The sequence below is a fragment of the Nocardia sp. FBN12 genome, assembly GCF_054031145.1.
In genome coordinates, this window is record NZ_CM132926.1 from 6,905,570 (window position 1) to 7,136,255 (window position 230,686).

Sequence of the window (230,686 nt, forward strand, 5' to 3'; positions counted from 1 at the left end):
TTCGACGGGGAGAGAACCTCGCCGACCAGGACCGCATCGTCCGCGCGAACGTGGGCGTACGCCTTGTCCAGGCATCGATGGATCATGAAATCTGGAGTCACGAAGTCAGATTTGCCGTGCTGGCCGAAGAAGACGTTCGTCTCGGTGCGAACCTGCCAGCACTTCTCGGGCTCGTTGGTCATCGCGCGCTTGGCGTCTCGGCGGAGAGTGCTCCACAGCAGGTTGCTGGCTTCCTGATGTTCTCCTGGCCCACGCCGCGTCCAGACCACCCGCCCATCCCACAGTTCGATGCATGAGGCGATTTCCTCGGGGAGTTGCTCGAGCTCTTCCCACGTCATGTATTCGGGCAGGTCGGGGCGCTGGGGATGCGCGTTCGTCATGGCTCGATGATAGACGGACGCCACTGCGCCCCAGGGTTTGTGGGATCTCACCGACTTTTGATGAAATGTAGTCATTTCACTCCATTGAGGCGTGGCGGTGTGTTCTTTGGGCGGATGAAGAAGTTCGCCACTGTCGCTGTCTTTTCCGTCGCGCTCCTCGGGGCGCCTGCTGTCGCGTCCGCCGCCCCTATCGCTGATTCCGGGTCGGGAGGGTCGGGTTCGTCGGAGACCGCGCTGATCTGTTCGCCGATCGCGGGAATCCTGTTCGCTACCGGCAGCGTCGAGAAGCCGCCGCTCTACGACTTGCTCTGCATGTTCAGCTGAACGGGGAGCGGTCGATTCCGCAGCTGATGCCTGCCGGTGGGAGTTGGGCGGTGAACAGGTAGTCGCGTTTGAGGTGTTCGGCGCAGGTGCTCTGGACGTACATGGAGCTGTGGCCCGCGCCTTCGATGACGACTACCTGGGCCCGGTTTAGTTGGGCCGCGCCAGCTTTCGCGCCGGCTAGGGGAGTGGCCGGGTCGTAGCGGCTGTTGAGGACGAGGATCGGGGCGGCGGTTTCGCGGTTCCATGGGCCGGTGTAGCGGTCTCGGTCCTCGGCCTGCCAGAAGGCGCAGGGGGTGGCGTTGAAGACGGCGGTTCGGCCGAAGTAGCGGGACTGGAGGTCGGCGGCCGCGGCCGCGCGGCTGTAGACGGCGGGGTCTGTCGGGACGGTGCTGTCGGCGCATTGGATCGTGTAGAAGGCCTCGACGCGATTGGCGGGGTGGTCACTCGCGAAGAGGGCATCGGGGTTCCGGACGGGCAGGACCGTCACCGCATCGAAGAGGCTTTGCAGAAAAATCGCCAGGTCGGGGTAGGTTTCGGGGCGGGACAAGCTGCCCGCGGTGCTCACTATCTGGGAGAACGTCCATGCGGTTCCGTCGACCGTGATCGGGGCGAGGCGGGCGCGTTCGGCCAGTGCGATCCACTTGAGTTTCGGGTCGCCCGCGGCGAACGCGCAGCGTGGACCCGCGGCGGAGCAGTCGCGCAGGAAGGTGTCGAAGGTTTCGGCGATGCCCGCGGCGACGCCTTGCCGGGTGTCGAGCGGCAGATTCACGCCGTCGGCACCGTGGCCGTTCACATTGCCCTCGAAGTCGAGGGAACCGTCGAACGCCATCGCGCGGACCCGGCCGGGGAACATATTGGCGTAGACCGCGCCGACCTGGGTGCCGTAGGAGATGCCGTGGAAGGTCAGCGACTCGTCGCCGACCGCGCGGCGCAGTAGGTCCAGGTCGCGGGCGGTGTTGGCGGTGGAGGCGTGGTGCAGGATCGGGCCCGCGTTGCGGGCGCAGCGGTCGGCGATGTCGGCGGCGGCGGCGAAGAAGGCGGGTTCGTCGCGTGGATCGGTCGGTGTTCCGGGGAACGAGCCGAGGTAGCTCGACTGCTCGGCGGCACCGGCGAAACACTGGGTACCCGCGCTGCGCGAGACCGAGCGCGGGTCCCAGGAGACCAGGTCGAAGCGGGCGCGCAGTTCGTCGGAGAACAGCCACTGCCAGCGGGCCCGTTCGCGGAGTCGATCCACGCCGGAGGGGCCAGGCCCGCCGAAGTTGACGAACAGTGTTCCGATGCGCCGGTCGGGATCGGACGCGGGCAACTTGATCACAGCCAGGTCGATCTGGGCGGCCCCTGGGCGGTTGTAGTCCAGCGGTACCTCGGCCGACGCGCATTCGAACCCGTCCGCGCAACCCTCCCACGCCAGCGTGGGAGTGGCGGCCGCCTCGGCGAGCGGATCGACATAGGGATCGGCCGCAGCATGCGCGGGCGCGACGAGCACGCCGATCCCGAGCAGTGCGGCGAGTAGAGAGGCCGAGCCCCGGCGGCACGCACGGTGGGAAGACAACGGCCGAGCCTCCTGCGCAGATCCGACGAACCTCGCGAAGCTACCACATCGTGAGCAGCGCTCACGAACGCAAAGTGGTTGGTACTTAACACAATTCGATCCCTGGTCGGCCTCCTGCGGCGGCATCGTCGCAGGTCACCCGCAGTCCGCGAAGGGAATATCCGGAATTGATTTCGAATTTTTCGGTTACCGCAGCATTACCGGCATCTCATTTTTCTGTGTCTTTCCCGAGAATGTGATCCCGAGGCTGGTCGGCGATTTCTTTCGTCGCTACTGTCGGGGTGGTTGCGTGAGAATGCAGCGTGTAGATGGGTGTCAGTGTCGATCCCTTGCCGGACGAATGCAGAGGATGTGAGTTCGTGACCCTGACCACAGTAAACAAGCCGCGTGACCTGGCCCACCGGCCGCCGCTACGTGGCATTCCCGCGGGCGCGATGCCGATGGTCGCCTTTCTTTCGATATTGGCGGGATTTATCGGCGCGGCAGCTTATACACATTCCGCCGGATATTTCGTGACATTTATGACCGGCAATACCGAGCGCGCCGTTCTCGGCTGGTTCGACAACGATCAATTGCTGGCCACCGGTGCCATCACCCTGCTCTTTTCCTTCGGGCTCGGTGTGTTCGTCGCCTCGTTGCTCCGCCGACGGCTGTGGCGCAGTGGCCACTACGGAGCGTCGGTGGTCACCACGGTGGCGCTCGCGGTGGCGGCGGTCGTCGATTACGCCCTCGACCGCACCGGCGGATCGGACGTGGGATTCATCCCGATCGCGTTCGTCGCCTTCGCGGTGGGCGCGCTGAACACCGCGTTCGTCAAGAACGGCGAGACGAGCGTTCCGCTCAGCTACGCCACCGGAACGGTCGTCAAACTGAGCCAGGGCATCGAAAGCCATGTCAGCGGGGGTAGCTCGCGCGATTGGCTCGGCTACGGGTTGCAGTACGCGGCCTTCGGCGTCGGCGCCCTGCTCGGTGGCTTGATGAGCACGGTGGTGGGCGGTGAGATGATGTTGATCGTCGCCACCGGCGTCTCGGCCTCGGCGATCCTGATCACCTCGAAGGCGGGCGCCAGGGCGGACCATACGGCCGCGTGACGGAGATCGCCTGACCCCGGGTTTTGTCCTGACCACGGCATTGCCTACACTAGAGCGGTTGCCTGGGCAGATCTGTGTCCGCTCCACGTGAGCGGATCGCCCCAGGCGCCGAGAGCTCGCAAGAGAACTCATCCGGTCGGTAAGTGCCGACCGGACCAGCCGAATTGTTGTAGGCCCACGGTCACCTGCGTGCGAACGCCGGAGATGTTGCATGGGAACCGCAGCGAGAAAGGTGTCGAGGTCTAACCATGACCATGACTGATCCGATCGCAGACTTCTTGACGCGTCTGCGCAACGCCAACTCGGCGTACCACGATCAGGTGAAGGCTCCCCACTCGAAGATCAAGGTGAACATCGCCGAGATCCTCAAGCGTGAGGGCTACATCTCCGATTACCGCACCGAAGACGCGACCGTTGGCAAGGCCATCGTCGTCGATCTGAAGTACGGCCCCAGCCGTGAGCGCAGCCTGCAGGGCCTGCGTCGCGTCTCGAAGCCGGGTCTGCGTGTGTACGCGAAGTCCACCAATCTGCCCAAGGTCCTCGGCGGCCTCGGCGTGGCGATCATTTCCACGTCGACCGGTCTGCTCACCGACCGTCAGGCGGCCAAGCAGGGCGTCGGGGGCGAAGTCCTCGCCTACGTCTGGTAAGGGAGGTCAGGACTAATGTCGCGTATTGGTAAGAAGCCCATCGAGATTCCGGCCGGCGTCGACGTCAACATCGACGGCCAGGTTGTCACGGTCAAGGGGCCCAAGGGCACCCTGTCGCACACCGTGGCCGAGCCCATCACCGTCACCAAGGGTGAAGGTAATGAGCTCGAGGTTGCTCGTCCCAACGACGAGCGCGCGAACCGTTCGCTGCACGGCCTTTCCCGCACCCTGATCGCCAACATGGTCGAGGGTGTCACCAAGGGCTACGAGAAGAAGATGGAAATCTTCGGCGTCGGTTACCGCGTTCAGGCCAAGGGTTCGAACCTCGAGTTCGCCCTCGGTTACAGCCACCCGGTGCCGATCACGGCCCCGGCAGGCATCACCTTCGCGGTGGAATCGCCCACCAAGTTCTCGGTGTCCGGCATCGACAAGCAGGCGGTCGGTCAGATCTCCGCTGTCATCCACGGACTGCGTAAGCCCGACCCGTACAAGGGCAAGGGCATCCGCTACGCCGGCGAGGTCGTTCGCCGCAAGGTCGGAAAGACGGGTAAGTGATCATGGCGCAAACTGCTAACCAGAAGGCGAAGCGGATTCCGCTGGGCAAGGACGCTTCCACGAAGCGTCGCCTGTCGAAGACCCGCCGTCACTTCCGTCTTCGTAAGAAGGTCGAAGGCACCACCGAGCGTCCGCGCCTGGTGGTCAACCGCTCCGCGCGCCACCTGCACGCTCAGCTGATCGACGACTCGGTGGGCAAGACCATTGCCGCCGCTTCCTCGATCGAGGCCGACGTGCGCGCGCTCGAAGGTGACAAGTCCGCCAAGGGCGCGAAGGTCGGTCAGCTGATCGCCGAGCGTGCCAAGGCTGCCGGTATCGAGGCGGTCGTGTTCGACCGTGGTGGTCACGACTACCACGGCCGTATCGCGGCGCTGGCCGATGCCGCTCGTGAAGGCGGGCTGAAGTTCTGATGACCATTATTTCCAACGGAAGGAACGTCTGATGCCGGGACGTCAGCGGCGTGACGGCGGCAGCGGACCCGCCGGACCCAACAGCAACTCCAACAGCAACGCCGGAGGCCCCGAGGGCAACCGTCGTGGCGGTGGCGATCGTCGCGGTGGCGGCGACCGTCGTGACAATGCGGCCGAGAAGAACCAGCTCGAGCGCGTAGTCGCGATCAACCGTGTCTCCAAGGTCGTGAAGGGTGGTCGTCGCTTCAGCTTCACCGCCCTCGTGATCGTCGGTGACGGCAACGGTCTGGTCGGCGTCGGCTACGGCAAGGCCAAGGAAGTTCCCGCGGCCATCCAGAAGGGCGTCGAGGAGGCTCGTAAGAGCTTCTTCCGCGTCCCGATGATCGGCTCGACCATCACCCACCCGGTTCAGGGTGAGGCGGCGGCCGGTGTGGTCATGCTGCGTCCGGCTTCGCCCGGTACCGGTGTGATCGCGGGCGGCGCGGCTCGCGCCGTGCTCGAATGCGCAGGCATTCACGACATTCTGGCCAAGTCGCTCGGTAGCGACAACGCGATCAACGTCGTTCACGCGACGGTCGCCGCGCTCAAGATGCTCCAGCGTCCCGAAGAGGTTGCCGCTCGTCGCGGTCTGCCGATCGAGGACGTCGCTCCGGCGGGCATGCTGCGTGCGCGTGCGGGACAGGGAGCCTGACATGGCTGATCTCAAGGTGACTCAGATCAAGAGCACGATCGGTGCCAAGTCGAACCAGCGCGACAGCCTGCGGACGCTTGGTCTGCGGAAGATCCGCCAGTCGGTGGTTCGTGAGGACAACGCTCAGAACCGCGGTCTGATCAACGTCGTGCGCCACCTCGTAACAGTTGAGGAGGTCTAGACATGACCATCAAATTGCACCACCTGCGTCCCGCCCCTGGCTCCAAGACCGAGAAGACCCGTGTGGGTCGCGGTGAGGGTTCCAAGGGTAAGACCGCCGGTCGCGGTACCAAGGGCACCAAGGCACGCAAGAACGTCCCCGCGGCGTTCGAGGGTGGCCAGATGCCGCTGCACATGCGTCTGCCGAAGCTTCGCGGCTTCACCAACCGCTTCCGGGTCGAGTACCAGGTCGTCAACGTTGGTCGCATCGCCGAGCTGTTCCCGCAGGGCGGCGTCATCGGTAAGGCAGAACTGGTCGAGGCCGGCGCCGTTCGCAAGAACGAGCTCGTCAAGGTTCTCGGCGACGGCGAGATCGGTGTCGCCATCCAGGTGACCGCCGACAAGGTGACCGGCTCCGCCAAGGAGAAGATCACCGCCGCCGGTGGCACTGTCACCGAACTGGCCTGACGGTACTGTAGTCAACAGCTGACACCGGACGAGTCGCGAGCTCGTCCGGTGTCACTGTTAGAGTTCCAAGTGTTGTCTGCCAAGCTCGTCATCGGCTGACGATTCCACATGCTGTCCAGTGGTCCAGTCGCATGGCATGACCATGTCGTTCGCCAGGAGGATTTGTGCTTTCCGCCTTCGTATCGGCCTTCCGGACTCCGGACTTACGGCGGAAGATTCTCTTCACGCTGGGGTTGATCGCGCTGTACCGGTTGGGTGCCGCGCTGCCGTCCCCCGGTGTCGACTACCGCGCGGTCCAGGACTGCGTGAAGCTGGTCTCCGGTGGGGATTCCGCCGGTATCTACCAGCTCATCAACCTTTTCTCCGGTGGTGCGCTACTGCAGCTCTCGGTGTTCGCGATCGGCATCATGCCGTACATCACCGCGAGCATCATCATCCAGCTGCTGACCGTCGTCATCCCGCGGTTCGAGGAACTGCGCAAGGAAGGCCAATCCGGCCAGACCAAGATGACGCAGTACACCAGGTACCTGTCGGTCGCGTTGGCGATCCTGCAGGCCACCGGTCTCGTCGCGCTCGCCGCCCGCGGGCAGCTGCTGCAGGGCTGTAACAAGCCGATTCTGGCCGATACCAGCATCTTCGGCATGATCATCATCGTGCTGGTGATGACCGCCGGTGCCTGCCTGGTCATGTGGTTCGGCGAGCAGATCACCGAGCGCGGTGTCGGTAACGGCATGTCGCTGCTCATCTTCGCCGGTATCTCCGCGCGTATTCCGCTCGACGGCAAGGCCATTCTGGATACCCGCGGTGGTCTGGTCTTCGGCCTGGTGTGCGCTGCCGTGCTGGCGATCATCGTGGCCGTGATCTTCGTCGAGCAGGGTCAGCGCCGGATTCCGGTGCAGTACGCCAAGCGCGTCGTCGGTCGCAAGATGTACGGCGGTTCGTCGACGTACCTGCCGTTGAAGGTCAACCAAGCCGGTGTCATCCCGGTGATCTTCGCGTCCTCGCTGCTCTACCTGCCGAACCTGGTCGCGCAGCTGACCGGATCCAGCACGGCGACGGAGCCGAGCTGGTGGCAGGAGATCATCCAGAAGTACCTGGTCGACCCGAGCAACCCGGTCTATATCGCCATCTACTTCGGCTTGATCGTGTTCTTCACTTACTTCTACGTCGCGATCACCTTCAATCCGGAGGAACGCGCCGACGAGATGAAGAAGTTCGGTGGCTTCATCCCGGGCTACCGGCCCGGTAAGCCGACCGCCGACTACCTGAACTTCGTCCTGAGCCGCATCACCCTGCCTGGCTCGATCTACCTCGGTGTGGTCACCGTGCTCCCGAGCATTTTCCTCGGCGGGGGCAGCACGGGCCAGTCGGCGAACATGGCGTTCGGCGGTGCCGCGGTGCTCATCATGGTCAGCGTGGGTCTCGACACGGTCAAGCAGATCGAGAGCCAGCTGATGAATCGAAATTACGAAGGGTTCCTCAAGTGAGAGTTGTTCTGCTCGGTCCGCCGGGTGCCGGCAAAGGTACTCAGGCCGTCCTGCTGTCAGAGAAGCTGGGCGTTCCGCACATCTCCACCGGAGACCTCTTCCGCGCGAATATCAGTCAGCAGACCGCTCTCGGTCGCGAGGCGCAGAAGTACATGGACGCGGGCGACCTGGTCCCCAGCGACGTCACCAACCGCATGGTCGAGGCCCGCGTGGCCGAGCCGGACGCCTCGAACGGCTTCGTGCTCGACGGCTACCCGCGCACGGTCGACCAAGGCGACGCACTGAAGAAGATCCTCGAGCACCACGGCACCAAGGTCGACGCGGTGCTGTGCTTCGTGGTGCCCGAGTCGCTGCTCAAGGAGCGGATGCTCGCGCGCGGCCGTGCCGACGACACCGAAGAGGTGATCGACAACCGCCTGCGCGTCTACCGCGAGGAGACCGAGCCGTTGCTCGAGTACTACGACGGCCTGGTCGTGACGGTCGAAGGTGTCGGCGAGGTCGACGAAGTCAACGCACGGGCGCTCGCCGCGCTCGGCAAGTAGCTCTCCCTCCCCGCGTGAGCGGGGATGAGCCCCGATCGGAGTACTGAGGCCGGATGGTCTTCAACCGTAAGAAGAAGGTCGTGCCGTTCCGTTCGGCGGGCGAGCTGGATGCCATGCAGGCAGCCGGCGCGATCGTCGGACGGACGCTGGTCGCCGTTCGCGCGGCGGCCAAGCCCGGCGTTTCGACGCTGGAGCTCGACGAGGTCGCCGAGGCGACGATCCGTGACGCGGGCGCTGTCCCGTCGTTCAAGGGTTATCACGGCTTCCCCGGCTCGATCTGCTCTTCGGTCAACGACCGTGTGGTCCACGGGATCCCCTCGGCGAAGGAAATTCTCGCCGAGGGCGATCTCGTCTCCATCGACTGCGGCGCCATCCTCGACGGTTGGCACGGCGACTCCGCGTGGACGTTCGGCATCGGCAATATCATCGAAGCCGATCAGCTCCTGAGCGAGGCCACGCGGCTCTCGATGGAGACCGGTATCGCGGCGATGCAGCCGGGCAACCGGCTGACCGACGTCTCGCACGCCATCGAGCTGGGTACCCGGGCGGCCGAGCAGGCGCACGGTCGGCAGTACGGCATCGTCGACGGTTACGGTGGCCACGCCATCGGCCGCGAGATGCACATGGATCCCTTCCTGCCCAACGAAGGCGCACCCGGCAAGGGCCCGCGCCTGGTGGTCGGGTCGGTGTTGGCGATCGAGCCGATGCTCACGCTCGGCACCACCGACACCAAGACGCTCGACGACGACTGGACGGTGGTCACCACCGACGGGTCGCGCGCCGCGCATTGGGAGCACAGCGTCGCTGTCACCGAGGACGGCCCGCGCATCCTCACCCTGCGCCCGGAGTAGCTCCGCCGGCGACTTCGCCGGTGAATTAATCTTTCTAATCCGTCTGTTCGCCGGTGTGATCCTGTATCTCTGAGTGATGAGATCTCGCATCGCGCTGGTCGCTTGCGCGGCCACGGCACTGCTCGCCGGTTGTGCCGAGCCGCCGCCGAACACGCGCTACACGGGGTCGGGCAACACCTACGGCACGGCGAACGCGGGTTTCGAGACCTGCATGGTGACCGACGCGGGTGGTGTCGACGACAAGTCGTTCAACGAATCGGGCTGGAACGGGGTGAAAGCCGCGATCGACGCCAACCCCGGCGTCTACGGCTCCTACCGTCAGTCCAACAGCTCCGCCGACTACGAACCCAACTTGCGAGCCTCGGCCGACGACGACTGCGATCTGGTGATCGGCGTCGGCGGCCTGATGGCCGAGGCGGTGGCACAGGTGGCCGCGGAGTACCCCGATCAGCGTTTCGCGATCGTCGACGCGCATGTCGAGTTGGACAATGTCTACTCGATGGAATTCAACGCGGCCCAATCCTCCTATCTCGCAGGCTATCTCGCGGCGGGTATGTCCAAGACCGGCCGGGTCGCCACCTGGGGTGGCATGCAGATTCCGGCGGTGACCATCTTCATGGACGGGTTCGCCGCCGGGGTGGCCGGATACAACGCGGCGCACGGCACCGCGATCGCTGTGCTCGGCTGGGACGTCGAGGACCAGAACGGTTCGTTCACCGGCAATTTCGACGATACGAGCGCCGGTCGCTCGCTCACCGAGAACTTCATCGCCCAGGGTGCCGATGTGATCCACCCGGTCGCCGGGCCGGTCGGGATGGGCGGTGCCTCCGCCGCGCAGGATTCGCCGAACGTGTCCATGATCTGGGTGGATTCCGATGGGTACGAGGCGGTTCCGGAGTACAAGGACATCATGCTGTCGTCCTCGATGAAGGACATCTCCGCCGCGGTGCGCGTGGCGATCGACAATGCCTACGGCGAGGGCGTCAAGGATGGTCGATACGTGGGCACCTTGAGTAATGCCGGGGTCGGGCTCGCACCGTTCCACGACTTCGAGGCGAAGGTGCCCGAGCCGCTGAAGCAGGAGCTCATCGCGCTGCGACGCGACATCGTCGACGGCAAGATCGTGATCAATTCCCCGGCCGCCCCGAAGCTCTGAGGACAATCATGCGACTCGAAGTACAGGGCTTGACCAAGGCATTCGGCTCTTTCCTCGCCGACGACAGTGTCGACCTGGTCGTCGAACCGGGCCAGGTGCACGCGATTCTCGGGGAGAACGGCGCGGGCAAGTCGACGCTGATGAACATGCTGTACGGCATCCTCGAACCGACCAGTGGCCAGATCCTGATCGATGGCGAGCCGGTGCGTCTGCGTTCGCCGGGCGATGCCATCGCGGCGGGAATCGGCATGGTGCATCAGCATTTCAAGCTGGTCGGGCCGTTCAGTGTCGCCGACAATGTGCAGCTGGGGCGCGAACACGTCAAGCGGGGGAGTCTGGATCGCGCGACCGCGCGGCGGGCGGTGCTGGAGGTGTCCGAGCAGTACGGGCTGGCGCTCGACCCGGACGCGATCTGCGAGGAGCTGCCCGTCGGCGTGCAGCAACGGGTCGAGATCGTGAAGGCGCTGTCGGGTAAGACGGATTTGCTGATTCTGGACGAACCGACCGCGGTGCTCACACCACCCGAAGTCGCCGAATTGCTCGGGATCATCCGCAATCTCACGGCCTCGGGGATGTCGGTGATCTTCATCAGCCACAAGCTCAAAGAGGTGAAGGCCATCGCGGACACGATCACCGTGCTGCGGCGCGGGAAGGTCGTGGCCGAGGCTTCACCCGATGACAGCGAGGCCGAGCTGGCGGCGGCGATGGTCGGGCGGTCGGTCGTGTTGACCGTGGATCGACCGCCGGCGCAGCCGGGCGAGGTCGCGCTGGATATCAAGAATCTGACGGTGCTCGGCGAGCGCGGCACACCGATGCTCGACGGACTGGATCTGGCTGTGCGGGCCGGTGAGATCGTCGGGTTGGCCGGGGTCGAGGGCAACGGTCAGACCGAGCTGGCCAGGGCGGTGCTGGGGACTGTCACACCCGCGAGTGGCTCGATCGACATGGGCGGTGTCGCGGTCACCGGGCGGGACCCGTATCGGCGTATTGTCGCCGGGCTCGGCTACATCCCGGAGGATCGCGGCCGCGACGGGCTGGCCGCCGATTTCACCGTCGCCGAGAACCTCGTGCTCAATCAGTACCGCGACAAACCGCTGTCGCATCGGGGCGTAGTCGACGCGGCGGCGGTACGAACCCTGGCGGACAAGGCCATCGCCGATTTCGATATCCGCACCAGGGGGCCGGGTGAGCTGGTGTCGGCGCTGTCGGGCGGCAATCAGCAGAAGGTCGTGATCGCGCGCGAATTCTCCAGGCCGCGTTCGGTTCTGGTGGCCGCCCAACCCACCCGCGGCGTGGATGTCGGTGCCATCGAGTTCATCCACCGCCGCCTGGTCGCCGAACGTGATGCGGGGACCGCGGTCCTGCTCATCTCCGCCGAGCTGGACGAGATCCTGGCCCTGTCCGACCGCATCGCGGTGATCCACAACGGGCAGATCGTCGGTGTGCTCGCTCCGGACACGCCGCGCGAGATCATCGGCCAGCTGATGGCAGGCCACCGTCCCGCAGATCCAGCCCCCGCGAGCTGAGGACATTCATGCCGAGTACCACCACCGAGCCAGACATCGACTCACCCGGCGAGCGTAAACCCGAAAAGCGCGACGTCGGCCGCACTTTCATCGGATACCTGACCGAAGCCAACAGCGTGATGGTGACGATCTACTCGTTGCTGCTGGCCTTCGCGATCGGTGCCTTGCTGATCATCGTCTCCGACGCGTCGGTCCGCAGTGCCTGGGGCTACTTCTTCAACCGGCCCGCCGACGCGCTGAGCTTCTCGTGGCAGGCGGTGAGCACCGGATATCGCGACATGTTCGAAGGCGCGATCATCGACTTCGGGCGCCTGCAACAGTATTTCGACGGCGACGCGACCCTGGCCCAGGTGCTGCGGCCGATCTCGGAGACGCTCACCTACGCGACCCCGCTGATCTTCACCGGACTCGCCGTCGGCCTGGCCTTCCGGGCCGGGTTGTTCAATATCGGTGGGCACGGGCAGTTCATCTTCGGGATGCTCGGCGGGGTGATCGTCGGGTTCGCGCTTGACCTGCCGCCGCTGCTGCACGTGCCGCTGGCGTTGCTCGCGGGTGCGCTGGCCGGTGGTCTGCTCGGGGCGATTCCCGGCGTACTCAAGGCGAAAACCGGTGCACACGAGGTTATTTCGTCGATCATGCTGAACAACATCGCCACCTATTTCCTGTTGTGGGCGTTGGGCACCACGTTCATCCATTCGACGACCTCGCAGGAGCTGGTCTCCAAACAGGTGGACTTCTCCGGTCGGCTGCCACGGCTGCTCGGCTGGGCAGGTTCGGGCTTGCGGGTGAGTGCGGGGTTGCTGATCGGGTTGGCGCTGGCCGCCGGAATCTGGTGGCTGCTGCGGAAATCCACCTTCGGGTTTCGGATTCGGGCGGTCGGCGCCAATACGCACGCGGCGGCTACGGCCGGTATCGACATCGGGCGCACCTTCATCACGACGATGGGGGTGTCGGGCGGGCTCGCCGGGTTGGGTGGTGCCGCACTGGTGCTCGGGCTCAATCCGTACACGGTCAATCCGGGGACGGTCGCGGAATTCGGGTTCGACGGGATCACCGTCGCACTGCTCGGGCGGGCGCATCCGGGCGGGATCGTGGCCGCGGCACTGCTGTTCGGTGCGCTGAAATCGGGCACGTTGCACATGCAGCCGGCCATTCCGGTCGAGATGTCGACCTTGCTGCAGGCGGTGATCGTGCTGTTCGTCGCCGCGCCCGCGCTGGTGAAAACCCTGCTGCACCTGCGTACACCGCGTGGTGGGCTCAACACTCTGGAAGCGAGGGGCTGGTGAGTACCACTACCGCGTCACCGGTCGTCACGGCCGAGACCACCCGGCACAGCTTGGCCGGGGCGGTGTTGATCGTGCTGGGTATCGGTCTCGGCGTGCTGGGGCTGCTGTTCATCGATGGCGGGCGGACCACCACCTTCCGGCTGGATCAGACGGTCGAAAGTGGTTGGACTGTCGGCACTCTCGTGATCGTCTTGATTCTCAGCGTGGTGACGGTGGTGCTCGGGGCTGTGCTGCTCGCCCGGCCGTTGTCGCAGCGAGCGCACGGGGTGATCGTCGGCGCGGCGGTGGCGGCGCTGGTGATCGCGGCGCTGTCGTGGGTGGTGACGCCGGGTGTCGGGTTCCCGGTGGAGTTCGTGCTGGCGTCGACGTTGTTCCTGGCGCTGCCGTTCATCTTCGGTGCGCTGTCCGGTGTGGTCTGTGAGCGTTCGGGCGTGATCAACCTCGGGATCGAGGGGCAGTTCCTGGCTGGTGCGTTCACGGCGGTGCTCTTCTCCTCGATCACCGACAATCCCTACATCGGCATTCTGGCCGCGGTGATCAGCGGGATGCTCTCGACGCTGCTGCTGGCCTGGCTGGCGACCCGCTTCGAGGTCAATCAGCTGGTCACCGGTGTCATCCTCAATCTGCTCGCGCTCGGCCTGACCGGCTTCCTGTTCGAACGGCTCATGCGCATGGACCATTCGCTCAACGAGCCGAGCACGGTGCCGCGCATCGGCGAGTTCCTGCACGACATCGGTCTCGGTTTCCTCACCGACATCCCCGTGCTCGGCCCGGTGCTGTTCGACCAGAACCTGTTCGTCTATGTCGCGCTGGCCTGCGTGTTCGGGCTCTCGTACCTGCTGTTTCGCACCCGCTGGGGCCTGCGCACCCGCGCTGTCGGCGAGCACCCCGCCGCGGCCGACGCCGCGGGCATCGACGTCAACCGCCTGCGCTTCTGGAACGTCACCTGCGCCGGCGCCCTCTCTGGTTTCGGCGGCGCCTTCTTCACGATCGCCAACAACGTGGCCTTCAGCAAGAACATGACCGCCGCTCTCGGCTTCGTGGCGCTGGCGGTGATGATCGTCGGCCGCTGGAAGCCGATCGGTGCCCTCCTGGCCGCCCTGCTGTTCGGCTTCTCCAGCGCCCTGGAACGTTTCCTCAACACCATGCCCGGCAACCCCATCCCCACCGAATTCCTCGGCATGCTGCCCTACATCGTCACCCTCGTCGTGGTCGCCGGATTCATCGGGAAAGCTGTGGCGCCCGCGGCCGACGGCATTCCATACCGACCTGGCGACAAGTAGTTGCCCGCCGTGGTACTACCACAGTTGCTACCCTGGTAGCATTATTGGTATGAAGCTTAGCGTGAGCCTTTCAGAGGAAGATCTGCAGGTTCTCGACCAGGAAGTCTGCCGGTCGGGTCTGCCCGGGCGCTCGGCGGCCATCCAGCGGGCGATTGCCTTGTTGCGCGCACGTGCGCTCGAAGATGCCTACGAGTCCGCGTGGGAAGAGTGGGATGCGGCAGGCGAGGAAGCGGCGTGGTCGGAAACGCTCGCTGACGGCCTTTCCTGATGCGCCGCGGCGATATCGTGCTCGTTGATTTCGACCCGGTTCGCGGGAACGAAGTCAACAAGGTTCGTCCCGCGGTGATCGTCAGTAATGACGGCGCGAATCGGCGAGCAGACCAGTTGGGTCGTGGTGTGATCACGGTGGTGCCCGTCACCAGCAACGTCGATCAGGTGTACCCGTTCCAGGTCCTGCTCGACGATGTCGGGTTGCGCGTGGTGTCGAAAGCGCACGCAGAGCAGGTCCGATCGGTGTCGGTCGATCGGGTCGGCCGAGTAGTCGGGCGGTTGACCGCTACGCTCGCCGCGGATCTGGATCGCGCGCTTCGGCTGCATCTGGATCTGTAGGTGTAGTCAGCCTTCGAGGAGGACGGTTACCGGGCCGTCGTTGGTGAGTTCTATCTGCATGTGGGCGCCGAACTTGCCGGTGGCTACGGTGGCGCCCAGTTCGCGGAGGGTTTCGGCGAAGGTGTCGACCAGGGGTTCGGCGAGGGGGCCGGGGGCGGCAGCGTTCCAGGAGGGGCGGCGGCCTTTGGCGGTGTTGGCGTAGAGGGTGAACTGGCTGACGACCAGGATGGGGGCGTCGAGATCGGCGGCGGAGCGTTCGCCGTCGAGGATGCGCAGGCGATAGGTCTTGTCGGCCAGGGCTTTCGCGATGGCTTCGGTGTCGGTGTGGGTGGCACCGACCAGGGCGAGCAGGCCGTGGGGGACACCTTTCGACGCCGGGTCGATGTGTCCGACGACCTGACCGTCGACGCTCACCTGGGCGGTGGTCACACGTTGCAGCAGTACTCGCACAGGCACCGATCATGCCGGGCGGCCGGGCTCCGCGGCATGCCGGGGCGACTCCCGTGCACAAGGCGGCGTCAGATGTCTGGGCGAACGTGTGGTGGTCGACCGGCTTGCGCCGGTACCGGGTCAGTTCTCGCCGAAGAACAGAATATTCGGGCCGTAGTCGGTGAGCGGGGCTTTCTCCGCGGCCTGGCGGATGCCAGCGCCGGGGAGTTCGGTGACCTTGGCGAACATTTCGGCGTTGCCGAAGGCGGCTCTGACCTGGGTTTCGGAGGCGTAGTCGGCGCCGTAGTCGGCCAGTGTCGCGAAATCCAGCGGGGCCAGCGGGGTGTCGAGCGGTGCCTGCCCGGCCGGTCTGCCGAGGGCGGCGTACTGGGTGGCGACGCCGTTGTCGTAGAGGCACAGTTCGTAGGAGATCTTCTCGATCGTGGCGACGGTGAGCACCGGCCACTTCACTGAAAGGGCAACGGCGAGTGGGTGTTTGCCGAGTGCGCCGATCTCCCAGTTGAGACTCTTCACCGAAATCCAGCTGCCGGAAGACTTTTCGACAAGCACGACGTCGGCGCTGAGCTTCGTGTCGAGATTGGTCTTGGGTTCTTTGACGCCCCAATGCTTCTCGTGCACGCCCGCGAACCTGCCCGCGTCGACCGGTTCGGCCCCGTCCTGGGCGAAGGCGGCGACGATCGCGGCCCGCACCTGCTCGAGCCCGTCCGGTGCCGAACAGCGAACGGCGATCGCGCCATAGGTCGCCGAGATCTCCACCGGGCGTGACGGCGGCTCCGGCATCGCCCCTGCCGCGAGGGGTTTGAGACCGACGAGCGCCAATCGCCAATTGATCTCGTCGATTGTGGCCAGGTCGCCACCCGACTGGTACAGGATCTGCTGCTGGGTCAGCCGCCCCGCGCGTTCCAGGGTGTGCGCACCGAGCTTCACCAGCGCCTGCGTGGTCTTGACCGTGAGATCGAGTTCCTCGACCCGGGTTTCGCGCAGTTTCGCGGTGCTCGCGGTCGTGGTCACCTCGGAGTACAACGTGCGATAGCTGGCGATGGCTTGCTTACGCGAGCGCCCCACCATCAGAGTGCGCAACAGGGAACTCAGGCTCGCCAGGTATTTGCCCGGCTGTTCGGAAGTGCGCGCGTACATCCCCGCCCGAATCCGCACCGCCGACTCGCTGGCCGCTACCGCCGCATCGTGATCGAGCCGCATCAACCACACGCCACACTTGGACAGCCCATCGGCGCACATGGCCGAAACATCCGGGTAGTCCTGCGCGACCTGCCGATACGCCGAGCAGGCACTGCGAATGGTGTTGGTCGCGAGCTGTCGATGCCCGACCAGCCGGGTTGCCTGCTCGAACAACCGCAACGCGTCCTGCAACGCACCCGCGTACTCGTAGGAGACGTACCCTCCGACCAGCCAGTGCAGCCGGATCGCCACCGCTTCCTGCGCGGGCTCCAACGCCTCGGCCGTGCGATCCCGCCCCGACGGGTCGTCCCGGGTGGCGAGCAGACCCTGGGCCAGCTCGGTGAGTGAACCGGCCAAGCTCAGGTAATCGTCGGCGTGCTGGCTGCGGGTATTGGCGCGATTGGCTGCGACGCGCCGTTCGAGGTCGCTCAGGTCGGTCATGAGCAGTTCCGTCGCGACGTCAATCGTGGGCCGAGTTGACGTGTCCACGTTGGCCATGAGCAGTTCCGTCGCGACGTCAATCCTGGGCCTCATCCATTGGTCGAGCACGGCCGTAACCGGCCGATGGTGGTTGTTCGAGTTTGTCACAGATCGGCGACGGTTGCCTGATCGTCGGCGGAACCCGGATGTTCATCCTGAAGCAGATCGGTGTTTCCGTGTGGCTGTGCATATTTCGCATCGCTCACTAGACTGCGATGCGATCGAGCCGACTGCGCGAGGGTCGTCGGTGGGGTGCTGCGAGGAGCGGTTGGCGTGGGCGATTCTCCCTTCGAGGGGCTGGCGGGCAAGGCGAAGGTCAAGGTCGAGACGGGAGCCGCGCTCGAGGCCGCCAAGGCGTGCAGCCAGGCGATCGAGGTGTTCAAGGGTTGCCAGAATCTGTTCCGCGACCACGACCTCAACAACTATGACGAGTCCAAGCTGGGTGGCAGCCAGGTCGATGCCGGGCCGCCGCTGCGGACCAAGTTCATCTCCGAGGCCACCCAGGCCAAGGACCTGCTCGGGCGCTATATCGACTCGCTCGAGGACCTTGTCTCGATGTTCAAGGCCGCAGGCGAGTCGTACACCGAGACCGACAAGGGCTCGGGCGACAACATCGCCGCCCTCAAGGGCGATCTGAAGAATGTGAATTCCTCGCCCGGCGCCAAGGATATGAAGGGGGAGGTCTCCCAGGCCGGCGGCTATTACCCGGCGCATTGGGAAGTCGATGTCAAGGTGCGACAGGGCACCGGCATGGATATCAAGATGGAGAAGCACAACTACGACATCGAGACCGCGAACGTGCCGAAGCACGCGGGCACCGCGACGGCGGAATCGGTCGGCGTGCGGATCCCGGTCCGCGCCGCGGACAACATGTCCTGGCGCGATATGTACGACCTCGGTCAGCGGATCTCCTGGCAGGAGGTGGCCAACGACGCACCGATCTGGGAGGCGATGGCCCACGCCGTGCACGGCGCCGCCTACAACCTCGAGCAGAAGCTCGGTGAGATCACCGGCGACCGGTGGGAGAGTCAGGGCGGCGAGGCCGCCTTGGCCGCGATCACGACTTTCGGCAAGTCGGCGATGGTGGCCAGTGATTCCTTCAAGATGATGCAGCAGAATCTCGAGTACACGGCGAACTGGCTGTACGCGACGAAGGTGTCGATGCCGATCGAGACCGAAGACAAGTGCGACGACGATCTGCAGGAGAATCGCGATCGGTACGAGCGCCACTATGTCAACGGTGTGACCAACACCGAGAAGCTGTTCCCGGCGGCGGCGGAGCCTGCCGCGCCGAAGGGGCCGGTGAAGCCGCCCGAGAACAATAACAACAATAACAACAACAACAACAACAATAACGGCAATAACAATAACGCTGGAAATAACAACAACGGTGGCACCGGCAACAACGGTGGCAGCGGAAACTCCGGTGGTAGTGGCAATTCCGGAGGTGGCGGCCAGCAGCAGGCAGTCGCGCCCGACGTGGCCAAGCAGCAGGCCGCCCAGCAAGCCGCTCAGCAGGCGGCGGCGGCGCTCCAGCAGAACGGCACCAACGGTTCGCAGCAGGGTGTGAACGGTCAGACGTCGGGTTCTACCGGATCGTCGGGTTCGACCGGGTCCTCGTCGGGGTCGAGCGGGTCCGGCTCGGGCGACATGTCCAGCATCCTGTCCTCGGTGATGTCGGCGGTCACCTCCGCGGTCTCCTCGCTCACCCAGGCGCTGCCGTCGCTGGCCACCGCGCTGCAGCAGGTATCGGCCGACACCGGCGCGACCGGCGCCACATCGGGCCTGCCCGATTTCACCCAGCTCGGCAACCTGTTCGGGCAATTCCCCGACCTGACCGAACTGCTGTCGCAGTCGCCCGAGATCAACCAGCTGATCGCGGACAACCCCGCCCTCTCGCCGCTGGCGGAGTTGCTCGGCATCGAGACCGCGACGACAGCGGTCGACGGGGCGAGCGTGCCGGGGGAGAGCACCGAAACGGCTGAGGGCGAGGCATTCCCGCGCGCCTCGCTGCCCGATTTCTCCAATCTGTCGGGCTTGGGCGAGGTCGTCACCCCGCTCACCGGTCTGCTCGCCGAATCGTCGGCGACCGAAGCGCCTGCCCAGATCATCGAGGCGCCGGTCGAGTCCGTGGAAGTCGGCAGTACCGACTCGCTCGCGCACGCGCGGCCGGAGGCGCAGGCGTGACGCAGCAGTGGGAACTCACCGATATCGAATTCCGGGTGCTGTGGCAGCGATTCGTCGGCACCGATCTGCCGCGCCCGCTGACCTTCCAGTCCAGGACTCGCCTGCACGAGGACTACGAGCAGGAGAAGTATCAGGTCTGGCAGCGGCTGCAGGACACCGTCGACCCGACGCTTCGTTCGGTCTTCGATGTCCTGGAGCGGCCGGAAGTGTATGTGCGGCTGCGTGGTTGGCACGACCGGGCGCGCGACGACGCCGAGCAGTGGCTCAAGGCCAGGGCGGCGAGGGCCGGTGCCAACGGCTATCTGATCTACCAGCTGCCGGGTGAAACCCCCACCCACAGTGGTGGTTACACGGTGCTCGACATCGGACCGCACGGCCTGGCCGACGCCATCGTGGACCTGATGCCGGATACCGGTGCCGGCGTCGGCGGGGTGATCCCGCTCGCCACCGACGCGGGCACCGGCGACGAGTACGGGCAGCGATCCTCGATGTTCTTCGAGCAAGCCGACACCTCGATCGTCGAGCGCAGCACCGAGTTCTTCAACCGTCCCGCCGATCGCACCGGGACCATCAATATCCTGCAGAACCAGTCCATGTTCGGCTCACGCGGCATGCATCGCGACATCGTGGTGTGGCGTGACCTCCCCGGCGACGGGCGCTACGGCATCGATCTCCCCAGCGAGAACCCCATCGCTACCCCGATGTCACGGTCCGACCTGACCGGGAAGATCAACGCTTCCATCGAGCGCATGATGTCGCGCGTGGAATCGCACTGGGAGGCAAGCGCTTAGGGCACCGGCCGTTCACGGCGGGGTCATCCGCGGTTCGCACCATCGTGCGAGGCTGTTGCGCACGCATCGGAGTTGTGATGTGCTCGACAGGCATCACTTGTGGAGGGATGAGCGCGATGACATTCGAATACGACGCCGACGACTTCCGGACCGCGGCAGGCAAGTCGCGCAGTGTCGGCAATCAGCTCACCGGCATCATCAACACGCTGAACGCCTCGCTCAACGGCCGCGGAAATGTCTGGGGCAACGACAAACTCGGCCAGAGCTTCAACGACGGCCCCGGCGGGAACGACGGCTACGACTCCTCCTGGACCAACACCAGCGACAACGTCAAGACCATGGCCAAGTCCATGGGCGAGTTCGCCGACGGCCAGACCGAAAGCGCCGATTACATCGACAAGATGGAAAACGGCAACCGCAACGGCCTGACGTAGCCGCTCCCAGCTCGGCGCTCTCCTTGGGGGCCTGTGTGCCCGGGATGAATATCTACATCCTTTGCTGCTTCAGTCCCAGCGTGCGCAGATCGATGGTGCGGTTTCCGGCCCGCTCGACCCAGGCGTCGTACACCAGGGCGTCCGGGCCGGTGATGCCGTAACCGTCGCGGAGGCCGGTGACGGCGATGGCGGCGGCTCGTCGGCAGTCGTCCATGGTGACCGGGGCATCGAAGTCGATCCACCACAGGTGGGCGTTGGCCGCGTCGGGCTGGTGCCAACCCGCGCGAGTGATCGCACGCCAGCCCGCCGCGTCGGGCCGGCGCTCGGGTTCGAGTGACTTGTTGCCGACGAGTTGGGCAGACAGCACGTCCTCATCTCTCGCGAATTGCACGAACCTCCGGCTGGGCGCCGGCGCCGGTTCGAAAATGATCACGCGGGAGGTGATGGGGAGTTCGTCGAGCTCCGCGGCCAGGTAGTCGGCGAAGCTAGCCCAGTCGCTCATAGCTGTCCTTGCCGGGAGAGTTGGACTCGGTGGTCGAATCCGGTCAGCCATTCGTTGGTGACCAGGGACAACTTGATCGAACGCGCCAGTTCTTGCAGGAGCAGGGTGGAATCAGGTCGTGCCCAGCGCAGTTCTCGGAGGTCACCGTCAGCTTCGGCGGTTGGTTCGCCCAGTGCCGCGACCAGGGCGTCGGCCATGGCCGTATAGGTGGCGTGCACCTGTGTGCGGGTCTCGATCGTGTCGGGTCCGATTGTGCTGGCGTCGACTTGGAGACGTTCGACCAGTCCGTTGTCGGCGAACGCCTTTCCACTGGCCGGGCCGAGTCCGGTGTCGAGCAGGGCCCACGCGGGTTTGCTGGAGATGACCGTCCAACCGAAGTGTTCAGCGATCCGGGGGATTTCGGTGAGTTGCCAGGTCCAGTCGACGGCGCGCAACCGGATTGCCAGGTCGGCGACTTCTTCGGGGGTTCTCGTGCGCCAAGCAGTCACAGTTGTGTCCTGTCCGGTTGGAGTGCGGAGCCTTCGGCAGGCCGGTCGAGCGCGCCCTCTTCGTCCCAGTCCCTGCGCAGGAGCAGCTGGTGTCGAGGGCTGTAATGGTCTTCGCGGCGGATGCGGCCGGTGGCATCCCAGGTGCACCAGTAACCGACGGGCCCGGTGGGGGTTCGCATCCCGGCGCGGATGAGCCGGCCGTCGTCGTACTCGGTATGGAGCAGTTCGTCGACGCGAACGTCGTCGGCGGCGGTGTGTTCGGTGCGCTGACCGCTCTCGTCCCATTCCTCGAGGAGCACGGTCGTCCCGTCGAGGCCGAAGAGGGTGCGTCGGCGGAGGGTGCCGTCTTCGTGCCAGGCGAGCCAGAGACCGAAGTGCTGTCCGTGGGTCGAGGTGCCCGCGTACTTGCGGCTGCCGAGGGTATGCCAGGCGAGTTGTGGCCCGTCCCAGTGGCCGCGGGTGTACCAGGACAGTTCGACGATATCGCGGGTCACCCAGGTGTATTCGGCAAGTTGCCCGGTGAACAATTCGCTGCGGTCGTAGCGGGTGTCGGTGGCGGAGTCGTAGTGGATGTCGGGATCTTCGCGGTCACGCACGCCGGCGATGGTGGGTGTGGCGATCGCTCGAGCGTCGAAATCCTCGATCAGAACACCGTCGTCGTTCCAGCGTTTGCGGTATCGCAGGCAGCCGCTCGGATCGAATTCGTACTCCTCGACGATGCTTGCGGCCGCGTTCCGGAAGGTCCAACGGCCGCCCGGCAGGCCGCGGTGGTACTCGCCGAAGAACCGCTGACTGCCGTCTGGGAAGCGTCCGTAGCAGTAGCCCTCACGCACGCCGTCGACATACTCGCATCCTTCGACGATCGTGCCGTCCCTGTCGTCGACGATGTCGCCGGTGAACGGCTTGCCTTTGTACAGTGCCCTGTCGCCGTCCATCCGCACATCGGCGTCGTGGAGACTGATCTGGCTGTCCAGAAGTTTCTGGATCTCTTCGTCGTAGATGTCTTCGTCGTCAGCCAATGTGAACCCTCCGCTGTCGGACTGCTCGATCGGACCCGGATGCCGTCAGAAGTACGACAGGAACGCCGCGTCGAAATCAGGGGCGCGGGTGTCGAAGTTCTGGGGAATGTAGTCGAGGGCGCGGACGTGTTCGACGAACTCGGCGGGCAGGGTGAGGGGCTGTTCGGCGAGGTACTTCAGCGAGTCCTCGCGCCAGATCCAGACGCCGTCGGAGTACAGGGAGGGGCCGCCCTCGATATCGGTGTCCTTGGTGAACAGGTCAGGGGATTCGCCCATCACGTCGAAGATGGCGCGGACCTTGCGCATGTAGTTCAGAATCCGGTCGCGATCGCCCTCGACAGTGCCGGTGGGCGCGTCGAATACCGAGGGCAGTTCGTCGTGACCGCGCTCGTACATCTCGCGGTACATGACCACCGGCTTCAATTCCATTGCGTGCGTCCCGTTCTCGATTTCCTGGAGGCTGTGCGCGGCTTCCGTGCTCGTCGGCGCGGGTGCCCACCGCGCGCCTGCACTTCGGCGAGCCGCCGACCCCGATCCTTCGCGCGGACCGGCTGGTCGTCAAGTCGCCCGCGCGGGCAGGTCGATGCGGGCGGTGCGGGGTCCGTTTCAGCCGCCTGGCGTTCATTCTGTCGTCACCGCGACTTCGCCGGTGCCTGACACTGTTGTTGCGGCGGCGAACGAGTTGTGGTGTGCTCGACCGGGCATCACTATTGAGGGATGAGGGGCGATGGCGACGTTCACGGACTCGAGTTGGTGACGTAGCGCTCCATGATCGATCTCCCATCTGGGCTGCATTGGCTCTCGATTCTTGCCGGCATGGAGTGGCCAGAGGGCAATGAAGACGAGATGTGGGCCATGGCCGAGGACTGGCGCACGGCCGCAGACGGTCTTCGTGGTCTGGTCGACGATGTCGACGCCGCCAAAGCTGCTGCGTTCAAGGCGTATCCGCAGGGCGAGGGTGTCGAGGACATGCTCAAAGCCTTCGAGGGGATGGCCCGCGGCGACCAGTCGGTGACCAAGCTGGCCGAACTGTTCGACGTCCTCGGCGATTCGGTCTATCAGACCGGCACCGAGATCGAATACACCAAGATCATGTTCCTTTCCTCGCTGGGCTTGCTGGCGCTGGAAATCGCTGCGGCGTGGGTGTTTCCGCCGACGGCACCCGCTGTGCAGGCGGCCGCGGTCGGCGTGACCCGCGTCATCGCACGGGGAATCTTCGGCCGCGTGCTGGCGGCGATCCTGCGACACGGCGCGAAAGCGACGATCACCAGGGTCCTGAAGTTCATCGGCCAGCACGTGGCGATCGATACGGCGCTCGGCACGCTGCAGGAACTCGGTGTCCAGCAGTGGCAGGTGGATCAGGGCCACCGCAAGGAGGTCGACTGGAACCAGGTCAAGGCGGCCGCGGTCTCGTCCGCCGCCGGTGGTCTCGCGGCCGGCCCGTTCGGCAACTTCCTCGGCAAGAAACTCGGCGACGGGATGGCGCCGTGGCTCAAGGGCGCGATCACCGGCACCGGTGCCGGTCTGGTCGGCGCGGGCGGCGGCATGCTCGGTCAGTTCGGCTACGAGGGGTTCACCCAGGGGTGGGACAAGGCCTGGGACAACCTGCAGACCGCGGCGTCCGACCCGCTCATGTGGAGTGCGGGTGCCAGCAACGGCGGTCTCTCCGGCCTGAACAAGGCCGGGGCGAACTCGGCGTGGTCGGCGATGAAGCCCGGCCTTTTCGACCGGCCAAGCTTCAGCTCGCAGATTCGCGAAGCCATGGGGCCCGGCTACGACCTCGGAACATTCGGGCTCAGCGACACCGCGGGCGGGGACGGGTCGTCCAACCGTCCCGGTGGCGAGGGCGAGAACCGGGCCGGTGCCGACGACGAGGCGACCGGGGCAGGCGGTGACGACGGCGTGCGCGCGGGTGCGGGCGACGACACCATGGGCGACGAGGGGTCGGGTGAGTCGCGGGCCGGTGCCGGGGACGACAGCCAGTCGATGCGCCCCGCGGGCAGCACGCAGTCGCCCGAGGGCGACGCGCAGGGACCGACGAATTCCGAAGAGGGACGGGCGAATCAGCAGTCCGGCGACGACCAGCAGACCGCGGGCGACGGCGGCGCGGGTGCCGGGCGTCAAGAGTCCAAGCCCGAGGTCCATGGCGGCGAATCGCAGGTAGGTGACGGCGGTCGTCAGGACGGCGGCGGCCGCGCCGAAGGGGAAAGCCCTGCGGCGCAATCGGATTCCGGTCAGGACAAGTCGCGGGCGGGTGAGGCCGAGCAAGCCGACGGCGCGAGCGTCGGCGAGGGCACGCGCACTGACGCGCAGTCGAGTGGTCAGCCGGTCACGCAGGTCAACGACACACAGACGACGAACCGGGACACGACAACACATGCCGGGGCGCCGGTCGGTGCGGGCATGGCGGCTGCCGGGCCGGTGGCGACGGCGGGGCCATCGCCTGCCGCCACCGGTCAGGCGCCGGTCACCAATCAAGCCGCGACGCCGGCCACCGGCCAGCCGGCCGCGAGTCCCACTCAATCACCCACTGCGCCAACACAATCGACGTCGACACAGCAGTCGACGCCTGGCCAGCAGTCGACGCCTGCTCAGGGATCGCAGCCCGCGGCCCGCCCCGGCGCGCCGGAAGTCCGCGCCGGGTTGACCGATGGTGCGCAGCCCGGGTCCGACATCCGTTCCGGCGCACCGGAAGTCAGAACCGACAGCCCGACTGTCGATGAGTCGGGGGTGGCCGACTCGCAGGGCACCGCCGAAGATCCCGGTGCGCCGACCAACCGTCCCGATGAAGGCCGCGCCGGTGTGGGCGAACAGCGCGGAGCGGGCCTCGCCGATACCCCTTTGCAGGGATTGCGGGCCGCACCGGGCGAGGCGCCGCCGATGCAATCCGGCGAGTCCGAGGTCACCGCCGAACCGGTGCGCTCGCGGGATTCCGAAGTCAGGTCCGAAGCTGATCCGCTGGCCGATATCGCGCCGGTGGTGCCGATCGTCGGGGCCGATCCGGGCGCGAACCCCGCCCGGTCGGGCCCGGAAACGAGTCGTCCCGGCCGCGCGGGCGCCGACGACACCGCATCGCCGCGGGATCGCACCGACGCCGGGGATGATCGCAGGCAGCCGCAGGCCGACGAGGACAGCGGCCCGGTCTACGACACCCGTCTGCCCAACGGTCAAGGTGTCGTGCACCATCCGACCGGCACGGCCATCGGTGAGGACGCCCGTACCCACCGGGTGAGCGAGAACGTCCGTAACGACGGCTCCCACGACGTGGTCGTGCACGGGCGGCGTGACGGCTCGGTGACCCCGAGCAACGGGGACCCGGTCCACCCGCGCGATATCGTCGACGCGATCCGCAGCAACCCGAATTATGTTCCAGGAACGCCTATCCGGTTGCTCGCCTGCCACGCGGGCAACAGCAATGGCTGGGCGCAGTACGTCGCCGACCAGCTCGGTGTCGATGTCACCGCGCCCACCGACCGGGTCGGTGTGCGGCGCGAGCCTGGTTCGGACCCGGTGATCGATCGTGGCGGCGACTGGCGCACGTTCAGCCCGGAGTCCGCGACAACGCCCAGCGATACACCTTCGCCGAGAACGGATTCCGATCCGTCCGATACTCGTGACCCGCTCGACGGCGACGGTCCACCGCTGGATCGCGACCTCGTCGACTTCATGAGCGACCAGGATCCGCCGCCGACCCGCCCGGCCGCGATGTCGTTCCTCGATCCGGTAGTCGGCACCGACGGCACCCCTTTCAACCGGGCGCCCGAGGTGGACGCGCATCTGCTCGGCGTGCTGGATACGAACGACCCACTGGTGCGGACCGCAGGCGATCCGCCCCGGATCACCCATGTCGACGGTGAACCGATCGACGATTTCTCCCGCCGGCTCAGTGCCGAGCGTGGCGACGCGTTCGTCGTCGCAGCCACACCCGACGCAGCCCTGGTCGCCGAAAACGAGCAGCACAAGGCCAAGCAGACGGCGCTGGAAGTCCAGAAGGCGACGACGGGCCGGGCGGTTCGCGACGCCATCATCGCGCTGAAGGATGCCGAGAACGCACGCAAGCTCGGCGCCGAGGACGGCGAGGAGCAGATCCGCCGCGCGCAGGCCGACGTCGCGACGGCCAAGGCGGAAGCCGCAGCGGCCAAGGCCGCCCTCGACAACTTCATCGCCGCCGACAAAGCCGAAGCCGCGGTGGGCAATTCGCCCGCGAAGCGCCTGGCGAAGGCCGAAGCCGAGCGGTTGCCGGTGGCCCAGCGGGGCCACGTCACCTCCATCACCATCGACCGGCTGACCGGTCGCGTGTACGAGGCCGCGAACGGCCCCTCCGACTACCGCATCCACCCTTCCGAGCTGCACTCGACGTTGCGCGACGGCAACGTCGCTCGCTATCAGGACCCCTTGGACGTCTACCACAACGGTCGCGACCCAGCCCAATTCCCGCACCACGACAACCCGCTCGGCCACGCCGAGGTGCGCGGCACCAACGCCGCCCTGCACGACCGGGAACTGCTCAACCAGAAACGTGGCCCCGAGGACCAGCTGCCGACCGACTTCGACGGTCTGTCCTCCATCCTCAACTCGCCGTATGTACCGGGCCATGGCGAACTGCCCTGCTGCGCCAACTGCACCCGCGTGGTCCAGGGCACCGAGAGCACCGCGGGCCACATCATCGACGAGGGCGCGCCCCGGGTCGATCCGCTGCGCCATGCCGATCTCGAGCAGGCGGCACGCGACGGCAATCCCACCGAACCCCGGTTGGTCTCACCCGAATACCCGGAGACCGACTTCATGGGCGACGACGACGATGTCGCCGGTCCGGATCGTGGATCAGCGGATTCGGTCCCACCGGGGATGATTCGTGGGGACGATGGGTTGTTGCGTCGGCCCGACGATCGGCTGGACAGCTATCGGGATCCGGACGGGACTTGGCACCACGTCGATGATCCCGCGAACTCGGTTCGTGACAAGGGTTTCCGGCTCCAACGGCCCGAAGGTGGGTTTCTGCGCGGCGACCCCCTCGTCGACAGTGCGTACCTCTACGAGGTGCAGAAGGGCGATTCCGACTCGCACACCATGCGGGATTCGGATCGTGCCGACGCATTGAGTGATGCGTCAGAGCGCCGGATGGAACTCCAAACCGAGCGCAATGGGGTACGAGACGACCTCGATCGCCTCATGGGTGAATTCGACGTCAAGAAACGACACGATCTGGCGCCGGAGAAGGTCGCCGCGAAGATCGAGGATCTCACCGCGGACGTCATGGCCGACGAATCGCTGACGCCGGAGGAAATGGTCAGCAAGCTGGAGGCCCTGGCGGATCTGGAGTCCGCCGCCGAGCGGTACTTCACCCTCGGCACGGAGATGGTCGGCGTCTCGAAACTGCTGGGTGAGACAGCGGGACTCGATGTCGCGCTGAGTCGACCCGGTGCGGTGCTGCTCACGCCGTTCGTCGGTGCGTTCGACGGTGCCGGTGTCGTCGATATCGCGTCCTATGTGCCGCCCGCAGGTGCCGGTTCGCCGCCGACCCTGCTCGTGGTCGAGGCCAAGGGTGTCGGCGCGGGACTCGGCGGTTCGAAGATCGCTCGAGCGGAACAGGGGTCGCCCGAGTACCTCCGGCGCACGCTGGACATGGATCGGAATCTGCGCCGCATTCTCAACGAGATGCCCGAACAGATGCGAGCGCGCGGCATCGACCCCGACAGCCCCGAAGGGCGCGCACTGCGGGAAGCCGTGGACGCGCTGCGCGCTGCCCGCGACGACGGCACGCTGCGGGTCGAGTACAAGCTGGTCCACGCGTCCGAAAAGGGCAAGGTGACGGTCACCGAACTGTTGCTCGAGCGGGACGGCACGAATGTTCTCGCGGATGTGCCGCTGCCCTTCGTCGCGGATGCGGCAGCGGCGCTGAACAATTCACCGGCAATCGACGGCGATTCGGATATTCGGAACGGTGACGACCGGATCGACTATATGGATGACGACGATGTCGTGCCGCCGGACGCGTCTGATACCCCGGAATCGCGGACCGACGACACGGCCGACCTCGGGTCGGCGATGGCGAAGATCGCACCGGTGCCCGAGACCGCCGATTCGCCGGGTTCCAGTGATGTGCCCGATGCGAAGGCACACCTGCTGGGCGAATTGGACGGTGACATCGTCAGAGACGCTGACGGTGAAATCGTGTCGATCGACAACGAGTACATCGACGACTACGCGCGCAGGCTCGCCACCGACCGCGCGGCCGACTACGCGGCGGCGGCCGACGCCGCCAAGAGTCAGCGGGCGGCGGATATCGCGGCTGCCGAGGGCAAGCGCAGCGAAGTCGAGGGGCGGCTCGAGACGGCGAAGACAGCGAAAGCGGACGCGATCGCCGCGCTGAAACAAGCGGCGCCGGAGGACAAGCGTGCCGCGGTCCAGGCGCTGAAGCGCACTGAGGCGGCGTTCAACGGCCTGCGCGAAGAACTCGACCGCGCCCAGCGTGCGTGTGTCAGGGCCGCAGGCACCCAGAATCCCATCGGTCCGGTCATGGCTGTGACGATCGATCGCCTCACCGGACGGGTCTACGAAGCGGCCAACGGTCCAAGCGGCAGCCGAATCGAGGTCGGTGAGCTCCATCCGCGCCTTGCCGAAAACGTCAGGGCCACCGGGCAGGATCTCGCGGAGCTCGCGCGCGGCCAGAAGGACGATCAGGCCTTCCCGCACGGTGACGATCCGCTACGCCACGCCGAGGTCCGGACTACCAACGAGGCGCTGCACGATCGCGACCGGCTGGGTGTGCCGGCGGATCGAAATGCTATGCGCTCACTGGTGCACGCTCCGGTGAGTGTCGGTAACCGCGAACACCCCGGAATGCTCTGCTGTGCGAACTGCACCAGAATGATCTCCGGGACCGAGAGTGCTGAGGGGCACTACCGCAATCATGATGGCTTCGAACCGAAGGATCCGGCAGCCCCCGAGCGGCGTGCCGACCTGGCCGGCCAGCTGAATCCCGATGGCACCCAACGCAAACCGGGATTGGTCTCGTGGGACGGTGCGCCGCGTGTCGACGACGATGCCGACTTCATGGGTGACGAGGACGGCGAAAACCATCATCGCAAACCGGACTTCGCCGATCCGGAGCCGGAAACCCCGCAGCGCGAAGTGCGGATCGAGCTCGGGGACAACGGGGATGTGGTCGCGCTGCACATCCAGCTGGCCGACGGGCAATGGGTGGTCGCGCGCAACGACGGCGACGAGGCCACCCAGCCTGTGCCCGCGCGTAACGACGCGGGTATTCGCGAGATCGACAACCGCAACGCCCTGCGCAAGCTGGTCGATGATCTCAACGCCGGCTATCAGGGCCTGAATCTCAAGTACCCGTCCGGTTCCGGCCTCGATCATCTCGGGCAGACCGCGATCCGCGATGGTGTGACCGGTGGCGCTCAGCTGATCTCCGGTCCGGCACCGACACCGGCACAGCCCGCACCGCCGCCGGTGGACGGCCCGGTGATGGGCGAGCCGCCGCCGGGGGCAGGCGATCCCGCGCTGAATGTGGCGCGGATCGGCCGCGAGGGTCTCACCTGGTATCACAACCGTGAGCACATTCCGATCATCGGCGGATTGCTGGGGCGCGAGGCGGATTCGGCGGGCAATTACCACCCGGTGTACTTCCCCGACGGCACCGAATACCGGCCGTGGATCTCTGATGCCGATCCGAACGCGGTGCGCGACACCGTGATCAGCGAGCTACGGGCCAACCGGATGGACGCCGACGAGGTCCGCGACATCCTGAAGGAGCTGTTCGGCAACGCGCGCGATCCGCAGCTGCGCCAGGACCTGATCGACGATCTGGAATACAACGGGCTCATCGATACCGACGAGGCGCGGGCGATGGAGGACGCACCCGTCCCGCCCGTGGATCCGAAGCCGGAGCAGCAGGGGCCGCCGCCCGAGGGCGAGACGCTGACCGAGATGGCGGACCGGCTCGGTATCCACCTGCGTGGTGACGGGGCGGCGGAGATCCGCCGGGCGATCGACCTGCAGAGCCACCGGCTGCTGCGCGAGATCGGCGCGATCGAGGGCCTGGCCGACGCGGCGCGACGAGCCGACGAGGAACAGACCCGCCCGTACCGGCGCGCGGATCATCCCGCCGACCCGGCGCAGGCACCCGACGGGCGCGCGCTGTCGGAACCGGACCAGCGGCGCGCGATCGACTCGGACGAACCGCGCGACGACTACGACGACTTCGACGACGAGCCGGGTGCCTCCGAGCCGCGCCAGAGCCACTGGGGCGACACCAGTGCCCCACGCCCGGTGCCGTTCTCGCGGGAGGTCAGCTTCCTCGACAACGATCCGCTGGGTAGGTTCCTGCGCGACTTGATCGTCGCCTTCGAGGGCGTCACCTCGCTGCGCGACTACGACCGGGTCGGCAACGGCGCGGACCGGTTGCCCGAATGGGCGAGTTTCTCCGACGATCGGGAACCGGGCCGCGACGAGGCGCGGGCGCGGGAGTTCTTCGAACACGCGCTGCGCCGCGACCAGCTGCGTGACGAATTGTCCGGCTGGGCAGCGATGTTCGGCCGCGACCTGAGCGATCTGTCGGGCGACCGGATGGATCCGACGCTGAGCGAACTGCGGGACGCGGCGCGGCAGCGGGCGCAGAACCTGGCCGATTTCATCGCCGCCGCGCAGCCGATCCTGCAGGGCGACGGCGCCGAACCGGTCGGCAAGTCCTACGGCGATCAGGTCGCGCGGGTGCCGGACGCGGACGGTGGGCCGGACCGGCTGCTGGTCGTCGACGGTCCGCTCGACCGCGAGGAGGCGCTGGCCCGCGCGTTGCGGGACAACCCGGAGCTGGCGATCGACATCGACAACGGGGTGCTGCGGCCGGACTTCCGGACCGTGCACGCCGACGGTGCGGGCAGGCAGTTCCTGGACCCGGTGGCGACGCCGGAGGTACAGCACATTCGGCGCACCGTGGACGGCGCCGAACTGCAGGTGACGATGATGCGCGGCGAGGACGGCCAGTGGCGACCGGTCCAGCCGACGCCGGAACCGCCGCCCACCCCGCGCGACCGCGCCGACATGGTGCGCGAAATCGTCGATCTGGCAAGGCAACTGAACCTCGGGCCTGCCGCGCTACACCCGGACAACATCGACGCCACCATCCGCGAGCTGCACCTGGACAACGCGGTGCGCGCCGGGCAGGCCGAGGCACTGTCGGACTACGCCCGCACGATGGCCGACATCGAGACCTTCCACCTGATCGGTGACGCGCGCGATCAACTGGGCACCCGGCTCGGTATCCCGGCGGGCGAGCTCACGCCCCAGCGGATCGCCGAGGCGCTGACCGATCCGAAGCAGCGGCGCGGCAAACGCCAGCAGCAGTTCGAGGACCTGCTCGACGGGCAGCAGCGCGACCCGAGCAATACCGCCGGCTACTCCCAGCAGCTGCGCAATGTCGACGAGGCCGCGGTCAAGGCGGCGCAGGAAGCGCTGATCCAGGCGCTGAGCCCAGGGAATCCGGAGGCGTTGCGGCCGAAGGTGAGCAAGACCGACCCGCTCACCGGCCGGTCGAAGGTCGGGCCCGCCGACACCGGCATCGACCCGGCCAAGCTGCGCAAGCTCGTCACCCGGATGCATCGGCTCGGCGCGGGCGACCACGCCCGGACGGCGCTGGCTACCTACGCCGACGCGCTGCTGCGGATCGACCCGTACACCGACCACCCCGCAGGCACCAGAGCGCCCGATCCGCGCACCACCGGCGACCCCCACATCTATGACCGCGACGCGCTCCACGCCCTGCGCGATGTGGTCGGCGCCGCCGAGCCCGGTGCGAACCCGGTCGATTTCGCCGCGCAGGTCGCCGACAACGTCGCCCGCTCGTATGGCGCGGACGAGCCGGTCGGCCCGAACGATCCACGGCCACAGCCGAATCGGGACTGGGCGCGCTTGGTTGGCGTGGATGTGTCCACCGCCGACGACGCGAAGTTCGTCGAGATCTACGAGGCCTACCGCGACGGCAAGATCGAGAAGCACGAGGGCCTGAGCCCGGAGAAGCTGGCCGCCGAGATCGCGGCCATCCGCGCGGAGATCCGCCTCAGGACCGAGCGGCTCGAGCAGTTGAAGGCGCTCACCGACGAGTTCTACCGGCCGGTGGCGGACCTGCCCGCCGGCGACGGCGCCGCGGCCAGGGAGCATCCCGGCCCGCAGCCCGACGAGCTGCCGGCGGGGCGGCGGGGGCTGCCCGGCGCGCCCGAAGGTGGTGGGCCGAACGGCACTCCGCGCACGCAACCGCCTGGACCACAACCGGATTCGGGTCGACCCGACGCGCAGGTGCCGCCGGAACGTGGCACCGACCTCGACGATCGGGCCGAGGCGAAGCTCGATCAGACCATGCGCAAGCTGGACGAGGTCGCCGACGAACTCGCCGAACCGATTGCCGCGCTGGACGATCTGGTCGGACCGGGCGAGCCGGTCGATCCGCTGGCGATGATCGACAACGCCGTCGAACGCCAGCAGAAGCTGCACGATCAGGCCGACGAGCGCCGCGCCGATCAGGCCGATGCCGCGCTGGACGACACGCTGCGTGAACTCGACGGCCTCGAAGCGGACGTGGCCGCGCTGGAGTCGTACCTGCGCGCCCAGCGGGATTTCGAGGCCGCGCAGGCCGAGATCGCCGCCAGATTCGAGGAGCTGGCGGCTCGAGACGCGGAGGCCGCCGCGCAGCGTGGCAACGACCCCGACGCGGATTTCGCCGTGCGCGCGGCGGACCTGGCCGCGCTCGAGTCGTTCCTCGCCGCGCAGCAGAAGTTCGACGCGCTGCGCGCCGAGGTGGCCGAGGCCGCGCAGGTGCGGGCCGAGGATCTCGACGCCGAAGCACTCGCCGACAACCAGGCACTGGAGTCGTACCTTCGCGCGCAGCAGGAATTCGACGCCGCCCGTGCGGAAATGGCAGCCAGGTTCGCCGCAGCGGTCGAACGGCAGGGCAGCGGCGACGGGTCGACCACCGACGGCGTCGCCGGGGCACGCGAGAAGGATTCCCCCGGCGAGGACGGTTCTCGCGAGCAGGATCCGTCCGGCAACGACGGATCGCGGGACAACGGCGACGACCCGGGCGAACCACCCGCGGCGAGCACTGCTCCCGGCGGCCCGCCGTCCAAGCCACCGTCACGGCCGCCGACGGCGCCGAGCCCGGAACCCGAAGAGCCGTCGCAGAATTCGTCGCCACTGGACTTCGGCATGCCCGCGGCGGCGGCCGAACTGGCCGTACCCGGCGACGCCGCGCAGACTCGACCGGTCGCCGACGGTGTCGATGCCGACGGCGCACCACAACGCGCGTACCAGCGCAGGGACTTCCTCAACGACGTCCACCAGTTCTTGCAGGAACTGAGCGATCTGCCGCCCTCGACAACCGCCGACACGCCACCGCTCACGCCGCAGCAGGCCGAGCAGGTCCGCATGCTCGCCGAAGCTCTCGGTCTCGGCGACGCGCTCACCGGGCAGCGTGATCCGCTCGGGGCGCTCGCCGAGATCGCCGATATGGCGCGGGCGCGCGGATTCCTCGACAGCGCACTGGATCCCGACGCCGAACTCGGCAAACCGATGCGGTATCCGGACGACTACGAACCGCTCGACGTCGACGAGTTGCAGGACAGCCTCGACCACTGGCGGGTCGAGGGCGATCCGCAGGTGCGAGCCGAGATGGCCGAGGGCCTGCGGCTGGCCGGACTCGAGGACGGCGCGCGCCCCTCGCTCGGCACAGAACCGGAGCCGAACCCGCAGGCCACACCGTTGCAGCCGTCATCGATACTGCCGCCGGAAGACGGTGCGCGGCAGCCCGGCAGTCCGCGGATCGAGCCCGCGCAGCAGGCGATGGATCGCCTGGCCGCCAGGTTCGGGGTGGATCTCACCGATTCGGGTTCCCTCGATGCCGCGCGGTACCGGCAGTTGCTGCGGGCGGGTGCGGTCGAGGCGTTCGCCGCCGCGGTCCGGCATGCCGAGGCCGCTACCGATCCGCAGCAGCGCGCGCTGCGCGAGGCCGTCGCTCGGCGCTGGGCCGCCCGGCTCGGACTACCGGCCGACCCCGGTCTCGTGCGCGCCGCCGACGACATCAACCGGTTGCGGGCGGGGGTGACGCGCGACGCCGGTGATATGGCGCATCTGTATCAGATGGTGCGCAACACCCTCGACGACCGCGTGCTGTCGATGGACGTCGAGGGCGAGAAGATGCTGGTGCGGCTGGTTGCCGACGGGCCGGAGGCCTGGCACCTCGAACCCCTCGCGCGAGTCGAACCGAAGCCGTTCGGGCCCACCGTGGACAAGGCGGTCGAGGTGGCGCCGAAGAAGAACTGGCTGCGCAAGCTGTGGGACCGGTTCGTCAATCGTGGCCACTACGGTGAGAACCCGAAGTATCCGTCGGGATCGAGTATCGATGGTGCTGGTCAGTCGATGCTCGGCCACGGTGCCGGGCTGCCGCTGACCGCGGTGAAGGATTCGACGCCCAACGCGCCCGGCGGCGAGTACGACCAGTTGCAGATCAAGTTCAACCCCGCACGCATCCTCAAAGAGGGTGTGCTCATGTGGCAGAACCGCGAACTGGTGCCGATTCTCAAGCACCTGTCCTCGCGCATCGCCGACCAGGCGGGCGAGTTCCTGCCGCTGCGCAATCTCGACGGCACCGAGTACAAGCCATGGATCTCCGACGCCGATCCGGAGCTGCGCCGTCAGATCGAACAGGATCTGCGGGATGCGGGGCTGGAGCATCTGCTCGAACCCGAGAGCTTGACCCCCGCGGAACTGGCCGCGCGGGAGTCGAAGCAGCTGCCGGAATCCGCTGATCCGGTGCAGGTTTCGAGCAAGGGTGCGGAAGTCCCCCCGGTCGCCGAGCCGCTGCCGCCGTGGTTGCGGGAGGTGGTCGACGCGGTCAACGGACGGCTCTCCGACGCCACCGTGCTCGAGGCGCTGGCCCACGAACTCGGGGTGCGGCTCACCGATTACAGCGAGGAAGGATTGCGCAAGGCGATCGCGGAGGCCGAGTACCGGCTGTTGCGTCGCGACGGGGTGATCCAGGCGCTGGAAGCGGCCGCGCGGTTCTTCAACGCCGAACACGCGCAGATCCCGTTCCGGCCGGCCAACTTCCACAGCAACGACCCGCTGGGCGCCTACCTCAAGGAAGTCGTCGCGGCCAAGGGCGACCAGTTCAGCTTCCAGATGCTGAACTGGCGTGGGGTGAACAACGGCGGCGAGCTGCCCAACCTCTGGACCGACCTCGCCGACGACGGCAACGACCCGACCGTTCTCGCCGAGGACGCGCGCAAGATCTTCGACGACGCCCTTCGCCGCGCGGGGCTGCGTGACGAGCGGTCCACGTGGGCGCATCTCGCGGGTGCCGACCTCGAGGCGTTGGTCAACAATCTCGATGCCGAGATCGCGAAGGTCCGGGATCAGCTCGACAGAAACATCGGGGTGCTCGATGAATTCACCCGGCGGATGGCTGATTTCAATAACAGCGATACCGGCGATCGGCTCGTGGTCGACACCGAGAACGGCGAGATCGCGATCGTCGACACGGGCGCCGGGCACGAGGCCGCCCTGGCCCGCGCACTCGCCGAAGCCGACGCGGACTTCATCGACCGCCTCAACCGTGGCGAGGTCGACCTCGAGATCCGGGTGGTCGGAATCGACGAGAACGGCCGCGTGCATCTGCTCGAGGTCGACGCGCCCGAGGTGCGGCACCTGCGCACCGAGGTCGGTGGGCACCCGGTGGACGCGACGATGGTGCGCGACCGTGGCGAGCCTTGGCGAATGGTCGAGCTGCCGCCCAAGCCTGTCGAGCCCGGCGCCGAGGTGGCCGCCGTGCCGGATGACACGAATCAGCCTGTCCCGGAGCCACGTTCGCTGGCCGAAGTGCGTGCCGACATCGCCGAGGTGGCGCGGCGGCTCGGTATCGACGATCCGTCGAACCTGTCCGCGCAGCGGCTCGACTCGCTGCTGGCCGAGCAGGAACGCGCCAATCAGGTGCGGGCCAGGCAGGTCGAGGGCCTGGTCGACTACGCGCGCAGCGCCGACGCGATCGACAACTTCAACGCGCTGCACAATGTGCGCAGTGCGCTGGCGTTGCGGTTCGGCGTCACCCCGGAGGCGCTCACGCCGGAGGTGATCGCCCGCGGGCTCGCCGATCCCGCGACGCGGGTGGAGCTGCATCGTCAGCGGTCGAAGAATCTCACCGAGTACGCGGAGCTGCTGCGCGCGCTCGACCCGACCGCCGTCCATGCCGCGCTCGACGCGCTCGCCCCGCATCTCGGGCTGTCGCGCGGGGAGCTGTCGCTCGACGCGGACGCGCTGGCCGAGGCGGTCTCGAACCGGGCCGCGCGTGTCGAACTGGACGACCTCACCGGGCCGCTCGCCGACTATGCGCGCGCGCTCGCCGAGATCGATCCCTATGCCGAAAATCTGGTCTACAACCCGGAAGCAGATCCGCGCGCCATCGGCGACGACCCGCCGGTGCACGATCGCGACGCCCTCGACTTCCTGCGTGAAGTGGGCGCCGACGATCTCAGCGACCGGTCGCCGCTGCCTGCCGCGCCCGAGGACGCGGTCCCGGGCCCGAGCCGCGATCACGCCCGCCTGCTCGGCGTCGACCTGACCGACGCCGACGACGCGCGGGTCGCCCAGGTCTACCAGTGGTTCCGCGACGGTCGCATCGACAAGCACGAGCGCCTCACCCTCGAACAACTCGCGCAGGTGCACGAGGAGATCCGCAACGAGATCCGGCAGCGGGGCGCCGATATCGCCAGGCTGCGCGAGTTGCTCAACGAGCCGTTCGTCACCGATCCGGAGATCGGTGGTGCGGACACGCCAGCGCTCGATGGGCCGCCCGCGCCGGCCTCGGACGGGTCGTCGCCACCTGGCACTCCCGGTCTGCCGACCAGTGGTCCGGGCGCGCCTGTGCCGCCGGGGTTGCCCGCTGCTCCGGAAGCCAACGGCGACAATGGAACTCCGCCCGCCGACGCGAACCGCATGCTGAACGCCGATCCCGGTACGCCCAGCGCGGATGCGGGGGTGCCGCGCCCGCCTGGCGCCCTCGATCCCACGGCGAACGGTGCTGACCAGGCGAGCTCACCGTCGACCGGCGCCGAGGGATCGCGCGATGGCGCCGACGGATCGCGTGGTGACGACGAATCCGGCGATCCGCCCGCTCCCACGCCCGCGCCCGGTGGCCCGCCCTCGAAGCCGCCGGCGCATCCGCCGACCGCGCTGAGTCCGGAACCCGAAGAGCCGTCGAAGAGTTCGTCGCCGCGCGGCAGTGAACTGCCGAAGCCGCCCGCCGAGCTCGCGGTGCCCGGTGACGCCGACCTGGTGCAGCCGGACAGTGACACGCCCGCCGACCCGCCGACCCGCGCCCAGCAGCGCGGCGATCTCCTCGACGACGTGCGCCAGTTCCTTCGGGATCTCAGTGATCTGCCGCCCTCGGCCCATGCCGACGCGCCGCCGCTGACCCCGGAGCAGGCCGAGCAGGTGCGCAGGCTCGCTGACGCGCTCGGTCTGGGTGAAGCCCTCACCGGCCAGCGTGATCCGCTCGGCGCGCTGGCCGAGATCGCCGACATGGCGCGGGCCCGCGGATTCCTCGACAGCGCACTGGATCCCGACGCTGAGCTCGGTGCGCCGATGCGGTATCCCGACGACTACAGCCCGCTCGATCTCGACCAGCTGCAGGACGGGCTCGAGCACTGGCGGGTCGAAGGTGACCCCGAGGTGCGCGCGGAGATCGCCGACGACCTACGCCGGGCCGGGCTCGAACACGGTTCGCGCCCTGGTCTCGGCGCCGAGCCGGAACCGCACCCGCAGGCAGAGCCGCTGCGTCCGTCCGCGGTGTTGCCGCCGGACGACGGTGCGCAGCCGGGTAGGCCACGGATGGAACCCGCGCAGCAGGCCCTCGACCGGCTCGCCGCCAGGTTCGGCGTCGACCTGACCGATCCGGGTTCGTTCGACGCGGCGCGTTACCGGCAGTTGTTGCGGGCGGGTGCGGTCGAGGCGTTCGCCGCGGCGGTGCGCCATGCCGAGGCGGCCACCGATCCGCAGCAGCGGGCGGTGCGCGAGGCCGTCGTGCGGCGGTGGGCGGGCCGGCTCGGTCTGCCTGCCGATCCGGGACTGGTCCGCGCGGCCGACGACATCACCCGCTTGCGTGGCTCGGTGTCCCGCGATGCCGCCGACCTCGCGCACCTGGACCGGCTGGCACGCACCGAGCTCGACGACCGGATGCTCTCCGTCGACGTCGAGGGGGACCGGACACTGGTGCGACGGGTCGAGGACGGGCCCGACCGCTGGCATCTGGAACCCGTGGCACACCCCGAGCCGACGCCGCGGGCGCCGGCCGCCGAGAAGGTGGTCGAGACACCGAAGAAGAACTGGCTGCGCAGGCTCTGGGATCGGGTCTTCGACCGGCCGTACCTGGGCGAGAATCCGAAGTACCCGTCGGGCTCCACCCAGGACAGCGCGGGTCTGTCGATGGTCGGCCACCATGCTGGCCTTCCGCTGACCGCGGTGAAGGATTCGACGCCCAACGCGCCCGGCGGCGAGTACGACCAGTTGCAGGTCAAGTTCAACCCGGTGCGCATTCTCAAAGAGCTCATCGACATGTGGCAAAAGCGCGAGCTGGTGCCCATTCTCAAGCACCTGTCCTCGCGGATCGCCGATCAGGCGGGCGAGTTCCTGCCGCTGCGCAATCTCGATGGGTCCGAGTACAAGCCGTGGATCTCCGATGCCGATCCGGAGCTGCGCCGCCAGGTCGAACAGGACCTGCGCGACGCCGGACTGGAGCATCTGCTCGAACCGGAAAGCCTGACGCCCGAGGAACTGGCGGCAAGACAGGCCACCGAGCTGCCGGAAACCGGTGAGCGGCAACCTCTTCACGCCGAACCCGAGCGGACTCCCGAACCGGCCGAACCGGTGCCGCCGTGGCTGCGGGACGTGGTCGACGCGGTCAATCAGCGGATCGCCGACGCCACCGTGCTCGACGCGCTCGCCGGCGAACTCGGTATGCGGATCACCGATTTCAGCGAAGAGGGTCTGCGCAAGGCGCTCGCCGAGGCGAAGTACCGGCTGCTGCGCCGCGACGGTGTCATCCAGGCGCTGGAGGCCGCGGCGCGGTCCTTCAACGCCGAGCACGCCGACATCGCGTTCCGGCCCGCCAACTTCTTCAGCAAGGACCCGCTGGGCGCCTACCTCAAGGAAGTCGTCGCGGCCAGGGGCGAGAAGTTCAGCTTCGACATGCTGAACTGGCGCGGGGTGAACAACGGCGGCGAATGGGTCGACCTCTGGCCCGATCTGAGCGACGACGGTGGCTCGCAGACCATCCACGCCGAGGACGCGCGCAAGATCTTCGACGACGCCCTTCGCCGCGCGGGGCTGCGTGACGAGCGGTCCACCTGGGCCACTCTCGCCGCCGCCGATCTCGCGGCGCTGGTCAGCAATCTCGACGCCGAGATCGCGAAGCTGCGGGATCAGCTCGACACCAACGTCGGCGTGCTCGACGAATTCGCCCGGCGGATAGCCGATTTCACCGACAGCGACACCGGCGACCGGCTCGTTCTCGATCCCGAGCACGGCACGATCGCGATCGTCGACACCGGGGCGGGACACGAAGCCGCGCTGGCGCGGGCACTCGCCGACGCCGATGCCGACTTCATCGACCGGCTCAATCGGGGTGAGGTCGACATCCAGGTCAGGATCGTCGGGGTCGATGACCAAGGGCGCGTGCGGGTCAGCGAAGTCGACGCGCCACAAGTGCGTCAGCTGCGTGGCGAGCTGGACGGTCGCACCGTCGACGCGACGATGGTGCGCGACGGCACCGGGCCGTGGCGGATGGTCGAGACGCCGCCCCGGCACGCCGCCTCGGAGAACCTGCCCGCCGTCGCCGATGACGTGAATCAGGCTGTCCCGGAGCCCCGTTCGCTGGTGGAGGTGCGCGCCGAGGTCGCCGAGGTGGCGCGGCGGCTCGGGATCGATGACCCGTCGAACCTGTCGCCCGAGCAGCTCAACGAACTGCTCGCCGAACTGGATCGGGCCAATCAGGTGCGGGCCAGGCAACTGGAGGGTCTGGTCGACCACGCGCTCAGCGTGGACGCGATCGACAACTTCAACGCGCTGCACGTCGCACGGAGCGCGCTGGCGCTGCGGTTCGACGTCGACGCGGGCGACCTCAGCCCCGAGTTGGTCGCCGACCACCTCGCCGATCCCGCGACCCCCGGGGCGCTGCACCGTCAGCGGGCCGAGGACCTCACCGAGTACGCGAAACTGCTGCACGCGCTCGACCCGGCCGCCGTCGATGCCGCGCGCGACGCGCTCGCACCGCATCTCGGCTTGTCACGCGGTGGGCTGCCGCTGGATGCCGCCGCCGCTCTGGCCGAGGCCCTGTCGAACCAGGCCGCGCGCGGCGATCGTGCCGACCTCGCCGGCCCGCTCGCCGATTATGTGCGGGCACTGGCGAAGATCGACCCCTACGCCGAGGGACTGGTCTACAAGCCGGACACCGACCCGCGGGCGATCGGCGACGACCCGCCGGTCCATCCGCGCGACGCCCTCGACTTCCTGCGCGAAGTGGGCGCCGACGATCTGAGCGACCGGTCGCCGCGACCGCCCGCACCCGAGGACGCCGTCCCCGGCCCGAGCCGCGATCACGCCCGCCTGCTCGGCGCCGACCTCACCGACGCCGACGACGAGAAGGTCGCGAAGGTCTACGACTGGTTCCGCGACGGCCGCATCGACAAGCACGAACGCCTCACCCTGGACAAACTCGCCGCGGTGCACGAGCAGATCCGCGCGGAGATCCGCAGGCAGGCCGCCGACATCGCCCGTTTGCGGGCGCTGTTCAACGAGCCGTTCGTCACCGAGCCCGCGACCGATGACGCGGAAGCGCCCGCACTGGGCGACGGGCCGTCCGAGGGCGTGCCTGCGTCGGACCCGAACGGCTCGCCGAGCCCGAGTGTGCCCGGAGCGCCGGTGCGGCCCGGGTTGCCCGCCGGCCCGGCGACCAACGGCGACAACGGAACCCCATCGGCCGATCGTTCCGGAGACCTGCCCCCGGCCGAGAACGCAGAACCCGCCGGCTCGAGCCGGCCCCGCCCACCTGCCAATGGTCATGACCCTTCGGCGTCGGTCGAGAGTCCTTCCATTCCACCGGTTCTGGACCCAGTGACCGACCCGGGCGATCCCGGCATTCCGAAGGATCGGCAGCCTGGCCAGGGGGCCCATCGTCCGACGGCTGAGCCAGATGCCGATGGTTCGTCAGAGGCTGGCGATGGCTCGCAGCGGCGCGGTGCTGATCCTGTTGCCGAGAACGGAGCAGACGCGAGTCGGCCGTACCCACGTGATCCGTCCGTCCCACCAGTTCTCGACCCGGTGACCGACCCGGGTGATCCCGGCATTCCGAAGGATCGGCAGCTGGGCCAGGGGGCTCACCGGCCTGAGGCTGAGCGCGATGCCGATGGCACTGGTTCGCCCGAGCCCGTGGGGTCGGATCCTGGTGACGGGTCGGGACGGCGTCCTTCTGTGGACCCGGATTCGGTTGTCGGTGAGGGTGATTCGCGCAGGCCTCATGGATCCGGTACCGATGAGGTGAAGCCCGGTGTGCCCGCTGACCCGGATTCGGGTGTCGATGCGAGCAGGTCCGAGGACTCGGATGCGGATCCGGACAAGGGATTCGATCCGGGCGAGCAGGGGCCGCCGCCGCGGTTGTCGGACGGGGATCGGCCGGGCGCACGTCGGGAGTTGCCGGGGTCGGCCTATCGGTCGCATATTCCGCATCCGCCGCACGAGTACGAGGTGGAGCTCGAGGTGCCGGTGTTCGACGCTGTCGAATGGCCGGTTCCGCCACTGGAATTGACGCCGGAACCCCAAGAACCGCCGGAACCGCCGCGACCGCCACTTCCACCGCTCCCGCCGTGCCCTCCGGACCAGCAGGATCCGCCGTGCCCGCCGGAGGTGCCCGAACCTCCGCGCCCGCCGGTGCCGACAGAACCGCCGCTGCCGCCGCTGCCGACAGAACCGCCGCTGCCGCCTGTCCCGCCGCAGCCTCCGCTGCCGCCGGTTCCTCCGCAGCTGCCGGTTCCTCCGCAGCCGCCGGTTCCTCCGGTGCCGACGGAACCGCCTTGGCCGCCGCAGCTACCGGTCCCGCCTGTACCTCCGGGCCACCCGGAACCGCCGCCTACCGAGCCGTCGCCGACGGATCCGCCGCCGAATGAGCCGACGGTGCCGTCTTGGCCGATTCAGCCGACTCCACCTGGTGGAGTCGGCATGCCACCACTGCCGCCGTGGGTGACCCAGCCGCCGAATTCGGGCCTGCCCTACCCGCCGGATGGCAGTCAGCCGTATCCGCCGGGCAATGGTCAGCCGTACCCGCCGGGGAACGGTCAGCCGTACCCGCCGGGGAACGGTCAGCCGTACCCGCCGGGGAACGGTCAGCCGTACCCGCCGGGCAATGGTCAGCCCTATCCGCCGGGGAACGGTCAGCCGTACGCGCCGGGGAACGGTCAGCCGTACGCGCCGGGGAACGGTCAGCCGTACGCGCCGGGCAGCGGTCAGCCGTACGCGCCGGGCAGCGGTCAGCCGTACGCGCCGGGGAACGGTCAGTCGTACGCGCCGGGGAACGGAAACGTGGACCATGGACAACCCGGTTCGCAACAGCCGGGTACCGGTAGTCCGCAGGGTGGTGCGCCGATGTACCCGCCGCCGGTGATGCCTCCTGCCGGTGGGCAGGGTGATTCCCGCAGGCCTTACCGGCCGGAGTATCAGTCGCCGACCGAGCGAATTGTGCTGCTCGTCCGGCCGTATGGCAGTGGCGTGCTGGCCGAGTTCGATCCGCGGTCCGGTTCGTTGCGGCCCGCGCCGCCGGGACAACTCGGGGCCGACGGCTTGTACGCCGACCTCGGTGGGGTGACGGTGATCTTCTACCGCCTCGCCGATCGGCTGATGGTGCAGGTCGGCACCCAACCGATCGACCTCACCGATGCCGCGCACATCGGCTGGGAACGGTCGCGGCAGCGGATGACGCGGTTCACGGTGGCGGTGGACGGCAGGCCGATGGGTGAGCTGATCTACCGTTCGCTACCGCCGGAACTGGACCTCGGCCTGCTGATCCGTAACGTGGTTGCCGATCCGGCAGGCCGGATGACAATCTTCAGCGACCGAGTCTGATGCGATCGGAGAGGTTTCGCAGGTGAGTGACGATCCGATCGAACTGAGCGATCCGGATGTGGCGATCGACCCGGCGACCGGCAGGTTGTCGTACCGGGGTGAGGCATACAGCGGCGCGGTGATCCAGACCCGCGCCGACGGCTCGTGGCGCGAGTACTGGAGCTACGACGACGGCGACCGCGACGGCGACTGGTCGGGCTGGTACCCCGACGGCACCATGCGCTACAACGGCGAGTTCTACCGCAACCGGCCGGTCGGCACCTGGCAGGACTGGTACCCCGACGGCTCCCGCCGCCTCGAGGACGTCTACGACATCGAGGGCGTCCTGCTCACCCACTCGGTCTGGGACCAGGCGGGTGAGATGCTCGAATTCGAGGACGAGCGCACCCGCAAAGGCCTCTCGGCCGACGCGGTGCCTGCCGACGATCCCGCATTGCGCTGGGACGAGGGCGAAGGCCGCATGTACTACGGCGCCGAGCCGTTCACCGGCCAGGAGTTCCGTCGCCCGGCGCCGAGCAGCCCGATCACCGAACTCGCCGGCTACACCGACGGCTACCCCGACGGACCGGCGCGCGGCTGGTTCCTCGACGGAACCCCGCGCTACACCCGCGAATACGCCGATCGGCACGCGGTTGGCCGCTGGTGTGCGTGGTTCCCCACCGGAATTCGCAAGGAAGAAACCGTTTTCGCCCCCGACGGCGCGCTGCTCACCCGGACCGAATGGGACGAGACCGGCGCCGTGACCGCGCGGTACGGCGAGAACCAGGACTAGGTATAAGGAGTGCGCAGTGGCTGACGAGCTGGCCGGGGATCCCGATCTCGGATTCACCCTCACCACGGTGGTGGCCGACGACGGAATCACCGACCGGGCCGCCGCGCTGAGCCATCGCATCGCGAAAACGCTGGCGGCACTTGGTCCGCCGGGCTGGACCAAGGTCGAGGCCTCCTTCGCGATGACGGCGGCGGCCGAGGTGTCGATGGTCGTGTTCCACGACGAGCAGGAGCGGTTCGCCCGGGTCTTCCCGAGCCCGGAACTGCTGGATCTGCTGCGTGAGCACCGGCACCTCTCCGCCTCGATGGGCGACGGGCCGTGGTGGCGCTACCTGCTCACCCTGAGCAACGCGGGCCGGATGAACGTCGAATTCGACTACGGCGACGACCCGTTCCCGGACGACCAGCTCTTCCCGCCGACGGTGTACCGCACCGACATCGAGATCTATCCGCGCGATCGGCTGCCGATCTGGCTGGCCGCCTACATCGGTCACGGCAATCGGCAGATCCGCGGTCCGCTGGCCGCGGCCGAGCAGGCGCGCGCCGATACCGCGGCGGGCCGCAACGCCATCGGTTCGGCGCCGGACGTGGAATTCCCGCCGCTCGATCTGCTGGCCCGTCGGTGGGCGCTGATCGCCGCCGCGTTCGTCGCGGTCGGGTCCAAGTGGGGCCCGCGCGTGACACCGGCCTTCCACGTTTTCGAGGGCTCGAAACACAGCGGTTCCACCCTGTGCCTGCTCCCGGGTGATCGTGCGGTGCTCTCCGGCGGGGTCTGGGACGCACCCGAACTCGACGCCGTCTACAACAAGGAACTCCCGATGCCGGAGTTCTACCTCGGTGCCCCCGACTGGGTCGCCGAGCCGGTGCTCAACCGCCGGGCCGAGAACGGTCTGCTCACCTTCTGCTACTGGTGGGAGGGCGGTCGCTGGTACCGCGGCGCCTCGGCCGGTGCCGACGCGCTGACTCCCGCCGTCCCCGGCATGTGGGACACCAGAACCGTGATCGATGTGCTGACCGGCTTGCTCGGCGCGAAAGCGGGTCAGGCGCAGAAGGATGCCGTCCCCGGCCTGGTCGAAGCAGCCGAGCGCGCGGCCGTGGCGAGGGAGGCCTTCACCCGCGTCTTTCCCTCGGACGTCTACAACGTCGATTCCGCCTGGTTCCAGCTGAATCTCGCCGGTTTGCTCGGCACCCACACCGTGGGCCTGGCGACCTGACGAGCGGTGCCGTGGGAGTTGCGAGGGTGTGCCGGTTGTGGTGTGCTCGCTAACCGACGGGCTGGGTGCGACAGCTCGCGGGTCGGAGGGAATCGGGAATGGCCAACGAGCACGCCAAGGCACAGATGGCGGACATCCTCGAGACTGTCCAGACCCAGATGCGGGCGATCGCGCAGGTGCAGCAGGATCGCGCCAAGATCATCGCCAGCGCCACGGTGCGCAAACGGGTGACGGTGACGGTCAACGCCGACTACAAGGTCATCGAGACGAAGTTCACCCCCGACATCGACGACCTCACCTACACCGAGATCGCCAAGGCCGTCACCGAGGCCGCGCAGCAGGCCTCGATCGAGGTGGCCGCCAAGACGCAGGCGCTGATGGCGCCGATCCAGAACGAACGCGCCCGCCTGCCGAAGATCACCGAATTGGTCGACGACATGGACGGTTTCGCCATTCCGCAGCCGGTGGAAGCGTCGCTGGAACCACCTAATTCGCCTGAGCGGGAACGACTCTCGACCGACGAAGAGGATGGATCCCGTGACCCGTCGCGGCCCGCGACCGACGCGGGCTGGTGATCGGAGATCGTCGAGCCTTCGCTACCAGCGAGATCATTGCTGTACATGCGGAATTCATGCGTCAGGCCGTAGAATCGTTAGCAAGCCGTGCGAATCGGCGGTGTCGTGGTAGCGGTGCCAGGCGGGGCGTGGGGCGACACCGGTACGGACAGGGAGGGTCGACTTCATGACGGGACCATCGGCGCAAGATCAGTGGGCGGGGCTGCGTTCGGCAGCCTCGGACGGATCACTGATGCTCGAGCCGTCGGCGCTGCCGAACCTGGTCGAAGCCGCCAATAACGCGCGCTACTGGGTCAACTCGGTCAAGACCAATGTGGAGAATGTCGCGAACCTGCCCGAGTTCTCCTCGCTGGAGTCCGGCAAGCAGCTGTCGAAGCAGTTCGAAGACAAGGCCGGTCAGCTGAAGACCGTCATCGGCAAGCACGAGACGGTGCTCGACAATATCGCCAACACCTTTCTCGACGCGGCCCGGCATTACAAGGGCGCCGAGGACGGCAACAAGGTGGATCTGGACGCGCTGCGCACCAAGATCGAGCAGGGCCGCAGCGCCGGCATGAGCAAGACGCCGTTGCCGCCCACCGTCATCCAATATCCGGCCGTGGCGACCGCGGTCAACCTGCCGAAATCGCTGGCCGACGGCAAGACCTTCGATGCGGCCGGAATGAAGGCGGAGAACCCCGGCGGCTACGACTACAAAGACCTCCAGGCGATCATGACGTCGTTGTCGACGGTTCCCAGCAGCCTGGCCCACACCGCGTTGTATTGGGGCGACCTGGCGGGCTGGCTGAAAACTGGTTTCGACGACCTGAACGCCAAAGTCGAAGCGAGCAAGAAGAGCTGGACCAGCCCGGGTGGCGCGACGCGCGCGATGTCGGCGATGTCGGCCTATCACGAGGGCAATGGCCTGCTGGTCGACCAGACCAAACAGGTGGCCACCGCGCTCGAGTACGCCGTCGGCTGGATCAACGCCACTTCCACCGGGCTGGGTACCGCGCTCATGTTGCCCCGGTGCTACTCCGATCCCAACGGCACACAGGCACAGGCCGACAAGGAGGCCTGTGCCAAGAACGGCCGCCAAGTCATGTGGAACACCTACGTTCCCGGACTCAACAGCACCACGAGCCACATGCCCACGCTTCCCGAGCCGACCTCGCCGACCTCCGGCAACGGAACCGGCGACGGGAACGGCAACGGAAATGGGAACGGCAACGGAAACGGAAACGGCTCCGGGAACGGCAGCGGGAGCGGCTCCGGTTCGGGAAGTGGCTCGGGTTCGGGCCAGACCTCCGCGGCGTTCAACAAGGCGATGGCGGAACTCCAGGGGCAGAAGTCCGGCAGCCAGTTGGGCAACGGCAGCACCGACAGCACGGGCAACGGCTCGTTGGGTTCGACCGGTTCGACCGGTTCGACGGGGTCGTCCTCGACCGATCAGCTGACCTCGGCCCTGCAATCCGGTCTCGAACAGGCCAGTTCCGCCGCGCAGTCGGCCGTGGAGCAGGCGACCTCGGCCGCGGAACAGAGTGCCCTGGCGGGTATTCCGAGTTCGGCGGCGCTCGGTTCGCTGCAGGACCAGGCCAAGAAGGCACTCAGCGCGGCGAGCAAGGGTGGCGGTGGTGGCGGTGGCTCGGGTGCGGGCGGCGGTGGCGCCGGTGCGGGCGCCGCGCCGCTCTCGCCGAGCCTGGACAGCGCGTCCAAGCTGTTCCCGCGGGCCTCGGCCGCCACGGGTCTGGAGGGCTTCCGCGCTGGCGTCGCGTCGTCGGCGGCGGGCACGCCGATGGGCGGTATGCCGATGTCGCCGATGGGTGGCGCCGGCGGCGGTCAGGGCCAGCAGAAAGAACACAAGCGGGCCGACTACCTCGACTCGACGACGCACTTGGACGAAGCCCTCGGTGACGCGCCGATCGTCGCGAGGCCGGTGGTGGAACAGTGACGCCCACCTGGGAATTCACCGGCGACGAGTTCGACGCGCTGTGGGCAGGCATCGACGAGGAGTACATGCCGGACCCGTTCATCCACAGCAGTGAGCCGAGCACCGCCGATGCGGCCGAGTTCGCGCTGAAACAGAACTGGATGACGATCAAGCAGCGCTGGGGCCACGAGCTCGACGAGATCATCGAGGTGCTCACCCATCCCGATATCCGGGTGATCGTGCGTGGGTACGGCGGCGGCGAGCGACTCACCGATCCCGCGTTCTCGGTGCGGATGCTCGCGGCGCGCAAGGGGGACGTGGGCTTTCTGGTGCGCCAGCTGCCCGGCCGGACCCTTTATCACGCAGCGGGATTCGTCATCACCCGCCACGATGCGCTGAGCCTCGGTGACGTCGTCGCGGACCAGCTGCCGCAGGCCGACGCGGGCCGCGGCCAGGAGATCCGCCTCGACGAGCCGGCCGACGATCAGTTCGATCACTCGTACGGGCGCTCGCTGGTTCAGCACTACGACGACGACGCCGCGGTGCGGACGATGACCTTTCAGCAGGCGCCACTCGATCGGGACGGCTTCATCGACATCGAGCAGGGTTGGTCGCGCTTCGGTCCGCGCGGCATCGTGCGGTTGCGGCTCGGCTGGCGCGACCTGACCGACGACGGCCGCTATGTGCTGGTGCCCGGCACGCCGCGGGTGGCCGTCGGCGCCGATCGCAGGCGGGTGGTGTCGCTGATCAACACCCAGATCGCCGAAGTTGTCAGAGCCATCAGGGACGATCGGGCGTAATGATGTCGGGCCAGACGGAAGGGGCAGTGGTGGACGAGTTTCCGACCGAGTTCAGCGCGTCGTCGGTGACGGGCGCGATCGTGGTGCGTACCACCGAGCAGGGACTGCCGGTGGGGATCACGGTCGATCGCGAACAGCTGCGCCGCGACCCGGCTGAGCTGGCCGCCGAGATCCTGCGGTTGTGCCAGAAGTCGGCCAAGCGGGCGGGTCTGGCGCGGCGTAATCAGCTGGCGGAGGCCGGGTTCGACCCGGCGCTGCTCGCGGCGACGGGACTGCCGACCGAGGCCGAGGTCGCGGCGTCGGAGATCGTCGAGGAGCAGGAATACGACACCGAGCCGGACAGCTGGCTGCGGTCGGTCTAGCGAGCGGACAGGGAGGGCGAGGCGATGGTCGAGACCATGGACGAGCTGATCGCGAAGGTGCAGGGCCAGCTCTACCGGCTGCAGGACCTGACCGAGGCGACCAATGACATCCGGGCGCAGGAGACTTCGCCCGACGGCGCGGTGACGGTGACCGTCGACGGTGCGGGTGCCCTGGTCGGGCTGGCGTTCACCGGGGCGATCGCGAAGCTGTCGCCGGAGGATTTCGAGCGGGTGCTGACACAGACCGCGCAGACTGCCGCGCACCGTGCCTTCGGCGAACGAGCCGAGCTGGTGACGGCCTATAACCGAACCGGTACGTGAGGTTCAACTGATCTTCACCGCCGATTAGGGTGGCGCCGGTTTCCGACGGGTAGATAAAGTAACGAAACACCATGGGCTGTTTCGAGATTGGACGATAGCCATGAATCATGTTGCGGTAGTTCCGGATGCAGTACGTGCGTACGCGGGTGCCTCGGCCACGATGGCGGCGGGGGTCGCCCAGGCGGGCGCGGTCGACCAGGCCGCCACGATGGCCGCCGCGGTGCCCGTGTTCGGCCTGATCGGCCAGGAATTCCTGATGTCGTTCGCGTACGCGCAGGCCAACCATCTCACCTCGATGGCCCAGCTGGCCGCGGTGCACGCGGGCACCGCGCTGACCGCTACCCAGGCAGCCGCTACCTATGAGGGCGCCGACGGCGCGTCCAAGCTGGGTATCTCGGCGGTCGATCAGTAGCAATGACGTATCCAGGGGGAGATTCGGCAGGCGCGGCAGCGTCGGTCGATCCGACAGTGCTCGAACTGCTGCGTGGTAGTTCGCTGGCGCCGATGCTCGACCAGCCGGTGAGTCAGGCGCTCAGCTCGATGGGGTTGCCGCAGTTGCCGCAGCTGCCCGAGTTCATCCAGTTGCCGGAAATGCCCGCGCTGCCGACGATCGACCTCACGGCGCTGATGCAACCGCTCACCGAACTGGCCTCCGCGTTCGGTACCGGTGCGCTCGGCGGCACGAGCGCGACGTCGGACACCGGCACGTCGACCAATCCCGCCGAGGCGCTGACGAATATCACCTCGGTGCTGGAGACGGTGATGTCGCTCGGCTCGACCGCACTGCAGACGGTGATGCAGCTGTGGCAGAGCTCGGGGGCGACGGAGGCGACGACCAAGGCGACCGCGGCACAGGCCGACGGTGCCAAGCTCGCCACCCAGAGCACGCAGGAGAAGGCGGTGCTCGCCCAGGCGGCGGGTAACGTCGCCGTCGGTGGAGCCAAGCTGGCCGCGGTGATCGCGCGCTACTCGGCCACACTGGCACTCGCTCCGCTCTACGTGCTGACGCCGGGTGGTCAGGCGGTGCTGATCGCGGCGACCATGGAGGCGATGGCCGAGGGACTGGCGATCACGGCCGAGACCAAGGCCGAGATGGTGGCGCGCAGCGGCGAGATGGCGCAGGCGGGCGAGAAGGTCCCGGTGACCAACGCGCCATCCGGTGTCGACGCGAGCAGCGAGTCGCTGAGCCAGCTGATGAGCTTGATCACCCCGCTGATCAGTACCGCGAGCACCGCGGTCTCCTCGCTGAGTTCGATTGCCGGACAAGTGAGTTCGCTGTCCACCAGCACAGCCGGCGACGCGGCGAGCACCGGTACCGAGATCGCCGGGACAGGCGAGGAATCCGCCGAGGAACTGGCTGCCGCGGGTGGCGGCGGTGGCGGAGGCGCGATCGGTGGGGTCGGCGCGATCGGCGGCGGGGCCGCGGCATCGTCGCCGCTCAGCCCGTGGCAGGGCGGGCGAAGCAGCGGCCTGTCCACTGTCGGCGCCACCGGTGCGGCAGGCGGCGTTGGCGGCAGCAGTGCCGGCGGCGCGAACATGACCACGGCATCGGCGGGCAGCTCGTCGCCGGGCATGATGCCGATGGGTGGGGCAGGCGCGGGCATGCCGATGGCGCGCGCGGTGGAGGGCGGCGGCAACGAGGCCGTGCACTCGCAACTGGTCACCGGAAACCACGGCGACGAAGTCGTCGGCCCGATCGCGGGGGTGGCGACCCCGGTCGTCGGCGCCGCCGAACCGGTGGGCACCGAAGCGCCGCCGGACAAAGAACTCTCACTGTGACGCGGCACGACCACGACAGGGGTAGCAATGAGTAACACCTTCGAATTCGATTCGGCTGCGGCGAGCAAAGCCGCGGCAGCGCTGGACGGCATCGCCGACCGGCTCACCACCGAACTCACCGCGGTCGCCCCGGCGCTGCACGTCGCACCGGCGGGCACCGAGGAGGTGTCGGTGCGCGCCGCGAACACCGCCAACGGTGTCGCCGACGACTACCTGACCGGCGCCGAGGCGGGCGCGCACGAGATGAACAAGCTGGCCGCCACCCTGCGCGCGCAGGTCAGCGAGTTCGATCAGATGGAGAACGACAACACCAGCGGCTTCAACGGATAATGATCGAACCACCGCAGCCCGGCTTCACCGGAGTGGTGTGGGAGGCGCGCGAGCCGGACAAGCTCGCCACCGACCTCACCACCGGTGCCGGACCGATGCCGATGGCCGACGCGGCCGCCGCCTGGACGCGGCTCGCCGCGGCCTTCGGCGCGGCCGTGCTCGACTACGAGCAGGTGCTGCAGACGCTGCGTGGATCCTGGAAGTCCGGGAGCAGCGAGCTTGTGTGGGAACGGATCTCGACGCTGCGTGAGTGGTTGCTCGAGACCGCGGCGGCCGCGACCGCCAACGCGGCGAGGATGCAGGCCCAGGTCCTCGCCTACGAGGTGGCGGCCATCGCCATGCCCAATACCGCCGACATCGCCGCCATCACGGCGATGCAGCAGGCACTGGAGCAGGTCGGCACCGCCCTCGGCGCGCCGATCAAGGCGATCGCGGCGCAGACCGACGCCGACGCCGACGTGGCCAAAGCCGTTGCCTCCCGGGTGATGCGCAGCTACGAAGCCGCCACCGAACCGCTGGCGACGCCGTGGTTGCACGCGCCGCCGCCGCCCATCGCCCCCGAAGCCGCACTGACCGGCGAAAAGTCGGGCCAGGCCGCCACCCCGGCACCGAGTGCCGTGGCGATGCCGGGGCTCGGCGCGATCGGGCTCGGCGCGCTGCCGTCGATGCCCGCGCCCGTCCAAACCGCTTACCGGACACCGACGTTCGTCCAGTCCGCGACCACGGTGGGTGCCACGACACAGTCGGCGCCGGTCACCACCACCCCCGCCGGGCAGTCCGCGCCACTTGTTCCCGGTGCGATGGCACAGGGTGGCGGCCAGGACTCGGCCGCCCGCTTCCCTCGCGCGGGCCTCGCCCACGAGGAGTCCGACCAGCTGGTCGCCGAAGGCGAGATCCAGGCCGCGCCCGCGGTACTCGGCGTCGCCGAACGTGCCGCCCCGCAGACCGGCGGCACCGCCACCGCGGAGGGACGGCCATGACCACGCTCACCAACGACGCGCTGCTCGCCGTCGCCGACCGGCTCGGAGTGCAGACCCTGCCGCTGGTGCTCGCCGTCGGCCCGCAACAGGACTCCTTCGACGCCTGGCGCGCGGCCCGCGACGCCGCCGTCGCCGAACTCACCGCCACCGGCATCTTCGACACCTACGGCGATGTCGAGCCCGACCTGGCCGGCGCGCTGTACACGCTGGCCCAACCCGATGCCGAACTCGTCGCCCGCGGCTACGGCGACGATGGCCGACGGCGAATCTGCCTGGCGCGGCGCGGTTCCGGTCACGCCAGCGCGGTGCGCACCGGCGAGAACTTCGAGATCGCCACCGACACCATCGACGGATCGGCCCGTGAACTCGCCCGCCTGCTGCTCGCCGCGCTGCCGACCTGCGCGCCCGCCGAGGTAGCAGCGGTGAGTGTCGCGGCCGACGAACTCGCGGCGCGTCTCGACGCCGCCGAAACAACTTCCCAGTACGTGGACGCGATGTATGCGCTCGGTATCGACGCGCACCAGGCGACCGTGCTCGGCGCGGCCTTCGGCACCTGCCATGGCTACACCGAGATCGTCGCCGTAGTCCACCATGACGGGCTGACCACCCGAGCCCCTGGCGCGGTCGCGGTGTACGACACCGCGCGCGGCCGGATCGTTGTAGCGCCGATGACGGCGCCCGACGGGCAGGTGTGGTCGACCATAACGCCGGGCACCGATCACCGCCTCACGCAGGCAATCGGTGCGCTCCTCGAGGGGCTTCCCGGTGGGGGGTGGCGGCCAGATTAAGCCATCTCTCGTTTCAACCATCAAGTAGGAAAGGTTCGGCATATGCCCCCTCAGGGACCAGTAGGCGTAGAAGCCGGCGGCGTAGACGGCGTCGTCTCCAAGCTCGAAAGCAGCATCGGCAACCTCCGCACGTCGGTCGGCCAGATCGATGACGCGGCCCAGGCCGTCCTCCGTGGCTGGAAGGGTGACGCCTCCGACGAGTTCGTGAAGGTCGCCCAGGCCTGGCACGACGAGTCCGACGCGCTGAACAAGAAGTTCGACCGGCTCACCGAAGCGGTCAGCACCGGTAAGTCCACCCTGGTGAACATGGACGGCCAAGGCCTGTCCGGTGGTGGTTCCACCGGCGGTGGCGGCGGCTACACCAATCTCTGACCGCGAATCAGAAACGAACAGGAACTGAGCTCATGACCATTCTTTACGATCCCGCGGCGATGAACGAGCTGTTCAGCGACCTGCAGACCTACGGCGGGAAGATGAAGGGCGAGATCGACGAACTCGAAGGCGCCGCTTCGGATTTCCGGAACAACTTGCAGGGTGACCAGGCGATCTCGACCTTCGACACCGCGCACAAGAACGTCACCACCGAGCTGACCGACACCCTCGACAAGCTCGACAAGCTCGCCGCTCAGGTCGAGTCCGCGCTGAACCGCGCGCTCGAGGCCGACGGCAAAGTCGGCGACGGGTTCGCTGACTTCTGATATATCGGAGCGCTGGCGCGCTCGAGCGCGGCCCCTGATGGGTCGACCGAAAAACGGGGCGGGACTCGTGCCTTCGGCACTTTGTCCCGCCCCGTTTTTCGGTCGGCCGGGCCGCTACGCCCGCTGCGCGGGCGTGGGCCTCCTCGAGGTCGGCCCCGTGCGGGTCGGGTTGTGAGGTGGCCGGTGCCGGATCTGCGATGTGGTCTTTCCCGAACTCGTTGTGCTGCTCAGGAATTCAGCGTGCCGCGAGTGATTCGCCGATGTAGTGCATTTCGTCGGGGGTGGTCACCATCGACACCGTCGCGCTGCCCGCACTGGTGCGCACCGTGATCCGGTTCGGGGCGGACGGGTCCTGGATGAGCGTCACGTCGGGCTGCAGCGCGTCCGGATCACGTTCGGCGGTACGGACTTCGACGAAGGTCGCGCCACCGAGATGGGTGGTCGGCGCGATGCCGTCGAACACCAGCACGGTCGTGGTCGGGTACGGAGCCGCGGGGACGGGCGGCGGGCCCGGTGGTGCCTGTGGGGTCGCGCCCGCGGCGCGTGGCGCGATCGACAGCAGCTGGGGAGTGGCCAGATTGGCGACCATCGACTGCCACGCCTGCGGTCGCGAGGTGTGCACAACGGCATGGGCGCCGAGCGCGGTGGCCCGCAGGACCACCTGCTGGGCCAGGTCGAGGTTGCCGATCACATCGACGTGGCGGGTGCCCGCGCCGATCAGGGGGACCGCGATGCCCTGGCCGCGTTCGTCGGCGCCGATCAGCTGGCCGCAGCCGGTCGTCGGCACGGCGATGTCGGTGAGCGCGGTGAGGGTGCCTCGGTAGCCGTCGCGGCCACCGAGGTCGTCGGCGGCACCGATGGGCAAGGTGTCGAGCAGGATTCGGCGCTGGCTGCCGGGGAGCTCACGCAGGCCGGGCAGCGGCGCCTTGTCGTAGGGCTCGGCCGAATCGAACCGGACGACGGCGTTGAGCACCACGGTCCCGGCTTTGTCGTCCGCGCGGCCGATCCGGCCCGCACCGGGATGCAGGCGCAGCGTGACCGTGGTCGACAGCGTCGGCAGCGACCAGATCTCGGCCAGGCCGTTGGTGCCGATCATCGGCGCGGTGAGCTGGTAGTGGGTCAGATGCCTGCCGAACTCGGACTCCAGCCCGTGCGCCGACTCGGTCAGCCGCAGCGGGTCGAAGCCGTAGGACAGTTCGCGCAGCGCGCTGTTCATCTCGGTCGCGGTGAGGACCGCGGCGTCGATGCCATGGGTGGCCAGCCGATTCGCGACCCGGCGGGTGGCGATGATCATCGTGCGCAGCGCACCGGTGGCACCACCACCGCGCTTGTCCACCGCCGTCGCGTTGGCCACCGGGTCCAATCGCAGCACGAGCCAGCAGGTGCGGTGCGCGATGGCGGGCAGCGGGCCGAGAATCCGGTTGTAGAGGTGCGCGGCCGCGCCGGTGCCCGCGGTGCGCGCGCCGGTGGAGATCACATCGATGCTCACCAACCCCACGTCGAACTGCTCGAGGCAGCGCGCCACTTCGGTGAGCGGCAGCAACTGGTCGGCACTCAGCGAGCCACGGCGCAGCAGCGTGAGGGTGTCCGGCGGCGGATCTATCCGCAGCATGGTGAGCAGCAGATCGCCGTCCCAGCGCACCCCGCAGCCGCCGCCCTCTGGCAGCGGCACGTCGAACGCGGGTGCCCGATCGAGGGTGTCGGCGCGGCCGCGCAGGCGGCGCGCCAGCCAGTCCCCGATCCGTACCGCGGGTGGTCGCCGCCGGATCGGCACGAGTCCGATCACCAGGACGACCGCGGCCCCGCCGATCGCGCCGTAGACCGAATCCGTCGTAGCCAGCACGATCCAGGCCACGATCGCCGCGAGTACCGCGGTGGGCACACACGCACGCAGCGGGTACATCCGGAACAACCAGAATTCCGGGTCACGCAGGGTGTCGTAGACATGTGCGCTGCCGGTTTGCCCGGCGTTCATACTGTTGTTCAAAGCCGTTGTCCCCGCTTGGCGTACGTCGAATCATGGTGAAGGACAAGTTCCGGATTTACGGTACCGTGTCCGACGAGATGGTGATCAACTCAGCAATGGAGTACCTGTGCCGGCACAGCTGACAACCAAAGCCCAGGTCAATGGTTATCGCTTTCTGCTTCGCAGGCTCGACCACGCGCTGGTCCGCCGTGACGTGCGCATGTTGCACGATCCGATGAAGTCGCAGAGCCGGTCGCTGATGGTCGGCGCGGTCCTCGGTCTGATCATCGTGGCAGGGGCGGCCATCCTCGGTTTCCTCAAACCGCAGGGCGCCATCGGTGACGCGCTGATCGTCACCGGCAAGCAGAGCGGCGCCATGTATGTGGTCGTCGAGGCCAGGGAGGGCGAGAAGACCCTCCATCCGGTGCTCAACCTGGCTTCGGCCCGGCTCATCGCCGGCGACGCGCAGGCGCCGAAATCGGTGAAGGACGACAAGCTGGGCTCGCTGCCGCGCGGTCCGCTGCTCGGCATTCCCGGTGCCCCGGCGGCCATGCCGGGTTCCAAGCAGGGGTCGAGCTCGAATTGGACGTTGTGCGAGACCACCCAGCTCTCGGCCGGGGGCAGTGCGTCGGGTGCGGGCGGCGGTCTCACCACCACCATCGTCGGCAAGCCGGAGACCGGTGACCGGATCGGGGCCGTCGGCGCGGACGACGCCATGCTGATGCGCCACGACGACAAGACCTTCCTCGTCTACCAGGGGACCAGAGCCGAGGTCGACCCGGGCAACTCGGTGCTCGCCCGCACTCTCGGCCTGACCGGCCAGCAGGTTCGCCCGATCGGCAGCGCGGTACTCGGCGCGACCACCCAGGCCCCGCCGCTGGCCGTCCCGAGCATCGAGCGCGCGGGGGAACCGGGCCCCGGCAAGCTGTCGAATGTGCCGATCGGCGGCATCATCGCGGTAACCGGCGTCGAGGCAGCGGGCAAGGAAACGATGTACGTGGTGCTGGCCGACGGTGTGCAGCGCGTCTCGGAATTCACCGCCGACCTGTTGCGAAACGCCGATTCGCGCGGCATGCGCGAGATCGCCGAACTGGCGCCGGACGTGCTCGACCGGATGCCGATATTGCACACCCTGCCGATCGACTCCTTCCCCGAACGCAAGCCGCGGATCCTGTCCGCCGAGGACGCCCCGGTGGCCTGCGTGAACTGGGCGAAGGATCCCGGCGAAGCCACCGCGCAAGGCAAGTCGGTCGACGGCCCCGCCGAACGCGCCACCGTGACGTTGCTCGCCGGCACGAAACTGCCACTGTCCGGTTCGGCCAAGCCGGTGACCCTCTCGACCGCCGACGGTTCGGGCGACCGGATGGACGCGGTGTACCTGCCGCCGAGCACCGGCGAATACGTCCAGGTCACCGGGGCCGAGCCGGGTAGTTTGCGACGTGAATCGCTGTTCTATGTGGCCGACAACGGCATTCGCTACGGTGTCCCCGACGCCGCGACCGCCGCCGTGCTCGGCCTCGGTGACAAGCCGAGGCTCGCACCGTGGTCGATCATCGGCAAGCTCGTGCCCGGCCCGACGCTGTCCGCGAAAGACGCGCTCACCAGCTACGATTCGCTGCCCTCGGCCAGCAAGTAGCCGAAACGAGCGAGGGCCGGGCGCGCACCCGGCCCCGCTCGTCGGTGCTCAGCTCAGGTTCGGGATCGTCCCGATGTTGAGGGTGGCGACGATACCGGCGAGCGCGGTACGCATGTCCGGCTCCTCGATGCGCATCAGCACATCGTCGTCGACCTCGGCCAGGTCGAGTCCGTCGGTATTGGCGAGCCGGAACTCGCGTTCCTCTTCCGCCGACTCGATCACATTGCGGATGAAGCGGCCGTTACCGGCGAGGTCCACCCCGCGACGCGGCGCTCCGCTCTGATCGGTGCTCTCCAGGTTGTAGAGGTAGTCGCAGGTCTCGATCAGGGTTGCCAGCGATTCCGGCGACAGTTGCGAATCACGGCTGTTCGCCACGATTTCGCCGATCTGCCCGAGCTCGGCGGCGGTGTAAGACGGGAACTGCAATCGCTTGGCGAATCGGGAGGCCAAGCCGTCGTTGGCGGCGAGCAGCCGGTCGATCTCGCCGTCGTACCCGGCGATGATCACCACGAGCCGATCGCGGTCGTTCTCCATCCGCGCCAGCAAGGTGTCCACCGCCTCGCGGCCGAACGCGTCACCACCCGAGAGCCCGGTCTGGATCAGGGTGTAGGCCTCATCGATGAACAGCACTCCGTCCATCGCGCTGTCGATCAGCTTCTCGGACTTGATCGCCGTGCCGCCGAGGTTCTGGCTCACGAAGTCGACCCGCTTGGCCTCGACCACCTTGTCGGTCTTCAACAAGCCGACACCGCAGTAGATCTTGGCGACCACGCGCGCGATGGTCGTCTTACCGGTACCGGGCGGACCGGTGAAAGCCAGGTGCTGGCCACGGGATTGACTCGACAGGCCCTTGCCCGCCCGGATCTTGGCCAGCTGCGCCGAGGACTGCAACTTGGCCACCTGGTTCTTCACCGAGGCCAGACCCACCTGCTTGTCGAGCTGGGCGCGTGCTTCGGCGAGCACCGTTTTGGCGCGGTCCTCGGCGGCGGCCTCGTTCATCGTGGCCAGGGTCGGCGCCGAGTCGGCATCCCACTTGTCGGTCCGCGCGTCGATGACCTCGCGGCTGGTGACCACGATCCGGAAGGTGCGGTCACGCATCGCCGTCGTGTTCGCGGTGAAATCGGGCAGCTGCGAGTAGACCTGCTCGAACAGCTTCTGGGCCTCGGCCTCGTTGCCCGATTCCCGCAGGCACAGGCCGCGGTTGTACATGGCGGTGAACTTGGCCGACGGAATCGGGCCCGCCTCAGCCTGTTCCATCCGCCGGATCGCCTCACCGAACAATCCCAGCTGCGCGCACGCGGTGCCGACCATCACGTTCGCGCCGGTGGCCAGGTACGGGTCCTTCCAGCTCTCCGAACCGGCCAGCACGGTCATCACGTCCGACCAGCGCTGGGTGTTGTAGTGCAGGATGCCGCGGATGTAGGAGCTGATCCGATCGTCGATCTGCTTGTCGGGGTCGTCGGCGCGGCCTGCCCGCAGCTTGGCCAGTTCGTCGAGCACCTGCTCGGCCTGGGTGTAGTCGGTGTCGGCGATCAGCTGCGAGGCCCAGGCCAGCCAGATCTCGGTGAGTCCGCTCAGCGGGTAGTCGATGTAGAGCCCGGGCAGGAAGCGGCCCGCCATGGCGCGCGGTGCGAGGCCGATCCGGCGCTGCTCGCGGCCGAGCGAATCAAGGCTGGTGCGATGCAGATTGAACAGCACCTCCTTGGTCAGCTCGCCGGCGGCGGCGCGGCCGAGCCACGCGTCACACATCGACGAGTCCCATTCCGTCGCGCGCTGGAAGGCCAGCTTCGCGTACTCCTCGTCACGCGCGGACTCCTGACCGTCGATGGACAGACCGAGCGAGAGGACGCCCGCGTCGAAGGCGCGTTGAGCCTGGCGAATGTCTGGCATGTGGTGTCGGACCCCGAAATCTTCCTCTGATGGACAGCTGGTGTTCAATCCGGCGGCGACGACTTCGATCGCGCCGGTTTGCCATGTCCGTTAGATTAGGTAACGCTGCCGTGTGGTCGCAACGGAAGTAGTCAGCTACGACTGAGAGTTCATCACTGGTGTCGACGTTGTTAGGCAATGAGCCCGAACTATGCCGAGTTTCAGTGATCGGGGGTGATACGCAGCTAGACATAGGTTTGCCCGCCACGGTTCCGATCGCCGGCTTCATCGGTGATCTGGTGGCACTGATCCGATCTCGCGATCCGCGCTTGCCGGACGGCGACGAGGAATCCGCTCCGGTCCGGGCCCAGCACTGGACGCTGGCGCGCCTCGGCCAGGACCCGCTCGCGCCGAGCCGCACGCTCACCGAGGCCGAGGTCTACGACGGTGAACTGCTGGTGCTGAGCCCGGTGACCCGCAAGGAGTCGCCCGCGCTGTTCGACGACGTCATCGACGCCGTATCCCGGCTCACCGCAGGCGAGTTCCGCGGTTGGTCCGGATCGGCGGCCCGCTGGACCGGCCTGGTGCTGGCGACCGTCTCGATCATCGCCGCGCTCGCGCTGCTGGTGGTCTCGCGCGCCGACACCGATCCGCTGGCCCCCGCGTTCGCGCTGCTCGGCACCGGGATCGCCGCGTCGGCGGCGGCCGGGATCGCCGCGCGAAAATTCACGGATTCGATTACCGCGAACTGGCTTTCGCTGGACGCGCTGCTGCTGTTGTTCGGCGGTGGTGCGCTGGTGGTGCCGGGCCAGCTCGGCGCGGGCAATCTGCTGCTCGGCAGCGTGGTGCTGCTGGTCGCCGCGGTGGTCGGGTATCGGGTCACCGGGATCGGGCCCGGATTGTTCGCTGCCGCGATCACGATCAGCGTGTTCGGCGCGGTGTCCGGTGCGATCTACCTGATCTGGCATCCGGGGCTGGCCAAGCTGTTCGCCGGTGTACTCGTCGCGGCGGTGATCCTGCTGTCGTCGGTGCCACGTCTGGCCGCGGTGACGGCCAGACTGCCGATTCCGCCGGTACCGACCGCGGGCGGGGCGATCGACCCCGCCGATCACGAACAGCGCCCGACCATCGAGGGCGTCGGCGCGGTCGGCGCGATCGCGCTGCCGTCGGCGGCCGGGCTCGGCGAACGGGCCAGGGTCGCGAATCAGATCCAGACCGGTCTCGTCGTCGCCTGCGCGCTGGCCGCGCTGATCGGTGCCATCGGCGCGGCCGACCCGTTCGGCACGTTCCATTCCGGCGGTGTCGCCCTCGCGGCGGTCGCGGCGATCGTGTTGTGTCTGCGCGGCCGGTCCTACGCCGATCTGGTGCAGGCCGCCACGCTGATCACCGCGGGCGCGCTCGCCCTGCTCGCGCTGCTGACCGGTCTCGGGCTCGGTCACGATTCGCTCGAATTCGTCGCGGTGGCACTGTTGCTGGCGATGGCAGGTGGTGTCGTCGGGTTCGGTGTGATCGGCCCCCATGTCGAAGTGACCCCGGTGACGCGGCGGGCGATCGAGATCTTCGAGTACCTGTTGATCATCACGATGATCCCGCTCGCCCTGTGGGTCATGGATGTGTACTCGACCGCCCGCAACATATGACCGGCGCGGCCATGGGGCGCGCACTACTGCGGCTCACCTGTGCGGCGACCGTGCTCGGCACGGTCGCCGGTTTCCCGGCGCCCGCGGGCGCGATCGCCCCGCCGCGGATCGATCCCGGTGCGCTCGACGCCGCCATCGCGCTGAGCACTAGACCGGCTCCGCTCGAACCGACCGAACAGCGGGAACTGTGCGCCGAACCGGTGCTGCGCGGCAGCGCGCCGGTCGAACCCCCGATGGCGCAGCAGGTCCTCGATCTGCCCTCGGCGTGGCAGTTCAGCCGGGGGGCGGGGCAGAAGGTGGCCGTGATCGATACCGGCGTCAATCGGCATCCGCGCCTGCCCGCGCTGCAAGCGGGCGGAGACTATGTGAGCGATTCCGACGGCACCGTCGACTGCGACGGCCACGGCACCCTGGTGGCGGGCATCATCGCTGCCCGGCCCTCACCCGACGACGCGTTCGTCGGTGTCGCCCCGGACGCGGAGATCCTGGCCATCCGTCAGCTCAGCCTCGCCTACGACCGCAAGGACCGGCAGGGTTCGGTCAAGGAGGACGGTGCGCTGCGCAGCGACGGCTACGGCAGCGTGCTCACCCTCGCCGGCGCGGTCGTCCGCGCGGTGGACATGGGCGCCACCGTGATCAACATCTCCGAAGTGGCTTGCACCGCAGCTGGTTCCAATACCGCCGACGGCGCGCTCGGTGCCGCCGTGAAGTACGCCTACGACCGCAATGTGGTGGTTGTGGCGGCGGCGGGCAACGTGGAGCAGGGCGGGCCGTGCCAGAACCAGAACGAGGGGTCCGGCTGGAGTTCGGTGACCACGGTCCCGTCCCCGGCCTGGTTCACCCCGTACGTGCTGTCGGTCGGTTCGGTCGACGCCGACGGCAAGCCGTCGGCGCTGTCGCTGCGCGGGCCGTGGGTCGGGGCCGCCGCGATCGGCCGCAATATCGTGTCGCTGGACAGCAAGCCCGGTGGCACCGGCCTGGTCGACGGCGTGCAGACGATGGAGGGCGTGCAACCGGTCGACGGAACCAGTTTCGCCGCACCGTATGTCGCCGGGTTGGCCGCGCTGATCCGGTCCCGCTTTCCGGAACTGTCCGCGCAGCAGGTGATCGAACGGATCACCCGCACCGCGCACGCACCGGGGCGCGGCCGCGACGACGCCATCGGCGCCGGTCTGATCGACCCGCTCGCGGCGCTCACCGCACCGCTGTCCGCCGAGCCGCCGAGCAAGGGTGCCGACGTCGGCCACCCGATCGCCGAGCCGTACGCGGCGCCGGAACCCGATGCGCGACCACGCCAGGTCGCGATCGCCGGTTCGCTGTTCTTGTTGGCCGCCTTGGGAATCGGCGCCGCGTTCGGCTTTCCGTTCCGCCGGCGCAGTGCCGACCTGAACCAGGAATTCGAGTAGTAGAGGGATCGATGGCAACCGAAGGTTTCGTCCGTCGCCCCCGGATCGCGCCGCCGCGCGCACCGGGCGGTGAAGTCGCGCTCTCCCCGCCGCCGGAGATCGAGCGCGCCATCCCGTCGCCGCTGATGATGAAGCTGATGCCCGTCATCATGGTGGTCGCGGTGGTCGGCATGATCGCGATGATGGTCACGATGGGCCGCAATCTGCTGGCCAATCCGATGATGATGATGTTCCCGATGATGATGCTCATGTCGATGGTCGGCATGATGGCGGGCATGCGCGGCGGCGGCCCCAAGCGCGCCGTGGAGCTCAACGAGGAACGCAAGGACTACTTCCGGTATCTCGACCAGGTGCGCAAGGACGTGCGCACCACCGGCACCAAACAGCTCGAGACACTCGGCTGGAGCCATCCCGAACCCGCCGACCTGCCCTCGCTGATCGGCAGCAGGCGGATGTGGGAGCGCCGCCCCAACGACCCCGACTTCGGGCATGTGCGAGTCGGCGTCGGTAGCCACCGCCTCGCCACCAAGCTGGCCAGGCCCGAAACCGGCCCGCTGGAAGACCTGGAGCCGGTGTCGACGGTGGCGCTGCGCCGTTTCGTGCGCACCCATTCGGTGGTGCACGAACTGCCGACCGCGGTCTCGCTGCGCGCCTTCCCCGCCATCAATATCGGCGGCGACCTCGACGAGGGCCGCGAATTGGTGCGGGCCATGCTGATGGAACTGACCACCTTCCACGGGCCGGACAATCTCGTCGTCGCCATCGTCTGCGCCGATCCGGACACGCACTGGGCCTGGGCCAAATGGCTTCCGCACGTGCAGCATCCGTCGGTGCGCGACGGGCTCGGCTCGGCGCGGATGATGTACACCTCGCTCGGCGAACTCGAATCGGCGTTGCAGACCGAGCTGATGGAACGCGGTCGCTTCATGCGCAATCCGCAGCCGACCCAGGGCAGGCTGCACCTGGTGGTCGTGATCGACGACGGCTACATCAGCGGCAACGAACGCACCATCAGCGAATCCGGCCTCGACTCGGTGACCGTGCTCGATCTGACCGCGCCCGAGAACGGACTCGCGGCGCGCCGCGGCCTGCAACTGGTCGTCGCCGACGGCGTGGTGTCGGCGCGCAGTGCCGCCGGGGTGGAACGGTTCGCCACCGCCGACGAGGTCAGCCCGGCCGAGGCGGCGGCCTTCGCGCGCTCGCTGGCCCGCTACCGGCTCGCGACGGCCGCGCAGATCGTCAGCCTGGGGGAGGGCACCACCAGCGACCCCGGCCTGATGGCACTGCTGCGCATTCCCGACGCCGCCCAGATCGACCCCGCCAGGGTGTGGCGACCGCGGACCGCGCGCGAACGGCTGCGGGTGCCCATCGGCATCACCCCGGACGGCACGCCGGTCGAGATCGACATCAAGGAGTCGGCCGAGAACGGCATGGGCCCGCACGGTCTGTGCATCGGTGCCACCGGGTCGGGCAAGTCGGAATTCCTTCGCACCCTGGTGCTTTCGCTGGTCACCACCCACTCGCCGGACGCGCTCAACCTGGTGCTCGTCGACTTCAAGGGTGGCGCGACCTTCCTCGGCCTCGACTCGCTGCCGCATGTCGCGGCCGTGATCACCAACCTCGAGGACGAGCTCTCACTGGTCGACCGCATGAAGGACGCCCTCGCCGGTGAGATGAACCGCCGCCAGGAGCTGCTGCGCTCGGCGGGCAACTACGCCAACGTCACCGACTACGAGAAGGCAAGGGCGGCAGGCGTTCCGCTCGATCCGCTGCCCGCGCTGTTCGTGGTGGTCGACGAGTTCTCCGAATTGCTCTCGCAGAAACCGGATTTCGCCGAACTGTTCGTGATGATCGGCCGCCTCGGCCGTTCGCTGCACGTGCATCTACTGCTGGCCTCGCAGCGCCTCGAGGAGAACAAGCTGCGCGGTCTGGAATCGCACCTGTCCTACCGGATCGGCCTTCGCACCTTCTCGGCCAACGAATCACGCGCGGTCCTCGGTATCACCGATGCTTACCACCTGCCGAGCGTGCCGGGCGCGGGCTACCTGAAAAGCGATGCGTCCGAACCGCTTCGGTTCAACGCCAGCTACGTCTCTGGTTCCTATGTCGCACCGGTCGGCACGGTCATCGACGACGACGGCGCGCCGATGGGCGGGCAACGGCCGGTCGTGTTCACCGCGGCGCCGGTCGAGGTGGTCGAGGCCGAGCCGGACCTGGAGGAGGCCGACCCGATCCTGCGCGGCAGGCCGGAACTACCGCCGCCACCGCCCAGCGGGCCCGCCTCGGAAGAGGGCATCCCGGACTCGTTGCTCGACGTGGTGGTCAAGCGGCTCACCGGACACGGCAGGCCAGCCCACGAGGTGTGGCTGCCGCCGCTGGAGGAATCGCCGACCGCCGACATGCTGCTGCCCGACCCGGACTGGCGTTCGCCGGTGAACCGGCACGGCCAGCTGTGGATGCCGATCGGCGTCATCGACAAGCCCTACGAACAGCGCCGTGACGTGCTCACCATCAATCTCGCGGGCGCGCAAGGCAATGTCGCGGTGGTCGGCGGCCCGCAGTCGGGCAAGTCCACCACGCTGCGCACGATCATTCTGGCCGCGGCCGCCACGCACACGCCCGAGCAGGTGCAGTTCTACTGCCTCGACTTCGGTGGTGGCAGCATGGCCGGCCTGGTCGGGATTCCGCACGTCGGTTCGGTCGCCGGTCGTCTCGACGGTGACCGGGTACGCCGCACCATCGCCGAGCTCACCACGCTGATGCGCCAGCGCGAGGAACGGTTCGCCGAACTCGGCATCGAGTCGATGGCCGAGTTCCGTCGCCGCAAGTTCTCCGCGCTGGAGGCCAGGCAGATCAACGGAACCACCGCCGCGCCGGGCGACCTGCTGGCCGCCGACCAGTTCGGTGACGTGTTCCTGGTGATCGACGGCTGGAGCGCCATCCGCGAGGAATTCGATGTGCTCGAACCGCACATCAACGCCATTGCCACCCAGGGCCTTTCCTACGGCGTCCACCTGGTGATCGGTGCATCCCGCTGGGCCGAGATCCGGCCGGTGGTCAAAGACCAGGTCGGCACCAGGCTCGAGCTTCGCCTCGGCGACCCCGGCGACTCGGAGATGAATCGCCGTACCGCGCACCAGGTTCCGGTCGGCAGGCCGGGCCGCGGTCTCACGCGCGAGCAGTTGCACATGCTGATCGCGTTGCCCCGCTTGGATTCCGACTCCGACCCGGCCACGGTCGCCGACGGTGTCACCAGTGCGCGCGAGGAACTCGTGGCGCTGTATCCGGGCCGGCGTGCCCCGCAGGTGCGCATGCTGCCGCTGAGCTTCCCGCGCGACGAGGTCGTCGCGACCGCCAAGCAGCAGGGCGTCACGCTCGACCGCACCAAGGTCGTCGTCGGTCTCGGCGAATCCGAATTGCAGCCGCTGATCCTGGATTTCGGTCTCGAACCACACTTCATGGCCTTCGCCGATGTGGAGTGCGGCAAGACCACGCTGCTGCGCAATATCGTGATGAGCATCGCCGAACAGTCCGACGCGTCGCAGGCGCGGATCATCATGATCGACTATCGGCGCACCATGCTCGGTGTGCTCGAGGGCGATCAGCTCGCCGGCTACTCGACCTCGTCGCAGACCTGTGGGCCGATGATCGCCGAGGTCGCGGGCTACCTGTCCAAGCGAATCCCCGGTTCCGACATCACCCAGCAGCAACTGCGCGAACGCAGCTGGTGGTCGGGTCCGGAGATCTATGTCGTCGTCGACGACTACGACATGGTCGTCACCGGTTCGGTCAACCCGTTCGCCCCGCTGCTGGAGTACTTGCCGCAGGCGCGCGATATCGGCCTGCACCTGGTCGTCACCCGCCGCATCGGCGGTGCGTCGCGGGCCCTTTACGATCCGGTGCTCGGCGCGATGAAGAACCTGTCGGTCCAGTCGTTGATCATGAGCGGATCCCGGGACGAGGGAAAGCTGATCGGCGACGTTCGCCCGAGCAAGATGCCGCCGGGCCGAGGCACGTTGATCTCCCGCAGCCAGGGCATCGAACTCGTCCAGATCGCCGACCTGCCACCGGTGTAGCGGGCGCTCAGCTGGGAAAGCGGTCCATCAGCGGAAGTGCAGGGGCAGCGGTGCGGCGGTGGGCGGGCCGGTGGACCGTCGGCCCACACCAGCTGTCGGTGCGGCGTTCGAACAGGGCGCAGGACGGGCCGGTCGTCCGTGGGTCGGCGATCCGGGCCAGGGAGAAGCCGGCGCGGCGGTAGTAGTCGTGGAGCTGGCGATTGGCGGTCCAGGCATCGAGGCGGACCCAGTGCCGGTGCTTCTGGTCGGCCAGCCGGGCGGCGTGGGCGAGCATCCGGTGCCCGACCTGCCGCCCCGCGAACCGCAGATCGACGATCATGAAATGCACGATCACCGCATCGGCCAGCTCCCACGCCGACCACAGACCCGGATCCGCCCGATGGTTGACCGTGATCGTCCCCGCGGACTCACCGTCCACCTCCGCGATCCACGTCTCGCCCTGATCCAGCGCCCGGCCCACCGCCCCGGCGAAGCTCTCGATCGGCCGCCCGCGCCCCGCCACCGTCCACTGATCCGACCCGCGTGCCGTCAGCCACGACGTGCGCTGGACGCGCAGGCGGCAGATCAGTGGCAGGTCGCCCAGGGTGGCCGGGCGCAGGCGCACCGTCATGGCAGCGCGACGGCCAACCCGGGTGCGATGCCGAGGGTGCGGGCGATGACGTCGGTGCCGGTGGTGTCGCCGAGCTGGTAGGCCAGCTGGTTGCGGCCCGCGAGGGAGCGGTGCCGGGTGGCGCGGGTGACGCGTTCGTGGTTGGCGCCGATGCGCAGGTGGTCGAGCAGGACGGTGCCGGTGGCGACGCCGAGCACGGCCGCCTCCTCGGCGGTGGCGGCGCGGGCCAGCACGGTGTCGCGGTGGGCGGTCTCGCCGTAGCCGCGGTCGGCCAGACGGCGGGTGGTGCCCTCCGGGATGTCGCGGGGGGAGTCGATGCCCGCGGCTTCGGCCAGGTCGCGGGGGTAGAAACTCACCTCCCACGACCACGGTTCGTTGTCCAGGTACTGCACGACCGTGCGGGCAAGCACCCAGGAATCGACGGCGACCCCGAGCCAGTGCGCGACCTCGGTGTTCGCGGGTTCCATCCTGGTGCTGAACTGCTTGGACGGTTCGCGGTTGGCCGCGCGCGCGATCTCCTCGAAGATGTCGTGCGCCGACTTGGGCCGATCGCGCCGGATGTGGTCGGTGACCACCGACTCCAGGACTTCCTGGTTTCGCACGATGGTGCCGCGGGAAGTCGCTGTGTAGACGAGATTTTCAGCGACCAGCACCTGAATCGCGTTGCGCGAGGTGGTGATCGAGACCTGCATCTGATCGGCGAGCTCGGAGTGGCTCGGTAGCCGGTCGCCCGGTTTCCATGTGCCCGCGCGGATCTCCTCACGGAGAAGGTTCGCGATCCGGAGATAGGTCGGACCGTCCGCCATCATGCTCCTCGGTAGGTCGTGCAGGTAACGAAGTGTACTCGTATCGGTTACCTACGGCCGAGTAATGCTTGACAGAGAGCTTGCGAGGTTTATTGTAATGAACGTCCTGATCCGGTGCTCTGCGGCGATGACGGCGAGGCAACGTGGCTGGTTCGGAAAGTTCAACAGTTGTCATGGCTTTCCCTGACACAGTGCGAAGTGTCGATACCGCCGGGCCTCCGGCCGCTACCGGTCTGTTACCCCTTTCCGATCTTCTCGTCCGCGCGTGTCGCGGGCATCGGGTGGTCGGTGGACCGCTGCTGTGGTTCGCCCGCGATCTGGCGGTGCTGCACGAGAAACGCATTGTCGGGCGCGGCGGACGGGTCGATACCGACCCGGAGGTGTTGCGCGAAATCGACTGTCGCCGTAGCGAGCTCGTACTGGCGATCGACGACTGGGTGCTGCGCGGAATACCGCAGCACCGGCTCGGCGCGACGCTGCACACCGAGACCGTCGGCTCGGTCATCGACCGCATGGCCGAGGCTTCCGTGCGGGCGCACCACGCGCTGATGACGATGGCCGCCCATGACGAGATGCTGCACTGCGCGTGGCACCACCTGGCCGAACTGGCCGATGCCTACGACGATCTGGTGCGGGACGTGCTGGCCGGGCGCAGGCGGTTGCCGGAGTGGTGACCCAGCGCTGAGCGCACCACGCCCGCGGTGTTCGTCGCGGGCGTGGTGTTCTTCGCGCGGGTCAGCCGAGACGGTGGTGCTGTACGCCGAACTCGTCGGCCACCGTGGCGGCCAGTTCGACATAGGCGCGCTTGGTGCTCTTGTGCAGGCGGTGCAGGTCGATTTCGGCGCCCTCGGAGAGGTGTTCGTCGAACGGGATGATGTGGACGGCGCGGCAGCGCGAGAGGAAGTACTCGCGCAGCTGCTGGATGCCGACGTTCGGTGAGCCCTCGCGGGGAAGGTTGATGACGACCACCGCGTTGCGGACCAGGTGGTCGTGGCCGTGTAGCGACAACCAGTCCAGGGTCGCGGCGGCGCTGCGGGCGCCGTCGATGGCGGCCGAGGAGATCAGCACCAGCGAGTGCGCGAGGTCGAGGACCCCACTCATCGCCGAGTGCATCAGGCCGGTGCCGCAGTCGGTGAGGATGATGTTGTAGAAGCGCTGCAGGATGCGGGCAACGGCCCGGTATTCCTCGTCGTTGAACGCTTCCGACGCGGCCGGGTCACGTTCGCTGGCAAGGACTTCCAGTCGGCTCGAGCCCTGGGAGGTATGCCTGCGGACATCGGAGTAGCGCTGGATCGACGGATCGAGCAGCAGATCACGCACTGTTGAACGGGTCTGGATGGCTACTCGCTGCGACAGGGTGCCGAAGTCGGGGTTGGCGTCGACGGCGATCACCCGGTCGCCGCGGATCGAGGCGAAGATCGATCCGATCCCGGTGGTGGTGGTCGTCTTGCCGACGCCGCCCTTCAGCGAGAGGACCGCGATGCGATAGTCGCCACGCACGGGTTGGCGGATGCGGGCCACGAGCTCCTGCAGGCGCAACTCCTCGGCGGACATGCCGGGATTGATCGCGCCACCGGACGCATGGTGCACGGCCTTGCGCCAACCGCTGCCCGGCGCCTTCTTGGCGCGCTTGACCGGAACGTTGTCGAGCGAGGGCTGGTAGCCCTGTGGCTGTGCGCCCCAACCCGGTTGGCCGTGTGGCTGTTGCTGGCCCTGCTGGTAGTTGCCCGGCTGCTGATACTGCTGCGGGGCGGCGTTGGGTTGCTGGTACTGCTGCGGGGCGGCAGCGGGTTGCTGGTATTGCTGTGCGGGCGTGCCGTCGGGCTGGTACTGCGGCGCAGGGGTGCCATCGGGCAGGTATTGCTGGGCGGGTCCGCTGGGCGGCTGATACTGCTGCGCGGGCGTGCCGTCCGCCTGGTACTGCGGCGCGGGCATGCCGTCGGGCCGGTACTGCTGGCCGGGACTGTTGGGTTGGTACTGCGGCGCGGGGGTGTCGTCGGGCAGGTATTGCTGGGCGGGCCCGTGGGGCTGCTGCTGCGCAGGCGCCCTGTCGGGCTGGTACGGCTGCGACGGGCCGTTCGGCAGGAACTGTTGTTGCGCACCCTGATTCGGCTGTTGGTACTGGGGACTCGGGGTGCCGTCAGGCTGATACTGCGGTGCCGGTGAGCCGTCGGGGTGCTGTGTGGGAGCGGCATCGGGCCGTTGCTGTGCGGCACCGTCGGGTCGCACGGCGACCCCATCTGGCCCGTAGGTGGGCAGGCCGTCGGGCTGTTGATGCTGCGCCGGGGTGCCGTCGGGACGCGGATACGGCGAGACGGCATCGGCCGCCTGCACGAATTCGCCCGAGCGATAACCGGTTTGCACAGCGCGCGCCTGCTCCGCCGCGTTCGAGCCATGGCTCGCCTGACCGTGCTCCTCGCTCGCTGCCCGGTTCGGCAGCCGTGGGTCATCGGACCGGAACACCTCGGTCCGCCCGTCCGGCGCATGCGTCGGCGCGACCGGCGTGGGATCGCCGGGAACCGGGTTGTATTGCGTCGCAGGATAAGTCGACGGCGGCGCGGTCTCGCCCGACGCATACGGCGATCGCTGGTCCGCGGACTGCTGCGGAGCGACGGATTCGCCGGAGCTGTAGGGAGACCCATGCGACGCGGATGCGCCGGTGGCGTGCGGGGACCCGCTGTCGGTGGACGTGTCGGGAGTCGCGGAGTCCGACAGTGGCGACTGCGATTCAGCTGTGACAGCTGGCGCCGGCGTCGAATGCGACTCGGGGGCGACAGCAGGTGTCGGCGAGGGAGTGCCGTCGGCGAACGGGTCCCAGGGTGCCTGTGGTTCGGCGGTGGGCGCGGGGGTTTCGGTGGCGGGCGGCGTGGGCGCGGGGGCGTCCTCGTCGGGCATCGACCAACCGCTGACCGCATGACGCGCGCCGGTCGCCGGCGAATCCGTGGCCGCGCCGGTTGTCGCCGAGGCTGATTCGGGAGCGCCGGTTGCCGGCGCGGCTTGCGACTCGATCGCCGCGGACTGCTCGACCTCGTCGGACGGGGCAGATCGCGATCCTGAGCCGGTGGACTGCGCCATCTCACGACGCGTGGAAGCGGACTGTCCGGTCTCATCGAGAGCGGGCGCTGACGATGTGCCGGTCGCGGATCGCGTGTGCTCGTCGCGAGGCGACGCCGAGTCGGCGGGTTGCTCGACTTCGCGCCGAGGGGCGACCGGCTGCGGCGGGACAGTCAGCCGGGGCGGGGCCTCGGTCGGCCGGGCGGGTGGGTCCGGCAAGGGAGGGGGCGGGGGCAGGTCGGGGCGCTGCTGGGACGGGCCGAGGGGGGTGAAGCCGTTCGACGGTGGGGCCGGGGTGCGCGTCGGGAGCGAGCCCGCGCCCTGATCCGGCGACTCGACGGGCGGCGCGGGCAATGCGGGCCCCGCATGGGCGGCCGGTCCGGCCTGCCTGGGTGACGTGCCGGTCGGCGCGGCCGATTCGGCACTGCTACGTCCGCCGGTGGACAGCGGCCCGTTCGCGGGAGTCGAGCCGGTAGACGTCGGCGCATGATCGGCCGGGGGTTGACCGGTAGGCCAAGGCGCCGGGCTCGTCGGCGACGACTGGCCGGTGTTCCACGGCGACGCGTCGGTCGCCGCGGGACCTGTGGTCGCAGCCGGTCCCTGGGCGTTCTGCCACGGTCCCGAGTCGGGCGGTGACTGCACAGGCGGCGGCGCGAGCGGGTTCGGTGCCGCTTGCCAGCCGGGCCTCGGCTGCTCCGGCACCTGCTGGTGCGGCGTCCCATCGCGGCCGGTTCGCTGATGCGGGGGCTGCTCGTGCGTCGGCTGCGGGTGGTCGCGGCCGGGCTGTTGCTCGTACGTGGGCTGCTGACGTGGCTGTTCTTCGCGGTGGGGTTGCTGGTGAGAGGGGCCGGGGATCTGCGGGTTCGCGGGCGGCTGGGTGGACCAGCCGGACTGGTGGGTCGGCTCGGCCGGACGTGCGGACTGCGCGGCGGTCTCTTCCTCGGACTCGCGCTCCCTGCGGCGACGCCTGCCCTTCTCCTTGCGCGGCGCGTCGTCACCACGGCCCATGAACCGGCGGCGTTTGGGTGCCTCGTCGATCTCGTCGTCCTGGGGCAGGTTCTCGACCGGAGCCTCGTAACCGACCTGCGTGACGTCGCTCTCCGACAGCCACGGCGGCAACATGGGGAGGCTGTCGTTGTTGCGGCTCACCGGCACGCCTCGCTCACCAGGGTCCCCCGATCTGATCGACCCACTTCTCCGACGCCGTGGAGTTTACGCGACAACCCCGACACCGTGGTGGGCGCCTCATCTCTAGGGCCACTCCCCGAGGCGACCTCGGATCGCCCACCGTCAACCGCTGGAACTCTGGAAAACAAGCCAGCCGGATAGCCCGGCGTGAGACCCGATCGGGGTGTACCGTGCGGGGCCACTTTTGCCTCAGACCGCCCGGCCCGGTAAGCTTGAGCGGCGGTGCACCTATGCGCCGACTGTTCGCATGCATGCTGGCCGTCGTCAGCCGTCGCGAGTGAGCAGCACGAGTAATCAAAACTCAGGTTGAGCGTAACCGGGATCGCGGAGGATATGGCGAAGAAAGACGGGGCCATCGAGGTCGAGGGTCGAGTTGTCGAGCCGCTGCCCAATGCGATGTTCCGGATCGAGCTCGAGAACGGTCACAAGGTTCTCGCGCACATCAGCGGAAAGATGCGGCAGCACTACATTCGTATCCTTCCGGAAGACCGCGTGGTCGTCGAGCTGTCGCCGTACGACCTCTCTCGCGGCCGGATTGTCTACCGCTACAAGTGATGCCTGACGGCGTCGCGAGCCACACCGGCGCGCGGCGTCGGACAGTGTCCCGGCAACGGGACACACCCCAGACTTCCCCAGTCCTCTGGCTGGGGAAAAACTGTGTTCACACCACCTGTGTGGACCAATACAAGATTGGACTGACGTGAAGGTTAATCCGAGCGTCAAGAAGATCTGCGAGAAGTGCAAGGTGATCCGCCGTCATGGTCGGGTCATGGTGATCTGCGACAACCTGCGCCACAAGCAGCGTCAGGGCTGAGTCTCCCCTCACCACCGGGCACCGATCGTCTGATCGGACTGACCGAAAGAAGAACTCCCAGTTCCAGCGCGTACGCACGTGTGCGCGCCATCCACCGGCACGGAGGCCGGTGCCCCCATTTTGTACACGGGGGGACGGACGGGGAGCAGACCTCCGCAACCATTAAGGAACCTGCCACATGGCACGTCTGATGGGCGTTGATCTCCCGCGCGAAAAGCGCATGGAGATCGCGCTGACCTACATCTTCGGAATCGGGCGCACCCGCGCCACCCAGATCCTGGCCGAGACGGGCGTCAGCCCCGACCTGCGCTCCAAGGATCTGACCGACGACGACCTCGCGAAGCTTCGTGAGTTCATCGAGGCCACGGACTACAAGGTCGAAGGTGACCTGCGCCGCGAGGTGCAGGCCGATATTCGTCGCAAGATCGAGATCGGCTGCTACCAGGGCATCCGCCACCGTCGTGGCCTGCCCGTGCGTGGTCAGCGCACCAAGACCAACGCGCGTACGCGTAAGGGTCCGAAGAAGACCGTCGCCGGCAAGAAGAAGTAGGGATAGCGTATGCCTCCGAAGAGCCGGGCCGCTGGCCCGAAGAAGACTCAGAAGTCGCGTCGCCGGGATAAGAAGAACATCCCGCACGGCCACGCGCACATCAAGAGCACGTTCAACAACACCATCGTCTCGATCACCGACCCCGAGGGCAATGTCATCTCGTGGGCGTCGTCGGGCCACGTCGGTTTCAAGGGTTCGCGTAAGAGCACCCCGTTCGCCGCGCAGCTCGCTGCCGAGAACGCTGCCCGCAAGGCGCAGGAGAACGGCGTCAAGAAGGTCGACGTGTTCGTGAAGGGCCCGGGTTCGGGCCGCGAGACCGCGATCCGTTCGCTGCAGGCCGCAGGCCTGGAGGTCGGCTCGATCTCCGATGTCACTCCTCAGCCGCACAACGGCTGCCGTCCGCCCAAGCGGCGTCGCGTCTAACAGCGGGAAAGGAAAAAGCTTAAAATGGCACGTTATACAGGCCCCATCACCCGCAAGTCGCGCCGTCTGCGCGTCGACCTCGTCGGAGGCGACCAGGCGTTCGAGCGTCGTCCTTACCCGCCCGGCCAGCACGGCCGCGCGCGGATCAAGGAATCCGAGTACCTCATGCAGCTGCAGGAGAAGCAGAAGGCTCGCTTCTCGTACGGCGTCATGGAGAAGCAGTTCCGTCGTTACTACGAAGAGGCCAACCGCCTCAAGGGTAAGACCGGCGACAACCTGCTCCGTCTGCTCGAGTCGCGTCTGGACAACGTCGTGTACCGCGCCGGTCTGGCCCGTACCCGTCGTCAGGCCCGTCAGCTGGTCAGCCACGGTCACTTCGTCGTCAACGGTGTCAAGGTGAACGTCCCCAGCTACCAGGTCTCCCAGTACGACATCATCGATGTCAAGGAGAAGTCGCTCCCGACGCTGCCGTTCCAGGTGGCTCGCGAGACCGTCGGTGACCGTCCGGTTCCCGGTTGGCTGCAGGTCGTCCCCGGCCGCCTGCGCATCCTGGTGCACCAGCTGCCCGAGCGCGCGCAGATCGATGTGCCGCTGCAGGAACAGCTCATCGTCGAATACTACTCGAAGTAAGCGCTTTTGGTGGGGGTCGCTACGCGGCGGCCCCCGCAATCACTGATCAGGCATCAAATAGTGGATGCCCAGACAGGAAGTAGATCCTCATGCTGATTTCCCAGCGTCCGACACTGACCGAAGAGGTTGTGGCGGAGAACCGCTCGAAGTTCACCATCGAACCCCTCGAGCCGGGCTTCGGTTACACCCTCGGCAACTCGCTGCGTCGTACCCTGCTGTCCTCCATCCCGGGGGCCGCGGTCACGAGCATCCGCATCGACGGCGTCCTGCACGAGTTCACCACCGTCCCCGGCGTGAAGGAAGATGTCACCGACATCATCCTGAACCTCAAGGGCCTGGTCGTGTCCTCCGAAGAGGACGAGCCGGTCACCATGTACGTGCGTAAGCAGGGCCCGGGCACCGTCACCGCCGGTGACATCGTCCCGCCCGCCGGCGTCATCGTGCACAACCCGGACATGCACATCGCCACCCTGAACGACAAGGGCAAGCTCGAGATCGAGCTCGTCGTCGAGCGGGGCCGCGGTTACGTGCCCGCCGTGCAGAACAAGGCGACCGGCGCGGAAATCGGCCGGATCCCCGTGGATTCGATCTACTCCCCGGTGCTCAAGGTGACCTACAAGGTCGAGGCCACCCGTGTCGAGCAGCGCACCGACTTCGACCGTCTCATCCTCGACGTGGAGACCAAGAACTCCATCACGGCCCGGGACGCGCTGGCTTCGGCCGGTAAGACCCTGGTCGAGCTCTTCGGCCTGGCCCGTGAGCTCAACGTCGAAGCCGAGGGCATCGAGATCGGCCCCAGCCCGGCCGAGGCAGATCACATCGCCTCGTTCGGTCTGCCGATCGAGGACCTGGACCTCACCGTCCGGTCCTACAACTGCCTCAAGCGCGAGGGTGTGCACACGGTGGGCGAGCTCGTCGCCCGTACCGAGTCGGACCTGCTCGACATCCGCAACTTCGGCCAGAAGTCCATCGACGAGGTGAAGGTCAAGCTGCACACGCTCGGCCTCTCGCTCAAGGACAGCCCGGCGTCGTTCGACCCGTCCTCCGTGGTGGGTTACGACGCGAGCACCGGAACGTGGAGCGACAGCGGCACGTTCAGTGATACCGACGGCGGCGAGCAGGACTACGCCGAAACCGAACAGCTTTAATACGCCCAGGAGAAACCCACAATGCCCAAGCCCAAGAAGGGTCGCCGGTTCGGCGGCTCGGCGTCGCACCAGAAGGCGATCTTCGCCAACCTGGCCACGGCGCTTTTCGAGCACGGTCGGATCACGACCACCGAGGCCAAGGCCAAGGCGGTGCGTCCCTACGCCGAGAAGATCATCACCAAGGCGAAGGCCGGCAGCCTTGCCGACCGTCGTGAGGTCATGAAGGACATCCGCAACAAGGACGTCGTGCACGTCCTGTTCGCCGACATCGGCCCCTCGTTCGAGGGTCGCGAGGGTGGCTACACGCGTATCACCAAGGCGCTGCCGCGCAAGGGTGACAACGCGCCGATGGCCATCATCGAGCTCGTCCGCGAGAAGACCGTGACCAACGAGGCCGATCGGGCCCGTCGTGTCGCCGCTTCGCAGAAGACCGAAGAGGCTCCGGCCGCTGAGGTCGTCGAGGAGACCGTGGCGGACGCCCCGGCCGCCGACGAGGCCACCGAGGACAAGAAGGACGCCTGATTCTCAGGAGTTCTGCCGAGCCCGTCACCCTTCGTGGGTGACGGGCTCGGTTCTTTTCTGTGCGCGACTTCAGGAGGATGACATGACGCGGGTGCGGCTCGGGATCAGTTATGACGGCACCGATTTCACCGGCTGGGCACGTCAGCCGGGGTTGCGCACGGTGCAGGGCGTGCTAGAGGAGTCGCTGTCGAAGGTGTTGCGTGAACCGCTGCAGCTGACGGTCGCCGGGCGTACCGACGCGGGTGTGCACGCCGAGGGGCAGGTCGCGCACTTCGACACGGAGTCGGAATTCGACGCCGACAAGCTGATGTACCGCATGGCGAAGTTCCTGCCCAAGGACGTGCGGATCACCGAAATCCGCACCGCCCCTCCCGAATTCGACGCCCGCTTCTCCGCGATGCGCCGTCACTATGTCTACCGGCTCACCACCGCCCCCTACGGCGCCCAGCCGTTGCAGGCGCGCGGCGTGGTGCCGTGCAAGCCGGGCGTAGACCTCGAGGCCATGCGCGCAGCGTCCCGAAACCTGTTGGGCCTGCACAACTTCGCCGCTTTCTGCCGCCGCCGCGAGGGCGCCACCACCATTCGCGAACTCCAGCGCTTCGACTGGGAACGCGAGGGCGACCTGCTCACCGCCTATGTCAGCGCCGACGCCTTCTGCTGGTCGATGGTCCGCAGCCTCGTCGGCGCCGTCCTCGCGGTGGGCGAAGGCCGCCGCACCCCCGACTGGACCACCACCCTGCTCACCGAAACCGAACGATCCAGCTCGGTCACCGTCGCTCCTGCCCACGGCTTGAGCCTCATCGCCGTCGACTATCCGGCCGACGCCGACCTCGCCGCCCGCAATGCCCAAACCCGGGAATCCAGAACTGTGCCGGTGCCCGAAGGTGGTTGCTGCGGCGATTGATGGCCGTTGATCCGTTCGACGAATTTCTGTGACACCTGATCTGTGGAGTGACGATTCGATATTGATTCGAGACTCTCCCTGCCGGCAGCGCATGCGGAGCGGGTTTCGTCCCGGCTACCGGGATGCGGGGGTGACATTCATGTTATCGAGGTGGTAACCGCGCGATGTTAGATTTCTCCGACGATGGATACCATCTCATTCGGCGAGTGGGAAGTGGTCATGGAATGACGCCAGGCGAATTCCGGGCGAGCCAGCGCCCTGTCGCGTTGGAATAGCGACATCGAATGGTGACGTCGTCGTTCGACGGGTTTCCCGAGATCTGCTCGACCGCGCAGGTCGCGGTGCCGGACGCGTTCGGGCATTGGGAACAGCTGGTCACCAATGCGATCACCGAGGTGTCGATTGCGCCCACCGTGCCACGGGCGTTCGAGGGGCGGATCAGATCGGCCGACTTCGGTGATATCTCCGTGGGCACGGTGGTCGCCGAGGGTCACGAATTGCGCCGGACGCGCAGGCATATCGCCAGGGCTGACGACGTCCACGTCATCGGCAGTGTTGTGCTCGCGGGGCACGCGCAGGTCGAGCACGCGGGTAACCGTGTCGAGCTGTCGCCGGGCGCGATGATCTTCTACGACACCGCGCAGCCGATTCGGTGGCGCTCGGAGGGTCTGATCGAGGATCTGACGATCCGGGTGCCCCGACAGCAGGTCGTCGATTACCTGGGTATTCGGGCCGACGCGCTGCCTGCCGGGATGGTGATCGGGGAAGGTGGCGTCGGGCTCATGCTGGCCAGATTCTTCCGGCAGGTCGCACAACTGCACAGCACCGATCCGGTGTCGGCGGCAGTGCTCGCGGGCAGCGGCATCGACCTGCTCGGCGCGGCGGCCACCATCGCGTCGGGCGGGCGACCTGGCAGGGCGCAGATCGCGGCGGTGAACGGGCAGCAGGTGCTGGACTATCTGCGCGCCAACTACACCGACCCCGGGCTGACGATCGAGCGGATCGCGGACGCCTGCCGGGTGTCGCGGCGCACGCTCTATCGGGTGGTCGCGGAGTTCGAGGGCGGGCTCGGGACTGTACTGCGCGAAATGCGGTTGGAGCGGGCGCGGGTGCTACTCGCGGCGGGCGACTACCGCTCGGTCGCGACGGTCGCGACCGCGTCGGGATTCGGCTCCGAGCGACAGTTCTATCGCGCGTTCCAGGCGGCGACGGGCATGACACCGGGTGAATACCGGGTGATAGCTCGTTCGGGCGCCCACAGCGGAGCTCGAACTCCGTCAAGCCGGGTTGAGTGATGCGCCTCACACGGAGGTTTCATTTTGAAAGACCCGGGTTGGATAACCGCTGGAATCGTCAGTGCTAGTGGCATTTCCGATGTCGACAAACCATCCCATCCGGAAACAGTCGATGGAAATTGGACGGTTGATCTGGCAGGCTCGGCCTAGGGCGAGCCCGACGATTGTGCGACGCCAACTGTTTGCTGTTCGACTCGGATAGGAAGCGAGGTAGTTGGCGTGGAGATCAGCCAGACCCGTGCCGGGGCGCGCGAATCGTTCGCCGAGTGGGAGTCGCTGCTGTCGGAGAGTTATGTCCCGCTGATGGCGGATCCGCGCGGCGACGGCGCCTTCCATGGCCGGATCGAGCGCACCAGCCAGCCCGGCTTCGACCTGTCGACGGTCAGTGCGAGCGGCCAGCGCATCCGCCGAACCCCCCGTGGAATCGCGAAGACCGACGGCGAATACCTTTTGGTCTCCATCCTGACCGAAGGCTCCGGACGGCTGCACCAAGACGATCGCGTCGCGTCGCTGCGCCCCGGTGACATGGTCTTCTACGACACCTCGCGCCCGTATCAGTGGGATCTCGACGGTCCCTGGGCGCAGGTCGTCGTGCAGACGCCGCTCGAGGTCCTGCGCCAGCAGCTCGGCCCGGGTGATTCCGCGTTGCCGACCGCGATGACGGTCCCCGCCGACAGCGCGGGCGGGGTGGTCGCGGGCTACTTTCGCGATCTGGCCCGCATTCAGCAGAGCGCTCCTGGTCACGCCACCGTGCTGGCCGACAACGGTGTCAAACTGCTTGCCTCGGCGGTCCGGCTGGCCTCGGGGGAAATCCCTTCGGGTCAGCCCGCGCAGGCGCTGTCACGCGAGCAGGTACTCGCCTTCATGCGAACCCGGTGCGCCGACCCGAGCCTGACGATCGACGACATCGCGCGTGCCTGTCTGGTGTCGCGCCGCACGCTGTACCGGCTGTTCGGTGACGTGGAGGACGGGCTCAGTGCCGTGCTGCGGCGCATGCGGGTGGAATGCGCGCGTTCGCTGCTCGCCCGTGACCCCGGCCGGGCGACGGCGACCGTCGCGCTCGCGTCCGGGTTCGCGTCCGAACGCCATTTCTTCCGCGCCTTCCGGTTGGAGACGGGTATGACCCCCGGTGAATTCCGCATGGTCGCGGCGGGTGCGCCGGCTATGTGATACCGCGGCTATCTGATATCGCCATTCTTCGTACATCTGTTCGTCCTTGAAGAATGGTCGGCGCTCAGGCAAACTCTTAGCAAGGCTCACTGCGTGGCGGAATCGACCCTAATCTGTGGATTGGCACAGACGGTCAGTCGGCTGGCACAGGATGACAGTTTGTGTGGCGCCATTCTGCGAGAGAGTGAATTGAACACTCTTCACTGGTTGAGCGACAAGGGGGCACGATGAGTCGGGTACGCGTGGCAGCGGTGCAAGCCGAGCCGAAATGGTTGAATTTGTCTGCGGGAGTCGAACAGACAATCGAATACATCGAAGCGGCCGAACACGGGGGCGCGCAACTGATTGCCTTTCCGGAGACCTTCCTGCCCGGATTTCCCTGGTGGATGTGGCTCAACTCCGTCGACTGGGGCGAAGAATTCCTCGCCCGCTACCTCGCCAACTCGCTCACCGCCGAAGGACCGGAGCTGCGGGCGATCGCCTATGCCGCCCGCCGCAAGGGGATTCATGTCTCGGTCGGATTCGCCGAGCGGGCCGGGCGTGAGGTGTTCATGTCGCAGGCGCTGATCGGCGCCGACGGCACGATCAGCGTCGTCCGCAAGGCCGAACCGACCGGGCTGGAGCGGACCGTGTTCAGCACCTCCGACGGCGGCTTGCTGATCCGTGACACCGCGCTCGGCCGCGTCGGTGTCCTCGGTGGCGCCGACCATCTCCGCGCCGACTTGCGGGTGCGCATGCACGAGCAATACGAGCAGATCCACATCGCGGCGTGGCCCGGCTTCACCGTGTACTACGGCGAGGGCAAGGAGCGCGGCCAGGAAATCGACACCGCCGCCGCCGTGCGCTACGCCATGGACGGCAAGACCTACGTCATCGCCCCCGTCGCCGTGGTGCCGGTGGCCGGTTGGGAGGTGGTCGACGCGCGGATGCCCGATCGGCGTCTGCTGCGCGGTGGCGGAGGCGTCTCGCGGATCTTCGGACCCGGCGGGTTGGAGCTCGCCACTCCGCTGGCCGAAGGCCAGCAGGGTCTGATCTTCGCCGACCTCGACATCCGACGGTCGTTACATCGCGTGCCCGGCGACCGCGCAACGTCGCGAGTCTCCAGTGGTCGAGTCGCTCGACGTGAGCCGGGGCGTGTGGTGATCAGCGAATCGGCCTGATCGTCGCGACGGTGAGGTCCGCTATCTCAGCGGCACCGAGACGTCGGCGCCCGCTTCGCGGGTGAGCCGCGCGTTCACCTTGGCCAGCGCGGGCGTGGGGACGAAACCGCCCGCGAACAGTGCCTCGCCCTGCCGGAACCAGGGTGCCTGGGCCAACAGTCCGCTCGGGGCGTAGCCGAAGTAGGTGCCGAGTTCGGTGAGGTCGGTCGGTGAGGTCATTTTCATGAGGGCGAGGTTGTCGCACTGGGAGATGATGCCCGGGTGCACCTTCGACGGGCGCTGGGTCGAAAGCAGTAGCCAGAGACCGAATTTGCGGCCCTCGGCGGCGATCTGGATCAACCGTTCACGCACCGCCACGGCCACCGGCGATTCCAGCCGGGGCGAGGCGAGGTTGTGGGCCTCGTCGATCACCAGCAGGACCGGGCGTCGTTCTTCGCGTCTGGCCCACAGGTCGTCGAGCAACGACAGTGCGACCACGAGTTGCTGTGCGGGCGTGGAGAATCCGCCGAGGTCGAGGACGGTCACGTCGGGGCGCTCGGCGACGATCTCGGTGACCGCCCGATCAGTGCCCGCCCACACCTCCCAGTCGAGCAATCCCAGGTTCTCCACGCGCATCGCGAGGCGGCGGCGAGCCGGGGTGTCGACGGCGCGCAAGTTGGCCAGAACATCGTGGAGCTCGCCGGTCATCGCCGATGACAGATGGATCAGTTCGTTGAACTCCTCCCGGTCGACCACCGGATCCAGCTGCAACACCGCGGCTTTCGACTTCAGCGGCATGTCGATGAACTTCGCCCGCAGCCGAGCAGGTGGTTCGGCCTTCGGTCGCAGCACGCGGATATCGCGCTCGCGCAAGGCCGCCGCGGTCGGGCCGGTGGCGCCGGGCACCACCTCGCCGATGCGGACGAAGTCGGAATTCGGGTCGAGGATGACGATCGGGAGCGCGGTATGCGCGATCAGCTGCTCGAGGACGACGCCGAGGGCGTAGGTCTTGCCCGAACCGCTCTGTCCGCACCAGAACGTGTGCCGGTTGAAGCGGGTCGGGAGCAGTCGAGCGGGCCCACCGGGTGCCGACAGGCTCTCGCCGACCTCGAGCTCGGCGCCGGTGCTGAGGTGCAGGGCGGCGACGTTGGCGCGATCGGCCGGACTCACCTCCCCGCCGTCGAAGGCGTGACTGGCCCTGACATCGATCCCGTCGTCGCTGAGTTCGCCGATCAGTCTGCCGCGCAACCCCACCGGCATCGTCGCCGTGCGCTCTTCGACCAGCGCGAGCTGCCTGCGCCCGTCGCAACTGACCACGATCAGTGATCCGGCGGGAAACGGACTGGCCGCGGCGTTGTCGACGACGAACGAGCGGCCGTCCTCGGAGCGCGCGGACAGGACGGCGGAATCGGCAGACATGGGCGTGTCCTCTCGGTGAGGCATCGACGAGCATCCTGCTGGCAACTACCAGTAGAACACGGACTGTTCCCTGTTCGACGGAGGTGCCCGAGGTGATCGGTGCGAATCCCGACTTGCCGAAAGCGGCTTGCGCAGGAGTATTTTCGCTGGTGGGGGCATCGCGTCCGCCTTGAGTGGGCGTGGCGCCGCGGCTATTGTTGGTCGATGCCATAGAGGCAGATATGTCTGAGTTCGGAGGTCGGCAGCCCATGGCGAACGAACCGACGACGCTCGAGTTCGCGGCGGCGTCGCCACGGAGCGTGGAGTTCGAGCAGTGGGAAGCGTTGATGACGCGGACCTATTTCCCGCTCGCGCTCGACCCGACCTTGGACGCACCCACGTTCGGCCGGGTGACCAGCAGCGCGCTGCCCGGCGCGGCCGACTTCACGCTGTCCACGCTCGCGGGTGGGAATCAGGAGTTTCGGCGTACCAAGACGCATGTGGCCTGCGCGGCCGAGGAATACCTGCTGGTGAGCATTCAGGTCTCCGGGCAGGCGCGGCTCACCCAAGGCGGCCGATCGGTCCTGCTCAGGCCCGGCCAGATGACGTTTCTCGACACCTCGCTGCCCTCGCTCTGGAACGACAGCATGTCCTACGAGCAGGTGCTCGTGCGCGTGCCGACGCGGCTGCTGCGCCTGCAGCCGGGGCTCGCCGACCTGCGTATCCCGACCGCCACCGCGATCGAGCCGGAGAGCCCGGCGGGCGTGGTAGCCACCTACTTCCGTGAACTCGCGCGGGTCCGTGCGCAATCGCCCGCGCAGGCCGACATCCTCGCCACCAGTGCGCTCGACCTGCTCGGTTCGGCGGTACTGCTCGCGGCGGGCAGCCGACCGAGTGAGACTCCCGCCGACTCGCTCAGCCGCGAACACGTCCTGGTCTACCTCCGGAAACGGTGCACCGACCCGGATTTGACACTCGACGAGGTCGCGGCCGCCTGTCATATCTCGCGGCGCACCCTGTTCCGCCTCTTCGACGGGACGGGCGACAGCCTCGGCGCCACCCTGCGCAGATTACGGGTGATGCACGCGCAAAAACTGTTGACCTGCAATAGAAGCCATCCACCTGCGGCGGTGGCATTCGGCTCCGGGTTCGCGTCCGTCCGCCATTTCTACCGCGTATTCCACCAGGAGACCGGGATGACTCCCGGCGAATATCGCGAATCCTATCTCGGATGATCAGCCTGGCACCGGTTGTCAGCGGCCTGGCACGGTAGGTCTACCGAGCGTGATGCTCTTTGCCCCACACTGATTTTCGGACAACAGCCGGCCAGCTGGGCCCGGACCGGCGCGTGGACCTGTGGCGGGAGCAGGCCCACGTCGCCGCGCTCTCCGGATTCACGGTGTATCACGAGGTCGTCGACGAGGCGGCCGATCCGTGGACCGTGCGGCCAGGATTACCTGCGGGCAGGTCAGCGCGCGTATCAAATGCTGCGCTGCGAGTTTTTGATACGCATTCTCTCGTGGGAGAATTGTCGCCATGACGCGCCGATGCGTGATTGCGTGAATCAGCTACGTGCCCATTCATTCGACGAATGGGAAGCGGTGATGTCGAACGCCTATGTCCCGGTGGCGATCGAGCCATTGCCCGAGTCGTCCGCTGAATTCACCGGCATGATCACCCATTCCACCATCGACGACATCGAATTCACACTGCTGCGCTCGACCGGTCAGCGCGTGATCCGCACCGAACGATTGATCTCCCGATCAAGTACCGAGGTGCTCTATGTCGGGATCTGTACCGAGGGCAGCGGGCGGATACAGCAGGACGGGCGGCTGGCCGAGCTGGAACGTCCCGGTGAAATGGTGTTCGTCGACAGCAGGCGGCCGAACTGGTGGGAGTCCGACGGCGACCACGAGCAACTCATCGTCCAGGTCCCCGTCGCCGCACTCGAACGCGGCGGCTGGACGCAACCGACCACCCCCGCGGCGCTCACCGTCACCCCGGATTCGGCCGGGGGCCTCGTCGCGGAATACCTGCGTGACGTGGCGAGGGCACAGGAGACCGACCCGGCGGCAGCGGCTCGCCTCGGCGCGCACGTGCTCCCGCTGCTCACCTCGGCGTTGACGATGACCGCGGGTGAGCTGCCGAACCCGGAGAGCGGGAAGGCGCTCGCCAGGCTGCAGGCGCTGACTGTCATGCGCCGTCGTTGCCACGACCCGGACGTCACCGTCGACGACATCGCCGCCGAATGCCTGCTCTCGCGCAGCGCGCTGTACCGGCTGTTCGACCGCGGTCCCGGGGTGCTCGCCCGCCTGTGGACGATGCGGGTGGAACGGGCGAAGACACTGCTCGGCGCCGATCTGACGCGTGCGCTGTCCGCGGTCGCCGCGGCTTCGGGATTTCGCACCGAACGCCAGTTCTATCGAGTGTTCCGGGACGTCACCGGGACCACTCCGGCGCAGTGGCGTGACAGCCACCGGCCCGGGTGAGCACCCCACGATCGGGTGCGAGCCCGACCCTGCATGTCGCGACCGATACGGCGGATTCGGCTGATCACCGAGTCGAGTACTGGGAATCGGTGATGAGCGAGACCTACATTCCGCTCGCGGTGTCGCCGCACGTCGTCGAAGGATTCGCCGGACGGATCGCGGCGACCGAATTCGACGAGCTGCTGGTCACTTCGGTGCAGGCGGGCGCGCAAACCGTGCGCCGCACGCAGCGACTGGTCGAAGCGGCGGGGGAGCGCTACATCCTGGCGAGCATGTTCCTGAGCGGTCGTGGGGTGATGCACCAGGACGGCAGGCAGGCGCACGTCTCGGCGGGTGACATGGTGTTCTACGAGAGCGGCCGACCCTATCGCTGGGAAATCGACGAACCGTTCGACAAGGTGGTCGTGCAGGTGCCGGTCCCGGTGCTCGTCGACGTGGCCGGTCGGCCGCTGCGGGCGGTTCCGTCGGCGATCACGATCGCGCGCGGCCATCCCGCCTCGGCGGTCGGCACGTTCTTTCGTGGCATCGCGCGCCTACAGGGCACCGATCCGGAACGAGCCGCGGCGATGGCGGCCGGTCACGGCATCGACCTGCTGGCCTCGGCACTGCAGATGGCCGCGGGGGAGTTGCCGGACAACGGGCAGGTCAGCGCGGTATCCCGGGCTGGTGTGCTCGCGTTCATGCGGCAACGGTGTGCGGACGCCGACCTCACCGTCGACACGGTGGCCGCGCACTTCGCGATCTCGCGCCGCACCCTCTACCGGCTCTTCGACGGCGAACAGGCGCCCGTTCCGGCACTGCTCGCCATGCGCGTCGAGCGCGCGTGCGAGGTGCTGCGTTCGCATCCCGGCCTATCGATGAGTAAAGTCGCGGCAGCCGCTGGTTTTATCAGCGAACGAAATCTGTTTCGCGCTTTCCATTCCGAGATGCGAATGACTCCCGGTGAATATCGTGAGCGCGCGCACAGTTCGTCGACGGTTGCTGGAATGCTCGGTCTGCCGGTTGGCAGCGCATGACAGTTCCCCTGTGAATTCTTCACGCATAGTGAAATGAACGCACCGCAGCGTCCCGACAGCAGGGGCGCCCGCGTGAACGGTTCCGTCAGGACCTGACCAACCGCGCGATCGCGTCGGTTGCCTCTTTGATCTTGGCTTCGGCCTCGGGCCCTCCGGCCACCGCGGCATCGACGACACAGTGCGAGATGTGGTCCTCGAGCAGGCCCATCGCGACGGCCTGCAGCGCCTTGGTCATGGCCGATACCTGGGTGAGGATATCGATGCAGTACTTTTCCTCTTCGACCATCCGCTGGAGCCCGCGCGACTGGCCCTCGATGCGGCGCAGTCGCTTGAGGTAGTCGTCCTTGGCGGTGATGTAGCCGTGGCCTGCGTGGCCCGCGTGCTCGTCGCCGGTCGCGGTGTCGGGGGTGGGTGTGTTCACCGTAGGTCTCCTCGCCTGCCTGGTAGCTCGCCTGGCGAACTAATACCCCCCTAGGGTACAGTTTCGCGATCGAATTGTCAGATGACAGGTCCCCGGTGCTGCGCGTGGCAAGCTCGGGCGGAAGAATCGGCGCCATGAGTTCGCTTCCCCGGCCCGCACTCGCCGTCATCGGCGGCAGCGGTTTCTATGACTTCTTCGACCACGACGCGGTGCACGTCGAGGTCGACACACCGTATGGCGCGCCGAGTGCGCCGGTCGCGATCGGCGAGGTCGAAGGCCGCGCTGTCGCCTTTCTGCCCCGGCACGGCAAGCAGCACGAGTTCGCGCCGCACACGCTGCCCTACCAGGCGAACATGTGGGCGCTGCGTTCGCTCGGGGTGCGCCGGGTGTTCGCGCCGTGCGCGGTCGGTAGCTTGCGCGCGGACTGGGGTCCGGGGACTGTCGCGGTGCCGGATCAGCTCGTCGACCGGACGTCGGGTCGCCCGCAGACCTACTTCGACGGCGGTGGCGTCCACGTCTCCTTCGCCGATCCCTATTGCGACGAGCTGCGGGCCGCCGCGGTGCGAGCGGCGGGCACCGGAGCCCCGCCGTCGGACACGGCGAAGTCCGCCGGTGACCTACGGGTCGTGGATTCCGGCACGATGGTCGTCGTGCAGGGCCCGCGTTTCTCCACCCGCGCCGAGAGCCGCTGGTTCGCCGGGCAGGGCTGGGACCTGGTCAACATGACCGGACACCCCGAAGCTGTCCTCGCCCGCGAACTCGAAATGTGCTACGCGGCAGTCGCGCTCGTCACCGACCTGGACGCCGGTCTCGAAGAGGGCGACGGTGTGCACGCGGTCGACGTGTTCGCCGAGTTCAAGAAGAACCTCGGCCCGTTCAAGGAGCTCATGCGGCGCGCGGTGACCGCGGTCGACGGCACCGGCACCTGTGAGCGCTGCCGCGTGCACGCCGGGGTATCGCTGCCCTTCGAGCTGCCCTGATCACCCCGGCGGCGCGGTGACCTGCAACTGAGCGAGCATGAAGGCAGGCGCCGCGCCGCCGCCGGGCAGTGGTGACACCTCGACGTCGACGGTGAGCCAGCCACCGTCGACCGCGGCCAGCCGCAGTCCGCTCAGCCCGGCACGCGCCGCACCGGCCAGCACTTCGGCGCGCAGCGCGACGATCCTGGGACGGTCGTCGGGATGCGGGACGGTCCGCTCATCGATCCCGCGCCACCGCAGCCCCGGCACCGGCTCGGTGACCCACCGCACCGCGCGCACCTGCGCGGTGTCGAGGATGACCAGATACAGGCCGGGCTGGGATTCGCGCAGCAATTCGAGCGTCGTGGCCTCGAACGACTTGTGTTGCGGGGCGATGCTGTCGGTGACGTCGACCGCGACCCCACGCCACCCGAATCGCTGCCCGTCGTCGCCGTTGCGCGCGGCCACCAGCAGTGAACGTGGGCCGATCGCCGAATGCACGGTGGCCACTCCCGACCAGCGACTGTGTGGCTCCGAACGGACCAGCTCGGCAACGAATTCCAGCGCTCGGTCGAAGCGCTCGACGCGCTGGAACGATTCGGCACCGCGGTATTCGGCTGGTACCGAACCGAAGTGGGGGCCGAGCCCGGCTGGCCGGGTGCGCACGATGCGGCGGTGCGCGTCTACCTGGAACGGCGCGACGCTCAGTTCCTCCTCCGGGACCTCCGGCCCGACCCACACCTTCACCGCATGCGTCGGCGCATCCGGCCACACCACCGGCACAGCCCGGAAACGGTGCTCCGACCACGGGTTTCGCGACTTCGGCAATACCTCCTCCACCGGCGCGCCCGTCTCGTGCGCGGCCGCGATCAACGGCTGCAGCCGGGCCGGAATCGCCCGCTGATACGACGCCCACTCACGCGGCGTAGTACCCGAGGTCAGCATCGACCAGGTCGGTGGCGCCCCCAGCGTTTCCACCAGTTGCCAACGTCCGATGAGCACGTGCGACCCCCTTCGCCCCATGAACAATGCACCGACCATCGTGCCTGATCCGACGAGCGGGGCAGACCAGGGGGCGCTGTGGTGTCGATAAGCTCGCGCCATGAATGCACCGCTGCGGTTGGAGATCATCGTCGCCAGCACCCGCCCCGAGCGATTCGCGCCCGTGGTGGCGCGTTGGCTGGTCACCGCGCTGAGCGAGCGGCCGGAATTCGAGGTGGGCGTGCTCGATCTGCGTGATCTGGCGCTGCCCGTCGACCTCACCGAAACCCCGGAGGTCGAGGCGTTCCGGGCCCGGTTGGGCGCGGCGGACGCGTTCGTCGCCGTCACTTCCGAGTACAACCACGGCTACCCGGCCTCGCTGAAAACCGCGCTCGACAGTGCCAAGCACGAATGGCGGGCCAAGCCGATCGGATTCGTGTCCTATGGCGGGCTGTCCGGCGGGCTGCGCGCGGTCGAACAGTTGCGTCAGGTGGTCGCGGAACTGCACATGGTGTCGGTGCGCGAATCGGTGAGCTTCGCCCAGGCCAAACGCCGCTTCGACAAGACCGGCATGACCAGCGACGACGCCGCGATCGACGCCTGCGATCGTATGCTCAACCAATTGTCCTGGTGGGGAACAACTTTGCGCGCAGCCCGCACTGTCGAGCCCTATCCGGGCTGAGCTCTGCCGTCCCCGGGGTGCCCGGGTGACAACTGGCGATCAGGCCGAGGCCATGGCGCGCTGCCCGCGCGGCTGACCGATGTAGGTCGACTCGCGGGGGATCGACACCAGCGTGAGGTTCACCCTGGTCGTTCCCGTGCGCAGCACGACGCGGTTGCCGATCGCGCCCGGCTGGAAGATCTCCAGGTCGGGGCGAGAAGCGGGCCAGCCGTTCGGATCACCGGTGAGGTAGATCGTGGTGACACCGGCGTGCGGGGCGGGCGCGAGCACGCCGTCGACCACCGTCGCGGTGAAACCCGCGTCGGACTGGTGTGTTTCGACCGCGATGGTCAGCCGCTCCGGATTGCCGACGGTGGTCACCAGCTGCTCCCAGGCCTGCGCCCGATCGGTGCGCACCAGCACCCGCTCGCCGACAGCCAGCGCGCGGAACACCAACTGCTGGGCCAGATACAGCTCACCGGCCACGTACACGGTGGAGATACCGGCGCCGACGATCCTGGTGGCGACACCGTTGCCCTCGTCGTCGGAGCCGAGCAGCTGCCCGCAACCCGACGACGGAAGGTGCAGCGCGCCGATGACGTCGATCGGGTACTCGATGGTCGGGATGGTGTCGTCGACACCGGGCACCGCGATCGGCAGGTGCGCCAGCAGAGCGTCGCGATGCCGACCGCTCATCGACACCATGCCCTTGGACTTGGTCTTCTCCGGCAGCTCACGCGCGGTCAATCGCCATGCGGCACCGACACTCACGGATTCGGCATCGCTACCGGGACGCAGCCGCACGGCCACCGTGGTGCCCCGCGACGGCGCGACCCACAGCTGTGCGAGCAGATCCGAACCCAGCTGCTTGGGATCCACCGCACTGCCGATGTTCACCGCGTTGCCGATCTCGGCGTACTTCCACCGCTGACTCAGCGTGCGCGGATCCAGACCCGCGGTGATCTGCTGCACGGCCTTGCGGATCTCCGGCGCGGTGAGGATGCGCGCGTTGCAATCGGCGTCTTCGAGCGTGCGCATGATCCGCTGGGTGGCGATGGTGACCGAGCGGGAAGCGCCGTCGGTGCCGCCACCGCGACGAGCCGTGGCGTCCGGGCAGGCCACCGCGTCGAAGCTGATCGCGAGCCAGACCGTGCGGTGCGCGGTGGCGGGCAGCGGGCCGAGCAGCGATTCGTAGATGGCGCCCGCCGGCGTGCCGGACCGGCTGCGGTGGCCGTGGCTGATGATGTCGATCCCGCTGAGCAGGATGTCGTGCTGGTTGAGGCAGGCCGCCAGCTCTGGCAGCGGCAGCAGGTGCGAGGCGTGCACGGCCGTGCGGGCGATGCGGGTGAGCCCACCACGCGGCGGCAGCACCTCGACCACGGTGACCACGCGACTGCCGTCCCAGTACAGGCCGAGCGAACGGCCGTCGGTGTCACGGAAGTCGACGGTGTCGCCGAGGGTGTAGTCGCGCTTGCCGGAATACCGGCGAATCGTGGCGATCCAATCGAGGATCGGGCGCTTGCCGAACGGGATCAGCGGCACCAGTGCCACCACGATCGCGATGCCGAGCGACGGCAGCGGATCCAGCCCGGCGATCAGCGCGCCAACCCCCACGATCAGGCCGAGGACCTGCGCAGTGAGTAGGTGCGGCAACGTGATCCGGCCGAACAGCGGGCGCGGTCCCGCGCCGGTGAACTCAGCCATTCGTTCCTCCCCCAGGTACCCGATTGTCGATCGGCCGATGGCCGAATGCGAACAACTGCTGCCGGGAACTGTACTGTGTTGCCCGGACGAGAGCACTGTTCGGGGGAGGAACCATGCCTTCAAAACCCACAACGCGCTGGCAGGTCAGCGGATACCGCTTCCTGGTGCGGCGAATGGAGCACGCCCTGGTGCGCCGGGATGTGCGGATGCTGCACGACCCGATGCGCGCGCAGACCCGTGCCTACGTGGTCGGACTTGTACTCGGCCTGGTGGTCCTGGCCGGTTGCGGCATCCTCGCGCTGCTGCGTCCGCAGGACAAGATCGGCGACAGCAAGATCCTGATCGCCAAGGAATCCGGCGGCGTCTACGTGGTCGTCGAGAACGTCGTGCACCCCGCGCTGAACCTGGCCTCGGCCCGGTTGGCGGCCGGTGAGGCGTCCAAGGCGGCGATCGTCAAGGAATCCGAACTGGGCAAGAAGCCGCGTGGTCAGCTGATCGGCATTCCGGGCGCACCGTCGTCGATCCTGTACGACAAGGGCGGCAAGGGCCGGACGTGGACGGTGTGCGATCAGCTCAAGTCCGACGGCAGCGCCGACCTGACCACATCGGTACTGGCCGGTGACCCGAGTCTGGGCGCCAAGGCGTCGAAGGTCGAAGACGGCAAGGCCATGCTCGTGAAGGGCAAGGACGCGACCTATCTGGTCTACGACGGCAAGCGTGCTCGCGTGAAGATGGAAGATCCGGCCGTCACCCATGCGCTCGGCATCACCGGCCTGACCCCGCGCACGATCAGCGAGGGACTGCTCAACGCGATCCCCGAAGTGCTGCCGGTGATCACGCCGGTCATCGACAATCCCGGTGGCACACCGGCCTACAACGTGAGCGGTCACAAGATCGGTGACGTGGTCCAGGTCTTCAACGAGTCGAACCAGAACTACGTGGTGCTCCAGGACGGTCTGCAGGCGATCACGGCGATGACCGCCCAGATCATCCGCAACTTCTATCCGACGGTCATGAGCGGCACCACGATCCAGTCCACCGACCGGACTTACGCACCCCAGGTGCAGACGCTGAAGGTCCAGGACTACCCGCGTGACCGGCCGACGCTGATCACCGCCAAGGACCAGCCCGTCAGCTGCATGTCGTGGAAGCCGATCGCAGGCGCCACCGACAACGCCGACGCCACCGCGCGCGCCGAACTGACCTTGCTCACCGGCATCGACGTGCCGATCCCGGACAAGGCCAAGATGGTCGATCTCGCCCAGGCCGACGGCGCGGGTCCCAACGCCGACACGGTGTTCATCCCGCCTGCCTCGGGCGCCTACGTGCAGTCCACCGGCATCGAACCGAACAGCCGCCGCAAGGACAGCCTGTTCTACATCGCCGATACCGGCGTCCGCTACGGCATCAAGAACGCCGATGCGGTCAAGGCACTCGGCCTGGAGGAAGTCACCGCCGAACCGGCGCCGTGGCCGATCGTCGGACTGCTCGCGGGTGGGCCGACGATGGGCAGGGAAGAGGCGATGGTGGCGCACGATGGCGTCTCGCCGGATCCGTCGCCCGCCAAAAAGCCTGTCGCCGCGGTGAATTAGTCGGGCGGGGTCGCCGGCTTCGCGGAATCGGCGCGGAGTTCGGCGACCTCGGTCCGCAGGGCTTTGACCTCGTCGACCAGTTCGCGGAGCGTGCTCTCCGCGCGGTCGGCGGCGTCGTCGACGGTCTTGAGTTGTTCGACGACCCAGCTGGTCATGGTGCCGATGGCGAACGAGATCAGGCCGATGCCCAAGGTCATCAGGATCAGGGAGACGAACCGACCCTCGGTGGTCACCGGGTAGACATCGCCGAAGCCGACGGTGGTTACGGTGACCGCCGACCACCACAGCGCGTCGCCGAAGGACTCGATCTTGCTGTCGGGTGCGCCGTATTCGGCGTCGAAGAAGGCCAGGCTCGTCAGCAGCAGAATGAGTACGGAACTGGTGCCGACGAAGGTCACCAGGCGGGTGCGTGGGTGCGTCGCGCGGTTGAGAGCGTCGAGCAGCAGTAGCGAGGCTCGAAGCAGGCGCAGCGGGCGAAACGGCGGCACGAGGACGACCAGCAGATCGAGCGGGTGCTTGCGGAGGAATCGCGACCTGTCGCTCGACAACCGCAACCTGACCATGAAATCGACCGCGAACACCGCCCAGATCGCGATATCCGCCCACAGCAGACTGGCATCGAGCCGCGGTGACGCGTCGGTGTCGAGCACCCGCCACGCGTACATGACGACGAACATCACCGCGAGCACGATCAACGGCAGATTGGTCGCGCGTTCCCACCGTTGCCTGCGGGTGGGTGGACGTTCGATCGTTGACGTGTTCATGCGGCTACCTGGGTCGACGGGCGCTGGCCCGCCGACCGTACCTTGCTCTGTGGTCGAGCAGGTCAGAGATCGTCTGCCGACATCCCGAACTTGCGGCGGATCGGGAACGACGCCAGGACGCCGAGAACCAGGATGAGGCCGATGGCGCCCGAACCGATCAGCGCCACATTGCGCGCGGTGTTGTCCGCGGGCGGCGGCGGTGCGGGCACCGCGAGCTGCAGGCTTCGCGCCGGGCTGGCCTGCTTCGGCGGAAGTTCTCTCGGCACTTCGTTGGTCAGCGCCGCGACCGGATCGACCGCGCCGTAGCCGATGTACGGATTCCAGCCCTCGGCCGGTGCGTGGGCGGTGGCCTGCAGCCGTTCGATCACCTGTTTGGCGGTCAGTTCGGGGAACCGGTCACGCACCAGCGCGGCGACACCGGCCACATACGGCGACGCGAAACTCGTTCCGCTGTAAGCCATGTACTTGCCCTGGTTGTCGTACTTGCCGTCGGAGATGCCGGTGGTCCTGGCATCGAGGGACGTAATGCCTTCTCCCGGTGCGGCGATGCCGACCCACGGGCCGGCGACGCTGAACGACGACGGTGCGCCGTTGGCGCTGATCGAGCCTACCGAGAGCACGTACTCGTCGTACCAGGCCGGGTTCACGTAGGTGCGGACCGTGCTCCACAAGTCCTGCGCGGGCTTGAGCGGGTCGGGCCCGGGATTGCCTGACTTGCAGGCGCCATCAGAGTTTCCCGCAGAGCTGACGATCACCGAGTCTTTCTCGACTGCCGCGTACTGCACCGCCGCGCCGAGCGCACGGAATGCTGGCTCGTTCGCCGGCGAACTGGTTGGGCAGGAAACCAGTGAGATGTTTATCACACTGGCGCCGAAGTCGGCCGCGCGTCGAATTGCACTGGCGAGCGAGGAGACCTTGCCGTAGCCGTCCGGGAAGTCATCGGGCGACTTGTCCCGCCCGGCGCCTTCCGCTTGGTAGAGCTGGCTGTTCTGGCGAATGCTGAGAATCCGTGATTCCGGTGCGACACCGGAAAAGCCTTGGCCCTCGATCTTGGTCGCGCCGATGATCCCCGCCACGACCGTGCCGTGCACATCGCAGTCCTCGGTGCCGTTGCCACCGGCGGCTACGTAATCGCCGCCCGCCCACATGTCTGGCAGACGAGGGTGCGGTTCCACGCCCGTATCGATCACCGCGACGAGTTGTCCTGCGCCACGGGAGAATTGCCACGCCCGCTCGAGATCGAGCGAACGCTGGCTCGGCGGGATCACCGCTGTCGCAGTGCTCGCCTGCGTGCGGAAGCACAGTCCGTTGGTGCCGCTGCCCTTTTCGGTCTTGTCCGGCGGTGCGGCGGGATCACCGGCGGGCAACATTCCGGGGTCGATCGCCGGCGGCCGGTCCGCGTGCGCGGTGCCGTACAGACCGAAACCGGCGTTCAGACCGACGACAAGAGCAACGGCCGTCAGTCGAAAGCCGAGCCTCACAGCCCGCGAACCAGCGAGTAGAGATCGGCGACCCAGAACACCAGCGGCAGCACCGCGGCGACGAACGCGTATTCGAGCAATTCGACGGCCCGGCGCATCGGCGGTGTCGCGGACTGCTTCGGCAGGATCAGGCCCATCACCAGCGCCGAGATCAGCATCACCAGCGCGGCACCGAAAACGACCAGGGGCTGGCGCATTTCGAGCGCGACGCCGACCAGCATGATCAGCACGATCGCCGAGCCACCCGCGATCAACACGATGGCCTGCTCGGCGCCCGCGTAGGTGCGGCTGCGGAACATCAGCACCACCGCGCACACCAGCGCCAGCGCGATGCCGGGCCAGTAGGGATCCTCGGCGCCTGCGCCGGTCGCCAGCAGCGCGCCTGCGACGGTGACCAGCGTGGTCGCGCTGACCAGGCCTGCGAGGTAATTACGGGCCCGCTCCGAGCGCGCGCGCAGGGCGTCGAGGGTGGGCAGGGCGCGGTGATCGTCCGGGTCGTCCTCGGTCGGGTCGATCGGGGTGCCGGGGGAGGGGACCGGCGGCAACGGCAGTTTCGCCAGCAGCATCGAAACCCGCGGCGAGAGTGAGAGTCCGGCCAGACCGAGCGCGGCGACGACCGCCCCGATCGCCTTGACGGGCTGATCTGTGAGCAATCCCACAAGCGCGGCAGGCACGCCGAACACCGAGACCGTCGCCGTTCCGATGAACAGCGCCAGCCCGATGCCGGTGACCCGCCACGCGAGCACCGCGATCGAGCCGAGCAGCGCGAACCCGAGCAGCAGGTGCGCCGGGCCGTAATGATCGGGGACCAGCAGCATGCCCGCGGTGAACGCGGTCGGCAGCGCGCAGCCACCGAGTACCAGCGCGGCCGAGGTGTCGCGGTACATGCGGCTCAGCACCGTGCCCGCCACCACACACAAGATCGAGACGAACAGCGCCAGCGACCCGGACACCCAGAACGGCAACGCATCCGGCGCGGCGAGCAGGCCGAAGCAGCCGACCAGCATGGTGATCGCGGCGAGCACCGAACCGGTGATGCGGGCCGTCTTCGGCGTCCAGCTGCGGTAGTGCTCGGCGTCGGCGACCGCGACGTTGTACATGATGTCGTCGAACAGTGGCGTCGGCGCCGCGTGCGAGGCGCTTTCCAGCATGAGCAGTTCGCCGTCGCGCACGCCCTGTTCGCCCAGGCTCAGCGAGTTCGAGAACGGGGGGTGGCCGATGCGCGCGAGGACCCATTCGGCGGGTTCGTAGCGTTCGCCGTCGTTGTCGAAATCGTTCGAGCGGCTGTGCTGCGCGACCATGTCGACCACGCTGGGAATGACGAGGGCGACCGGCACATCGACCGGAATAGCCATGTCTACCTGCGTGTGTTTGGCCAGGATGGTGACGCGGGCAAGGTCCGGCGCGCGAACGATGCCGCGTGCGGAGTCCTCTTCCACATGATCGAGTCGCGCGTGCGTCAAAACTCCCCCAGTTCCGTCTCTACCTCGTGTTTCCGCTCGACCGCTCTTAACGGTCGACAGTTTGCGGAACCCACCGTTCGGACAGCAGAATGCCTGACGAACCATACGACATGTCGGCCGCGACCTCTACACTGAGCCCGTCGCGACGACAGATGAGCGAGTAGTCAAGCAGGGGGAGTCTTCGACCATGAGCACCGTCAGGTTCCAGCGCCGTGCCCGGCGCGAAATGCCGCGTACGCCGGGTGGCGAGGTCACGTTGCAGCCGCCGCCGGAGATCCCGCGGATCACCCCGGGCAGCCTGCTGATGAAGCTGATGCCCGTCGTGATGGTGGTCGGCATGGTCGGCATGATGGCGCTGATGTTCACCCAGGGCAGCGGCATGCTGTCCAACCCGATGTCGATGATGTTCCCGATGATGATGATCATGTCGATGGTCACCATGTTCGGACAGGGTGGCGGCAAGGGCGCCAAGGCCGCGGAGGCCAACGAGGACCGCAAGGATTACCTGCGCTACCTCGATCAGGTCCGTAAAGATGTCGACGAGACCGCCAAACAGCAACGCGCCGCCGTCGAGTGGAGCCACCCTGAGCCCGGCCTGATCTGGATGCTCGCGGGCACCAGCCGGATGTGGGAGCGCCGCTCCGGCGACAAGGACTTCTGCCACGCGCGCATCGGCCTCGGCGGCCAGCGCCTGGCGACCAGGCTGGTGGCCCCCGAAACCGGCCCCGTCGAAGAGCTGGAGCCCATCGCCGCGGTCTCGCTGCGCCGCTTCGTGCGAGCGCATTCCACGGTTCCCGACCTGCCCACCGCTATCGCGGTGAAGGGTTTCGGCACCGTCGCCCTCGACGGTGACCGCGCCCAGGCGCGCGACATGACGCGCGCGATGTTGTTGCAGCTGTGCATGTTCCAGGCGCCCGACCAGGTGCTTGTCGCCGTGGTCTGCGGCCCCGACACCGCCCGCGAGTGGGAGTGGACCAAGTGGCTGCCGCACACCCAGCACCCCGAGGTGCAGGACGGCGTCGGCACCCAGCGCATGTTCTACGGCTCCATCCGCGAGGCGATGGCGGGCCTGCATCCGCTGCTCGGCAACCGGGTGCGCTACTCGCGTAACCAGCCGAACAACCCGAACATGGTGCACGTGGTGATCGTCGTCGACGGCGGTCTGCTCGAGGCCGAGGACGACCAGCTGCGCGAGTCCGGGTACGAGGGTGTCACCATCATCGACCTGTGCAATTACGCACCGCGCCTTGCTGTTTCGCGCGGCATCAAGATGGTCGTCGAAGACGGCGAGTGCCTCGGCCGCGGCGCCACCGGCAACCAGGAGCGCTTCGCCACCATCGACCGCGTCAGCGCCGAGCAGGCACAGCAGCTCGCCCGCAGGCTCGCGCCCTATCGCGCGGCCACCCAGCGCAGCAGCGACGTCGAGACCGACGAGACCGAGACGATCTCCACCTGGTCGCAGCTGATGAGCCTGGGCGATATCGGCAACTTCAACCCGGCCAGCGCCTGGCGTCCCCGCTACGGCCGCGAACGTCTGCGCGTGCCGTTCGGCATCGGCGCCGACGGTGCCCCCGTGGAACTCGATATCAAGGAAGCCGCCGAGAACGGCATGGGTCCGCACGGCCTGTGCATCGGCGCGACCGGTTCCGGTAAGTCGGAATTCCTGCGCACCCTGGTGCTCAGCCTGCTCGCCACCCACTCGCCCGACCAGCTCAACCTGGTCCTCGTCGACTTCAAGGGTGGCGCGACGTTCCTCGGCCTCGACGGCGTCCCGCACGTCGCCGCGGTCATCACCAACCTCGAGGACGAAGCCGACCTCGTCGACCGTATGAAGGACGCACTGGCAGGCGAGATGAACCGCCGCCAGGAAGTCCTGCGCCAGGCAGGCAACTTCGCCAACGTCTCCGAATACGAGAAGGCCCGCGCGGCAGGCGCCGACCTGGACCCGCTGCCCGCGCTGTTCGTCGTGCTCGACGAGTTCTCCGAACTGCTCACCCAGCACCCCGACTTCGCGGAACTGTTCGTGATGATCGGCCGCCTCGGCCGCTCGCTGCAGGTCCACCTCCTGCTCGCCTCGCAGCGTCTGGAGGAAGGCAAGCTCAAGGGCCTGGAATCGCACCTGTCCTACCGCATCGGCCTGAAGACCTTCTCCGCCAACGAATCCCGCCAGGTCCTCGGCGTCCCCGACGCCTACAACCTGCCGAGCACCCCCGGTGGCGGTTACCTGAAGTCCGACTCGGGCGAGATCCAGCGCTTCCAGGCCTCCTACGTCTCGGGCCCGTATGTCGGTGGTGGTTCAGCCCGCGAGGTCACCAGCGCGGGCATCGTCGGCGGCGAGATCGACGTCAACGCCCGGCCTTTCGCCGCGACCCACGTCGGCTTCCGCGCCGCCGACCGGGTCCCGCTGCCGGTCGAGGCCGAGTTCGAGCCGGAGCCCACCGGCGACGAGAACGACCAGATGTCGAACCTGAACATGCTGGTCTCGCGCATCCAGGGCCACGGCCGCCCCGCCCACGAGATCTGGCTGCCGCCGCTCGACGAGGCGCCGACCATGGATCAGCTCGTCCCACGCTCGATCCTCACCGGCGAGTACTCCGCGATCGCCACCCTGCGCGCCCCCATGGGCATCGTCGACCGCCCCTACGACCAGCGCCGCGACCCCTTCGTGGTCGACCTGTCCGGTTCGCGAGGCAATGTCGCGATCGTCGGTGGCCCGCAGTCGGGCAAGTCCACCGCCCTGCGCTCGATGATCATGGCGATGGCATTGACCCACACCGCCGAGCAGGTGCAGTTCTACTGCCTCGACTTCGGTGGTGGCACGATGACCAGCCTCCTCGGCCTGCCGCACGTTGGTTCAGTGGCGAGCCGCCTCGACGAGGACCAGGTCCGGCGCACCGTTGCCGAGATGACCACGATCGTCCGCACCCGCGAGGCGAAGTTCCGTCAGCTGGGCATCGAGTCGATGGTCGAGTTCCGTCGACTGCGTTCGATAGATCCCGCGTCCAGCCCCGCCGCCGCGGGTGCACATGAGGATCCGTTCGGCGATGTGTTCCTGGTCATCGATGGCTACGGCTCGATCCGCCAGGATTTCGACGCTCTTGAGCAGACCATCATGAACCTTGCGGTGCAGGGTCTTTCGTACGGCGTGCACGTCGCTATCGCGCTCAACCGATGGGCCGAGGCCCGCCCCGCGCTCAAGGATCAGATCGGTACCCGAATCGAGCTACGCCTCGGCGATCCTATGGACTCCGACCTCGGTCGTAAGTTCGCCGCGCTGGTTCCGCAGGGTCGCCCCGGCCGCGGTATGACTGCCGAATGCCTGCATATGTTGACGGCGCTGCCACGCCTCGACGGTTCTTCCGATCCGTCGAATCTTGGCCAGGCGGTTGCCACCGCGGTCGAGACCATCAGCCGGGCTACGCCTGGGCGCGTCGCTCCGCAGGTCAGAATGCTGCCGGACCAGTTCCCACGCGACCAGCTGCTGCACCTCGCCGGCAATTGGCCTTCACGGGTCGATCCGTCGTCCAAGTGCATGCGTATCCCGATCGGAATCAACGAGGCAGAGCTCGCGCCCGTCTATCTGGATTTCGCGGAGAGCCCGCACTTCATCGTCATCGGCGACACCGAGTCCGGTAAGACGACGTTGCTTCGCTCGATCATCGACGGCATCGCCGCGTCGAATACTCCCGATCAAGCCAAGTTCATCATCGGTGACTACCGGCGCAACATGCTCGGGCTCATTCCCGAGGGCTATCAGGCGGGCTACGGTTCGACGGCGCCCCTTTTCACCGACTACATGAACGGCTTGGCGACATATGTAGCCAAGCGAACTCCGGGACCCGACGTGACACCGCAGCAGCTGCGGGAGCGGTCTTGGTGGAGTGGGCCGGAGCTGTATGTCATCGTCGATGACTACGACCTGGTCGCAACCTCGCAGGGCAACCCGGTGTCGGCGATGGTCGAACACATTCCACACGCGCGTGACCTCGGGTTCCACCTGATCATCGCTCGTCGTTCCGGTGGTGCCAGTCGCGCTATGTACGAAGCAACCCTGGCCAGGATGAAGGACCTCGGCTCGGCTGCGCTGATCCTGAGCTGCAGTCGTGACGAGGGTGTTCTGGTCGGCACTACCCGACCGGGCCCGAAGCCGACCGGTCGCGGTACCTTCGTCACCCGTAACACCGAGGGTCTGATCCAGACCGCATGGATGCCGCAACCGGAATGACCGTCGTCGAACTGGTTGTCAGCGAAACGAAGGTGTGGGCGCGTGGCGCCACCACACACTGGGACGTTCCACCGTCGATCGTGGTGGGCAGTAATGGTTTCGACCTTGTTGTCGGCGAGCCACTAACTGCCCCCACCCAGGCGGTGTCGGCGGTTCAGTATCTGGCTGCCGGGGTGATCGCGTTGCCTCCTCGGATGCCGACGGCAGGTCAGGCCCTGTCCGCAATACTCGGCGCGGTCATGGACGCCCTGCGGGTTACGCCGCTGTGTGACCGAATCGTCGTCGTGCACCCGACGGCGTGGGGGCCGCCTGAACTCGAACTGTTCGGTACTGCCGCTGGGCAATTCGCACACGAGGTTGTTTTCGAGTCCTGTGCGCTGCGCGCCTCAGCAGCCGACATCACAGCTAGCCGCAGCCGCCGCACCGCGATTATCGAGTTCGGCATGCTGTCGACCTCGGCCTCGTCGGTCGTCTACGACACAAACGGCAGTCATGTCGAGGCAGTCGAGGTCGAACCGAACCTCGCTGCCTCGGAACTCGCAGGCGAGGAAGGCTTCGGCCACCTCGCGGCGCTGCTGGGACTCCTGCTCACCGACCGCCCCGCCGACGTCGTCCAGGTGTTCGGCACCACCGATCCCGCGGTACTGGCCTCGGTGACCGCAGTGGTCGAAAGTGTTTGCGGCGCAGGTGTATCCGTGAGCCCTTTGACGGGAACGGATCTAGCGCGCCCCGCCCGGAAGCCCCCGGCCTACACCCCGTCCATCCCGCCTGCGGCCGAGTGGATGCAACCCCTGCGCGAGCGCGCCGCGGCCACCAACCCCGTCGACCGCCGCCCCCTCTACGTCGGCGCCGCGGCCTTGGTCGCCGTCGTCGCCGCGGCAGCGATCGGCGGAATCTTTCTGTTCGGCTCCGGCGACCAGGAAGCGACCGCAGCGGTCGCGACCACCACCGTTGCGCCCACCACGGTGACCCCGGCACCCACGTCGTCGAAACCGAAGCCCAGACCCTCCACGGAGACGGTCGGCCGAGTCGTCGTGGAAGTCCCCGCAGGCTGGCACCGCACCACCGCCACCGACGCCCGCGCCGACCTCGTCCCCGACGACGCCGCCCGCCACCGCATCACCATCACCCAGAAACCGGTCACCCCCGGCGCGGGCTACGACGAGGTCGCCGCCGACCTCGCCGCCCAAATAGCCAAAAAGCCGGCAGGAACCGTCACCGAGGTCCGCCGCGACGTAGTCTTAGCCGGCCGCCCCGGCCTCTCCTACGAAGAACGCCCCGCCGACGGATCCACCGTCCGCTGGCAGGTCCTCGTCGAACACGGCGTCCAGGTCAGCATCGGCTGTCAATACGCCGAAAACGGTTGGGCCGGTGTGATGTCCGCTTGCGAACAGGTCGTCGGAGCAGTTCGGGTCGACCCTTAAGGCCACCTCTCTCGGTGCGCCTGGTTCGGCCATGTACGGGCGCTATTTTTCGGCACCCGGCCGACGGAGACTTCATCGTGAGGATTCAGCTCGATTCGGGTTCGGTGGTGTGCGCAAGTACGCTCGCTGCGGGTCGCGTGTTCGTCTGAGCGGCCTGTGAATAGGGAGGGGAACCATGACTTATCCACCGCCGCAGCAAGGTCCGGGTTGGGCGCCTGGTCACGCGCCGGGACAGGGTGCGCCGCAGCAGTATTCCGGTCAGCAGCCGTATCCACAGATGCCGTCGCAGCAGGGGGTGCCGCCGCAGTACGGGACGCAGCCGCACCCTGGGGGACAGCCTCACCCGCAGCAAGGTTGGGGTCAGCCGCCACAGCAGGGATGGCAGCAACAACCTCCGCAACCGAACCCGTGGTGGAAGTCGCCTCTCGTGTTGGCCGGCGCCGCGGTCGTGGTGGTCGGTGCGCTGGTGGCCGGGGTCGTCGCGATCTCGAGTGGAGACGACGCCGAGGCCGACACGGTCGCAGCGCCCTCGTCGGTAGTCCAGGAGGCGCCCTCCGCGCCCACCTCAGCGAAGAGCACCGCCAAGACCGCACCGACAACGAGCAAAGCTGCCCCACAATCCGTTTCGGCGGACGCCAAGGCCGTCCTCGAGGCGCTGCCCGCACCCCTGCGTGACGTCGTCGCCGTCAACAACATCACCGAGAAGGCCCCGATCGGCAACGACCCGTACGCGGTTCGAGTGGTGTTCACCGTCCCGGCCAAGAACAGTCTGACGGTAGGCCTCCTGCGTACCGCCGTCGACATCGACCGTTACCCGATCGCCTGGATCGACACGAACCCGGACAAGCTGCTCCGCCAGTGGAGCAGTCAGCATCCGGAGTGGTTGACCGACAAAGGTGAGAAGAAGTTCCGCATCGACGACACGATCCCGGGTGGTGGAGCGACCATCGAAACCTTCAACACCACCACGAAGCTGTACATGTCGATGTCAGGATTCAAGGACAAAGACTCGGCCCTGAAGTTCCTCGAGCGCGCGGGGTTCTGAGTACCGGGATTCACGGCCCGGTGAGGTGAGCCAACCGGTCGCCATGTCGATCAGAGGTCGGCATCGTCGTTAGAACGGGTCCCAGCGGCAGAACTGGCCACGCGGCGGGGCTGACCAGCTCACGGTAGGTGTCAGCACTCGCGCCGGGCCGGGTGCGGCGTAGCGGCTCGCGGGTGCCAATTGCGCGCGACTCTGTCGACGGGTACCGTCTGCAGGGCGCGGTTCTGCATCAAAATTGGGGGAGATTGATGGATGGGGGCAAACCACATGACGATCATTCAGTGTCGTCCCGCCAACGCTTCCCAGCCCTGCTGTGGCTGGCTGAATCAAAAAGTTCCGACATGAGTGGAACCGATCGCCCATGTCTCGCGTCTAACCAAGTGTAGAGCAGTGGTCCCTCGACCCGGGATCAGCTGACAACCCGAAAGGAACCCGATGACTCTTAATGCAAATGTTGCCGACCTGCAGACTTTCTCCAAGGAAGCGGAAGCTTCCTACACCGAGATCGAAGGTCTGGTCAAGAAGATCTGGGCCGGCAAGATGGCAGCCACGGAGACGTGGAAGGGCAACGCGCAGCTCGCGTTCGACCAGTTGATGGACTCCTATGCTTCGCGCGCGGAGAAGCTGAACGACAAGCTCCTCGAGACGTCGCAGAAGCTGATGCAGGCAACGGACAGCTACACCGAGCAGGACGCGATGTTCAAGGGTCAGGTCGAGAGCAAGATGGCTGAACTCGATCTGCCCGCCATCTGATCGAGCAACCTGTACCTCTCAGTAATTCTCAGTAACTCTCAGTAAAGGGGATCCACACCAATGTCGGATGTTATTGCGTCTAATCGGGACTCGGTTGATACCGGCGCCCAGGACATGATTGCCACTGCAAACCAGCTGGCCGATAAGCTGCAAGCCTTCCACAAGAAGGTTGAAGCAATTGCCGAGAAGTGGGGCGGTAGCGCACACGAGGCCTTCACGCAGATGCAGGGCGAGTGGAATTCGCAGTCCGGGCAGCTGAATACGACGCTGATGGAAGCGGCAAAGCTCGTTCAGACCGGCAACTCCGAGCTGCACGACACCGACAAGTGGTTGTCGGGCAAGTTCGTCTGACACCGAGCGCACAAAGTTCGGCCTCAGGGTTGTGACCCTGAGGCCGAACTTCGTTTCGCAGGCCTTCTACTGGATTCGCTTGCTCAGAATCGGAACCAATCGGTCGACAAGTAGTTGCTCCGATTTGTCGGACCAATTCCTGATAGCGGTGACAGTCGCAGGGTCGTCGACCACGATAACGGTGGCGTTCGATGTGGTGATTGCTCCCGGGAGCCCGAGCAGCCCTCCGCCACCTGCCTTCGCATCACTCCGAATGGCGAGGATGTAGTCGCCACTCTTGAACTTCGAAAAGATGCTGTAGCGCTCATCGCTGGTGACGTTGCGCGGTGACGGTTCGTCAGACGATTTCGTCAAAGCGGGGCTGTATACAAGGCCAAGATCACTGAAGAAGCTTGTTTGCGTCGTTGGCGACAAGTACATCGCCATGTCCAGCTCGAACCCACTACCATCGGCGACGTCAACCATCGCAATCGTCTTACCGGCGAAGCTGGGGTTGGCGGCACGTGCCTGGTCGACAGGGCTGGAACCGCTGGGGGTCGATGAATGAATCGCCGATGGATCAGTATCGCCGCCCTGGCTCTGCACCGCGAAGATACCGATAGCCACTGCCACTGCGACGACAGCTACCGCAGCACTGGCAATAATGAGCTTGGACCGGCCTTTGGGAGCAGCCGGGCGAAACGCTGTATCGAAACGCTCGGCAGGAAATTGCGGTGCCGCAGTGTGTGGACCAGTCGAGGTTGTGGTATGAAAGCCACTCGACGGAGCCTGTTGGAGTGATTGGATTGGATACGTAGGGCTGGTATTCGTGGACGCGGGCGAATGGCCGGGCATCAGCGCATTTGCGGCGGCGTCGGTGAATTCACGGCAGGACCTGAAGCGATCCGCAGGATTCTTGGCCATTGCCCTCGCGAATACGGCATCAATCGCAGGTGGGAGACCGATATTGACTGCGGTGGCGCTGGGTGGGGGCTCATGGAGGTGGCCCATCATCACCATTGCCGGTTGAGTGGCGGGGTAGGGATTCCTCCTTGTTAGAAGCTTGAAGAATGAACAAGCCAAGCTGTAGACATCCGCACGATGATCGAGTGGCGACCCGGCGAGTTGCTCTGGTGGTGCGTAAGCGATGGTGGCCAGGAAGCTTCCGGTTTGGGTGAGCTCCGTCGCATCATCATTGGACTTGGCGACGCCGAAGTCGGTGAGAAATATCCGCTCCTCCTCGCTGTCGATGCTGGAGAGGAGGAAATTTGCTGGTTTGACATCGCGATGAAGCAAACCCTTGCGATGTGCGTAATCCAATCCCTTCCCCACTTCGGAGACAATTCGAAGTGCCCGAAGGGGATTCATCGAATGGGGATCGCGCGCCATCTCCGCGGAGGCATCGGTGCCTTCCACATACTGCATGGCAATCCACAGCTGGCCATCCTCTTCGCCTCGGTTGAAGACCGACACGATGTTGGGGTGGTCAAGGCCGGCCGCGAGATTAGCCTCGCGTTCGAACCTGGCACGGAATTCCGCGTCACGTGACAGTTCGGGGCTTAGGATCTTGAGCGCATCCATCCGTGGCAAGCTGGGGTGCTTGGCGAGATATACGGAGCCCATACCGCCAGCTCCGAGTATCCGCTCGATTCGGTAGCCGCCAACGATGGTGCCAGGAGTCATCGCCACCGTGATCGTCTCCTGTCCTGCATCAGTAGAGCATATTGGTTCATGTCGCTGGCCAGCACTGCACTGCTACTGACTGTTCGCGAGGAGAGCATACTGGGCCGCGGCACGTTGATGTGCGTCGGTGAGCTGATCGCTTTCGACGGTTGCTACATACTGACGGTATGTGATGGCACAGCGGAAGCGCTTTGTCTTGTAGTCATCCTTCGGATTCTCACCGCATCGTGCCTCTGGCAGCACCGGCGGTTCAGCTGCGACGCCAGGATAGTTCCGTTCCAGGATTCGCGATGCCAACATGCTGGCCCCTGCTCCATCGCGGGCACGGTACAACATGTTCGTGCTGGACATGGATGTCGATTTGGAGAATCGGTCGACTCCGGCCTCGGACATCACGGTTTTCCAGTGGTCCTGCGGCCCGACGTTGTGGAGGAACCCTCGCACTGTGAAGGATGCTTGGTCACCGATATTCGGTGCACCAAACCCTTCAGGGTTGAGCGTACGGCGAAGCATCTGGTCGGGGTCGTCCGGGAGGAACAGCATCTCGGTGGGAGGGAGGGCGGGAATCTGATCCAGGAGCGGCAACTGCGCAGCGTACGCCTTCTGCGCGAGATCAGTCAGGTCTTCGAGCTTGGCTTCGGCGGTGCCCATATACAGATTGACGACATAGCGGCCGTAGGCCAGTGTCGACCCAATGGTGGGTACCCCTGGGCGCCAATGTGAATGTGCCGCCGGGTATTTCGGCAGACTGACTTTCTGGTTGGCATCGGCAGCTATGGCGAAGTCGGTCTCGTCGATCTCGGTTGCGGCGCGCTTCGCGGCCTCCTCGTCCGGAAACTGCATCACGGCTACGGTGGTAAAAGTAGATCCTGGGGGAGTCTTCCCTGATGAATCGTTTTCTTTGTCGCTGGACCCCGCGCCGAATCCGAACATCATCTTGTTCCGCTCGAGTACTGGCTTGTTGGCGTTCGCCAGAAGTTTGGTCGCCTTTTCGGCGTCCAGGAAAGGAATTGAACCCGTTCCAAACTTTAAACGGGCATCAATATCCGGTCCGATGACTACGTGATCGGCGAGCCTCATCAGTGCGAGATTCGAGGCGCCTGAGAGGTCGTTGTGATAGTCGAATCGCATATCCAGCGGGGCCGTCGCGTTAGCGTACGACCCGGTATCCAGAGTGCGTACATCCAGTTCTCCGGGCAGCGCGGTAGCGGTTGTGGATGAACCGCAGCCCGTAGCGGTGAGCGCGGCGACCAATGTGGCCGCGATGCATCCAAAAACGCGGATTCTTGACGAAGGCATCGACGATCCTCGGCTTTTCTTATGCATCATTTGCTCTTTGTGAGAATTGTGTACTGAGCCGAAATTCGCTGATGCACGTCGGTGAGTTGCGTTGCGGCGACTTGGGAAGCGTATCGGCCGTACGAAACGCTGCAATAGTACTTCGTAGCGAACTTGTTCGGTCCAACGTATTCCAGGCACTGTGCAATTGGTAAATTGGCTGGAGCGGGGGCGGTCCGTAAGAACTTGGATGGCTCCCCGTAGTAGTCTGCAATCTTTGCAGCAGCATCATTGTCTTTGGCCCTGAAGACAAAGTTGCCCGACCAGGAGACTCTGTCTACCCCGGTTTCTTCGAATAATGCGGCCATCTTATCTGTGTCGCCAAGGAGTTGGAGGCCGCCGTGTCGGTCGTATACGCCCGGAATTCCACGCTGATTCTCGTCCGCCGTGACGGTTGACATCGCGAGACCGAGCATTCCGTCCATATCCACGTCGATATCCATCAATTTATCGGGTGCGGTGGGAGTGTATCGCTGAAGGGCTGGAGCGATCTTATTTATACTGTTCTGCACTCTGGATATGAGCTCGGCCTCATCTGAGGTTTTCAGCGTCCCCATGACGCTGTCGTAAACATACGTGAATATCACGAATCTGCCGACCGGCTTCCACGACTTGATTTGTCCGGGCCATTTCGAACTAACCTGCGCGCGAACATTTGTAAGACTTCCGAAGCCGTCGCCGACTGCAGCGGGTCTAGCGTCTGGATCGGTAGCCGCCTCCTCGGTGGCGAGTACCTCCGCGGCCGTACTCGCATCCTTTTCGGTATTGAATATCATGACGACATTGTCGAGCTCGTAAGACAGGCCGGGTTCTGCGTTGGATCGAGCAGTGGAGACAAACCCTGACATGAACCCTTTGGCGGATTCGGTCAATTTATTCGGGTCAGCGTTCATGCGTGATTTGATAGCGGATGAGTCGAACCCCGTGAAGATGCGTATAGCGCCGCTCATCGAGGGTGGCGCGTGTACCGCGTCGGGTTCGATCTCCATCGGTAGGGGAATCTTATTGCCGAGTCGCATAGCTTCGACGGCGTGTGCCATGTCGAGATTCTTAGGTTTCCCGAAGACTTTGGGCTCTGTTTGGAGATTCCCCACATCGAGTTTGCTCACGTCGACGGACTGGGCGCCGGGCGACCCATCCGCGTCGGTCTCGGACCCGCATCCGGTGGTCGCTGTGATCGCCACAGCGAGCCCGACCGCAAACAGCGCCGAACTCGTTCTCCTCATGTGATTCCCCTCCGTCGTGAGGCGACCCGCGTCCTGCCCTGCGGGGGCCGCGTGTTGGTGCCCGCCTTGCTCCTGCGGCCCAACTGCTGGGGAGAAGATAGCATTCGCACCGACCGGTGTGCTCGGTGCTCACCGCTCCATGCACCTGAGCTGCGGTTGGCATGGAGCTGACTTGCCCGCCTGTGCCGCGAGTGGTCGTACGTGGGCGTGAGTTCGGCTGCGGTAGAGCTCAATCGGAACATCCGTAGGCCGCGATCAGCTGTTGGCGAACAGTGCATATTGTGCTGCCGCACGTTGGTGGGCATCCAGCAGTTGGTTACCGCTTACTATTCCGACGTATTCGTTGTAGGCGACGATGCAGCTGAAGCGTTTCGAGGCGCCGGGGCGCTTGTTCTCTATGCAGGCCGAATCGGGGAGGTTCGGTGGGGCTGCGGCCTCGGCTTCTACCTGCCAGGGGAACATTTTTTCGTTGACCGCGCGGCGGGCCGTTTGCTCGTCGGGGGTGCGGATGCCGATCGAGCCCCAGGACAGGGCTACCTGCTGAGCACTCATCTTGGTGAGCTGCTCGTCGATGTAGTGGCGATCGGTGGGGAGCTGGTCGCCGGCGTAGTGCAGGATGCCGTGTTTGCCGGTGACCAGGTAGTAACCCGCGCCCTCGGGGTTGGCGAGCTGGTCGGGGTTGAGGGTGCGCATCAGGAGGTGGTCGGGGTCGAAGGGCAGGGTCATAACCTGTTCGTCGGTCAGGGGTGTGGTTTTGGCGAGGGCCTCGATCTGCTCGGTGTAGGCGCTCGCGGCGAGGGTGGCGAGCGCTTGCTGATCGGGGGTGGGCACCGAGAGCAGGAACGCGATCACGTAGGGGCCGTGGGGGAGCACGGTTCGCAGGAAAGGCGAGTCGGGCCGCCAATGTGACAGGGCCGCAGGGTGTCCGGGGACGGCGACCGGCTGGTTGCGGCCTTGCGTGGCGCCGAAGTCGGTGTCGTAGAACTCTTTCGCCGCGGCAGCGGCGCGATCCGCGTCGGGGAACTGCATGACCACCGTGGTGGCGGTGAGCCGGTTCTCGGCCTTCTTCGTCGGCCAGTCTCCGTAGGTTTCGACGCGTGAATCCTTTGCGGCACCGCTGGATTCGAAGCCGTACAGCATCTTGTGTTTCTTCGAGACAACCGACATCGCGTTCTCGTCGCCCATCTCTGAGGGCATCACGCCCGCGGAGAAGGTGGTCCCGCGTTTGCCGTAGACCATCTGAGCGTCGATGTCGCGGGAGTTGATCACATAGTCGGCGATCCGCATCGCCGCCACGTCGTACATCGAGTAGAAGGCGGGGACGGGATCGTCGTCGTGGGCGTTGAGGGGCTCGGTGGGGTACGCGCCGACGTCGAGTGTTCGGACATCGATCTCGCCGGGCAGCGCCTGGCCGGACAGCGAGGAGCCGCACGCGGTGAGGACCGTGGTCAGCGCGGCGATCAGGGCGTAACGGATTCTCATTTCGCGTTCACCAACAATGCGTACTGGGCGGAGACCCGCTGCTGGGCATCGAGGAGCTGGTTCGACCAGACGTAGGCGGCGTACCGGTCGTAGGAGACCGCGCAATAGAAGCGGATCGCGATCCGTTGCTCCCGGCCGATGTATTCCTTGCACCGGGCGCTCGGCAGGTTCTTGGGTGCGGCGGAGGCGGTGAATTTGCGGGTGATGCCGCCGAGTTCGTCACGGACGCCCTGGGCGGCCGCGATGTCGCGGGCCCGGAAGACCTCGGCGCCGTCGTTGGCGTAGAGGTCGATGCCGAAGTCGTCGATCATTTTCGCGGTGCTCACCGGGTCGGAGAGGAAATGTCGGGCGGTGCGGCCCGCGTAGACACCGGGTGGGTTGATCCAGGAATCCTCGCGGGGGCGGGGTGCGGTGCGGCCGAGCATGCCGTCGCGATCGCGTTGCAGGCTCATCAGCTCGGTGCTCGGGGTGGGGGTGAACTTCGCGACCGCGGGGACGATCGTGTCGAGGCTCTTGCGGGTGAGGTCGAGGAGCGCCTGCTTGTCGACCTTCTCCAGCCAGATCTTCAAGTAGTCGTAGAGCCAGGTGTAGATCACCAAATGGCCGGTGGCGAACCAGGATCCGATCGACTGCTGGTCGGGCTGCCAGTGCGCGGTCGCCGCCGGGTAACCGGGGATCTCGATGCGCTGATTGTTCGGGGCGTAGCCGAAATCGAGTTTTTCCAGCTCGGTGGCGGCGGTCGCGGCCTTCTGCGCGTCGGGGAAGATCATCACCGCGTTGACCATGTCGAGGCCCATGTTCTTTGGCTTCGTCTCGGCCGAGCTCACGAATCCACCGATGAAATCAGGGGCGGCCTCGGCGAACCGGTCGACGGCCATGATCTTGCCGAGCGCGGCTTCGGCGTCGAGGAAGACCGACGCGATCGACGGATTGGTGTGGATGAACCTGGGATCGATGTCGGCAGGCGTCGGAACGAAGTCGCCGAGTCGTTCGGCCTCGATGAATCGGCCCTGGTCCAGGTTCGCGACCGTGCCGACCTGGCGGGGTTCGGTCGGATAGTTGCCGACGTCGAGCGAGGCGAGGTCGACGGGGGCGTCGGTGGCGGCGATCTCGTCGGGACCACCGCACGCGGCAACAGTGGTCAGCAGCGCGGTCGCCAGGACGCAGACGACTTTCGTGGCTCGCAATTCATTCCTCCCCGAAACGATTGTCGGCGGAATCCTACGTCACCGCATTCGAGGAGTGGGGCCGAGCGAACCTACAAACTGTTGGCCAGCAGGGCGTACTGGGCGGTGATCTTCTGGCGGACCTCGGGTTCGCCGTCGGCGCTGACCATCGCCAGATAGCGCTTGTAGGCGACGTAGCAGCGGTAGACGTAGTCGTCTTCGGAGTTGCCGTTGTCGTTGAGTTTCAGACAGGTCGCGGTGGGGACGTCGGCGGGGGCGGTGATCGGGTCGTAGTGACCGGCGGAATCGATGAGGCCCCGCATGAGGGATTGGGCGGCGGACTGGTCACGTACCCGGGTGACGGCGCCGCCGTCGACGACTGCGTAGGCCTCGACTCCTGTTGCCTCGACGAGGTTTTGGCGGGTGGTGAGGTTGGCGGCCTTGTTGATGAGGTGTTCGGGGGCGTAGGAGGCGAAGGAGTACTGGCCGGGGTGCATGGCGGAACGGTTGTCGACTACGGCGCGGGCGAGTAGCCCGGCGGGGTCGACGGGTAGGTCGGCGAGCTTCTCGGTGGGGGTGGGGTCGAACTTCGACAGCTGGGCGAGTTCGGCGGCGATGTTCTTGTCGATCCAGGAGGTGAGGTCGGCCGCGTCGGCACGCGGACGCTGGATGAACAGCGAGATCACGAACTCTTTGTGGGCGAGGAAGGCGCCGATGGTGGGAACGCCTGGGCGCCAATGGAGGTAGGCGTCGGGATATTTGGTGGAGGCGAGTTTGCGGTTGTCGGGGGAGACGGCCAGGTCGACGTCCTCGAGTTCGCGCGCGGCGAGGGTGGCGGCGGCCGCGGTGGGAAAGCGGAACAGGGCCGTGGTCAGGGCGGTCGCGTCGGGGCCGGGGCGGGTCTCACCGTCCGGATCGGCTTTGTCGGCGCCGAGCGCGACGTAGCCGGTGAGGAATTTGCGGTTCTCCAGAACAGGTTTGGACACGTTCGCGACGAAATCCAGCGCACGTTCGACATCGGGGATGACGACACCGCCGCGGCCGTGTGACAGCGACGGATCGATCCGCACCGCGGGCACCACGGCCGCCGACATCCGCGCACCCTCGACCAGCGCGCCTTTGTTGCCCGCGGTGTCGGTGTAGGTGTGCCGATCGGTGGCGAAGGTCCCGGTCTCCAGACCGCGCACATCGGGCTCACCGGCGACGGGTGTGCCGCTGACGGCGCAGCCGGTGAGGGCGACGAGGGCCCCACCCAGGGCGAGCGCGACGCGAATTCTGGTCGAATCGATCATCAGGTTCCCCTCGATGTTCCTCCCACAACACCTATGAAGTTACCGGACTGAACCCGCCCAGGGGGACTGATGCGGGGTGCTTGCCATACTCTGGATGACATGGCGACCCCCCTGCTGTGCAGTTCCGGTGGAGGCCGATACCTGTGAGGGATCGGCAGGTCGAAGTGGTGCTCGGAAGTCACGCGGTGGCGCGGGTCGCGGGCGCGGTGATCGTGGTCGCGCATCGCGGGCAGGGCAAGCTCACGCCCGGCGATACCGCGGCGATCGCGCTGGAGTCGTTGGCGGAGTTGGTGCGTGACGCGCACGAGCAGGCGCCGTCGGGGCCGGGTTCGGTGGTGGCGCGTGAGGCGACCCGCTGGCTCATGAAGTACGCCGAGCAGATCTCACCGGGTGTGCCGATCGATTTCGGGGTGCTCTCGGCCGCCGACAACGGCGGCGTGGCGATCTTCCTGCACGGCTCGGTGACCGCGGTGCTCGCCGACGAGCGCGGGCCGGAGTACTACCGCGGTAGTGACGCGGCGTTCACCGTCGACCGGGTGGCCTCCGAGCCCGCGAAGGCGGTCGCGCTGTTCGCCGACGACGCCAAGGGCCGCATCCCGGATCTGCCACCGGAACGCGGAATCGGTTGGCTGGTCGAAGGAATCGCGCAGGCGGGCGGGGCCGTGATGTGGTCCAACGATGTGCGCAGCCGGGTGCGGACCGCCGAACCGGTAGGCCAAACCAGAAGACCCCCACCGCCCACCGCCCGCATAGATCGGGAACCACAAGCACCGCAACCGGATTCACGCCCGGCCGAGCAGCCTTCGACCGGGATGCAGCCCGCGACCTCGATGCTGGACGCCGTCACCGGCACCTCGCATGGCACGGTCGACACCCCCGTCGCCGACCCGCACACCGCCGAAACCCAGCACGCCGGAACCAATCCCGCGCCCGAACCCGATCCCAACCTGCAGCGCAGGCTCGAGGCCACCGCCAAGTCGACGGTGCTCGCGGTGAAGGTGATGGGATTCAAGTGCGCGCGTGCGCATCCCAGCGATCCGCGCTCGGCGTTCTGCACGGTGTGCGGCATGCCGGTCGACCAGACCCAGGCGCTCGCCGAGGTGGTCCGCCCGCCGCTCGGCATGCTCGTGCTCGACGACGGCATGACCTACCTGATGGCCGCCGACGCGGTGATCGGACGCGACCCGGAGAACTCCGACGCGGCCCAGCGCGGCCTCATCCCGCTGCGCATCGACGACACCTCCGGCGGCATGTCGCGCGCGCATGCCGAAGTGCACCTGGTGAATTGGGACGTGCAGCTCATCGACCGCGGTTCCACCAACGGCACCCGCAGCAGGCACCCCGGCTACCGCGACTGGGTCCGGCTCACACCGAACCAGCCCATGGTGCTCGTCCCCGGCACCGAGGTCATGATCGGCAACCGAGTGTTGCGCTACGAACCAGCCGCACCACCACCGTTCGGCTGACCCCTACTCGACCACCTGCACGCCGGGTACGGTCCTCAGTCGGCGAGGTGGATCACTTCGGAACGAACTGCCATCGCGGGTAGTACGCATCGCCCGGCCTCGAGTGATGCGTGCAGTACCCATTCGGATACGCATCTCGATGTGCATCGCGGTATCTTGCGCAGTTCTCGAGTGTGTCGAATGTCAGCGCGACGGCTTGCGCGGGCGTTGTCAACGTAGCGCTCAACGCTATTCCGGCCAGCCCGGTGATCAACAAGGTTCTAGTTCTCGACATTTTCCCCCCAAGTGTCCATTTCGATCCAGGGTATGGTCGGCAAGACAGCCAGGTCAACCAGTATTTGTTCGCTCTGCTGTTGCTTACTCGTACCTTGCTGAGCACGGTGCGGGGCCGCCCAGCACGCCTGCGCGAAACGCGTCAACGCGGGCGAATCCGCTCGGGACCGTTTTCGCTTCGGTATCGCTAGCGGCCAACCCGTCGGTGAGCAGGCCGGATACCGCCTCGTCGAGGTCGCCTGCGGCCAACATGATGTCCCCCTCGGAAACGGGGCGATCCGGCCGCGCGAGTTCGCGGCTGACAGCACCGGACAGGCATGCGGCCCTGAGTCCGGTTTTCGCTCCGATCAGCGGTTGACCCTGGCTTTTCTGCACGGCCAGCGTATATCTCGATATAACCGCGATGTACGCGTTGTAATCGCCGCTGACCTTTACCGGCAACGGGCCGTCGTCATCGGTCGAGACCGAGCCGCGTTCTGCCAGCCCTGGAATGTCGATCGCGATCTTGTTGCTCGAGGGGCAATATGAAACGGGTTCGGTGGGGACGCCGTTTTCGCAGGCGATGACGGCACCGCTGTAGCTGAACTCTGGATGAGGGTTGGTCGGCATGATCGATGCGAGAGCCTTGCCCAGTTCGACCAAGTTGGATTTCGAAACCTCTTGTTCGCCGGATTCTCCGCCGTAGCTCTGCGGGAGATTGCCGCGGCGTGAGTCGATCTCGTCGGAGTCGATGCCCTTGCAGCCGCGCGGTCCGTCGGTGAACCCGATCTGCACCGCGGTGACCCGTTCGAAGGCCGAACCGTGCACGCTCTCCGGATCGTCGGGATCGGAGTCGCGAATCGAAACAGTAGCGGCGAGAACGGAATTCAGGCCGTCGGAGGTGTTGATCGTGAAGTGCTCGGAGTTGCCCTCGGCGACATGACGCATGAACGCGCCCGCGAAGCAGTCGGCCTGCTGTTCTTTCACCAGGACCGGCGTCTTCTTGGTGACCATCTTGGCCATGGTCTGGATGGCGTGACCGTATTCGTGGGCGAGCACCATCACCACCGACATCGTCCCGAAGGTCTCGCTCATGGTCGGCAGCAGCATCTCGCGGTCCCAGCCGATCGAGTTGTCGCTGCGGCAGTAGGCGGCATTCACGAGGTGGTAGGTGGTTTCGGAGCAGAATTCGACCGCTTCGCTGCGGGCCGCGCGAGCGTTCCAGGAGATCAGTTTCTCGACCGGATCGAAGGTCTCGCCCGGGAATTCGGTGCCGAAGCCGGACTGCCAGTAGGACTGGATGTCGTCGATCGCGTTGAGCGCCAAGGTGTCCACCTCGCCACCGTCGCCATTGGACGCGGTGAGCGGCGAATCCGGGACGCCGGGACGCGGCCCGTTGGGTCCGCCGGTGGTCGGTAACCCGGCCACCTGGAACGGATCGTCGTAGATGGAGACCCCGTGACCATCGATCGCCCGCGTGCAACCCACTCCGAGCAGCGCGCATAGCGCCACAGAGATCGCAATGAACACTTGAGCTTTCGGCATCGGTCCCCCTGGTCGGCCGGATACACGTGCAGGTCGATCGCCGGATCAGGTATCGAAGCCGTCTCGGGGGCACCGCCGATGTCCGGGCGATGGCATAGTATCCGCTCCATGTCTTCACCGGGGGCGCAGACCATCACCGTGCGCCATGATGGAACCGAACGAGTCTTCGAAGCGAGCCAGCAGATCACCATGGGCCGCGCGCCCGAGGTCACCCTGTTCGTGGACAGTCCGCTGGTCTCGCGTGTGCACGCCACCTTGCGATTCAGCAACGGCGCGTGGGTGCTCGCCGACAACGGGAGCACGAACGGTGTGTTCGTCGACGCGCGCAGGCTGAACCAGCCCGTGTCGATCGACCGGCCAACCCAGGTGCGCCTGGGTGACGCGATCACCGGGCCGCTGCTGCACCTGGTCCCCGCGGCGCCTGGGGCGCGCCACGCGGCGACCATGGTCGCACCGCCTTCCCAACCACAGCACCAGCCGCACCAGCAACAACCGCATCACCAGCAGCCGCGTCCGCAGCAGCAGCACCCGGGCTTCCAGCCACCGTCACGTCCACCGCAACCGCAATACGTGCCCACCTCGCAGCTGCCCTCGCAGCCGCAGGACAACATCAACATGACCCGCCGCGCCGACTCGTCGATGCTGCCGCCGGTCCGCAAGGCCGCCTCGACCGAACCGGTCGCGCGCGGTGACCGCATTCCGCCCGGTGGCCTGAGCATCGGCCGCACCTCGGACAACCAGATCGTGGTGAACGATCCGCTCGCCTCGCGCGCGCACGCGAAGCTCCTCGCCTCGCCCGAGGGCCTGGTGATCGAGGACCTCGGCTCGGCCAACGGCACCTTCGTCAACGGTCACCGCCAGCAGCGCTCGGTGCTGCGCGAGCGCGACATCGTCACCATCGGCAACATCGACTTCGTCGTCACCCAGGGCGCACTGGCGCATCGGCAGAAGCCGGTCGCCGAGCAGGGCCTGTCGGTGCACGGGGTCGGGTTCACGGTCGAGAACAACAAGCAACTGCTCGTCGATGTGAACATGACGGCCGGGCGCGGGACGCTGACCGCGCTGATCGGACCGTCGGGCGCGGGCAAGTCGACGCTGTCGAAGCTGATCGCGGGCAATACCCAGCCCTCCGGTGGTGTGGTGACCTTCGAGGGCCGCAACCTGCACGCCGAGTACGAGGCACTGCGTTCGCGTATCGGCATGGTGCCGCAGGACGACGTGCTGCACCGTCAGCTCACGGTTCGCCAGGCGCTGGGCTTCGCCGCGGAGCTGCGGCTGCCGCCGGATACCACGAAGGCCGACCGGCAGCAGGTGATCGACGGTGTGCTGCAAGAGCTTTCGCTCACCCAGCACGCCGACACCCGGGTCGACCGGCTCTCCGGTGGTCAGCGTAAGCGCGCGTCGGTGGCGATGGAGCTGCTCACCGGTCCGTCGCTGCTGATCCTCGACGAGCCGACCTCGGGTCTGGATCCGGCGCTGGATCGCCAGGTCATGCAGATGCTGCGCGAGCTGGCCGATGCCGGGCGCGTGGTGATCGTGGTGACGCACTCGGTGGCCTGCCTCGATATGTGTGACCAGGTGGTGCTGCTGGCTCCCGGCGGTAAGACGGCGTTCGCCGGCCATCCGGGTGGGGTCGGTGCGGCGATGGGGACGAGTGACTGGGCGGAGATCTTCGCCGAGGTCGCGGCCAATCCCGACCAGGCGTTCGCGAAGTATCGGTCGAGGCAGGCCTATGTGCCGCCACCGCCGCCCGCGCAACCGAATCGCGGCAACGTGGGCGCGCCGCCGCAGTCGAGTGCGATGCGGCAGTTCAGCACGTTGTCTCGCAGGCAGTTGCGGTTGATCTTCTCCGATCGTGGCTATCTGATCTTCCTGGTGGTGCTGCCGTTCATTCTCGGCGCGTTGTCGCTGGTGGTGCCGGGTAGTGACGGGTTCACCGAGGGCGCGCTGGTGCAGCTGCCCGACGGCTCGTTCGGGCGGGAAAGCGGCGGCGAGGCCCAGCAGTTGCTGGTGGTGCTCATCCTCGGCGCGTGCTTCATGGGCGCCACGCTCAGCGTGCGTGACCTGGTGGGCGAACGGTCGATCTTCCTGCGCGAGCGCGCGGTCGGCCTGCTGCCATCGGCGTATCTGATGGCCAAGATCGTCGTGTTCAGCGTGACCGCGTTCCTGCAGTCGGCGGTTCTGGTCGGTATCACCTTCCTCGGTAAGAAGGCGCCCGGCGAAGGTTCGCTGATTCCGAACGGCAGCCTCGAGCTGTATTTCGATATCGCGATGACCGCGGTGTGCTGTGTGGTGTTCGGCCTGCTGATGTCGAGCCTGGCCAAGTCCAACGAGCAGGTCATGCCGATGCTCGTGCTGATGATCATGGTGCAGCTGGTGATGGCGGGTGGCCTGATTCCGGTGACCGACCGGGTCGGCCTCGAGCCGATCTCGTATCTGTTCCCCTCACGCTGGGGTTATGCGGCGGGTGCGTCGACGGTCGATTTGAAGACGCTGGTCTTCGGCTCACAGGAGGACGTGCTCTGGGACCACACCACGTGGATCTGGCTGCTCGACATCGTGATGCTCATCGTGATCACCTCGATCCTCGCCGTGATCACCTGGAGCCGGCTACGACTGAAGAAGTCACAGGCATGATCGGCCAGGTCAAACCCATTTCGGCGGGCAAGCTGCGCGTGTCTGTCGCCGACCGGGCACACTTGAGCCTGTGACCGTTCGAGTTGGGGCCCTACATCTGGGGTGGGACGTGGTGTCCGTGGCCGCTGGTGGCGGCACGACGCCGGTCCGCCCGGTACAGGTCGAGGGCACCTACACCCCGCCCGCCTACCTGCTCGCCGATGCCGCGGGCAGGTTGCACACCGCCGGCGTCGACCGGCAACGACCGGATCTGGGGATGGCGATCGCCGATGTACGCGACATCCTCGGCCATCCGCAGATCGTGATCGCCGGCGCCACCTGGCCCGCCGAGCTCGTTTTCCGGGCCCGGCTGTACAACCCCCTCGCGTCTATCGGCAAGTACCTCCAGGGCAAGCCGCAACTGGTGGCGCTGCCGTATCCGGACAGCTGGCCCGAGGACAAGGTCGAGGTCTACGCGGCGCTCGTCGAGCAGCTCGACGTGGTCGTGGAGCCGCTACCGGAAAGCGTCGCGCTCTCGGGTTATGTGCGCGCGCTCGGCCTGGTCTCCCCGCCGAGCGAGCGGCATCGCAACGGGATCGGCGCCACCGGGATCTACTCCGACGGTCGCTCGCTGCTGGTCGTCGCGGTGCACGGCGACGACGAACAGCCGACCGAATCGACGGAGGTCGCGGTCGGCCCCGACGCCCTGCGCGACGCCCGCACCGCCGACAACGTGGTGATCGAGGCGATGGCCGCGGCCCGCTCGATCGGCGCCGACACCTCGACGGTGCTGCTCGCGGGCAATGTCTGCTTCAACGACGCGCTGCGCTTCGCCTTCCAGAACCACCTCGGTCAGCGTCTGCACGTGGCCGACCATCCGATGCACGCGCTGGTCCTCGGTGCCGCGCATCTGCTGGTCACCGAGCCGGACCTCGACGACGAGGAGGACGACTATCCGGCGTCCGGACATCCTGGTCAGGCGGTCGCCGCGCAGGTCGGCTGGGGTGCGCAACCCACAGCACCGCCCGCGGCTCAACCGCCGGGGCCCGCCGGATTCGTCGCCGGTCCGCCCGCCACGCAACCGCCGCAGCCTTCCGGTCCACCCGCTCGCGCACCGCGGCACGCCCTCGAACACGACGATGACGACGACGACCGACGCGGCAAACTGCTCGGCAAGGTGAAGAAGGGTTTCTTCGGCGCACCGGCGGTGGTCGGCGCGCTGGCCGTGGTCGCCTTCGCGCCGGATCCCGCCGTAGCCTCGGCCGCCGAACCGGTGAGCTGCGCGTTCACCCCGTACGCGAACACGGTCCCGCGCGAGGGCATCGAGACAGCGCGCGGGACGCTCGTCGACGATCCGGCCTGCGTCACTCCCGGCATCGACACCCTGCGCTACCTGATTCCCGGTCCCGCGCGCGCGACCGACCCCGGTCCGCCGGTAGTGATCTAGCTCCAGCCGTCGAGGCGGTGGTCGCCCATCGCCCGATTGTGGGTCGGTGATGCGTGGCTGGTATCGTTGCCCGTTGGCGTGTGGAACGTCGAACCGTTCGCGGATCGGCGTCTCCTCGATGTCCTGGGTCTCCACCGGCCGCCAGGACAGTCTCGATCCACACGTCAGGGCCGGCAACACCGACGACAGACAGGGAACGACTGTGCCTACGTACAGCCCCAAGGCGGGTGACGTCACCCGCAAGTGGTACGTCATCGACGCCACTGACGTAGTCCTCGGCCGTCTCGCCGTGCAGGCCGCTGGCCTGCTGCGCGGCAAGGGCAAGCCGACCTACGCACCCCACGTCGATGGTGGCGACTTCGTCATCATCATCAACGCGGAGAAGGTTGCCATCTCCGGCAACAAGAAGAACGACAAGCTCATCCACCACCACAGCGGACACCCGGGCGGCCTCAAGTCGCGCACTGTCGGCGAGGTGTTGGCGACCCGTCCCGATCGTCTCGTGGAGAAGGCCGTCAAGGGCATGATCCCGAAGAACAAGCTGGGCAACGCGATCGCGGGCAAGCTGAAGGTCTACGCAGGCCCGAACCACCCCCACGCCGCGCAGCAGCCGGTTCCGTTCGAGATCAAGCAGGTGGCCCAGTGACCGCTCCTGAAGAGTTCGCAGCCGAAGAGTTCGACGCCACCGATGAGGTCGTCGTCGAGATCGTCGAAGACGGCGAAGGCTACGCCGAAGGCGAATACGTCGAAGAAGAGCTGGCCTTCGAGCCGCTCGGCCTCGACCGCCCGGTGCAGACCGTCGGCCGCCGTAAGGAAGCCGTCGTTCGCGTTCGCATGGTGCCCGGTTCGGGCAACTTCGAGCTCAACGGCCGCACCATCGAGGATTACTTCCCGAACAAGGTGCACCAGCAGCTCGTGAAGTCCCCGCTGGTGCTGGTCGAGCGTGTCGAGAACTTCGACATCTACGCTCGCCTGGTCGGTGGCGGCCCGTCGGGTCAGGCAGGCGCCCTGCGTCTGGCTATCGCCCGCGCGCTGATCGTGGTCACCCCGGACGACCGTCCCGCCCTCAAGCGTGCCGGCTTCCTGACGCGTGACCCGCGTGCCACCGAGCGTAAGAAGTACGGCCTGAAGAAGGCCCGTAAGGCGCCTCAGTACTCGAAGCGCTGATTTACGCACTGCCGACTATTGGCTTTCGCATACGCTAGGTATGCTCCCCGCGCGAGTGGGGATGAGCCTGGTCGGCGGAGCATCTGTGCGAGAGCAGGCTTCCAGCACCGCTGGTTGCCTGCTCTCGTGCTGTATTCGGGGACCTACTACCGGTAGAGGGTTTTTATGGGACGGCTATTCGGCACAGACGGTGTTCGCGGACTCGCCAACGAGTCGCTGAGCCCGGAACTGGCGATGCGCGTCGCCGCCGCGGCAGCGCAGGTGCTCTCGCGCGGTAAGAAGCGCCCGGTCGCGGTGCTCGGTCGCGATCCGCGCGCCAGCGGCGAGATGCTGGAGGCCGCGGTGACCGCGGGCCTGACCTCCGTCGGCGTCGACGTTCTCTCGGTGGGCGTGCTGCCCACCCCGGCCGTGGCCTATCTGACCGGTCTGTACGACGCGTGCTTCGGCGTGATGATCTCCGCCTCGCACAACCCCATGCCCGACAACGGCATCAAGATCTTCGCGGCGGGCGGGCACAAGCTCGACGACGCCATCGAGGCGCGAATCGAAGCCCTGATCGCCGAAGGCGTCACCGTGCGCCCGACCGGCGCGGGCATCGGCCGCGTGCGTGGCGACTACACCGTCGAGGGCACCCACGAACGCTATGTCGAACATCTGCTCGAATCCACCAGCCAGGACCTGTCCTCGCTGACCGTCGTCGTCGACTGCGCGCACGGTGCGGCCGCCGAGGTGGCGCCGCAGGTGTACCGGGAGGCGGGCGCGACGGTGATCGCGATCAACGCCGAACCCAACGGGCTCAACATCAATGATGGTTGCGGGTCGACACATCTGGACGCTGTGCGGCGCGCGGTCCTCGAACACGGCGCCGATCTGGGCATCGCCCTCGACGGTGATGCCGACCGCTGCCTCGCGGTTGACGCGTCGGGCGCTGTTGTCGATGGTGACGCGATCATGGCCGTGCTCGCGCTGGCGATGCGTGACGCGGGCGAGTTGGTCGACAACACGCTCGTCGCCACGGTGATGAGCAACCTCGGCCTGCACATCGCGATGCGCGCCGCCGAGATCACCGTGATCACCGCCGCTGTCGGCGACCGGTATGTGCTCGAGGAACTGCGTCGCGGCGGGTTCAGCCTTGGCGGTGAACAGTCCGGGCATGTGGTGTTCCCGCGGTTCGGTACCACCGGCGACGGTGTGCTCACCGGTCTGCGGCTGATGGCGCGGATGGCGCAGACCAAGTTCTCGCTGGCCTCGCTCGCGGCGGTGATGACCACCGTGCCGCAGGTGCTGATCAATGTCGCGGTGTCGGACAAGAGCGCTGTCGCCGCCGCTCCCGAGGTGCTCGACGCTGTCGCCGAGGCCGAGCGGATCCTGGGGGAGACCGGGCGGGTGCTGTTGCGGCCCAGTGGGACCGAGCAGTTGGTGCGGGTGATGGTGGAGGCCACCGATCCGGCGCAGGCGCGTCAGCTGGCCGACGATCTGGCGAAGCGGGTCGCGGCGGTCTAGTCAGCTGGCGGGTTCGGGTTCGGTACAACTAGTATCGGGATACGCCGTAAGGACCTGTGTGCCACTGGCGCGTGTGTGCTGCTCGGCGCAGGCGGTTGTTTTGGCGCGCAGTACGATTCGAAGGGGGCCGATCATGGTTCCGCCGCTGCCTGCCCGCAACTATCAGGATCAGTACCCGTACGAGTACGGCGAAGCCGACCAGCCGCACCGCTGTGGTGGGGCCTGTGGGCGACCGGGGTGCCGCGAAGTGCCGCAAGGGTATTCGCACACCGTGCCGATTCGCGACGAAGGCTACGGCCAGTACGAACCGGTCGCCGAGGCGCCGCGCCCGTTCTCGATGCCGCGGGTACCACGCTCACGTTCGTTCATCGCGGTGGTCGCCGTGCTCGGTGTCACCTTCGGTGCCGGATTGATCGGGGCGAAGCTCGGTTCCGACATCGAACTGTTCGGTGCGTCCGAACCTGTTGTGGTGCAGTCGTTCTAGAACTGCCCGACGACGAACCCGCTGAACAGCACTCCGAAGCCGCCGATCTCGCCCGCGATCAGCCCGTACATCGACAGCCGCAATTCGGCGGGGATCTGCCCGTCGAACTGATTGGTGGTGTCGCGGCGCAGCCCGTGCAGGGCGTAGCTGGCGATCGCACCGGCGAAGAACGCGAGCACGACCAGGTCGGCGGTCAGGTTGACGATCGTCGGCCAGGCGCTGAGCTCGGTGAACACCGCGAGCAGGATGCCCGCGAAGGAATACATCAGCGCGGCGCGATGGGCGATGTCGACATAGACGTGTGCCGCACCGGCGACCCGGATGCCGTGGTATTTCCAGACCCCGAGCAATAACGCGCTCAGAAAGATGAAACCTGTGATGAGCAGGGTGATTCGGGTATCAATTCCTAATACGTCCATGCGCCTATTCCTCGGTGAGTAGCCCACCGGACATATGCCAACGACGGGTCGCACGAACAGAATCCAGCATCCGGCGATCGTGCGTCACCAGAATCAAAGTGCCGGTGAAGGATTCGACCGCCTGCTCGAGCTGTTCGATGGCGGGCAGGTCGAGGTGGTTGGTCGGTTCGTCGAGGACGAGCAGGTTCACCCCGCGTGCCTGGAGCAGCGCCAGCGCAGCACGGGTGCGTTCGCCGGGGGACAGGGTGTCGCAGGCGCGGGTCACGTGCGGCCCGCGAAGGCCGAACTTGGCCAGTAGCGTGCGAACTTCGGCGTCGGGCCAGTCCGGCATCGCCGCGGCGAAGGTGTCGGCCAGCGCGTCGTCGCCGCGGAACAGTCCGCGGGCCTGGTCGACCTCGCCGATCTCGACACCGGAACCCAGTGCGGCGGAACCGGAATCGGGCGCGATCTTGCCGAGCAGCAGACCGAGCAGGGTCGACTTGCCCGAGCCGTTGGCGCCGGTGAGCACGATCCGGTCGGCCCAGTCGATCTGGGTTGTGATCGGGCCGAGGGTGAATTCACCGCGCGTGAGCGAGGCGTTGTTGGCGGTCGCCACCACCGCGCCGCTGCGCGGGGCTGTCGCGATCTCCATCCGCAGCTCCCACTCCTTGCGCGGCTCGTCGACCACGTCGAGGCGTTCGATCCGGCGCTGGGTCTGGCGGGCCTTGGCCGCCTGCTTCTCGGTGGATTCCGCGCGGGTCTTGCGGCCCATCTTGTCGGAGTCGTTCTTGCCCTTGCGGCGGGCGTTGCGCACGCCGTGCTCGAGCCAGTTGCGCTGCATCTGCGCCCGTGACTCCAAACCCGCTTTGGTGTCGGCGAATTCGTCGTAGGCCTCACGGGCGTGCTTGCGGGCGATCTCGCGTTCGGCGAGGTAGGCGTCGTAGCCGCCGTCGTAGAAGCCTGTTTGCTGCTGCGCCAGATCGAGTTCGAGGACGCTGTTCACGGTGCGCGCCAGGAACTCTCGATCGTGGCTGATCACCATGAGCGGCACGCGCACGCCGGTGACGAATTTCTCCAGCCGGTCGAGGCCGTCCATGTCGAGGTCGTTGGTCGGCTCGTCGAGCAGCAGGATGTCGAAGCGCGACAACAGCACCGAGGCCAGCCCCGCGCGCGCCGCCTGGCCGCCGGACAGGCCCGTCATCGGGGTGTCGAGGCCGCCGGCCAAGCCGTCGGTGAGCCCCAGATCCGCGGCGACCTCCTCAGCGCGTTGATCGAGATCCGCGCCGCCGAGCGCCAGCCAATGTTCCAGCGCGGGTGAGTAATCGTCGTCGCCACCGTCGCCGAGTCGTTCGGCGGCCGCGTCCATCACCTGCTGTGCGTGCGCCACTCCCGTTCGGCGCGCGAGGAATTCGAGCACCGTCTCACCCTCGATGCGCTCCGGTTCCTGCGTCAGATACCCGACGGTCGCATCCGGCGGGCTCAACGCGATGGTGCCCTCGCCCGGCGCACGCTCGGCCAGCATCCGCAGCAACGTCGACTTGCCCGCGCCGTTCACCCCGACCAGCCCGATCACATCGCCGGGGGCGAGAGTGAAATCGAGGTCGGCGAACAGGGTCCGTTCGGCGTGCCCCGCGGACAGGCCGCTGGCGTGCAATGTCGTGCTCACCTCGACAATTGTGCCCGTCTAGGGGTCCGACCCTGAGGTCGGGGCCTCGGGAAATCAGGGTGCGGATAGGTCTGTGGACCGATGCGGGTGAGGGCGTTGCGACGGCACAGTGGAGATATCACCGCTCCACAGGAAGGCAACACCATGACCGCCCCCGCCCGCCGCCTCACCCGTTCGACCAGCAACTCTTGGATCGCAGGCGTCTGCGGTGGCCTCGCCGAACGCTACGGCTGGAACCCCAACGTCGTCCGCCTGGTCTTCGTCGTCTCCTGCTTGCTCCCCGGCCCGCAGTTCCTGATCTACCTGGCGATGTGGATCCTCATCCCCAAGAAGTAGCCCCGAACCCTTCGCCTCCCGCTCGCGGATGACAAGATAGTGGCCAACCCCGCCACGTCGTCATCCGCGAGTTCTTACGTTGGAGGAGCAGTCATGGTCACCTCGGGCGAGTTCCCCGGCTTCGGCCTCCCCGACATCGACGCCCATTCATCTTTGGGCGGCCTGGGCGCCGTAGAGCTGAACAACCCATCCCTCGATCTCGACCACGACGGCGTCGCCGACTCCCTCTCCACCGGCGACACCGACTCGACCAGCATCTGGTCCGACTATGACCATGATGGTCTGGCCGACCATGTCACGGTTGTCGAGGAAGACGGCGACTACGCCGCCTGGGAGTACCACCGCCATCCCGATGGGACGTCGGAGTGGCGCAAGACCGACCAGGGGAACCTGGAGAAGTAGATTCTCCCCCGCCGGCGAGGGAACCGGCGGGTGGTTTCGTGCGTCCAACTAGGTAGGGACGCCGTTGTGGCGTGCCTCGAGTACTGGAGGTGGGGGATGGGCACAACTGTTTCCGGCGGGATCGTGGTGAATCAGGCCGCGATGACCCAATCGGTCAACAGCTTGAAGACCACGGTGTCCGAGGTACGCGGTACTGCGAAGGTGGTCGACGCCAACAGTTGGGGCGACGGTATGAACGGGGCCGACTACGAAGCCGGTCGTGCCTACCTCGATCAGGGCAAACGGATCGCCGAGGGACTCGATCGAACTGTCACCTGGTTGAAGGTCTGGACCACCGCGGTCGAAGCCACCGCGGAGGCAGTCGGCAAAGCCACGGTCGAATTCACTGCCGTGGACGCGCAGAACGCGCGCGCCTTGAACCAGGTCGTGGCGAAGTGACCAAGTCCGTGAATGACGTCCTCGACGAGGGTGCGCAGGGGCTCCTCTATTTCGAACAACTGTTGCCGCTCTATCAACAAGCTTTCGGTATCGGTGTCAGCGTTTCGATCGAGCAGATCCAGGCGAAGTACGACCAGGAACGGGGGATGAACCTGGCGAAGCTCGGGACGGCAGCCACGGAACTGCAGAAGATGCTCGGAGTCGCCGACACCCAACGAGCCGCGCAGTCCGCGGCAGCCGACGCCCTCGGGTCGTCGTGGCAAGGGGCGGCGGCCGACGCCGGAATCGGGCGGCTGCGCGAGATCGTCGGCATGGCTGTACAAGACCGGGAAAAGGTGCAGGCGCTTGCCACCGCGATGGTCAACGCGGTGCCCGCTTTGCAGGGGATCGTCGAGGCCAAAGCGAATACCGTCAAGGCATTCGCAACTGGATATCGCCTCCAAGTGGGCAGTCAGCGCACGCTGATCACCGTCGGCGAGATGACCGTTGTGGATATCGAGCAGATCATTCGCAGCAGCAAGTCGGGAGACATCAATCTGACCCTGTTCAACCGGCTGGTCGAGGTGAAGGACATCGAGAATGTCGCCAAAGATCATGAACGCGGCTCTGACCAGTGGAAACAAGCCGTCAGGGAAATCTGTGACGACTGGCTGAAGACCGTCTTCCAGAAGGACTTCACCGACAAACTGAGCGTGTTCAACGCTCAGTGCACGACTACGCAGACCGCGGTTCAAGGCCAGTACGCCACCATCGAGGCAGCAGCCGCCGGGGTCGAGGAGCGAAGCTATCCGTCGGTTGCGGGTGGTGCGTCGGCGCCAGTCGACAACGGAGACTCGAGCAAGGCGAAGGGTGACGGATCGACAGCCAACGGTGATCAGTCGGGTAGCGGCGGCAGCACCGAGGCCGCAGGCACCCAGACCGGGGACGCTTCCGCTGCGACGGGATCACCCGCGAAGACGGCAACGCCCAGTACTGACACCGACGACGATGACACCGACGACGATGACACCGAAACCAGCAGTGCGCTGAGCACCCTCACCTCGGCGATCAGTGAGTTGGGCACTACATTGTCGAGCGCGTTGACCGGCGACCTCGGCGACACCCTTACTTCGACTGCCGAATCGGTGGGTACCTCGATCAGCGACGGCATCGAGCAGATGACCGAACAAGCCAGCAGCCTGTTGTCGGGCGAGCACGAGGCTTCGTTCCAGCTCGGCGACACCAAGGTGAGTATCGAGGCAGGGGAGAACGGGTTGGCGTTGACGACCACCGATGCCAACGGTGATACCCAGCAGTACCGATTGACGTTGGACGAGAACGGATTGCCGGTCATCGAGCAGGAGTCGAGCTCTGCCGACACCGCCGCGACTGATGGATCCAACGGTGTGTCGGGTTCGGACACACCAGAACCCGGCACCGGACAAGGCGAGGCGGACCTTGCCGAAGCCGGGCAGGGCGCTGAGGGAGCCACTCCGGCCGTCGGTGAAACACCAGATCAGGCCGACGCGCCGGTCACCGACGGGACCGGCGACGGCGATCCGTCGTCCGGTGCAGGCGGGGTACCGATCGGACCACGCTCAACCCAGCAGGAAACCGACGGCGAGCACACCCCGACCGTAGACGACCATCAGCCGAGCAACCCGGCCGACTCGGGCGCGGTCCTGTCCGAGGCGGGCCCACTGTGACGCTGGGTATTTCACGATCGATGGCTGGTGAATGACCGCCCATGGACTACGCAGCAGAGATTGAGCAGATCGCCTTCGAAGCGCGTCGCCGATCAGCGTTGCTGATGGACGAGATCGACGAGATCAACCGCCAGACCACAATCCGTGCCGAGGAGTTCGCGATCGAAGCGGGCAATCGGCTTCGAGAACTGGTTGACCAAGAAGTTGAGGACGAAAGCGAAGCGGAACCCGAACAGGAACCGACCGCGCCGCCCTCGACTCGCGAGGAATGGAGTCAGCCCGAAGCGGGTCGGCAGGTTCCGCCGCCGGAAGCAGTGCAGCCCGACCCCAACTGGTCTCCAGAACAACTGCGGCAAGCCGAGATTCGTGCCGCGGTCGCCCGCGCGAAGGCCGCCCGACAGGCCCAGTCGACAGTCGTACCGTCGGACGGTGACTTCGACCAGGAGTCCGAGTACTACCGCCGGTCGACGTGGCTGGATTGATCCCACAATCTGCGTCGAAGCCACCACATTGACCAGCAGATCCGGATCAGTCAGGTGAGCTGATGAGGTGGTGTGGGGGATTCGGTTCAGGCGGCAGTTCCGTACCCGGCGGTGGGGGCCGTTGTTGGATACGATGGCGCCGCCGACATGCGGGTAGGGGTAGCTATGGTCGAGTTCATTGCCGGGTATGCGGTTGAACGCGTGCTCGGGCGGGGTGGAATGGGGACGGTCTACCTGGCGCGCAATCCTCGGCTGCCGCGGTCCGTCGCGTTGAAACTGCTGGACGAGAACATGTTCGGTGACGAGGAGGTGCAAGCGCGATTCCAGCGGGAGGCTGATCTCGCCGCCAGGCTCGACCACCCGAACATCGTCGCAGTGTATGACAGCGGGGTGGAGGGGAATCGGCCCTGGATCGCGATGCAGTATGTGAAGGGGACCGATGCGGCGGCGGTCGGGGTGTTCGAGCCTTCACGGGCGGTGCGAGTAGTGGCCGAGGTCGCCACAGCCCTCGACTTCGCGCACACGCACGGTGTGTTGCACCGCGACATCAAGCCGGGCAACATCCTGCTCGGCGAATCGGTTCACGGGTTGCCGGAGCGGGTGATGCTCGCCGACTTCGGCATCGCTCGACTGCGGGTAGACCAGAGTCCGCTCACCCGCACCGGATCATTCACCGCCACGCTGGCATTTGCGTCACCTGAGCAGCTGGCGGCATCGCCCCTCGATCCCCGATGCGATCAATACTCCCTGGCCTGTGCCTTTTTCGCGATGCTCACCGGTTTGCAGCCGTTCGACGCGAACAATCCGGTGATGGTGATCCAAGCTCATATGTCGGCCCCTCCGCCATCGCTGACCCGAGTGCGCCCGGACCTGCCGTGGGAACTCGACGCGGTGCTTGCCCGGGCAATGGCCAAGCGACCCGGCGATCGGTACGCGTCCTGCGGGGAGTTCGCGGACGCGGTGCAGCGCGCGTTCCAGCTGATATCGGTGCCGTCTGTTACACCGACGGATCCGGTGTCCGTGGGTGCGCACAGTCCGCCGATTACATCCAGCCCTGTTGTGCCCCAATCGGAACCGATGCCGCGGCCAGTAGTGCCAAAGCCGCGCCGCTCGGCAGTCGACTCTGGCCCGGTACGCCCACCGGCTGTCAAAGGCAGGCCGGAATGGATCGACATGACTGTGCAGCGTGACGCCGAGTCCCCCGTCTCGACCCTCCCGCAGCGCGAACCACTACAACGGATCCTCGGTGACGGCTTCAGCCACTCACCGCGGAAAGTCCTGACCTGGGTCTATGTATCGATCCTGGCGGTGCTCTTCATCCTGGTCACCACCGACATCACTAACTGGTAGCTAGACGCAAAGCCTCTGCTGGACAACATTCGCCACCCGATAGCTCGGGAGATAGCCTGTCGCTATGGGGGATTCAGCGGCGAAACCACACGACGCGCTCTTCCGGCATTTCATCGGCCGGCCGAGCAACGCAGCGGCTCGAGCACGCCCGGTCGTCGCATCCGCTCTTGCCGCCCGCGTCGATTGGTCCAGCCTTTCCCTCGAATCGATCAGCTTCGTCTCCCGCCACTTGCGCGGCACCTACAGCGATCTGCTTTTCAGCGCCCGTTTCGATGGCCGAGACGCCTTCGTCCCACACCTGCGCTTCCTGCTCGACGACCTCACGGCCGTGACTGTCGATGAGATCTACGCCCGCCCCAACACAGACGCTTGCCCTGCAGGTGCTGCTGAAGAAGGCCCCGGACAACCAGCACCTTGACAACGATCTCGAACGCCTGCTACCAACCCTGAAGGCGTTGGATGCCGATGACTTGACCACCATCCTGACGTACATTGTGAGTGTGGGCGATATCCCTGACGAGCGCCTACAACCAATCGTCGACCGCATTGGACCCGAAGCAAAGGAGGCCTTCGTGACAACCGCCGACCGACTCCGAACTGAAGGGCGTACCGAAGGCCGCGCTGAAGGGCGGATTGCCACGTTGCGCGAGATGCTGACCGAACAGTTGACCATCAAGTTCGGTGACCTGCCGGCCAAGATCTCCGACGCGGTAGACCGCGCTGATCAGGAGCAGTTGTATCGGTGGACGACCAGATTCGCCACGGCCACCTCCCTCAACGACATGCGCATCGCCTGACCTTCGCGTTCTGGTCTTCGTCGGCGCGGTCAACCCACCTGCGTGTGTCGCGGCTATGAGCCCCGAACCGCCCCGACCACGTCCAACCCGGTCAGTTGCCGAATGAGGGTGGCCGACGCGGCCGATCCATGGCTGAGGCACTGAGCCTGCTCAACTCGGCGGGGGCGACACCTGGTCCTGGACTCGGTGGTTACGTACAAGCCGCGGGCGTTCACATTCACGCGGGCGTGCGCTGACCGGACCAATCGAGGCGAGGAGATCGGTGCCAACGACGTGCTCGTCGCCGCGACCGCGATGAGCATCGGTTGGGGTAGCAGCCGCGAACACGCACCACTTCAGGCGAATACCGGGGCTCGAAGTGCGCCTTCACCTGATCCAGGTCCAGCCGCAGACACACCGCGAAGTCGGTGAGAGACACCGGTAATGTGGGCCCCTCGACCGGTGATTATTGGGGGACATAGTGTTGCAAATCGGGGAGGTGTTCGCCGGGTTCGCCATCGAGCGACTGCTCGGCCAGGGTGGCATGGGGGCCGTGTACCTCGCCCATCATCCTCGACTACCTCGCCGAACGGCGCTGAAACTGCTGAATCGGGACCTGTTCTCCGACAGGGAAGTTCGTACTCGGTTCGAGCGAGAAGCTGATCTCGTGGCCCAGCTGGATCATCCGAACATCGTCACGGTCTACGACCGCGGTGCCGAGGGCGACCAGCTGTGGATCTCGATGCAACACATCGACGGTGACGACGCTCGAACTGTCTCCCCGCGAGATCTTCCTGCGGAGCGAGCAATTCAGATCATCGAAGGAGTGGCCGCTGCCTTGGATTACGCCCACCGCAAGGGCATCATCCACCGGGATGTCAAACCAGCCAACATCCTGCTGGAACATTCCGAGCCAGGGCAGCAGGGTCGAATATTTCTCGCAGATTTCGGCATCGCACGATTGCACCAGGAATCCAGCCGCTTGACCCAGACCGGAACCTTCAACGCGACTTTGGCTTTCGCGTCGCCCGAACAACTGACCGGTGCCACCATCGACGGCCGCACTGACCAATATTCGCTGGCATGTTCGTTGTACTGGCTACTTACCGGCGCAGGCCCGTTCGATATGGCCCACCCGGGGGAGGTTATCCGCGGCCACCTGCAACTTCCACCCCCATCGCTGTCCGCCGCTCGCCCCGGAGTCTCCGTGGCAATGGACACAACGCTGGCGAAGGGCATGGCTAAGCATCCTGACGGCCGGTTCGCCTCCTGTACGGAGTTCGCCACCGCTGTTCGCCGGGCATTGATCGAACCCTCGCCGGCAGCGGAGGTTACCCGCGTTGCCGAAGTCCGTCCAACACATGAGAGCGCACCACCACAGTGGAATCATGCTGCGCTGTCTAATAATTCAGCCTTTCCAGCGGAGTTTCGTCATTGGCAATCACCAGGCGGTGGCACGCCGAGCCCGATGACCGACTTCACTTCGCCGAGACAGCCCACACGATCCGCAGCCTTGGTTGTCGGGCTCGCTGTCGCGGCCGTAATCGCACTTGTCGCTGTCGGCACTCTCTTCGCTGTCACCAGGGACAACCGCAGCAGTGCCGCGACCCAGGCAAGCTCGTCGTCACCGCAGACCTCCTCGGCTACCTCCACGGCATCGCCCGCATCGCCCACTGACCGGGTCGCAGTGCACCAGGCCTTTCCCCTCCTGGCGCCCCCGAACGACGAGGCATTTGCTGACGGTATCGCGGCGCACGACAAGCAGCGCTGCTATTGGCGGAAGCAAGGTGACACACTCACAGTCGGCTTGAACTCACTGTCGCTGACGCACACGGACTGGGCCACTGCCTGGGACTGTAGCCGCGACGCAAACCGCAGTACTGGCACCCCCGGCTACTTCATCATCGCCTATGAAACGCCAGAGGCAGCAGCTGCCGCCCTGGAGACGACGTTCGCCGGGAACGCGAAAGCCAGCGAAGTAAACGGCGGGCAGACCTACACGGTCTACCACCGCAAAACTGCGGTAACCCAGATATGGAACCACTACGCCACCATCACCAGCTTCGAATCCGATCTGAATCGTTCGAGATACGTGCTGTACGGGTACCTCGGCGACCGACCCGAAGTCGGCGATTCGGTCGTCGAGGGCGCCCTCATGGCGTGGTGGAACGCGCTTCCCCTCAGCTGAACTCGCTGTTGGCGTCGCTGACCATGTAACTGCGAAGCAACAACTTACAGCGGACCTGCTTCAGCGAGTTGTGCCCCCGAGCCGCCAGGATTCGGTTGTTGCTCGCTGCCGACGGGGATTGATGACCGATGCTCGGTATCGGTTTCGTTCTCTGCAGACCAGGATGGGACGCCGGTGTAACTGTTCGGGTTGTGTTCGGATTCTTGATCTTTGGCGCTGAGCGAACCGGCGGTGTTCGGTGTCGCGCTCGATGCTGCGCCGGCGTCTTCGAGCCCCGTAGGGGCTTGACCTGAATCCGCTGATGGCTCACCGGCGGTGGGGGAGTCGGTTGCGGTGTTGTCGGTTACTACCGGGATACCGCTTTCGTTCAAGGTGAGGCCGTATTCGTGGGCTGTGCCCGTCGAGTCAGTCGTGGTGAGCTTGAGTTGCCCATCCTCACCGGTTGCCAAGCTGAGAGTTGTTCCGGCGATGTTGAATTCGGTGGAGCCGGTTCCATTGAACAAGCTGCTCAATTGTTCGATGCCATTTGTGATCGACGTTCCCAGTGAACTGAGGCCGGTGCCGAGCGATTCGGCGATGGACTCGGCTGAGCCGGTTGATCCTGACGTGAGGCTCGACAATTCGCTGACAACTGAGCTCAAGGTCGATAGTCCACTCGAGACTGTGGTCAACAGACTGCTCAGATCTGTGGACGAACCGTCGTCGGTGGTTGGCGTCGTGGTGGTCGGAGTTGTTGCTGCGGGGGTTGTTGCTGGATTCGCGGTCGTATCCTCGGTCGGAGAAGCGGTCGTAGGGGTACCAGTTGACGGGGTGCCGGTCGATGGTGATGTTTCCGGCGTCTTTGTCCCTGGCTGACCAGTGGATTCAGGCGTGGGGGGTGCGGAAAGACGCTCAACGTTATTCAGCGCATCTGTGACGACTTTCAAATATGCCTTTACGGCGACATCGGTCTCGGTGCAAAGATTTGTGTACGCTCTGAAATATCCCTCCGCGCTCTCGCGAAATTGCTTGCGCCATTGATCGCATAGTTGCGTGGCTTGGTAGTCGAAAATTTCCCAGCCTACGTCGTTGCCGTCGCTATAGTGTGGCGCCTTACCGGGAGCGAAGTGCTGCAGTCCGCCGCGGTCTGGGCCGAATACTCCATTGTCGGCCAATACTTGTATCCGGGCTCGAACGGTATCGCCAACACCGCGTCGTGCTGCGTAGTTGATGATCATCGAAACGTCATCATTGCCTGCCGCTGCATCGTCGTCATCGCGGAGGTTGATGCCGTTCCCGCCACTGTCGCCGTTTGTCATTTCGACGCCGTTTATCTTGGTAACGCCGGATAGTTCCGCAAAGGCGTTGGCCTTCCTCTGAATGCAACTCTTGATCCCATCAACGGCGGCGTTGATAACCCCGGGTAGTTGCCCGATCTCGCTAGCTGCCTCGTCGGACCATGTGTTGAGTTTGCTCAACCTGTCCTTTGCTGCTGCCCCGCTGGTGCCTTGCCAGGAATCCTCGAGAACGCGGACTACCTGCTCTTGATCGGTCTGCGCGGTCTCAATTTTCGGCATTGCGGCAGATATTCGCTGAGCGGCACCAACCAAGTTGTTTAGCTGCATATACTCTTGCTGGTAATAGGGTTTGTCGATCGCGCGTTCTGCTTCGATTGAGATTCCGGTCGCGTTTGTTTCTCCGCCTTGGCCGGAGAAGGCGTATCGTGCTGCTACGAGATAGAACCAGCGCAACCTGGCGGCACTGAACCCGGCGTAGCCGCCGCTCAGGATTTTGTACGCATCGTATTCGGGGTTGTAGGCGCCGGAATCGCTGGACAGTGACTCATTTACCCGGACGTCACCAGCGCTATGTTTTCCGTATCCTGCCCATACCGCCGATCGGTCTTCGCCGGTGCCATTGACGGTAACCCACGATCCGGGGTTACCGTTACCGAGTCCAATCTTAGAGTTGTCCCCCATCGCCTATTTCCCCCCCGTGATGAGGTTGCCGGTGTTATCGACAGATACTTTGCCGATCGCGTCGGAAAACTGGGTATCGGTGTACTGCAAGCTGTTGGCGCTGTTCGTGAGCGCATCACCGAACGCTGTGCAAGCCTGCGACCAGTTCTTGACAGCGGCTACCGTTTTCTCGAAGCCAGTAACAATTTCCTGTGCTTCTGCCGCGTATTCTTCTCCCAAATCGCCCGCTGCGAACATGTTTCCCCATAACCCGGCGACGGCAGTCAGTTCCTGCGCAGTGGCCTGAAGCTTCCCCCCCTGCGCTCGCACGGTATCCGAATCCACGCTCAGAAAGTCACTCATCGACCATTCCCCTTAAAAAAGTATAGGCAACGCCTTTATGTCTATTTACACCAGCCATGAGTCGCGCCCGTATCCCTGCGAACGAGCTTCGTCCAGTTCCGTCCAGTCGGTCGGCTGCACGTAGCCTTCCCGTGGACGTTCGGCCGCGGCCGCTTCCTGTCGCAACCGGTATTCGCGCATGAGTCGATCCTGTTCCTCGCGTGCCTCGCGAGCGGTCCGTTCCCCGGGCGTCTCGGGGCCGAACCCCATCGCGGCGACACGCTCCCCGATCTGCTGTATCGCTCGATCAGCTTCGCGCTGGACCTGTTCGACGCGGTCTTGGGTCTGTCGGGCAGCATCGATATGTTCGTTAGTGATGCTGTCGATTCTGGCGAGCCAGTTCATCGCATCCCCCCTTCGGTTCAGTGTCGTCTACAACTTTGGACGCACCAGGGATGTGTTCGGTTCCATCAACTTTCGGCGAATCCCCATCGCAAGTCGCCAAGATCAGGTTGTGCCGTGATCGGTGCAGTTTCGGGCTCCCCGCCTCGGTCGACTGGAGACTACCGGATTGGCCCGGGCGAGTGGAGGTACTCATCGAGCCTCCGGGTGAGTGAGAGCAGGCAGATGGGCTGTGTCACCGTTAGGAACTCGTTGTCCGCCGAGCGTCGCGCCCCTCTGCTGCGCTCGATGTGGACCTCGCGTGAGGGGGTGTTCCCGGTCGGCCACGGCCCGGCGAGGGTTGCGCGCCGATGCTAATCTGGGCGGCAATCGAGAGCCCGGCAGGGCAGTGGGGTGGGTATGCGAGCGCTATCGAGTGTCGTCGTGCTGGTCGGTGCGTTGGTGTTGGCTGGGTGCGGGTCATCAGGTGATCCGGTGGTCGGCAACCCGACGAGCACATCGGCGGCCGATGGCATCGCGGAGGATGTGCCGACGGGGATTGATCCGTGCAACATTCCGCAGGATGTGTTGACGTCGATCACTCCTGGGCTGCGCAAGGGCAATGTTGATGACAACACCGCACGGGGCAAGATCAAGTGGCGTGGTTGTCGATATGTTGTGTCCGATGGCTACACGACGACTGTGAGCCTTACCAACCTCACGCTGGATATGTTGCGGCAGAAGAACTATCCCGGGCGGGAAGATGTCGTTGACGGCAGAACAGTGTTGACGACTCACCAGGCCGCGGATCCAACTGGCGTAGAGCAGTGCGTCGTGAATGTGCAGATGCATCGCGGCAGCCTTGAGTTTTCCGTCGAAAACGGGCATGGTTCGTCGCCGAAGACCAAGCATCTGAACGCGTGTGACATCGGTATGTCAGTGGCACAGAAGATTGTTCCGTTGATCGCGGCTGGGGCGTAATGTTTCACCGAGTCGCCGAGAGGTGCAGGGGGTACGGCGATGAGTGGCGATAAGCCGATGCAGGGTTTGATCGATGCGGCAAAGAACGGTCAGTTGACGGTTTCGTTCAGCGACGATCTTTACGTCAATGTCGAGGAGTTCGTGTACATCGAACGCGACTGCCAGGCGATGAAGGATCAGATCAAGATGTACCAGGGCGTGGCGCAAGATATCTCGAACCGTGAGGTCTGGGGGCTGGGCGAGCAGAGCGACTGGATCAAGTCCACCTCGCTGCTTGTCGGTCGCTTTCGTGCGAAAGCGAAAGGCGATGCAGGTGGAAATGACGTGTACGCCATCCTGCAGAAGCACTGGGACATCATTGACGGCATCCAGCAGCTGCACCGCGAGGTCGCTAACCGCTACCAACAAAGTGATACAGAGTTCGCGGCGAAGTACACCGAGCTGATGGAGTCGGCTCCGCACGGATTTCAGGCGAGGAAATGAGCGGATTGGAATACGAGGACTCGGTGACTCGGGGTATGACCGATAGTGCGGTAGGTCGCTCGCACATCACCTTGAAGACCACCTTCGATCAGCTGGTGGCCGATCCGGCGATCGAGGCCAAAGCCGACTACGCGAAGATCGCCTCGGGGTGGCAACAAGACATCGAGATCTTCGCCGCACGGATCAATCGTTCGAGTACCTCGGCGTGGAGCGGGAACGCGGCTAACACTGCCAGGCAGGCAATCTCCGAATACGCCGTCGACGCGCAGAATCTGACGCCGACCTTGAACGCGATGAGCACTCGAGTCAGCAATGCGGTCGACGCGGTGCTCAAGACCAAAGAGCTGATGCCTGAGTACGGTGACGCGCAGAGTGCTTGGAATCCTGGCGACTGGTTCGACGGCGATCCCGACAAGCGTGAGGAAGAAAAGGCGCAGAAAATTGTCGACGAGCATTATGTGAACCCGATCTCCGCCGCAGCTGGGGGAATACCTGTACTTCCGCAACCCAGAGATCCGGTGAAGGCCGATGATCTGTCATCCGGCGGAGACAACGGTGGCGGTGGTAACGGCGGCAACGGTGGTGCGAACTCCGCAACCCCGACGACTGCTACACCCACCACAGAGAAACCGACTACCGAGGATCCAGCCACCGAAGATCCTCAGTCCTCGAACCCAGGGGACGAGACTGCCGAGGACCCTCAGTCGACGACGCCGCAGTCGACCTCGCCTGGAGAAACGACCCCACAGTCGACCGTCCCCCAAACCGCCGTTCCGTCAACAGGACAGCCCGGTTCGGGCACACCCACCGGCGGCACTCCCGGCGGATCCGGGGGCGGGGGCGGCGGCGCGGCCGCCGGGTTGGCTGCAGGCGGCGCGGCGTCACCGGGCAAGGCGGTGCCGGGTACACCCGGTGGTGTTCGAGCTGGCACGGTCGCAGCCGCATCGGCGGGCAACGCAGCGGCCGGACGTAACGGTATGCCCGGCATGGGAGGCATGGGCGCTGGTGGTGCCCGTGGCGGCCAGGGCAGCGAGGACGATGAGCACGCCACGCCGGACTACTTGGTCTACGACCGCGAGTCGGAGCTCCTCGGCGTTCAGCCGCCCGCGCTGCCTCCGGGTGGGGTCATCGGGGCATGAGGGGCACGCTATGACATGGAACTGGGACCCGGACACCTTCGCGACACACTGGTTCTCCGACGCAAACGATCTGATGCCCGACCCGCTGCGTTATCGCAGCAGATTCGCCACGCGCGAGGGACTCGACGCGCATCACGCCGCCGTGCGCGCGAGCTGCGATAGCGACGAACGCGGGCGCATCAATCTGTTGATGCACACCATTTCGCAGTGTGAGATGCGCGTGGAGATCATCGGCAGCACGGTGCGTCATTACCGCGGTGACGGCACCACACACAAGCAGTACCGCATCGTTGGCGCCTACACCGCCCACTACGCGGCCTTGCTCTTCCAAACCGCTATGAACGACGAATTCGGCGATATCCGAGCCGAACTCCTGCGCCCCGAGAGCTTGCCCGCCGCGATCACCGCTGCCATCCCGCCGTGCACGCCAGGTACCGCACGCCCTGAAACCTTCCACGTCGATGACATCAAACCGCCACCGGCCGCGGCGAACGGCTACTTCGCCGACGACCGACGCATCGCCGAACACCGACGTTTCCGGCGTCTGGCTGATCGCCCCGCCGACGGCGGTGGGCACGCGATCCTGCGCCTCGGCAACTACCACGCCCGCTCCGATCGACACCGCTTCATCCAGTGGTACGACATCACAGGCGACGGCCGCTACATCGAACAACGCAACAGCACCCACCTCGACATTCGTCCGGTAGCCCCACAGAACCTCACCGGCGTCTTCACCGCCTGGATCGACACCGCCGCGCGGCGACTTCGCGAAGATCAGCCGCAGTACCGATAGGTAGGAAATGGCGAAAGATTTCAGTGTTATCCCAGATGATCTTGATGAGACAGCTCGTAGTCTATGGAAAATAGCCGAAGATAATAGCCGAGCCGTATCGTATTCGAAAGAGTGGCTCGAAATTGAGAAAAGTGGCGGTCTCGTACTAACGCCGGTGCTTGATCAACTTCAGGAAGTGTGCGATCAGCTGAAATCGAACTACGAGCGACTGGGGGCAGTCACTGACAATTCATCCACGGAACTGACGAATGCCTCGAGGATGTATCGCACCACTGATTTGGCCACGGCCAAGAGCATGGACGAGTACTACGGAAGGCTGGGTAAGTGACATCCACTGCTGCATATCCGGTTGAGAAACTAGTGGACCCGGAAAGCTCGGATCCCGTGCATGATTACGTTGAGTTGATCATCAGCGGTAACGGAACCAGTCTGACCTATCATCTCAACAATCTGATCTCTATGGCCACGGCGCCCTTTATGTCGGGCGAAGGATTCAATTGCATCGGCACGATTACCAACAATCTTTCCGGTGATTGGGTTGCACTGCAGAAGTCTGGCGATGCGATCAAAAAGCTATCGGAGTACAATACCGAGTACAGGGCGGCTATCGAGGCTGCGATGGCCAACGTGGAGAACACCTGGCAGGGGAATGCGGCTGAGAGTGCTAGATCCTATTTTTCGTCCCTGACAGCGGCTCTCGAGGGTCAGGCCGAAGCCATGGGTAAGGTCGCCGAAGAGATCGCCAGCTACGCGCTTGCCTCGTACGGCATGGCAAACGGGATAGCTGACCTGGTGCAATGGCTTGGTGATCTCGCTATCCAATGGTTGGTGACGTGGTTGGCGGCAAAGGCCGCAGCAGCGACAGCTGTTGGTGCCGGAGTGTGGATTACGCTCGAACTGGCGGCGGCGGCGATCGCTGCCATGATGGCAACCAAGGTGGTGAAAATCATCGGCGACCTCGGCCACATGGTCAACAGTTCGGAGGCCCTTGTCGGGTTGATGAGTACCGGCGTACAAGCGGCGGTAGAGGCATCGCAGATTCCGGCTCTTCCGGGTTCTTCGTACGATCATCCGGGAGTATCGTAGTGAAGCAACACAATGAGCCGATGCTAGATCTCGTCAATGGTGATGCCGGGATGTCGCGCCATTTGTCGAAGGCGCTAAAGGTCCTGGCTGACAGTCCGATCGATGCAGAATTGAAAAAGCAGCTGCTAGAGATTCGTAGCGGTAATGGTTCGTTGCGTGATCTCGCGCAAAGTGGTGCGTTAACGAAACTCGGTGACGCTGTCATGCCGACTGTTGCCGCCGAACTCAATAGTAAGACTCTCAAGGAAATGCTGCAATTGGCGAAAGCTGGAGAGGCGGTGCTGGAGCGCTACCGGAACCAAGCTCCCGAGGAGGTTGCGGACACTTCACCGAGCGAGCCACCAGCTCCTTCGCCGACCCCGAATTCGAACGCCCGAGGTTCGGGGCTGCACGATCGCGTAATTCCTGGCACTCGTAAACCCGATCGTGATCGGATCGTCACGCCTGATGAACCGGATGACGACGATCTCTACTTTCAGGATCGTCGCAACGGTGGCTGGCTTCGGTGAGTTATCAACGGCAATACAGCGGCGATGTCAAGATTGGTTTACGTCGGTGCCAGAATTCACGGCCGTCGACCAGGTTGCTCTACGTGGCAAAGAGTGCGCGGACCGCTGAGCCACTTGAGTTGGAGATTGCTCAAGATCTCCCAGATGTCTGTAGTCGACATGGTCGCCCAGCCACATCGCGTAAGCCGATCCGCGAACACTTTTTCGAAACGCGACGTCACCCGCGTTCCCCGCGCCAAGGTCTCGCTCGGGGTACGTCGGAGCATTTGGGGCCGTGCTCGACTGTGCTGGTAGGTAAGTGGCCGGTGTGTGACCGGTGTGAACGTTACGGTAGGTGGTGCCGTCGTATTGCGTCCGTTCTCATGAAGGCTATGGCCGCCAATTTGGCTGTGGTGGTGGTATTGGTCGTAGCCGCATGGGCTGGGTTGAAAGCCAGCGATTCGTTGGTTTTGCCGATGGTGTTAATGGTTGTCCCCGGTTCATTTCCTGTCGGACTGGTAATAGCGGTGCTACTGCTCAAGCAGGGAACCGAGCCGGTGGAATTTCGTCCGATAGACGATGAGAAGTTCGCTTACGTGGCGGCCCACCCGGACTTTCGCGCAGCTGCGGAGTCTATGCGCGGTGCGACGTAAGTTCGACGATAGTCCGACGAGGAAGATCCGTGTCACATATGTAACCAGCAGGGTGTTGTCGGTGGCGAGTGAGATTCCCGTCACACGATGCAACCGCTGTCTGTCTTCGTGCGTCCAATCCTGTGGACGTGATTTCTATCGGATCGAGGCTTCATGGACGACTGGTCGGCGCCCACCCGGGCTGAGAACGATGCGTTGCGTGCGCAGATCGATTCGATGCTCGACACGTTCAACACGGAGAAGGCCGTCTTGCTCGACGCCCAGTCCCATGCCACGGAACTGGTGAGCGTGTGGTCGGCCGACGGGTTGGTTCGGGTGTCCGGGACGATCGCGGGTGTGTCAGAGGTCCACATCTCGGCCGATGCGTTCAAGAAGACGACCCCGGAATCGTTGGGTAGCTCGGTGACCGAGGCCATCTCGGAGTTGTCGCGGCGAACCGCGCAGACCCAGCAGCAGGCATTGGGCCCGTTGAGTGGGTCGATGCCGGACCTGTCGGACCTGGTCCCGGGTGCGCCGAGCATGAAAGACCTGATCGCGCAGTTGACCCCGCCACCGCCGCCACTGCCCGAACCGGTCGTGGAAGCACCCGAGCGGCTTGTTGATGACACCGACGATGACGAGGGTGACTACTTCCGCAACCGGACCTATCTGCGATGAGTTCAGTCAACGTCGATCCCGAAGCGCTGCGCAACACCCAACCCGGGTTCGTCGCGGTCGCGTCCACGATCACGACCGCTGCTCAAGCGCTGGCCGCAGTTATCGCGGCCGAGGGTGAGTGTTGGGGTGGTGACGAGATCGGTGCCGCGTTCGCCAAGAACTACACCCCCGGTGTCGACCCGGGTCAGAAAGCGGTGACGGGGTTGGCCACGATCATGACCCAGTTGGGGCAGAACATGGTCACTGTCGCCGAGACCTTCGACAACCAGGACACCACCCAGGCCGGTGCTCTCGGTCAGGTAGCGGGTTCGTTGTAGATGGGTATCGAGATCCCCGACGAACTCCAATGGGTCGCGAAATACATTCTCGGAGCCGGTGATTGGCCCGACGGTGACGAAACCGCGATGCGCCGTGTCGCTGACGGGTGGACCGCGATGGCCACCACTCTCAATACCGTCGACGACGACGCCGCGAAAGTGTTGAACGTGGTGTTGTCGGCGATCTCCGAGGGTGAAACCCATACCTCGATCCAGACGTTGCGTGACAAACTCCTCGCTGGTGATCAGGCCACCTTTACCGCGGTGCGGAAGTGGTGTGAGAAGCAGGCGGAGCTGCTCGAAGATGGTGCCAACGATATCGAGCACACCAAGCTCGTGATCATCGGCACGATGATCGTGACCGCGGTCGAGATCCTCGCGACCGCGTGGACCGGTGTCGGATTGATCGCCTCCGCGGCCGCGCGGATCGCGGGCCAGATCGCGGTCCGGATCGCGGTCCGTCAACTCATCGCTCGCATGCTCACCCGGGGTGCGGCCAAAGCCGCGGGCCGGATGGCGTTGTGGGGTGCGGTGTTCGAAGCGGCCGAAGAAGGCGGTGTCGATCTCGCGGCCCGGTTGATCCAGGTCTCCAACGGTGATCGCACCGGCGACAAGTTCGGGTTGGCCGATCTGGGGTTGGCGACCCTGGGTGGTGCTGTCGGTGGCGCGGTCGGTGGTGTGTTGGGCGGTGGGACCGGCGCTCTCGGTGACGCCGCATCCTCAGCCGTGGGCAAGGCTGCGAGCAAAGTCGTTGGTGGTGCGGTCACCGAACTGGGTGCTGATGTCTCGGCTCAGGTCGCTGCTGCTGGTGTCGGTGCGGCGTTCATGGATCGGGAATTCCAACTCGATATCGGTGTCGATACCTTCACCAGTGCGGGCGCGGGTGGTGTGCACAGCGCGATCGATTCCAGTGTTCATGGTGCGGGTTCCACAGCTCCTACAGTTCCCGAGTTGGGCAGTACCGTTCCCGGTGCGACGTCCCCTGCGGGAACCGGTGCACCGTCAGAGGGCGGGAATCAGTCGCCGGCCGACAACGGCAGCCCTGCTGATGGCGCCCATACCGCCCCAGCTGGGGCCGAGACCGGCAGCCCAACGGCCGCCGCCCCGACTACTCCCGCCGCGACAGATACCGGCTCGCCGACTACCCCCGCATCCACTGGTGAACCCAGCGCGGACAGTGGGGCAGCGACCTCGCCCCAGAACAGTGCACCCGAAACCCCTTCGACGGGCGAGCCATCCAGCGCTACACCGAACAGCAACGGCGCGAACGGAACTCCGATACCGGGCGACTCCGCTGCGCCGAATACCGACGGCAACGGTGTGGGAGGTACGTCAAACGGTAGCGACACTTCTGCCCCATCGCCCACCTCGAATGGGGCGGCATCCCCGGAGTCTCAGCCCGGTGACTCTTCGCCGGCGAGCCCGAACACCAACACACCCACCGAAACGCCATCGACCGGCGACACCACACCGCAGATCCCGAACGGCACCGGATCCACCGCAATACCAACCCAGGGCGACCCCCCGGCATCTGCCGCCAACGGCACCGACACATCGACACCGACCAGCAACCCTGTGTCGACCAGCCCGACCACCGAAACCCCCAGCAACCCGCCCTCCGGCGATCCTGCGTCTTCACCCAGTTCGCCGGTCAACACGACCTCGTCGCTGGATCTTCCCTCACAAGAATCCCCACTCCAGTCGAGCACTCCGACAGACAACGCTCCTGCGAATACTGGGACTGAACAACAGAATCCGACCGCAACACCGCCGAGCGACACGGCGCTGCCGGGCGCCACCTCGTCGAGCCCTCAGACAGCAACACCACCGCCGACGCCGCCCGCAACACCGGAATCGACGCCTCAGCAACCAGCCACGTCGATTCCCGCTGCCACCAACCCGACGCCCTCCACCACGTCACCTCCGTCAATACCCACGAACAGCCCCGACGCCAGCCGCCCCACCACCACGGACACCTCAACTGCTGCCGCCACAACGACTCTGGCCCCGCCAACCGGAACCTCTACGCCTGCAACAGTTGTCACCCCGCCTCCCACGACCACGCCGCCGCCACCGCTATTCGTCCAGGGCACGTCGTCGCCCCGAACGACCTCGCCGCCACCCCCGACAGTCGCGACTACAACCCAGGCAGTCGCGCCCACTGTTTCCCCGACGGCGCCGTCGAATAGCCAGACCACGACTCCCGCGACGACGCCTTTCGAAACACACACGGCTTCTGACACCGGCAGTCATCCGGGTTCAACCCCCACCCAGGCAACACCGCAAAACGCTACGCCGACTACAACGCCGACGCCGACGACGAACCAACTCCCCGATCCCGGCTACAGCCCTGACGCCCGTCCACTACGCGAAGCTCTGCGTAACCAACCGTCACACGACGGCCGGACAACCACCGTCGGTACGAACCAAAATCCTTCTCAACCGCGCCCCTCCTACCGAATTCGCCGCTTCCAGGTCGGCAACCGTTGGGTCTCGGTAGCCACCATCCGTGCCTACATCCCCAACATGCATCTGATGACCCCGGCGGAACTGAGCCAGGAGATCGAATTCGCCCAGCACGCAGTCGATTCCGCGTTCAATCACGTCCAAGACCTCCTCAGTGGGGACCAGTTCCTGGTCGATCTCGAACTGACCACTGACCCGAATGCCGCTGACCTGCAACTGAACTTGCAGCAACACGCATTCGACCTGGCAAACGATCTGCGTGCCCACATGGGCTTGCCGCGCAGCGCGCCGGATACTCCACTGAGTCCGGATGACCTCCGCGCGATCAGCAACGACATTGCCCGAGCCAATACGCCGGCCCGGTTCACCAACCCGTCCGACAGTCGAGTAATGGCTCCGTTCCGTCTCGAACCCGTTGAGCAGGCGTCCCACCAGAATCGGGTCGAGGACCAGCTCCGTAACGGCAACCAATTCACGGTCGGTGCAGACCCTCGCACCCATCCGTACGGCCAATCCGTCAACGATGGCGGACCGACGCGAGGCGGGCGACGAAACAACTGTCTCGATTGTTCGTTGTCCGCGCTTTCGTCGTTCTACGGCGTTCCTCAGGTGTCCGCGCCTCGTTGGCCGGACGCTCTTTCCGACGGGAGTCGCGATAATGAGAGTGGCGAGGAGGGCGGCACTGCACGGGCGGCAGCGTGGCTCGGCGGAACATCCTATCATTTTGCGGGTCTGCCGATTCCTGCGCAGTTCCAGGCGCTCCACGACCACATAGCGTCGTTGGGGCCAGGGTCCTCCGCTCTGGTAATCAACACCTGGCAGGCCTTCGACAACCAAGGCAATCCGAAGTTCAACCAGGATGGTTCGCCGGAGACCGACGGCGCGCACGCGACAGTTATCGTGTATCCGCCGGGTGCGAGTGGCCCCGTATGGTGGGATCCGCAATCCGGCCAAACATTTGACTCACCGCCTCCCACCATGGTCGCGGGATCGATGGCGTTGGGCTTCTTCCCAGTCGATGCCAATGGAGGGACACCACATGCCGGAACAAGTTCACACACTGGAACAGGCCCAACAACTGCTGGCCAAGGTCTTTGGCCCGAATCGGGATTTTCGAACGATCGAGACCAGACACGGTTGGGTGGGTCGGGGAGTCCTGACGGAGGAAGAAGTCTCCCAGGGGATGGGACTAGGGCAGGGGAACTACGTTCTGAACAAGCACACCGGGGTGATAACAGCGCACCGGAGCCTGCCGCCCCATCTGATCGGGGAGGAATTCGACCAGGCGATCGAAACGGGCCAACCGATCCAGGGCGGCCAGGTATATCCACCACTCCGTCGAATCCACCTGCTGAAGACCTTCGAGGACCCACAGACGGTCCAGTATCAAGTCCACGTGACCGACCTGGATCAACCGAACAACCCGGGGACAACCGAGCTGATCACGATCAACAAGGAAACCCTGTACTTCCATCCGAGCGGGGGCACGCTCTCGGAAGCGACGGCTTGGGCCGAGATGCTCAGCCGGACAACGGGATCCTGGCCGATGGAGGAAACGATCGAGCGGTAACGAGTACCCCTGACTCCACCCCGTCGACTTCTGCGCCCGCAACCGCCACGCTACCGCCGCCCGCGTCGGCACCGTCGGTCAACTCGACCTCTGCCTCACCTACCTCGGCCCAGCCTGCCTACACCCCGCAGGAACTCACCAACGCGGACCAAGCCCGCCATGCCAGAGAATCTCTGCGCGCTCGCACCCCAGAAAACAACCAGTCGGTCCGAGTGAGTCCATACGGCGGCCGCCAATACCAGGTGGCGCGGTATCCGAACGCGCTCGGCCAACCCGTCCAGGTCATGCGTATCACCGCGCACATCACCAGCAACCCGGACCTACCGCCGGCCGTCCGCGATGCGATTGCCGACAACGCCCAACGAACCATCGACCACAACCTGAACCAGGGCAACCAATTTGCCAACGGCGACTGGGTAATGGTCGACGTCGTTCCCGCCACCAACCCGAACGATGCCGACCTCCACCTGGACCTCAGCACCACCCCCACCACCGAACTAGCCGACACCGTCCGCCAACACCTCGGCCTCCCACCGCAAAACACCCCCGGCCTCACCCCCAACGACATCCGACAACTCGCCGCCGACATCGACCGCGCGACCATGACCGGCGCGCACCAGCCTTCATGGGCTGATCAGCACGCCACAACCCCAGAAACTCCCGTCGACACCGACCCCACCGTCGACCTCGACGAAATCCACAACAACCACGCCGAACAAACCCCCGCCGGCATCTCCCACCACCGCGGCGACCCCACCATGGGCGACCTTCCCCACCGAGTCCCCGCCGACCCCAACCGCTTCACCGCCGACACCCACATAACCCCCGACGGCCATGCCGTTGTCGGCGGACAAACCCTCACCCCCGAGCAATACGGCGACCTGATCCGACGCTCCGACTGGGACGGCGTAACTCCGATCCGCCTCATCGGCTGCGACGCTTCCACCAACGGCTTCGCCGGCCGCCTCGCCCAACACTTGGGCGTAGAAGTCCTGGCTCCGACCCAAGCCGCCTGGACCGATGCCAGCGGAAACGTCTTCAGTTCCAGTGCAGTAACCAACTCCGACGGTTCCCGCAGCCCACGAGTGCCACCCGACGGGCAGTGGCAATCCCACCACGCAGGCGGCACAACAACAGCCCACAGCACCACTCAACCCACCACTTACGACACCGGTTCCGCCCGTGACCGTAGTGCCCCGCATAGCCCCTCACCCCGCGGCGACCAACAGCAATCCTCCGATGGCGCCAACTCGGATTCGGCCTCGTCGGCCGATGACATCGCCGACGTCCTAACCGCCGCAGGCCGACCAGATCTGGCGGACCTTCTCCATGAGCTGCTCCAGCGTGAGGCGAACAATGGCAACGTCGGAGGACTCGACGGATGGCTGAGTGAAACCGAGACCCGCACCAACGACCCAGACCAAGTACTCGACAAGGCTGCTGAACTCACTGAGCTGGATCGCCTCTCACGGGAAATTGCGGATGATCCCGAGATGCGGGTCCGCTTCAACCCCGGCGAACACGGCGGAGGCCGGTCGTTCGACATACTCGTGGAACGCACTGCCAACGGCGAGACGGCCGTAGAGCGGCGTGTCGAGGTCGAACGTATGAAAGATGTCCCGACCGCACACACTCAAATGGTAGGCAAAGCAACACACGGAGCTGATAAGGCGGAGACTCCCACTCCTGGCCGTGTGCCGACCGCCGAGACGACGGTGGTCATTCCAACTCCGCCGGAACAGGGTCACACTGTCACAGGCGCGAACAATGAGAAGAGGTTCCACCCGAACGGGTTGGATTATGACGTCTATGCAGGCGGAATTCATCGACAAACGAGAAACCTACTCGACGATCTGGCCACGGGGTTCAACCGAAACGAGTCGAAAGTACATAAGTATTTGCCTAACCTGGACGCAGTCAACATCGTCGACGAGCACGGCAATCTTCTCGGGCGAATAGTACGTGGAACCAATGGATGGGAAAGGGATAATTCGTGACTGCCTACACTGGATATCGACCACATGGTGAGAACCTCGCGTTCACGCTGGATTTTTCTGACGACATCGCTAGTTCAGAGCAGCTTTTTGCCCACACCATTCGGGCCCTCGATCATCTCTCGGCTGTCGCACGTCCAACGCGGGCCGACTTGTGGCTCGGTTGCGCTTTCGACGGTACATGGCTCGAAACCGACGATCCGGAACCGTCAGAGGCATACTGGGAAGTTTTGGAGCGCGACGTTCCAGCGGCGACCGCATTCCCTCCGGTAGGTCCGCCCGCTACGACTAAGCGCGTCCACGAGATAACCGGCGAATCGATGCGAACAATCTATCGGCAGGCACTGTCAAGTGCAACGTGCCCTGATGGCTATTTCGTAATGTTCAAGGGTATTTGGCCGGACGGATATGAAACACGTATCGTGGATGTTGACGAATCTGCTGCGGGCGGCCAGCTTCCCGTGACACTTTGGGATCGAGATCTCGTCCTGAGTACTGATTCCAGGACAGACGGCACCACATGGCTGACCCCCCTGTCAGACGACTTTCCCGCGCTTCCCCCGGTGACCTTCCGGATCGACTATGACATCGCTCCCAACCTCACGCTGGCGGTCAACTGGTCGCGGTGGATGGAAAAAGGCACTGGTGAACACGAATTGCTGCAGTCCGCAGTTTCCGCACTGATAGCCGACGGCTGGAAGTCGAACCTCACTCCGACGTTTTTCACAGTTGATCCTTGATAACATTCACGGCTCGTGCAACTATGTTTCCTGAGTAATGCCACATTTCCCTGACTGGCGGCGGTGGGCTTACGTGAAGACCGTGGCGACTTCCACCGAGGGGAGATGGCTGGGTTCATCGAGGTGGTGAGGGCTTGCGCGAAGAACGTAGCGATGTAGTCGTCAGTCCAGAGCTTGTGGGGGCGGTCAACGACTCCCTGAGCAAGCTCCCCCCGGCCGCGGTGCTCGAGCTGTTCAGATCGCTGTCCATTGCTTCTTGGGATTTGCCTGGCTTCCTCGCGAATCACACCACAGGTGCCGTCTACGACTGGAATGCGTTCACCTCGGTCGCTGGTGAGGTCGGCGGGACGTGGTGGGAGCGGCAGCCTGGGGAGAACATCCTGTTCGAGGTCCGGGGCGGCGTGGCCTATGACATCTCCGACTTCGCTGACGGGAGACGTCCATGACGTCGGAAGAAGTGCCCAATCGGGTGCGGGACATCTTCGTCGCGACCTTGACCACGACCCACATCGCCGCATTCCCGGACCCACTGCCGCTGGGGGTCCGGATAGGGTTGGTCGCACCAGAAGGCTCATCGCGCGAGCGGATTCGCGTCCGCGCCGAACACGACGAGACCGGCTACTTTCTCGACTTCTACAAAGAGGGGAACGACGGGGAAACCTCTTCGCATTGCCGGATTCGTGAGGATGGCTCGATCACGCCGCTGGAAAATCTCATCTTGGTGCACCCACACTTCGGCGATCCCGAACAGGCCAGGCAAGAGCGGGAGCGCCGTGGCGCCCACAACAAGCGGGTCAAGGAGATCCTGCAGGCGAAGAATCTATTCTTCTGAATCAGTGAAACCATACAGTCATGACGTCGGAAGAGATGGTGCCAGCTCGGGTGCGGGACATCTTCGTCACAACTCTGAAGCCGGGGACGACCCACATCGCCGCGCTCCCTGATCCACTGCCGATGGGGATCGGGATCGGGTTGATCGCACCAGAAGGGTCGGCCCGCGAGCGGATTGTCGTCCGCGCCGAGCACGACGAGACCGGATACTTCCTTGACTTCTACAAAGAGGGAAACGACGGGGAAACCTCCTCTCACTACCGGATTCGTGAGGATGGCTCGGTTACGCCGCTGGAGAATCTCATCTTGGTGCACCGGCACTTCGACGATCCCGAACAGGCCCGGCAGGAGCGGAATCGCGTCGGCGCGCACAACAAGCGGGTCAGGGAGATCCTTCGGGCGAAGGATCTGTTCTTCTGAATCAGAGAGTCCATACGGTCATGACCGTCGGAAGAAATGGTGCTCGGTCCGATGCGGGACATCTTCGTCACGGCCCTGGCGCCCCAGACGACCCACATCGCCGCATTCCGGATCCGCTCGCGGAGGGGGTTCGGCGTCGATGAGTCGGTGCCGTTTCAGTTCATGTCGAGGATGAGTCGGTGGTGTTCCCTGTGCGGGTTTTGAGCCATTCCGTGATTCGTCGTAGGCGTTGCGGGGCGACGATGCCGAGTATGAGCAGGGTGAACGGGAAGCCGAAGAGGGCGGTGGGGATCAGGTACAGCAGATCCGCTGTGGCAGACAAGGGGCTGTGGAAGGCGTAGGAGTTTGCGCCGATGGCGATCAGTCGTGGTCGGGCCGTTACTGTTTCGCCGGTCTGCACGCCGTAGAGGCGAATTGTGCTGTTGTCGGCGATTACTCGGCCTTCGCCTGGATCGCCACGGCCGGCGCTGAAACTCGAAGACCCCTTGGTGACGACGACCTGCTGGGGTGTTCCGTAGCCGAGCCAGTAGGCGGCGACATTGATCGGTTGGCTGGCGAAGAACAGCGTCGCCGAACCGAGGCAGAGTCCGAAGGTGGCGAGCAGTAGGTAGATCAGGAATGCTGAGCGCTTCGGTGAATCTTGCTGCGACACTGGCTGGTTCGCGAACTCAGCCGCGGATCAGTTTGGCGACCGTGCCGATGGACAGCTTCGGCGCCTCGACCTCGACCTCGGCGTGCGGGTCGACAACCTTCGTGTGGGGGATGTCGGCTTCCGGGTCGGCGAAGGTCGCGTACTTCTTGTCGGCGAGGAGCGTGGCGAGGAGGTAGCCGGTGACCAGGGCGCGGGTGGCTTTGTCGGTTTTGTGTTCGTAGCGGCCTGCGCCGAGGGCGGCGAAGAGGCGGCGGCCTTCGATGATGCCGTTGTGGGTGGCGCCGTCGATGGTGCGCAGGATCGAGGGGCCCGACCAGGCGGTGGCGAGGGGGCGGGCGTTGGAGCTGACCGAGTCGAGGTCGTCGCCGGTCAGGATCAGGCCGGGAGTGTCGAGTTCGGGGGCGATGTTCTCCGCGGCGGGGGAGGTGGGAGCGGGGAAGAGTGCGACGACCGCGGCTACGCGGCGTTGAGCTGCGGCGATCACGGCGGCGCCGGCTCCCATGCCGTGGCCGGCGAGGGCGAGGCGGTCAGGGTGGACGCTGATGGTGCCGTCACCGAGGCGGACCTTGCTGACGATGTCGAGCGTGGTGAGCAAGTCGGTGCCGAGGTCCAGATGTGACGGGATCGGGCCGCGTTCGGTGTCGGGCGCGGCGACCACGAAACCCCACGACGCGATGTGTTCCAGCAGGCTCTTGTAGTTCTCGGCGCTGGTCAGCCAGCCGTGCGCGAACGCGACAGCGGGCAGGTTCAGCCCGGACTCGGGCGTGTACACCACACCCGGCTGACCTGCGATCCCCAGATTTCCGCGCAGGACCCGGTGGGGACCGCGTACGGACAGGGCGCTCATGAGCGATTTCGCAGACACCGACACGGCCAGAAGACTATCCGATCAGTAGGGTGGGGGACCATGTGCGGAATCGTGGGGTACGTCGGATACCGGGATGCGCTGGGCGTTGTCGTCGACGCGCTGCGGCGCATGGAGTATCGCGGATACGACTCCGCGGGGGTCGCGATCCTCGACGGAAACGGTGCTCTCGCGGTCGAACGCAAGGCCGGGCGGCTGGCCAATCTGGAGGCCGAACTGGGCGAGACGGGGACCGAGCGGTTCGCCGGGTCGACCGGGATGGGACACACCCGCTGGGCCACCCACGGTGCGCCGACCGACCGCAACGCCCACCCGCATCGCGACATTTCCGGCAAGCTCGCCGTGGTCCACAACGGCATCATCGAGAACTTCGCGCCGCTGCGCCGCGAGCTCGAGGACGTGGGCGTTGAGCTGCTCAGCGACACCGATACCGAGGTCGCGGTGCATCTGGTGTCGCGCGCCTACGCCGCGGGCCCCACCGCGGGAGACTTCACCGCGAGCGCGCTGTCCGTGGTGCAGCGGCTCGAGGGCGCGTTCACGCTGGTGTTCACCCATGCCGACCATCCCGGCACGATCGTGGCGGCTCGTCGGTCGACGCCGCTGGTAGTGGGGGTCGGCGAGGGCGAGATGTTCATCGCCTCCGATGTCACCGCGTTCATCGAGCACACGCGCGAGGCGGTCGAACTCGGTCAGGACCAGGCCGTGGTGATCACCAAGGACGGGTACACGGTCACCGACTTCGCGGGCAATACCGAGGGCGTGGTCAGCCGGCCGTTCACCATCGACTGGGACCTCGCCGCCGCCGAGAAGGGCGGCCACGACTACTTCATGCTCAAGGAGATCGAGGAGCAGCCGACCGCCGTCGCCGACACCCTGATGGGGCATTTCGTCGTCGACGAGAAGGGCGGCCGGATCGTCCTCGACGAACAGCGCCTCGCCGACCAGGAGCTGCGCGAGTTCGACAAGGTGTTCGTCGTCGCGTGTGGCAGTTCGTATCACGCGGGGCTGCTCGCCAAGTACGCGATCGAGCACTGGACGCGAGTGCCCGTGGAGGTGGAGCTCGCGAGCGAATTCCGTTACCGCGACCCGGTTCTCGACCGGTCGACACTGGTCGTTGCGATCTCGCAGTCCGGTGAGACCGCGGACACCCTGGAAGCAGTGCGGCACGCCAAGGAGCAGAAGGCGCGTGTGCTCGCCATCTGCAACACCAACGGGGCGCAGATTCCGCGCGAATCCGACGCGGTGATCTACACGCGGACCGGGCCCGAGATCGGCGTCGCGTCGACCAAGGCGTTCCTGGCGCAGGTGGCCGCCAATTACCTGGTGGGTCTGGCCCTGGCCCAGGCGCGCGGGACCAAGTACCCCGACGAGGTGGCTCGCGAGTTCGCCGAGCTCGAGTCGATGCCGAAGCTGATCGCGCGGGTGCTCGAGACGGCGCCGCAGGTGCGGGCCATCGCGCGCGAGCTGGCGCACGTGCCGACGGTGCTGTTCCTTGGTCGCCACGTGGGCTACCCGGTGGCGCTGGAAGGTGCGCTCAAGCTCAAGGAACTGGCCTACATGCACGCTGAAGGGTTCGCCGCGGGTGAGCTCAAGCACGGGCCGATCGCGCTGATCGAAGAAGGTCTGCCGGTGATCATCGTGATGCCGTCGCCGAAGGGGCGCGCGGTGCTGCATTCCAAGCTGCTCAGCAACATTCGCGAGATCCAGGCACGCGGGGCCCGCACCATCGTGATCGCCGAAGAGGGCGACGACACCGTGCGCCCGTTCGCCGACGACCTGATCGAGATCCCCGCCGCGCCGACCCTCTACCAGCCGTTGCTGTCCACGGTGCCGCTGCAGATCTTCGCCGCCGAGGTGGCGCAAACGCTGGGCTACGACGTAGATAAGCCGCGCAACCTGGCCAAGTCGGTCACCGTCGAATAGAGCCCCACACATATCGACGGGACCGCCGGGGGCGCGAACTCGAGCGCGCCAGCGCTCCTAAGACACAGTGATGCTGCCGCGCATGTCGGGGTGCAGGGTGCACATGTAGCGGTACGTGCCGGGCTGGGTGAAGGTGTAGGACCACTCGCCCTTGTCGATGATCGGGCTGTTGAGGCCCATCGCCTTGTCACCGATGCCCTGCACATTGTGCGGGACCTTGTCGGAGAACTTCCAGGTCACCGTCTCGCCGACCTTGATGGTGGCGTCGGCGGGGGCGTACTTCATAACGTCGACCTCGACCGTGAGGTTGGTCGGTGCGTGCTGTTGGGCGGTCGTGGTGGCGACCGGGCGGGGTTTGCGGGTTGTGGTGGTGGCGGCGTTTCCCGAGTCGCCGGAACAGCCGGCGGAGAACAGGGCGGCGGCCACGACGAATCCGGCGACAAACCGGGCGGATGCGGCGCGGTGACGAACCATCGACATGGGTGTGGAGCGTAGTCTGCGATCGACCCCGGGCCGGTCGGCGGCCCGTTCGGGTGGCTGGGAGGCGACTATGTCGGATCGGCGTGGCTACTACACCGTCGACGAGGTTCGGGCGGCCGAAGCCGAGCTGTTCACGCGGGTGCCTGCGGGGATGCCGATGCGACGCGCCGCCTTCGGGCTGGCTGGGGTAGTCGCCGGCGAATTGCGGTCGCGGACTGGGGGAGTGGCCGGTCGGGCGGTGGGTTTGCTTGTGGGGTCCGGTGACAACGGTGGGGATGCGTTGTGGGCGGGGGCTTTTCTGCGGCGGCGGGGGGTTCGGGTGTCGGCCGTTCTGCTGAATCCTGAACGGGCGCATCCGGAGGGGCTTGCCGCGTTGCGGGCGGCTGGGGGGCGGGTGGTCGATCGGCTCGACTCTGTCGACCTGGTGGTCGATGGGATCGTGGGGATCTCCGGGCGGGGGGCGTTGCGGTCTTTTGCTGCGGAAATGGTTGCGGGCGTCGATGTTCCGATCATCGCGGTTGATCTGCCGAGTGGGGTCGATCCTGATACCGGGGCGGTGGACGGGCCCGCGGTGACGGCGGAGGTGACGGTTGCGTTCGGGGCCCATAAGCCGGTGCATGCGTTGGCTGTGCCGCGGTGTGGGCGGATTGTGTTGGTGCCGATCGGGTTACGGCTTCCGGAGGCTGGGTTGGTGCAGCTCGATCCGGGCGCGGTGGGGGCTGGGTGGCCTGTTCCGGGGCCCGCTGACGATAAATACAGCCAGGGGGTGCTGGGGGTTTGTGCTGGGAGTGCGAAGTATCCAGGGGCGGGGGTGTTGTGCGCGGGGGGAGCGGTGGCGGCTACGTCGGGGATGGTTCGGTATGTGGGGTCCGATGCCGAGGTGTCGGCGAGGTTTCCCGAAGTTGTCGCCAGTTCGTCGATTTCGGAGACCGGGCGGGTGCAGGCCTGGGTTTTCGGGCCGGGCGGTGGAACTGATGCGGGAGCTCGGGACCGGTTGGCCGAGGTGTTGGCCACCGAGCTGCCGGTGCTTGTCGATGCCGATGGGTTGACGATTCTCGCCGGGGAACCGGCGTTGGTTCGCGAGCGTTCGGCGCCGACGGTGCTCACTCCGCATGCCGGCGAATTCGCGCGGCTCACCGGTGCGGCTCCGGGGGCGGACCGGGTGGCGGCGGTGCGCAGGTTGGCGCAGGAATGGCAGGTGACGGTGTTGCTCAAGGGGCGGGCGACGGTTGTCGCGGCTCCGGGGGAGGCGACGTTCGTCAACGACGCGGGCGGGGATTGGGCTGCTACGCCGGGTTCGGGGGATGTGTTGTCGGGGATTGTCGGGGCGTTGCTCGCTGCGGGGCGTGAACCGGGGTGGGCTGCTGCCGCGGGGGCTCGGGTGCATGCTTTGGCGGCGAATCTCGCTGCTCATGAGGGCCAGGATGCCGGGGCGCCCATTTCCGCGACGCCTCTGCTCGGTCATGTTCGGGAGGCTGTGCGGGTGTTGCGGGAGATGGGTGGGAGCGCAGCGCAGGGGTGGTAGTCCCGGCGATGCGCCCCAGGTCGCGTGAATTCTCGTGACCCTGGCACGATCGGGGGTGTGAATGCGCAAGTGGAGACGGTCGTCGACTTGGACGCCATTGCTCATAACGTGCGGGTGTTGCGGGAGTACGCGCAAGGCGCTGCTGTGATGGTGGTGGTCAAGGCTGACGGGTACAACCATGGGGCTGTTGAGGTGGCCCGGGCCGCGTTGGGGGCGGGGGCTCGCGAGCTGGGGGTGACGACTGTCGGGGAGGGGCTGGCGCTGCGGGCGGCGGGGATCACCGCGCCGATTCTCTGCTGGCTCAATACCGTTGATGCCGATTACGCGGCGGCTGTCGCGGGGGATCTCGAGATCGGGGTGTCTTCGCTGGCGCAGTTGCGGGCGGTGGAGCGGGCGGCGGTGGCGGTGGGGCAGACCGCGACGGTGACGCTGAAGGTGGATACCGGGCTCAATCGCAATGGGGTGTCGGTAACGGAGTATCCGCAGGTCCTGCAGGCCTTGCGCGGGCTTGTCGACGGGCAGGTGGTGCGGTTTCGGGCGATCTTCTCCCACCTCGCGCACGCAGACGAGCCGGGCCATCCGATGCTGGACCGCCAGCGGGAACGGTTCGTCGAAGCGATCGCGTCGGCCAAGGAGCACGGCCTCGAACCCGAACTAGTGCATCTGTCGAATTCGGCGGCCACACTGACCAGGCCGGATCTGCATTTCGACATGGTTCGCCCCGGCATCTCGGTGTACGGGCACTCGCCCATCCCGGAACTCGGTCAGTTCGGTCTGAAGCCTGCGATGACGTTCCAGGCGGAGGTCGCGCTGGTGAAGAAGGTGGCGGCGGGGGAGGGTGTGTCGTACGGGCATCGGTGGACCGCCCCGCGCGACACCACGATCGCGCTGGTACCGGCGGGGTATGCCGACGGTGTATTCCGGTCGCTCAGTGGTCGTTTCGAGGTGTGGTTGGGCGGGGCGCGACACCGTAATGTCGGGCGGGTGTGCATGGACCAGTTCATGGTTGACCTCGGCGACAACGCGGGTGGCGTGCGGGAAGGCGACCGTGCGGTGCTGTTCGGTGGCGGCGCGGGACAGCCACACGCGCTCGACTGGGCGCGGGCGCTGGACACCATCGACTACGAGGTCGTCTGCGCGCCGCGTGGTCGCGTGGTCCGCCGCTACGTGGGCACCGGCCGATGACCCGGCGCACGGTGATCCGCCGTAGCGGCATCGCGACCGCGGGGCTGCTCGCGGGACTCGCCATCGCCCACACCCTGCGCCAGATCGGCGCGCGCGTGATGTGGCCCGCCGAACGCGACGAATATCGCGACGAGAACTTCGCTCTGATCGACACCGACGATCCGGGCATGGTGCTCGCCGACGACGGTGTGTCGCTGGCCACCCGTACCGTCGGCGACGACTCCGCCGAGTTCACGGTCGTTTTCGTGCACGGATTCTGCAACAGCATGGAGTCCTTCCACTTCCAGCGCCGTGATCTCGCGCGGCAGTGGGGTTCGCGGATCCGGATGGTGTTCTTCGATCTGCGCGGGCACGGGCGTTCCGGCACGCCGAGTACCAGCAGCTGCACGGTCGCCCAGCTCGGCCGCGACCTCGCCACCGTCATCCGGGAGTGCGCGCCCACGGGGCCGGTGGTGCTGGTGGGGCATTCGCTCGGCGGGATGGCGGTGCTCGCGGCGGCCGCGCAGTTCCCCGAGCTGTTCGCGGCGCGGGTACGCGCGGTCGGCCTGTTCAGCACGGCGGCCGCGGAGGTGACCGCGACCGGGATCTCGCAATTGATTCGCCATCCCGCGGTCGACGGCTTCCGGCTGGCGGTGCGGACGGCGCCGGCGCTGGTGCAGTTCAGCCGCAGCGCGAGCAAGCAGGTGGTGACGCCGATCCTGCACGTCAGCTCGTTCCACGGGCAGGTAAGTCCCACATTGTCGCGATTCACCACCATGATGATCGACCGCACGCCGGTCGGCACCATCGAGAAATTCCTGAAAGCGATTGAGCTGCATGATGAATCGGCCGCGCTGGCGGTCCTCGGCGAAACGCCGGTGCTGATTCTCGGCGGCGCGCACGACGTGGTGATCCCGTTCCGGAACTCCCGCGCACTGGCGGCCGCGCTGGCGAGCAGCGAACTGGTCCGGGTGCGTGAGGCGGCGCACATGCCGCATCTGCAGTTCCCAGAGGTGAGCCTGGCCGCACTCGACCGGCTGCTGGCGCGCGCGGGGATCACTGCGCGTGGCGAGGAGGCCGTCGGTGGCTGAACAACGCGTCCTGGAGACCGTCGAGGACACCGAAGCGTTCGGTCGCGAGCTGGCTGCCACCCTGCGACCGGGCGACCTGGTCGTGCTCGACGGTCCGCTCGGGGCCGGAAAAACGGCGCTGACCAGGGGTATCGCCGCTGGTCTCGGTGTCGCGGGCCGGGTCAGCTCGCCGACGTTCATCATCGCGCGAGCGCACAAGGCCGGGGTGCGGCCGGACGGCACGCCCGGGGTGGCGATGGTTCATGTCGACGCCTATCGCCTCGCCGGCGATCTCGACGAACTCGACGCCCTCGACCTCGACACCGACCTGCACCACGCGGTCGTCGTCGTGGAATGGGGCAAGGGGGTGGTCGAACACCTCGCCGACCGTCATCTGCACGTGCAACTCGCCCGGGAGCCGGAATCCGATGTGCGCACGGCGATCTGGGAATGGATCGAATAACGCGCGATCACCCGCGCACCGGTGCGCGCCGAGCGGCGAAACCACCCGGTATTGTTGAGACAATCATGCTCGTACTAGCAGTCGACACCGCGACACCCGCCGTTACAGCGGGATTGGTGCACCTGTCACCTGCCGGCGAACCCGGCACCCGGCCCGCCGTGGCGACGCTCGCCGCCCGCGTGAAGGTCGACGCCCGCGCGCACGCCGAGGTCCTCACCCCGCAGATCCTGGAATGTCTGGCCGAGGCGGGGGTGAGTCGCGGCGAGCTCGACGCGGTCGTCGTCGGGCTCGGACCGGGGCCGTTCACCGGACTGCGCGTCGGGATGGCCACCGCCGCCGCCTTCGGCGACGCCCTCGGGTTACCCGTGTACGGGGTGTGCAGCCTGGACGCGATCGCCGCCGACACCGTCGGTGAGCAGCGCGACCCCGGCGAACTGCTGGTGGTCACCGATGCGCGCAGGCGCGAGGTGTACTGGGCCAAGTATCTGAACGGGGCGCGGGTCGCCGGTCCCGAGGTGAACAAGGCTGTCGACGTGCCGGTCGGTGAGGCCGCGGCGGTCGCCGGGTCGGCCGCGCACGTGGATTACTTCGATCTGCCGGTGCTGCCGAGTGAGACGCCCTCGCCTGCCGGGCTGGTCACCGTCGCCGCGCCCGCGCTGCTGGCCGGGGACGTGCCGGAGGCGCTGGTGCCGTTGTATCTGCGTAGGCCCGATGCGGTGGAGAAGAGCTTCCGCACCCTCGACCGGACCGGGGCGTGAGTGCCGTGACCGAGTACCAGATCGCTCCCATGGCGCTGCCCGATATCGACCGCTGCGTCGAACTAGAGCACCTGCTGTTTCCCGAGGACGACCCGTGGCAGGCGGTGTCGTTCCGGTCCGAATTGGCCGGTGGGCACAACCGCTACATCACCGCGCGCACCGCCGACGGGACGATGGTCGGCTACGCGGGCATCGCGCTGCTCGGTGACGACGCCCATCCCGAGGCCGAGGTGCACACCATCGGCGTCGACCCGGAATGCCACCGGGGCGGCATCGGGACGTTGCTGCTCGAAGCGCTGCTGGCCACGGCGGCCGAACGCGGGGGGCCGGTGTTCCTCGAGGTGCGTACCGACAACGCGCCCGCCATCGCGATGTATGCCAAGCACGGATTTCACATCATCGGGCTGCGCAAGAACTATTACCACCCCAGCGGGGCGGACGCGTACACGATGCGGCGCCCGGAACTGACCGCCGCGGCCGATGAATGGGCCGCGCGTGGGCGGCAGGACGAGGTGCTGTCGTGATCGTCATGGGGATCGAGAGCTCGTGCGACGAAACGGGAGTCGGCATCGTGCGCAGGCATGCCGACGGTTCGGTCGAGTTGCTGGCCGATGAGGTGGCCTCGAGCGTCGATCAGCACGCGCGGTTCGGTGGGGTGGTTCCCGAGATCGCCTCGCGTGCGCATCTCGAGGCGATCGTGCCCGCGATGCGAAGGGCGCTGGCGACGGCGGGGATCAGCAAGCCCGACGCGCTCGCCGTGACCATCGGGCCGGGGTTGGCCGGTGCGCTGCTGGTGGGCGTCGCTGCGGCAAAGGCGTACGCGGCGGCGTGGGATGTGCCGTTCTACGCGCTCAACCACCTCGGCGGGCACGTCGCGGTCGACACGCTCGAGCACGGCCCGATGCCGCCCGCGGTGGCGCTGCTGGTCTCCGGTGGGCATACACATCTGCTGCAGGTCACCGACCTGGGTGAGCCGATCACCGAACTCGGCAGCACTGTCGACGATGCCGCCGGCGAAGCTTTCGACAAGGTCGCCCGACTGCTCGGCCTCGGCTACCCCGGCGGGCCCGCCCTCGACGCGGCAGCCGCCGACGGCGACGCCCGCGCGATCGCGTTCCCGCGCGGCATGACCGGGCCCCGTGACGCGCGCTACGACTTCTCCTTCTCCGGCCTCAAGACCGCGGTCGCCCGCTACGTCGAGGCCGCCCAGCGCCAGGGCATCACCCCCGACCAGCTGCCCATTCCCGATATCGCCGCGTCCTTCCAGGAGGCGGTTGCCGATGTGCTGACGATGAAGGCCGTGCGTGCGGCCGCCGATGTCGGCGTAGACACAATCGTCCTCGGCGGTGGCGCCACCGCCAACACGCGGATCCGATCGCTCGCCGAAGAGCGCTGTGCCGCAGCGGGTTTAACGCTTCGTGTGCCGAAGCCGCGGCTGTGTACCGACAATGGCGTCATGATCGCGGCACTCGGCGCCCACGTGATCGGGGCGGGCGCGCAACCCGCCGCACTGACCGTCGCGACCGATCCGGGGCTGCCGGTCTCAGTGAGCGCGCTGCGGGGCTAGTCGCCGACGTCAAGACTCGTCGGGACGCGCAGAGAGCACTGCGTGATGAGGCGCCGTGACGACCAGTGGGCCGTCATGCCATCGAGAAACCTCGGTCTCAGTGGTGGGCGGGCGCCGACCATACCGGCGACCTGGGCTTGGTAGGGTCGGCGTGCCGTGGTGTTCGGGAAACCGGTTAGAAACCGGTGCGGCCCTCGCCACTGTGATCGGGAGTAGCGGATCGATCCGGATGAACATATCCGGGACCACTGGGGCACCTGTGCCCTGGGAAGGTAGATCCGCCGCGCACTATCCCGTCAGCCAGGAGACCGGCCACGGCTACGCACTACCGATTCCACGAGGACCTGGAAGGCCGTTATCTTGACCCCCTCTGTTTTCGCACGCCTGCGTACGGGCGCGCTGATCGCGTGCGCGATCGTTGTCACCGGTTGTGTCGCGCAACCCAGCCAGGAAGTCGGCGGTGCGAACGCCGTTACCCGCGCGAACTGCGGCATCGACATCACTGTCGACCGCCCACCACAACGGATCTACGCGGCGTATCAGCCTTCCATCGAGATCGCGCACGCGCTCGGCGTCACCGATCGGCTGGTGGGCACGGCATTCCTGGATGCCACGGTGCTACCCGAGTACCAAGACGCGCAGGCGAAGTCGGCCTACGTCGAGAAACTGCCGAGTCGCGACGAACTGCTCACCCAGAACCCTGATTTCGTGCTGTCCGGGTTCAACGGCGTGTTCGCGAAGTCCGCGCAGAACAGTGTGGGCACCCGCGCCAGCCTGCAGGAACTGGGTGTTCGGACCTGGGTGCTGAGCCCGCTGTGCCCGAGCTCGGACGGACTCGCCGACGAAGCGATAGATCCCAAGACCGTGCGGTTCGACAACGTATACGCGGACCTGCGCGATCTCGGCGCGCTCTGGGGCGTCTCCGATCGCGCCGAAGACGTAGTGACCCAACTGAGTTCACGGATCGCGGTGGTTCGCTCGAAGGTGGAGAACTCCGCGCGGCCGCGGGTCGCGGTCGTCACGCCCAAGGACGACGGGTCCTACACCGCGGCGGGCGGGATCGACTTCGTCACCCAGATCATCGAGGCAGCAGGCGGCGTCAACGCTTTCGCCGACCTCACCGAGCGTCGCAACGTGCAGATCGGCGCTGAAGAGCTCATCGCCCGCGACCCCGACATCATCCTGACCAGTCAGTGCTGCAAGTCGACCTACACCAGGGCCGACGGTCAGCCGCAAGTCGACAGAATCGTGGGCAACCCGGCCTTCGCGAACCTGACCGCCGTCCGCGCAGGCGCGGTGCACCCGTTCCTGTTCGCGGATCGGGCCGCGGGCGTACGAATCGCGCATGCGACCGAACTGGTCGCCGAACTGATCCACCCCGATCTGTTCCGGCGATGACCCGCACCACGCGCGGCACCGGCCTGATCCTGGCCGGTGCCGGGCTGGCCGCTGTCTGTGTCGCATCCATCCTGATCGGTTCGCATCCGCTCACCCTCGACCAGGCGGTCGCGGCGTTCACCGACTTCCGCGGCACCGATACCGACCGGGTCGTGCGCTACATCCGGCTGCCGAGAACTGTCGCCGGTCTGCTCGCGGGGATCGCGCTCGCCCTGGCCGGAGCCGTGATGCAGGGGCTGACCCGCAACCCGCTCGCCGGACCGGGACTGCTCGGCATCAACGCGGGTGCTTCGCTGGCGATCGTGGTCGGTATGGGCACACTTGGCGTGACCGCGCAGTCGGGGTTCGTCTGGTTCGCTTTTCTCGGCGCGGCTGTCGCGGCGGCCTTCGTCTACGTGCTCGGGTCGATGGGATTCGGTGGCGCGACTCCGGTGAAGCTGGCGCTGGCCGGTGCGGCGTTCACCGCGCTGTGCGGGTCGATCACCACCGCGATCACTTTGCTCGACCGGACCACGTTCGACAACTTCCGATTCTGGGTAGTGGGGTCGCTGACGCGCGCCGATCTCGAATCCGTCTGGGCGATAGTGCCGTTCATCGCAGTCGGGGCGATGCTGACATTCGTGGTGGCACGACCGCTGAACGCCATCGCCATCGGCGACGACCTGGCGCGCACCCTCGGCACGCGCATGGTCGCGGTGCGTGCCATCGGTGCGTCGAGCGTGGTGCTGCTCGCGGGGTCGGCCGTCGCGATCGCCGGGCCGATCGCCTTCATCGGCCTGGTGATCCCGCACATCGCCCGCGCCTTCTGCGGATCCGACTACCGGTGGATTCTGCTCTGGTGCGCCGTACTCGGCCCCACGTTGCTGCTGCTCGCCGATATCGGGGGGCGTGTTCTCGCGCGGCCGCAGGAGATTCAGGTCGGCATCGTCACCGCGTTCGCCGGCGCGCCGTTCTTCCTCTACCTCGTACGCAATCGGAAGGTGGCGACCCTATGACGCTCACCGAACGCGGAGTGCTGCCAAGCGGCACTGTGCTGCTGCGCACACCCGGTCGGCGCGTTGTCGTCCGGGTGCAACGCCGCTCGGCGTTGCTGACCGTGCTGATCGCGACGGCCGCGGTGGCAGTGGCGGCTTGGTCGCTCACCATCGGCCACTATTCGCTCACCCTCGGCGATGTGGCGCGAGTACTGGGTGGTGGCGGCACGCTCATCGAATACGACGTGGTCGTAGCCGATCGGCTGCCGCGCGTGCTCACCGGACTGGGTGCCGGGGCGGCCTTCGCCGTGTCCGGTGCCATCCTCCAGCGGATCGCGACGAATCCGCTGGTGAGCCCCGAGATCATCGGCATCAATACCGGTGCCTCGCTGGGGGCGCTGACGGTGAGCGTGCTGCTCGGCGGCTCCGGTCTCGCGCTGGTCGGCGGCGCGCTGGCCGGTGCGTTCGTGGCGATGGCGTTGATCGTGCTGGTGGCGACCAAGGACGGGCTCGACGGTTACCGCCTCGTGCTCGTCGGGATCGGGGTGACGGCCATGTTGTCGTCGGCGATCGCGTTCATCCTGACCAGGGCAAACATCTACCAGGCGCATACGGCGGCCATGTGGCTCACCGGCAGCTTGGCCAACCGCGACTGGCTGCACGTCTGGTTCGCCGCCGCGGCACTGGGCGTTGTCTTCCCGCCGCTGGTCGTTGTCGCGCGTTCGCTGCCACTGCTCGAACTGGGCGACGAACTCGCGAATTCGCTGGCCGGACGACGTGGGCCGCACCGCACCACGCTGATCGTCCTCGCCTCCGCGGCGGCCGCCGCGGCGACGGCCGCGGCCGGGCCCATCGCTTTCGTCGCGCTGGTGGCGCCGCAGATCGTGCGACGCCTGCTGGCCGAACGTGGTGCCGGACTCGCACCCGCAGCCGCCACGGGTGCCCTGCTGGTTGTGGCCGCCGACCTCGCTGCCAGGCGACTGTTTCCAGCGGAACTGCCCGTCGGGGTTGTGACCGCGGTCCTCGGCGCACCCGTACTGATCTATCTCCTTGCCCGCTCAACCCGAATCGGACACGCTGGATGACCGCACATCTCACCACCGACGGACTCACACTCGCCTACGGCGACACCGTGATCGTTTCCGAGGCCACCATCGATTTTCCCGTCGGCCAGATCACTGTCGTCGTCGGTCGCAACGGCTGCGGGAAATCGACTCTGCTGCGCGGCCTGGCCAGGCTGATCGCACCGACCGCGGGCGCGGTGCTGCTCGACGGTGCCGATATCGCGCCTCAACCGGCCCGCACGGTGGCGCGTCGACTCGGCATGTTGCCCCAGCAACCCGTGGCGCCGGACGGTATCACGGTAGGCGAACTCATCGGACGCGGTCGGCATCCGCATCAACGCTGGTTCCGTCAGTGGTCCGCCGACGATGCGGCCGCGGTCCGAAAGGCATTGGTGGCCACCGATACCGCCGACCTCATCGATCGGACCATGGATCAGCTGTCCGGCGGGCAGAAGCAGCGGGTGTGGATCGCGCTGGCGATCGCGCAGGACCCGGAGGTGATGTTGCTCGACGAACCGACCACCTTCCTCGACCTCGCCCATCAGCTCGACATCCTCGACGTGCTGCGGAACCTGTTGCCGCGCACCATCATCGCGGTGCTGCACGACCTGAACCTGGCCGCTCGCTATGCCGATCACATCGTCACCATGAAGGACGGGCGGGTCATCGCCCAGGGTCCACCTGCCCAGATCGTGCGTCCAGAGCTGGTTTCCGAGGTGTTCGGTCTGGACTGCACGGTGATCGACGATCCGATGACGGGCACCCCACTGGTGGTACCGGCCGGGCGAGCGGTGCGTACCGCATGACGCCCCGCTACGTGCTGGTCGCCCGGCCCACCCCGTCGGGGGTGGACCTCGCCGCCGTCGAAGCGCTGGCACAGGCCTGCGGGATCGGCTACGCGCTGCTCGACCAGGGGGAGCCGACGATTCACGCCGCCCTCGATGCCGCCGACTCGCCGGTCGTCCTGATTCCCCTTGCCGTGCCGCGCGACCGCTACCTGGAGACCTGGATCGCCAGAGCGGTGGCGAACTGGAAAGAGATCCGCGCGCGCGACCTCGACGTGCGCATCACCGAAAGCATCGACACCGCAACCGGGTTCGTCGACGTGGTGCGATCCAGAATGCGCGACAGCGGCACCGCGGTCACCGCGAGCCCTCGTGCGTTCCGCAGCCCGGCCTGGTCGGTGATTCCCGAACACACCGAGCACATCCTGGTCTGCCGCGGCCCCCGGTGCACCGTGTACGGCGCGGGCGAACTGCACCGCACCCTGCGGCGTGATCACCCCGACGCCTTGGTGACCCCGACCGGGTGCCTCACGCCGTGCAATCTGGGGCCGCTCTACATCACCTATCCCGACGGCCGATGGCACACACACGCCCTGGCGCCGCCGGTCGACGGTGATCTCCCGCCACCTGAGGCGGCATCGCGGACTCGGCCCTGACCGGGACAGCGCGGTATCGTCCGCCGGGCTGATGGCGAAGGATTCGCCTGCTAGGAGGTGGGCTGGAGCGGAACTTCGCTCGGCGCGGACGCGGCAGGTGGTATCGGCAGGCCGCTGCGGGCCGGGGCCTGGGTGGGGGAGGTGTTCGGTGTCGTCGGGCGCCGCTGCTGAGCGCCGGAACCGCTGTCCAGTGGGCCGAGGGGGGACTCGGGGTAGGGGATCTGCGGGAGGTTCGGGTCGGGGCGCAGGGTGGGGGCCGTAGGCGAGGTGGGCGCCGAGGGGTTGGGGGTTGTGGTCGGCGCGGGGGTCGGCCGGCCGGTGGTGACCGCGGGGGGCTCGGTGGCAGGCGGAGCGACGGGCGCGCTGGTGCGGTCGGTGCTCTCGCGGCTCGCGGGGGTCTGGGCGGGGGAGGGCACTAACGGTAAGGGGGATTGACGCACGGTGCTGCTGGTGCCAGCGGGGGTGACGTCGGGGGTGTCGGGGGTGACGGCTTGGACGCCGTAGCCGATCACCAGGCCGACGACGACCACTGCGCCGACCAGGGTGCCGACGACCTTGGCGAAGGTGCCGCTCGGTGCGTCGGCGTGCGCGCCGCCCGCCGCCCCGGCCGGTGCCTCGGCATCGGCGACCAGCGCGGCACCCTTGGCGATCACGGCTTCGGGGTCTGGCACGGTCAGTACGGGGACGTCGAGGCGGGTGTCGAGGATGTCGACGACGCACGGGATGTTGGCGCAGCCGCCGATCACGGCCACGGCGTCGGGGTACTTGGGCGCGCGGGTGAACACCGACGACGAGAACAGCGCGATGTTGCGCAGCAGGCCGCCGATGAGTTCCTCGAAATCCGGGCGGGTGAGCTCGAGCCCTTGTCCCGCAACATGATCGATGGTGACCACGGGCGCCAGCGAGAGGTGTTCCTTGGCGGCGCGGCCGCGATTGGTCAGCGTGGTGCGATTGGGACGGGTACCGCGGCGGGCGTAGTGCAGGTCGACGAGGTGGTGGTAGATCAACTCGTCGATCGCGTTGCCGCTCAGTGTCGGCGTGCGCTCGGTGTGTAAGACGACGCTGTCGGCGTAATCGGCCACAGTGACGGTGAGTCCGGTTGCGCCGAGGTCGATCACGGCGACGGTGGCGTAGCGGTCGAGCAGGCCGGTGTGGCGCAGGTAGGCCAGTGCGGCGGCGCCCTCGGTGACCAGCCGCAGATCGCGATGGCGGGTGGTGGCGGCCCGAATGGCCTGTGCCTGTTCCTTGTTGCGGTAGGCGACGGCGACATTGGTCGGGCGCGAACGCGATTCGGCGCGACGGTGACCGCCGGAGTAGCGCCCGAGGGGTTCGCCGAGCATGCCCGCCGACACCGGCAGCTGGGCAGAGACCGGCAGCTGGGTGGTCATCAACTCGATCGAGGACGACACGAGATCACCGAGGTCGGAATGGGCTTCATCGGAGGAGACGACCCGGTAGTCGAAACTCTGCTCGCCGGCGGACCCCGTCGCGACCAGTGCCGAGCACACCACCTCGTTCCCGGCCGAGATGCCGAGGGATGTTCGCATGTTCACCTCCCTTCGAGCCGATGGTGCTCTACGAGCGGATGGCGCCTTCCTGTGCTATGTCACAGCCTGTTATGCGAACGTTACAGATTGTGGCAGGCGATGTGAAGATCACTGGCGAGTGTGGGCGTGTCGAGAATGCGACATCGGCAGAACCCGACCTTGAGTGCTGGCACTCTCGCGTATAGAGTGCTAGTCGGCACTGCAGTAGCTGTACCTGTGCCGGTCGACTTCTGGGCTTCGGCTCCGGCACCCGCGACGACGGGGCCTGTGCGCAGGGTCGCGAGCTGACCGAAACCGGTCCGGAACACCAGTTCCGGACGACCGAATTTCCCCTGAAAGTGGAGGGCTCAACGTGGCGAGCGTGAACATCAAGCCGCTCGAGGACAAGATCCTCGTCCAGGCCAACGAGGCCGAGACGACGACGGCCTCCGGCCTGGTCATCCCGGACACGGCCAAGGAGAAGCCGCAGGAGGGCACCGTCATTGCCGTCGGCGCGGGTCGCGTCACCGATAAGGGTGACCGCATCCCGGTCGACGTCAAGGAAGGCGACGTCGTCATCTACAGCAAGTACGGCGGCACCGAGATCAAGTACCAGGGTGGGGAATACCTCATCCTCTCGGCGCGCGACATCCTGGCCGTCGTCACCAAGTAAGGCCAACGCCGCATCAGCGTTCCGCCCCGGCGTCTTTCACTAGACCCGGGGCGGATTGCGTTCACAAACAGGAGCTGAATCCTTTATGCCCAAGCAGATCGAGTTCGACGAAAAGGCTCGCCGGGCTCTGGAACGCGGTGTCGACAAGCTGGCCGACGCCGTCAAGGTAACCCTCGGCCCTCGCGGTCGGCATGTGGTGCTGGCCAAGGCCTTCGGTGGCCCGACCGTCACCAACGACGGTGTCACCATCGCGCGTGAGATCGACCTCGAGGACCCCTTCGAGAACCTCGGCGCACAGCTCGTCAAGAGCGTCGCCACCAAGACCAACGACGTCGCGGGCGACGGTACAACCACCGCCACCGTGCTGGCCCAGGCGTTCGTGCGCGGCGGCCTGAAGAACGTCGCCGCGGGCGCCAACCCGATCACCCTCGGCCAGGGCATCGCCGCTGCCGCCGAGAAGGTCTCGGAGGTGCTGCTCGCGCTCGCCACTCCCGTCTCCGGCGAGAAGGCCATCGCCCAGGTCGCCACCGTTTCCTCACGTGACTCCGAAATCGGCGAGATGGTCGGCAAGGCGCTCACCACGGTCGGCAAGGACGGCGTCGTGACCGTCGAGGAGTCCTCGACCACGAACACCGAACTCGTCATCACCGAGGGCGTGCAGTTCGACAAGGGCTACCTCTCGCCCTACTTCCAGACCGATCCCGAGACCCAGCAGGCCGTGCTCGAGGACACCTACGTCCTGCTGCACCGCGACAAGATCAGCTCGCTGCCCGATCTGCTGCCGCTGCTGGAGAAGATCGCCGAATCCGGCAAGAGCGTGCTGATCGTGGCCGAGGACGTCGACGGCGAAGCGCTGTCGACCCTGGTGGTCAACTCGATCCGCAAGACCATCAAGGCCGTCGCCGTCAAGGCGCCGTTCTTCGGTGACCGTCGCAAGGCGTTCCTCGACGACCTGGCCGTCGTCACCGGTGGCACCGTGATCAACCCCGATCTCGGCGTCACCCTGCGCGAGGCCACCATCGAGCAGCTGGGTCAGGCGCGTCGCGTCGTCGTCACCAAGGACGAGACCGTGCTGATCGACGGCGCGGGCAGCGATGACGACGTCAAGGCCCGCAGCGCGCAGCTGCGTCGCGAGATCGAGGCGTCGGACTCCGACTGGGATCGCGAGAAGCTCGAGGAGCGACTGGCGAAGCTGGCCGGTGGCGTCGCGGTGATCAAGGTCGGCGCTGCCACCGAGACCGCGCTCAAGGAGCGCAAGTACCGCGTCGACGACGCGGTCGCCGCTGCCAAGGCCGCGGTCGAGGAGGGCATCGTCCCCGGTGGTGGTTCGGCGCTCGTGATCGCCGCTGCCGCACTGGGCGAGCTGCGTGACTCGTTCTCCGGCGACAAGGCCGTCGGTGTCGAGGTGGTTCGCAAGGGCCTCGAGGCGCCGCTGTACTGGATCGCCACCAACGCGGGCCTCGACGGTGCCGTCGTGGTCGCGAAGGTCTCCGAGGGCAAGGAAGGCTTCAACGCCGCCACCCTGACCTACGGCGACCTGCTCGCCGACGGCGTCGTCGACCCGGTCAAGGTGACCCGCTCCGCCGTGGTGAACGCCGCCTCGGTCGCGCGGATGATCCTGACCACCGAGAGCGCCATCGTCGAGAAGCCCGCCGAGGCCGAAGACGATCACGGCCACCACGGTCACTCGCACTGACGCATAACGAAGGCCCCCGGATCGCAGACGCGATCTGGGGGCCTTTCGTTGTCCGCTAGCTGGCTACCGGGGGATCTTCGGCATCCAGTGCGGCCAGTAAACGGACGCGCAGAGACGGTGGCGGTGGGGTGGGGGTCGTGGACGCGAGCTGGGCGAGGATTTCGCGGGTAGCGCGGAGCTCTCGCAGGAACTCGGTACACAGGGTTGGGTCTTCGGTATCGATGATGGTCTGGATCGCGTGATGGTCTTCGTCGTCGATCAATCCGAGCGCGACGGTGTGCGCGAGATCGATCTGGGCTTCGTTCATCTCACGTCACCCCCAAACTTTTCTTCAGTCGTGTCAATCCGTCCCGAATTCGGGACTTAACGGTCGGTAACCCGATGCCGAGGTATGTCGCTACCTCCGCGTAGGTCCGCCCGCCGTAGTAGGCGAGCGAGATCGCCTCGCGTTGGGTCTCGGTGAGTGTCGAGAGCCCGCGCTGGACGGCCTGTTGTTCTAGTCTGCGTTCCACCTCCTCGGTGACCTCGTCGAATTCGTGGCCGAGCACCCGGATCCCGTACGCGACCTCGCGCTGGGTATGGGCTTGCTCGGCGCGAACTCGGTCGACCGCGCGCCGGTGTGCCAGCGTCATCAGCCAGGTCACCGCCGACCCCTTGGCGGGGTCGAAACTCGTTGCGGTGCGCCAGATCTGGAGATAGACCTCCTGAGTGGTCTCCTCCGCGTACCCGGGGTCATGGAGTACCCGCAGGACCAGGCCGAAAACGCGTGCGGACGTCCGGTCGTACAGTTCGGCAAAGGCCTGCTGGTCGGACAGTCCGCATCGTTCCAGCAGTGCAGCTAGCTCGACTCCTTCGGCCGCGCGTGCGGTAACCGCAGAATCCACGCTCGGTGGAAAGGCTTCGCTTCGGAACCCATTCTGTGTCATCGGTCACGAATGTAGCCCGAGGCTATGACACCCCCGCGACCGGGGGTGCCTTTTATTCGGGTGCCAGCTGTTTGCTAGAGATTCGGCGCGCCACGGCCAGCGGATTGGAACAGATTTGCCAACCCCGCCAGACGGGCTCGGGGCGGCTCAGACGGCCATCCGGCGCCGGTTGCGGCGGGCGTGCATCTCGCGTTCGGTCTCGGACATGCCACCCCAGATGCCGTAGGGCTCGCTCACCTTGAGGGCATGGGTACGGCACTGCATGAGGACGGGGCAGGCCCGGCAGATCTCCTTGGCGCGCATCTCGCGAGCCGTGCGGGCACGGCCGCGTTCGCCGTCGGGGTGGAAGAAGACCGCGGAGTCCTGTCCGCGGCACGAGCCACGCATCTGCCAATCCCAGACATCGGCGTTCGGTCCGGGGAGGTGGGTGGGCATGGGCATGTGAACTCCTTGTGGCGCGAGCTCGTCAGCGTTGTCGAGCGAGTGGTGCGGCAGGTCTTCGCGCCACCCAATGGGGGTGGCCGGCTCGACGGTGCCTGACGTTGCCGCTCGGAGGTCGCTGCGATTTCGCGCAGCGCCGACCGTGGCGATGAGCTACGTTAGGTGCACGCGGGAAATTCCGTCAATAGTTCGGCGCATGAGTTCAGTAAATCTGCAACGCTGAAATTTAACCTACTCACTATTTACATTTCATACCCGATCCCTCCATACTGTTTGGTTGGCTATGGATCGGGTGTCTTCGCGTCTCTGACTCTTCGCATGTTTTCCCAGGTCGCGCCGGTAGTGGCCCGGTTTGGACGGCGGGGACCCGTCGCGAGCGGGTGTGCTGGATCACAACGGCCTGTACTGGTCGAGTCCGGGTAGATGGCGAAAACGGGGCGTGAAGGTTAATTGCGCGAAACGCATGTGAATTCGAGACTTTGCGGTAGTGGCATCGAGGAGCGGAGATTTACCTGATGGCAACATCGGCACTCGAGAGAAATGCTGATTGTTAGCCGAATGGGTGCCGCGATGCCATAACACGCGAACTGATCGGGGCCGGTGGCGGCTAGAGTCTCGCCGTGCAGACAACGGCCTCACCCGCGGATATCGGTTCCGAAATACTCGTTTCGACTGCTTTCGGGCCCACCCCGGGCCTCGCCGCTACGGAGTTGCCGGAGCCGGGGGACCCGTTGTCGAGGTGGTACCGCGCGGTCGCGCTCGGCGGGCAGGGCCGCTATGCCGCCGCCCGCTCTGACCTGCGAATATTGGCTCGAATCGCGACCGAACCCGGCCTGAAATCGCTCGTCGAGAGCACCCGCGGATCGCTGCTGCGCCAGCTCGGCGACCACGCGGGAGCGGCGGCGTTCGACGGCCGCGCCGCGGCGCTCGCCCTCGGCGCCACCGGAGCGGCCCGCGCCGAGGCACTCGCCGACGCGTATACGGGCCTAGCCGCCGACGCGCTCGGCACCGGCAGGCTCGCCCTCGCCCGGCGACTACTCGGCCGCGTGCCCCCACTGCTCGCCGACGCACCCCCGCGGGCCGAAGTGCGCTGGCATTGGGTGCGCGCCGAGACCGCGCTCGCCGGCGGTCTCGCTCGCGAAGCGCTGAGCGACGCGCACATGGCTGCCGAACTCGCCGCGGCCCTGCCTTCGGTGCGCCACCGGGTGAAATCAGCACTGCTCGTCGCGGCCGCGACCGCCGCGAACGGTGACCTCGCCGAGTCTGCGGAACTGGCCGAACGGGTCGACACGGCCTGCCGCGAAAACGCCCTTCTCCCACTGCGCTGGGCCACCGCGATGCTGCGCGCGGGGGTCGCCGAACCGGCGCGAGCGCGCGCCGCGGCGGACGAAGCCGCAGATCATGGCGCCCGTCTGCGCGCCTTGGGTGGGGACATCGCCCCGCTGGGTGCGTGAATCGCTGCGGATGATCTTTCTGAGAGCTCGGTTAGAAGCGACCACGCCCGCTGGCGGCCGATCCGGGGGTCGCTATTGTTAGTCCCGTTCCGCCACTTCGGTGGAAGCTCGGTCACATTCGACCGCGCCACTCGTAACGCCAGGAAAATCTCTGACGATGACGCATATGGGCGAAGAGTTGGACCTCGCCGTCGCTGCGGCTGCGCAGGGCGACAGGACCGCTTTAGCTCGGGTATTGGAACTGGTCCGTCCCTTGGTAGTTCGCTACTGCAGGGCGCGGATCGGGGCCGCGGAGCGCGGACAGCTCTCCGCGGACGATGTTGCGCAAGAGGTCTGTTTGGCTGTGATGACCGCCCTGCCCCGCTATCAGGATCAGGGTCGGCCCTTCATGGCCTTCGTGTACGGAATCGCTTCGCACAAGGTCGCCGACGCCCATCGCAACGCCGCCCGTAACAAGGCGGAGGCGATGGCCGAAGTACCAGATGTCATATCCACCGACCAAGGTCCGGAACAGCGGGCTCTCGACTCGGAGACGAGCAGGCAGATGAACACTCTGCTGGCGACGCTCCCCGAGAAGCATCGAGAGATCCTGATCCTGCGTTTGGTCATGGGTCTGTCAGCAGAGGAAACCGCAGTCGCCGTGGGCAGCACGGCGGGGGCGATACGGGTTGCCCAGCACAGGGCACTCGCGAAACTGAAGTCACAAGTGGCGAGGGCAGGTGAAATGTATGGCTAGGGATGGCGAGCACGGTCTTGGCAAAAGCGGTCCCTACGCCGCCGAGGGTGCCGGTGATTCCGGGCCGGTCGACATCGCGGCGGTGCGCAGCGATGACGCGCTGATCGACGCGATAGCGAGCGATGGTCCGGTACGAACCGACAGCCCCGAAGAGTTCCAGCTGGCGTCGTTACTCGCGGATTGGCGGGCCGACATACTGGCCGAGCCGATGCCCGCGGGCCCTGACCTCGACACCGTGTTCGCGGCGGTCAATCAGGAGATCGGCGCGCGGCAGGTTCGAGTCGGAGCTTCCTCGCGCGGACGTCTACGACTGGTCCGCCCGATTTTCGGGGCAGCAGCGGCATTGTCGCTGGTGTTCGGCGGCATCACGGCGTTCGCGTACAGCGCGGCACCCGGCGATCCGCTGTGGCGGGTCAAGGAGGTCGTGTTCAGCGAGCAGGCCCAGTCGACCGTTGTCCAGTACGCCGACGAAGATCTGCTGGCCGCACAGAACTTGCTCACCTCGGGCGATCCGGAACAGGCCAAGGCCAGGCTGGAACAGGCTTCCGCCAACGCGGGCCAGGTCGACGACCAGGCCAAGCGTGAGGATCTGATCGCGCGCTGGAACCTGCTGCGGGATCAGCTGCTCAAGGTCGCCCCGGAGATCGGCGCGCAACTGCCGCCGACCTCGACCGACCCGACGACCAAGCCGAGTTCGCCCGTGCAGGTCCCGCCGACGACGAACCCGGGCACCTCCGCTCCGGTGGCGCCGACCGATCCCGGAACGGTGACCACCGATCCGTCGGGCCCGATCATCATGCAGACACCGGGGCCGGAGACCAAGCCGCTGGTTCCGGTCGAGCCGACGGAACCGCCGGTGACCACCCCGCCGCCGGTGACTCCGCCGCCCGTCACGGTCGACCCGACGACCCCACCGACCACCATCGCCGAACCACCGCCGGTCATCACTGTGCCGACGGTGGTCCCGACGTCCGCGCCGCGGCCGCCGAGCTTGCCGCCCACGCAGCAGGTGCCCCCGCCGGCGACGATCCTGCAGTCACCGCCCGTGGTGCCGGTTCCGTAGTAGAACGATGAATTGAACCAAAGAAGAAGGCCCCGAACCTGTTCGGGGCCTTCTTCTTTGGTGTGAGGCCGGCTTGGCGAGCCCGGCGGGCCCTACGCGTGCGTGACCGCGAAGGGTGCGGGGTCGTGCGACAGGCCCGGCTGTGCTGAGTTCAGTTATCGAACCCGCTCAGTTATCGAACCCGCTCAGTTGTCGAACCCGTCGAACCCGTCGCCGTGGAACGCCTCGTTCATCGACGCGTCCGCGTAGCCGCGGCAGTAGTCCCACGTGACGTAAGCCTCGGGGGTGGGGTCGTAGGCGGGCTCGTGTGGACGGACGGTGCCGTCGACGAGTAGCTGTAGGAGGTTTGCCCGCAGCATGTCCCAGTCGTGGTAGTGATCTTGCCGACAATCCTCACAGCTGACGACCAGTCCGCGGATACCGCGGTGGGCCAGCAGGGCTTCGTATACGGCGAGGTCTGCGAGATCTTCCTCGACCGCGAGGCGCTCATGAGGATCCAACGGCTCACCGGGCTCGATCGCATCGAGCGCGGCAGACGGGTCGGAGGGGTCTCCGGCGAAGGGATCCGGCGGCAGGCCAGGTGGTAGATGGTCACGCACATCCCCACGGTACGCAGTACTCGGTGCATCGCGCCAGCGATGCGGGGGGCAAGTTTTGCGGAAGGGCTCACTTCACAGGCGTCTGCGGGCGCCGGATACCATGGAATACAGGCGTCGGCGACTTTGTTCCAGCCGACCGATCCGAAAGCTTTTTCCGCTCGAGCACCGACGCACCGTGTCTACCGCGTCGGTAGCTATGACGACCAGGAGGGGTCGATCCGAATGAGTAATCCCGTATCGGGCGAACGAATCGCGGTGCGCCCTCCTACGGGGGGCGACGATCCGACCAAGATCGCCATGCTCGGCCTCACGTTCGACGACGTGCTGTTGCTGCCTGCCGCCTCGGATCTCATCCCCAGCTCGGTCGAGACGTCCAGCAAGCTGACCAGGGACATCACCCTGCGCACGCCGCTGGTGAGTTCGGCCATGGACACCGTCACCGAGGCGCGCATGGCCATCGCCATGGCGCGTGCGGGCGGTATGGGCGTGCTGCACCGCAACCTCTCGGCCGCCGACCAGGCCGCCCAGGTGGAGACGGTGAAGCGCTCCGAGGCGGGCATGGTGACCGACCCGGTCACCTGTCGTCCCACCGATACCCTCGCCGAGGTCGACGCCATGTGCGCGCGCTTCCGCATCTCGGGTCTGCCGGTGGTGGACGAGACCGGTGCGCTGGTGGGCATCATCACCAACCGCGACATGCGCTTCGAGGTCGATCAGGACCGTCGCGTGGACGAGGTGATGACCAAGGCGCCGCTGATCACCGCTCGTGAGGGTGTCACCGCCGAGGCCGCGCTGGGTCTGCTGCGCCGCCACAAGATCGAGAAGCTGCCGATCGTCGACGGCAACGGCCGCCTGCGTGGCCTGATCACGGTCAAGGACTTCGTCAAGACCGATCAGTACCCCAATGCCACCAAGGACCGCGACGGCCGCCTGCTGGTCGGCGCCGCGATCGGTGTCGGCGAGGATTCCTGGTCGCGTGCGATGACGCTGGCCGACGCCGGGGTGGACGTGCTGATCGTCGACACCGCGCACGGCCACCAGTCGCAGGTGCTGCAGATGGTCGCCAAGGTCAAGGCCGAGGTCGGTGACCGCATCCAGATCGTCGGCGGCAATATCGCCACGCGCGCCGGTGCCGCCGCGCTCGTCGAGGCGGGCGTCGACGCGGTGAAGGTGGGTGTGGGCCCCGGCTCCATCTGCACCACCCGCGTGGTCGCCGGTGTCGGCGCGCCGCAGATCACCGCGATCCTCGAAGCCGTCGCCGCGTGCAAGGCCGCCGGCGTGCCGGTGATCGCCGACGGCGGCGTGCAGTACTCCGGCGACGTCGCCAAGGCCATCGCCGCGGGCGCGTCCACCGTGATGCTCGGCTCGCTGCTCGCGGGTACCGCCGAGTCGCCCGGCGACCTGGTGCTGGTCAACGGCAAGCAGTTCAAGGCCTACCGCGGCATGGGCTCGCTGGGCGCCATGCAGGGCCGTGGACAGGCCAAGTCCTACTCAAAGGACCGCTACTTCCAGGACGACGTGCTCGCCGAGGACAAGCTCGTCCCCGAGGGCATCGAAGGCCGCGTGCCGTTCCGCGGCCCGGTCAACCAGGTGATCCACCAGCTCGTCGGTGGCCTGCGCGCCGCGATGGGCTACACCGGTTCGCAGAACATCGAGCACCTCCAGGGCGCGCAGTTCGTGCAGATCACCGCGGCGGGTCTCAAGGAGAGCCACCCGCACGACATCACGATGACCGTCGAGGCCCCGAACTACACCGGGCGCGGCTGAGTACAATAGATGCGTTTGTGCTCCGGGAGATAAGCTCCCGGAGCACGGAAGTGATGGAGGCTGACTCTGAGTTCGCTACCTGGCGCACTTCCAGCCCCGCACCCGCGACCCTTAGGGAGCGGCGGCCACGAAGTGGCCGGTCCGCGACCGGGTCGCCGGTTAGCCGCCGTTGCGTAGGCGACGAAGGAGCAAGCAACGGTGGCTAACCGGCGACCCCTTGGGGCCGCGGACACGCGCGCGCCAGCGCGCCGATAAACACAGCGAACTCGAGCGCGCCAGCGCTCCAAAAACACAGGAGCAACTGTGCGTGACATGGTCGAAATCGGTATGGGACGGGTCGCCCGGCGGACCTACGAGCTGGACGACGTCGATATCGTCCCCTCGCGGCGGACGCGGTCGTCGAAGCTGGTCTCGCTGGCCTGGCAGCTCGACGCCTACCGTTTCGAGATCCCGGTGCTCGCGCACCCCACCGACGCGCTGGTCTCGCCCGAGTTCGCGATCGAGCTGGGTCGCCAGGGTGGCCTCGGTGTGATCAACGGCGAAGGCCTCTGGGCCCGCCACGCCGACGTGCAGTCCAAGATCGACCAGCTGCTCGATCTGGTCGACAAGGGTGGTTACGAAAAGGCCATCTCGCTGCTGCAGGAACTGCACGCCGCGCCGATGCAGCCCGACCTCCTCGCCGCCGCCGTGGCCCAGGTCCGTGCGGCCGGGGTGACCACCTCGGTGCGGGTGAGCCCGCAGAACGCCCGCGCGCTGACCCCCGCGCTGCTCCAGGCGGGCGTCGACCTGCTGGTCGTGCAGGGCACCATCATCTCCGCCGAGCACGTGGGTGGCGACGAGCCGCTCAACCTCAAGACCTTCATCGCCGAGCTGGACGTGCCGGTCGTGGCCGGTGGCGTGAGCGATCACCGCACCGCGCTGCACCTGATGCGCACCGGCGCGGCGGGCGTCATCGTCGGCTACGGCTCGTTCCCCGGGGCCACCACCACCGGCGAGGTGCTCGGCATCGGCGTCCCGATGGCCACCGCGATCGCCGATGCCGCCGCGGCCCGTCGCGACTACCTCGACGAGACCGGCGGCCGGTACGTGCACGTCATCGCCGACGGTGACGTGGCCACCTCGGGCCAGCTGGCCAAGGCCATCGCCTGTGGTGCCGACGCCGTGATGCTCGGTGTGCCGCTGTCGGCGTCGGCCGAGGCGCCCGGTCGCGGCTGGTACTGGCCTTCGGCCACCGCGCACCCCTCGGTGCCGCGTGGTTCGTTCCTGCCGGTCGACGAGGCCTGGCTGGACGGCCCCGACGGCGCGGTGACCCGCCCGAGCCTCGAGCGCGTGCTCTACGGCCCCTCCGACGACCCGTTCGGCTCGCTGAACCTGGTCGGCGGCCTGCGCCGATCGATGGCCAAGGCCGGCTACTCCGACCTCAAGGAATTCCAGAAGGTCGGGCTGAGCGTCCGCTAGCGAACGTGGGTCAGTGAGACCCGATCCCGCAGGAACCGGGAGATCGCGGTATTGACCGGTTCCGGGTGGGTCATCGTGACGGCCAGCCGGGCGCCATCGATCTCCACGAAGGTGGAGGCGGTGAGCCCGTCGGCCAGTGTGCGGGCGCGATCGCCCGCGATGCCGCTCTGATTCGCGTGGATGATCAGCGCCGGGCAGGTGATCTCGCGCAACCGGTCGAGTACCGAGTCGCGCCCGAGTAGGCAGCCGACGGCGGCGTCGAGGCCGCTGTGGGCGTCGCCGACCCAGCGTCGGGTCCAGATATCGCGGTACCAGGTGTCGTCGCCGATGAGCCAGTCCGCCAGGCGCCCCGCGGCTTCCTCCCGGGAGCTGTGGTCGTGCCACTCGTCGAGGAATCGCTGGGTGGCGGTGGACTGGCCGAGCGTCGGCCCGTGCGCCTCGGTACTGATCAAGATCAGCGCGGCGACCCGTTCGGGCGCCACCAGCGCGGTCCGCAACGCGGTGAAGCCCCCTTGCGCGGTGCCGCCGACAATGGCGCGTTCGACCCCGATCGAGTCGAGCACGGTCAGCGCGTCGCGGGCCGCGGTCCAGTAGGTGAACGGCAACCGCTGGTCTCTGGTGCGGCCGTGCCCGCGCGCGTCCCAGGCCACAATCCGGAATTCGGGGGCGAGGGCGGCCTGTTGCGAGGCGAACATCGTGCGATCCATGAAGAACTCGTGGGCGAGCAACACCACCGGGCCCGTGCCACCGCTGTCCTCGTAGTAGATGTCGGCATCGATCGCGCGGGCGAATGGCACGAGCACGAGGATAGCCAGCACTGCCGCGCCACGCCCAAAAACGGGGGCGCGTCGTGCTCGGTCACTACGGCGCGTCCGGCTCTGGCGATGCCCGCTGCTTGCTCGTCGTACCCCGTCACTAAACTGTGGCGGTGGCAGATACTCAGAGACCGGTCCTCGTCGTCGACTTCGGCGCGCAGTACGCCCAGCTGATCGCCCGACGGGTGCGGGAGGCGCGGGTGTTCTCCGAGGTGATTCCCCACACGATGACCGTGGAAGAGATCGCCGACAAGCAGCCGCTGGCCGTGATCCTGTCCGGTGGGCCGTCGAGCGTATACGCCGAGGGCGCACCGCAACTCGACGCGCGGCTGTTCGACCTCGGCATTCCCGTGTTCGGCATCTGCTACGGCTTCCAGGCCATGGCACAGGCGCTGGGCGGCACGGTTTCCGAGACCGGCACTCGCGAATACGGCCGGACCGAACTGAACATCGACGGCGGTGTGCTGCACGGCGGCCTGCCGACCATCCAGCCGGTGTGGATGTCGCACGGTGACGCGGTGACCGATGCCCCGGCGGGCTTCGAGGTCACCGGCACCACCGCGGGCGCCCCTGTCGCCGCGTTCGAGGATCGCGCGCGCCGCCTGGCCGGCGTCCAGTACCACCCCGAGGTGCTGCACTCCCCGCACGGCCAGCAGGTGCTCAGCCGCTTCCTGCATGAGCTCGCCGACATTCCGGCGCAGTGGACCCCGGCCAATATCGCCGAGTCGCTGATCGAGAGTGTGCGCGAGCAGATCGGTGACGGGCACGCCATCTGTGGTCTGTCCGGTGGCGTCGACTCCGCCGTGGCGGCCGCGCTGGTGCAGCGCGCGATCGGTGACCGGCTCACCTGTGTGTTCGTCGACCACGGTCTGCTGCGGGCAGGCGAACGCGAGCAGGTCCAGCACGACTTCGTCGCCGCGACCGGTGCCAAGCTGGTCACCGTCGACGCGGTGGACAAGTTCCTCGGTGAACTGAAGGGCGTCTCCGATCCCGAGGAGAAGCGCAAGATCATCGGTCGCGAGTTCATCCGTTCCTTCGAGGACGCGGTCGCCGGCATCGTCACCGAAGAGGGTGTGGCCGCGGGCAGCGCGCCGAAGGTCGAGTTCCTGGTCCAGGGCACGCTGTACCCGGACGTCGTCGAATCCGGTGGCGGCACCGGCACCGCGAACATCAAGAGCCACCACAATGTCGGCGGCCTGCCCGACGACCTCGAGTTCGACCTGGTCGAGCCGCTGCGTCTGCTGTTCAAGGACGAGGTCCGCGCGGTCGGCCGCGAGCTGGGCCTGCCCGAGGAAATCGTTGCGCGCCAGCCCTTCCCCGGCCCGGGTCTCGCCATTCGCATCGTCGGCGAGGTGACCGCCGACCGGCTCGATCTGCTCCGTCAGGCCGACGCCATCGCCCGCGAGGAGCTCACCGCCGCGGGTCTGGACAAGCAGATCTGGCAGTGCCCGGTCGTGCTGCTGGCCGACGTGCGCTCGGTCGGTGTGCAGGGCGACGGCCGCACCTACGGTCACCCGATCGTGCTGCGCCCGGTGTCGAGCGAGGACGCGATGACCGCGGACTGGACTCGCCTGCCCTACGACGTGCTCGAGCGGATCTCCACACGCATCACCAACGAGGTGGCCGAGGTCAACCGCGTGGTCCTCGACGTGACGAGCAAGCCGCCGGGCACCATCGAGTGGGAGTGAGCTAAGCCGGCCGCGCCGGCCGCGCCGCCTGGGTGAGCAGGAGCCTGCCGAGGAGGAAGCCGCCGGTGTGTGGTCGGTGGGTGGCCGGTGGCAGGACCTTCGCCAGTGGGGTTTCCGGTCGCTTCTCGGATTCGTCCATCGCCCTTGTCTTTCAACTGGTTCGCGAACAGCGATGGCCCGTCATCGATGACGGGCCATCGCTGTTCGTCGGGGTTGTCCTCAGTGGCGTTTACGGCTCGGGGCCAGCGTGAGCAGCAGGCCGATGACGATGGCCGCGATCACCACGCCCCAGCCGATGGGCAGGATGCCGTCGTCGGGGGTGGGTGCGCCGAGCAGGGCCCAGACGCTCACGGCGAGCGCGATCAGGCCGGTGGTCAGCAGGGTGAACGCGGGTCGGCGGGCGGGTTCGGTACCGGTCGGCTCAGCCACGGGTCACCACCGCGTCACCCACGTGCATCGTGATGAGCAGGTCGAGGACCGGCGCGCCGGCGGAGTTCGGCCCGCTCAGCCCGTCCTGGCAGGTCGAGTTGGAATCGGTCACTCCGATGTCACATGTCGTCTTCACTGTCATCCCTTCGGGCAGTTGCACTTTCGCGTCACCGACATTCACCGCGACCTCGACACTGCGCGACTCGGTGAGGTCGAGACCGCGCAGATCCAGCGTGCCCGAACCGATGTCGAGGGCGTAGCGAGGCTGCAATTCGGCCACCGAGGTCGGTGCCCAGACCCGGTCGCCGATGGCGGTTTCGTCGAAGTCGATCGGCCCGATCAGCGCGGCCAGCGCCACGAATCCGGCCAGCGGAGCGGCGAGTACCAGTAGCCCGTACCCACGCCGCAGGAACGCGCCTGCGACGAGCCCGAGGCCGATCACGGCCAACGCGAAGGCCGCGATGCGGGCGGGGGTCATCCATTCGACACCCGATGCCGCTGCCGCACCGGCCAGCGCAGCGGCGAGGATCGCCAGGCCGATGGTGACCGGAGTCAGCCGGGAGCGTGGACGTTTCGGTGCCGGGGGTGCCACGGGTGCGTAGCGGGGTGCGGCTTCCGGGAACTCCCAGGCCAGCGGCGCGACGGCGAGCGGGTCCCAGCCGTTGGGGACCTGCGCGTTGATGCGCGGGGGTTCCGGTGCGGCGGAGATGGTTCGGGATAGGTTCTTGTGCAGGATCGCGGTGGCGTCGGCTTCCTCCAGCGAGGTCGGTTCGCCGGCGGGAACGACCTCGTTCGAGGTGGCCGCCTGCTTCCCGAGGTCGATGGGTGCGGGCGAATCATCAACCGGGCGATCGGAATTCGATGCGTGCTCGGTATCCGCGATGGCTGGTGAGGTGTCCGGCTGGTTCGTCGGCGCCTCGACGCTGGGCGCGGCGGGGTTCGCCGAGGTCGCGCTGATTCGCACCGTGTCGACCGAATCAGCAGTGGCGCTGGCTGTTTCGTCGATGTCCTTGTGTAGAACGACGGTCTCGGTCGCATCGACACGCAGCAGCGGCGTGGATTCGGCTGTGGCCGTGCGAGATTCCTCGCGGGCCGGATCGGGGACGTAGGCGTCGGGGAGTGTGGTGTAGGGGGTGTACATCCCGGTCGGCGGCACCTCCGGGTTGTACGGGTAACCGCGCACCGGGACACCGGTCGGGTAGCCCGCGCCCGGATAGCCGGTCGCGCCGAGGGGCGAGCGGTAGGCGTCGAACCCCGCGGGCAACTCGGGATGCCGCAGATACAGCATCCACCAGCCCGCGAGCATCAGCCCCAGACTGATCACCCCGGACCCGCCCATCCCCAACCCGATCGGGCCCATGGTCGACACCGCGATGGCCAGCGCCACGATCAACACGATCGTCTTGGTCTGCGAATGCCCGCCCCGATCGTGCGCGGCCAGGGCCTGCGCCGCCGACACCTCGTTCCCCGCCGACCCGAGCACCAGCCAGGCCAGCAGGTACAGCACGATCCCGGCCCCGCCGAAAATCGTGGACACCACGAAGGCCACTCGCACGAGCACCGGATCCACCCCGTACCGCAACCCGAAGCCCGCCGCCACCCCGGCAATCGGGCCCTGCCGAGGCAGCCGGACGGGCCGCGTCTGCCACATCTGGTGAACCTGGTCGGCGAAGCTCGTTCTGCTCATGCCATCCATGGTGTGCCGAGCCACCCCTTCCGCACATCGGGGGTAACCCTGAGAATTTCCCGGGTTCACGAACAGGGGGAACGGTAGGCGACGTTCGCGACGTGACCGCGCCACACGGCTTCGGTGAGTCGGCCGGTGGCCGCGCAGATCCGGGCGGCGACGGTCTCGGCGTCGAGGTCCCACACGCCGAGCTGGCCGTTGTCGGTGACGACCATGAGCTGTTCGCCGCCTGGGTGCAGGGTCACCTGGCGGTCGCGGCCGTCGGCGGGCCCGAGTGGGCCGATGTATTTGCGTGGTGCGCGGGGGTCGTCGAGATTCCACAGGCCGGTCGTGCCGTCGTCGCTCGACACGGCCAGTTCGGAGCCGTCCGTCGACGCGGAGATCCAGCTGATCGGCCCGATTTCGGTGCGGACCGCGTCGACGAGCGGGGTGAACGTCTCCGGTGCTTCGGTGTCCCACAGCCCGAAGCGATCGCCTTTGGTGACGGCGACTGTTCGATTGTCGGGCAGAAATCGGGACGGCTGTAAAACGGTGGTGAGTTCCACGTCGACTTCGGCGATCAGACGTGGGTGCGCCGGGTCGTCCAGACTCCAGATCTGCCGGGTGTATTGCTGCCAATTGTCAGCCTGGTCGACGAGCATCACTTCGACCAGGCTGCCGTCGGGGCTGAAGCTGTCGCCGACGATCTTTCCGAAACTCGCGGTGATCGGCGACCCGAGGGGCTTGGGCGCCATGCGGTCGGCGACGTCCCACATCTGGACCGAGTCGGGGAAGGTCAGCAGCATCCGGTCGCCCTTGACGGTCGAGCTGTCGGCCTCGCCGGTCGGCCAGCTGGGCAGTGGTCGTGGATCACCCGGATCGTCGAGGTCGAAGAGGAGCCGCCGCTTGCCGCCCAGTTCGTGCAGGCTCAGTGTCCGTCCGTCCGGACTCAGAACAGGGTTCGACAGCGCCAGTACGTTCGGGATCGTGGTCAGCCGGGTCGGGCGACGCGGATCGGTGGTGTCCCAGACCCCGACGTCGCCGGTCCGGGTCACCATGGCCATCCGATCTCCGGCTCGATCGAACACCGGGCCCGAGGGCATACGGGGAATCACGTCGATCGTTGATCGAGGCAGTGTCCAGGTGCGCAGCAGGCCGTCGTGCCCCGCGCTGACGAGCACCGGCTCACCGGGGATGAAAAGCATCGACGTCGGTCCGCCGCTGCACAGGGAGATCCGGGCTTGTGGGCAGGCGGCCGGGCTCACCGAGAGGGCAGGGCCCGCTTGCACGGGCTGGGCCGGGTCGGAGATGTTCCACAGCCGGGCGGCCTCGTCGGATCCGGTGGCGAGGAGATTTCCGTCCTGGTGGAAAACGATCGAGGCCAGCACGTCGTTGTCGACGCGAGTCGAGGCACCGAAGGAGCGCGGGTGGTGCGGATCGGTGATGTCCCAGAGTTCGAACTGGCTCGACGGTGCGCTGCTGGTGCCCTTCGCGCCGTGCGTGCCGATGGCCAGGCGGGTGCCATCGGGACTGAGGGTGACCTCTTGGAGGAAGTCGCCTGCCGTCGTCGAGATCGGCGGTCCGAGTGGGCGTGCCGCCGTGGTGTCCCACAACTGCACGGTATCGGGGAGACCGGTGTCGAAGGTGACGGAGCCGACCGCGAGCACTGTGCCGCCGGGGCCGAATTCGATGGCGTGGTGGTCACCGGCCAGTGGACGGGTGACGGTGCGCGACGGCCGTGCCCGATCGCGGATATCCCAGAGTGTGAGTGTCGATGCCTCGACCGTGGCGAGTCGGGTTCCGCTCGAATCGATGGCGATCGTGTCGGCCCGGGGGGTATCGAGTGTGTGGATCAGACGCGGTGACTCGGGGTCGGCGAGATCCCACAGCTGGATACCGGAATCGCCGAGGGCGACCGCGTCGGTGCGGCCCGGGATGAAATCGAACTGGTGGGTTCGCGTGCCGAGCGAGGTGGTGATTCGGTGCGGTCGTGCGGGATCGCGCAGATCCCAGAAGGCGGTGTCGCCCGCGTAGTCGATCGAGACCAGTAGCGCGTCGGCCGGGCGATAGGCCAGCACGGAGATGCCTCGTTCGTGAGCGGGCACGGTGACGGCCAGTGGCGAATCCTGGGTGTTCAACAGTTGGGTGCGCGTCGCGTCGTCGGGCCGAATTCGATACGCGGCCAACAGGAACTGCGCCGAGATCGACGGATCGATGCTTCTCGTCCGATGGGCCGCGGCCACCAGTTCGGCGTAGTCGCGGTCCATGGCCCGCTGGTCGGCGAGCCTGCTGCGGTCGACGGCGATGACACCGGTGGCGAGCAGGGCGATTACGACCACGACCGCCCCGATTCGCCAGCGTCCGCCGATCCGCGCGGCCCGTCGGGAGGCCTGGAGGAAGGTGTGTACGCGCGGGCTGATCGAAGTGCGACCGGTGTGCTCGCCCGCGCTGTGGAGTCGGGTGCCCCGATACAGCAGTGCCGAATCATGGCCCGCTGCTTCCCATTCGGCCGCATCGTGCTCGAGCCGCTGACGAACCAGGTGCCCGACCCGGTCGGTGTCGATCCAGCCGCGCAGCCGGGGCCACGCGGTCAGCACGATCTCGTGGGAGAACTGCACCGAGCCCGCGTCGAGGGCGATCAGTCTGCTGGCCGCGAGGACCTCGAGCGCTTCCGCGGTGGCATCGGGATCGCCGCTGCGGCTGAGTAATTCGGCACGATCGACGGTCCGTCTGGTGTCGCGCGCGTCCTGACCGACCGTGACGAGCGAGCCGAGCAGTTCCCGCGCGGCGGTCTGCTGAGCCGGGGTGAGCTCGCTCCAGGCGAGTTCGGCGGTCTCGGCGACCGACCCCGCGACACCGCCTGCCTTGCGATAGCCCGCGACGGTGAGTTTGCGACCCTCGCGCTGCTGCCAGGTCGCGGCCATCACGTGCGACAGCAGTGGTAGCGCACCGGGGTCGTAGCCGTCGGTGCTGAGATGTCCGCCGAGCCCACGTAGCTCGGTGAGCACCAGCTCTTCCAGACCCGGCTCCAGCGTGATCCCGGCGGTGGACGCCGGTCCGGCGATCGCGCGTGTCACCTCGTCGATGGACATCGCGCCGAGCAGATAGTTGTTGTGCTGCAGGCTGTTTCGCAGCACGGGATAGTGCAGACAGTGTTCGTAGAAGTCGGCGCGTAGCGCAAGGACGACCGTCAGTGACGCGGGCAGGGCGGCGAGTGCGGCCAGGAATGTCGCGCGGTCGGCCTCGTCCTGGCACAGGGTGAACAGTTCCTCGAACTGGTCGACGATCAAGACCCGCAGGTCGTCGGTCAGCGTCGCGGCCAGTCCGGCGGTCGGCGTCGCACCCGGTGTCATGGTGGCGGCTGGCAGGTCGAGCGCCGGTCGCAAACCCGCCGCCAGCAGGGACGACTTGCCCGCACCGGACGCGCCGATCAGGACGGCGATGCCGGTGCTCACGCGAACCAGCTCGACGAATTCGGCGGTGGCCTGCTCGCGTCCGAAGAACATGGTGTGCTCCTCGGGTAGGTAGGCGCGCAGGCCGGGGTAGGGGCAGGTGTCGCCGTCGCCCGCGGCCGCCGTCCAGGTGACCGATTCCTGCCAGAGCTGTCGCCATTCGTGCGGGTCGGCGAGTCTGCGCGGTAGGTCGCGCTTGGCCTTCTCGGTCAGCTCGACGAGCGTGAGCACCACCGGCAGCAGCGATTCGAAGCGAGCGGGCACATTGCGCCCGGCCTTCCAGTCACTGATCCGCTGGGGTGACGGCGTGCCGGCCTGGGTGCCGCGCATGCGCCGCTCGGTGGCCGCGGCGACCCGGCGCAAGGTCGGATTGCCCGCCGCGGCATAGAGTTCGGCGAACCGCTGGGCGAAAAGCACACGCGGTGAAGAACTCTGCGCGTCACTGTTGGTCAAGGAACCCCCCGTTCGATGAAAACGACCGAGGGCCATGGTATTCGGCTGGACCGGGACCCGGCGAGTTCGCCGGGTCCCGGTTCAGCTCACAGGAACATGGTGTCGCCGAAGATCGAGTTCGTCGCGCGCACCTGTCCGGTGCTCGCGGTGACCGTCGCCCACGAGTAGATGTTGAGCGGTCCGCCGCAGTTGCCGACCATCAGATGGAAGTCCCGGTTCACCAGATAGGTGGTGCCCGACCCGAGCGGCATGGATCCCACATCGATCTTCTTGATCTCGCCCGGCGCGAGCGACAGGCTCAGATCCAGACCCGCCGAGATCGAGGGACCGATGTCGGCGGACACGTCGGGTCCGGACGAGCCGAATCCGATGGTGGCCCCCGCACCGACCGAGATGCCGCCGTCGAGCCCGACCGACAGGGTCAGGTCCACCGCGCAGGCGACGAGATAGCCGGAGGTGAGGTCACCGGTCGCGCCGGGCGGGGCGGTGACGTAGGCGGTGTTGTCCAGGAATACCTCGCGATTGGTCGGCATCGCGTTGAGCGGGGGCACCAGCCGGTAGGACTCCTCGGTGTGGCCGAGGGTGAGTTCGAAGCCGTCGGGCCCGTGGTAGGTCGTCTCGTGCGGTGCCATCGGCGACGCCGAGGCGATCGGTGTGAGCCCGATGGTGCTCAGTCCGATGGTGGCGGCACCCAGCACGGTGGTGAAGATGTTCACGTGTTCCTCCCCTGAAGCGGCGGCCGTAATTCCGGCCTGCCATCAACGTAGGAAAACCCTCTGCGGCCGGGCTTTCGGAGCGGCCGCGCATCGGCTTAAAAGGCCTGCTGAGGACTCCGCGGCGGGGTTTCCGGTCCGGCGATCCGGCGCCACCGGACCTGTTCGTCACCGGCGCGGGCATCCGCCCTGGTAGGGACTGATTTCTGTCCGGACCGGACGGCTCGCGCCCAGGTCAGCGCCGAATCGCCGACATCGGGGACGAGATCAGGGACTTTCCTGATGTCAGCACCCCGCCCCGCGTGCCACTATCGAGAGCATGGATCCGTCTGTTTCCGCCCGCACTGCCGCCCAGGGGTCTGCCACCCCACCCGGGCCCGGCGCCGCCGCCGGGAACAACGCCCCCAACTACCAGGCCCCCGCGGGCGGCAGCGGTGCGAATGCGAGCGACGGCGTCGCGCCCGGCTACCGGCCAGTGGGCAATGGTGCCGTTGCCGGCTATCGGCCTGTCGCAGGCAACAGTGCTGTCGGCTCGACGGTCGGAGGGGGCGGGTATGGGGCGGGCTACCAGCCGATGGCCGGTAACGGTGCCATCGGTAACGGCGCGAGCAGCCCCGCGCCTGGCCATCAGCCTGGAATCGGCACAGGGGCGGCCGCGAATCGGCCGCGTGGTTCGGCGGGACCTTCCGATGGGCCGGGGGCCGCGGCGGATCCGCGGTTCGGGGGACATCGGCTACGCGACCGTTTCGTAGGGCGCGAGCCGGTGGTCTATGGAGCGCCGCAGCAATACATTCCGCCCCAGCAGTACCGGACAGCGCCGGGCTATCCGCAGGGCTACGGCGTGCCTCGCGGCTATCGGCCGATGCTGCCTGCCCCCGGCCCCGAACCGACGGGTGCGCCCTTGCCCGAGACTCCGCGCTTGGTCCGCCGTAGCGGTGGTCGGGTAGTCGGTGGTGTCGCGGGTGGTCTGGCCGACCATCTCGGTGTCGACGTGATCAAGGTGCGGCTGGCGTTCGTGTTGCTGTCCGCGCTGGTCGGTGCGGGGCTGGTGGCGTACGGGCTGCTGTGGATCTTCACTCCCGGTGGCGCGGACGCCGTGAAACCGACCGGTGACGAGCGCAGGCAGGCCATCGGGCTGGCCTTGCTCGGGCTCGGGCTCGCGGTCACGGTGGGCTGGTTGTTCCAGGGGACCGCGGCGAAGGTGATCGTGCCGATCGTGGTGGTCGCGGTGGGTGCCGCGCTGGTGTGGCGCGAATACGATGTCGCCGCGCCGGGTCCACGGGCGCTGTTCGGGCTGCCCGCGCGACCCTCGGTGGTCACCTGGTCGCGGATCGTGGCCGGGGCGACGCTGATCGTGGTCGGGCTCGGTGTGGTGGTGCTGGCCAGGATCGATCTCAGCTCGCTCGGGTCGGCGCTGATCGCGGTGGCGGTCACCCTGGTGGGCGCGGGTCTGCTCACGGTGCCGTTGTGGTTGCGCATGGTTCGCGCGCTCAATGCCGAGCGCGGCGCCCGCATCCGCAATGAGGAACGCGAGGAGATCGCCTCCCATCTGCACGATTCGGTCCTGCAGACACTCGCGCTGATCCAGCGTCAGGCCGAGGATCCGCAAGAGGTGCTCCGGCTGGCCCGCAGTCAGGAGCGCGAACTGCGCAAGTGGCTCTTCGACGACACCGCACCCGCCCAGTCCAGCCTGGCCACCGCGCTGCGCACCATCGCGGGCGAGGTGGAGGACCAGCACGGGGTGAAGGTCACCCCGGTCGTCGTCGGCGATGTCGCGATGGACCCCGGCGACACCGGCGCCGGCCTGCCCAAGGAACATTTCACCGCCCTGCTCGGCGCTACCCGCGAGGCACTGGTGAACGCCGCCAAGCACGCCGACGTCCCCGAGATCGACCTGTACGCCGAGACCGAACCCCACCAGGTGAGCATCTTCGTGCGCGACCGCGGCGCCGGTTTCGACGTGTCCGCGGTCCCGGCCGACCGGCGCGGGGTGGCCAAGTCGATCTGTGCCAGAATCGAGCGCCGTGGCGGCACCGCCGAGATCGACTCGACGATCGGCCGTGGCACCGAAGTACGGATTGTCATGCCGCGCACCGACTCCGGTACCTCCGAGCCGGACGAGGGCGCGAGCGGCGTCGCGTCGGACCAGGTCGCGGGCGACTCCGCAGGACCGGGCGGAATCGCGACCGAGGCCGAAACATCTGTACCAGGCCCCGTCGACGCGCCGACCACCCCACTGCGCCCCGATGATCGCGCGTCGACGCGGGACCACCCAGCCGATCACTGAGCGCGACCCGAGCCGATTTCGGCGCCAGGACACCGCGGTGTGGTACCGATGACAGCAGGTCGATCGACACGGTTCGAATGAGGAGTCTGGTAGTGAGTGTTCGGGTTTTCCTGGTCGACGATCACGCGGTTTTCCGGTCGGGGGTACGGGCAGAGCTGAGCCGGGAGACCGACATGGAGGTCGTCGGTGAGGCGGGCGCGGTGGCCGAGGCGGTGGCCGGGATCGATGCCGCGAAGCCGGACGTGGTGCTGCTGGATGTGCACATGCCCGATGGCGGTGGGGTGGCGGTGCTGAGCGGGATCGCCACGGGGCCGGTGTGTTTGGCGTTGAGTGTGTCCGACGCGGCCGAGGACGTGATCGCGGTGATCCGGGCGGGGGCGCGCGGGTATGTCACCAAGACGATTTCCGGTGCGGAGCTTGCCGACGGTATTCGCCGGGTCGCGGGTGGGGACGCGGTGTTCAGTCCGCGGCTGGCTGGCTTCGTGCTCGACTCGTTCACCGGGCGCTCGCCGGTTCCCGAGCCGCCGCTCGATCCCGAGCTGGACTCGCTCACCCCGCGTGAGCTGGAAGTGCTGCGCTTGCTCGCCCGCGGTTACACCTATCGGGAGATCGCCGAATCCTTGTTCATCTCGGTGAAGACCGTCGAGACGCACGCGTCGAATGTGCTTCGTAAGACACAACAGTCGAACCGGAACGCGCTGACTCGGTGGGCTCATCGGCGCCGCATCGAGTGAAGCGGTAGGGCCGCGGCGCTACATCACGGCGATGATGATGGCGATCAGGATGATCAAGCCGATCAGTACGCCTGCGCCGATGGCGAGGGGGGCGCCGTTGGGGAGGTTGTCGATGAAGCTGCCGGTGCGCTGTGGGGGCGCGGCGGCGGTGGCGGCGAGGGGGGCGCGGTGCGGGCGCGGGAGCGGGGCGGCGTTGGGGCTGCGCAGGCCGCTCGCGGAGTTGCGGGTGGACCAGGCGGGGATGGTGCTGTCCTCGGTGCGCAGCGGCACACCGAGGATGTAGGCGCCGGTGCCGGGTCCGAAGGCGGCGGTGAGGATTTCGTCGCGAGCCTCGGCCATGGTGGGGCGACGCTGGGGGGCGGGCTCGAGCATGTGCAGCAGGGGCTGGGTGAGGATGCCGCTGCGGGTGGGCGGGATGATCCGGCCCATCGCGGCCTTGGCGACGACGTCGTTCTCGTCGGAGTCGAAGCCGAACGGCGGCTGGCCTTCCAGCGCGGTGTAGAGGGTGGCGCCGAGGGAGAACACGTCGCTGGCCTCGGTGGGCCTTGCGCCGCGCGCGACCTCGGGCGGGAGGTAGGCCGGGGTGCCGGTGATCACACCGTCGGGTTCGTCACCGTGCGTGTCGCCCGCGCCGCGCGAGATGCCGAAGTCGCTGAGTTTGGCCAGACCGATGCTGTTGCCGCGGTCGGCGACGAGGATGTTGCCTGGCTTGATATCGCGGTGCACGATGCCGGCGGCGTGCGCGGCGGCGAGCGCGTCGGCCACCTGCGCGCCGATCTGGGCGACCTCGACCGCGGGCAGCGTGTCGACCAGCGCGAGCGCCTTGGCCACGCTGCGCGAGGGTAAGTACTCCATGACGAGCCACGGCTCGCCCGCCTCGATCACCACATCGTGCACGGCCACGGCGTGCACGTGCGACAGCTTGGCGGCCACCCGGCCCTCGTGCACGATGCTGCTGCGCACCTGCTCGGCCTCGGCCGCGCTCAGTCCCGCGGTGGACAGCACCTGCTTGATCGCGACTTCCCGGTTCAGCAACCGATCGGTCGCGAGCCAGACCGCACCCATGCCACCCCCACCCAGCTTGGATTGCAGGCGGTAGCGACCCGCGACCAGGTAGTCGGGGCCGATATGGGGACGAGCACGTTCGGTCACGGGTGCGAGGGTAGCCGAAACCGGCGCTGACTGGCCGGGATCCCGGTCAGAGTCCGCCCGGACCAGCTCCGCGCGGCTCGGTTGTTCGCGGCACCGGAGGCTGGGCGTCCCTCGCGGTGGACACGGGGAGGGGTGGGTGTCACGCTGGTCGCTATCGAACGTATATTCGAATACGATCGATAGCTGGAACGGTGCTGCCGTTTCGGCGCAGGGCGGTTTTCCGCTCGCGGGTCCATCGTGGAAGTAGGTGGTGTTGATGGGTTCGGAAGCGTTGTCGCCCGATCCGGGCATGCTCGACGAGCTGCGAAGGCGGATGGCCGCGGTGCCGGGACGTGGTGAGTCCGCGACCGGTCATGTACCGCGTGAACAGCCATTACGCCGCGATCTGTTGCCGGTACCGCCGCCGCTGGCCGACTTGCTGCCCGACGGTGGGCTGCCCAAAGGCGCGGTGGTCGCCTATACCGGCGCGCACTCCCTGCTGTCCGGGCTGCTCGCCGCGGTCACCGGAAACGGGGGGCACGCGGCAGTGGTCGGCCTGCCCCGGCTCGGTTTGCTGGCCGCCGCGGAAATGGGCGCCCAGCTGTCCCACCTGGCGGTGATCGCCGACCCAGGCCCCGACCCCGCCGAGGTGGCCGCGGTCCTGCTCGACGGCCTCGACCTGGTGGTTCTCGGTCTCGGTGGGCTGGTTGTCCCGCCGTCTCGGTGCCGGGTCCTCGCCGCCCGCGCCCGCAACCGCGGCGCCACCCTGGTCGTCGCGGGCGAATGGGCCAACCCGACCCTGCGCCTCGACTCCCGCGTCACCGGCTACCGAGGTCTCGGCCCCGGTCGCGGCCGCCTGCGCTCGGTCTGTCTCGACGTGCGGGTCAGCGCCAAGGCGGGCCAGACCCGCCACGGCCGCATGGACCTGTGCGCCCAGGCAGGCCGCACCGAATGGCGGCCTCGTGAAACCGTCACCCGCACCACCGAGGTCACCGCATTACACGAGGCTGTGTCGTGATCCCGTTACCCGGTTCTGACCGATGGGCGTGAGGGAGCCGCTCAGTCGGAAAACTGACTGGCCGCGGCCGGATTACACGAAAATGCCGGGCACACACCGCAGTAGCGGTGGGCATCTGGGTCGGTGGTGTCGTGGCGCGCGCTGATCGGGTGGTGGCGGTGTGGTGCCTGGATTGGCCCGCGGTGGCGGCGGCCGCGGTGGCGGGGGTGTCGGCGGATCGGCCGATCGCGGTGTTGCGGGGGAATTCGGTGGTGGCGTGTTCGGCGATCGCGCGGGCCGAGGGGGTGCGGCGGGGGATGCGTAGGCGGGATGCGCAGGGCTGCTGTCCGGAACTTGTTGTTGTGCAGGATGACCCGGATCGGGATGCGCGATTGTTCGAGCCGGTGGTCGAGGCTGTCGACGCGACGGTGCCGGGGGTGGAGGTATTGCGGCCGGGGCTCATCGTGCTCGGGTCGCGCGGTGCCACACGGTATTTCGGCTCGGAGGAGGCGGCGGTGGTGCGGTTGATCGATGCGGTCGCCGTGACGGGAGCCGAGGCACAGATCGGGATCGCCGATGCCATGTCGACGGCGGTGATCGCGGCCAAGCGCGGCACGATCGTGGCACCGGGGGAGGGTGCGCGGTACCTCGCCCCGCTCCCGGTCTCGGAGCTCGCGCTGGAACCGAGCCTGGCCGCACCCGAGCGCAAGGAATTGACGGACCTGTTGCGCCGCTTGGGTTTACGCCGCGTCGGCGATTTCGCGCGTCTGTCTCCGGCCGAAGTGGCCTCCAGGTTCGGCGCCGACGCCGTCCTCGCCCATCGCACTGCTCGCGCCCTGCCCGAACGTCCACCGTCGGCGCGCCGCCCCGCCCCGGAACTGACCGTCGAGCTGGCCTGCGACCCACCCATCGACCGGGTCGACGCGGCCGCCTTCGCGGGCAGGCAACTGTCCACCCGGCTGCACGCGGTGCTGTCGGCGGCGGGCGTGGCCTGCACCCGGCTCGCCGTGACCGCGCGCACCGAGACGGGTGAGGAGCTGACCAGGATCTGGCGCTGCGCCCGCCCCCTCACCCCCGCCGACACCGCCGACCGCGTCCGCTGGCAACTCGACGGATGGCTCACCCGCCGCGCGCGCCCCACCGGCCCGATCGTCGCGCTCACGCTGGAACCGGTGGAGGTGGTCGCCGCCGGCGCCCTGCAACTCGGCCTGTGGGGCGGCGAGGGCGAGGAGACCGAACGTGCCCGCCGTGCCCTTGTCCGGGTGCAGGGACTGCTCGGCGGCGAAGCGGTCCGCATCGGCGTGCTCAGCGGCGGCCGTGGTCCCGCCGAACGCATCACGATGATCGCCCTCGGCGACGAACTGACCCCCGCCGCCGACCCCACCCAGCCCTGGCCCGGCCGCCTCCCCGAACCCGCCCCCACCCTGCTCCTGCTGCACCGCCCGGTCGTGCACCTGACCGCCGCCGACGGCACCCACGTCCGGATCACCGACCGAGGCCTGTTCACCGCCACCCCCACCCGCCTGCGCTGGGGCCGCAAGGAATGGGCACTGCTCGGCTGGGCGGGCCCGTGGCCGGTCATCGAACGATGGTGGTCCACCGCCGAACCCGCCGCCATTGCCGTGCGCGTCCAGGTCCAACTCGATGCCGACCCCACCGAGATCCGCGCTGTCCTCCTCGTCTACGACGCGACGCTATGGCACGCCGAGGGCGTCTACGAGTAGCCCTCGGTTCTAGAGTGAAACGACGCCTGTCCGGGATCTGCCCCGGAAGGCTCGGTCGCGGGAGGAGCGCTGTGAACCCATTCGAGGGCATGTTGTGTACGGCGGCCGCTGCCGACATTCCGCTTCTCGGTACCGCGGGGCACTTCACCGGCTGGCTGTGTATCGAGCATCCCGGCGCGTGGGGTGGTGATGTGATCGGTGACGAGGTGCTCGGCTCGGAGATCACCGCGGAACTGGCGGCGCGGACATCGGCTGCGCAGGTTCGGCCGACGCTGATCCGTCGTCCCGGCCGCAACGAGTTCACCGGTACACGCACCGTGCTGCTGGCCAGTTCGCGGCCAGCGGGGTCCTGGTGTGAACGGTTCGAGATCACCGACTTGCGCCAGCTCTTCGATATAGACCTGCATCTCGTCAACGGGTCGGCCCCGGGAGTCGGTGTGCGGGTAGATGACTCGGTGGTCCTGGTCTGCGCCCACGGCAAACGTGACCAGTGCTGTGCCCGGTTGGGCCGCCCGATCGCCGCGGCCATGGCCGCCGATTACCCGGGCCGGGTCTGGGAGGCCTCGCACACCGGTGGTCACCGCTTCGCCCCCGCGGTCGTCCTGCTTCCTTCCGGCCTCACCTACGGTCGCGTCGACGCCCCCGCCGCCAAGGCGATGCTCGAAGCGGCCGACGTCGACGAGGTCTCCCTGACCGGCCTCCGCGGCCGCAGCTGCTACCCCCCGATCGCCCAGCTCGCCGAAGTGGCTGTGCGCGAACGGGTCCCGGCCGACGCCACCGACCTCACCGTCCACCCCGACCCGGCTCCCACCCACGACCCGACCCTGGCCGGCGCCGCCATCGTCACCCACCGCGACGGCCGCCGCTGGCGCGTCACCGCCCGCACCGTCGCCGCCTCCCCTCGCCAAGCCAGCTGCGGCGCCGCCCCCAAACCGGCCACCTACCTGGAAACCGCCGCGGTGGAACCACTCCCGGAGACTTCCCACTCCGAACTCTGACGCGCGTTGGGAACCGGCGTCATCGCCGGGCTACCAGTGGGTGCCGGGGACCCAGCGGGCCGCGCGGCGCAGGGCAGTGCCGGTGGCTTTGCGGGCTGCCGACGGAGTCTTCGGATGAGCTGGAATCGCTACCTCGGTCGGCTCGACCGATTCCCCTTTGGCCGCAGGGGAATCCGGGAGAGCGCGGTAGTAGCGGTGCAGGATGCGGTCGCGGAGTTTGGGGGTGAGGATGCCGCCGTATTCGGCGAGCGTGCCGAGGGGGACGTCGATGCGTTTGGGCCGTTCGGTGAGGGCGCGGACGATCGTGCCCGCGGCCCATTCGGGGGATTCGGAGGGGCCCTGTTCGCCGCTGGGGGCGATCATCGGCGTGCGCACCAACGGCATGTGGATAGTGGTGAAAGTGACTCCATCGGCGAGGGTTTCGACCGCGGCCACCTCGGTGAACTTGTCCAGGGCCGCTTTGCTGGCGAGATAGGCGGCGAAGCGGGGGGTAGCCACTTGGACGCCGGCGCTGGAGATATTGACGATGTGGCCGAAGCCGCGTTCGCGCATCTGCGGCAGCAGCGCCAAGGTCATCCGCAGGGCGCCGAAGTAGTTGACCGCCATGGTGCGTTCGAAGTCGTGCAGGCGGTCGGTGGAGCGGTGGATGGCGCGGCGGATGGACCGGCCCGCGTTGTTGACCAGCATGTCGACGTGGCCGTGCTGGTCGAGAATGGCCTTGACGGCCGCATCAACGGATTCGGAATCGGTGACATCGCACGGATAGCCGTAGGCCCGCCCGCCCGCGTCGACGATCTCGGCGACCACCTCGGCCAGTTCGTCGGCGCGGCGCGCCAGCAGGAACACGACACCGCCCTTGTCGGCGACCGAGAGCGCGGCGGCCCGCCCGATTCCGGACGACGCGCCGGTGATCACGACATGCCTGCCGGTGAGATCGCGCCGCCGACGGCCTTGTTCACCTGGAGAAACCTGAGACATCACTGCTCCTTCGCAGCTCGTTTCCTCGAACTTACTCCGAAGTAAGTTCGAGGGCTAGACCCTCCAGGAAACTCGAAAATATGTTCGAACGCCTCTCGCTATTATTCGAACGTATGTGCGATACTGGTGTACATGGCGGACGATCGGATGGCGGACATCTATGCCGCGGTGCGGCTCGGCGGTGGCGACCCGGATGCGGCGCGCGCGGCGCTGACCAGGCTGTGGAGCGAAATAGGGGAAGGCGGCGACCCGTTGCATCGCTGCGTGGTGGCGCATCACCTGGCCGATGTGCAGGAGTTGCCGGAGGGTGCGTTGCTGTGGGATCAGCGGGCGCTGGCCGCGGTGTTCGGGCCGGGCATTCCGCTCGATGAGGGGCTGCGTGGGTTCCTGCCCTCGCTGTATCTGAACCTGGCCGACAGTCATCGCCGCGTCGGTGACTTCGAGATGGCGCGGATGCAGTTGGCGATCGCGCGCGGGCACCTGGATGTGCTCGCCAACGATGCCTACGGCGCGGTGATCCGCCAGGGTCTCGGGCATGTGGAGGCGGCGCTGGAATCGCGATCGATGGAGCGTTTGCCCGCGAGTTGAGTTGTGCGACAAGGGGAAAGGGGTGCGGTGATGCGGGGGTCGTGAGAGGAGTGGGTGCATGGGCTGGAGCAACGGTCCGCCGACCTGGTCGGAGCTGGAACGAGTGCTCTCGGGCAAGCCGAGTGGCAGGCCGGCCGAAGAGATGCACCCTGGCGACGGCGGCGACAGTCCGGCCTGGTCGCGCAAACGCGGCGAGTACCACGCCGCCGAGCTCGACCGGCCGACCGGCCCGACGGTGCCCTACGCGGAGCTGCACACCCACTCCGCCTACAGCTTCCTCGACGGCGCGAGCCAGCCGGAGGAGCTGGTGGAGGAGGCGGTGCGGCTCGGTCTGGAAGCGCTCGCGCTCACCGACCACAACGGGTTCTACGGGACCGTCCGGTTCGCCGAGGCGGCCAGGGAATGGGGAATGCCAACGGTTTTCGGTGCCGAACTGTCACTGGGAACCGATGCGAAGGCGGCGCCGGGCCGAGGGGATGCGGTCCGGCGCCGTTCTGTACCTCGGGGCGGAGTGCGTTTCACGCCGGGCACCGGGCGGGCGGAGGTGCGCGAAGCCGGTGTCGATGCGCCGGACTCGGTGCCGCGCACGGGTTCTCCCGACCCGGACGGTCCGCACCTGCTGATCCTCGCCAAGGGGCAGGAAGGGTATCGGCGGCTGTCGCGGGAGATGACGGCGGCGCACATGGCCGCGGGGGAGAAGGGGGTGGACCGTCCGGTTCGCCGAGGCGGCCAGGGAATGGGGAATGCCAACGGTTTTCGGTGCCGAACTGTCACTGGGAACCGATGCGAAGGCGGCGCCGGGCCGAGGGGATGCGGTCCGGCGCCGTTCTGTACCTCGGGGCGGAGTGCGTTTCACGCCGGGCACCGGGCGGGCGGAGGTGCGCGAAGCCGGTGTCGATGCGCCGGACTCGGTGCCGCGCACGGGTTCTCCCGACCCGGACGGTCCGCACCTGCTGATCCTCGCCAAGGGGCAGGAAGGGTATCGGCGGCTGTCGCGGGAGATGACGGCGGCGCACATGGCCGCGGGGGAGAAGGGGGTGCTGCGGTACGACCTTGACGCGCTCGCCGCGTCGGCGGGCGGGCACTGGCACGTTCTCACCGGCTGCCGAAAAGGTCACCTGCGCACCGCACTCGAGCACGACCTGAGTGCCGGTGACACACAATTACCGAAAGCCGAAGCGGCGCTGCGGGATCTGATCGAACGATTCGGCGCCGACCGGGTGAGTGTGGAACTCACCCATCACGGCATCGCCACCGATGACGAGCGCAACGCACTGCTGGTCGCGTTGGCCGATCGGCTCGATGTTCCCGTACTCGCCACCACCGGTGCGCATTTCGCCTCGCCCACGCAGCGTCGCCGAGCGATGGCGCTGGCCGCGATCCGGGCAAGGAGCAGTCTCGACGAGATGGCGGGCTGGCTCGCGCCCACCGGCGGCGCGCATCTGCGTTCGGGCGCGGAGATGGCGCAGTTGTTCGCCGAGTACCCGCACGCGGTGGCGAACGCGGTGGCGCTGGCTCGCGAATGCGCGTTCGACCTGGGGTTGATCGCCCCGAAGCTACCCCCGTTCGACGTGCCCGCAGGCCGCGACGAGAACTCGTGGCTGCGCGAGCTCGCCCTGCGCGGTGCCGCCGAGCGTTACGGCCCGCCGGAGCGGAATCCGCAGGCGTACCGGCAGATCGAGCACGAACTCGCGGTGATCGAGAAGATGAACTTCCCCGGTTATTTCCTGGTGGTGCACGACATCGTCGAGTTCTGCAAGCAGAGCGACATCCTGTGCCAGGGCAGAGGTTCGGCCGCCAACTCCGCGGTCTGCTACGCCATCGGTATCACCAATGTCGATCCGGTCGGCAACAATTTGCTGTTCGAACGGTTCCTCTCACCTGAGCGCGACGGACCGCCCGACATCGACGTCGACATCGAATCCGACCGGCGCGAGGAGGCCATCCAGCACGTCTACGCCAAGTACGGGCGCGACTATGCCGCTCAGGTGGCGAACGTGATCACCTATCGCGGCAAGTCCTCGGTGCGCGATGCCGCACGCGCGCTGGGCTTTTCGCCCGGCCAGCAGGACGCGTGGAGTAAGCAGGTGAGCCGCTGGTCCGGCGTGGCTGCCGAGACGGGCACCGACATCCCGGACGCGGTGCTCGAACTCGCGGGCGAACTCGACGGTCTACCACGGCATCTGGGTATTCACTCCGGCGGCATGGTGATCTGCGATCGGCCGATCGCCGACGTGTGCCCGGTGGAGTGGGCGCGGATGGCCGGTCGCAGCGTGCTGCAATGGGACAAAGATGATTGCGCCGCAGTCGGTTTGGTGAAGTTCGATCTGCTCGGCCTCGGCATGCTCTCGGCCCTGCACTACATGATCGACCTGGTGCACGAGCACAAGGGCGAGAAGGTCGAACTGCACGCGCTCGATCTCGCCGAAGCCGGTGTCTACGAGATGCTCTCGCGTGCCGACTCGATCGGAGTGTTCCAGGTGGAGTCGCGTGCGCAGATGGCGACACTGCCCCGGCTGAAGCCGCGCGAGTTCTACGACCTGGTGGTGGAGGTGGCGCTGATCCGGCCCGGCCCCATCCAGGGCGGCTCGGTGCACCCCTACATCCGCAGGCGCAACGGCAAGGAGGCGCCGGTCTGCGACCATCCCGCGCTGGAGAACTCGCTCGCCCGCACTCTCGGCATTCCGTTGTTCCAGGAACAGCTGATGCAGATGGCCATCGACGTCGCCGGGTTCAGTCCCGCCGAAGCCGACCAGCTGCGCCGCGCCATGGGTTCCAAACGCTCGCCGGAGAAGATGGAACAGCTGAAGGACCGCCTCTACCAGGGCATGCGCGACCTGCACGGCATCACCGGCGACCTCGCCGACCGCATCTACGAGAAGCTCTACGCCTTCGCCAATTTCGGCTTCCCCGAAAGCCATTCACAGAGTTTCGCCTCGATCGTGTTCTATTCGTCGTGGTTCAAGCTGCACCATCCGGCCGCGTTCTGCGCCGGGCTGTTGCGCGCGCAGCCGATGGGTTTCTACTCACCGCAGTCGCTGGTCGCCGACGCCCGTAGGCACGGTGTGCGCGTGCACGGCCCCGATATCAACGCCAGCCGCGCCGAGCCCACCCTCGAGAACGCGGGCACCGAGATCCGGCTCGGCCTGTCGGGCGTGCGCCACATCGGCACCGACCTCGCCGACCGCATCATCGCCGACCGCGACGAACACGGCCCCTTCACCTCGATGCTCGACCTCACCGGCCGGGTGGAACTCACTGTCGCGCAATCGGAATCGCTCGCGACCGCAGGGGCGCTGGACGTTCTGGTCGATACCGAACCGCGCCACGACGACACCGCGAATGGTCGCGTCGCACCACCGAGCGGGCTCGTCGCGGGCGACGGTCACGGTGGGATCGCGGCTGTTCAGGACCCCGACGCCGTGCCGGATCACCGTTTTGTGCAACGGGATTCGCGCGGTAGCAGCGTGCGACGGGCGGCGTTGTGGGCAGCGGGTGCGGCGGCCGTGGAGCGTCCCGATCGCCTACCCGGCACGGGTCCCGCCACCGTCGCCCCGTCCCTGCCCGGCATGAGCGCACTCGAACTCGCCGCCGCCGACGTCTGGGCAACCGGTATCTCGCCCGATACCTATCCGACCGAATTCCTTCGCGCCCATCTGAATTCGCTCGGTGTCGTCCCAGCCTGCGACCTACTGCTCGTCGAAGACGGCGCCCGCATCCTGGTGGCAGGCGCTGTCACCCACCGCCAGCGCCCCGCCACCGCCGCGGGCGTCACCTTCCTCAACCTCGAAGACGAGACCGGCATGGTCAACGTCGTCTGCTCGGTCGGCCTGTGGACCCGCTACCGCCGCCTCGCGCAGAGCGCCACCGCCCTGCTCATCCGCGGCCGTATCCAGAATGCCGAAGGCGCCGCCAGTCTTGTCGCCGACCACCTCGAACATCTCGACCTGCGAATCGTCGCCCGATCCCGCGACTTCCGCTGATCTCGCGGTAACCCCGTTGGTATCTTGGGAATTGGGGGTACAGCATGAACGCGCATGTTCGGCAGGAGTCGGAGTCCGCGGGGCCGGTGCTGGTCGCACGACGGACCACGTTCTTCGTGCTGATCGGGGATCTGGTTGTCTCGCTGCCGTCGATCGTGCTCAGCGGATGGCTCATCTGGGCATTGTCGGCGCAGGTCGGGGACTGGCTCGTGGTCATCGCCGCGCTGGTGTGGCCGGTATCGGGCGCGTGCGTTCTGCTCGTCGGTGTCCTGGTCGCCGGTGCGACAGCACAGGCCAACCGGTCCGCGTCGCCCGAGCACGCGGAAGTGGACGACGCGTGGGCGGCGGTCGCCGTCGTTGCCCGGATCGACGGTTCTCGCTATACGCCATGGGTTTACGACCTCGTATCGGTGAACGGAGAGGCGTACGGATACGCGACTGCGGGCCGACACGTCGTCGTGACCCGGCATGCTTTCGACGTGCTCACGCGAGGGGAACTGCAGGCAGTACTCGCGCACGAGTTGGGCCATCACTTGCTGGGACAAATGTGGTTACGGCGGCTGATCAAGTGGTATCGAAGTCCTGCCGACCTGCTCTTCAAGCTCGCTGTGGAAGTTGTGTCCAGGGTCGCGTTGTTGGTGCAGATCGGGCCTCGGTGGATCGCCCACCGACTGTATCGGGGGCCTCGGCCGGTCATCCTCCTCGGCGTGCTGGTGGTCGCCATCGTGCCGACCGCAGCCGTCCTCGGCTCGGGTTGGGCGCTTCTCGCCGTGTCGACCCGGTTTCTCGGGCTGCCGACCACACTGGTCGTGGTGGTGGTCCTCGTCGCGCAGCCCTTCGCGCGAGCCAGGCTGTCCCAGTGGCAGGAGTACGGTGCCGACCGAGTAGCAGTGGAACTCGGCTACGGCCAGGATCTTCGCGGTGTACTACGACGACAGCAGGCGGACTGGGACGCTACCCCTGCCGAGAATCGCCTACTGGCTCCCTTGATTCATACCCACCCGTCGCCCGAGAACCGCCGCCGCGCGGTCGAAGCGCTCGAACTTCAACGGCACCGGGCAACGGCCGACGATCAGCCGTCATGACCAGGTCGCGCGAGCGCGCCCGCTCCGGCTCTCCCACGCACTACGCTGCGAGCATGCGCAAGCTTGCCGTGGTGATGATCGCGTTGCTCGGACTCGTGTTCCTGGTCGGGTGTGGCGATGACGACAGCGAGGACCATGCCGGTAAGGCGTCCTCGCCCACCGTCATGGGTGGGCCGGCTCCCGCGGTGGCACCCGGGTTCCGGGAGGGCGCTCCGCAGCAGGACAGTCCGGCGCCGACGGATCAGTCGAATCGGAAAGAGGTGATCACCGGATCGGTGGATGTCACCTCCGGCGATCCGATCGCCGCCGCCGGGACTGTCACCGAGCAGGTTCGCGCGGTCGACGGGCGGATCGACAGCCGGACCGAACAGCCCGGCACCGACAAGCGCGCCGCGCGGGCCGTGCTCAGTGTGCGGGTGCCCGCCGATAAGACCGATGCCTTCATCACCGGGCTCGGTGGGGTCGGCACGGTGACCAGGGTCAGCACCAACCGCGACGATGTCACCATGCAGTGGCAGGACCTCGACGCCCGCATCAGGGCATTGCAGGCCTCCGTCGATCGGTTGAAGGCGCTGATCACCGGCGCCACCAACACCGCTGATCTGATCGCCGCCGAGGAGGCGCTGTCGAGCAGGCAGGGTGAACTCGACAGCCTCACCGCGCAGAAGCGCAGCCTCGACGATCAGGTCGCGTTCTCGACGCTCACCATCACCCTCACCGCCGATGACAAGAACGCCCCCGGCGACCCGGACAACTTCTGGGACGGCATCGTCGCGGGCTGGCATTCGCTGATCGACTGGCTGCAGGACGCGATCGTCTTCGTCGGCAAGGCCCTCCCGTGGCTCGGCTTCCTCGCGGTGATCGGTGGATTGCTCTACGCCGCACTGCGATTGCTGCGCAGGCGCCGCACCGGCGCGCACGCGACCACCGCCCCGGCAGCCACGACCCCGCCGCCCGCCGCCCCGGCAACCACCACATCCGGCGCCACCGCATCCAGCACGGCAGCATCCGAAAAGGAGACGCCCGGTGCCCACAGTGCGGGCGACGATCAAACCGAACAGCCGTAAAGGTCCACTCGTCGAAACCGCGGAAGACGGCACCCTCACCCTCTACGTCCGCGCCCCGGCCGTCGAAGGTAAGGCCAACAAGGCCGCGATCGAACTACTGGCCGAACACTTCGGCGTCGCCAAGTCCGCTGTCCGGCTGACCGCGGGCGCGACCTCACGGTTCAAGCGCTTCGACATCGACTGAGTCAGACCGCGCCGGGAAAGCCCAGCTGCCGCCACGCCTCGTACACCGACACCGCCGCCGCGTTCGACAGATTCATCGACCGCCGCCCCGGCAGCATCGGAATGCGCACCTGCTCGGTGATCTGCGGATCGGCCAGCACTTCCTCGGGCAGCCCGGTGGGCTCGGTGCCGAACAGCAGCGCGTCGTTGTCGCGATAGGCGACATCGGTGAAGCGGGTGGTGGCCTGGGTGGTGAAGGCGAAGACCCGGCCGGGCCGGATCGCCGCGAACGCCGTCGCGAGGTCGGGATGCACGGTCACCACCGCGAGGTCGTGATAGTCCAGTCCGGCCCGCCGCAGCTTGGACTCCGAGAGGTCGAAGCCCAGCGGCTCGATCAGGTGTAGCGCGCAACCGGTCCCCGCGGCCAACCGGATCGCATTGCCGGTATTGGGCGGAATCACGGGCTCGTGAAAGATCAGGTGCAGCACAGCGGACCACTCTGTCATGCGCCACCCCGTCCGCGCGCAGGCGGTATCTGGAACAATCGGGCTCGTGAACGAGGCGGAGACGACCGGCAAGCACCGGGTCGCGCGGTTGAGCGCGGGGGAGCAGTACCTGCGCAGTCATCTGCCGATGACCGTGGTGACCGCGCTGATCGTGATCGCGGTCGGCTTCGTGGCGTGGGATCGGTGGCGCCGTGGCGCGCTGATCTTCGGCAGTGCCGCGCTGGTGGCCGCCGCGTTCCGGCTGTGCCTGCCGACCGTGCAGGTGGGGTTGCTGGCCGTGCGCAGCCGCCCGTTCGACGTGGCCGCGCTGACCGCACTCGGCAGCGCCATCGTTTTCCTCGCGGCCACCATCAATACTCTCGGCGTCAGCTGAAAACAGCAGTTCAGGCGGAGGTCTTGTCCCAGAGGCTGTGGGTGCCGTTACTGCCGTAGCGCGCGCGGGCATCGCTCGGGCTGATCGTCGACCGGGTTCGCGGGGGCGCGGCGCCGGCGTGGTTGGCCAGGATCTGTCCGGTCATCTTCGCGACGTACGGGCTGGCCACGATCAGCCCACGGTTGCCGCGACGTGCGGCGGCCCAGACGAGCACCTTCCCCGGGATACGCACCGCGGCGTCGACAACCCGGGGCAGGTCGAATCGGCCCAGCTCGCGCATCCAGGCGGGCAGCGTCGAGATCGTCGCCAGCGACAGCAACCGGCCACCGACCGCGAACGGCAAACCCTTGCTCACCGACGGCCACAGCAGGAAGTGCATGGCCTCCACGGCCCGCTCGCTGACGCACAACTGCGGCCGAACGCGCTCGAAGTACGCGCGGACCTCGGCACGATTGCGCGGCACATCCGCGGGCTTGCAGGTCTGTAGTTCGGCGGCGATCACGCACTCGGCCCAGTACCGGTCTTCTTCGGCGGGACTCAGCGGCCCCGGCCCGAACATCTCGTAGGCCTTGAGCACGGAATGCCACCCGGTGACGTGGATCCACAACTGGGAGTCGGGGTTGTTGGCGCTGTAGCGCTTGCCGCTGATCGGTTCGACGCCCGTCATCGGCGCGTGCACCTTCATCAGGTGTTCGGCGGCCTGGATGGCGGTGCGGCCGTCGCCGAGCGCGACCAGCAGGAAGTAGGACAGCGTGTGGTCGAGACGGGTGGCGGGGTTGTCGTAGATCCCGTGCGAATCGGCGACCGCGGCGGTCAGGAACGGATCGAAGTGCTCGAGGGTGACCGCGCGCTGGAATCCGATCAGCGCGGTCGGCGCCGCCCACACCTTCCAGGTGGGGGAATCCGGCCCGAAGAAGCCGTAGTCGTCGCGACGCAGAGTCGACGCATCGAAAGCCATTGCACATGCCCCTTTGCCGTGCGAGGAAGATTGAATACAACACCACCGTAGCAATCACTCGACGGGAATACAACGGTTGCGTAGGATTTGTGCCGAAGGCTGACGGGTATCGTCGGCGAGCGAAAGGCAGGTGGGCGGGTGACCTCGACGCAGGAGCAACGACCTCGACGGCGCTACGCACCGCGCCTGCCGCCGGAACAGCGCCGCGCGCAACTTCTCGACGCCGCGTTCACCGTCCTGGGCCGGATGGAACTGCACGAGCTGAGCATGGAGGCCGTCGCGCAGGCGGCGGGCGTCGGAAAACCTGTGCTGTACACGGTGTTCAAGACCCGCGCCGAACTCGTCGAAGCGCTGCTGGAGCGCGAACGTGAACGCGGACTGGATCAGATCGCCGACACGCTGCCCGACGACCTGCTCGGCGCCGACCCGCTGGCCGCTGCCTCGGCGACCGTCGAAGCGTTCGTCGGTGTGGCACTGGCGAATCCGACTCGCTGGCGGCTGATCCTCGCCACCCCGGCGAGTGCGCCCGACGAATATCGCGCGGCTCTTCGCGCGTCGCGCGCCGAGATCTTGGAGCGTGCGGAAGCGCTTGTCCGCATGGGCATCTCAGTGCTGCCGAAGTGGTCGGGCATGGATGCCGGGCTGCTCGCGAGCTCGACCCTCACCGTCGCCGAAATGCTCGGCCGGCTCGGGGTCAGCGAGCCGGAAGAGTATCCGCGCGAACGGCTTCAGGCCTACGTCCGTTCGATCGTCACCCTGCTGACCGGGCAGTGAACGTCAGCGGTTCTCCCGCGCGAGGCGCATCGTCTCGGTCAGCAACTTCGACACCGCGGCGGCCTCGGTGAGGAACCCGTCGTGCCCGTCGCGCGAGTGCACGATCTCGAGACCCGCGCAGCCCGGCAGCCCCTCGGCCAGCTCGGCCTGAGTGTTCAACGGGTACAGGCGATCCGAGTCGACCCCGCCCACCACGCACGGCACCGATGTCGACGCCAGCGCGGCGGCGATACCACCGCGCCCGCGACCCACATCGTGGCGGTTCATGGCCTCGCTGAGCAGTACGTAGGTGGCTGGATCGAAGCGTTGACACAGCTTGTCGGCCTGATGCTCGAGGTAGCTCTGCACCGCGTAACGTCCACCGTTCCACGGGTCTTCGTCGCCCTGGGCATTGTTGGCGAAGCGGTGGTCGAGTTCGCCGTCGGTGCGGTAGGTCAGGTGCGCGATGCGCCGGGCCAGCCCCATACCGGTCATCGGCGCGCGACCGGTGCCGTGATAGTTGCCGCCCTGCCAGTCGGGATCGGCCGCGATAACGGCCATCTGGGTGGTCTGGGTGCCGATCTGATCGGCGGTGGCGCGGGCCCCGACGGCCAGCACGAGCGCGGCCGAAACCCGCTCGGGCAGGCCGATCATCCACTCGAGCACCCGCATGCCACCCATCGAGCCGCCGACCACCGCGCCGAGCCGCTCGATGCCGAGCACGTCGAACAACTGCGCCTCCGCGGTCACCTGATCGCGGATGGTCAGCTCGGGAAACCGTGCACCCCAAGGCTTTCCGTCGGGCGCGAGCGAGGCAGGCCCGGTGCTGCCCTTGCAGCCGCCGAGCACATTGGTGGCGATCACGCACCATTCATCGGTGTCGATCGGCGCGCCGGGCCCGACCATGCCCTCCCACCAGCCGGGCGCCCCGTCGGGCCCACCGATGACATGGGAGTCACCGGTGAGCGCGTGTTCGACGAGCACCACATTGTCCAGCGTGGGCGAGAGCTCGCCCCAGCGTTGCACCGCCAGCCGCACATCGCGGACTTCGGCGCCGTTCTCCAGCGCCACGTCCCCGATGGCGATCACGCCGACACGCCCGTCCGGGGGTGGCAGCAGGGCCACCCCGGTTCCGGGTCGGGCGATCGGCGATTCGGTGCTCACAGTCACGTCGTCGCCGCCGCGAACCCGGCCCGCAGATCGGCCAGAATGTCGTCGATTCCCTCGATGCCCACCGCGAGCCTGACCAGGCCGGGAGTGACACCGGCCGCCAGCTGCTCTTCGGGCGTCAACTGCGAGTGCGTGGTCGACGCCGGGTGAATCACGAGAGAACGCACATCACCGATGTTAGCTACATGGCTGTGCAGGCTGAGCGCGTCCACGAACTTCTTGCCCGCATCGACACCACCCGCCAGCTCGAACGCCACGATCGCGCCAGCGCCCCTCGGGGCCAGCTCCTTGGCCCGCGCGTGCCAGGGCGAGGACTCGAGGCCCGCGTAGAACACGGCGTCGACGCCCGGCTGCTCGGCGACGAACTTCGCGACCGTCTCGGCATTGCTGACATGCCGTTCGACCCGCAAGCTCAGCGTCTCGATGCCTTGGGCGATGAGAAAGGCGTTGAACGGCGAGACCGCCGCGCCCAGATCGCGCAGCAACTGCACGCGCGCCTTCAACGCGAACGCGGGCGCGCCGAGATCGGCGAACACCGCACCGTGATAGCTGGGGTCGGGCTCGGTGAAGCCGGGGAAACGCGCGTTGCCATCGGCGTCGCGCACGGTCCAGTCGAAGGTGCCGCCGTCGACGATGACACCCGCCACGGCCGCACCGTGCCCGCCCAGGTACTTCGTCGCCGAATGCACGACGATGTCGGCGCCGTGCGCCAGCGGCTGGATCAGGTAGGGAGTGGCGACGGTGTTGTCGACGATCAGCGGAAGGCCGTGTGCGTGCGCGATGCCGGCGATACCGGGAATGTCGAACACCGCGCTGCTCGGGTTGGCGATGGTCTCGCCGTAGAACGCCTTGGTGTTCGGCTGGATCGCGGCTTCCCACTGCGCGAGATCATCGGGATCCTCGACGAACGAGACCGTGATCCCCAGCTTGGGCAGCGAGTAGTGGAAGAGGTTGTAGGTGCCGCCGTAGAGGTGCGGGCTGGACACGATGTGGTCGCCCGCGCCCGCCAGGTTCAGGATCGCGTAGGTCTCCGCGGCCTGGCCGGAGGCCACCAGCAGCGCCGCGACGCCACCTTCCAGCGCGGCCACGCGCTGCTCCACCGCGTCTTGGGTGGGGTTCATGATCCGGGTGTAGATGTTGCCCGGCTCGGCGAGACCGAACAGCGCGGCGGCGTGCTCGGTGTCGCGGAACGCGTACGAGGTGGTCTGGTAGATCGGCAGTGCGCGCGCGCCGGTGGCGGCGTCGGGTGCCTGGCCGGAGTGGATCTGCTTGGTCTCGAAGGACCAGTTCTCGGGCAGGGATGAGTCGGTCATGTCGTGCTCCAAATGGGTGTCAGCCGGGGGATCTCGTCAATTGGGTCGGATCGACTGGCAACAACACATGGGGGCCTCCTGCAATGCGCGCTTGCTCTCGACTTTCGAGAGCCCGGTCATCACCCGGAGCACCCCACCGCAGCTGGAGGGTTGCCGACCAGCGAGCCGGGGCTTGGCGCTGGTACTCATGACCTTGCCGTCATGTTAACCGGACATCTCCCGCAGGCGGAAACTTCCCCCGCATTTCGGCTGAAGATCACTCGTTCGACGGTGTTCGAACATTCGGGCACGAGCTGATGCCTCGCCGCCGCGGTGCCGATCGCAGGCTGACCGGGCGCGCGTCACCACGCGGGCCCGGTTGTTACCGTTCAGTAGCCGGTCAGGGCCCGATCGGGTACCGAAGGGCGGTCGGGGCGGGGTGGCTTCGCGCCGTCCCGCACAGTGGGGCCTCCCGTCGCGGTGAGGTGGGGGACAGCAGTACGCTCGTCTTGTTTGCACCACACGTCCCGCAGACAACGCGGGGCATATACGTTGTCTGTTGGAACTGCTGGGGTCCGCTCACAAGCGTGTTCGCCTAGCCGTGCAATAAGGGCACCCACCGAGGAGGACACGAAGATCCATGTCCAAGATCAAGGTTGAAGGCACCGTTGTAGAACTCGACGGCGACGAGATGACCCGGATCATCTGGCAGTTCATCAAGGACAAGCTGATCCATCCCTATCTCGACGTGAACCTCGAGTACTACGACCTCGGCATCGAGTACCGCGACAAGACTGACGACCAGGTCACCGTCGACGCGGCCAATGCCATCAAGAAGTACGGCGTGGGCGTCAAGTGCGCCACCATCACCCCCGACGAAGCGCGGGTGAAAGAGTTCGGCCTCAAGAAAATGTGGCGCTCGCCCAACGGCACCATCCGAAACATTCTGGGTGGCACCATCTTCCGCGCGCCGATCATCATCTCCAACGTGCCACGCCTGGTGCCCGGCTGGACCAAGCCGATCATCATCGGCCGTCACGCCTTCGGCGACCAGTACCGCGCCACCGACTTCAAGGTCTACGAGGCGGGTACCGTCACGCTGACCTTCACCCCGGAGGACGGCAGCGAGCCGATCATCCACGAGGTCGTGAAGATGCCCGAAGACGGCGGCGTCGTCATGGGTATGTACAACTTCAAGAAGTCGATCGAAGACTTCGCGCGGGCCTCGTTCAACTACGGCCTGCAGCAGAACTACCCGGTGTACCTCTCCACGAAGAACACCATCCTCAAGGCCTACGACGGCATGTTCAAAGACACCTTCCAGGAAGTCTTCGACGCCGAGTTCAAGGCCGAGTTCGACGCGGCGGGCCTCACCTACGAGCACCGCCTGATCGACGACATGGTCGCCTCCTCCATGAAATGGGAGGGCGGCTACGTCTGGGCCTGCAAGAACTACGACGGCGATGTGCAGTCCGACACCGTGGCTCAGGGCTTCGGCTCGCTCGGCCTGATGACCTCGGTGCTGCTCACCCCGGACGGCAAGACCTGTGAGGCCGAGGCCGCGCACGGCACGGTCACCCGGCACTACCGCCAGCACCAGCAGGGCAAGCCGACCTCGACCAACCCGATCGCGTCGATCTTCGCCTGGACCCGTGGCCTCGAACACCGCGGCAAGCTGGACAACACCCCCGAGGTGATCGGCTTCGCGCAGGCGCTCGAGGACGTGGTCATCAAGACCGTCGAAGGCGGTCAGATGACGAAGGACCTCGCCGCGCTCGTCGGTGGGGACCAGGGTTACCTGAGCACCGAGGAATTCCTCGGCGCGCTCGATGTGAACCTGGCTCGCGCTCTGAAGTGATGTGCTGCGTTCCGCGCTGAACCGCGAAACCACACGACTGTAAGAAGGTGCTCGCATCGAATCCGATGCGAGCACTTTCTGCGTCCGTACCCGGTGGTTGTTCCCACGGTGGGCTAACTCACGCTCATCTCGGGTAGCGGATGGGTATCTGTGCCCGTTGCATGGAAGCGTGACTTCTTCCACTGCAGCCCCCGATCGCCTAGACGTGCCACGCACCAGCTGGCATGTCCCGGCGATGCTCGCGTTGGCGCTGGGTGGATTCGGGATCGGGACCACCGAGTTCGTGACCATGGGGTTGTTGCCCGATATCGCGCGGGACTTCGGTATCTCCGAGCCGTCGGCCGGGCATGCGGTGTCGGCGTACGCGCTGGGTGTGGTGGTCGGCGCGCCGCTGATCGCCGCGTTGTGCGCGCGGGTGGCGCGCAAGAAATTGCTGATCGTGTTGATGATCGCGTTCACCATCGGCAATATCGGGACCGTGCTCGCGCCGACCTTCGAGACGCTCGTGCTCGCCCGTTTCGTGTCCGGCCTGCCACACGGTGCGTACTTCGGTGTCGCCTCGCTGGCCGCCGCCACGCTCGCGCCCGTCGGGCAGCGGGCCAAGGCCGTGGCCGCGGTGATGCTCGGGCTCAGCGTGGCGAATGTGGTCGGTGTGCCGGGCGCGACCTGGCTCGGTCAGCACTTCGGCTGGCGTGACGCCTATGTGGTCGTCGCCGTGATCGGGATGGCGACGGTGGCCGCCCTGTGGCGCTACGTCCCCGCTCTGACCAGCATGAAGATCACCAACCCGATCACCGAACTCGGTGCGCTGCGCCGCCCGCAGGTGCTGCTCACCCTGGCCGTCGGCGCGATCGGCTTCGGCGGCATGTTCGCCGTCTACACCTACATCGCCACCACCATGACCGACGTGGCGGGCATGCCCATCGGCGCGGTGCCGATCGTGCTGGCCCTGTTCGGCCTCGGCATGATCGTGGGCAATATCGGCGGCGGCATCCTCGCCGACCGCGGCGTCGACCGCTCGATCTTCGTCGCCATGATCGCGATGGTCGTCATCCTCGCCGGCTTCGTCCTTGCCGCCCATAACCCCATCACCGCCTCGATCGGGGCCTTCCTCGTCGGAGCCTCCGGCGCGGCCCTGGCCCCCGGCCTGCAAACCCGCCTCATGGACGTAGCCGCCGACGCCCAAACCCTCGCCGCCGCCCTCAACCACGCCGCCTTGAACATGGCCAACGCCGCGGGCGCCTGGCTCGGCGGCCTCGTGATCGCCGCGGGCCTCGGCTACACCGCCCCGGCCATGGTCGGCGCTGTCCTCGCGGTCGCCGGTGTCCTCCTGTTCACCGTCACAGTCTGGCTCGCCCGTCGCGTTTCCCCCGCCACCCCGCAACCGAATTCGTGATCCCACCGCACCTGAATACGGTGCAGCGCATGCCGAGCTACCTACACGAAGGTTTGCTTGATCTTTTCCGCACGGAGGTCTCCCTGGCGCCGACACTGCTGGTCGAGGAGTTCGACGTACCACTGCAGGCCGCGGCCCAGATGCGTGCCGAGCCGTGTGACTTCACCGACATGGGCCCCAAGGAATATCGCGGGGACCTGGCGCTGAGTACGCATGACGATCGCGATCAGCCCATTCTCGGTGTGTGCGTCGAGGTGCAGCTGAGCAAGAAGGATGACCGGCGATGGAAGTGGCCGGTCTACGTGGCGACTTTGCGATCCCGGTTGGGCTGCCCAGCCGTTCTGCTCGTTGTGACGCCGAGCAGGCAGGTCGCGGAATGGGCGGCGAAGCCGATCGAACTGGGCCCCTGCGGTTCGGTGATACACCCGTTGGTTCTCGGTCCGGATCGCTTTCCGCTGGTGACCGATCCCGACGAGGCTCGCCGTTGTCCGGAACGGGCAACACTGTCAGCGATCGCGCACGGGGCGGGCCCCCACATGGATGACGTCCTACCCGCTTTCCTGGCCGGGCTGATGAAAATCGACGACGAACGTGTGAAAATGTATCTGGACCTGGTCGACGACGCGTTGACCCTCGCGGCTAGCCGACGTTTGGAGGAACTGATGAAGAGCACTCCCGAATACCGCGGCCGCATTGCTACCAAGTACGTAGCCAAGGGTCGTGAAGAAGGGCGCGCTGAGCAAGCTGCTCGTGCGGTGCTCACGGTGCTGACCGCTCGTGGACTCGAGTTGTCGGCGGCACAGCGCACTCAGCTCGCCGCCTGCACCGACCTCAGCCAACTCGACGCGTGGTTGACCCAGGCCGTAACCGCCACTCGCACCGACGAACTCTTCGTCTGACGCACCTCCCAGGCCCCGGCCAGCGCGCGGCCTGACTACTAAATGGTAGTCACGTTGTGCGACTACCAAAAGGTAGTCATGTATCGTGACTACTAAATGGTAGTCGGGAGGTGGCATGGCGTATACGGGCAAAGTGTCCGGCGCGGAATCGCTCGGCCGAATCCTGCAGCAGGCACGGCTGCTGAACGGGTTGAGTCAGCGCGAGCTCGCTGAGCGACTCGGCACGTCCCAGCGCTACATCTGGGAGATCGAATCGGGCAAACCGTCGATCTACACCGACCGGCTGTTCGCCATGATGCGGGAAACGGGGATGGAACTCACCGCCACGATCGAGCCGAAGAGCGATCGTGGCTGACCTCGTCGTCGAGTTGTACGGCACTCGCGTCGGAACGATTGTCGGCACTTGGCGGAACTTCGACTTCATCGCAGATGCGGCGGCGGTCGACAAGTTCGGGATCGACGCCACGATCTTGTCGATGTCGATCCCTTTGGCGGCGATCGCGACCCGTTCGCGAAAAGATCGGCGGCAGAATTTCTTTCGAGAACTTCTCCCCGAGGGGCGAATGCTCGCCCGGATGGCGAGTTCCGCACCGAAATACGGGAGTTCGATGGCGTCGCGGCCCTGGTGATCGAGCGGTACGACCGAGCACCCGATGCCCCCGCCTGCCGCATTCATCAGGAGGACTTCAGTCAGGTGCTCGGCGCGGGCGGGGACCAGAAGTACCAGAAATTCGGTGGCAAGGTCAGCGCGGCGCGCATCGCCGGAGTCCTTTCAGCGGTCGGCGACCGCGCGGCAGTGGCGCAGTTGCTGCGTATGACGACGCTCGCCGTCGCCGTCGGCAACCTGGATATGCACGCGAAGAACATCTCACTGCTGCACCACCCCGACGGGTCGATCAGTCTCGCGCCCGCCTACGACGTCGTTCCCCAAGTGCACCAGCCCAACGACGGAGAAATGGCGCTGGCGGTCGACCGGGAGTACCGCCATCGCGCGATCACCCGCACACATCTGATCGCCGAGGGGAAGGTCTGGGGGCTGTCCGACGCCGCCGACGTTGTCGATGACACCCTCGCGACCGTGCTGGACCTGGCAGCCACCGAATCGCCGCACCCACGCGCGCATCCCGGAGTGGCCGCCGATGTCACCCGTTTCGCCACCAACCTCGTGGCCGGACGTGGTGCGGGCGAAGATGGCTGACGGATCGGGGACGTACCCGGACAGGTGATGGTGATCGCTATCGCCGTGTGGAGGGTGGGTTCGGGTTGGCCAGGCCACTCGCCGGGCGGGCCCAGCCGACGCTGAGTTGGACGGCGCGTTGCCAGCGTTCGTATTCTTCGTCGCGGATTCGGCGGTCGGGGGCGGGGTTCCATTGGGCGGCTACCTTCCAATTGCGGCGTAGGCCTTGGAGATCGGGCCAGTAGCCGACGGCCAGGCCTGCCGCGTAGGCGGCGCCGAGGGAGACTGTTTCGGTGACCAGCGGGCGCATCACTGGGGTGTCGAGGACGTCGGCGATTATCTGCATGAGCAGGTTGTTGGCGGCCATGCCGCCTGCTACGCGCAGGGATTTCGCTTCCAGGCCCGCGTCGGCGTTCATGGCTTCGACCACGTCGCGGGTCTGCCAGGCGGTGGCCTCGAGGACGGCGCGGGCCAGGTGGCCTTTGGTGACGTAGGAGGTCAGGCCGATGAGCAGGCCGCGGGCGTCGCTGCGCCAGTGGGGGGCGTAGAGGCCGGAGAAGGCGGGGACGAGGTAGCAGCCGCCGTTGTCGTCGACTGTGCTTGCGAGAGTCTCGATTTCGGGGGCGGTGGCGATCAGGCCGACGATGTCGCGTAGCCATTGGACCAGGGAGCCGGTGACCGCGATCGGGCCTTCCAGCGCGTAGACCGGTTCGGGGCCGACCTGGTAGCCGATGGTGGTGAGCAGGCCGTGTTCGGAGCGGATCAGTTCGGTGCCGGTGTTCATCATGAGGAAGCCACCGGTGCCATAGGTGCACTCGGTTTCACCTGGGGCGAAGCAGGTTTGGCCGAAGAGAGCCGCGTGCTGGTCGCCGAGGGCGGCGCCGATCCGCACACCGGGGACGACGGTGCGCGCGGTGCCGAAATCGCCGGTCGACGGTTCGATGCGGGGAAGCATGGCGGGCGGAATATCGAAGAACCGCAACAGTTCCGCGTCCCACTGGCGGGAGGCGAGATTCATCAGCAGGGTGCGACCCGCGTTGGTGACGTCGGTGACGTGCTCGCCGGTCAGGTTCCAGATGAGCCAGGATTCCATGGTGCCGAAGAGGACGTCGCCGCGTTCTGCCCTGGCGCGAAGGCCCTCGACATTGTCGAGCAGCCAGCGCAGGCGAGGTGCGGCGAAGTAGGTGGCCAAGGGCAGGCCGCTCAGTTCCGTAATACGTTGAGCACCAGGCATTTCCTTCAAGCGATCGACCAGTTCCTCGGTCCGCACGTCCTGCCAGACGATCGCCAGGCGCACCGGGATCCCCGTGTGCCGATCCCACACGACGGTGGTCTCGCGCTGATTGGCGATCCCGATCGCGGCCACCTGTTCGACGGTGATCCCGGCATCGCGCAGCGCCGCGGGCACGATCCGCTCCACCGTCCGCCAGATCTCGAGCGCATCCTGCTCCACCCACCCCGACCTGGGGTAATGCTGACGATGGGTCCGTTGCGCCATCCCCACCAGCCGCGCGTGCTGGTCGAAGACGATGCAGCGGCTCGAGGTGGTGCCCTGGTCGATGGCGAGCACGAAACGTTGGGTCATCGGCAGCTGCTCTCGTCGGCGCGTATCTTCGTGACGTCCCAGATCATCGCGCCGCCGTCAGATCACGGTGCACGGCGAGGGCGGCGGCGCGCACCTGCTCGATCGCGGCAGGTCGCACATGTAATCGGTTGTCGCACAGCCGATCTGTCGGCCCGGTGATGCCGATCGCAGCGACGACGAGGCCACCTCTGGCTCGAATCGGCGCGGCGATCCCCGCTTCGCCCGAGTGGTACTCCTCGACTTCGTCTGCCCAGCCCCGCCGTCGCACCTCGGTGATCGCACGGTCGAGCCGGTCGCGTTCGGTGATCGTCCGCCGGGTGAATCCCTGGAGCGCACCGACTTTCGCCGCGGCGTCGTAGGCGAGCAGCACCTTGCCGAGTGCGGTCGCATGGGCGGGCAGTACCTCGCCGACTGCCAGGGACTGCTCGCTGTTGTCGGGCCGAAAGACGTGATGGATCACCGTGATCCCGGTATCCCGCGCCACCGCGATCCGTACCGATTCCCCGGCGCGCGAGGCGAGCGCGTCGGCCCGATGGATCGCGCGCGAGCGCAACTCGTTCACATCGAGCCGATCGGTCCCGAGTTCGCCGATCGCCGGTCCGAGCAGGTACTTGCCGGTGCGCGCGTCCTGGCCGACGAACCCGACCCCGAGCAGCGTCCGCAGGATGCCGTGCGCGGTGGGTTTGGCCAGGTCGAGCGCGGTAGCGATCTCGCCGACACCCAGCGGCCCCGACCCGCGCGCGAGCAGGCGCAGCACGGCGGCGGCGCGTTCGATCGACTGGATCGGGCCAGGCATGGGCCCGAACCTACCACCGTTCAGCATTGTCGAACGGTGTGTGTGGTGTACGCACCCGCGCGTTCCTAGCGTGGGTTTCGGGCACGGGTGCCCGATCGGCGGACTCGACGACGAGGTCCGGGAAGGCGAGAAAATGAACCGGTACGTGGGCGCGATCGACCAGGGCACGACATCGACGCGATTCATGGTTTTCGACCACAGCGGCACCGTGGTCGCCCGCCACCAGCTCGAACACTCGCAGATCATGCCGCGCCCCGGCTGGGTCGAACACAATCCGGACGAGATCTGGGAACGTACCCGCACTGTCGTCAAGACCGCCCTCTCGCTCGCCGATCTCACGGCCGACGACCTCGCCGCCATCGGCGTCACCAACCAGCGCGAGACCACCGTGGTGTGGAATCGCCGCACCGGCCGCCCCTACGGCAACGCCATCGTCTGGCAGGACACCCGCACCGACCGCATCATCGCCGACCTCGACGACGCGGGCCACAGCGCACAAATCCGCGAGAAGACCGGCCTGCCGCCCGCGCCGTACTTCTCCGGCGGCAAGCTGAAGTGGATCCTGGACAACATCGCGGGCGTGCGCGCCGATGCCGAGCGCGGTGACGCGCTGTTCGGCACCCTCGACAGCTGGCTGATCTGGAACCTCACCGGCGGCGTACACGTCACCGACCCCACCAATGCCTCGCGCACCATGCTGATGGACCTCGAAACCCTGGACTGGGACAACGAGCTGCTCGCGATCTTCGGCATCCCGCGCGCCATGCTGCCCACCATCGCCCCGTCGGCGAACCCGGAACTGTTCGGAACGACGAAACCCGACGGCCCGTTCAAGGGCTCGGTGCCGATCGCGGGCGTGCTCGGCGACCAGCAGGCCGCAGGTGTCGGGCAGGTGTGCTTTCGGCCCGGCGAGGCCAAGAACACCTATGGCACAGGCAATTTCCTGATGCTCAACACCGGCACGGAGATCGTGCGCTCGAACCACGGCCTGATCACCACCGTCGCCTACCAGTTCGGCGACGACAAGCCCGCCTACGCGCTGGAGGGTTCGATCGCGGTCACCGGCTCCGCGGTGCAGTGGTTGCGCGACCAGATGGGCATCATCGCAGGCGCGGCGCAGATCGAGGATCTCGCCGGTCAGGTCGAGGATTCCGGTGGCGTGTACTTCGTGCCCGCCTTCTCCGGCCTGTTCGCGCCGTACTGGCGACCCGATGCGCGCGGCGCGGTCGTCGGCCTCTCGCGCTACAGCAACAACGCCCACTTGGCCAGGGCCACCCTGGAATCCATCGCCTACCAGACCCGCGACGTGGTCGAGGCCATGCAGCGCGACGCCGGTGTGCGCCTGGCGACGTTGCGGGTGGACGGCGGCGTCACCGTGAACCAGCTGGCCATGCAGATCCAGGCCGACCTGCTCGGCGTCCCCGTCTCCCGGCCGGTCGTCGCCGAAACCACCGCACTCGGTGCCGCCTACGCCGCCGGACTGGCCGTCGGCTTCTGGCGCGGCACCGACGAACTGCTCGACAACTGGTCCGAAGACGTCCGCTGGCATCCGACCTGGTCCGACGAGCAACGCGAAAAGGGCTATCGCCGCTGGCTCAAAGCCGTCGAGCGAACCCTCGACTGGGCCGAAATCTGAGTCACCCCAATACTTTCGAGAAGGAGATCATCGTGTCTGTGCAACTGGACCCCACCTACCGTGAGCAGGCCGTCGGCTCGCTCGATACCGCCGAAGTCGATGTCCTGGTCATCGGTGGTGGCGTGACCGGCGCCGGTGCCGCGCTCGACGCCGCCGCACGCGGCCTGTCCGTAACCCTGGTCGAGGCACGCGATTTCGCCGCTGGTACCTCGAGCCGCTCGTCCAAGCTCATCCACGGCGGTCTGCGTTACCTGGAGCAGATGGATTTCGCGCTGGTGCGCGAGGCTCTCAAAGAGCGTGGGCTGCTGCTGAATACGCTCGCCCCGCACCTGGTGCGCCCGGTGCCGTTCCTGTTCCCGCTGCAGCACCGGGTGTGGGAGCGCGCCTACATCGGCGCGGGCATCGCCCTCTACGACACCCTCGGCGGCGCGCGCACGGTTCCGATGCACAAGCACCTGAGCCGTTCGGGCGCACTGGAACTCGCGCCCGCACTGCGTGATGACGCGATGACCGGCGCCATCCGCTACTACGACGCGCAGGTCGACGACGCCCGCCACACGATGATGATCGCCAGGACCGCCGCCGAGCACGGTGCGACAGTACTGACCCGCACCAAGGTGATCGGGCTGGTGCGCGACGGCGAGAAGGTCGTCGGCGCGCGGGTCGAAGACCTGGAAACCGGTCGCGCACACACGATTCGGGCCCGCACGGTGATCAGCGCGACCGGCGTGTGGACCGACGACATGATCAAGATGACCGGCGTCGACTTCCCGTTCCACGTCCAGATGTCGAAGGGCGTGCACATCCTCGTGCCGCGCGACCGGCTGAACCTGCACACCGGGATGATCATGCGCACCGAGAAGTCGGTCCTGTTCGTGATCCCGTGGGCCGAACACTGGATCATCGGCACCACCGACACCGCGTGGGCACTCGACAAGAACCACCCCACGGCCACCGCCGCCGACGTGCAATACATCCTCGATCACGTCAATTCACTGCTGCGCGAGCCGCTGACCAGGGCGGACATCGTCGGCACCTACGCGGGCCTTCGCCCGCTGATGACCGGCGCCACGAAGGAAACCGCGAAGCTGTCCCGCGAACACGCCGTCGCCGAACCCGCACCGGGCCTGTTCGTGATCGCCGGCGGCAAGTACACGACCTACCGGGTGATGGCCGCCGATGTCGTCGACGCCGCCGTCGCGCGCCTCGGTGGTGATATCCCCGCCTCGTCGACCGCGCAGTTGCCCATCGTCGGCGCGGACGGCTATTTCGACCTGCTCGCCGAAGTGAACACCCTGGCGGCTTCGCAGCGACTGCCCGTCGACGTGGTGGCACACCTGCTCGGCCGCTACGGTTCGCTGAGCACCGATATCTTCGGCCTCGTCGCCGCTGACCCCGCACTGCGCCACCCGATTCCGGGCGCCTCGGAGTACATCGCCGCCGAGATCGTCTACGCCGTCACGCACGAGGGCGCCCTGCACCTCGACGACATCCTCACCCGCCGCACCCGCATCTCCATCGAGGTCCCCGACCGCGGCCTCGCCGCCGCACCGGAGGTCGCCCGGCTGATCGCGCCCCTGCTCGGCTGGAACGAGGAGACCACCGACACCGAGATCAATCGCTACTACGACCGCGTGCACGCCGAACTCGCGGCCAACGAGGCGAGCGACGACGAAGCCGCCAACACGGCCAGGCTGGTCGCGGCCCGCTGACCGATTGCGCCCGGCCGTCAGCGGAGCCGAACCGCGCGAACCGCCGCGGCGTCGTAGACCGGGCCGCCGCGCGTGGTTAGCGTGAGCGCATGGAATTGCGAAACACCCCACGACGAACCGCGACGCGCTCGTGAGCCGGGGCACCATCCTGATCACCGGCGCCAGCTCCGGGCTCGGCGCTGAGATGGCGCGCCAGTTCGCCACTCTGGGCTATGACCTCGGCCTGTGCGCGCGCCGCACCGAGCGGCTCGACGAATTGCGCGCCGAGATCCTCGCCGAACACCCTGATCGCGTTGTCTCGGTCAAGCGACTCGATGTCACCGACGACGCCGCGGTGTTCACCGTCTTCGACGAGTTCGCCGAGGAATTCGGCGCCATCGACCGTGTGATCGTCAATGCGGGCCTCGGAAAGGGCGCCCCACTCGGCACGGGCCATCACAAGGCCAACCGCGAGACGGCAGTGGTGAATTTCCTTGCCGCTCTCGCGCAGAGCGAAGCCGCGTTGACGATCTTCCGCGCGCAGGGGCGCGGCCACCTGGTGATGATCTCCTCGATCTCCGGCCTGCGCGGCATGCCCAAGACGCTCACCACCTACGCGGCCACCAAAGCGGGCGTCGCCGCGCTGGCCGAAGGCGTTCGGGCGGAAGCGATTCCGGGCGTCGACGTCTCGGTGATCTACCCCGGCTACATCCGCTCGGAGATGAACGACCGCGTCAAGCATCAGCCGAAGTTCATGGTGGACACCGAAACCGGCGTCCGTGCCATGGTCGCCGCGATCGAGAAGCGTCGCGCCAATGCCTACGTTCCCGGTTGGCCGTGGGTGCCGCTGGGTTTCGCGCTGCGGATACTGCCGCTGTCGGTGGTCCGCAAAATGATCTGAAACCAGCCCCGAACGCCCCGACCTCGAGGAGGGGCCGCCGCGCAGCGGCGGTTCGCGGCCGTCCCGTCGATCAGGTGCCGTTGCGTAGGCGACGAAGGAGCAAGCAACGGTGCCTGATCGACGGGACACAAGGGGCCGCGAACTCGAGCGCGCCAGCGCTCCAATACTACTGACGGGGCAGCAGGTGCTTTCCGTCCTTGTCCGTGGACAGCGCCAGCGAGCTGATGTACTGGATCTCGCCCTCGGGACCGGGCACCGCCGAGGCGATCATGTCCGGGCGCTCGAATTCCAGGCCGGTGACGTGGCAGGGCAGCAGATCGGCGGCGGGGTTGCCGTGCTCGTCGAACATCGGGACGTCGATGCCGTCGTCGGTGCGACGCAGGTAGTACTTGCCCTTCGTGGCGATCGCGGTGAGCGGCGTCGCGATGAAGGCGACCAGCACCGCGACCAGCGGTGAGTACGGCTTCAGCAGCTCACCGAACAGACCGAAGAAGGTCATGATCGACAGCACCGCCGACAGCCCGAAGCCGACCAGGCCGACCGGGTTGAAGTCGTAGAGCATGCCGCGCCGGAACTCCGGCACCTTCGGCGAGATCTTGAGCAGGTACTTGTTCACCGCGATATCGGTGGCCACGGTGACGATCCAGGCGATGCCGCAGTTGGCGTAGAAGCCGAGGATGCTGTTGAGGAAGTCGAACATGTTCGCTTCCATCAGGATCAGCGCGACCACCAGGTTCACCACCAGGAACACCAGGCGTCCCGGGTAGGTCTTGGTGACGCGGGTGTAGGAGTTGGTCCAGGCCAGCGAGCCGGAGTAGGCGTTGGTCACGTTGATCTTGACCTGGCTGATGACCACCAGCACCACGGCCAGCGTCATGGCCAGCCAGCCCGGCACCATGTCCTTGTAGATCTCCAGGAACTGGTGCACCGGCTGGTTCGCGATGCCCTGCGCAGCGGGCAGATTCGCGATCAGGTACACCGCGAGGAACAGGCCGACGACCTGCTTGGCCGCACCGAACAGCACCCAGCCGGGACCGGCGAGCAGCATCCAGCCCCACCACTTGGCCCGGTTCTCCGGGGTGCGGGGCGGCATGAAGCGCAGGTAATCGATCTGCTCGGCGATCTGGGCGATCAGCGACAGGCACACACCGGCGGCCAGCAGCGCGCCGGACACACTCACGCCCTGGCCGTCCTTACCGCCGTAGGCGAAGAACGAGCCGACCGAATCGGGGTGGTTGAGCAGCAGGAACCCGAACGGCGCCACCATCAGCAGCAGCCACAGGGGAGTGGTCCACACCTGCAGTTTGGCCAGGGTGTTCATCCCGTAGATGACCAGCGGGAAGATGATGATCGTGGAGGCCAGATAGCCCAGCCACAAGGGAATTCCGAGGCCCAATAACAGGCCCTGGGCCATGATCGACCCTTCGAGCGCGAAGAAGATGAAAGTGAACGACGCGAACACGATATTGGTGATCACGGAACCGTAGTAGCCGAATCCGCTACCGCGCGTGATCAGGTCGAGATCGATGTTGTAGCGCGCCGCGTAATAAGCGAGCGGAAATCCGGTGAGCATCACCACCACGGCGAAGATACCGATGCCGATCAGGGCGTTTCCGGTGCCGTGCGCGATGCCGATATTCGCGCCGATCGCGAAATCGGCCAGGTAGGCGATGCCGCCGAGGGCGGAAATGCCGACGACCGCGGGGCTCCATTTGCGGTAGCTCCGCGGGGCGAAACGCAGCGTGTAGTCCTCGAGTGTTTCTTTGGCGGCGGTATCCGCTCCAGCCATTTCCGTCTCTCCTTCATCCGCTGCCGCCCGTAACCGGCGACTCACAGACGGTCCTGCATAGATGTAGACATGAATTTTCCTTTCCGTTACGCCGCTGTTACGCAGCCCGATGGTGACCGGGGTCACCGAAACGGCCCCGCAAAAACAAGCACGCGTGTATGTTTTTGAACGGAAGGCGAGCGTCAGGAGACGAGAGTGTTCGAATGGTCCGAGACCGATCTGATGATCCGCGACGCCGTACGGGCGTTCATCGACAAGGAGGTCCGGCCGAATCTGGACGCGCTCGACAGCGGTGAGATGCTGCCGTACCCCGTCCTGCGAAAGCTGTTCAGCCAGTTCGGGATCGACGCGATGGGCGAGGACGCCGTCGCGAAGATGCTCGCCAAGGAGGCGGGCGGATCCGAGAAGAAATCTCCCAGCCCGTTCGGTGATCAGCAGTCGATGATGGCGGTGCTGATCAGCGAATTGTCCGGTGTCTGCATGGGTTTGGTTTCCGCGCTCGGTGTGAGCATCGGGCTGGGTGCCACCACGATCATGTCGCGCGGCACGCTGGCGCAGAAGCAGCGCTGGCTGGCCGACATCGTCACCCTGCGCAAGGTGGCGTCCTGGGCGATCACCGAACCCGATTCCGGCTCGGATGCGTTCGGCGGCATGCAGACTCGCGTCGAGCGCGACGGCGAGGACTACATCCTCAACGGTCAGAAGACCTTCATCACCAACGGCCCGTGCGCCGACGTGATGATCGTCTACGCCAAGCTCGACGAGCGTGACGGCGTCGACAAGCGCGACCGCAAGGTGCTCACCTTCGTGCTCGACAAGGGCATGGAAGGCCTCACCCAGGGCAAACCGTTCAAGAAGATGGGCCTGCACTCCTCACCGACCGGCGAGTTGTTCTTCGACAACGTGCGGCTCGGCAAGGATCGCTTGCTCGGTGAGACCGAGGAGCACCAGGGCGGCGACGGAAGAGAAAGCGCCAGAGCGAGTTTCACCGCCGAGCGGATCGGCGTCGGGTTCATGGCACTGGGCGTGATCGACGAATGTCACCGGCTCTGTGTCGATTACGCGCGCAACCGCACGCTGTGGGGTCAGGAGATCGGGCGCTTCCAGCTGATCCAGCTCAAGCTGGCCAAGATGGAAGTGGCACGAATCAATGTGCAGAACATGGTGTTCAACGTGCTCGAGCGGGCTCGCGCGGGTAAGCCGCCGAGCCTGGCCGAGGCGTCGGCGATGAAGCTGTACTGCTCCGAGGCCGCGACCGAGGTGGCGATGGAGGCGGTGCAGCTGTTCGGCGGCAACGGGTACATGAGCGAGTACCGGGTCGAGCAGCTGGCTCGTGACGCGAAGTCGCTGATGATCTACGCGGGCAGCAACGAGATCCAGGTGACCCACATCGCCAAGGGTCTGCTCGGCAAGTAGTACTACCGCCGACCCCGGCCGCGAACAGTGTTGTCGCGGTCGGGGTTTCGCGTGCTCACACCGCGCGCAGATGCCCGCGGCTGGCGTAGATGTGCTCGGCGATCAGGGTGGCGATCCGATCCGGTGCCTCCAGCATCGGCACGTGCCCCACCCCGTGCACCAGGATGCGATCCGCTGACTCGGGCAGTTCGCGCAGGTAGCGGGTGGCGTACACGCTGTTGGGGATGATCCGGTCGTACTCGGCGAGCAGCATCCGGATCGGCGTGCTCAGCTCGCCCAGATCGTCCATGCCCGGCGCGCGCAGGCTGCCGAGGATCAGCGGGAGCATCGCGTCGCAGTGCAGGACCGCGGTGAGCGTGGTCGCGATCTCCCGGCGGGCGACGGCGCTGGTGCGCTTGGTGATCAGCATCGCGGCCGCCTGTTGGACGATCACGTTGTTGACCGCCAGCTCGCCCAGCAGCTTGCCGACTTCGATGAACGGGATCAGCGAGGCGAACTTGAGCCCGATCCTGACCTGGCTCAGCGACGGCGAAGCCCAGCCGCCCGCCGCGGCGATCGTGGTGAGCGTGCGTGCCCGGCCGCGTCGCGCCAGCTCCAGCCCCACCCAGCCGCCGAGCGAATTGCCCGCGATGTGGCAGGTGCGCCAGCCGAGCTCGTCGAGCTGATCTTCGATCTGATCCGCGAGCGCGTACACATCCAGGGCCCAGCCCTCGACCTTCGGACCACCCCAGTGCCCGGCGAACGCGGGCGCGTACACCTCACAGTTCGCCGACATCCGCTGCGCGACCTGTTCCCAGCAGTGTGGCGACAGCAGGAACCCGTGCAACAGCAGGACCGGGTCGCCGGACCCGATATGCAGCGCCGCGACGGGCGCTGGGCGGGCGGTGGACTTGGCGGTGCGTGACGTCATCGTCATCACCCCTTCCTGGACGACGGTGTCCGGGGGAGTATCCCTCCTGCATTGTACGGTCGTACGGTGCCGATAATCCTCTCCACTGTGAATGTCAACGGGGTTCGTGCCGCTTCGACCAAGGGCATGCTGGCCTGGTTGGCCGCGACCGAAGCCGACATCGTCTGCCTGCAGGAGACCAGGGCGACCGACGCGCAGACCGCGGCGGCGCTGGCCCCCGCGCTGGACGCCGGGTGGGTGCTCTCCCATGCCGAGCCGGAATCCAAGGGCCGCGCGGGCGTGGGAATCCTGTCGCGGCGCGCGCCCGATGCGGTCCGGATCGGCTTCGGCAGTACCGAGTTCGCGGACTCGGGCCGATACATCGAAGCCGATTTCGACGACATCACCGCGGCGAGCGTCTACGTGCACTCGGGGGAGGAGAACACCCCGAAGCAGGACGAGAAGTACCGGTTCATGGCCGAGTTCGGCGCCTACCTGAAGTCGCGCACCGGCGAGTTCGTGGTGAGCGGCGACTGGAACATCGCCCCCGCCGAGGTCGACCTCAAGAACTGGAAGGGCAACCAGAAGTCGGCCGGCTTCCTGCCCGAGGAACGCGCCTGGATCGCCGATCTGCTCGCCGCGGGCTACGTCGACGTGGTCCGCGCGCTGCATCCGGACGTCGCAGGGCCCTACAGCTGGTGGTCCTACCGCGGCCGCGCCTTCGACAACGACTCCGGGTGGCGCATCGACTACCAGCTGGCCCTCGGTGAGCTGACCGGTCGCGCCAAGCAGGCCGTCGTCGAACGCGCTGATGCCTACGACCAGCGCTGGTCCGACCACGCGCCCGTTACTGTCCAGTATCGATGAAACTCTCACGCAAGACTCTCAGCCTGCTCGGCGGACTCGTCCTTGTTCTGGCGGCCATCGGCCTCACCCTGTTCGGCGGTCGCGGTACCGACAGCACCACCACCGCGACCAGCACGAAGGCGGTCGCCGGGATCACCACGACGGTCGGTGCGCCGAAACCTGGTCCACCCGCCGGGAATTCGTCGGCCTCGCCGGTCACCAAGACCGCGGGTGTGCCCGATCGTGCCTACGCGACCCTCGTCGAAATCGATGCCGGTCGCTGGCCCGGCTCGGCCAACGCGCAGGGCACCAAAGGTGGCGAGCAGTTCATGAACCGGGGAACCAAACTGCCGCCCAAGGATTCGGCGGGCAAAGCGGTGAAGTACCAGGAATGGGATGTGAATCCCAAGCAGCCCAACCGTGGTCGTGACGCCGAACGCATCGTCACCGGCAGCGACGGCTCCGCCTGGTACACCGGCGACCACTACGACACCTTCACCGGGATGCGCTGATGACTCCGCGAATGACGCTGTCGCAGTTCCTTGCTCGGCCCGACGCCGAAGCACCGGCCGCCACCACGGCACCGGTGCTCGGCGCGTTGGCGGTGGATGCCAACCAGTTCAGCGGCGTCCGCTACGACGCCCCCGCCGACTACCGCGTCCGCGAACTGCGCGGCACCAAGATGCGCACCATGGCGGAACTGTTCGACGAATTCGCCGCGTCCTTCCAGTTCCCGTACTACTTCGGCGCGAACAAGGACGCCTTCGACGAATGCCTGCGCGACCTGGACGATTTCGTCGGCGACGCCCCCGGTTACGTGGTGGTGGTGCGCACCGCCGACGACCTGCTCGCCGCCGAACCCACCGAACGCGCCTGGTTCGACGCGACCATGCGTGATTGCGCCGCCTACTGGACCCGTCGCGATGTGGCCTTTCGTGTTGTCCTGCAAGGTGATCCGGAAACCTTCGGCGCGGTCGCACTGACCGATTGATCGACGCTGCCATCGGAATTGGTGGCTGCTCTCGCGTTGCCGACCCGCTTAGCGTTCTCGCCGAGTGGCCTCGGCGGCCGCCGAACGAGGGAGCACGATGAAGCGAGTACTGGTGGGCGCGAGCATACTTGCCGCTTGTGGCGATCGCCTGGTTGTCCAACGGCTCGTCGCAGCCGTGCGTCAGCCCCGCCCCGATGTGCTAGCGACGCCGGCGGCTCACCGACCAGGCCGCGCGTCCGTATTGTCCCTTTGGGTCGTTCGCGCGGCTAAGGTCTAGTGCTGGTGCGTCGAGGTCCGGCGGATCGGGATGGAGCTGCACCGTGCGTTTCGCGAAGTTGATGGGTCTGGCGACGGCGGGAGCGATCGGACTACTGCCGCTGGCTGTTCCGGCGTTCGCCGCCCCGACGGACTCCCAGTTCGCGCCGACCATGCTGGTACTCGACGCCTCTGGTTCGATGCTGGCCGCAGACCCCGGCGGCGGCACCAAGATGGACGCGGCGAAGACAGCGGTTCGCAGTTTCGTGCAGTCCGCGCCCACCGCGGCGAAGGTCGGGCTGTCGGTCTACGGCACGGGCACCGGCTCCACCGATGCGGAGAAGCTCGCGGGATGCCGTGATGTCTCGGTGCTGCAACCGGCGGAGACCATCGACAAGCCTGCGCTGACAACGGCTGTCGACAACATCACGCCGAGCGGCTTCACCCCGATCGGCACCGCGCTGCGCACCGCGGCGGCTGCCCTGCCGACCGAGGGGCCGCGTTCGATCGTGCTGGTCTCCGACGGCCTCGATACCTGCGCACCGCCCGATCCGTGCGAGGTCGCGCGCGAACTCAGCGGCCAAGGCGCCGAAATCGTCGTGCACGCCATCGGTTTCGGTGTCGACGACGCCTCCCGCGCCCAGCTAACCTGCATCGCGGAAACCACCGGCGGCACCTACAATGACGCCGCCGACGGCAAAGCTCTCGAACAGGTGCTGCCGCGCGTGAGCACCGATGCGCTGCGGGAATACGCGTCGGCGGGCACGCCCGTCGAAGGCGCCGACGGCTACCAGAGCGCACCGCTGGTCGTACCGGGGCAGTACCTCGACACCATCGGGCACAAGAAGCCGCGCTACTACGCCGTCGTCGTTCCAGAGGGCGCGACCGCCTACTTCAGCGGCACGGTGTCCTTTCCGCTCGGCGAGGATGCCGAGCGTGCCAACAACAGCTTGTACCTGCGCGTATTCGGTGCGGAAGGCAAGGACTGCAACGTCTTCGAACATGAGAGCGCCGTGCGATCCACCGATGGGGTGGCGCTCACGGTCAGCTCGACATGGACCGGCGCGACCGAAGCCGAAGACGGCACAGCGCGCACCGACAAATGCAAGGGCGGCGGTCGGTACTACTTCACCGTGGAATGGGCCGGTGTCGCAGACAGCGCGCCGCCGACATTGCCGCTGGAATTGAATGTCGCCGTCGAACCGGGCGTCACCGATGCGGGCCCGGTGGCCGAACCCGAACCGGTGCCGTTCACCGCGCCGAGCAGTCCGGTCGAACCGGTGACCGGCGGCGGCTCGTTCAACGTGGCCACCGCGCTCGACGGGCCCGGTGTCTACAGCGACACCTTGCAGCGCGGCGAGTTCGTCTTCTACAAGGTGAAAATCGACTGGGGCCAGGGATTGGCGTACCGGGTGCGGTTCCTCGAGAGCCCGGGTCGCGGCCTCGACAACGTCTCGCCGGTCACCACGACGCTGTACAGCCCGTACCGCAAGGAGATCGACAGCGAATTCTCGTCCTATAACGGTTCGCCGGACACCGTGCCGACCAACAAGGAAGCCTTGGCCATCCCCGAGGTCCGCTATCTCAACCGCGAATCCGCGGAGAAAGAGGTGTCGGAGAACGCGCTCGCCGGTTGGTACTACATCGCCGTGCAGGCGGCTCCGACCGTGCACGACCGCGGTGCCGTCCGTCCCGTGCCCATCGAGCTGGACCTGGCGGTGACCGGAACACCGGAGCCGGGCCCCACCTATCGGGCAGTGTCCGGGTCCACCGCGAGCCCCGCCGTGCCCGATACCGCACAGACCGCGGACGACAACTCCACGCCACTGCTCGGGATCGGCATCGCAGTCATCGCGTTCGTCGTCGTGTGCGGCGGCGTCATCGCGTTCGTCCTGCTGCGCAAGCGCGGTCGCCGATAGCGGCAGGCTCGGCGATGCCACCGGAATTGACGGCTCCCACCCCGCTATCTGCGGCGTTTATCGTTCTCACCGCGCGGCTGCGGAGGCCGCTGGTGAGGAGAACACGATGAAGCGAATCTTTGCGAGCGCGGGCATTGCCGCCGCGATCATGATGTCGGGCGCCGCGGTGGCCTCGGCCGATGCGATGACGGCGCCGGTAGCCGGGCCCGCGATCGGATCGTCCGACGGTGCGCTGATCGATGTGCTGTTGCGGCAGATCGGGCTCGGTTCGAGTCAGCCGTGCGACGGGGTCATGCTCGATACGTGCGTCCCCATCGGCGCCGCGAGCGCGCCGCAGGCGGTGCCGGTGGCCGACAGCGGATCGGCGCTGATGACACCGGAGGCCGTGTTGGGCATCAATCAGGCGCTCGCCTGGTTGTACAACGGCTCGTCGGAGCCATGCGTCAGCTTCGGCCCGAACTGCGCGTGGGAATGAGGCAGGCTGTCTGCCCGAGCTAGCGGTAGCGGTCGGCCAGGTCGTCGCCGAGTAGCACGAACACCTCGGTGATCTGGTCGACCAATTCCTCGCGTGTCATCGCGAGGTCGCCTGCCAACCAGGCGGTGAGCGTCTGGACCAGCCCGCCGACCAGGTAGAGGGCCCGGAAGTCGACGACCGCTTCCGGGGCCGTCGCACCGTAGAAACCGGTGCCCTCGGCCGCGACGAGTCGGGCGAACGCGCTCACCGTGCGGGCGGTGTGGGCCCGCAACTCCGGCGTCGCCGCGCTCGTGATGAGGGCCGCGCGGCCCTTGCGCGGGTCATCGGTCAGTACCGCGATACCCGCGCTGATCGCGGCGTGCGCCTGCCCGCGACTGTCCTTGACCGCGGCGGCGAGGGCGAGCGCGATGGCCGCGGTCAATTCCTCGGCAATCCGATCGAGGAGCGCCTCCAGCACCGCGTCCCGATTCGGAAAGCTCTCGTAGTAATACCGCTCGTTGAGGCCTGCGCGGGCGCACAGCCCGGCGACGGTGAGCTTGGTCTGCCCGTCGGAGGCGATAATGTCGAGCGCCGCGTCCAGCAGTGCGCCGCGCCGCTGTGTTTGCCGCTCCCGCGCCGAAACGCCACCGTATGTCCGCTGTGCTGCCACGGTTCCCATTGTGCGTGTCGCCGCCCTCCGGCAGTCATTTGGTAGAGGCTCTTGCCAGAATATCAATTCTGGGGGATTCTATTGCCAGATGCACTCGACGAGGAGACGCAGCATGGCCACCAGGCACCGTGAACCCGGGTATTTCGCCGACGATTCGATGATCAGGCGGGTGATGAGCAAGCGCGCGGTCGGTCTGACCTACGGCGTGCGGGCGTTGGTGATCGGCGCGGTGCATCCGCTGCTGTTCGTCGGCACCAGCGAACACACCGCCCATCGGGAGACCCCGTACACCCGGCTGGCTATCACCGGCGCCCTGTTCGAGGCGGTGTTCCTCGGCAGCAAGGCCGAGGCCGATCGCGCGCTGGCCTTCACCCGGCGCAAGCACGATGCGGTGGTCGGTACGCTGCCCGAAGACGCGGGCGCCCACCATCCGGCGGGCACCGCCTACGCGGCCCACGACCCGCACCTGATGTTCATGACCATGGCCTTCACCTTCGACTCGGCCGAGGCGATGTACGACCGCCTGGTCCGCGAACTCACCGCCACCGAGCGCGAAGACCTCTACCAGGACTACGTTCGCTGGGGCGAACTGTTCGGCATGCCACGTGACGCCGCGCCCGCCGACTATCCGGCCTTCCGCCGCTACTTCGACAACTACCTGAACTCGACCGAACTGTTCCTCACCGACGAGGCCGAACTGGTCGGTTCCTATCTCGCGGGCCACCGCAAGGCGTATCGACTGCGCCCACCTGCCGAACAGGTCGGCACCGCGCTCTATCTGCTGGTCCAGGGCAGCCTGCCGCCACGGATCCGGCAGATGTACGGCATCGAATGGGGGATTTCCGACGAGCTCGCCCATCGCGCGCTGTGCCGCAGCATCCGCACCGCCCATTTCGCCCCACCGCTGGCACCGCGGGTGCTGGCGGGCACCCTCGCCGGGCCGAGCGCCCCGTCCTACCAGCTACTGGCCCGTCGCGAACAGCGCATGGTGAAGACGGGCCACCCGAGCATGCCCGGTGTCGATCCGCGCAACTGGGTGCAGCGAAATACCGCTTGATGGGCATGGAAAGATTCGGGGTATGTCCAGTCCTGCCCCGGCCGCGACGGCCGAACGTAAGCAGCGGGTGCTGTCGGGCATCCAGCCCACCAGCGACTCCTTCCACCTCGGCAACTACCTGGGTGCGCTGCAGTACTGGGTGACGATGCAGGACGAGTACGACGCGCTGTACTTCATTCCGGATATGCACGCGATCACCGTCAGCCAGGATCCCAAGGCGCTGCGCGCGCGCACCAAATCCGCCGCCGCCCAGCTGCTCGCGCTCGGCATCGACCCCGCCAAGTCCACCCTGTTCGTGCAGAGTCAGGTGCCCGAGCACGCCGAGCTGTCCTGGGTGCTGAGCTGTATCACCGGTTTCGGTGAGGCGGGCCGGATGACCCAGTTCAAGGACAAGTCGGTCAAGCAGGGCGCCGACAACGCGACCGTCGGCCTGTTCACCTACCCCGTCCTGATGGCCGCCGACATCCTGCTCTACCGCCCGCATCAGGTACCGGTCGGTGAGGACCAGCGTCAGCACCTCGAGCTGACCCGAAACCTGGCCCAGCGCTTCAACACTCGCTACAAGAAGACCTTCGTCGTGCCAGAGCCGCACATCGTCAAGGGCACCGCGAAGATCTACGATCTGCAGGATCCGACGGCGAAGATGAGCAAGTCGGCCTCCAGCGACGCCGGGCTGATCAACCTCCTGGATGACCCGAAGATCACCGCCAAGCGGGTGCGTTCGGCGGTCACCGACACCGAACGCGAGATCCGCTACGACCCGGAGAACAAGGCGGGCGTGAGCAATCTGCTGGTGATCCTGAGCTCGCTGCGCGAAACCCCGATCGTCGACCTCGAGGTGAATTTCGAGGGCAAGGGCTACGGTGATCTCAAGGCCGAGGTGGCCGACGCGCTGGTCGAATTCGTGACGCCCGTGCAGAAGAAGGTGCAGGAGTATCTGTCCGATCAGGCAGAACTGGACCGGATCCTGGCCGCGGGTGCCGAGCGAGCGCGTGAGATCGCAGGCAACACACTTGCTCAGGTGTACGACCGGGTTGGTTTCCTCGCTCGCTGACCCGTTGCGCACCTGAGGTTTTCGCTGAAGGGGCGCGTGTCATGCAGTTGATCGACAACATCTCGGCAGCCGTCGAGAAGCAGATCGGGCGCAGGCCCTGGCTGGATCATCTGGTCAGGGCCGGCGGGCGGTTCCAGAAACAGCGCGGTGACTTCTATGCCGCGGGTATCACGTATTTCACTGTGCTGTCGCTGTTTCCGCTGCTGATGGTCGCGTTCTCGGTGGCCGGATTCATTCTGGCCGGACACCCGGACCTCCTGGC

At 67.0% G+C, this 230,686-nt stretch carries 205 protein-coding genes, 4 pseudogenes and 2 riboswitches (2 of these 211 cut by a window edge); of the genes and pseudogenes, 148 read left to right on the forward strand and 61 right to left on the reverse strand.

Translation table 11 applies throughout. From position 1 onward, the window contains the following. Window positions 1-380: the 5' portion of a Uma2 family endonuclease gene (locus tag ACWZHB_RS32465; RefSeq protein ID WP_427905515.1), read on the reverse strand. It extends 274 nt beyond the left edge of the window; only the first 380 of its 654 coding nucleotides appear in the window; the start codon lies at window positions 378-380; its stop codon lies off the left edge, out of view. 114 nt (window positions 381-494) lie between these two features. Here ACWZHB_RS32465 and ACWZHB_RS32470 point away from each other — a divergent pair, with 114 nt between their 5' ends. Then, on the forward strand, window positions 495-704 hold the full coding sequence (locus ACWZHB_RS32470; protein WP_427905516.1) for a hypothetical protein: 210 nt from the start codon (window positions 495-497) through the stop codon (window positions 702-704). On the opposite strand, the gene ACWZHB_RS32475 is transcribed toward ACWZHB_RS32470, so the two are convergent. Continuing rightward, window positions 697-2,256, reverse strand: a complete 1,560-nt coding sequence (locus ACWZHB_RS32475; protein ID WP_427905517.1) for an alpha/beta hydrolase — start codon at window positions 2,254-2,256, stop codon at window positions 697-699. The genes ACWZHB_RS32470 and ACWZHB_RS32475 overlap by 8 nt on opposite strands. A gap of 359 nt (window positions 2,257-2,615) precedes the next feature. Here ACWZHB_RS32475 and ACWZHB_RS32480 point away from each other — a divergent pair, with 359 nt between their 5' ends. From ACWZHB_RS32480 to ACWZHB_RS32555, 16 genes are all read left to right on the forward strand, one after another. Further along, window positions 2,616-3,347 (forward strand): YoaK family protein, encoded by a 732-nt coding sequence (locus tag ACWZHB_RS32480; protein ID WP_427905518.1) that lies wholly within the window; start codon window positions 2,616-2,618, stop codon window positions 3,345-3,347. Window positions 3,348-3,595: 248 nt separating this feature from the next. Beyond that, the gene (rpsH, locus tag ACWZHB_RS32485; RefSeq protein WP_410873947.1) at window positions 3,596-3,994 is read left to right on the forward strand and encodes a 30S ribosomal protein S8; all 399 of its coding nucleotides are present in this window, start codon (window positions 3,596-3,598) and stop codon (window positions 3,992-3,994) included. 15 nt (window positions 3,995-4,009) lie between these two features. After that, on the forward strand, window positions 4,010-4,549 hold the full coding sequence (gene rplF, locus ACWZHB_RS32490) for a 50S ribosomal protein L6 (RefSeq protein WP_378953800.1): 540 nt from the start codon (window positions 4,010-4,012) through the stop codon (window positions 4,547-4,549). Between the two features lie 2 nt (window positions 4,550-4,551). Next, a complete protein-coding gene (gene rplR, locus ACWZHB_RS32495; protein ID WP_266296784.1) occupies window positions 4,552-4,959 on the forward strand; it encodes a 50S ribosomal protein L18 in 408 nt (135 codons plus the stop codon). Between the two features lie 31 nt (window positions 4,960-4,990). After that, the gene (rpsE, locus tag ACWZHB_RS32500; protein ID WP_378919123.1) at window positions 4,991-5,650 is read left to right on the forward strand and encodes a 30S ribosomal protein S5; all 660 of its coding nucleotides are present in this window, start codon (window positions 4,991-4,993) and stop codon (window positions 5,648-5,650) included. A 1-nt stretch (window position 5,651) separates the two neighbouring features. Further along, window positions 5,652-5,831: a 50S ribosomal protein L30 gene (gene rpmD / locus ACWZHB_RS32505; RefSeq protein WP_056819257.1), complete on the forward strand. Its 180-nt coding sequence runs from the start codon at window positions 5,652-5,654 to the stop codon at window positions 5,829-5,831. A gap of 2 nt (window positions 5,832-5,833) precedes the next feature. Then, complete coding sequence (gene rplO / locus ACWZHB_RS32510; protein WP_101464424.1) at window positions 5,834-6,277, forward strand: 50S ribosomal protein L15; 444 nt, start codon at window positions 5,834-5,836, stop codon at window positions 6,275-6,277. 164 nt (window positions 6,278-6,441) lie between these two features. Then, a complete protein-coding gene (gene secY / locus ACWZHB_RS32515) occupies window positions 6,442-7,764 on the forward strand; it encodes a preprotein translocase subunit SecY (RefSeq protein ID WP_427905519.1) in 1,323 nt (440 codons plus the stop codon). Next, window positions 7,761-8,306, forward strand: coding sequence for an adenylate kinase (locus ACWZHB_RS32520; RefSeq protein WP_427905520.1), 546 nt, complete (start codon window positions 7,761-7,763; stop codon window positions 8,304-8,306). Before secY ends, ACWZHB_RS32520 begins: the two co-directional genes overlap by 4 nt. A 53-nt stretch (window positions 8,307-8,359) precedes the next feature. After that, window positions 8,360-9,157 (forward strand): type I methionyl aminopeptidase, encoded by a 798-nt coding sequence (map, locus tag ACWZHB_RS32525; RefSeq protein WP_427905521.1) that lies wholly within the window; start codon window positions 8,360-8,362, stop codon window positions 9,155-9,157. Window positions 9,158-9,233: 76 nt separating this feature from the next. After that, a complete protein-coding gene (locus tag ACWZHB_RS32530; protein ID WP_427905522.1) occupies window positions 9,234-10,313 on the forward strand; it encodes a BMP family lipoprotein in 1,080 nt (359 codons plus the stop codon). 8 nt (window positions 10,314-10,321) lie between these two features. Beyond that, a complete protein-coding gene (locus tag ACWZHB_RS32535) occupies window positions 10,322-11,839 on the forward strand; it encodes an ABC transporter ATP-binding protein (RefSeq protein WP_427905523.1) in 1,518 nt (505 codons plus the stop codon). Between the two features lie 8 nt (window positions 11,840-11,847). After that, entirely contained in the window at window positions 11,848-13,125 is a 1,278-nt protein-coding gene (locus ACWZHB_RS32540) for an ABC transporter permease (protein ID WP_427905524.1), read from the forward strand. Further along, window positions 13,122-14,408, forward strand: a complete 1,287-nt coding sequence (locus ACWZHB_RS32545; RefSeq protein WP_427905525.1) for an ABC transporter permease — start codon at window positions 13,122-13,124, stop codon at window positions 14,406-14,408. The genes ACWZHB_RS32540 and ACWZHB_RS32545 overlap by 4 nt, the downstream gene beginning before the upstream one ends. A gap of 61 nt (window positions 14,409-14,469) precedes the next feature. Further along, window positions 14,470-14,676 carry a ribbon-helix-helix protein, CopG family gene (locus ACWZHB_RS32550; protein ID WP_427905526.1) on the forward strand — a complete coding sequence of 69 codons (207 nt, stop codon included), beginning with the start codon at window positions 14,470-14,472 and terminating at the stop codon, window positions 14,674-14,676. Beyond that, on the forward strand, window positions 14,673-15,017 hold the full coding sequence (locus ACWZHB_RS32555) for a type II toxin-antitoxin system PemK/MazF family toxin (protein WP_427909373.1): 345 nt from the start codon (window positions 14,673-14,675) through the stop codon (window positions 15,015-15,017). Before ACWZHB_RS32550 ends, ACWZHB_RS32555 begins: the two co-directional genes overlap by 4 nt. A gap of 6 nt (window positions 15,018-15,023) precedes the next feature. Here the strand turns inward: ACWZHB_RS32555 and dtd are convergent, their stop codons facing one another. Continuing rightward, entirely contained in the window at window positions 15,024-15,467 is a 444-nt protein-coding gene (dtd, locus tag ACWZHB_RS32560; RefSeq protein ID WP_427905527.1) for a D-aminoacyl-tRNA deacylase, read from the reverse strand. A gap of 120 nt (window positions 15,468-15,587) precedes the next feature. Then, entirely contained in the window at window positions 15,588-17,087 is a 1,500-nt protein-coding gene (locus ACWZHB_RS32565) for a hypothetical protein (RefSeq protein WP_427905528.1), read from the reverse strand. A 312-nt stretch (window positions 17,088-17,399) separates the two neighbouring features. Between ACWZHB_RS32565 and ACWZHB_RS32570 the strand changes: the two genes are divergently transcribed. From ACWZHB_RS32570 to ACWZHB_RS32580, 3 genes are all read left to right on the forward strand, one after another. Next, the gene (locus ACWZHB_RS32570) at window positions 17,400-19,313 is read left to right on the forward strand and encodes a hypothetical protein (RefSeq protein ID WP_427905529.1); all 1,914 of its coding nucleotides are present in this window, start codon (window positions 17,400-17,402) and stop codon (window positions 19,311-19,313) included. Further along, window positions 19,310-20,104, forward strand: coding sequence for an ESX secretion-associated protein EspG (locus tag ACWZHB_RS32575; RefSeq protein WP_427905530.1), 795 nt, complete (start codon window positions 19,310-19,312; stop codon window positions 20,102-20,104). The genes ACWZHB_RS32570 and ACWZHB_RS32575 overlap by 4 nt, the downstream gene beginning before the upstream one ends. Window positions 20,105-20,220: 116 nt before the next feature. Further along, window positions 20,221-20,538: a hypothetical protein gene (locus ACWZHB_RS32580; RefSeq protein ID WP_427905531.1), complete on the forward strand. Its 318-nt coding sequence runs from the start codon at window positions 20,221-20,223 to the stop codon at window positions 20,536-20,538. Window positions 20,539-20,590: 52 nt separating this feature from the next. Here ACWZHB_RS32580 and ACWZHB_RS32585 read toward each other — a convergent pair whose 3' ends face one another. The 4 genes from ACWZHB_RS32585 to ACWZHB_RS32600 are packed head-to-tail and all read right to left on the reverse strand — an operon-like array spanning window position 20,591 to window position 22,976. Then, the gene (locus ACWZHB_RS32585) at window positions 20,591-21,040 is read right to left on the reverse strand and encodes a TY-Chap domain-containing protein (RefSeq protein ID WP_427905532.1); all 450 of its coding nucleotides are present in this window, start codon (window positions 21,038-21,040) and stop codon (window positions 20,591-20,593) included. Then, window positions 21,037-21,528 carry a DUF6301 family protein gene (locus ACWZHB_RS32590; RefSeq protein WP_427905533.1) on the reverse strand — a complete coding sequence of 164 codons (492 nt, stop codon included), beginning with the start codon at window positions 21,526-21,528 and terminating at the stop codon, window positions 21,037-21,039. Before ACWZHB_RS32590 ends, ACWZHB_RS32585 begins: the two co-directional genes overlap by 4 nt. After that, window positions 21,525-22,547, reverse strand: a complete 1,023-nt coding sequence (locus ACWZHB_RS32595; protein WP_427905534.1) for a toxin-antitoxin system YwqK family antitoxin — start codon at window positions 22,545-22,547, stop codon at window positions 21,525-21,527. Before ACWZHB_RS32595 ends, ACWZHB_RS32590 begins: the two co-directional genes overlap by 4 nt. A 45-nt stretch (window positions 22,548-22,592) precedes the next feature. Then, window positions 22,593-22,976 (reverse strand): hypothetical protein, encoded by a 384-nt coding sequence (locus ACWZHB_RS32600; RefSeq protein WP_427905535.1) that lies wholly within the window; start codon window positions 22,974-22,976, stop codon window positions 22,593-22,595. Window positions 22,977-23,315: 339 nt separating this feature from the next. On the opposite strand from ACWZHB_RS32600, the gene ACWZHB_RS32605 reads away from it, so the two are divergent. The 15 genes from ACWZHB_RS32605 (at window position 23,316) to ACWZHB_RS32675 (ending at window position 54,242) form a co-directional block, all read left to right on the forward strand. Next, window positions 23,316-43,715, forward strand: a complete 20,400-nt coding sequence (locus ACWZHB_RS32605; RefSeq protein WP_457204120.1) for a WXG100-like domain-containing protein — start codon at window positions 23,316-23,318, stop codon at window positions 43,713-43,715. Window positions 43,716-43,737: 22 nt separating this feature from the next. Next, complete coding sequence (locus ACWZHB_RS32610) at window positions 43,738-44,487, forward strand: toxin-antitoxin system YwqK family antitoxin (protein WP_427905537.1); 750 nt, start codon at window positions 43,738-43,740, stop codon at window positions 44,485-44,487. Between the two features lie 16 nt (window positions 44,488-44,503). Continuing rightward, window positions 44,504-45,700, forward strand: coding sequence for a hypothetical protein (locus tag ACWZHB_RS32615; RefSeq protein ID WP_427905538.1), 1,197 nt, complete (start codon window positions 44,504-44,506; stop codon window positions 45,698-45,700). Between the two features lie 98 nt (window positions 45,701-45,798). Further along, complete coding sequence (locus ACWZHB_RS32620) at window positions 45,799-46,275, forward strand: YbaB/EbfC family nucleoid-associated protein (protein WP_427905539.1); 477 nt, start codon at window positions 45,799-45,801, stop codon at window positions 46,273-46,275. 166 nt (window positions 46,276-46,441) lie between these two features. Beyond that, window positions 46,442-48,205 (forward strand): hypothetical protein, encoded by a 1,764-nt coding sequence (locus ACWZHB_RS32625; RefSeq protein WP_427905540.1) that lies wholly within the window; start codon window positions 46,442-46,444, stop codon window positions 48,203-48,205. Beyond that, on the forward strand, window positions 48,202-48,984 hold the full coding sequence (locus ACWZHB_RS32630) for an ESX secretion-associated protein EspG (protein ID WP_427905541.1): 783 nt from the start codon (window positions 48,202-48,204) through the stop codon (window positions 48,982-48,984). The genes ACWZHB_RS32625 and ACWZHB_RS32630 overlap by 4 nt, the downstream gene beginning before the upstream one ends. A 29-nt stretch (window positions 48,985-49,013) precedes the next feature. After that, on the forward strand, window positions 49,014-49,346 hold the full coding sequence (locus ACWZHB_RS32635) for a hypothetical protein (protein WP_427905542.1): 333 nt from the start codon (window positions 49,014-49,016) through the stop codon (window positions 49,344-49,346). Between the two features lie 24 nt (window positions 49,347-49,370). Beyond that, on the forward strand, window positions 49,371-49,667 hold the full coding sequence (locus ACWZHB_RS32640) for a YbaB/EbfC family nucleoid-associated protein (protein WP_427905543.1): 297 nt from the start codon (window positions 49,371-49,373) through the stop codon (window positions 49,665-49,667). A gap of 100 nt (window positions 49,668-49,767) precedes the next feature. Next, a complete protein-coding gene (locus tag ACWZHB_RS32645) occupies window positions 49,768-50,079 on the forward strand; it encodes a type VII secretion target (protein ID WP_427905544.1) in 312 nt (103 codons plus the stop codon). Between the two features lie 2 nt (window positions 50,080-50,081). Continuing rightward, window positions 50,082-51,446 carry a hypothetical protein gene (locus ACWZHB_RS32650; protein WP_427905545.1) on the forward strand — a complete coding sequence of 455 codons (1,365 nt, stop codon included), beginning with the start codon at window positions 50,082-50,084 and terminating at the stop codon, window positions 51,444-51,446. Between the two features lie 27 nt (window positions 51,447-51,473). Then, the gene (locus ACWZHB_RS32655; RefSeq protein ID WP_427905546.1) at window positions 51,474-51,776 is read left to right on the forward strand and encodes a PE family protein; all 303 of its coding nucleotides are present in this window, start codon (window positions 51,474-51,476) and stop codon (window positions 51,774-51,776) included. Further along, window positions 51,776-52,756: a PPE domain-containing protein gene (locus ACWZHB_RS32660; protein ID WP_427905547.1), complete on the forward strand. Its 981-nt coding sequence runs from the start codon at window positions 51,776-51,778 to the stop codon at window positions 52,754-52,756. The genes ACWZHB_RS32655 and ACWZHB_RS32660 overlap by 1 nt, the downstream gene beginning before the upstream one ends. Next, entirely contained in the window at window positions 52,753-53,544 is a 792-nt protein-coding gene (locus tag ACWZHB_RS32665) for an ESX secretion-associated protein EspG (protein ID WP_427905548.1), read from the forward strand. The genes ACWZHB_RS32660 and ACWZHB_RS32665 overlap by 4 nt, the downstream gene beginning before the upstream one ends. A gap of 42 nt (window positions 53,545-53,586) precedes the next feature. Next, window positions 53,587-53,916 (forward strand): WXG100 family type VII secretion target, encoded by a 330-nt coding sequence (locus ACWZHB_RS32670; RefSeq protein WP_427905549.1) that lies wholly within the window; start codon window positions 53,587-53,589, stop codon window positions 53,914-53,916. A gap of 32 nt (window positions 53,917-53,948) precedes the next feature. Then, window positions 53,949-54,242, forward strand: coding sequence for a WXG100 family type VII secretion target (locus tag ACWZHB_RS32675; protein ID WP_378632332.1), 294 nt, complete (start codon window positions 53,949-53,951; stop codon window positions 54,240-54,242). Between the two features lie 235 nt (window positions 54,243-54,477). Here ACWZHB_RS32675 and eccE (ACWZHB_RS32680) read toward each other — a convergent pair whose 3' ends face one another. Further along, window positions 54,478-56,217 carry a type VII secretion protein EccE gene (gene eccE / locus ACWZHB_RS32680; protein ID WP_427905550.1) on the reverse strand — a complete coding sequence of 580 codons (1,740 nt, stop codon included), beginning with the start codon at window positions 56,215-56,217 and terminating at the stop codon, window positions 54,478-54,480. 118 nt (window positions 56,218-56,335) lie between these two features. Between eccE (ACWZHB_RS32680) and eccB (ACWZHB_RS32685) the strand changes: the two genes are divergently transcribed. Beyond that, window positions 56,336-57,844, forward strand: a complete 1,509-nt coding sequence (gene eccB / locus ACWZHB_RS32685) for a type VII secretion protein EccB (RefSeq protein WP_427905551.1) — start codon at window positions 56,336-56,338, stop codon at window positions 57,842-57,844. A gap of 48 nt (window positions 57,845-57,892) precedes the next feature. Here the strand turns inward: eccB (ACWZHB_RS32685) and eccA are convergent, their stop codons facing one another. Further along, complete coding sequence (eccA, locus tag ACWZHB_RS32690) at window positions 57,893-59,734, reverse strand: type VII secretion AAA-ATPase EccA (RefSeq protein ID WP_427905552.1); 1,842 nt, start codon at window positions 59,732-59,734, stop codon at window positions 57,893-57,895. A gap of 158 nt (window positions 59,735-59,892) precedes the next feature. On the opposite strand from eccA, the gene eccD (ACWZHB_RS32695) reads away from it, so the two are divergent. From eccD (ACWZHB_RS32695) to eccCa (ACWZHB_RS32705), 3 genes are read left to right on the forward strand one after another with little or no spacing between them, the layout of a single operon-like run. Continuing rightward, complete coding sequence (eccD, locus tag ACWZHB_RS32695) at window positions 59,893-61,353, forward strand: type VII secretion integral membrane protein EccD (RefSeq protein WP_427905553.1); 1,461 nt, start codon at window positions 59,893-59,895, stop codon at window positions 61,351-61,353. An 11-nt stretch (window positions 61,354-61,364) separates the two neighbouring features. Then, window positions 61,365-62,759 carry a type VII secretion-associated serine protease mycosin gene (gene mycP / locus ACWZHB_RS32700; RefSeq protein WP_427905554.1) on the forward strand — a complete coding sequence of 465 codons (1,395 nt, stop codon included), beginning with the start codon at window positions 61,365-61,367 and terminating at the stop codon, window positions 62,757-62,759. An 11-nt stretch (window positions 62,760-62,770) separates the two neighbouring features. Continuing rightward, complete coding sequence (gene eccCa, locus ACWZHB_RS32705; protein WP_427905555.1) at window positions 62,771-66,835, forward strand: type VII secretion protein EccCa; 4,065 nt, start codon at window positions 62,771-62,773, stop codon at window positions 66,833-66,835. A gap of 7 nt (window positions 66,836-66,842) precedes the next feature. On the opposite strand, the gene ACWZHB_RS32710 is transcribed toward eccCa (ACWZHB_RS32705), so the two are convergent. Both ACWZHB_RS32710 and ACWZHB_RS32715 read right to left on the reverse strand, forming a co-directional pair. Continuing rightward, on the reverse strand, window positions 66,843-67,445 hold the full coding sequence (locus ACWZHB_RS32710; RefSeq protein WP_427905556.1) for a GNAT family N-acetyltransferase: 603 nt from the start codon (window positions 67,443-67,445) through the stop codon (window positions 66,843-66,845). Beyond that, window positions 67,442-68,251, reverse strand: coding sequence for a GntR family transcriptional regulator (locus ACWZHB_RS32715; RefSeq protein ID WP_427905557.1), 810 nt, complete (start codon window positions 68,249-68,251; stop codon window positions 67,442-67,444). The genes ACWZHB_RS32710 and ACWZHB_RS32715 overlap by 4 nt, the downstream gene beginning before the upstream one ends. A 191-nt stretch (window positions 68,252-68,442) precedes the next feature. On the opposite strand from ACWZHB_RS32715, the gene ACWZHB_RS32720 reads away from it, so the two are divergent. After that, window positions 68,443-68,925, forward strand: coding sequence for a DUF4254 domain-containing protein (locus tag ACWZHB_RS32720; protein WP_427905558.1), 483 nt, complete (start codon window positions 68,443-68,445; stop codon window positions 68,923-68,925). Between the two features lie 61 nt (window positions 68,926-68,986). Here ACWZHB_RS32720 and ACWZHB_RS32725 read toward each other — a convergent pair whose 3' ends face one another. Continuing rightward, entirely contained in the window at window positions 68,987-72,454 is a 3,468-nt protein-coding gene (locus ACWZHB_RS32725; protein WP_427905559.1) for a nucleotide-binding protein, read from the reverse strand. Window positions 72,455-72,826: 372 nt separating this feature from the next. On the opposite strand from ACWZHB_RS32725, the gene infA reads away from it, so the two are divergent. From infA to ACWZHB_RS32780, 11 genes are all read left to right on the forward strand, one after another. Then, window positions 72,827-73,048 (forward strand): translation initiation factor IF-1, encoded by a 222-nt coding sequence (gene infA, locus ACWZHB_RS32730; protein ID WP_003418601.1) that lies wholly within the window; start codon window positions 72,827-72,829, stop codon window positions 73,046-73,048. Window positions 73,049-73,193: 145 nt separating this feature from the next. Further along, a complete protein-coding gene (gene rpmJ / locus ACWZHB_RS32735; protein WP_056818299.1) occupies window positions 73,194-73,307 on the forward strand; it encodes a 50S ribosomal protein L36 in 114 nt (37 codons plus the stop codon). A 178-nt stretch (window positions 73,308-73,485) separates the two neighbouring features. Then, entirely contained in the window at window positions 73,486-73,857 is a 372-nt protein-coding gene (gene rpsM / locus ACWZHB_RS32740) for a 30S ribosomal protein S13 (RefSeq protein ID WP_266296680.1), read from the forward strand. Window positions 73,858-73,866: 9 nt separating this feature from the next. Beyond that, entirely contained in the window at window positions 73,867-74,280 is a 414-nt protein-coding gene (gene rpsK / locus ACWZHB_RS32745; RefSeq protein ID WP_019045110.1) for a 30S ribosomal protein S11, read from the forward strand. A gap of 24 nt (window positions 74,281-74,304) precedes the next feature. Beyond that, the gene (rpsD, locus tag ACWZHB_RS32750; RefSeq protein WP_019045111.1) at window positions 74,305-74,910 is read left to right on the forward strand and encodes a 30S ribosomal protein S4; all 606 of its coding nucleotides are present in this window, start codon (window positions 74,305-74,307) and stop codon (window positions 74,908-74,910) included. Window positions 74,911-74,999: 89 nt separating this feature from the next. Next, on the forward strand, window positions 75,000-76,058 hold the full coding sequence (locus tag ACWZHB_RS32755) for a DNA-directed RNA polymerase subunit alpha (protein WP_056818293.1): 1,059 nt from the start codon (window positions 75,000-75,002) through the stop codon (window positions 76,056-76,058). A gap of 21 nt (window positions 76,059-76,079) precedes the next feature. After that, window positions 76,080-76,580: a 50S ribosomal protein L17 gene (rplQ, locus tag ACWZHB_RS32760; RefSeq protein WP_379326965.1), complete on the forward strand. Its 501-nt coding sequence runs from the start codon at window positions 76,080-76,082 to the stop codon at window positions 76,578-76,580. Window positions 76,581-76,662: 82 nt separating this feature from the next. After that, the gene (gene truA, locus ACWZHB_RS32765) at window positions 76,663-77,484 is read left to right on the forward strand and encodes a tRNA pseudouridine(38-40) synthase TruA (protein ID WP_427905560.1); all 822 of its coding nucleotides are present in this window, start codon (window positions 76,663-76,665) and stop codon (window positions 77,482-77,484) included. Between the two features lie 284 nt (window positions 77,485-77,768). Then, a complete protein-coding gene (locus tag ACWZHB_RS32770) occupies window positions 77,769-78,779 on the forward strand; it encodes a helix-turn-helix domain-containing protein (RefSeq protein WP_427905561.1) in 1,011 nt (336 codons plus the stop codon). Between the two features lie 219 nt (window positions 78,780-78,998). Further along, complete coding sequence (locus ACWZHB_RS32775; protein WP_427905562.1) at window positions 78,999-79,949, forward strand: AraC-like ligand-binding domain-containing protein; 951 nt, start codon at window positions 78,999-79,001, stop codon at window positions 79,947-79,949. 227 nt (window positions 79,950-80,176) lie between these two features. Next, window positions 80,177-81,109 (forward strand): nitrilase-related carbon-nitrogen hydrolase, encoded by a 933-nt coding sequence (locus ACWZHB_RS32780; RefSeq protein WP_427905563.1) that lies wholly within the window; start codon window positions 80,177-80,179, stop codon window positions 81,107-81,109. A 21-nt stretch (window positions 81,110-81,130) separates the two neighbouring features. On the opposite strand, the gene ACWZHB_RS32785 is transcribed toward ACWZHB_RS32780, so the two are convergent. Continuing rightward, the gene (locus tag ACWZHB_RS32785) at window positions 81,131-82,507 is read right to left on the reverse strand and encodes an ATP-binding protein (protein ID WP_427905564.1); all 1,377 of its coding nucleotides are present in this window, start codon (window positions 82,505-82,507) and stop codon (window positions 81,131-81,133) included. A gap of 248 nt (window positions 82,508-82,755) precedes the next feature. Here ACWZHB_RS32785 and ACWZHB_RS32790 point away from each other — a divergent pair, with 248 nt between their 5' ends. From ACWZHB_RS32790 to ACWZHB_RS32800, 3 genes are all read left to right on the forward strand, one after another. Beyond that, window positions 82,756-83,721: a helix-turn-helix domain-containing protein gene (locus ACWZHB_RS32790; protein ID WP_427905565.1), complete on the forward strand. Its 966-nt coding sequence runs from the start codon at window positions 82,756-82,758 to the stop codon at window positions 83,719-83,721. A 324-nt stretch (window positions 83,722-84,045) separates the two neighbouring features. After that, the gene (locus ACWZHB_RS32795) at window positions 84,046-84,975 is read left to right on the forward strand and encodes an AraC-like ligand-binding domain-containing protein (protein WP_427905566.1); all 930 of its coding nucleotides are present in this window, start codon (window positions 84,046-84,048) and stop codon (window positions 84,973-84,975) included. After that, window positions 84,972-85,991 carry an AraC-like ligand-binding domain-containing protein gene (locus ACWZHB_RS32800; RefSeq protein WP_427905567.1) on the forward strand — a complete coding sequence of 340 codons (1,020 nt, stop codon included), beginning with the start codon at window positions 84,972-84,974 and terminating at the stop codon, window positions 85,989-85,991. Before ACWZHB_RS32795 ends, ACWZHB_RS32800 begins: the two co-directional genes overlap by 4 nt. Window positions 85,992-86,076: 85 nt before the next feature. On the opposite strand, the gene ACWZHB_RS32805 is transcribed toward ACWZHB_RS32800, so the two are convergent. Continuing rightward, window positions 86,077-86,412, reverse strand: a complete 336-nt coding sequence (locus ACWZHB_RS32805; protein ID WP_427905568.1) for a metal-sensitive transcriptional regulator — start codon at window positions 86,410-86,412, stop codon at window positions 86,077-86,079. Between the two features lie 134 nt (window positions 86,413-86,546). Between ACWZHB_RS32805 and ACWZHB_RS32810 the strand changes: the two genes are divergently transcribed. Continuing rightward, window positions 86,547-87,392 carry an S-methyl-5'-thioadenosine phosphorylase gene (locus ACWZHB_RS32810; protein WP_427905569.1) on the forward strand — a complete coding sequence of 282 codons (846 nt, stop codon included), beginning with the start codon at window positions 86,547-86,549 and terminating at the stop codon, window positions 87,390-87,392. Here the strand turns inward: ACWZHB_RS32810 and ACWZHB_RS32815 are convergent, their stop codons facing one another. Next, on the reverse strand, window positions 87,393-88,373 hold the full coding sequence (locus ACWZHB_RS32815; protein WP_427905570.1) for a GAF domain-containing protein: 981 nt from the start codon (window positions 88,371-88,373) through the stop codon (window positions 87,393-87,395). Between the two features lie 100 nt (window positions 88,374-88,473). On the opposite strand from ACWZHB_RS32815, the gene ACWZHB_RS32820 reads away from it, so the two are divergent. Next, on the forward strand, window positions 88,474-89,034 hold the full coding sequence (locus ACWZHB_RS32820; RefSeq protein WP_427905571.1) for an NADPH-dependent FMN reductase: 561 nt from the start codon (window positions 88,474-88,476) through the stop codon (window positions 89,032-89,034). Window positions 89,035-89,073: 39 nt separating this feature from the next. Here the strand turns inward: ACWZHB_RS32820 and eccE (ACWZHB_RS32825) are convergent, their stop codons facing one another. After that, window positions 89,074-90,717 carry a type VII secretion protein EccE gene (gene eccE / locus ACWZHB_RS32825; protein ID WP_427905572.1) on the reverse strand — a complete coding sequence of 548 codons (1,644 nt, stop codon included), beginning with the start codon at window positions 90,715-90,717 and terminating at the stop codon, window positions 89,074-89,076. Between the two features lie 113 nt (window positions 90,718-90,830). Between eccE (ACWZHB_RS32825) and eccB (ACWZHB_RS32830) the strand changes: the two genes are divergently transcribed. Beyond that, window positions 90,831-92,309, forward strand: a complete 1,479-nt coding sequence (eccB, locus tag ACWZHB_RS32830) for a type VII secretion protein EccB (protein WP_427905573.1) — start codon at window positions 90,831-90,833, stop codon at window positions 92,307-92,309. Here the strand turns inward: eccB (ACWZHB_RS32830) and ACWZHB_RS32835 are convergent. From ACWZHB_RS32835 to eccD (ACWZHB_RS32845), 3 genes are all read right to left on the reverse strand, one after another. Further along, on the reverse strand, window positions 92,306-93,073 hold the full coding sequence (locus ACWZHB_RS32835; RefSeq protein ID WP_427905574.1) for a potassium channel family protein: 768 nt from the start codon (window positions 93,071-93,073) through the stop codon (window positions 92,306-92,308). The two genes, eccB (ACWZHB_RS32830) and ACWZHB_RS32835, sit on opposite strands and share 4 nt — an antisense overlap. A 62-nt stretch (window positions 93,074-93,135) precedes the next feature. After that, window positions 93,136-94,554: a type VII secretion-associated serine protease mycosin gene (gene mycP, locus ACWZHB_RS32840; protein WP_427905575.1), complete on the reverse strand. Its 1,419-nt coding sequence runs from the start codon at window positions 94,552-94,554 to the stop codon at window positions 93,136-93,138. Beyond that, complete coding sequence (gene eccD / locus ACWZHB_RS32845; RefSeq protein ID WP_427905576.1) at window positions 94,551-96,017, reverse strand: type VII secretion integral membrane protein EccD; 1,467 nt, start codon at window positions 96,015-96,017, stop codon at window positions 94,551-94,553. The genes mycP (ACWZHB_RS32840) and eccD (ACWZHB_RS32845) overlap by 4 nt, the downstream gene beginning before the upstream one ends. A 187-nt stretch (window positions 96,018-96,204) precedes the next feature. On the opposite strand from eccD (ACWZHB_RS32845), the gene eccCa (ACWZHB_RS32850) reads away from it, so the two are divergent. From eccCa (ACWZHB_RS32850) to ACWZHB_RS32870, 5 genes are all read left to right on the forward strand, one after another. Then, window positions 96,205-100,242, forward strand: coding sequence for a type VII secretion protein EccCa (gene eccCa / locus ACWZHB_RS32850; protein ID WP_427905577.1), 4,038 nt, complete (start codon window positions 96,205-96,207; stop codon window positions 100,240-100,242). Continuing rightward, window positions 100,221-101,666 carry a type VII secretion-associated protein gene (locus ACWZHB_RS32855; protein ID WP_427905578.1) on the forward strand — a complete coding sequence of 482 codons (1,446 nt, stop codon included), beginning with the start codon at window positions 100,221-100,223 and terminating at the stop codon, window positions 101,664-101,666. Before eccCa (ACWZHB_RS32850) ends, ACWZHB_RS32855 begins: the two co-directional genes overlap by 22 nt. A 427-nt stretch (window positions 101,667-102,093) precedes the next feature. Next, window positions 102,094-102,711: a hypothetical protein gene (locus ACWZHB_RS32860; protein WP_427905579.1), complete on the forward strand. Its 618-nt coding sequence runs from the start codon at window positions 102,094-102,096 to the stop codon at window positions 102,709-102,711. A gap of 435 nt (window positions 102,712-103,146) precedes the next feature. Further along, a complete protein-coding gene (locus ACWZHB_RS32865; protein ID WP_427905580.1) occupies window positions 103,147-103,464 on the forward strand; it encodes a WXG100 family type VII secretion target in 318 nt (105 codons plus the stop codon). Between the two features lie 60 nt (window positions 103,465-103,524). Further along, on the forward strand, window positions 103,525-103,815 hold the full coding sequence (locus ACWZHB_RS32870) for a WXG100 family type VII secretion target (protein ID WP_427905581.1): 291 nt from the start codon (window positions 103,525-103,527) through the stop codon (window positions 103,813-103,815). A 66-nt stretch (window positions 103,816-103,881) separates the two neighbouring features. On the opposite strand, the gene ACWZHB_RS32875 is transcribed toward ACWZHB_RS32870, so the two are convergent. From ACWZHB_RS32875 to ACWZHB_RS32900, 6 genes are all read right to left on the reverse strand, one after another. Next, complete coding sequence (locus tag ACWZHB_RS32875; protein WP_427905582.1) at window positions 103,882-105,477, reverse strand: serine/threonine-protein kinase; 1,596 nt, start codon at window positions 105,475-105,477, stop codon at window positions 103,882-103,884. Window positions 105,478-105,549: 72 nt separating this feature from the next. After that, the gene (locus tag ACWZHB_RS32880; protein WP_427905583.1) at window positions 105,550-106,806 is read right to left on the reverse strand and encodes a DUF7373 family lipoprotein; all 1,257 of its coding nucleotides are present in this window, start codon (window positions 106,804-106,806) and stop codon (window positions 105,550-105,552) included. Beyond that, on the reverse strand, window positions 106,803-108,041 hold the full coding sequence (locus ACWZHB_RS32885; protein ID WP_427905584.1) for a DUF7373 family lipoprotein: 1,239 nt from the start codon (window positions 108,039-108,041) through the stop codon (window positions 106,803-106,805). Before ACWZHB_RS32885 ends, ACWZHB_RS32880 begins: the two co-directional genes overlap by 4 nt. 255 nt (window positions 108,042-108,296) lie before the next feature. Continuing rightward, entirely contained in the window at window positions 108,297-109,523 is a 1,227-nt protein-coding gene (locus tag ACWZHB_RS32890; protein WP_427905585.1) for a DUF7373 family lipoprotein, read from the reverse strand. After that, entirely contained in the window at window positions 109,520-110,710 is a 1,191-nt protein-coding gene (locus ACWZHB_RS32895; protein ID WP_427905586.1) for a DUF7373 family lipoprotein, read from the reverse strand. The genes ACWZHB_RS32890 and ACWZHB_RS32895 overlap by 4 nt, the downstream gene beginning before the upstream one ends. Before the next feature lie 71 nt (window positions 110,711-110,781). Next, the gene (locus ACWZHB_RS32900) at window positions 110,782-111,981 is read right to left on the reverse strand and encodes a DUF7373 family lipoprotein (RefSeq protein ID WP_427905587.1); all 1,200 of its coding nucleotides are present in this window, start codon (window positions 111,979-111,981) and stop codon (window positions 110,782-110,784) included. A 143-nt stretch (window positions 111,982-112,124) separates the two neighbouring features. On the opposite strand from ACWZHB_RS32900, the gene ACWZHB_RS32905 reads away from it, so the two are divergent. Then, window positions 112,125-113,447: an FHA domain-containing protein gene (locus tag ACWZHB_RS32905; protein ID WP_427905588.1), complete on the forward strand. Its 1,323-nt coding sequence runs from the start codon at window positions 112,125-112,127 to the stop codon at window positions 113,445-113,447. A gap of 357 nt (window positions 113,448-113,804) precedes the next feature. On the opposite strand, the gene ACWZHB_RS32910 is transcribed toward ACWZHB_RS32905, so the two are convergent. Beyond that, on the reverse strand, window positions 113,805-115,244 hold the full coding sequence (locus tag ACWZHB_RS32910; RefSeq protein WP_427905589.1) for a neutral zinc metallopeptidase: 1,440 nt from the start codon (window positions 115,242-115,244) through the stop codon (window positions 113,805-113,807). Between the two features lie 108 nt (window positions 115,245-115,352). Here ACWZHB_RS32910 and ACWZHB_RS32915 point away from each other — a divergent pair, with 108 nt between their 5' ends. The 6 genes from ACWZHB_RS32915 (at window position 115,353) to ACWZHB_RS32940 (ending at window position 122,461) form a co-directional block, all read left to right on the forward strand. Then, window positions 115,353-117,881 (forward strand): ATP-binding cassette domain-containing protein, encoded by a 2,529-nt coding sequence (locus ACWZHB_RS32915; RefSeq protein WP_427909374.1) that lies wholly within the window; start codon window positions 115,353-115,355, stop codon window positions 117,879-117,881. Window positions 117,882-117,951: 70 nt separating this feature from the next. Continuing rightward, window positions 117,952-119,307 (forward strand): hypothetical protein, encoded by a 1,356-nt coding sequence (locus ACWZHB_RS32920; RefSeq protein ID WP_427905590.1) that lies wholly within the window; start codon window positions 117,952-117,954, stop codon window positions 119,305-119,307. A gap of 202 nt (window positions 119,308-119,509) precedes the next feature. Continuing rightward, complete coding sequence (gene rplM / locus ACWZHB_RS32925; RefSeq protein ID WP_101468214.1) at window positions 119,510-119,953, forward strand: 50S ribosomal protein L13; 444 nt, start codon at window positions 119,510-119,512, stop codon at window positions 119,951-119,953. Further along, a complete protein-coding gene (gene rpsI / locus ACWZHB_RS32930; RefSeq protein WP_378632416.1) occupies window positions 119,950-120,474 on the forward strand; it encodes a 30S ribosomal protein S9 in 525 nt (174 codons plus the stop codon). The genes rplM and rpsI overlap by 4 nt, the downstream gene beginning before the upstream one ends. Before the next feature lie 165 nt (window positions 120,475-120,639). Beyond that, window positions 120,640-121,977, forward strand: coding sequence for a phosphoglucosamine mutase (glmM, locus tag ACWZHB_RS32935; RefSeq protein WP_427905591.1), 1,338 nt, complete (start codon window positions 120,640-120,642; stop codon window positions 121,975-121,977). A gap of 133 nt (window positions 121,978-122,110) precedes the next feature. Further along, the gene (locus ACWZHB_RS32940) at window positions 122,111-122,461 is read left to right on the forward strand and encodes a hypothetical protein (protein WP_427905592.1); all 351 of its coding nucleotides are present in this window, start codon (window positions 122,111-122,113) and stop codon (window positions 122,459-122,461) included. Here ACWZHB_RS32940 and ACWZHB_RS32945 read toward each other — a convergent pair. Both ACWZHB_RS32945 and ACWZHB_RS32950 read right to left on the reverse strand, forming a co-directional pair. Continuing rightward, window positions 122,458-122,880: a hypothetical protein gene (locus tag ACWZHB_RS32945; RefSeq protein WP_427905593.1), complete on the reverse strand. Its 423-nt coding sequence runs from the start codon at window positions 122,878-122,880 to the stop codon at window positions 122,458-122,460. The genes ACWZHB_RS32940 and ACWZHB_RS32945 overlap by 4 nt on opposite strands. 4 nt (window positions 122,881-122,884) lie before the next feature. Beyond that, the gene (locus ACWZHB_RS32950; protein ID WP_427909375.1) at window positions 122,885-124,471 is read right to left on the reverse strand and encodes an ABC-F family ATP-binding cassette domain-containing protein; all 1,587 of its coding nucleotides are present in this window, start codon (window positions 124,469-124,471) and stop codon (window positions 122,885-122,887) included. 198 nt (window positions 124,472-124,669) lie between these two features. Between ACWZHB_RS32950 and ACWZHB_RS32955 the strand changes: the two genes are divergently transcribed. From ACWZHB_RS32955 to ACWZHB_RS32995, 9 genes are all read left to right on the forward strand, one after another. After that, on the forward strand, window positions 124,670-124,861 hold the full coding sequence (locus ACWZHB_RS32955) for a PspC domain-containing protein (RefSeq protein ID WP_427905594.1): 192 nt from the start codon (window positions 124,670-124,672) through the stop codon (window positions 124,859-124,861). A 93-nt stretch (window positions 124,862-124,954) separates the two neighbouring features. Next, window positions 124,955-125,263 carry a DUF6802 family protein gene (locus tag ACWZHB_RS32960; RefSeq protein ID WP_427905595.1) on the forward strand — a complete coding sequence of 103 codons (309 nt, stop codon included), beginning with the start codon at window positions 124,955-124,957 and terminating at the stop codon, window positions 125,261-125,263. A gap of 96 nt (window positions 125,264-125,359) precedes the next feature. Next, a complete protein-coding gene (locus ACWZHB_RS32965) occupies window positions 125,360-125,701 on the forward strand; it encodes a hypothetical protein (protein WP_427905596.1) in 342 nt (113 codons plus the stop codon). Beyond that, window positions 125,698-127,386 (forward strand): hypothetical protein, encoded by a 1,689-nt coding sequence (locus ACWZHB_RS32970; protein WP_427905597.1) that lies wholly within the window; start codon window positions 125,698-125,700, stop codon window positions 127,384-127,386. Before ACWZHB_RS32965 ends, ACWZHB_RS32970 begins: the two co-directional genes overlap by 4 nt. Before the next feature lie 41 nt (window positions 127,387-127,427). Further along, on the forward strand, window positions 127,428-127,868 hold the full coding sequence (locus ACWZHB_RS32975; RefSeq protein ID WP_427905598.1) for a hypothetical protein: 441 nt from the start codon (window positions 127,428-127,430) through the stop codon (window positions 127,866-127,868). A gap of 165 nt (window positions 127,869-128,033) precedes the next feature. Then, window positions 128,034-129,218, forward strand: a complete 1,185-nt coding sequence (locus ACWZHB_RS32980) for a serine/threonine-protein kinase (RefSeq protein WP_427905599.1) — start codon at window positions 128,034-128,036, stop codon at window positions 129,216-129,218. Window positions 129,219-129,282: 64 nt separating this feature from the next. After that, on the forward strand, window positions 129,283-129,636 hold the full coding sequence (locus ACWZHB_RS32985; RefSeq protein ID WP_427905600.1) for an Rpn family recombination-promoting nuclease/putative transposase: 354 nt from the start codon (window positions 129,283-129,285) through the stop codon (window positions 129,634-129,636). Then, window positions 129,599-130,015 carry an RpnC/YadD family protein gene (locus tag ACWZHB_RS32990; protein WP_427905601.1) on the forward strand — a complete coding sequence of 139 codons (417 nt, stop codon included), beginning with the start codon at window positions 129,599-129,601 and terminating at the stop codon, window positions 130,013-130,015. Before ACWZHB_RS32985 ends, ACWZHB_RS32990 begins: the two co-directional genes overlap by 38 nt. Before the next feature lie 460 nt (window positions 130,016-130,475). Next, the gene (locus ACWZHB_RS32995; RefSeq protein WP_427905602.1) at window positions 130,476-132,182 is read left to right on the forward strand and encodes a serine/threonine-protein kinase; all 1,707 of its coding nucleotides are present in this window, start codon (window positions 130,476-130,478) and stop codon (window positions 132,180-132,182) included. Window positions 132,183-132,226: 44 nt separating this feature from the next. Here the strand turns inward: ACWZHB_RS32995 and ACWZHB_RS33000 are convergent, their stop codons facing one another. Genes ACWZHB_RS33000 through ACWZHB_RS33010 form a run of 3 tightly spaced genes read right to left on the reverse strand, consistent with a single transcriptional unit; the run spans window position 132,227 to window position 134,866 of the window. After that, window positions 132,227-134,140: a hypothetical protein gene (locus tag ACWZHB_RS33000; protein ID WP_427905603.1), complete on the reverse strand. Its 1,914-nt coding sequence runs from the start codon at window positions 134,138-134,140 to the stop codon at window positions 132,227-132,229. Window positions 134,141-134,143: 3 nt separating this feature from the next. Then, window positions 134,144-134,482: a hypothetical protein gene (locus tag ACWZHB_RS33005; protein ID WP_427905604.1), complete on the reverse strand. Its 339-nt coding sequence runs from the start codon at window positions 134,480-134,482 to the stop codon at window positions 134,144-134,146. A 45-nt stretch (window positions 134,483-134,527) separates the two neighbouring features. Continuing rightward, window positions 134,528-134,866, reverse strand: a complete 339-nt coding sequence (locus tag ACWZHB_RS33010; protein ID WP_427905605.1) for a hypothetical protein — start codon at window positions 134,864-134,866, stop codon at window positions 134,528-134,530. A gap of 420 nt (window positions 134,867-135,286) precedes the next feature. Between ACWZHB_RS33010 and ACWZHB_RS33015 the strand changes: the two genes are divergently transcribed. The 11 genes and pseudogenes from ACWZHB_RS33015 to ACWZHB_RS33065 form a co-directional block, all read left to right on the forward strand. Next, on the forward strand, window positions 135,287-135,823 hold the full coding sequence (locus ACWZHB_RS33015) for a DUF3558 domain-containing protein (RefSeq protein WP_427905606.1): 537 nt from the start codon (window positions 135,287-135,289) through the stop codon (window positions 135,821-135,823). Window positions 135,824-135,862: 39 nt separating this feature from the next. Then, entirely contained in the window at window positions 135,863-136,306 is a 444-nt protein-coding gene (locus tag ACWZHB_RS33020) for a hypothetical protein (protein WP_427905607.1), read from the forward strand. 35 nt (window positions 136,307-136,341) lie between these two features. After that, window positions 136,342-137,445, forward strand: coding sequence for a hypothetical protein (locus ACWZHB_RS33025; protein WP_427905608.1), 1,104 nt, complete (start codon window positions 136,342-136,344; stop codon window positions 137,443-137,445). A 10-nt stretch (window positions 137,446-137,455) separates the two neighbouring features. Then, window positions 137,456-138,238, forward strand: a complete 783-nt coding sequence (locus ACWZHB_RS33030; protein WP_427905609.1) for an ESX secretion-associated protein EspG — start codon at window positions 137,456-137,458, stop codon at window positions 138,236-138,238. 7 nt (window positions 138,239-138,245) lie between these two features. After that, window positions 138,246-138,566 (forward strand): type VII secretion target, encoded by a 321-nt coding sequence (locus tag ACWZHB_RS33035; protein WP_427905610.1) that lies wholly within the window; start codon window positions 138,246-138,248, stop codon window positions 138,564-138,566. Beyond that, window positions 138,563-139,324, forward strand: coding sequence for a hypothetical protein (locus ACWZHB_RS33040; RefSeq protein ID WP_427905611.1), 762 nt, complete (start codon window positions 138,563-138,565; stop codon window positions 139,322-139,324). Before ACWZHB_RS33035 ends, ACWZHB_RS33040 begins: the two co-directional genes overlap by 4 nt. 20 nt (window positions 139,325-139,344) lie before the next feature. Beyond that, window positions 139,345-139,833 (forward strand): hypothetical protein, encoded by a 489-nt coding sequence (locus tag ACWZHB_RS33045; RefSeq protein WP_427905612.1) that lies wholly within the window; start codon window positions 139,345-139,347, stop codon window positions 139,831-139,833. Between the two features lie 371 nt (window positions 139,834-140,204). Continuing rightward, entirely contained in the window at window positions 140,205-140,465 is a 261-nt protein-coding gene (locus ACWZHB_RS33050) for a hypothetical protein (protein WP_427905613.1), read from the forward strand. Between the two features lie 153 nt (window positions 140,466-140,618). Further along, window positions 140,619-141,122, forward strand: a complete 504-nt coding sequence (locus ACWZHB_RS33055; protein ID WP_427905614.1) for a YbaB/EbfC family nucleoid-associated protein — start codon at window positions 140,619-140,621, stop codon at window positions 141,120-141,122. Further along, window positions 141,119-141,439 carry a type VII secretion target gene (locus ACWZHB_RS33060; RefSeq protein ID WP_427905615.1) on the forward strand — a complete coding sequence of 107 codons (321 nt, stop codon included), beginning with the start codon at window positions 141,119-141,121 and terminating at the stop codon, window positions 141,437-141,439. Before ACWZHB_RS33055 ends, ACWZHB_RS33060 begins: the two co-directional genes overlap by 4 nt. Window positions 141,440-141,526: 87 nt before the next feature. Then, window positions 141,527-141,832 (forward strand): annotated as a pseudogene (locus tag ACWZHB_RS33065) (WXG100-like domain-containing protein); the annotation flags it as partial. A gap of 327 nt (window positions 141,833-142,159) precedes the next feature. Here ACWZHB_RS33065 and ACWZHB_RS33070 read toward each other — a convergent pair. From ACWZHB_RS33070 to ACWZHB_RS33085, 4 genes are all read right to left on the reverse strand, one after another. Then, window positions 142,160-142,357 carry a hypothetical protein gene (locus ACWZHB_RS33070; RefSeq protein WP_427909389.1) on the reverse strand — a complete coding sequence of 66 codons (198 nt, stop codon included), beginning with the start codon at window positions 142,355-142,357 and terminating at the stop codon, window positions 142,160-142,162. Between the two features lie 476 nt (window positions 142,358-142,833). Beyond that, window positions 142,834-143,094 (reverse strand): hypothetical protein, encoded by a 261-nt coding sequence (locus ACWZHB_RS33075; RefSeq protein WP_427909390.1) that lies wholly within the window; start codon window positions 143,092-143,094, stop codon window positions 142,834-142,836. 207 nt (window positions 143,095-143,301) lie between these two features. After that, complete coding sequence (locus tag ACWZHB_RS33080) at window positions 143,302-143,682, reverse strand: hypothetical protein (RefSeq protein ID WP_427909391.1); 381 nt, start codon at window positions 143,680-143,682, stop codon at window positions 143,302-143,304. 148 nt (window positions 143,683-143,830) lie between these two features. Further along, complete coding sequence (locus tag ACWZHB_RS33085; protein ID WP_427909392.1) at window positions 143,831-144,406, reverse strand: hypothetical protein; 576 nt, start codon at window positions 144,404-144,406, stop codon at window positions 143,831-143,833. A gap of 63 nt (window positions 144,407-144,469) precedes the next feature. Here ACWZHB_RS33085 and ACWZHB_RS33090 point away from each other — a divergent pair. The 7 genes and pseudogenes from ACWZHB_RS33090 to ACWZHB_RS33120 all read left to right on the forward strand — a co-directional run. After that, window positions 144,470-144,844 (forward strand): annotated as a pseudogene (locus ACWZHB_RS33090) (toxin glutamine deamidase domain-containing protein); the annotation flags it as partial. A 100-nt stretch (window positions 144,845-144,944) separates the two neighbouring features. Beyond that, window positions 144,945-145,475: a hypothetical protein gene (locus ACWZHB_RS33095; protein WP_427909393.1), complete on the forward strand. Its 531-nt coding sequence runs from the start codon at window positions 144,945-144,947 to the stop codon at window positions 145,473-145,475. Between the two features lie 284 nt (window positions 145,476-145,759). Next, window positions 145,760-147,472: a hypothetical protein gene (locus ACWZHB_RS33100; protein WP_427909394.1), complete on the forward strand. Its 1,713-nt coding sequence runs from the start codon at window positions 145,760-145,762 to the stop codon at window positions 147,470-147,472. Continuing rightward, entirely contained in the window at window positions 147,469-148,209 is a 741-nt protein-coding gene (locus ACWZHB_RS33105; RefSeq protein WP_427905616.1) for a hypothetical protein, read from the forward strand. The genes ACWZHB_RS33100 and ACWZHB_RS33105 overlap by 4 nt, the downstream gene beginning before the upstream one ends. Before the next feature lie 134 nt (window positions 148,210-148,343). Then, on the forward strand, window positions 148,344-148,655 hold the full coding sequence (locus tag ACWZHB_RS33110; protein WP_427905617.1) for a hypothetical protein: 312 nt from the start codon (window positions 148,344-148,346) through the stop codon (window positions 148,653-148,655). Beyond that, on the forward strand, window positions 148,652-149,041 hold the full coding sequence (locus tag ACWZHB_RS33115) for a hypothetical protein (RefSeq protein ID WP_427905618.1): 390 nt from the start codon (window positions 148,652-148,654) through the stop codon (window positions 149,039-149,041). The genes ACWZHB_RS33110 and ACWZHB_RS33115 overlap by 4 nt, the downstream gene beginning before the upstream one ends. Before the next feature lie 20 nt (window positions 149,042-149,061). Further along, a complete protein-coding gene (locus tag ACWZHB_RS33120; protein ID WP_427905619.1) occupies window positions 149,062-149,460 on the forward strand; it encodes a hypothetical protein in 399 nt (132 codons plus the stop codon). 160 nt (window positions 149,461-149,620) lie between these two features. Here ACWZHB_RS33120 and ACWZHB_RS33125 read toward each other — a convergent pair whose 3' ends face one another. After that, window positions 149,621-150,112: a hypothetical protein gene (locus tag ACWZHB_RS33125; RefSeq protein WP_427905620.1), complete on the reverse strand. Its 492-nt coding sequence runs from the start codon at window positions 150,110-150,112 to the stop codon at window positions 149,621-149,623. 16 nt (window positions 150,113-150,128) lie between these two features. Beyond that, entirely contained in the window at window positions 150,129-150,983 is an 855-nt protein-coding gene (locus ACWZHB_RS33130; protein ID WP_427905621.1) for an alpha/beta fold hydrolase, read from the reverse strand. Between the two features lie 36 nt (window positions 150,984-151,019). Between ACWZHB_RS33130 and glmS the strand changes: the two genes are divergently transcribed. Next, the gene (gene glmS, locus ACWZHB_RS33135; RefSeq protein WP_427905622.1) at window positions 151,020-152,900 is read left to right on the forward strand and encodes a glutamine--fructose-6-phosphate transaminase (isomerizing); all 1,881 of its coding nucleotides are present in this window, start codon (window positions 151,020-151,022) and stop codon (window positions 152,898-152,900) included. A gap of 57 nt (window positions 152,901-152,957) precedes the next feature. Here the strand turns inward: glmS and ACWZHB_RS33140 are convergent, their stop codons facing one another. Beyond that, window positions 152,958-153,380: a plastocyanin/azurin family copper-binding protein gene (locus tag ACWZHB_RS33140; RefSeq protein ID WP_427905623.1), complete on the reverse strand. Its 423-nt coding sequence runs from the start codon at window positions 153,378-153,380 to the stop codon at window positions 152,958-152,960. Between the two features lie 70 nt (window positions 153,381-153,450). Here ACWZHB_RS33140 and ACWZHB_RS33145 point away from each other — a divergent pair, with 70 nt between their 5' ends. From ACWZHB_RS33145 to ACWZHB_RS33200, 12 genes are all read left to right on the forward strand, one after another. Continuing rightward, entirely contained in the window at window positions 153,451-154,905 is a 1,455-nt protein-coding gene (locus tag ACWZHB_RS33145) for an NAD(P)H-hydrate dehydratase (RefSeq protein WP_427905624.1), read from the forward strand. A gap of 57 nt (window positions 154,906-154,962) precedes the next feature. Next, window positions 154,963-156,090, forward strand: coding sequence for an alanine racemase (gene alr, locus ACWZHB_RS33150; RefSeq protein WP_427905625.1), 1,128 nt, complete (start codon window positions 154,963-154,965; stop codon window positions 156,088-156,090). Next, entirely contained in the window at window positions 156,087-157,160 is a 1,074-nt protein-coding gene (locus ACWZHB_RS33155; protein WP_427905626.1) for an alpha/beta fold hydrolase, read from the forward strand. Before alr ends, ACWZHB_RS33155 begins: the two co-directional genes overlap by 4 nt. Next, a complete protein-coding gene (gene tsaE / locus ACWZHB_RS33160) occupies window positions 157,153-157,602 on the forward strand; it encodes a tRNA (adenosine(37)-N6)-threonylcarbamoyltransferase complex ATPase subunit type 1 TsaE (RefSeq protein ID WP_427905627.1) in 450 nt (149 codons plus the stop codon). The genes ACWZHB_RS33155 and tsaE overlap by 8 nt, the downstream gene beginning before the upstream one ends. A gap of 65 nt (window positions 157,603-157,667) precedes the next feature. Beyond that, on the forward strand, window positions 157,668-158,360 hold the full coding sequence (gene tsaB / locus ACWZHB_RS33165; RefSeq protein WP_427905628.1) for a tRNA (adenosine(37)-N6)-threonylcarbamoyltransferase complex dimerization subunit type 1 TsaB: 693 nt from the start codon (window positions 157,668-157,670) through the stop codon (window positions 158,358-158,360). A 29-nt stretch (window positions 158,361-158,389) separates the two neighbouring features. Beyond that, window positions 158,390-158,884, forward strand: coding sequence for a ribosomal protein S18-alanine N-acetyltransferase (gene rimI, locus ACWZHB_RS33170; RefSeq protein WP_427909376.1), 495 nt, complete (start codon window positions 158,390-158,392; stop codon window positions 158,882-158,884). Next, window positions 158,881-159,927 carry a tRNA (adenosine(37)-N6)-threonylcarbamoyltransferase complex transferase subunit TsaD gene (tsaD, locus tag ACWZHB_RS33175; protein ID WP_427905629.1) on the forward strand — a complete coding sequence of 349 codons (1,047 nt, stop codon included), beginning with the start codon at window positions 158,881-158,883 and terminating at the stop codon, window positions 159,925-159,927. The genes rimI and tsaD overlap by 4 nt, the downstream gene beginning before the upstream one ends. A 141-nt stretch (window positions 159,928-160,068) precedes the next feature. Beyond that, window positions 160,069-160,258: riboswitch (cobalamin riboswitch) on the forward strand. Between the two features lie 29 nt (window positions 160,259-160,287). Further along, a complete protein-coding gene (locus ACWZHB_RS33180; protein WP_427905630.1) occupies window positions 160,288-161,325 on the forward strand; it encodes an ABC transporter substrate-binding protein in 1,038 nt (345 codons plus the stop codon). Next, window positions 161,322-162,320, forward strand: coding sequence for a FecCD family ABC transporter permease (locus tag ACWZHB_RS33185; RefSeq protein WP_427905631.1), 999 nt, complete (start codon window positions 161,322-161,324; stop codon window positions 162,318-162,320). Before ACWZHB_RS33180 ends, ACWZHB_RS33185 begins: the two co-directional genes overlap by 4 nt. Next, on the forward strand, window positions 162,317-163,384 hold the full coding sequence (locus ACWZHB_RS33190) for a FecCD family ABC transporter permease (protein ID WP_427905632.1): 1,068 nt from the start codon (window positions 162,317-162,319) through the stop codon (window positions 163,382-163,384). Before ACWZHB_RS33185 ends, ACWZHB_RS33190 begins: the two co-directional genes overlap by 4 nt. Further along, on the forward strand, window positions 163,381-164,169 hold the full coding sequence (locus ACWZHB_RS33195) for an ABC transporter ATP-binding protein (protein ID WP_427905633.1): 789 nt from the start codon (window positions 163,381-163,383) through the stop codon (window positions 164,167-164,169). The genes ACWZHB_RS33190 and ACWZHB_RS33195 overlap by 4 nt, the downstream gene beginning before the upstream one ends. Next, window positions 164,166-164,804 (forward strand): (2Fe-2S) ferredoxin domain-containing protein, encoded by a 639-nt coding sequence (locus ACWZHB_RS33200; protein WP_427905634.1) that lies wholly within the window; start codon window positions 164,166-164,168, stop codon window positions 164,802-164,804. Before ACWZHB_RS33195 ends, ACWZHB_RS33200 begins: the two co-directional genes overlap by 4 nt. Window positions 164,805-164,854: 50 nt before the next feature. On the opposite strand, the gene ACWZHB_RS33205 is transcribed toward ACWZHB_RS33200, so the two are convergent. After that, window positions 164,855-166,351 carry an Hsp70 family protein gene (locus tag ACWZHB_RS33205; protein WP_427905635.1) on the reverse strand — a complete coding sequence of 499 codons (1,497 nt, stop codon included), beginning with the start codon at window positions 166,349-166,351 and terminating at the stop codon, window positions 164,855-164,857. Between the two features lie 352 nt (window positions 166,352-166,703). On the opposite strand from ACWZHB_RS33205, the gene groES reads away from it, so the two are divergent. Together groES and groL are read left to right on the forward strand one after the other, a co-directional pair. After that, a complete protein-coding gene (groES, locus tag ACWZHB_RS33210) occupies window positions 166,704-167,003 on the forward strand; it encodes a co-chaperone GroES (RefSeq protein WP_056818214.1) in 300 nt (99 codons plus the stop codon). An 85-nt stretch (window positions 167,004-167,088) separates the two neighbouring features. Next, on the forward strand, window positions 167,089-168,699 hold the full coding sequence (gene groL / locus ACWZHB_RS33215; protein WP_427905636.1) for a chaperonin GroEL: 1,611 nt from the start codon (window positions 167,089-167,091) through the stop codon (window positions 168,697-168,699). 55 nt (window positions 168,700-168,754) lie between these two features. Here groL and ACWZHB_RS33220 read toward each other — a convergent pair whose 3' ends face one another. The 3 genes from ACWZHB_RS33220 to ACWZHB_RS33230 all read right to left on the reverse strand — a co-directional run bounded on the left by ACWZHB_RS33220 (window position 168,755) and on the right by ACWZHB_RS33230 (window position 170,066). Then, entirely contained in the window at window positions 168,755-169,006 is a 252-nt protein-coding gene (locus ACWZHB_RS33220; RefSeq protein ID WP_427905637.1) for an RskA family anti-sigma factor, read from the reverse strand. A gap of 1 nt (window position 169,007) precedes the next feature. After that, the gene (locus tag ACWZHB_RS33225; RefSeq protein ID WP_378635331.1) at window positions 169,008-169,625 is read right to left on the reverse strand and encodes a sigma-70 family RNA polymerase sigma factor; all 618 of its coding nucleotides are present in this window, start codon (window positions 169,623-169,625) and stop codon (window positions 169,008-169,010) included. 147 nt (window positions 169,626-169,772) lie between these two features. Continuing rightward, on the reverse strand, window positions 169,773-170,066 hold the full coding sequence (locus ACWZHB_RS33230) for a WhiB family transcriptional regulator (RefSeq protein ID WP_022567299.1): 294 nt from the start codon (window positions 170,064-170,066) through the stop codon (window positions 169,773-169,775). Window positions 170,067-170,686: 620 nt separating this feature from the next. Here ACWZHB_RS33230 and ACWZHB_RS33235 point away from each other — a divergent pair. From ACWZHB_RS33235 to ACWZHB_RS33245, 3 genes are all read left to right on the forward strand, one after another. After that, the gene (locus tag ACWZHB_RS33235) at window positions 170,687-171,520 is read left to right on the forward strand and encodes a hypothetical protein (RefSeq protein ID WP_427905638.1); all 834 of its coding nucleotides are present in this window, start codon (window positions 170,687-170,689) and stop codon (window positions 171,518-171,520) included. A 157-nt stretch (window positions 171,521-171,677) separates the two neighbouring features. Then, window positions 171,678-172,256 carry a sigma-70 family RNA polymerase sigma factor gene (locus ACWZHB_RS33240; RefSeq protein WP_266296525.1) on the forward strand — a complete coding sequence of 193 codons (579 nt, stop codon included), beginning with the start codon at window positions 171,678-171,680 and terminating at the stop codon, window positions 172,254-172,256. After that, on the forward strand, window positions 172,249-173,319 hold the full coding sequence (locus tag ACWZHB_RS33245) for an anti-sigma-D factor RsdA (protein ID WP_427905639.1): 1,071 nt from the start codon (window positions 172,249-172,251) through the stop codon (window positions 173,317-173,319). The genes ACWZHB_RS33240 and ACWZHB_RS33245 overlap by 8 nt, the downstream gene beginning before the upstream one ends. A gap of 185 nt (window positions 173,320-173,504) precedes the next feature. On the opposite strand, the gene ACWZHB_RS33250 is transcribed toward ACWZHB_RS33245, so the two are convergent. Beyond that, window positions 173,505-173,918 (reverse strand): DUF5319 domain-containing protein, encoded by a 414-nt coding sequence (locus ACWZHB_RS33250; RefSeq protein ID WP_022567296.1) that lies wholly within the window; start codon window positions 173,916-173,918, stop codon window positions 173,505-173,507. A 222-nt stretch (window positions 173,919-174,140) separates the two neighbouring features. On the opposite strand from ACWZHB_RS33250, the gene guaB reads away from it, so the two are divergent. Beyond that, window positions 174,141-175,685, forward strand: coding sequence for an IMP dehydrogenase (guaB, locus tag ACWZHB_RS33255; RefSeq protein WP_427905640.1), 1,545 nt, complete (start codon window positions 174,141-174,143; stop codon window positions 175,683-175,685). 303 nt (window positions 175,686-175,988) lie between these two features. Continuing rightward, complete coding sequence (locus ACWZHB_RS33260; protein ID WP_427905641.1) at window positions 175,989-177,143, forward strand: GuaB3 family IMP dehydrogenase-related protein; 1,155 nt, start codon at window positions 175,989-175,991, stop codon at window positions 177,141-177,143. Here the strand turns inward: ACWZHB_RS33260 and ACWZHB_RS33265 are convergent. Then, window positions 177,140-177,940, reverse strand: coding sequence for an alpha/beta fold hydrolase (locus ACWZHB_RS33265; protein WP_427905642.1), 801 nt, complete (start codon window positions 177,938-177,940; stop codon window positions 177,140-177,142). The genes ACWZHB_RS33260 and ACWZHB_RS33265 overlap by 4 nt on opposite strands. Before the next feature lie 131 nt (window positions 177,941-178,071). Between ACWZHB_RS33265 and guaA the strand changes: the two genes are divergently transcribed. Next, window positions 178,072-179,646, forward strand: a complete 1,575-nt coding sequence (gene guaA, locus ACWZHB_RS33270) for a glutamine-hydrolyzing GMP synthase (RefSeq protein WP_427905643.1) — start codon at window positions 178,072-178,074, stop codon at window positions 179,644-179,646. A 1-nt stretch (window position 179,647) separates the two neighbouring features. Here guaA and ACWZHB_RS33275 read toward each other — a convergent pair whose 3' ends face one another. The 5 genes from ACWZHB_RS33275 to ACWZHB_RS33295 all read right to left on the reverse strand — a co-directional run bounded on the left by ACWZHB_RS33275 (window position 179,648) and on the right by ACWZHB_RS33295 (window position 186,362). After that, window positions 179,648-179,785 carry a hypothetical protein gene (locus ACWZHB_RS33275; RefSeq protein WP_427905644.1) on the reverse strand — a complete coding sequence of 46 codons (138 nt, stop codon included), beginning with the start codon at window positions 179,783-179,785 and terminating at the stop codon, window positions 179,648-179,650. A gap of 80 nt (window positions 179,786-179,865) precedes the next feature. Next, entirely contained in the window at window positions 179,866-180,075 is a 210-nt protein-coding gene (locus tag ACWZHB_RS33280) for a hypothetical protein (protein ID WP_427905645.1), read from the reverse strand. Then, a complete protein-coding gene (locus ACWZHB_RS33285) occupies window positions 180,068-181,762 on the reverse strand; it encodes a PspC domain-containing protein (RefSeq protein ID WP_427905646.1) in 1,695 nt (564 codons plus the stop codon). The genes ACWZHB_RS33280 and ACWZHB_RS33285 overlap by 8 nt, the downstream gene beginning before the upstream one ends. A 65-nt stretch (window positions 181,763-181,827) precedes the next feature. Continuing rightward, the gene (locus ACWZHB_RS33290) at window positions 181,828-185,646 is read right to left on the reverse strand and encodes a WD40 repeat domain-containing protein (RefSeq protein ID WP_427905647.1); all 3,819 of its coding nucleotides are present in this window, start codon (window positions 185,644-185,646) and stop codon (window positions 181,828-181,830) included. Window positions 185,647-185,732: 86 nt separating this feature from the next. Continuing rightward, a complete protein-coding gene (locus ACWZHB_RS33295; protein WP_427905648.1) occupies window positions 185,733-186,362 on the reverse strand; it encodes an MspA family porin in 630 nt (209 codons plus the stop codon). A gap of 859 nt (window positions 186,363-187,221) precedes the next feature. Between ACWZHB_RS33295 and ACWZHB_RS33300 the strand changes: the two genes are divergently transcribed. Next, on the forward strand, window positions 187,222-188,646 hold the full coding sequence (locus ACWZHB_RS33300) for an ATP-binding protein (protein WP_427909377.1): 1,425 nt from the start codon (window positions 187,222-187,224) through the stop codon (window positions 188,644-188,646). A 77-nt stretch (window positions 188,647-188,723) separates the two neighbouring features. Then, window positions 188,724-189,380, forward strand: coding sequence for a response regulator (locus ACWZHB_RS33305; RefSeq protein ID WP_101464335.1), 657 nt, complete (start codon window positions 188,724-188,726; stop codon window positions 189,378-189,380). An 18-nt stretch (window positions 189,381-189,398) separates the two neighbouring features. Here the strand turns inward: ACWZHB_RS33305 and ACWZHB_RS33310 are convergent, their stop codons facing one another. Then, entirely contained in the window at window positions 189,399-190,532 is a 1,134-nt protein-coding gene (locus ACWZHB_RS33310) for a serine/threonine-protein kinase (RefSeq protein ID WP_427905649.1), read from the reverse strand. 256 nt (window positions 190,533-190,788) lie between these two features. On the opposite strand from ACWZHB_RS33310, the gene ACWZHB_RS33315 reads away from it, so the two are divergent. From ACWZHB_RS33315 to ACWZHB_RS33325, 3 genes are all read left to right on the forward strand, one after another. Continuing rightward, the gene (locus tag ACWZHB_RS33315; protein WP_427905650.1) at window positions 190,789-191,529 is read left to right on the forward strand and encodes a hypothetical protein; all 741 of its coding nucleotides are present in this window, start codon (window positions 190,789-190,791) and stop codon (window positions 191,527-191,529) included. Window positions 191,530-191,660: 131 nt separating this feature from the next. Further along, window positions 191,661-193,232 (forward strand): DNA polymerase Y family protein, encoded by a 1,572-nt coding sequence (locus ACWZHB_RS33320; protein ID WP_427909378.1) that lies wholly within the window; start codon window positions 191,661-191,663, stop codon window positions 193,230-193,232. A gap of 89 nt (window positions 193,233-193,321) precedes the next feature. Continuing rightward, a complete protein-coding gene (locus tag ACWZHB_RS33325) occupies window positions 193,322-194,230 on the forward strand; it encodes a sucrase ferredoxin (protein WP_427909379.1) in 909 nt (302 codons plus the stop codon). A 30-nt stretch (window positions 194,231-194,260) separates the two neighbouring features. Here ACWZHB_RS33325 and ACWZHB_RS33330 read toward each other — a convergent pair whose 3' ends face one another. Next, complete coding sequence (locus tag ACWZHB_RS33330) at window positions 194,261-195,208, reverse strand: SDR family NAD(P)-dependent oxidoreductase (protein ID WP_427905651.1); 948 nt, start codon at window positions 195,206-195,208, stop codon at window positions 194,261-194,263. Between the two features lie 132 nt (window positions 195,209-195,340). On the opposite strand from ACWZHB_RS33330, the gene ACWZHB_RS33335 reads away from it, so the two are divergent. The 6 genes and pseudogenes from ACWZHB_RS33335 (at window position 195,341) to ACWZHB_RS33360 (ending at window position 202,115) form a co-directional block, all read left to right on the forward strand. After that, the gene (locus tag ACWZHB_RS33335) at window positions 195,341-195,796 is read left to right on the forward strand and encodes a hypothetical protein (RefSeq protein ID WP_427905652.1); all 456 of its coding nucleotides are present in this window, start codon (window positions 195,341-195,343) and stop codon (window positions 195,794-195,796) included. A gap of 142 nt (window positions 195,797-195,938) precedes the next feature. Next, window positions 195,939-196,178: pseudogene (locus ACWZHB_RS33340) on the forward strand (PHP domain-containing protein); the annotation flags it as partial. 328 nt (window positions 196,179-196,506) lie between these two features. Then, window positions 196,507-199,779 (forward strand): annotated as a pseudogene (locus tag ACWZHB_RS33345) (error-prone DNA polymerase); the annotation flags it as partial. Between the two features lie 44 nt (window positions 199,780-199,823). Beyond that, window positions 199,824-200,864, forward strand: coding sequence for a M48 family metallopeptidase (locus tag ACWZHB_RS33350; protein ID WP_427905653.1), 1,041 nt, complete (start codon window positions 199,824-199,826; stop codon window positions 200,862-200,864). 53 nt (window positions 200,865-200,917) lie between these two features. Continuing rightward, on the forward strand, window positions 200,918-201,931 hold the full coding sequence (locus ACWZHB_RS33355) for a DUF4349 domain-containing protein (protein WP_427905654.1): 1,014 nt from the start codon (window positions 200,918-200,920) through the stop codon (window positions 201,929-201,931). Continuing rightward, entirely contained in the window at window positions 201,891-202,115 is a 225-nt protein-coding gene (locus tag ACWZHB_RS33360) for a DUF167 domain-containing protein (RefSeq protein ID WP_427905655.1), read from the forward strand. The genes ACWZHB_RS33355 and ACWZHB_RS33360 overlap by 41 nt, the downstream gene beginning before the upstream one ends. Before the next feature lies 1 nt (window position 202,116). Here ACWZHB_RS33360 and ACWZHB_RS33365 read toward each other — a convergent pair whose 3' ends face one another. Continuing rightward, a complete protein-coding gene (locus ACWZHB_RS33365; RefSeq protein WP_427905656.1) occupies window positions 202,117-202,599 on the reverse strand; it encodes a tRNA (cytidine(34)-2'-O)-methyltransferase in 483 nt (160 codons plus the stop codon). A gap of 46 nt (window positions 202,600-202,645) precedes the next feature. On the opposite strand from ACWZHB_RS33365, the gene ACWZHB_RS33370 reads away from it, so the two are divergent. Then, complete coding sequence (locus tag ACWZHB_RS33370; protein WP_235569656.1) at window positions 202,646-202,972, forward strand: DUF3017 domain-containing protein; 327 nt, start codon at window positions 202,646-202,648, stop codon at window positions 202,970-202,972. A gap of 10 nt (window positions 202,973-202,982) precedes the next feature. Here the strand turns inward: ACWZHB_RS33370 and ACWZHB_RS33375 are convergent, their stop codons facing one another. After that, the gene (locus ACWZHB_RS33375; protein WP_427905657.1) at window positions 202,983-203,930 is read right to left on the reverse strand and encodes an oxygenase MpaB family protein; all 948 of its coding nucleotides are present in this window, start codon (window positions 203,928-203,930) and stop codon (window positions 202,983-202,985) included. A gap of 138 nt (window positions 203,931-204,068) precedes the next feature. Between ACWZHB_RS33375 and ACWZHB_RS33380 the strand changes: the two genes are divergently transcribed. After that, complete coding sequence (locus ACWZHB_RS33380; protein ID WP_427905658.1) at window positions 204,069-204,704, forward strand: TetR/AcrR family transcriptional regulator; 636 nt, start codon at window positions 204,069-204,071, stop codon at window positions 204,702-204,704. Window positions 204,705-204,707: 3 nt separating this feature from the next. On the opposite strand, the gene metX is transcribed toward ACWZHB_RS33380, so the two are convergent. Both metX and ACWZHB_RS33390 read right to left on the reverse strand, forming a co-directional pair. Continuing rightward, window positions 204,708-205,853: a homoserine O-acetyltransferase MetX gene (metX, locus tag ACWZHB_RS33385; RefSeq protein WP_427905659.1), complete on the reverse strand. Its 1,146-nt coding sequence runs from the start codon at window positions 205,851-205,853 to the stop codon at window positions 204,708-204,710. Beyond that, window positions 205,850-207,166, reverse strand: coding sequence for a bifunctional o-acetylhomoserine/o-acetylserine sulfhydrylase (locus ACWZHB_RS33390; RefSeq protein ID WP_427905660.1), 1,317 nt, complete (start codon window positions 207,164-207,166; stop codon window positions 205,850-205,852). Before ACWZHB_RS33390 ends, metX begins: the two co-directional genes overlap by 4 nt. A gap of 82 nt (window positions 207,167-207,248) precedes the next feature. Beyond that, a riboswitch (SAM riboswitch) is annotated at window positions 207,249-207,359 on the reverse strand. Between the two features lie 426 nt (window positions 207,360-207,785). Here ACWZHB_RS33390 and ACWZHB_RS33395 point away from each other — a divergent pair. The 6 genes from ACWZHB_RS33395 (at window position 207,786) to ACWZHB_RS33420 (ending at window position 212,496) form a co-directional block, all read left to right on the forward strand. Further along, on the forward strand, window positions 207,786-209,003 hold the full coding sequence (locus ACWZHB_RS33395) for an NADP-dependent isocitrate dehydrogenase (protein WP_067447965.1): 1,218 nt from the start codon (window positions 207,786-207,788) through the stop codon (window positions 209,001-209,003). Window positions 209,004-209,238: 235 nt separating this feature from the next. Continuing rightward, window positions 209,239-210,399 (forward strand): MFS transporter, encoded by a 1,161-nt coding sequence (locus ACWZHB_RS33400; RefSeq protein ID WP_427909380.1) that lies wholly within the window; start codon window positions 209,239-209,241, stop codon window positions 210,397-210,399. A gap of 29 nt (window positions 210,400-210,428) precedes the next feature. Next, the gene (locus ACWZHB_RS33405) at window positions 210,429-211,298 is read left to right on the forward strand and encodes a hypothetical protein (protein ID WP_427905661.1); all 870 of its coding nucleotides are present in this window, start codon (window positions 210,429-210,431) and stop codon (window positions 211,296-211,298) included. A gap of 115 nt (window positions 211,299-211,413) precedes the next feature. Further along, a complete protein-coding gene (locus ACWZHB_RS33410) occupies window positions 211,414-211,653 on the forward strand; it encodes a helix-turn-helix domain-containing protein (protein WP_427905662.1) in 240 nt (79 codons plus the stop codon). Next, on the forward strand, window positions 211,646-211,927 hold the full coding sequence (locus ACWZHB_RS33415) for a HipA N-terminal domain-containing protein (RefSeq protein ID WP_427905663.1): 282 nt from the start codon (window positions 211,646-211,648) through the stop codon (window positions 211,925-211,927). Before ACWZHB_RS33410 ends, ACWZHB_RS33415 begins: the two co-directional genes overlap by 8 nt. Beyond that, a complete protein-coding gene (locus ACWZHB_RS33420) occupies window positions 211,924-212,496 on the forward strand; it encodes a type II toxin-antitoxin system HipA family toxin (protein WP_427905664.1) in 573 nt (190 codons plus the stop codon). Before ACWZHB_RS33415 ends, ACWZHB_RS33420 begins: the two co-directional genes overlap by 4 nt. A gap of 37 nt (window positions 212,497-212,533) precedes the next feature. Here the strand turns inward: ACWZHB_RS33420 and glpK (ACWZHB_RS33425) are convergent, their stop codons facing one another. Both glpK (ACWZHB_RS33425) and ACWZHB_RS33430 read right to left on the reverse strand, forming a co-directional pair. Continuing rightward, complete coding sequence (gene glpK / locus ACWZHB_RS33425; protein ID WP_427905665.1) at window positions 212,534-214,060, reverse strand: glycerol kinase GlpK; 1,527 nt, start codon at window positions 214,058-214,060, stop codon at window positions 212,534-212,536. 43 nt (window positions 214,061-214,103) lie between these two features. Continuing rightward, a complete protein-coding gene (locus ACWZHB_RS33430) occupies window positions 214,104-214,856 on the reverse strand; it encodes an IclR family transcriptional regulator (protein WP_427905666.1) in 753 nt (250 codons plus the stop codon). Window positions 214,857-214,989: 133 nt separating this feature from the next. Here ACWZHB_RS33430 and glpK (ACWZHB_RS33435) point away from each other — a divergent pair, with 133 nt between their 5' ends. The 3 genes from glpK (ACWZHB_RS33435) (at window position 214,990) to ACWZHB_RS33445 (ending at window position 219,084) form a co-directional block, all read left to right on the forward strand. Continuing rightward, window positions 214,990-216,492 (forward strand): glycerol kinase GlpK, encoded by a 1,503-nt coding sequence (glpK, locus tag ACWZHB_RS33435; protein ID WP_427905667.1) that lies wholly within the window; start codon window positions 214,990-214,992, stop codon window positions 216,490-216,492. 32 nt (window positions 216,493-216,524) lie between these two features. Beyond that, on the forward strand, window positions 216,525-218,204 hold the full coding sequence (gene glpD / locus ACWZHB_RS33440) for a glycerol-3-phosphate dehydrogenase (RefSeq protein WP_427905668.1): 1,680 nt from the start codon (window positions 216,525-216,527) through the stop codon (window positions 218,202-218,204). A 130-nt stretch (window positions 218,205-218,334) separates the two neighbouring features. Then, window positions 218,335-219,084 (forward strand): SDR family oxidoreductase, encoded by a 750-nt coding sequence (locus ACWZHB_RS33445; protein WP_427905669.1) that lies wholly within the window; start codon window positions 218,335-218,337, stop codon window positions 219,082-219,084. Window positions 219,085-219,250: 166 nt separating this feature from the next. Here ACWZHB_RS33445 and ACWZHB_RS33450 read toward each other — a convergent pair whose 3' ends face one another. Further along, window positions 219,251-220,873: a purine-cytosine permease family protein gene (locus ACWZHB_RS33450; protein ID WP_427905670.1), complete on the reverse strand. Its 1,623-nt coding sequence runs from the start codon at window positions 220,871-220,873 to the stop codon at window positions 219,251-219,253. 195 nt (window positions 220,874-221,068) lie between these two features. Here ACWZHB_RS33450 and ACWZHB_RS33455 point away from each other — a divergent pair, with 195 nt between their 5' ends. Then, on the forward strand, window positions 221,069-222,289 hold the full coding sequence (locus tag ACWZHB_RS33455; RefSeq protein ID WP_427905671.1) for an acyl-CoA dehydrogenase family protein: 1,221 nt from the start codon (window positions 221,069-221,071) through the stop codon (window positions 222,287-222,289). 55 nt (window positions 222,290-222,344) lie between these two features. Here ACWZHB_RS33455 and ACWZHB_RS33460 read toward each other — a convergent pair whose 3' ends face one another. Beyond that, the gene (locus ACWZHB_RS33460; protein ID WP_427905672.1) at window positions 222,345-223,199 is read right to left on the reverse strand and encodes an alpha/beta fold hydrolase; all 855 of its coding nucleotides are present in this window, start codon (window positions 223,197-223,199) and stop codon (window positions 222,345-222,347) included. 66 nt (window positions 223,200-223,265) lie between these two features. On the opposite strand from ACWZHB_RS33460, the gene ACWZHB_RS33465 reads away from it, so the two are divergent. From ACWZHB_RS33465 to ACWZHB_RS33485, 5 genes are all read left to right on the forward strand, one after another. Further along, window positions 223,266-224,045: an exodeoxyribonuclease III gene (locus ACWZHB_RS33465; RefSeq protein ID WP_427905673.1), complete on the forward strand. Its 780-nt coding sequence runs from the start codon at window positions 223,266-223,268 to the stop codon at window positions 224,043-224,045. Beyond that, window positions 224,042-224,536 carry a ribonuclease domain-containing protein gene (locus ACWZHB_RS33470; RefSeq protein ID WP_427905674.1) on the forward strand — a complete coding sequence of 165 codons (495 nt, stop codon included), beginning with the start codon at window positions 224,042-224,044 and terminating at the stop codon, window positions 224,534-224,536. The genes ACWZHB_RS33465 and ACWZHB_RS33470 overlap by 4 nt, the downstream gene beginning before the upstream one ends. Further along, entirely contained in the window at window positions 224,536-225,015 is a 480-nt protein-coding gene (locus ACWZHB_RS33475) for a barstar family protein (protein ID WP_427905675.1), read from the forward strand. Before ACWZHB_RS33470 ends, ACWZHB_RS33475 begins: the two co-directional genes overlap by 1 nt. A gap of 320 nt (window positions 225,016-225,335) precedes the next feature. Beyond that, the gene (locus ACWZHB_RS33480; protein WP_427905676.1) at window positions 225,336-227,189 is read left to right on the forward strand and encodes a vWA domain-containing protein; all 1,854 of its coding nucleotides are present in this window, start codon (window positions 225,336-225,338) and stop codon (window positions 227,187-227,189) included. 106 nt (window positions 227,190-227,295) lie between these two features. Then, on the forward strand, window positions 227,296-227,664 hold the full coding sequence (locus ACWZHB_RS33485) for a hypothetical protein (RefSeq protein ID WP_427905677.1): 369 nt from the start codon (window positions 227,296-227,298) through the stop codon (window positions 227,662-227,664). Between the two features lie 19 nt (window positions 227,665-227,683). On the opposite strand, the gene ACWZHB_RS33490 is transcribed toward ACWZHB_RS33485, so the two are convergent. Continuing rightward, entirely contained in the window at window positions 227,684-228,322 is a 639-nt protein-coding gene (locus ACWZHB_RS33490) for a TetR/AcrR family transcriptional regulator (protein WP_427905678.1), read from the reverse strand. A 103-nt stretch (window positions 228,323-228,425) separates the two neighbouring features. Here ACWZHB_RS33490 and ACWZHB_RS33495 point away from each other — a divergent pair, with 103 nt between their 5' ends. The 3 genes in view from ACWZHB_RS33495 to yhjD are tightly spaced (at most 41 nt apart) and all read left to right on the forward strand, a layout consistent with a single transcriptional unit that may run on beyond the window. Next, window positions 228,426-229,370: an oxygenase MpaB family protein gene (locus ACWZHB_RS33495; RefSeq protein ID WP_427905679.1), complete on the forward strand. Its 945-nt coding sequence runs from the start codon at window positions 228,426-228,428 to the stop codon at window positions 229,368-229,370. 22 nt (window positions 229,371-229,392) lie between these two features. Further along, window positions 229,393-230,424: a tryptophan--tRNA ligase gene (gene trpS, locus ACWZHB_RS33500; protein WP_427905680.1), complete on the forward strand. Its 1,032-nt coding sequence runs from the start codon at window positions 229,393-229,395 to the stop codon at window positions 230,422-230,424. A 41-nt stretch (window positions 230,425-230,465) separates the two neighbouring features. Next, a protein-coding gene (gene yhjD / locus ACWZHB_RS33505; RefSeq protein ID WP_427905681.1) for an inner membrane protein YhjD crosses the window boundary here: on the forward strand, window positions 230,466-230,686 show its 5' portion. Its footprint extends 802 nt past the window's final position; 221 of the gene's 1,023 nt are visible here — the first part of the coding sequence; its start codon is at window positions 230,466-230,468; its stop codon lies beyond the right edge, outside the window.

Bases quoted from the DNA above. Each gene is read 5' to 3' on its own strand.
- ACWZHB_RS32540 (WP_427905524.1), top strand. From the start codon at position 11,848: ATGCCGAGTACCACCACCGAGCCAGACATCGACTCACCCGGCGAGCGT.
- ACWZHB_RS32965 (WP_427905596.1), top strand. From the start codon at position 125,360: ATGGGCACAACTGTTTCCGGCGGGATCGTGGTGAATCAGGCCGCGATG.
- eccE (WP_427905550.1), bottom strand. From the start codon at position 56,217: ATGAACGCCGGGCAAACCGGCAGCGCACATGTCTACGACACCCTGCGT.
- ACWZHB_RS32580 (WP_427905531.1), top strand. From the start codon at position 20,221: ATGACATTCGAATACGACGCCGACGACTTCCGGACCGCGGCAGGCAAG.
- ACWZHB_RS33335 (WP_427905652.1), top strand. From the start codon at position 195,341: ATGGCGGACGATCGGATGGCGGACATCTATGCCGCGGTGCGGCTCGGC.
- ACWZHB_RS33190 (WP_427905632.1), top strand. From the start codon at position 162,317: ATGACGCTCACCGAACGCGGAGTGCTGCCAAGCGGCACTGTGCTGCTG.
- ACWZHB_RS33220 (WP_427905637.1), bottom strand. From the start codon at position 169,006: ATGAACGAAGCCCAGATCGATCTCGCGCACACCGTCGCGCTCGGATTG.
- ACWZHB_RS32870 (WP_427905581.1), top strand. From the start codon at position 103,525: ATGTCGGATGTTATTGCGTCTAATCGGGACTCGGTTGATACCGGCGCC.
- ACWZHB_RS33195 (WP_427905633.1), top strand. From the start codon at position 163,381: ATGACCGCACATCTCACCACCGACGGACTCACACTCGCCTACGGCGAC.
- ACWZHB_RS33475 (WP_427905675.1), top strand. From the start codon at position 224,536: ATGACTCCGCGAATGACGCTGTCGCAGTTCCTTGCTCGGCCCGACGCC.
- ACWZHB_RS32660 (WP_427905547.1), top strand. From the start codon at position 51,776: ATGATCGAACCACCGCAGCCCGGCTTCACCGGAGTGGTGTGGGAGGCG.
- guaB (WP_427905640.1), top strand. From the start codon at position 174,141: ATGAGTAATCCCGTATCGGGCGAACGAATCGCGGTGCGCCCTCCTACG.
- groL (WP_427905636.1), top strand. From the start codon at position 167,089: ATGCCCAAGCAGATCGAGTTCGACGAAAAGGCTCGCCGGGCTCTGGAA.
- ACWZHB_RS33450 (WP_427905670.1), bottom strand. From the start codon at position 220,873: ATGGCTGGAGCGGATACCGCCGCCAAAGAAACACTCGAGGACTACACG.
- ACWZHB_RS33300 (WP_427909377.1), top strand. From the start codon at position 187,222: ATGCTGCCTGCCCCCGGCCCCGAACCGACGGGTGCGCCCTTGCCCGAG.
- ACWZHB_RS33460 (WP_427905672.1), bottom strand. From the start codon at position 223,199: ATGACGTCACGCACCGCCAAGTCCACCGCCCGCCCAGCGCCCGTCGCG.
- ACWZHB_RS33205 (WP_427905635.1), bottom strand. From the start codon at position 166,351: ATGCGAACATCCCTCGGCATCTCGGCCGGGAACGAGGTGGTGTGCTCG.
- ACWZHB_RS32710 (WP_427905556.1), bottom strand. From the start codon at position 67,445: ATGACGGTGCGCCTGCGCCCGGCCACCCTGGGCGACCTGCCACTGATC.
- ACWZHB_RS32625 (WP_427905540.1), top strand. From the start codon at position 46,442: ATGACGGGACCATCGGCGCAAGATCAGTGGGCGGGGCTGCGTTCGGCA.
- tsaB (WP_427905628.1), top strand. From the start codon at position 157,668: ATGCTCGTACTAGCAGTCGACACCGCGACACCCGCCGTTACAGCGGGA.
- ACWZHB_RS33230 (WP_022567299.1), bottom strand. From the start codon at position 170,066: ATGCCCATGCCCACCCACCTCCCCGGACCGAACGCCGATGTCTGGGAT.
- ACWZHB_RS32620 (WP_427905539.1), top strand. From the start codon at position 45,799: ATGGCCAACGAGCACGCCAAGGCACAGATGGCGGACATCCTCGAGACT.
- ACWZHB_RS33410 (WP_427905662.1), top strand. From the start codon at position 211,414: ATGGCGTATACGGGCAAAGTGTCCGGCGCGGAATCGCTCGGCCGAATC.
- glpK (WP_427905667.1), top strand. From the start codon at position 214,990: ATGAACCGGTACGTGGGCGCGATCGACCAGGGCACGACATCGACGCGA.
- ACWZHB_RS33060 (WP_427905615.1), top strand. From the start codon at position 141,119: ATGAGTTCAGTCAACGTCGATCCCGAAGCGCTGCGCAACACCCAACCC.
- ACWZHB_RS32770 (WP_427905561.1), top strand. From the start codon at position 77,769: ATGGTGACGTCGTCGTTCGACGGGTTTCCCGAGATCTGCTCGACCGCG.
- ACWZHB_RS32985 (WP_427905600.1), top strand. From the start codon at position 129,283: ATGGGGGATTCAGCGGCGAAACCACACGACGCGCTCTTCCGGCATTTC.
- ACWZHB_RS33285 (WP_427905646.1), bottom strand. From the start codon at position 181,762: ATGAGCAGAACGAGCTTCGCCGACCAGGTTCACCAGATGTGGCAGACG.
- ACWZHB_RS32530 (WP_427905522.1), top strand. From the start codon at position 9,234: ATGAGATCTCGCATCGCGCTGGTCGCTTGCGCGGCCACGGCACTGCTC.
- ACWZHB_RS32835 (WP_427905574.1), bottom strand. From the start codon at position 93,073: ATGAACACGTCAACGATCGAACGTCCACCCACCCGCAGGCAACGGTGG.
- rpsH (WP_410873947.1), top strand. From the start codon at position 3,596: ATGACCATGACTGATCCGATCGCAGACTTCTTGACGCGTCTGCGCAAC.
- rpsK (WP_019045110.1), top strand. From the start codon at position 73,867: ATGCCTCCGAAGAGCCGGGCCGCTGGCCCGAAGAAGACTCAGAAGTCG.
- ACWZHB_RS33115 (WP_427905618.1), top strand. From the start codon at position 148,652: ATGACGTCGGAAGAAGTGCCCAATCGGGTGCGGGACATCTTCGTCGCG.
- rpsE (WP_378919123.1), top strand. From the start codon at position 4,991: ATGCCGGGACGTCAGCGGCGTGACGGCGGCAGCGGACCCGCCGGACCC.
- ACWZHB_RS32600 (WP_427905535.1), bottom strand. From the start codon at position 22,976: ATGGAATTGAAGCCGGTGGTCATGTACCGCGAGATGTACGAGCGCGGT.
- ACWZHB_RS32865 (WP_427905580.1), top strand. From the start codon at position 103,147: ATGACTCTTAATGCAAATGTTGCCGACCTGCAGACTTTCTCCAAGGAA.
- ACWZHB_RS33350 (WP_427905653.1), top strand. From the start codon at position 199,824: ATGAACGCGCATGTTCGGCAGGAGTCGGAGTCCGCGGGGCCGGTGCTG.
- ACWZHB_RS33395 (WP_067447965.1), top strand. From the start codon at position 207,786: ATGTCCAAGATCAAGGTTGAAGGCACCGTTGTAGAACTCGACGGCGAC.
- ACWZHB_RS32785 (WP_427905564.1), bottom strand. From the start codon at position 82,507: ATGTCTGCCGATTCCGCCGTCCTGTCCGCGCGCTCCGAGGACGGCCGC.
- rplF (WP_378953800.1), top strand. From the start codon at position 4,010: ATGTCGCGTATTGGTAAGAAGCCCATCGAGATTCCGGCCGGCGTCGAC.
- ACWZHB_RS33405 (WP_427905661.1), top strand. From the start codon at position 210,429: ATGCCGAGCTACCTACACGAAGGTTTGCTTGATCTTTTCCGCACGGAG.
- glpK (WP_427905665.1), bottom strand. From the start codon at position 214,060: ATGACCCAACGTTTCGTGCTCGCCATCGACCAGGGCACCACCTCGAGC.
- ACWZHB_RS33000 (WP_427905603.1), bottom strand. From the start codon at position 134,140: ATGGGGGACAACTCTAAGATTGGACTCGGTAACGGTAACCCCGGATCG.
- glmM (WP_427905591.1), top strand. From the start codon at position 120,640: ATGGGACGGCTATTCGGCACAGACGGTGTTCGCGGACTCGCCAACGAG.
- ACWZHB_RS33390 (WP_427905660.1), bottom strand. From the start codon at position 207,166: ATGACCGACTCATCCCTGCCCGAGAACTGGTCCTTCGAGACCAAGCAG.
- ACWZHB_RS32820 (WP_427905571.1), top strand. From the start codon at position 88,474: ATGAATGCACCGCTGCGGTTGGAGATCATCGTCGCCAGCACCCGCCCC.
- ACWZHB_RS32975 (WP_427905598.1), top strand. From the start codon at position 127,428: ATGGACTACGCAGCAGAGATTGAGCAGATCGCCTTCGAAGCGCGTCGC.
- ACWZHB_RS32915 (WP_427909374.1), top strand. From the start codon at position 115,353: ATGTCTTCACCGGGGGCGCAGACCATCACCGTGCGCCATGATGGAACC.
- ACWZHB_RS32655 (WP_427905546.1), top strand. From the start codon at position 51,474: ATGAGTAACACCTTCGAATTCGATTCGGCTGCGGCGAGCAAAGCCGCG.
- ACWZHB_RS32640 (WP_427905543.1), top strand. From the start codon at position 49,371: ATGGTCGAGACCATGGACGAGCTGATCGCGAAGGTGCAGGGCCAGCTC.
- ACWZHB_RS32940 (WP_427905592.1), top strand. From the start codon at position 122,111: ATGGTTCCGCCGCTGCCTGCCCGCAACTATCAGGATCAGTACCCGTAC.
- ACWZHB_RS33005 (WP_427905604.1), bottom strand. From the start codon at position 134,482: ATGAGTGACTTTCTGAGCGTGGATTCGGATACCGTGCGAGCGCAGGGG.
- ACWZHB_RS33145 (WP_427905624.1), top strand. From the start codon at position 153,451: ATGTCGGATCGGCGTGGCTACTACACCGTCGACGAGGTTCGGGCGGCC.
- ACWZHB_RS33400 (WP_427909380.1), top strand. From the start codon at position 209,239: ATGCTCGCGTTGGCGCTGGGTGGATTCGGGATCGGGACCACCGAGTTC.
- ACWZHB_RS33085 (WP_427909392.1), bottom strand. From the start codon at position 144,406: ATGGGTGCGAGGGTCTGCACCGACCGTGAATTGGTTGCCGTTACGGAG.
- ACWZHB_RS32605 (WP_457204120.1), top strand. From the start codon at position 23,316: ATGATCGATCTCCCATCTGGGCTGCATTGGCTCTCGATTCTTGCCGGC.
- mycP (WP_427905554.1), top strand. From the start codon at position 61,365: ATGGGGCGCGCACTACTGCGGCTCACCTGTGCGGCGACCGTGCTCGGC.
- ACWZHB_RS33315 (WP_427905650.1), top strand. From the start codon at position 190,789: ATGGGTTCGGAAGCGTTGTCGCCCGATCCGGGCATGCTCGACGAGCTG.
- ACWZHB_RS33030 (WP_427905609.1), top strand. From the start codon at position 137,456: ATGACATGGAACTGGGACCCGGACACCTTCGCGACACACTGGTTCTCC.
- ACWZHB_RS33010 (WP_427905605.1), bottom strand. From the start codon at position 134,866: ATGAACTGGCTCGCCAGAATCGACAGCATCACTAACGAACATATCGAT.
- eccB (WP_427905573.1), top strand. From the start codon at position 90,831: ATGCCTTCAAAACCCACAACGCGCTGGCAGGTCAGCGGATACCGCTTC.
- eccA (WP_427905552.1), bottom strand. From the start codon at position 59,734: ATGCCAGACATTCGCCAGGCTCAACGCGCCTTCGACGCGGGCGTCCTC.
- ACWZHB_RS32810 (WP_427905569.1), top strand. From the start codon at position 86,547: ATGAGTTCGCTTCCCCGGCCCGCACTCGCCGTCATCGGCGGCAGCGGT.
- rplO (WP_101464424.1), top strand. From the start codon at position 5,834: ATGACCATCAAATTGCACCACCTGCGTCCCGCCCCTGGCTCCAAGACC.
- rpmD (WP_056819257.1), top strand. From the start codon at position 5,652: ATGGCTGATCTCAAGGTGACTCAGATCAAGAGCACGATCGGTGCCAAG.
- ACWZHB_RS32675 (WP_378632332.1), top strand. From the start codon at position 53,949: ATGACCATTCTTTACGATCCCGCGGCGATGAACGAGCTGTTCAGCGAC.
- ACWZHB_RS33490 (WP_427905678.1), bottom strand. From the start codon at position 228,322: ATGGGAACCGTGGCAGCACAGCGGACATACGGTGGCGTTTCGGCGCGG.
- ACWZHB_RS33355 (WP_427905654.1), top strand. From the start codon at position 200,918: ATGCGCAAGCTTGCCGTGGTGATGATCGCGTTGCTCGGACTCGTGTTC.
- ACWZHB_RS33050 (WP_427905613.1), top strand. From the start codon at position 140,205: ATGGCCGCCAATTTGGCTGTGGTGGTGGTATTGGTCGTAGCCGCATGG.
- ACWZHB_RS32790 (WP_427905565.1), top strand. From the start codon at position 82,756: ATGGCGAACGAACCGACGACGCTCGAGTTCGCGGCGGCGTCGCCACGG.
- glmS (WP_427905622.1), top strand. From the start codon at position 151,020: ATGTGCGGAATCGTGGGGTACGTCGGATACCGGGATGCGCTGGGCGTT.
- rimI (WP_427909376.1), top strand. From the start codon at position 158,390: ATGGCGCTGCCCGATATCGACCGCTGCGTCGAACTAGAGCACCTGCTG.
- ACWZHB_RS32715 (WP_427905557.1), bottom strand. From the start codon at position 68,251: ATGGCGGACGGTCCGACCTATCTCCGGATCGCGAACCTTCTCCGTGAG.
- ACWZHB_RS33305 (WP_101464335.1), top strand. From the start codon at position 188,724: ATGAGGAGTCTGGTAGTGAGTGTTCGGGTTTTCCTGGTCGACGATCAC.
- ACWZHB_RS32535 (WP_427905523.1), top strand. From the start codon at position 10,322: ATGCGACTCGAAGTACAGGGCTTGACCAAGGCATTCGGCTCTTTCCTC.
- ACWZHB_RS32885 (WP_427905584.1), bottom strand. From the start codon at position 108,041: ATGAGGAGAACGAGTTCGGCGCTGTTTGCGGTCGGGCTCGCTGTGGCG.
- ACWZHB_RS32855 (WP_427905578.1), top strand. From the start codon at position 100,221: ATGGATGCCGCAACCGGAATGACCGTCGTCGAACTGGTTGTCAGCGAA.
- ACWZHB_RS33330 (WP_427905651.1), bottom strand. From the start codon at position 195,208: ATGTCTCAGGTTTCTCCAGGTGAACAAGGCCGTCGGCGGCGCGATCTC.
- ACWZHB_RS32875 (WP_427905582.1), bottom strand. From the start codon at position 105,477: ATGACTCCTGGCACCATCGTTGGCGGCTACCGAATCGAGCGGATACTC.
- ACWZHB_RS32980 (WP_427905599.1), top strand. From the start codon at position 128,034: ATGGTCGAGTTCATTGCCGGGTATGCGGTTGAACGCGTGCTCGGGCGG.
- ACWZHB_RS32955 (WP_427905594.1), top strand. From the start codon at position 124,670: ATGACCGCCCCCGCCCGCCGCCTCACCCGTTCGACCAGCAACTCTTGG.
- rplR (WP_266296784.1), top strand. From the start codon at position 4,552: ATGGCGCAAACTGCTAACCAGAAGGCGAAGCGGATTCCGCTGGGCAAG.
- ACWZHB_RS33470 (WP_427905674.1), top strand. From the start codon at position 224,042: ATGAAACTCTCACGCAAGACTCTCAGCCTGCTCGGCGGACTCGTCCTT.
- rpsM (WP_266296680.1), top strand. From the start codon at position 73,486: ATGGCACGTCTGATGGGCGTTGATCTCCCGCGCGAAAAGCGCATGGAG.
- eccE (WP_427905572.1), bottom strand. From the start codon at position 90,717: ATGGCTGAGTTCACCGGCGCGGGACCGCGCCCGCTGTTCGGCCGGATC.
- truA (WP_427905560.1), top strand. From the start codon at position 76,663: ATGACGCGGGTGCGGCTCGGGATCAGTTATGACGGCACCGATTTCACC.
- ACWZHB_RS33375 (WP_427905657.1), bottom strand. From the start codon at position 203,930: ATGGCTTTCGATGCGTCGACTCTGCGTCGCGACGACTACGGCTTCTTC.
- ACWZHB_RS33185 (WP_427905631.1), top strand. From the start codon at position 161,322: ATGACCCGCACCACGCGCGGCACCGGCCTGATCCTGGCCGGTGCCGGG.
- ACWZHB_RS32945 (WP_427905593.1), bottom strand. From the start codon at position 122,880: ATGGACGTATTAGGAATTGATACCCGAATCACCCTGCTCATCACAGGT.
- ACWZHB_RS33155 (WP_427905626.1), top strand. From the start codon at position 156,087: ATGACCCGGCGCACGGTGATCCGCCGTAGCGGCATCGCGACCGCGGGG.
- ACWZHB_RS33035 (WP_427905610.1), top strand. From the start codon at position 138,246: ATGGCGAAAGATTTCAGTGTTATCCCAGATGATCTTGATGAGACAGCT.
- ACWZHB_RS32665 (WP_427905548.1), top strand. From the start codon at position 52,753: ATGACCACGCTCACCAACGACGCGCTGCTCGCCGTCGCCGACCGGCTC.
- ACWZHB_RS33245 (WP_427905639.1), top strand. From the start codon at position 172,249: ATGGCTAGGGATGGCGAGCACGGTCTTGGCAAAAGCGGTCCCTACGCC.
- ACWZHB_RS33055 (WP_427905614.1), top strand. From the start codon at position 140,619: ATGGACGACTGGTCGGCGCCCACCCGGGCTGAGAACGATGCGTTGCGT.
- ACWZHB_RS33275 (WP_427905644.1), bottom strand. From the start codon at position 179,785: ATGGACGAATCCGAGAAGCGACCGGAAACCCCACTGGCGAAGGTCCTG.
- ACWZHB_RS33025 (WP_427905608.1), top strand. From the start codon at position 136,342: ATGACCGATAGTGCGGTAGGTCGCTCGCACATCACCTTGAAGACCACC.
- ACWZHB_RS32650 (WP_427905545.1), top strand. From the start codon at position 50,082: ATGACGTATCCAGGGGGAGATTCGGCAGGCGCGGCAGCGTCGGTCGAT.
- ACWZHB_RS33325 (WP_427909379.1), top strand. From the start codon at position 193,322: ATGTTGTGTACGGCGGCCGCTGCCGACATTCCGCTTCTCGGTACCGCG.
- ACWZHB_RS32755 (WP_056818293.1), top strand. From the start codon at position 75,000: ATGCTGATTTCCCAGCGTCCGACACTGACCGAAGAGGTTGTGGCGGAG.
- eccCa (WP_427905577.1), top strand. From the start codon at position 96,205: ATGAGCACCGTCAGGTTCCAGCGCCGTGCCCGGCGCGAAATGCCGCGT.
- rplQ (WP_379326965.1), top strand. From the start codon at position 76,080: ATGCCCAAGCCCAAGAAGGGTCGCCGGTTCGGCGGCTCGGCGTCGCAC.
- ACWZHB_RS33430 (WP_427905666.1), bottom strand. From the start codon at position 214,856: ATGCCTGGCCCGATCCAGTCGATCGAACGCGCCGCCGCCGTGCTGCGC.
- ACWZHB_RS33200 (WP_427905634.1), top strand. From the start codon at position 164,166: ATGACGCCCCGCTACGTGCTGGTCGCCCGGCCCACCCCGTCGGGGGTG.
- ACWZHB_RS32910 (WP_427905589.1), bottom strand. From the start codon at position 115,244: ATGCCGAAAGCTCAAGTGTTCATTGCGATCTCTGTGGCGCTATGCGCG.
- ACWZHB_RS33020 (WP_427905607.1), top strand. From the start codon at position 135,863: ATGAGTGGCGATAAGCCGATGCAGGGTTTGATCGATGCGGCAAAGAAC.
- ACWZHB_RS32780 (WP_427905563.1), top strand. From the start codon at position 80,177: ATGAGTCGGGTACGCGTGGCAGCGGTGCAAGCCGAGCCGAAATGGTTG.
- ACWZHB_RS32585 (WP_427905532.1), bottom strand. From the start codon at position 21,040: ATGAGCGACTGGGCTAGCTTCGCCGACTACCTGGCCGCGGAGCTCGAC.
- ACWZHB_RS32880 (WP_427905583.1), bottom strand. From the start codon at position 106,806: ATGATGCATAAGAAAAGCCGAGGATCGTCGATGCCTTCGTCAAGAATC.
- ACWZHB_RS33495 (WP_427905679.1), top strand. From the start codon at position 228,426: ATGGCCACCAGGCACCGTGAACCCGGGTATTTCGCCGACGATTCGATG.
- rpsD (WP_019045111.1), top strand. From the start codon at position 74,305: ATGGCACGTTATACAGGCCCCATCACCCGCAAGTCGCGCCGTCTGCGC.
- ACWZHB_RS32960 (WP_427905595.1), top strand. From the start codon at position 124,955: ATGGTCACCTCGGGCGAGTTCCCCGGCTTCGGCCTCCCCGACATCGAC.
- ACWZHB_RS33045 (WP_427905612.1), top strand. From the start codon at position 139,345: ATGCTAGATCTCGTCAATGGTGATGCCGGGATGTCGCGCCATTTGTCG.
- ACWZHB_RS32470 (WP_427905516.1), top strand. From the start codon at position 495: ATGAAGAAGTTCGCCACTGTCGCTGTCTTTTCCGTCGCGCTCCTCGGG.
- ACWZHB_RS33070 (WP_427909389.1), bottom strand. From the start codon at position 142,357: ATGAACACTGGAATCGATCGCGCTGTGCACACCACCCGCGCCCGCACT.
- ACWZHB_RS32645 (WP_427905544.1), top strand. From the start codon at position 49,768: ATGAATCATGTTGCGGTAGTTCCGGATGCAGTACGTGCGTACGCGGGT.
- ACWZHB_RS33240 (WP_266296525.1), top strand. From the start codon at position 171,678: ATGACGCATATGGGCGAAGAGTTGGACCTCGCCGTCGCTGCGGCTGCG.
- ACWZHB_RS33120 (WP_427905619.1), top strand. From the start codon at position 149,062: ATGACGTCGGAAGAGATGGTGCCAGCTCGGGTGCGGGACATCTTCGTC.
- trpS (WP_427905680.1), top strand. From the start codon at position 229,393: ATGTCCAGTCCTGCCCCGGCCGCGACGGCCGAACGTAAGCAGCGGGTG.
- ACWZHB_RS33365 (WP_427905656.1), bottom strand. From the start codon at position 202,599: ATGACAGAGTGGTCCGCTGTGCTGCACCTGATCTTTCACGAGCCCGTG.
- map (WP_427905521.1), top strand. From the start codon at position 8,360: ATGGTCTTCAACCGTAAGAAGAAGGTCGTGCCGTTCCGTTCGGCGGGC.
- infA (WP_003418601.1), top strand. From the start codon at position 72,827: ATGGCGAAGAAAGACGGGGCCATCGAGGTCGAGGGTCGAGTTGTCGAG.
- ACWZHB_RS33100 (WP_427909394.1), top strand. From the start codon at position 145,760: ATGCGTATCACCGCGCACATCACCAGCAACCCGGACCTACCGCCGGCC.
- ACWZHB_RS33140 (WP_427905623.1), bottom strand. From the start codon at position 153,380: ATGTCGATGGTTCGTCACCGCGCCGCATCCGCCCGGTTTGTCGCCGGA.
- ACWZHB_RS32900 (WP_427905587.1), bottom strand. From the start codon at position 111,981: ATGATCGATTCGACCAGAATTCGCGTCGCGCTCGCCCTGGGTGGGGCC.
- ACWZHB_RS33485 (WP_427905677.1), top strand. From the start codon at position 227,296: ATGAAGCGAATCTTTGCGAGCGCGGGCATTGCCGCCGCGATCATGATG.
- ACWZHB_RS32565 (WP_427905528.1), bottom strand. From the start codon at position 17,087: ATGACCGACCTGAGCGACCTCGAACGGCGCGTCGCAGCCAATCGCGCC.
- ACWZHB_RS33225 (WP_378635331.1), bottom strand. From the start codon at position 169,625: ATGACACAGAATGGGTTCCGAAGCGAAGCCTTTCCACCGAGCGTGGAT.
- ACWZHB_RS33095 (WP_427909393.1), top strand. From the start codon at position 144,945: ATGCCGGAACAAGTTCACACACTGGAACAGGCCCAACAACTGCTGGCC.
- eccCa (WP_427905555.1), top strand. From the start codon at position 62,771: ATGGCAACCGAAGGTTTCGTCCGTCGCCCCCGGATCGCGCCGCCGCGC.
- ACWZHB_RS32670 (WP_427905549.1), top strand. From the start codon at position 53,587: ATGCCCCCTCAGGGACCAGTAGGCGTAGAAGCCGGCGGCGTAGACGGC.
- ACWZHB_RS32890 (WP_427905585.1), bottom strand. From the start codon at position 109,523: ATGAGAATCCGTTACGCCCTGATCGCCGCGCTGACCACGGTCCTCACC.